The 229,954-nt window shown below is 71.1% G+C and carries 214 protein-coding genes, 2 tRNA genes and 1 pseudogene (1 of these 217 cut by a window edge); 65 read left to right on the top strand and 152 right to left on the bottom strand.

The annotated features are described in order from the left end of the window. Nucleotides 1-701, bottom strand: the 5' portion of a protein-coding gene (trpS, locus tag HHX37_RS12325; RefSeq protein ID WP_182885465.1) for a tryptophan--tRNA ligase. It extends 313 nt beyond the left edge of the window; 701 of the gene's 1,014 nt are visible here — the first part of the coding sequence; the start codon lies at nt 699-701; its stop codon lies beyond the left edge, outside the window. A gap of 62 nt (nt 702-763) precedes the next feature. Beyond that, the gene (locus tag HHX37_RS12320; RefSeq protein ID WP_182874010.1) at nt 764-2,089 is read right to left on the bottom strand and encodes a hemolysin family protein; all 1,326 of its coding nucleotides are present in this window, start codon (nt 2,087-2,089) and stop codon (nt 764-766) included. 161 nt (nt 2,090-2,250) lie between these two features. Here HHX37_RS12320 and galE point away from each other — a divergent pair, with 161 nt between their 5' ends. After that, nucleotides 2,251-3,204, top strand: a complete 954-nt coding sequence (gene galE / locus HHX37_RS12315) for a UDP-glucose 4-epimerase GalE (protein ID WP_182885464.1) — start codon at nt 2,251-2,253, stop codon at nt 3,202-3,204. Nucleotides 3,205-3,269: 65 nt separating this feature from the next. Here the strand turns inward: galE and HHX37_RS12310 are convergent, their stop codons facing one another. Both HHX37_RS12310 and HHX37_RS12305 read right to left on the bottom strand, forming a co-directional pair. Next, the gene (locus HHX37_RS12310; protein ID WP_182879695.1) at nt 3,270-4,121 is read right to left on the bottom strand and encodes a CARDB domain-containing protein; all 852 of its coding nucleotides are present in this window, start codon (nt 4,119-4,121) and stop codon (nt 3,270-3,272) included. 96 nt (nt 4,122-4,217) lie between these two features. Further along, nucleotides 4,218-5,648 (bottom strand): MDR family MFS transporter, encoded by a 1,431-nt coding sequence (locus tag HHX37_RS12305; protein ID WP_182885463.1) that lies wholly within the window; start codon nt 5,646-5,648, stop codon nt 4,218-4,220. A 56-nt stretch (nt 5,649-5,704) separates the two neighbouring features. On the opposite strand from HHX37_RS12305, the gene HHX37_RS12300 reads away from it, so the two are divergent. Beyond that, nucleotides 5,705-6,241: a PadR family transcriptional regulator gene (locus HHX37_RS12300; protein WP_182885462.1), complete on the top strand. Its 537-nt coding sequence runs from the start codon at nt 5,705-5,707 to the stop codon at nt 6,239-6,241. 69 nt (nt 6,242-6,310) lie between these two features. Here the strand turns inward: HHX37_RS12300 and HHX37_RS12295 are convergent, their stop codons facing one another. The 5 genes from HHX37_RS12295 to HHX37_RS12275 all read right to left on the bottom strand — a co-directional run bounded on the left by HHX37_RS12295 (nt 6,311) and on the right by HHX37_RS12275 (nt 12,719). Continuing rightward, complete coding sequence (locus HHX37_RS12295) at nt 6,311-8,698, bottom strand: serine/threonine-protein kinase (RefSeq protein ID WP_182885461.1); 2,388 nt, start codon at nt 8,696-8,698, stop codon at nt 6,311-6,313. A 208-nt stretch (nt 8,699-8,906) separates the two neighbouring features. Continuing rightward, nucleotides 8,907-9,653 carry a YwqJ-related putative deaminase gene (locus tag HHX37_RS12290; protein WP_182879692.1) on the bottom strand — a complete coding sequence of 249 codons (747 nt, stop codon included), beginning with the start codon at nt 9,651-9,653 and terminating at the stop codon, nt 8,907-8,909. A gap of 246 nt (nt 9,654-9,899) precedes the next feature. Beyond that, nucleotides 9,900-11,117, bottom strand: coding sequence for an NADP-dependent isocitrate dehydrogenase (locus HHX37_RS12285; protein ID WP_150930663.1), 1,218 nt, complete (start codon nt 11,115-11,117; stop codon nt 9,900-9,902). 107 nt (nt 11,118-11,224) lie between these two features. After that, on the bottom strand, nt 11,225-11,509 hold the full coding sequence (locus tag HHX37_RS12280) for a DUF3017 domain-containing protein (RefSeq protein ID WP_182885460.1): 285 nt from the start codon (nt 11,507-11,509) through the stop codon (nt 11,225-11,227). A gap of 34 nt (nt 11,510-11,543) precedes the next feature. Further along, on the bottom strand, nt 11,544-12,719 hold the full coding sequence (locus HHX37_RS12275; RefSeq protein ID WP_182879691.1) for a citrate/2-methylcitrate synthase: 1,176 nt from the start codon (nt 12,717-12,719) through the stop codon (nt 11,544-11,546). Between the two features lie 180 nt (nt 12,720-12,899). Here HHX37_RS12275 and HHX37_RS12270 point away from each other — a divergent pair, with 180 nt between their 5' ends. Continuing rightward, entirely contained in the window at nt 12,900-13,553 is a 654-nt protein-coding gene (locus HHX37_RS12270) for an FHA domain-containing protein (RefSeq protein ID WP_111698390.1), read from the top strand. Between the two features lie 121 nt (nt 13,554-13,674). Here the strand turns inward: HHX37_RS12270 and HHX37_RS12265 are convergent, their stop codons facing one another. Next, nucleotides 13,675-14,649: a helix-turn-helix transcriptional regulator gene (locus tag HHX37_RS12265; RefSeq protein WP_182885459.1), complete on the bottom strand. Its 975-nt coding sequence runs from the start codon at nt 14,647-14,649 to the stop codon at nt 13,675-13,677. Nucleotides 14,650-14,744: 95 nt separating this feature from the next. Between HHX37_RS12265 and HHX37_RS12260 the strand changes: the two genes are divergently transcribed. After that, the gene (locus HHX37_RS12260) at nt 14,745-15,296 is read left to right on the top strand and encodes a DinB family protein (protein WP_182879689.1); all 552 of its coding nucleotides are present in this window, start codon (nt 14,745-14,747) and stop codon (nt 15,294-15,296) included. On the opposite strand, the gene HHX37_RS37695 is transcribed toward HHX37_RS12260, so the two are convergent. From HHX37_RS37695 to purN, 5 genes are all read right to left on the bottom strand, one after another. Continuing rightward, nucleotides 15,256-17,049, bottom strand: coding sequence for a phosphatidylglycerol lysyltransferase domain-containing protein (locus tag HHX37_RS37695; protein WP_220502821.1), 1,794 nt, complete (start codon nt 17,047-17,049; stop codon nt 15,256-15,258). The two genes, HHX37_RS12260 and HHX37_RS37695, sit on opposite strands and share 41 nt — an antisense overlap. Before the next feature lie 124 nt (nt 17,050-17,173). Then, nucleotides 17,174-18,019 (bottom strand): bifunctional methylenetetrahydrofolate dehydrogenase/methenyltetrahydrofolate cyclohydrolase, encoded by an 846-nt coding sequence (locus HHX37_RS12250; protein ID WP_111698398.1) that lies wholly within the window; start codon nt 18,017-18,019, stop codon nt 17,174-17,176. A gap of 27 nt (nt 18,020-18,046) precedes the next feature. Next, the gene (locus tag HHX37_RS12245) at nt 18,047-18,202 is read right to left on the bottom strand and encodes a hypothetical protein (protein ID WP_165900492.1); all 156 of its coding nucleotides are present in this window, start codon (nt 18,200-18,202) and stop codon (nt 18,047-18,049) included. 145 nt (nt 18,203-18,347) lie between these two features. Then, a complete protein-coding gene (gene purH, locus HHX37_RS12240; protein WP_182879685.1) occupies nt 18,348-19,889 on the bottom strand; it encodes a bifunctional phosphoribosylaminoimidazolecarboxamide formyltransferase/IMP cyclohydrolase in 1,542 nt (513 codons plus the stop codon). Then, nucleotides 19,886-20,596, bottom strand: a complete 711-nt coding sequence (gene purN, locus HHX37_RS12235) for a phosphoribosylglycinamide formyltransferase (RefSeq protein ID WP_220502843.1) — start codon at nt 20,594-20,596, stop codon at nt 19,886-19,888. Before purN ends, purH begins: the two co-directional genes overlap by 4 nt. A gap of 165 nt (nt 20,597-20,761) precedes the next feature. Here purN and HHX37_RS12230 point away from each other — a divergent pair, with 165 nt between their 5' ends. The 3 genes from HHX37_RS12230 to HHX37_RS12220 all read left to right on the top strand — a co-directional run bounded on the left by HHX37_RS12230 (nt 20,762) and on the right by HHX37_RS12220 (nt 23,024). Beyond that, nucleotides 20,762-21,166, top strand: a complete 405-nt coding sequence (locus tag HHX37_RS12230; protein WP_182879683.1) for a hypothetical protein — start codon at nt 20,762-20,764, stop codon at nt 21,164-21,166. A 122-nt stretch (nt 21,167-21,288) separates the two neighbouring features. Then, nucleotides 21,289-22,305, top strand: coding sequence for an MDR family NADP-dependent oxidoreductase (locus HHX37_RS12225; protein ID WP_182879682.1), 1,017 nt, complete (start codon nt 21,289-21,291; stop codon nt 22,303-22,305). A gap of 296 nt (nt 22,306-22,601) precedes the next feature. Continuing rightward, nucleotides 22,602-23,024, top strand: coding sequence for a MerR family transcriptional regulator (locus tag HHX37_RS12220; RefSeq protein WP_182879681.1), 423 nt, complete (start codon nt 22,602-22,604; stop codon nt 23,022-23,024). 111 nt (nt 23,025-23,135) lie between these two features. On the opposite strand, the gene HHX37_RS12215 is transcribed toward HHX37_RS12220, so the two are convergent. The 5 genes from HHX37_RS12215 to HHX37_RS12195 form a co-directional block, all read right to left on the bottom strand. Then, the gene (locus tag HHX37_RS12215) at nt 23,136-24,767 is read right to left on the bottom strand and encodes a DUF6350 family protein (protein WP_182885457.1); all 1,632 of its coding nucleotides are present in this window, start codon (nt 24,765-24,767) and stop codon (nt 23,136-23,138) included. 221 nt (nt 24,768-24,988) lie between these two features. Further along, a complete protein-coding gene (gene sucD / locus HHX37_RS12210) occupies nt 24,989-25,858 on the bottom strand; it encodes a succinate--CoA ligase subunit alpha (RefSeq protein WP_111698408.1) in 870 nt (289 codons plus the stop codon). After that, nucleotides 25,858-27,039, bottom strand: a complete 1,182-nt coding sequence (gene sucC / locus HHX37_RS12205) for an ADP-forming succinate--CoA ligase subunit beta (RefSeq protein WP_182874024.1) — start codon at nt 27,037-27,039, stop codon at nt 25,858-25,860. Before sucC ends, sucD begins: the two co-directional genes overlap by 1 nt. A gap of 156 nt (nt 27,040-27,195) precedes the next feature. Continuing rightward, the gene (locus HHX37_RS12200) at nt 27,196-27,597 is read right to left on the bottom strand and encodes a cobalamin B12-binding domain-containing protein (protein ID WP_111698412.1); all 402 of its coding nucleotides are present in this window, start codon (nt 27,595-27,597) and stop codon (nt 27,196-27,198) included. Between the two features lie 79 nt (nt 27,598-27,676). Then, nucleotides 27,677-28,126 (bottom strand): MarR family transcriptional regulator, encoded by a 450-nt coding sequence (locus HHX37_RS12195; RefSeq protein ID WP_182885456.1) that lies wholly within the window; start codon nt 28,124-28,126, stop codon nt 27,677-27,679. 158 nt (nt 28,127-28,284) lie between these two features. Here HHX37_RS12195 and HHX37_RS12190 point away from each other — a divergent pair, with 158 nt between their 5' ends. Further along, the gene (locus HHX37_RS12190) at nt 28,285-29,178 is read left to right on the top strand and encodes a hypothetical protein (protein WP_182885455.1); all 894 of its coding nucleotides are present in this window, start codon (nt 28,285-28,287) and stop codon (nt 29,176-29,178) included. A gap of 90 nt (nt 29,179-29,268) precedes the next feature. On the opposite strand, the gene pcrA is transcribed toward HHX37_RS12190, so the two are convergent. Then, entirely contained in the window at nt 29,269-31,527 is a 2,259-nt protein-coding gene (pcrA, locus tag HHX37_RS12185; protein WP_182879947.1) for a DNA helicase PcrA, read from the bottom strand. Between the two features lie 104 nt (nt 31,528-31,631). Here pcrA and HHX37_RS12180 point away from each other — a divergent pair, with 104 nt between their 5' ends. Next, the gene (locus HHX37_RS12180) at nt 31,632-32,366 is read left to right on the top strand and encodes a PIG-L deacetylase family protein (protein WP_220498733.1); all 735 of its coding nucleotides are present in this window, start codon (nt 31,632-31,634) and stop codon (nt 32,364-32,366) included. Here HHX37_RS12180 and HHX37_RS12175 read toward each other — a convergent pair. From HHX37_RS12175 to HHX37_RS12155, 5 genes are all read right to left on the bottom strand, one after another. Further along, nucleotides 32,356-33,105, bottom strand: a complete 750-nt coding sequence (locus tag HHX37_RS12175; RefSeq protein WP_182885454.1) for a type II CAAX prenyl endopeptidase Rce1 family protein — start codon at nt 33,103-33,105, stop codon at nt 32,356-32,358. The two genes, HHX37_RS12180 and HHX37_RS12175, sit on opposite strands and share 11 nt — an antisense overlap. 148 nt (nt 33,106-33,253) lie before the next feature. Continuing rightward, nucleotides 33,254-33,937 carry a neutral zinc metallopeptidase gene (locus tag HHX37_RS12170; protein ID WP_182885453.1) on the bottom strand — a complete coding sequence of 228 codons (684 nt, stop codon included), beginning with the start codon at nt 33,935-33,937 and terminating at the stop codon, nt 33,254-33,256. A gap of 57 nt (nt 33,938-33,994) precedes the next feature. After that, nucleotides 33,995-35,455, bottom strand: coding sequence for a glutamate-cysteine ligase family protein (locus HHX37_RS12165; RefSeq protein ID WP_182885452.1), 1,461 nt, complete (start codon nt 35,453-35,455; stop codon nt 33,995-33,997). 57 nt (nt 35,456-35,512) lie between these two features. Beyond that, a complete protein-coding gene (locus HHX37_RS12160) occupies nt 35,513-36,151 on the bottom strand; it encodes a response regulator (protein ID WP_111698424.1) in 639 nt (212 codons plus the stop codon). After that, nucleotides 36,148-37,323, bottom strand: coding sequence for a PspC domain-containing protein (locus HHX37_RS12155; protein WP_182885665.1), 1,176 nt, complete (start codon nt 37,321-37,323; stop codon nt 36,148-36,150). Before HHX37_RS12155 ends, HHX37_RS12160 begins: the two co-directional genes overlap by 4 nt. Before the next feature lie 143 nt (nt 37,324-37,466). Between HHX37_RS12155 and HHX37_RS12150 the strand changes: the two genes are divergently transcribed. The 5 genes from HHX37_RS12150 (at nt 37,467) to HHX37_RS12130 (ending at nt 43,643) form a co-directional block, all read left to right on the top strand. Then, complete coding sequence (locus HHX37_RS12150; protein ID WP_182885451.1) at nt 37,467-39,365, top strand: PspC domain-containing protein; 1,899 nt, start codon at nt 37,467-37,469, stop codon at nt 39,363-39,365. After that, on the top strand, nt 39,355-39,573 hold the full coding sequence (locus HHX37_RS12145) for a hypothetical protein (RefSeq protein ID WP_182879983.1): 219 nt from the start codon (nt 39,355-39,357) through the stop codon (nt 39,571-39,573). Before HHX37_RS12150 ends, HHX37_RS12145 begins: the two co-directional genes overlap by 11 nt. 124 nt (nt 39,574-39,697) lie before the next feature. Continuing rightward, on the top strand, nt 39,698-40,240 hold the full coding sequence (locus HHX37_RS12140; protein ID WP_182879673.1) for a PadR family transcriptional regulator: 543 nt from the start codon (nt 39,698-39,700) through the stop codon (nt 40,238-40,240). Between the two features lie 59 nt (nt 40,241-40,299). Further along, complete coding sequence (locus tag HHX37_RS12135; RefSeq protein ID WP_310737984.1) at nt 40,300-41,019, top strand: ABC transporter ATP-binding protein; 720 nt, start codon at nt 40,300-40,302, stop codon at nt 41,017-41,019. Beyond that, on the top strand, nt 41,016-43,643 hold the full coding sequence (locus HHX37_RS12130; protein WP_182885450.1) for an FtsX-like permease family protein: 2,628 nt from the start codon (nt 41,016-41,018) through the stop codon (nt 43,641-43,643). Before HHX37_RS12135 ends, HHX37_RS12130 begins: the two co-directional genes overlap by 4 nt. A 24-nt stretch (nt 43,644-43,667) precedes the next feature. Here HHX37_RS12130 and HHX37_RS12125 read toward each other — a convergent pair whose 3' ends face one another. From HHX37_RS12125 to HHX37_RS12110, 4 genes are read right to left on the bottom strand one after another with little or no spacing between them, the layout of a single operon-like run. Beyond that, nucleotides 43,668-44,513, bottom strand: a complete 846-nt coding sequence (locus HHX37_RS12125; protein ID WP_182885449.1) for a sugar phosphate isomerase/epimerase family protein — start codon at nt 44,511-44,513, stop codon at nt 43,668-43,670. 32 nt (nt 44,514-44,545) lie between these two features. After that, nucleotides 44,546-45,379 carry a carbohydrate ABC transporter permease gene (locus tag HHX37_RS12120; RefSeq protein ID WP_310740342.1) on the bottom strand — a complete coding sequence of 278 codons (834 nt, stop codon included), beginning with the start codon at nt 45,377-45,379 and terminating at the stop codon, nt 44,546-44,548. Further along, complete coding sequence (locus HHX37_RS12115) at nt 45,376-46,254, bottom strand: carbohydrate ABC transporter permease (protein ID WP_182879668.1); 879 nt, start codon at nt 46,252-46,254, stop codon at nt 45,376-45,378. Before HHX37_RS12115 ends, HHX37_RS12120 begins: the two co-directional genes overlap by 4 nt. 25 nt (nt 46,255-46,279) lie before the next feature. Then, the gene (locus tag HHX37_RS12110) at nt 46,280-47,605 is read right to left on the bottom strand and encodes an ABC transporter substrate-binding protein (RefSeq protein WP_182879667.1); all 1,326 of its coding nucleotides are present in this window, start codon (nt 47,603-47,605) and stop codon (nt 46,280-46,282) included. A 366-nt stretch (nt 47,606-47,971) separates the two neighbouring features. Here HHX37_RS12110 and HHX37_RS12105 point away from each other — a divergent pair, with 366 nt between their 5' ends. The 3 genes from HHX37_RS12105 (at nt 47,972) to HHX37_RS12095 (ending at nt 51,049) form a co-directional block, all read left to right on the top strand. Beyond that, nucleotides 47,972-48,973: an SIS domain-containing protein gene (locus tag HHX37_RS12105; protein WP_182885447.1), complete on the top strand. Its 1,002-nt coding sequence runs from the start codon at nt 47,972-47,974 to the stop codon at nt 48,971-48,973. Nucleotides 48,974-49,046: 73 nt separating this feature from the next. Continuing rightward, on the top strand, nt 49,047-49,946 hold the full coding sequence (locus HHX37_RS12100; RefSeq protein WP_182885446.1) for a PfkB family carbohydrate kinase: 900 nt from the start codon (nt 49,047-49,049) through the stop codon (nt 49,944-49,946). A gap of 11 nt (nt 49,947-49,957) precedes the next feature. Beyond that, nucleotides 49,958-51,049: a LacI family DNA-binding transcriptional regulator gene (locus HHX37_RS12095; protein WP_182885445.1), complete on the top strand. Its 1,092-nt coding sequence runs from the start codon at nt 49,958-49,960 to the stop codon at nt 51,047-51,049. A 35-nt stretch (nt 51,050-51,084) separates the two neighbouring features. Here HHX37_RS12095 and HHX37_RS12090 read toward each other — a convergent pair whose 3' ends face one another. Further along, nucleotides 51,085-52,125 (bottom strand): sulfotransferase family protein, encoded by a 1,041-nt coding sequence (locus HHX37_RS12090; RefSeq protein WP_182874043.1) that lies wholly within the window; start codon nt 52,123-52,125, stop codon nt 51,085-51,087. Between the two features lie 122 nt (nt 52,126-52,247). Further along, complete coding sequence (locus tag HHX37_RS12085) at nt 52,248-53,129, bottom strand: CDP-alcohol phosphatidyltransferase family protein (protein ID WP_182879662.1); 882 nt, start codon at nt 53,127-53,129, stop codon at nt 52,248-52,250. Between the two features lie 154 nt (nt 53,130-53,283). On the opposite strand from HHX37_RS12085, the gene HHX37_RS12080 reads away from it, so the two are divergent. Further along, nucleotides 53,284-54,873, top strand: a complete 1,590-nt coding sequence (locus tag HHX37_RS12080) for a stealth family protein (protein ID WP_182885444.1) — start codon at nt 53,284-53,286, stop codon at nt 54,871-54,873. Nucleotides 54,874-54,904: 31 nt separating this feature from the next. Here the strand turns inward: HHX37_RS12080 and HHX37_RS12075 are convergent, their stop codons facing one another. The 5 genes from HHX37_RS12075 to HHX37_RS12055 all read right to left on the bottom strand — a co-directional run bounded on the left by HHX37_RS12075 (nt 54,905) and on the right by HHX37_RS12055 (nt 67,536). Beyond that, nucleotides 54,905-56,467, bottom strand: coding sequence for a hypothetical protein (locus HHX37_RS12075; RefSeq protein WP_182885443.1), 1,563 nt, complete (start codon nt 56,465-56,467; stop codon nt 54,905-54,907). Beyond that, nucleotides 56,464-59,589, bottom strand: a complete 3,126-nt coding sequence (locus HHX37_RS12070; RefSeq protein WP_182885442.1) for a bifunctional glycosyltransferase/CDP-glycerol:glycerophosphate glycerophosphotransferase — start codon at nt 59,587-59,589, stop codon at nt 56,464-56,466. Before HHX37_RS12070 ends, HHX37_RS12075 begins: the two co-directional genes overlap by 4 nt. Before the next feature lie 122 nt (nt 59,590-59,711). Then, nucleotides 59,712-63,599 carry a bifunctional glycosyltransferase/CDP-glycerol:glycerophosphate glycerophosphotransferase gene (locus HHX37_RS12065; protein WP_182885441.1) on the bottom strand — a complete coding sequence of 1,296 codons (3,888 nt, stop codon included), beginning with the start codon at nt 63,597-63,599 and terminating at the stop codon, nt 59,712-59,714. Beyond that, nucleotides 63,581-65,593, bottom strand: coding sequence for a glycosyltransferase (locus HHX37_RS12060; RefSeq protein WP_182885440.1), 2,013 nt, complete (start codon nt 65,591-65,593; stop codon nt 63,581-63,583). Before HHX37_RS12060 ends, HHX37_RS12065 begins: the two co-directional genes overlap by 19 nt. After that, nucleotides 65,590-67,536, bottom strand: a complete 1,947-nt coding sequence (locus tag HHX37_RS12055) for a glycosyltransferase (RefSeq protein WP_182885439.1) — start codon at nt 67,534-67,536, stop codon at nt 65,590-65,592. Before HHX37_RS12055 ends, HHX37_RS12060 begins: the two co-directional genes overlap by 4 nt. A gap of 217 nt (nt 67,537-67,753) precedes the next feature. Here HHX37_RS12055 and HHX37_RS12050 point away from each other — a divergent pair, with 217 nt between their 5' ends. After that, nucleotides 67,754-68,497 carry a polysaccharide deacetylase family protein gene (locus HHX37_RS12050; protein WP_182885438.1) on the top strand — a complete coding sequence of 248 codons (744 nt, stop codon included), beginning with the start codon at nt 67,754-67,756 and terminating at the stop codon, nt 68,495-68,497. Here HHX37_RS12050 and HHX37_RS12045 read toward each other — a convergent pair. From HHX37_RS12045 to HHX37_RS12020, 6 genes are all read right to left on the bottom strand, one after another. After that, nucleotides 68,436-69,710: an acyltransferase gene (locus HHX37_RS12045; RefSeq protein ID WP_310740341.1), complete on the bottom strand. Its 1,275-nt coding sequence runs from the start codon at nt 69,708-69,710 to the stop codon at nt 68,436-68,438. The two genes, HHX37_RS12050 and HHX37_RS12045, sit on opposite strands and share 62 nt — an antisense overlap. A gap of 47 nt (nt 69,711-69,757) precedes the next feature. Further along, the gene (gene guaA, locus HHX37_RS12040; protein ID WP_182874051.1) at nt 69,758-71,305 is read right to left on the bottom strand and encodes a glutamine-hydrolyzing GMP synthase; all 1,548 of its coding nucleotides are present in this window, start codon (nt 71,303-71,305) and stop codon (nt 69,758-69,760) included. Between the two features lie 168 nt (nt 71,306-71,473). Then, nucleotides 71,474-73,252 carry an FAD-dependent oxidoreductase gene (locus tag HHX37_RS12035; protein ID WP_182885437.1) on the bottom strand — a complete coding sequence of 593 codons (1,779 nt, stop codon included), beginning with the start codon at nt 73,250-73,252 and terminating at the stop codon, nt 71,474-71,476. Between the two features lie 14 nt (nt 73,253-73,266). Further along, nucleotides 73,267-74,823: a succinic semialdehyde dehydrogenase gene (locus tag HHX37_RS12030; protein ID WP_182885436.1), complete on the bottom strand. Its 1,557-nt coding sequence runs from the start codon at nt 74,821-74,823 to the stop codon at nt 73,267-73,269. A gap of 143 nt (nt 74,824-74,966) precedes the next feature. Continuing rightward, entirely contained in the window at nt 74,967-75,857 is an 891-nt protein-coding gene (locus tag HHX37_RS12025) for an alpha/beta fold hydrolase (protein ID WP_182885435.1), read from the bottom strand. A gap of 89 nt (nt 75,858-75,946) precedes the next feature. Then, complete coding sequence (locus HHX37_RS12020; protein ID WP_182879651.1) at nt 75,947-76,522, bottom strand: TetR/AcrR family transcriptional regulator; 576 nt, start codon at nt 76,520-76,522, stop codon at nt 75,947-75,949. 124 nt (nt 76,523-76,646) lie between these two features. Here HHX37_RS12020 and HHX37_RS12015 point away from each other — a divergent pair, with 124 nt between their 5' ends. Both HHX37_RS12015 and HHX37_RS12010 read left to right on the top strand, forming a co-directional pair. Next, on the top strand, nt 76,647-78,617 hold the full coding sequence (locus tag HHX37_RS12015) for a beta-propeller domain-containing protein (RefSeq protein WP_182885434.1): 1,971 nt from the start codon (nt 76,647-76,649) through the stop codon (nt 78,615-78,617). 487 nt (nt 78,618-79,104) lie between these two features. After that, the gene (locus tag HHX37_RS12010) at nt 79,105-79,893 is read left to right on the top strand and encodes a hypothetical protein (RefSeq protein ID WP_259406395.1); all 789 of its coding nucleotides are present in this window, start codon (nt 79,105-79,107) and stop codon (nt 79,891-79,893) included. 74 nt (nt 79,894-79,967) lie between these two features. Here the strand turns inward: HHX37_RS12010 and HHX37_RS12005 are convergent, their stop codons facing one another. After that, nucleotides 79,968-81,725, bottom strand: a complete 1,758-nt coding sequence (locus HHX37_RS12005; protein ID WP_182874057.1) for a glycerol-3-phosphate dehydrogenase/oxidase — start codon at nt 81,723-81,725, stop codon at nt 79,968-79,970. Between the two features lie 177 nt (nt 81,726-81,902). Here HHX37_RS12005 and nagA point away from each other — a divergent pair, with 177 nt between their 5' ends. After that, the gene (gene nagA / locus HHX37_RS12000; protein WP_182885433.1) at nt 81,903-83,036 is read left to right on the top strand and encodes an N-acetylglucosamine-6-phosphate deacetylase; all 1,134 of its coding nucleotides are present in this window, start codon (nt 81,903-81,905) and stop codon (nt 83,034-83,036) included. 95 nt (nt 83,037-83,131) lie between these two features. Here the strand turns inward: nagA and HHX37_RS11995 are convergent, their stop codons facing one another. Next, nucleotides 83,132-84,247 carry a GuaB3 family IMP dehydrogenase-related protein gene (locus HHX37_RS11995; RefSeq protein ID WP_138460483.1) on the bottom strand — a complete coding sequence of 372 codons (1,116 nt, stop codon included), beginning with the start codon at nt 84,245-84,247 and terminating at the stop codon, nt 83,132-83,134. A gap of 33 nt (nt 84,248-84,280) precedes the next feature. Continuing rightward, nucleotides 84,281-85,765, bottom strand: coding sequence for an IMP dehydrogenase (gene guaB, locus HHX37_RS11990; RefSeq protein WP_182874060.1), 1,485 nt, complete (start codon nt 85,763-85,765; stop codon nt 84,281-84,283). 473 nt (nt 85,766-86,238) lie between these two features. Between guaB and HHX37_RS11985 the strand changes: the two genes are divergently transcribed. Further along, the gene (locus tag HHX37_RS11985; RefSeq protein ID WP_182879648.1) at nt 86,239-87,243 is read left to right on the top strand and encodes a helix-turn-helix transcriptional regulator; all 1,005 of its coding nucleotides are present in this window, start codon (nt 86,239-86,241) and stop codon (nt 87,241-87,243) included. Nucleotides 87,244-87,351: 108 nt separating this feature from the next. After that, a complete protein-coding gene (locus HHX37_RS11980) occupies nt 87,352-87,729 on the top strand; it encodes a DUF5319 family protein (protein WP_111699860.1) in 378 nt (125 codons plus the stop codon). Here HHX37_RS11980 and HHX37_RS11975 read toward each other — a convergent pair. The 6 genes from HHX37_RS11975 to HHX37_RS11950 all read right to left on the bottom strand — a co-directional run bounded on the left by HHX37_RS11975 (nt 87,690) and on the right by HHX37_RS11950 (nt 93,304). Further along, nucleotides 87,690-87,905: a hypothetical protein gene (locus HHX37_RS11975; RefSeq protein ID WP_117408103.1), complete on the bottom strand. Its 216-nt coding sequence runs from the start codon at nt 87,903-87,905 to the stop codon at nt 87,690-87,692. The two genes, HHX37_RS11980 and HHX37_RS11975, sit on opposite strands and share 40 nt — an antisense overlap. Beyond that, nucleotides 87,902-88,528: a sigma-70 family RNA polymerase sigma factor gene (locus HHX37_RS11970; protein ID WP_111699861.1), complete on the bottom strand. Its 627-nt coding sequence runs from the start codon at nt 88,526-88,528 to the stop codon at nt 87,902-87,904. The genes HHX37_RS11975 and HHX37_RS11970 overlap by 4 nt, the downstream gene beginning before the upstream one ends. Nucleotides 88,529-88,836: 308 nt before the next feature. Beyond that, nucleotides 88,837-89,982: a hypothetical protein gene (locus HHX37_RS11965; protein ID WP_220502820.1), complete on the bottom strand. Its 1,146-nt coding sequence runs from the start codon at nt 89,980-89,982 to the stop codon at nt 88,837-88,839. Nucleotides 89,983-90,168: 186 nt separating this feature from the next. Next, the gene (gene groL, locus HHX37_RS11960; protein WP_182879647.1) at nt 90,169-91,794 is read right to left on the bottom strand and encodes a chaperonin GroEL; all 1,626 of its coding nucleotides are present in this window, start codon (nt 91,792-91,794) and stop codon (nt 90,169-90,171) included. Between the two features lie 72 nt (nt 91,795-91,866). Continuing rightward, complete coding sequence (gene groES, locus HHX37_RS11955; RefSeq protein WP_111699864.1) at nt 91,867-92,181, bottom strand: co-chaperone GroES; 315 nt, start codon at nt 92,179-92,181, stop codon at nt 91,867-91,869. A 280-nt stretch (nt 92,182-92,461) separates the two neighbouring features. Next, entirely contained in the window at nt 92,462-93,304 is an 843-nt protein-coding gene (locus HHX37_RS11950; protein ID WP_182885432.1) for an NAD-dependent epimerase/dehydratase family protein, read from the bottom strand. Between the two features lie 90 nt (nt 93,305-93,394). Here HHX37_RS11950 and HHX37_RS11945 point away from each other — a divergent pair, with 90 nt between their 5' ends. The 3 genes from HHX37_RS11945 (at nt 93,395) to HHX37_RS11935 (ending at nt 96,216) form a co-directional block, all read left to right on the top strand. After that, entirely contained in the window at nt 93,395-93,982 is a 588-nt protein-coding gene (locus HHX37_RS11945) for a MarR family winged helix-turn-helix transcriptional regulator (RefSeq protein ID WP_259403293.1), read from the top strand. Nucleotides 93,983-94,015: 33 nt separating this feature from the next. After that, nucleotides 94,016-95,215: a class I SAM-dependent methyltransferase gene (locus HHX37_RS11940; protein ID WP_310740340.1), complete on the top strand. Its 1,200-nt coding sequence runs from the start codon at nt 94,016-94,018 to the stop codon at nt 95,213-95,215. A 158-nt stretch (nt 95,216-95,373) separates the two neighbouring features. Next, nucleotides 95,374-96,216 (top strand): hypothetical protein, encoded by an 843-nt coding sequence (locus HHX37_RS11935; protein WP_182885431.1) that lies wholly within the window; start codon nt 95,374-95,376, stop codon nt 96,214-96,216. A gap of 12 nt (nt 96,217-96,228) precedes the next feature. On the opposite strand, the gene tsaD is transcribed toward HHX37_RS11935, so the two are convergent. The 10 genes from tsaD to HHX37_RS11885 form a co-directional block, all read right to left on the bottom strand. Next, complete coding sequence (gene tsaD / locus HHX37_RS11930) at nt 96,229-97,263, bottom strand: tRNA (adenosine(37)-N6)-threonylcarbamoyltransferase complex transferase subunit TsaD (RefSeq protein ID WP_182874065.1); 1,035 nt, start codon at nt 97,261-97,263, stop codon at nt 96,229-96,231. Between the two features lie 65 nt (nt 97,264-97,328). Beyond that, nucleotides 97,329-97,796, bottom strand: coding sequence for a ribosomal protein S18-alanine N-acetyltransferase (gene rimI, locus HHX37_RS11925; protein WP_396699482.1), 468 nt, complete (start codon nt 97,794-97,796; stop codon nt 97,329-97,331). A gap of 19 nt (nt 97,797-97,815) precedes the next feature. Beyond that, complete coding sequence (tsaB, locus tag HHX37_RS11920) at nt 97,816-98,538, bottom strand: tRNA (adenosine(37)-N6)-threonylcarbamoyltransferase complex dimerization subunit type 1 TsaB (RefSeq protein ID WP_182885430.1); 723 nt, start codon at nt 98,536-98,538, stop codon at nt 97,816-97,818. Nucleotides 98,539-98,581: 43 nt separating this feature from the next. After that, nucleotides 98,582-99,136, bottom strand: coding sequence for a class F sortase (locus tag HHX37_RS11915; RefSeq protein WP_111699868.1), 555 nt, complete (start codon nt 99,134-99,136; stop codon nt 98,582-98,584). Nucleotides 99,137-99,138: 2 nt separating this feature from the next. After that, on the bottom strand, nt 99,139-99,786 hold the full coding sequence (locus HHX37_RS11910; RefSeq protein WP_182885429.1) for a hypothetical protein: 648 nt from the start codon (nt 99,784-99,786) through the stop codon (nt 99,139-99,141). A gap of 237 nt (nt 99,787-100,023) precedes the next feature. Beyond that, on the bottom strand, nt 100,024-100,485 hold the full coding sequence (tsaE, locus tag HHX37_RS11905) for a tRNA (adenosine(37)-N6)-threonylcarbamoyltransferase complex ATPase subunit type 1 TsaE (protein ID WP_182885661.1): 462 nt from the start codon (nt 100,483-100,485) through the stop codon (nt 100,024-100,026). Nucleotides 100,486-100,556: 71 nt separating this feature from the next. Beyond that, entirely contained in the window at nt 100,557-101,609 is a 1,053-nt protein-coding gene (locus HHX37_RS11900) for an alpha/beta fold hydrolase (RefSeq protein ID WP_182879643.1), read from the bottom strand. Between the two features lie 25 nt (nt 101,610-101,634). Further along, complete coding sequence (alr, locus tag HHX37_RS11895) at nt 101,635-102,780, bottom strand: alanine racemase (RefSeq protein WP_182885428.1); 1,146 nt, start codon at nt 102,778-102,780, stop codon at nt 101,635-101,637. Between the two features lie 52 nt (nt 102,781-102,832). Next, nucleotides 102,833-104,356 carry an NAD(P)H-hydrate dehydratase gene (locus HHX37_RS11890; protein WP_182885427.1) on the bottom strand — a complete coding sequence of 508 codons (1,524 nt, stop codon included), beginning with the start codon at nt 104,354-104,356 and terminating at the stop codon, nt 102,833-102,835. Nucleotides 104,357-104,492: 136 nt separating this feature from the next. Continuing rightward, nucleotides 104,493-105,353, bottom strand: a complete 861-nt coding sequence (locus tag HHX37_RS11885; RefSeq protein ID WP_182885426.1) for a haloalkane dehalogenase — start codon at nt 105,351-105,353, stop codon at nt 104,493-104,495. 92 nt (nt 105,354-105,445) lie between these two features. On the opposite strand from HHX37_RS11885, the gene HHX37_RS11880 reads away from it, so the two are divergent. Continuing rightward, nucleotides 105,446-105,943, top strand: coding sequence for a MarR family winged helix-turn-helix transcriptional regulator (locus HHX37_RS11880; protein WP_182885425.1), 498 nt, complete (start codon nt 105,446-105,448; stop codon nt 105,941-105,943). Nucleotides 105,944-106,075: 132 nt separating this feature from the next. Here HHX37_RS11880 and HHX37_RS11875 read toward each other — a convergent pair whose 3' ends face one another. Continuing rightward, nucleotides 106,076-106,426 carry a holo-ACP synthase gene (locus HHX37_RS11875; RefSeq protein ID WP_111699875.1) on the bottom strand — a complete coding sequence of 117 codons (351 nt, stop codon included), beginning with the start codon at nt 106,424-106,426 and terminating at the stop codon, nt 106,076-106,078. A 124-nt stretch (nt 106,427-106,550) separates the two neighbouring features. On the opposite strand from HHX37_RS11875, the gene coaA reads away from it, so the two are divergent. From coaA to HHX37_RS11845, 6 genes are all read left to right on the top strand, one after another. After that, nucleotides 106,551-107,474: a type I pantothenate kinase gene (coaA, locus tag HHX37_RS11870; protein WP_310740339.1), complete on the top strand. Its 924-nt coding sequence runs from the start codon at nt 106,551-106,553 to the stop codon at nt 107,472-107,474. A 10-nt stretch (nt 107,475-107,484) separates the two neighbouring features. Next, nucleotides 107,485-108,414, top strand: a complete 930-nt coding sequence (locus HHX37_RS11865) for a DUF389 domain-containing protein (protein ID WP_182874074.1) — start codon at nt 107,485-107,487, stop codon at nt 108,412-108,414. A gap of 78 nt (nt 108,415-108,492) precedes the next feature. After that, nucleotides 108,493-109,434: an ABC transporter ATP-binding protein gene (locus HHX37_RS11860; protein WP_182885424.1), complete on the top strand. Its 942-nt coding sequence runs from the start codon at nt 108,493-108,495 to the stop codon at nt 109,432-109,434. Then, entirely contained in the window at nt 109,431-110,297 is an 867-nt protein-coding gene (locus HHX37_RS11855; RefSeq protein ID WP_111699879.1) for an ABC transporter permease subunit, read from the top strand. Before HHX37_RS11860 ends, HHX37_RS11855 begins: the two co-directional genes overlap by 4 nt. Further along, complete coding sequence (locus HHX37_RS11850) at nt 110,294-111,247, top strand: ABC transporter ATP-binding protein (protein WP_310737949.1); 954 nt, start codon at nt 110,294-110,296, stop codon at nt 111,245-111,247. The genes HHX37_RS11855 and HHX37_RS11850 overlap by 4 nt, the downstream gene beginning before the upstream one ends. Further along, the gene (locus tag HHX37_RS11845) at nt 111,244-111,960 is read left to right on the top strand and encodes an ABC transporter permease (protein ID WP_111699880.1); all 717 of its coding nucleotides are present in this window, start codon (nt 111,244-111,246) and stop codon (nt 111,958-111,960) included. Before HHX37_RS11850 ends, HHX37_RS11845 begins: the two co-directional genes overlap by 4 nt. Nucleotides 111,961-112,005: 45 nt before the next feature. Here the strand turns inward: HHX37_RS11845 and HHX37_RS11840 are convergent, their stop codons facing one another. Both HHX37_RS11840 and HHX37_RS11835 read right to left on the bottom strand, forming a co-directional pair. Beyond that, complete coding sequence (locus HHX37_RS11840) at nt 112,006-112,659, bottom strand: TetR/AcrR family transcriptional regulator (protein WP_182885423.1); 654 nt, start codon at nt 112,657-112,659, stop codon at nt 112,006-112,008. Nucleotides 112,660-112,684: 25 nt separating this feature from the next. Beyond that, entirely contained in the window at nt 112,685-113,032 is a 348-nt protein-coding gene (locus HHX37_RS11835; RefSeq protein WP_182885422.1) for an alpha/beta fold hydrolase, read from the bottom strand. Between the two features lie 78 nt (nt 113,033-113,110). On the opposite strand from HHX37_RS11835, the gene HHX37_RS11830 reads away from it, so the two are divergent. Next, nucleotides 113,111-113,812 carry a DUF998 domain-containing protein gene (locus tag HHX37_RS11830; RefSeq protein WP_182885421.1) on the top strand — a complete coding sequence of 234 codons (702 nt, stop codon included), beginning with the start codon at nt 113,111-113,113 and terminating at the stop codon, nt 113,810-113,812. Nucleotides 113,813-114,035: 223 nt separating this feature from the next. Here HHX37_RS11830 and glmM read toward each other — a convergent pair whose 3' ends face one another. The 3 genes from glmM to rplM are packed head-to-tail and all read right to left on the bottom strand — an operon-like array spanning nt 114,036 to nt 116,418. Continuing rightward, a complete protein-coding gene (gene glmM / locus HHX37_RS11825; RefSeq protein WP_111699883.1) occupies nt 114,036-115,421 on the bottom strand; it encodes a phosphoglucosamine mutase in 1,386 nt (461 codons plus the stop codon). 1 nt (nt 115,422) lies between these two features. Further along, nucleotides 115,423-115,944 (bottom strand): 30S ribosomal protein S9, encoded by a 522-nt coding sequence (gene rpsI / locus HHX37_RS11820; protein ID WP_111699884.1) that lies wholly within the window; start codon nt 115,942-115,944, stop codon nt 115,423-115,425. Between the two features lie 30 nt (nt 115,945-115,974). Further along, a complete protein-coding gene (gene rplM, locus HHX37_RS11815; RefSeq protein ID WP_111699885.1) occupies nt 115,975-116,418 on the bottom strand; it encodes a 50S ribosomal protein L13 in 444 nt (147 codons plus the stop codon). Between the two features lie 338 nt (nt 116,419-116,756). On the opposite strand from rplM, the gene HHX37_RS11810 reads away from it, so the two are divergent. From HHX37_RS11810 to HHX37_RS11800, 3 genes are all read left to right on the top strand, one after another. Further along, entirely contained in the window at nt 116,757-117,485 is a 729-nt protein-coding gene (locus HHX37_RS11810; RefSeq protein ID WP_111699886.1) for a CAP domain-containing protein, read from the top strand. Nucleotides 117,486-117,526: 41 nt separating this feature from the next. Further along, a complete protein-coding gene (locus tag HHX37_RS11805; protein WP_182885420.1) occupies nt 117,527-118,726 on the top strand; it encodes a hypothetical protein in 1,200 nt (399 codons plus the stop codon). Between the two features lie 106 nt (nt 118,727-118,832). After that, nucleotides 118,833-122,468, top strand: coding sequence for a hypothetical protein (locus HHX37_RS11800; protein WP_182885419.1), 3,636 nt, complete (start codon nt 118,833-118,835; stop codon nt 122,466-122,468). An 8-nt stretch (nt 122,469-122,476) separates the two neighbouring features. Here the strand turns inward: HHX37_RS11800 and truA are convergent, their stop codons facing one another. The 49 genes from truA to HHX37_RS11555 all read right to left on the bottom strand — a co-directional run bounded on the left by truA (nt 122,477) and on the right by HHX37_RS11555 (nt 160,008). Then, nucleotides 122,477-123,367, bottom strand: a complete 891-nt coding sequence (gene truA / locus HHX37_RS11795) for a tRNA pseudouridine(38-40) synthase TruA (RefSeq protein ID WP_182885418.1) — start codon at nt 123,365-123,367, stop codon at nt 122,477-122,479. A gap of 87 nt (nt 123,368-123,454) precedes the next feature. After that, a complete protein-coding gene (rplQ, locus tag HHX37_RS11790) occupies nt 123,455-123,991 on the bottom strand; it encodes a 50S ribosomal protein L17 (RefSeq protein WP_182879629.1) in 537 nt (178 codons plus the stop codon). Between the two features lie 146 nt (nt 123,992-124,137). Further along, nucleotides 124,138-125,154 (bottom strand): DNA-directed RNA polymerase subunit alpha, encoded by a 1,017-nt coding sequence (locus HHX37_RS11785; RefSeq protein WP_030508347.1) that lies wholly within the window; start codon nt 125,152-125,154, stop codon nt 124,138-124,140. Nucleotides 125,155-125,311: 157 nt separating this feature from the next. Then, a complete protein-coding gene (gene rpsD, locus HHX37_RS11780; protein ID WP_111699892.1) occupies nt 125,312-125,938 on the bottom strand; it encodes a 30S ribosomal protein S4 in 627 nt (208 codons plus the stop codon). A 20-nt stretch (nt 125,939-125,958) separates the two neighbouring features. After that, nucleotides 125,959-126,363 carry a 30S ribosomal protein S11 gene (rpsK, locus tag HHX37_RS11775; RefSeq protein WP_020542285.1) on the bottom strand — a complete coding sequence of 135 codons (405 nt, stop codon included), beginning with the start codon at nt 126,361-126,363 and terminating at the stop codon, nt 125,959-125,961. Between the two features lie 94 nt (nt 126,364-126,457). Then, entirely contained in the window at nt 126,458-126,838 is a 381-nt protein-coding gene (gene rpsM / locus HHX37_RS11770) for a 30S ribosomal protein S13 (protein WP_111699893.1), read from the bottom strand. Nucleotides 126,839-127,062: 224 nt separating this feature from the next. After that, nucleotides 127,063-127,176, bottom strand: a complete 114-nt coding sequence (gene rpmJ, locus HHX37_RS11765) for a 50S ribosomal protein L36 (RefSeq protein ID WP_003956441.1) — start codon at nt 127,174-127,176, stop codon at nt 127,063-127,065. Nucleotides 127,177-127,222: 46 nt separating this feature from the next. Beyond that, entirely contained in the window at nt 127,223-127,444 is a 222-nt protein-coding gene (gene infA / locus HHX37_RS11760) for a translation initiation factor IF-1 (RefSeq protein ID WP_030508344.1), read from the bottom strand. Between the two features lie 249 nt (nt 127,445-127,693). Further along, entirely contained in the window at nt 127,694-128,146 is a 453-nt protein-coding gene (locus HHX37_RS11755) for a DUF1707 SHOCT-like domain-containing protein (protein WP_111699894.1), read from the bottom strand. A 65-nt stretch (nt 128,147-128,211) separates the two neighbouring features. After that, complete coding sequence (gene map / locus HHX37_RS11750) at nt 128,212-129,054, bottom strand: type I methionyl aminopeptidase (RefSeq protein WP_182874084.1); 843 nt, start codon at nt 129,052-129,054, stop codon at nt 128,212-128,214. Between the two features lie 86 nt (nt 129,055-129,140). Then, a complete protein-coding gene (locus HHX37_RS11745) occupies nt 129,141-129,794 on the bottom strand; it encodes an adenylate kinase (protein ID WP_111699895.1) in 654 nt (217 codons plus the stop codon). After that, nucleotides 129,794-131,101 (bottom strand): preprotein translocase subunit SecY, encoded by a 1,308-nt coding sequence (gene secY / locus HHX37_RS11740; RefSeq protein ID WP_138460501.1) that lies wholly within the window; start codon nt 131,099-131,101, stop codon nt 129,794-129,796. Before secY ends, HHX37_RS11745 begins: the two co-directional genes overlap by 1 nt. A 181-nt stretch (nt 131,102-131,282) precedes the next feature. Beyond that, entirely contained in the window at nt 131,283-131,738 is a 456-nt protein-coding gene (rplO, locus tag HHX37_RS11735; RefSeq protein WP_111699898.1) for a 50S ribosomal protein L15, read from the bottom strand. A 2-nt stretch (nt 131,739-131,740) separates the two neighbouring features. Then, nucleotides 131,741-131,923 (bottom strand): 50S ribosomal protein L30, encoded by a 183-nt coding sequence (gene rpmD / locus HHX37_RS11730; protein ID WP_111699899.1) that lies wholly within the window; start codon nt 131,921-131,923, stop codon nt 131,741-131,743. 2 nt (nt 131,924-131,925) lie between these two features. Beyond that, nucleotides 131,926-132,558: a 30S ribosomal protein S5 gene (rpsE, locus tag HHX37_RS11725; RefSeq protein ID WP_030508336.1), complete on the bottom strand. Its 633-nt coding sequence runs from the start codon at nt 132,556-132,558 to the stop codon at nt 131,926-131,928. A 64-nt stretch (nt 132,559-132,622) separates the two neighbouring features. Next, the gene (rplR, locus tag HHX37_RS11720; RefSeq protein WP_111699900.1) at nt 132,623-133,006 is read right to left on the bottom strand and encodes a 50S ribosomal protein L18; all 384 of its coding nucleotides are present in this window, start codon (nt 133,004-133,006) and stop codon (nt 132,623-132,625) included. A 2-nt stretch (nt 133,007-133,008) separates the two neighbouring features. Continuing rightward, complete coding sequence (gene rplF / locus HHX37_RS11715) at nt 133,009-133,551, bottom strand: 50S ribosomal protein L6 (protein ID WP_111699901.1); 543 nt, start codon at nt 133,549-133,551, stop codon at nt 133,009-133,011. A gap of 18 nt (nt 133,552-133,569) precedes the next feature. Beyond that, nucleotides 133,570-133,968: a 30S ribosomal protein S8 gene (rpsH, locus tag HHX37_RS11710; RefSeq protein ID WP_111699902.1), complete on the bottom strand. Its 399-nt coding sequence runs from the start codon at nt 133,966-133,968 to the stop codon at nt 133,570-133,572. A gap of 111 nt (nt 133,969-134,079) precedes the next feature. Next, nucleotides 134,080-134,265 (bottom strand): type Z 30S ribosomal protein S14, encoded by a 186-nt coding sequence (locus HHX37_RS11705; RefSeq protein ID WP_030451489.1) that lies wholly within the window; start codon nt 134,263-134,265, stop codon nt 134,080-134,082. 2 nt (nt 134,266-134,267) lie between these two features. After that, a complete protein-coding gene (gene rplE, locus HHX37_RS11700) occupies nt 134,268-134,837 on the bottom strand; it encodes a 50S ribosomal protein L5 (RefSeq protein ID WP_111699903.1) in 570 nt (189 codons plus the stop codon). Further along, nucleotides 134,837-135,136 (bottom strand): 50S ribosomal protein L24, encoded by a 300-nt coding sequence (gene rplX / locus HHX37_RS11695; RefSeq protein ID WP_133305957.1) that lies wholly within the window; start codon nt 135,134-135,136, stop codon nt 134,837-134,839. The genes rplE and rplX overlap by 1 nt, the downstream gene beginning before the upstream one ends. Before the next feature lie 8 nt (nt 135,137-135,144). Continuing rightward, nucleotides 135,145-135,513 (bottom strand): 50S ribosomal protein L14, encoded by a 369-nt coding sequence (rplN, locus tag HHX37_RS11690; protein ID WP_030508330.1) that lies wholly within the window; start codon nt 135,511-135,513, stop codon nt 135,145-135,147. A 187-nt stretch (nt 135,514-135,700) separates the two neighbouring features. Continuing rightward, on the bottom strand, nt 135,701-136,006 hold the full coding sequence (rpsQ, locus tag HHX37_RS11685; RefSeq protein ID WP_111699905.1) for a 30S ribosomal protein S17: 306 nt from the start codon (nt 136,004-136,006) through the stop codon (nt 135,701-135,703). Continuing rightward, entirely contained in the window at nt 135,999-136,235 is a 237-nt protein-coding gene (gene rpmC / locus HHX37_RS11680; protein ID WP_030508328.1) for a 50S ribosomal protein L29, read from the bottom strand. Before rpmC ends, rpsQ begins: the two co-directional genes overlap by 8 nt. Beyond that, nucleotides 136,235-136,654 (bottom strand): 50S ribosomal protein L16, encoded by a 420-nt coding sequence (gene rplP, locus HHX37_RS11675; RefSeq protein WP_030508327.1) that lies wholly within the window; start codon nt 136,652-136,654, stop codon nt 136,235-136,237. Before rplP ends, rpmC begins: the two co-directional genes overlap by 1 nt. Before the next feature lie 2 nt (nt 136,655-136,656). Next, nucleotides 136,657-137,505: a 30S ribosomal protein S3 gene (gene rpsC, locus HHX37_RS11670; RefSeq protein WP_111699906.1), complete on the bottom strand. Its 849-nt coding sequence runs from the start codon at nt 137,503-137,505 to the stop codon at nt 136,657-136,659. Then, on the bottom strand, nt 137,505-137,858 hold the full coding sequence (gene rplV / locus HHX37_RS11665; RefSeq protein ID WP_111699907.1) for a 50S ribosomal protein L22: 354 nt from the start codon (nt 137,856-137,858) through the stop codon (nt 137,505-137,507). Before rplV ends, rpsC begins: the two co-directional genes overlap by 1 nt. Before the next feature lie 33 nt (nt 137,859-137,891). Beyond that, on the bottom strand, nt 137,892-138,170 hold the full coding sequence (rpsS, locus tag HHX37_RS11660; RefSeq protein ID WP_055506384.1) for a 30S ribosomal protein S19: 279 nt from the start codon (nt 138,168-138,170) through the stop codon (nt 137,892-137,894). An 11-nt stretch (nt 138,171-138,181) separates the two neighbouring features. Next, nucleotides 138,182-139,018, bottom strand: a complete 837-nt coding sequence (gene rplB / locus HHX37_RS11655; protein WP_111699908.1) for a 50S ribosomal protein L2 — start codon at nt 139,016-139,018, stop codon at nt 138,182-138,184. A gap of 130 nt (nt 139,019-139,148) precedes the next feature. Next, a complete protein-coding gene (rplW, locus tag HHX37_RS11650; RefSeq protein ID WP_111699909.1) occupies nt 139,149-139,451 on the bottom strand; it encodes a 50S ribosomal protein L23 in 303 nt (100 codons plus the stop codon). Beyond that, a complete protein-coding gene (gene rplD / locus HHX37_RS11645) occupies nt 139,451-140,101 on the bottom strand; it encodes a 50S ribosomal protein L4 (RefSeq protein ID WP_111699910.1) in 651 nt (216 codons plus the stop codon). The genes rplW and rplD overlap by 1 nt, the downstream gene beginning before the upstream one ends. Further along, entirely contained in the window at nt 140,098-140,754 is a 657-nt protein-coding gene (rplC, locus tag HHX37_RS11640) for a 50S ribosomal protein L3 (protein ID WP_111699911.1), read from the bottom strand. The genes rplD and rplC overlap by 4 nt, the downstream gene beginning before the upstream one ends. 13 nt (nt 140,755-140,767) lie before the next feature. Then, a complete protein-coding gene (gene rpsJ / locus HHX37_RS11635; RefSeq protein WP_012887830.1) occupies nt 140,768-141,076 on the bottom strand; it encodes a 30S ribosomal protein S10 in 309 nt (102 codons plus the stop codon). Nucleotides 141,077-141,321: 245 nt separating this feature from the next. Then, nucleotides 141,322-142,515, bottom strand: coding sequence for an elongation factor Tu (gene tuf, locus HHX37_RS11630; RefSeq protein ID WP_036328531.1), 1,194 nt, complete (start codon nt 142,513-142,515; stop codon nt 141,322-141,324). A 97-nt stretch (nt 142,516-142,612) separates the two neighbouring features. Continuing rightward, a complete protein-coding gene (fusA, locus tag HHX37_RS11625) occupies nt 142,613-144,661 on the bottom strand; it encodes an elongation factor G (protein WP_220498784.1) in 2,049 nt (682 codons plus the stop codon). 84 nt (nt 144,662-144,745) lie between these two features. Then, nucleotides 144,746-145,216, bottom strand: a complete 471-nt coding sequence (gene rpsG, locus HHX37_RS11620) for a 30S ribosomal protein S7 (RefSeq protein ID WP_030508317.1) — start codon at nt 145,214-145,216, stop codon at nt 144,746-144,748. Nucleotide 145,217: 1 nt separating this feature from the next. Beyond that, nucleotides 145,218-145,592: a 30S ribosomal protein S12 gene (rpsL, locus tag HHX37_RS11615; protein WP_030508316.1), complete on the bottom strand. Its 375-nt coding sequence runs from the start codon at nt 145,590-145,592 to the stop codon at nt 145,218-145,220. Between the two features lie 516 nt (nt 145,593-146,108). After that, nucleotides 146,109-149,984 (bottom strand): DNA-directed RNA polymerase subunit beta', encoded by a 3,876-nt coding sequence (locus HHX37_RS11610; RefSeq protein WP_182874088.1) that lies wholly within the window; start codon nt 149,982-149,984, stop codon nt 146,109-146,111. Nucleotides 149,985-150,003: 19 nt separating this feature from the next. Then, nucleotides 150,004-153,477 (bottom strand): DNA-directed RNA polymerase subunit beta, encoded by a 3,474-nt coding sequence (gene rpoB / locus HHX37_RS11605; RefSeq protein WP_182879626.1) that lies wholly within the window; start codon nt 153,475-153,477, stop codon nt 150,004-150,006. Between the two features lie 422 nt (nt 153,478-153,899). Further along, nucleotides 153,900-154,406 carry a hypothetical protein gene (locus tag HHX37_RS11600; protein ID WP_310740337.1) on the bottom strand — a complete coding sequence of 169 codons (507 nt, stop codon included), beginning with the start codon at nt 154,404-154,406 and terminating at the stop codon, nt 153,900-153,902. After that, the gene (locus HHX37_RS11595; protein WP_111699916.1) at nt 154,403-154,891 is read right to left on the bottom strand and encodes a hypothetical protein; all 489 of its coding nucleotides are present in this window, start codon (nt 154,889-154,891) and stop codon (nt 154,403-154,405) included. The genes HHX37_RS11600 and HHX37_RS11595 overlap by 4 nt, the downstream gene beginning before the upstream one ends. 188 nt (nt 154,892-155,079) lie before the next feature. Further along, nucleotides 155,080-155,475, bottom strand: coding sequence for a 50S ribosomal protein L7/L12 (gene rplL, locus HHX37_RS11590; RefSeq protein ID WP_111699917.1), 396 nt, complete (start codon nt 155,473-155,475; stop codon nt 155,080-155,082). 76 nt (nt 155,476-155,551) lie between these two features. Next, nucleotides 155,552-156,076 carry a 50S ribosomal protein L10 gene (gene rplJ / locus HHX37_RS11585; protein WP_111699918.1) on the bottom strand — a complete coding sequence of 175 codons (525 nt, stop codon included), beginning with the start codon at nt 156,074-156,076 and terminating at the stop codon, nt 155,552-155,554. A 211-nt stretch (nt 156,077-156,287) separates the two neighbouring features. Next, nucleotides 156,288-157,127, bottom strand: coding sequence for an LppX_LprAFG lipoprotein (locus HHX37_RS11580; RefSeq protein WP_182874090.1), 840 nt, complete (start codon nt 157,125-157,127; stop codon nt 156,288-156,290). Between the two features lie 201 nt (nt 157,128-157,328). Continuing rightward, entirely contained in the window at nt 157,329-158,042 is a 714-nt protein-coding gene (gene rplA, locus HHX37_RS11575; protein ID WP_111699920.1) for a 50S ribosomal protein L1, read from the bottom strand. A gap of 204 nt (nt 158,043-158,246) precedes the next feature. Continuing rightward, nucleotides 158,247-158,678: a 50S ribosomal protein L11 gene (rplK, locus tag HHX37_RS11570; RefSeq protein ID WP_182874091.1), complete on the bottom strand. Its 432-nt coding sequence runs from the start codon at nt 158,676-158,678 to the stop codon at nt 158,247-158,249. 93 nt (nt 158,679-158,771) lie between these two features. Beyond that, the gene (nusG, locus tag HHX37_RS11565) at nt 158,772-159,545 is read right to left on the bottom strand and encodes a transcription termination/antitermination protein NusG (protein ID WP_111699922.1); all 774 of its coding nucleotides are present in this window, start codon (nt 159,543-159,545) and stop codon (nt 158,772-158,774) included. Between the two features lie 56 nt (nt 159,546-159,601). Continuing rightward, nucleotides 159,602-159,859, bottom strand: coding sequence for a preprotein translocase subunit SecE (secE, locus tag HHX37_RS11560; protein WP_111699923.1), 258 nt, complete (start codon nt 159,857-159,859; stop codon nt 159,602-159,604). A gap of 76 nt (nt 159,860-159,935) precedes the next feature. Next, nucleotides 159,936-160,008, bottom strand: a tRNA-Trp gene (locus tag HHX37_RS11555). Nucleotides 160,009-160,242: 234 nt separating this feature from the next. Here HHX37_RS11555 and HHX37_RS11550 point away from each other — a divergent pair. Continuing rightward, a complete protein-coding gene (locus tag HHX37_RS11550; RefSeq protein WP_111699924.1) occupies nt 160,243-161,448 on the top strand; it encodes a pyridoxal phosphate-dependent aminotransferase in 1,206 nt (401 codons plus the stop codon). A gap of 111 nt (nt 161,449-161,559) precedes the next feature. Here HHX37_RS11550 and HHX37_RS11545 read toward each other — a convergent pair whose 3' ends face one another. The 3 genes from HHX37_RS11545 to HHX37_RS11535 form a co-directional block, all read right to left on the bottom strand. Beyond that, nucleotides 161,560-162,801: an ATP-binding protein gene (locus HHX37_RS11545; RefSeq protein ID WP_220502818.1), complete on the bottom strand. Its 1,242-nt coding sequence runs from the start codon at nt 162,799-162,801 to the stop codon at nt 161,560-161,562. A 155-nt stretch (nt 162,802-162,956) separates the two neighbouring features. Beyond that, complete coding sequence (locus HHX37_RS11540; protein ID WP_182885417.1) at nt 162,957-163,973, bottom strand: PASTA domain-containing protein; 1,017 nt, start codon at nt 163,971-163,973, stop codon at nt 162,957-162,959. Continuing rightward, nucleotides 163,970-164,470, bottom strand: coding sequence for a SigE family RNA polymerase sigma factor (locus HHX37_RS11535; protein ID WP_111699927.1), 501 nt, complete (start codon nt 164,468-164,470; stop codon nt 163,970-163,972). Before HHX37_RS11535 ends, HHX37_RS11540 begins: the two co-directional genes overlap by 4 nt. Before the next feature lie 73 nt (nt 164,471-164,543). Between HHX37_RS11535 and HHX37_RS11530 the strand changes: the two genes are divergently transcribed. Then, a complete protein-coding gene (locus HHX37_RS11530) occupies nt 164,544-165,563 on the top strand; it encodes an adenosine deaminase (RefSeq protein WP_182874093.1) in 1,020 nt (339 codons plus the stop codon). Nucleotides 165,564-165,586: 23 nt separating this feature from the next. Here the strand turns inward: HHX37_RS11530 and HHX37_RS11525 are convergent, their stop codons facing one another. Further along, nucleotides 165,587-165,730 (bottom strand): hypothetical protein, encoded by a 144-nt coding sequence (locus HHX37_RS11525; RefSeq protein ID WP_167521441.1) that lies wholly within the window; start codon nt 165,728-165,730, stop codon nt 165,587-165,589. 259 nt (nt 165,731-165,989) lie between these two features. Here HHX37_RS11525 and HHX37_RS11520 point away from each other — a divergent pair, with 259 nt between their 5' ends. Continuing rightward, a complete protein-coding gene (locus HHX37_RS11520) occupies nt 165,990-167,384 on the top strand; it encodes a WD40 repeat domain-containing protein (protein WP_182885416.1) in 1,395 nt (464 codons plus the stop codon). A gap of 35 nt (nt 167,385-167,419) precedes the next feature. Here the strand turns inward: HHX37_RS11520 and HHX37_RS11515 are convergent, their stop codons facing one another. Further along, a complete protein-coding gene (locus HHX37_RS11515; protein WP_182885415.1) occupies nt 167,420-168,268 on the bottom strand; it encodes a hypothetical protein in 849 nt (282 codons plus the stop codon). Further along, nucleotides 168,252-168,803 (bottom strand): RNA polymerase sigma factor, encoded by a 552-nt coding sequence (locus HHX37_RS11510; protein WP_182885414.1) that lies wholly within the window; start codon nt 168,801-168,803, stop codon nt 168,252-168,254. The genes HHX37_RS11515 and HHX37_RS11510 overlap by 17 nt, the downstream gene beginning before the upstream one ends. Nucleotides 168,804-168,999: 196 nt before the next feature. Between HHX37_RS11510 and HHX37_RS11505 the strand changes: the two genes are divergently transcribed. The 4 genes from HHX37_RS11505 (at nt 169,000) to HHX37_RS11490 (ending at nt 173,822) form a co-directional block, all read left to right on the top strand. Next, nucleotides 169,000-169,731 carry a class I SAM-dependent methyltransferase gene (locus tag HHX37_RS11505; RefSeq protein ID WP_111699931.1) on the top strand — a complete coding sequence of 244 codons (732 nt, stop codon included), beginning with the start codon at nt 169,000-169,002 and terminating at the stop codon, nt 169,729-169,731. A gap of 89 nt (nt 169,732-169,820) precedes the next feature. Further along, nucleotides 169,821-170,519, top strand: a complete 699-nt coding sequence (locus HHX37_RS11500; RefSeq protein WP_182879620.1) for a response regulator transcription factor — start codon at nt 169,821-169,823, stop codon at nt 170,517-170,519. Further along, nucleotides 170,519-171,904, top strand: coding sequence for a sensor histidine kinase (locus HHX37_RS11495; protein ID WP_182874098.1), 1,386 nt, complete (start codon nt 170,519-170,521; stop codon nt 171,902-171,904). Before HHX37_RS11500 ends, HHX37_RS11495 begins: the two co-directional genes overlap by 1 nt. Before the next feature lie 40 nt (nt 171,905-171,944). Then, entirely contained in the window at nt 171,945-173,822 is a 1,878-nt protein-coding gene (locus tag HHX37_RS11490) for an acyl-CoA dehydrogenase family protein (protein WP_182885413.1), read from the top strand. Between the two features lie 106 nt (nt 173,823-173,928). Here HHX37_RS11490 and HHX37_RS11485 read toward each other — a convergent pair whose 3' ends face one another. The 6 genes from HHX37_RS11485 to HHX37_RS11460 form a co-directional block, all read right to left on the bottom strand. Continuing rightward, nucleotides 173,929-174,087, bottom strand: coding sequence for a hypothetical protein (locus tag HHX37_RS11485; RefSeq protein WP_182885412.1), 159 nt, complete (start codon nt 174,085-174,087; stop codon nt 173,929-173,931). Nucleotides 174,088-174,684: 597 nt separating this feature from the next. Beyond that, on the bottom strand, nt 174,685-175,830 hold the full coding sequence (locus tag HHX37_RS11480; protein WP_182885411.1) for an acetyl-CoA C-acetyltransferase: 1,146 nt from the start codon (nt 175,828-175,830) through the stop codon (nt 174,685-174,687). A 103-nt stretch (nt 175,831-175,933) separates the two neighbouring features. Beyond that, a complete protein-coding gene (locus HHX37_RS11475) occupies nt 175,934-176,992 on the bottom strand; it encodes a hypothetical protein (RefSeq protein WP_182885410.1) in 1,059 nt (352 codons plus the stop codon). Nucleotides 176,993-177,073: 81 nt separating this feature from the next. Next, nucleotides 177,074-177,988: a class F sortase gene (locus HHX37_RS11470; protein WP_111699937.1), complete on the bottom strand. Its 915-nt coding sequence runs from the start codon at nt 177,986-177,988 to the stop codon at nt 177,074-177,076. A gap of 9 nt (nt 177,989-177,997) precedes the next feature. After that, nucleotides 177,998-178,906 (bottom strand): hypothetical protein, encoded by a 909-nt coding sequence (locus HHX37_RS11465; protein WP_182874102.1) that lies wholly within the window; start codon nt 178,904-178,906, stop codon nt 177,998-178,000. A 156-nt stretch (nt 178,907-179,062) separates the two neighbouring features. Further along, nucleotides 179,063-180,229, bottom strand: coding sequence for a hypothetical protein (locus tag HHX37_RS11460; RefSeq protein WP_182885409.1), 1,167 nt, complete (start codon nt 180,227-180,229; stop codon nt 179,063-179,065). A 151-nt stretch (nt 180,230-180,380) separates the two neighbouring features. On the opposite strand from HHX37_RS11460, the gene HHX37_RS11455 reads away from it, so the two are divergent. Continuing rightward, nucleotides 180,381-181,199, top strand: a complete 819-nt coding sequence (locus HHX37_RS11455) for a hypothetical protein (protein WP_182885408.1) — start codon at nt 180,381-180,383, stop codon at nt 181,197-181,199. Between the two features lie 56 nt (nt 181,200-181,255). On the opposite strand, the gene HHX37_RS11450 is transcribed toward HHX37_RS11455, so the two are convergent. Together HHX37_RS11450 and HHX37_RS11445 are read right to left on the bottom strand one after the other, a co-directional pair. Beyond that, nucleotides 181,256-182,263 carry a class F sortase gene (locus tag HHX37_RS11450; protein ID WP_182885407.1) on the bottom strand — a complete coding sequence of 336 codons (1,008 nt, stop codon included), beginning with the start codon at nt 182,261-182,263 and terminating at the stop codon, nt 181,256-181,258. 11 nt (nt 182,264-182,274) lie between these two features. Next, a complete protein-coding gene (locus tag HHX37_RS11445) occupies nt 182,275-183,669 on the bottom strand; it encodes a hypothetical protein (protein ID WP_182879612.1) in 1,395 nt (464 codons plus the stop codon). Nucleotides 183,670-183,907: 238 nt separating this feature from the next. On the opposite strand from HHX37_RS11445, the gene HHX37_RS11440 reads away from it, so the two are divergent. Next, nucleotides 183,908-185,053 carry an acyl-CoA dehydrogenase family protein gene (locus HHX37_RS11440; protein ID WP_182874188.1) on the top strand — a complete coding sequence of 382 codons (1,146 nt, stop codon included), beginning with the start codon at nt 183,908-183,910 and terminating at the stop codon, nt 185,051-185,053. On the opposite strand, the gene HHX37_RS11435 is transcribed toward HHX37_RS11440, so the two are convergent. Then, complete coding sequence (locus tag HHX37_RS11435; protein ID WP_182885406.1) at nt 185,050-186,576, bottom strand: FAD-dependent oxidoreductase; 1,527 nt, start codon at nt 186,574-186,576, stop codon at nt 185,050-185,052. The genes HHX37_RS11440 and HHX37_RS11435 overlap by 4 nt on opposite strands. Before the next feature lie 73 nt (nt 186,577-186,649). Here HHX37_RS11435 and HHX37_RS11430 point away from each other — a divergent pair, with 73 nt between their 5' ends. After that, nucleotides 186,650-187,387, top strand: a complete 738-nt coding sequence (locus HHX37_RS11430) for a TetR/AcrR family transcriptional regulator C-terminal domain-containing protein (RefSeq protein WP_182885405.1) — start codon at nt 186,650-186,652, stop codon at nt 187,385-187,387. On the opposite strand, the gene HHX37_RS11425 is transcribed toward HHX37_RS11430, so the two are convergent. The 3 genes from HHX37_RS11425 to HHX37_RS11415 all read right to left on the bottom strand — a co-directional run bounded on the left by HHX37_RS11425 (nt 187,353) and on the right by HHX37_RS11415 (nt 190,636). After that, a complete protein-coding gene (locus HHX37_RS11425; protein ID WP_165900601.1) occupies nt 187,353-187,514 on the bottom strand; it encodes a hypothetical protein in 162 nt (53 codons plus the stop codon). The genes HHX37_RS11430 and HHX37_RS11425 overlap by 35 nt on opposite strands. A gap of 75 nt (nt 187,515-187,589) precedes the next feature. Next, nucleotides 187,590-189,812: a SpoIIE family protein phosphatase gene (locus HHX37_RS11420; RefSeq protein WP_182885404.1), complete on the bottom strand. Its 2,223-nt coding sequence runs from the start codon at nt 189,810-189,812 to the stop codon at nt 187,590-187,592. Nucleotides 189,813-189,931: 119 nt separating this feature from the next. After that, on the bottom strand, nt 189,932-190,636 hold the full coding sequence (locus tag HHX37_RS11415; RefSeq protein ID WP_111699946.1) for a metal-dependent transcriptional regulator: 705 nt from the start codon (nt 190,634-190,636) through the stop codon (nt 189,932-189,934). Nucleotides 190,637-190,711: 75 nt separating this feature from the next. Between HHX37_RS11415 and HHX37_RS11410 the strand changes: the two genes are divergently transcribed. Beyond that, on the top strand, nt 190,712-191,353 hold the full coding sequence (locus HHX37_RS11410) for a UdgX family uracil-DNA binding protein (protein ID WP_182885403.1): 642 nt from the start codon (nt 190,712-190,714) through the stop codon (nt 191,351-191,353). Here the strand turns inward: HHX37_RS11410 and pdxH are convergent. Continuing rightward, nucleotides 191,331-191,975: a pyridoxamine 5'-phosphate oxidase gene (gene pdxH, locus HHX37_RS11405; protein ID WP_111699948.1), complete on the bottom strand. Its 645-nt coding sequence runs from the start codon at nt 191,973-191,975 to the stop codon at nt 191,331-191,333. The genes HHX37_RS11410 and pdxH overlap by 23 nt on opposite strands. A 170-nt stretch (nt 191,976-192,145) precedes the next feature. On the opposite strand from pdxH, the gene HHX37_RS11400 reads away from it, so the two are divergent. Then, nucleotides 192,146-193,252 carry a citrate synthase 2 gene (locus HHX37_RS11400; protein WP_182885402.1) on the top strand — a complete coding sequence of 369 codons (1,107 nt, stop codon included), beginning with the start codon at nt 192,146-192,148 and terminating at the stop codon, nt 193,250-193,252. A gap of 105 nt (nt 193,253-193,357) precedes the next feature. On the opposite strand, the gene HHX37_RS11395 is transcribed toward HHX37_RS11400, so the two are convergent. Further along, the gene (locus HHX37_RS11395; RefSeq protein ID WP_182885401.1) at nt 193,358-196,108 is read right to left on the bottom strand and encodes an ABC transporter substrate-binding protein; all 2,751 of its coding nucleotides are present in this window, start codon (nt 196,106-196,108) and stop codon (nt 193,358-193,360) included. A 98-nt stretch (nt 196,109-196,206) separates the two neighbouring features. Beyond that, the gene (locus HHX37_RS11390) at nt 196,207-197,391 is read right to left on the bottom strand and encodes an RNA-guided endonuclease InsQ/TnpB family protein (RefSeq protein WP_182885400.1); all 1,185 of its coding nucleotides are present in this window, start codon (nt 197,389-197,391) and stop codon (nt 196,207-196,209) included. A gap of 281 nt (nt 197,392-197,672) precedes the next feature. On the opposite strand from HHX37_RS11390, the gene serC reads away from it, so the two are divergent. After that, nucleotides 197,673-198,785 (top strand): phosphoserine transaminase, encoded by a 1,113-nt coding sequence (gene serC / locus HHX37_RS11385; protein WP_182879605.1) that lies wholly within the window; start codon nt 197,673-197,675, stop codon nt 198,783-198,785. A 51-nt stretch (nt 198,786-198,836) separates the two neighbouring features. Here the strand turns inward: serC and HHX37_RS11380 are convergent, their stop codons facing one another. The 8 genes from HHX37_RS11380 to HHX37_RS11345 all read right to left on the bottom strand — a co-directional run bounded on the left by HHX37_RS11380 (nt 198,837) and on the right by HHX37_RS11345 (nt 206,237). After that, nucleotides 198,837-199,457: a rhomboid family intramembrane serine protease gene (locus HHX37_RS11380; protein WP_220498726.1), complete on the bottom strand. Its 621-nt coding sequence runs from the start codon at nt 199,455-199,457 to the stop codon at nt 198,837-198,839. A gap of 73 nt (nt 199,458-199,530) precedes the next feature. Further along, nucleotides 199,531-200,328 carry a crotonase/enoyl-CoA hydratase family protein gene (locus HHX37_RS11375; RefSeq protein ID WP_220502817.1) on the bottom strand — a complete coding sequence of 266 codons (798 nt, stop codon included), beginning with the start codon at nt 200,326-200,328 and terminating at the stop codon, nt 199,531-199,533. Between the two features lie 14 nt (nt 200,329-200,342). Then, nucleotides 200,343-201,122, bottom strand: a complete 780-nt coding sequence (locus HHX37_RS11370; protein ID WP_111699954.1) for an SDR family NAD(P)-dependent oxidoreductase — start codon at nt 201,120-201,122, stop codon at nt 200,343-200,345. Between the two features lie 33 nt (nt 201,123-201,155). Next, nucleotides 201,156-201,500 (bottom strand): STAS domain-containing protein, encoded by a 345-nt coding sequence (locus tag HHX37_RS11365; RefSeq protein ID WP_111699955.1) that lies wholly within the window; start codon nt 201,498-201,500, stop codon nt 201,156-201,158. Nucleotides 201,501-201,538: 38 nt separating this feature from the next. After that, nucleotides 201,539-202,291, bottom strand: a complete 753-nt coding sequence (locus HHX37_RS11360; protein ID WP_182879601.1) for an energy-coupling factor ABC transporter ATP-binding protein — start codon at nt 202,289-202,291, stop codon at nt 201,539-201,541. Continuing rightward, nucleotides 202,288-203,052, bottom strand: coding sequence for a cobalt ECF transporter T component CbiQ (gene cbiQ / locus HHX37_RS11355; RefSeq protein ID WP_111699957.1), 765 nt, complete (start codon nt 203,050-203,052; stop codon nt 202,288-202,290). Before cbiQ ends, HHX37_RS11360 begins: the two co-directional genes overlap by 4 nt. Nucleotides 203,053-203,237: 185 nt before the next feature. Continuing rightward, complete coding sequence (locus HHX37_RS11350; RefSeq protein WP_182885399.1) at nt 203,238-204,287, bottom strand: energy-coupling factor ABC transporter permease; 1,050 nt, start codon at nt 204,285-204,287, stop codon at nt 203,238-203,240. A 75-nt stretch (nt 204,288-204,362) separates the two neighbouring features. Continuing rightward, nucleotides 204,363-206,237 (bottom strand): glycosyltransferase family 2 protein, encoded by a 1,875-nt coding sequence (locus HHX37_RS11345; protein ID WP_182885398.1) that lies wholly within the window; start codon nt 206,235-206,237, stop codon nt 204,363-204,365. Nucleotides 206,238-206,414: 177 nt separating this feature from the next. Here HHX37_RS11345 and HHX37_RS11340 point away from each other — a divergent pair, with 177 nt between their 5' ends. The 3 genes from HHX37_RS11340 (at nt 206,415) to HHX37_RS11330 (ending at nt 209,157) form a co-directional block, all read left to right on the top strand. Further along, nucleotides 206,415-206,636 (top strand): EF-hand domain-containing protein, encoded by a 222-nt coding sequence (locus tag HHX37_RS11340; protein ID WP_182879597.1) that lies wholly within the window; start codon nt 206,415-206,417, stop codon nt 206,634-206,636. A 93-nt stretch (nt 206,637-206,729) separates the two neighbouring features. Next, entirely contained in the window at nt 206,730-207,362 is a 633-nt protein-coding gene (locus HHX37_RS11335) for a TetR family transcriptional regulator (protein ID WP_310737947.1), read from the top strand. Between the two features lie 223 nt (nt 207,363-207,585). Next, nucleotides 207,586-209,157 carry an FAD-dependent monooxygenase gene (locus tag HHX37_RS11330; RefSeq protein ID WP_182885397.1) on the top strand — a complete coding sequence of 524 codons (1,572 nt, stop codon included), beginning with the start codon at nt 207,586-207,588 and terminating at the stop codon, nt 209,155-209,157. Nucleotides 209,158-209,160: 3 nt separating this feature from the next. On the opposite strand, the gene HHX37_RS11325 is transcribed toward HHX37_RS11330, so the two are convergent. Together HHX37_RS11325 and HHX37_RS11320 are read right to left on the bottom strand one after the other, a co-directional pair. Further along, nucleotides 209,161-210,438, bottom strand: coding sequence for an MFS transporter (locus HHX37_RS11325; protein ID WP_220502815.1), 1,278 nt, complete (start codon nt 210,436-210,438; stop codon nt 209,161-209,163). 108 nt (nt 210,439-210,546) lie between these two features. Then, nucleotides 210,547-211,479, bottom strand: a complete 933-nt coding sequence (locus tag HHX37_RS11320) for a nitroreductase/quinone reductase family protein (RefSeq protein WP_182885395.1) — start codon at nt 211,477-211,479, stop codon at nt 210,547-210,549. Nucleotides 211,480-212,052: 573 nt separating this feature from the next. Between HHX37_RS11320 and HHX37_RS11315 the strand changes: the two genes are divergently transcribed. The 4 genes from HHX37_RS11315 to HHX37_RS11300 all read left to right on the top strand — a co-directional run bounded on the left by HHX37_RS11315 (nt 212,053) and on the right by HHX37_RS11300 (nt 216,514). Continuing rightward, the gene (locus HHX37_RS11315) at nt 212,053-212,601 is read left to right on the top strand and encodes a GNAT family N-acetyltransferase (protein ID WP_182885394.1); all 549 of its coding nucleotides are present in this window, start codon (nt 212,053-212,055) and stop codon (nt 212,599-212,601) included. A 105-nt stretch (nt 212,602-212,706) separates the two neighbouring features. After that, a complete protein-coding gene (locus HHX37_RS11310) occupies nt 212,707-214,557 on the top strand; it encodes a flavin monoamine oxidase family protein (protein WP_182885393.1) in 1,851 nt (616 codons plus the stop codon). A gap of 98 nt (nt 214,558-214,655) precedes the next feature. Next, complete coding sequence (locus tag HHX37_RS11305) at nt 214,656-215,681, top strand: ATP-binding cassette domain-containing protein (protein WP_182885392.1); 1,026 nt, start codon at nt 214,656-214,658, stop codon at nt 215,679-215,681. After that, complete coding sequence (locus HHX37_RS11300) at nt 215,678-216,514, top strand: ABC transporter permease (RefSeq protein WP_182885391.1); 837 nt, start codon at nt 215,678-215,680, stop codon at nt 216,512-216,514. Before HHX37_RS11305 ends, HHX37_RS11300 begins: the two co-directional genes overlap by 4 nt. A gap of 1,731 nt (nt 216,515-218,245) precedes the next feature. Here the strand turns inward: HHX37_RS11300 and HHX37_RS36570 are convergent. Then, nucleotides 218,246-219,436, bottom strand: a pseudogene (locus HHX37_RS36570) (ATP-binding protein); the annotation flags it as partial. A gap of 646 nt (nt 219,437-220,082) precedes the next feature. Between HHX37_RS36570 and HHX37_RS11290 the strand changes: the two are divergent. Beyond that, nucleotides 220,083-220,664: a hypothetical protein gene (locus tag HHX37_RS11290; protein WP_182885390.1), complete on the top strand. Its 582-nt coding sequence runs from the start codon at nt 220,083-220,085 to the stop codon at nt 220,662-220,664. Nucleotides 220,665-220,943: 279 nt separating this feature from the next. Continuing rightward, a complete protein-coding gene (locus tag HHX37_RS11285) occupies nt 220,944-221,162 on the top strand; it encodes a hypothetical protein (RefSeq protein ID WP_182885389.1) in 219 nt (72 codons plus the stop codon). Between the two features lie 88 nt (nt 221,163-221,250). Here HHX37_RS11285 and HHX37_RS11280 read toward each other — a convergent pair whose 3' ends face one another. Beyond that, a complete protein-coding gene (locus HHX37_RS11280) occupies nt 221,251-222,072 on the bottom strand; it encodes a 5'-nucleotidase C-terminal domain-containing protein (protein WP_182885388.1) in 822 nt (273 codons plus the stop codon). A 535-nt stretch (nt 222,073-222,607) separates the two neighbouring features. On the opposite strand from HHX37_RS11280, the gene HHX37_RS11275 reads away from it, so the two are divergent. Next, on the top strand, nt 222,608-223,090 hold the full coding sequence (locus tag HHX37_RS11275; RefSeq protein ID WP_220502814.1) for a DinB family protein: 483 nt from the start codon (nt 222,608-222,610) through the stop codon (nt 223,088-223,090). 524 nt (nt 223,091-223,614) lie between these two features. Here the strand turns inward: HHX37_RS11275 and HHX37_RS11270 are convergent. Further along, nucleotides 223,615-223,703 (bottom strand) — tRNA-OTHER (locus HHX37_RS11270). 573 nt (nt 223,704-224,276) lie between these two features. After that, nucleotides 224,277-224,915 carry a hypothetical protein gene (locus tag HHX37_RS11265; RefSeq protein WP_182885387.1) on the bottom strand — a complete coding sequence of 213 codons (639 nt, stop codon included), beginning with the start codon at nt 224,913-224,915 and terminating at the stop codon, nt 224,277-224,279. 94 nt (nt 224,916-225,009) lie between these two features. On the opposite strand from HHX37_RS11265, the gene HHX37_RS11260 reads away from it, so the two are divergent. The 4 genes from HHX37_RS11260 (at nt 225,010) to HHX37_RS11245 (ending at nt 228,791) form a co-directional block, all read left to right on the top strand. Next, on the top strand, nt 225,010-225,453 hold the full coding sequence (locus tag HHX37_RS11260; protein WP_182885386.1) for a hypothetical protein: 444 nt from the start codon (nt 225,010-225,012) through the stop codon (nt 225,451-225,453). 358 nt (nt 225,454-225,811) lie between these two features. After that, nucleotides 225,812-226,552, top strand: coding sequence for an HNH endonuclease (locus HHX37_RS11255; protein ID WP_182885385.1), 741 nt, complete (start codon nt 225,812-225,814; stop codon nt 226,550-226,552). Between the two features lie 618 nt (nt 226,553-227,170). Further along, the gene (locus tag HHX37_RS11250; RefSeq protein ID WP_182885384.1) at nt 227,171-228,274 is read left to right on the top strand and encodes an HNH endonuclease; all 1,104 of its coding nucleotides are present in this window, start codon (nt 227,171-227,173) and stop codon (nt 228,272-228,274) included. A 178-nt stretch (nt 228,275-228,452) separates the two neighbouring features. After that, complete coding sequence (locus HHX37_RS11245; protein WP_220502813.1) at nt 228,453-228,791, top strand: HEAT repeat domain-containing protein; 339 nt, start codon at nt 228,453-228,455, stop codon at nt 228,789-228,791. Nucleotides 228,792-229,954: the final 1,163 nt, after the last annotated feature.

Raw genomic sequence — 229,954 nt, 5'->3', positions numbered from 1 at the left:
ACGACCTCGCTGCCGGTGTCGGTCACCGCACGCATGATCTTCTTGCGCAGCGCGGTCGGCTCCTCCAGGACGTCGATGATGCCCTGTGGGCTCGACGACGACTTGGACATCTTCGCGGTCGGGTCCTGGAGGTCGGTGATCTTCTCGACCTCCTTGAGAATGTAGGGGTTCGGCACCTTGAAGGTCGGGCCGTAGCGGCTGTTGAAGCGCTGCGCGAGGTCGCGGCTGAGCTCCAGGTGCTGCTTCTGGTCCACGCCCACCGGCACCTGGTCGGCCTGGTAGATCAGGATGTCGGCCGCCTGGAGGATCGGGTAGGTGAACAGGCCGACTCCGGCCGAGCTCTCGCCGTACCTGGCGGACTTGTCCTTGAACTGGGTCATCCGCCCGGCCTCGCCCATGCCGGTCTGGCAGATGAGGTACCAGGCGAGCTCGCTGTGCTCGCGTACGTGGCTCTGGGCGAACACCGAGGCGCGCTCCGGGTCGAGGCCCGCCCCGAAGAGCTGGGCGGCGGCGACCCTGGTGCGGCGGCGCAGCTCCTCCGGCTTCGGGGAGACCGTCAGCGCGTGCAGGTCGGCGATGAAGAAGAAGGCCTCGTGGGTGTCCTGCAACGCGACGTACTGCCGGACGGCACCGAGGTAGTTCCCCAGGTGGAACGAGTCGGCGGTGGGCTGGATGCCGGACAGGACGCGAGCGAGAGCCATGGGGCAATTCTGTCAGGACTCCCGGGCTGCCCGCGACACGCGCGCCGGGCCCCGGACGGACGTCAGACGGTCGCGGCCGGGGGCTCTTCGGCGGAGCCCTCCTCCGCGGGGGGATTGCGGGTGACGCGGACGCGGGAGACCCGGCGGCCGTCCATCTCGGTCACGGTCAGCGTGACGCCCGGCGCCTCCGCGACCTCGCCGCGCTGCGGCAGGTGACCGAGGAAGGCCATGACGTAGCCCCCCAGCGTCTCGTACGGCCCGCCGGGCAGCCGCACCGCCGTCTGCGCGTGGAACTCGTCCAGGTTGACCAGCCCGTCGACCTCCACGTCACCGGCGATCACCCGTACGGCGTCGCCGCTCTCGTCGTACTCGTCGCGGATGTCGCCGACGAGCTCCTCGACCAGGTCCTCCAGCGTCACGATGCCGTCGGTGCCGCCGTACTCGTCCACCACGATGGCGAGGTGGTGGCCCTCGTCGCGCATCTCGGCGAGCGTGGCGAGCACCCGCTTGCTGGCCGGCACGAGCTTGACCGGCCGGATCGGCACGACCTCGCTGATCGGCTCCAGCCGCCCGGTCCTGACCGGGTCGAGCAGGTCCCGGACGTGGACGAACCCGATGACGTCGTCGTAGGTGTCGCGGTAGACCGGGAAACGGGAGTGCGGCATGGCGGCGGCGAGCACCGCGGCCTCGGCGAGCGGCGTGTCCGCGGCCATGAACTCGACCTCGGTGCGGGGCAGCATGACCTCCCTGAGCTGGCGCTTGCCCGCCGCGAACACCTCGGCGATCACGTCGCGCTCGTCCTGCGTGAGTTCCTTGTGCCCCACGACCATGTCGCGCAGTTCCTCGGTCGTCATGGCCGCCCTGTCGGCGGACGGGTTGCCGCCCACCAGCCGTACGATGCCGTTGGTCGACTTCGACAGCACCCAGATCACCGGCCGCGACAGCGTGGCGATCCGGTCGAGCAGCGGGGCGGTCATGAGCGACAGGCTCTCCGCCCGCTGACGGCCGAGCCGCTTGGGCGCGAGCTCGCCGAGCACGAGCGTGACGTACGAGATGGCGAGCGTGACCGTCACGAAGGCGGCGGGCGCGGCCACGTCCGGCCGCAGGCCCCACCCCTCCAGGACCGGGGCGAACTCCGGGCCCAGCGCGTCGGCGCCGAGGGCGGCCGACAGCACGGTCGCCACCGTCACGCCGACCTGGATGGCGGACAGGAAGCGGTTGGGGTCGCGGGCGAGCTTCTGCACCCGCGCGCCGCGGCGTCCCTCGCGGCTCAGACGGCGGATCTGGCTCTCCCGCAGGGAGACCATCGCCATCTCGGCCGCCGCGAAGAACCCGCCGATCAGGATGAATATGAGGACCAGGGCGATGGTCACCGCGACGTTGCTCACGTCAATTGTCCGTTCGGGTGTCAGGCATGCCGGCCGGTCGCCGCGATCTCCGCGGCTCGCAGAGATTGCGGTACTGGTGGCATTTAACCCGCTCCTCAGTGGAAGCGCGTAAGCTAGGTCCCGGGCCTACATAATCAAACACTTTTGAACAGGAGTACACAGTGAAGCTGCTGGTTACTGGTGGAGCCGGGTACATCGGCAGCGTCGTGGCGGCGCAACTCCTTGAGCGCGGGCACGAGGTCACGGTGCTCGACGACCTGTCGACCGGGCACGCCGACGCGGTGCCGCCCGGCGCCTCGTTCGTGCAGGCGTCGATCACCGAGGCCGCGGGGGTGCTCTCCGAGGGGTTCGACGCCGTGCTCCACTTCGCCGCCAAGTCGCTGGTGGGCGAGTCGGTGGAGCGGCCCGGCCTGTACTGGTCGAACAACCTCGGCGGCACGCTGGCGCTGCTCGACGCCATGCGGCGCACGGGGGTGGACCGGATCGTCTTCTCCTCCACCGCCGCGACGTACGGCGAGCCGGAGCGCACGCCCATCGTGGAGACCGACCCGACCCGGCCCGGCAACCCCTACGGCGCGTCCAAGCTCGCCGTGGACACCGCGCTGACCGCCTTCGCCGGCCTGTACGGCCTGGGCGCGGTCAGCCTGCGCTACTTCAACGTGGCCGGAGCGTACGGCGAGTATCGCGAACGGCACGCGGTCGAGACCCATCTGATCCCCAACATCCTGAAGGTGGCGCTCGGCGAGCGGGAGTCGGTGAGCGTGTTCGGCACCGACTACCCCACCCCGGACGGCACCTGCGTCCGCGACTACGTCCACGTCACGGATCTCGCGGTGGCCCACCTGCTCGCCCTGGACGCCTGCGCGCCCGGGGAGCACCGGATCTACAACCTGGGCAGCGGCACCGGCTTCTCGGTGAAGGAGGTCGTCGAGGTGTGCCGGGAGGTGACCGGGCACCCCATCCCGGTGACCACCGCCCCGCGCCGCCCCGGCGACCCGGCCGTCCTGGTCGCGTCGCCGGAGAAGATCCAGCGCGAGCTCGGCTGGAAGCAGGCGCACGGCTCCCTGCGCGACATGGTCGCCGACGCCTGGGCCTCCTGCGCCAAGCCCGCCTGAGCCGACTGGGCCGACCGGGCCGGCGGGCGGCGTGATCGGCGGGCGGCGACGGCTCGGACGGCCGGTCAGGCGCGGCGCAGGGCCACGCGCATGCTGGCCTGGTTGTTGGCCGGGCGGCGGTCGCCGAACCGGCGCGAGTAGACGGTGGCCATCGTCGCCACGGCGTGCGAGGCCCGGGACGGCACCCGGAAGACCAGCTTGAGCAGCCCTCGCGACCCCGACCTGATCGGCGGCAGCGAGCAGCCGACGAACTGGCGGTTCCGGTGGCAGCGCGCCCCGGTCGCCGACAGGAGCCGGGCCTCCTGCGGCTGGAAGAACACGTAGGCGTCCCGGACGACCCGCGGCCCCCGGTTGCGTACCTCCGCCCGTACGGCGAACCAGTGCCCGGGACGGGTGTACCGGGTGGAGGAGCTGAACCGCATGGCCAGGTCGGCGCCTTCGTCGACCCTGGTCACCGTCTCGGCCGTGTTGTCGGTCTCGTCGTCGTCCAGCACCTCGGAGGTCAGGTCGGCCCGCGCGCGGAGGGGTCCGTGCGCGCCCGGCCGGATCATGCCCGTGATCGTCATGTCTCCCGAGCCGCCGGGCAGGACGTCGTCGGAGGACCGGCAGACCACCTCGTTGCGGGCGGAGCCGGGCCCGCACTCGGCCACGCCGACGTTCAGGATCTGGAAGTCGCGGGGCAGCCGGACCCGCAGCGTCGGCAGCACCGCGTCTCCCGGGCCCTGGTTGTGCACGCTGACGTGGTAGGTCAGCGGCTGCCCGGGTTGCGCCACCTTCGGCGACGCGGTGATCCCGACCATGAGATCGGCGGTCCCCCACCGGCCCTGCGCCGGCGCCGCCCCCGGCGCGGCGAGCGCCGGGTGCGGCGTTCCGGCGACGAAGACACAGACCAAACCCGTGACGACCCTGCGACCCATGCTGCTCCCCCGAAAGCGTGAGATCAATTCAATCGTCCGGGCGGTCCCCGCGACCGCCCGACACGCCGCGCGCGGCCCCGCCGGGGCGGGGTGATCTCACGCCGTGACAAGGTCCTCCCGCGGTGCCGCGGACCGGTCGAGCCGCAGGTCGCGGTTGGGCAGCAGCGCGAGCGCGAGGAGCGCGACCACCGCGCCCGCGACCCCGAGCCAGGGGATCACCGTCGCGGTCGCGGCGGCGTGCGCGGCGGGCAGGCCGTGCGCCGGCGCCTCCCGGGTCACCACCGACGCGTACGCCGTGCCCGCGACGGCCAGTGCGACCGAGCCGCCGATCTGCCGGAAGAACGTCAGGTTCGCGCTGGCCGTGCCGACGTACCGGGACGGCACGGACCTCTGGATCGCCACCGTCAGGCCCGAGAGCATGGGCCCCATCCCGAGACCGATCAGCGCCATCCAGACGACGAGCAGCGGCTCCGAGGTGCCGACGGCGAGGTTCGCGCACAACGTCGTGCCCGCCACCAGGAGAACCGTCGCGGCGACGAGCCAGGGCTTGTAGCGGCCGGTGCGGGAGATGAGCGCGCCGGTCACCGCGCTGCCGGCCACCATCGCCAGCATCAGCGGGTAGATGTGCAGCCCGGAGGAGGTGGCGCTGAGGCCGCGTGACTCCTGGAAGTAGCGCGGCAGGAAGACCACTCCCGCGTACATGCAGAACGCGGTGAAGAACGATGCGACGTTGACCAGGGAGTAGGTGCGGTTCGCGAAGAGATGGAGCGGCACGATGGGCTGCTCCACCCGGCGCTCGACCGCGACGAAGACCACGAGCAGCGCGAGCGACGCGGCGATCGGCCCGATCACCGGCCCGCTCGTCCAGGTGTGGCCGTCGACGCCCTTCTCGGTCAGCCCGACGAGCAGCGCGCTGATCGCGGCGCTGAAGACGGCGATGCCGAGGTAGTCGGGCCGCGCCCCGCCGTGCCCCGGCCGGTGCGGCAGCCGCCACACGATGATCGCCACCAGGACGGCGCCGATCGGCACGTTCACGTAGAAGGCCCAGCGCCAGCTCGCGTGGTCGGTGAACAGGCCGCCGAGGAACGGCCCGGCGAGGTAGCTCAGCGCCATGACCCCGCCGAGGGCGCCCTGCACGCGCCCGCCGCGCTCCGGCGGGAACAGGTCGACCACCAGCGCGAGCGACAGCGGCAGCAGCGCGCCCGCGCCCAGGCCCTGCAGGCCGCGGAAGGCGATGAGCTGCGCCATGCTCTGCGCGGCGCCCGACAGGATCGAGCCGAGCAGGAACAGCGCCACCCCCACCAGCAGGAGCGGCTTGCGGCCGTACGCGTCGGACAGCCGGCCGTACAGCGGGACCGTGATGGTCGAGGTCAGCAGATAGGCGGTGACCACCCAGGTGTAGAGGCCGGTGCCGCCGAGCTCGCCGACGATCCTGGGCAGCGCGGTGCCGACGATCGTCTGGTCGAGCATCGCGAGGAACATGCCGCCCAGCACGGCGAAGAGGAGGAGTCCGTTCTTGGATCGCATGTGTCGAAGGTGACATGTCAGTGCTTACATGTCAATACGGAGGTATAGTGGGGGGCATGTCCCTGCGCATCGCTCTCCTCGGCCTGCTGACTGCGTACGGCTCGGCGAGCGGCTACGACCTGGCCAAATCGTTCGAGAAGTCCGTGGCCCACGTCTGGCAGGCCGGCCACAGCCAGATCTATCCGGAGCTCGCCAAGATGGCGTCGGACGGGCTGGTGACGGTCGAGGCGGAGGGCGCCCGGGGCCGCAAGATCTACACGATCACCGCGGAGGGCCGCGCCGAGCTGCGCGAATGGCTGCTCGGCCACGATCCCACGGGCCCGGCGCGCAGCGAGGTCGCGCTGCAGGCGTTCCTCGTCCCGCTGCTCGAAACGCCGGAGGCGGTGGCCGTGCTGGAGCGGTTGCGGGCCCACTCGGAACAGAAGCTGGCGCAGCTGGAAGCGCTCTGGACGGCCAAGCACTCGGCGCCCATCCCGGAGGGGACGGCGCGGGTCAAGTTCGGCAATCTCGCCCTGGACCTAGGGATCCGGCAGACCCGCATGGTGCTCCAGTGGGCGGACGACGCCATCGCCGAGGTCCAGGCCCGGTCCTGAAGCGCGCAGTCCCGAAGCGCGCGGTCCCGAAGCGCGCAGTCCTGACGGCCGACGCGCGGCGGGCGGGACTCAGCGGCAGGAGAGCGGGGCCGGGGCCTTCCGTTCGGAGTCGAAGTCGACGTTGCCGAAGTGCTTGCGCAGCAGGCTCCGCATCGTGCCGTCGTCGTACAGGTCCTGGATCGCGCCCTCGACGGCCGCGCAGGTGCGCAGGTCCTTCCTGGGCAGGCCGACGGCGTACCGCTGGTCTCGCAGCCGCACGCCGAGCACCGACAGCTTCAGGCCCGTCTCCCTGTTCGCGAAGCCCGCGATGATCAGGTCGTCGCCGGGGACCGCGTCGACCTTTCCGCTGGTCAGCAGGTTCATGCACTCCGCGTAGTTGCCGGCCGGGACCTGCTCGACGTCCACCCTGCCCGCGACGAGGCGGGCCGTCGCGCTCCCGGCGGGCGCGCACATCCGGCGGCCGGCGAGGTCGTCGAGCCTCCTGACCCGCGAGCCGGCGAGCACCAGCAGGTCGGCGTGGGCCGTGTAGTACGGGCCCGCGAAGGTGACGGCGTCGTCGCGGTTGTCGTCGTAGGAGTACGTCGCGACGACCATGTCCACCACGCCGTCGGCCAGGGCCCGCACCCGTTCACCGACGCCGATCCGGTGGAAGGTGATCCCGCTCGCGGGGACCTTGAGACGCCTGGCGATGTACGTGGCGAGGTCGACCTCGAACCCGCTGGGTCCCGTTCCCTGCTGCAGGGCGACGCCCGGCAGGTCTCCGCGTACGCCGATGGTGAGCCGCCCGGTGCGCGCCACCTTGTCGAGCACGGACGTGAACGTGTGGCCGGGCCGGGGGCCGCTCGACGACGAGGTTCCCGCCTCGCCGGTCTCGCCGCCGGCCCTCGGGAGGAGGCCGATCCCGTTCGCGACGAGCACGCCCCCGCCGGCCAGGACGGCGAGCACGGCCGCGCACGCGGCGATCAGGAGGTTCCTGCGCCGGGACCGCCGGGACGGCTCCGGCCCCGGATCGTGCGGCTCCACCCGCCCCCCGCCGTGCGGCCCTGATCCGTACGGCTCTGATCCGTGCGGACCCAACCCGTGCGGCCCCGAACCCTGGGGCCCTGATCCGTGCGGCTCTGATCTATGCGGCCCTGATCCGTGCGGTCCGGTCTTCGCGGGCCCGCCCGCGGGGACGGCGGCACCCACGTCCCCACCCGCGCGCACGTCGGTGCTGACCGCGGGCGACAGGAACGCACGGGCCGCCTCGGTGTCCCAGGTCCCCACGCTCACCACGGGGCCCGTGGCGTCCTCGTAGCGGTCGCTCCAGGCCGCGTCGCGCGCCGCGTTACGGGCCGGGTTGCGGGCCGGATCGTGAGCCGTGTCGCGGACCGGATTGTGGGCCGCGTTGTGGGCCGCGTTGTGGGCACCGCTGGGGGGGCCGTACCGGGCTCCGCCGGCGGAGTCGCGCGGGCCGCTGCCGGCCGCCCCCGTGAACCGGTGCGGGCCGCTTCGGGCGTCGCCGCCAGACCCGCCGTACTGCCCGCCGTACGAGCCGCCGTGCTGCCCGCCGGGATGAGGGGCCGCGCGTCCGGCGAATGGCCTGGCCGCGGGATCGGCCGCGTGCGCGGCGCCCTCGGAGAGCACCGTCGTGGACGCGTCGCCCGACGCCGCACGGCCGAGCAGGCGCAGCAGGATCTGGTCGGCGGTCGGGCGCTCGTCCGGCGACTTGCGCAGGCACGCCCGCACCACCCCGGCGAGCGGCTCGGGCAGCGCCGAGGTGTCGATGTCGTGGTTCAGGATGCGGTTGAGCACGGCCGCGATCGAGTCACCGCCGAAGACGACCGTGCCGGTCGCGGCGTACGCGATCGTCGAGGCCCACGAGAAGACGTCGGCGGGGGGCCCGACCTTGCCGCCGGAGATCTGCTCGGGAGCCATGTAGGCGGGCGTGCCGATCGCCCGGCTGGTGATCGTCGCGGTCGAGTCGAGGATGCGGGCGATGCCGAAGTCGACCACCCGGGGCCCGTCGACGGCGAGCAGCACGTTGTCGGGCTTGAAGTCGCGGTGGACGATCCCCGCCTGGTGGATGGCGGTGAGCGCGGTGGCCGTGCCGACGGCCAGGCGCTCCAGCGCCGAGCCCGTCACCGTCCCCCGCTCCTCGACCGTCTCGCGCAGCGACCGCCCGTCGATGAACTCGCTCGCGATGTACGGCGTGTCGCCCTCCAGGTCGGCCGCCATGACCCGCGCGGTGCAGAAACTCGCCACCCGCTGGGCGGCCCGCAACTCCCGGGCGAAGCGGGACCTGGCGACCGCGTCACCGCTGAACTTCACGTGCAGCAGCTTCACCGCGGCCTGCTCGCCCGCCTGGTCCTCGCCGAGGTAGACCACGCCCTGGCCGCCCTCGCCGAGACGGCCGGACAGCACGAAGGGACCGAGCCGGGTCGGGTCCCCCGGTTGGAGCGGCGCGATCTGCGGCATCCCCGTTCCCCACGATTCGGCAAAGTACCGGCCAGCAGAACTTTACGGCCCCCGCGCGGCGCTTCCGGTTCCCGATACCACGCCGTGACGTCAGGAAGTCGTGACAATGCGGCGAGCGGTCCCCATCCCCAAGTGACGGAAAAGGGCCGCCCGGAATGTCTCCGGGCGGCTCCCCCTCCTGCCGGGCGGCGGGCGAGCGGCGGCCGGGTCAGACGCGGCGCGCTCCGATGGTCTTCAGCCACTTGTCGCAGTTGCCGCAGGCCTTGCGGGGCTGCCACACCTTCTTGTCCCAGTTCCACGTCTCGGCGTGGAAGTACAGGTTCTTGCCCTGGACGTCGCTCAGGACCCGCGCCTTGATCTTGTAGAGGTACTTGTTCATCGCGTCGACCTCGGCGCAGTTGTCCACCGTCCACTCCTCGCCCTGGCCGACCTTGGCGAGGATCTCCTCCATGACCGGATGCTTCTCCGTCCGGGCGAGGTAGGGGTACGCGCCGCTCGTTCCGGTGAAGGTCTGCTGCGTGCCGAGGTCGGCCAGACCGGCGACCACCGTGCCCAGCCCGCCCTGCGTCCTGGTCGCCCTCTGGGCCTCCGTACGGGCCTTGGCGATGAAACGCTGGATGGCCTGCTCGGCCTCGAGCCTGTTCGCCTCGGCGACCACCCTGGCCTTCTCCTCCAGGTACCACGTGAAGCCGCCGTTCCAGTCGTTCTCGTAGACCCACGTGACGAAGGCCGCGCGCGCCTCCGCCTCGGATTTCGTCTGGCTCACGAGGGCGCTCTCCAGCGCGCCGAGCCTCTTCCACACCTCCTCGGCGGCCGCCTTGACGTCGCTGCCGATCGTCGCCGTCCTGAGCCACTGGCCGAGCTCGATGCGGGCCTTGCTGGCCCACTCCTTGACCTTCGTCGTGGGCACCGCTTCTTCGGCGGGGTTGTGTGAGGCGTGCGTCGTCTCTGCCATCGCGCTTCCTTCGTCGAGGGTCTTCGCCTGTGGTGGCCCGGCCCTCGACCAGAGTCGCCGGAAGCCGTCGGCGTCGGATTGCCGGGCGATCCGGATCCGATTGCCGGCGTACCCGCGGTCGTCCGGCGCGGCGGAGGACGTCTCCCGGAGAAGGGCGTGACGGCCCATGGACGGCCCATGGACGCGAATCGGCCTCCGCCCCGACGGTGGAACCGCGGGCAGAGGCCGATTCTCCGTACCAGGCCGCTAGGCGGACATCTTCTTCTTGAGGTTCTCGTCGAGAGCCGCGAGGAAGTCCTGCGTGGTCAGCCACTCGGCGTCGCCGCCGACCAGGAGCGCGAGGTCCTTGGTCATCTGGCCGCCCTCGACGGTCTCGACACAGACCTGCTCCAGCTTCTCGGCGAAGTCGATCACCTCGGGCTGGTTGTCGAGCTTGCCGCGGTGCTGCAGGCCGCGGGTCCAGGCGAAGATCGAGGCGATCGGGTTCGTGGACGTCGGCTTGCCCTGCTGGTGCTGACGGTAGTGCCGGGTCACCGTGCCGTGCGCGGCCTCGGCCTCGACGGTGCGGCCGTCGGGGGTCATCAGCACGCTGGTCATCAGGCCGAGCGAGCCGAAGCCCTGGGCCACGGTGTCCGACTGGACGTCGCCGTCGTAGTTCTTGCAGGCCCAGACGTACCCGCCCTCCCACTTGAGGGAGGCGGCCACCATGTCGTCGATCAGCCGGTGCTCGTAGGTGATCCCGGCGGCTTCGAAGTCGGCCTTGAACTCGCTCTCGTACACCTCGGCGAAGATGTCCTTGAACCGGCCGTCGTACGCCTTGAGGATGGTGTTCTTGGTCGACAGGTAGACCGGGTAGCCGCGGTTGAGGCCGTACCGCATCGAGGCACGGGCGAAGTCGCGGATCGACTCGTCCAGGTTGTACATCGCCAGGGCGACGCCGGAGCCGGGGAAGTCGAAGACGTTGAGCTCGATCGGCTCGCCGCCGTCCTTCGGGGTGAAGGTCAACGTCAAGGTGCCCTCGCCCGGCACCTTGAGGTCGGTGGCGCGGTACTGGTCGCCGAAGGCGTGACGGCCGACGACGATCGGCTTGGTCCAGCCGGGCACCAACCGGGGGACGTTCGACATGATGATCGGCTCACGGAAGATGACACCGCCGAGGATGTTGCGGATCGTCCCGTTCGGGGACCTCCACATCTTCTTCAGGCCGAACTCCTCGACCCGCGCCTCGTCCGGCGTGATCGTCGCGCACTTGACGCCCACGCCGTACTGCTTGATGGCGTTGGCGGCGTCGATCGTGACCTGGTCGTCGGTGGCGTCGCGGTGCTCAATGCCGAGGTCGTAGTACTTCAGGTCGACGTCGAGGTAGGGAAGGATCAGCTGGTCCTTGATGAACTGCCAGATGATCCGGGTCATCTCGTCGCCGTCGAGCTCGACGACAGGGCCCGCTACCTTGATCTTGGGCATGCGTGGGGTTCCCCTTCTGGTCTGACTGGCCAGCACGTCCTTTTTGAGGCTCACTGGCCGTTGAGGCTATCGGACGGGTGTGGTAAGCCCGCGACGAGGTCGCGTTCCTACGAGTCGTGCAGGCGCAGCAGCATGAGCAGCGAGCCGGCCACGAGCGCCACGCCGAACGCCGCCAGCGTGATCGCGTCGGTCCGCCTGCCGCGGACCGCGAGCGCACCCGCCCGCCGGTCCGACGTCGCCAGCCGGGTGACGGACCCGGCGAGGAAGGCGCCTCCCATCACCACTCCGCCGGTCGACACCGGCGCCCCCAGCCCGATCGCGCTCAGTCCGGCGGCCACGCCGGCCGCCACCACCAGGTACGACCCCCAGGCCGTGCTCTCGCCCGTTCTCACGTCTCTCCCATGCCTGCCACCGCGGTCCTCCATGTCAGCGCTCACCGATGGGCGCCCATTTCTGGTCGCGCTCACCGATGTACTCGCTGTCGGGCCGGATCAGCCGGTTGTCGGCGTGCTGCTCGATCACGTGGGCGGTCCACCCCGACATCCGGCTGACCGAGAACACGGGAGTGAACAGATCCGTCGGTATGCCCAGGTAGTGGTAGACGGTGGCCGCGTAGAAGTCAACGTTCGGGTACAGGTGCTTCTCCGCGAGGACGACCTCCTCCATCTCCCGGGACATCCGGTAGTAGGTGTCGTCGCCGGAGGCCTCGGCCAGCTCCTCCGACATCCGCCGCAGGTGCGTCGCCCGGGGGTCCTCCGTCTTGTAGACGCGGTGCCCGAATCCCATGATCTTCTCGCCCGCCGCCAGTCTGTCCCGTACGGCCTGGGCGACGCCGCGTGGGTCCAGCTCTTCCAGCGTACGCATGACCTGCTCGTTCGCGCCTCCGTGCAGGGGCCCCTTGAGCGTGCCGATGGCGGCGACGATGGCCGAGTGCATGTCGGACAGCGTGGCGGCGCACACACGGGCGGCGAACGTCGAGGCGTTCATGGTGTGGTCGGCGTGCAGCACGAGACAGGTGTCGAAGATCTCGGCGGCGCGCCCCTCGGGGCGCCGGCCGGTGATCTGGAGCAGGAAGTTCCCGGCGATGCTCAGCTCGGGATCGATCTCGGGCAGCGTCGCCCCGGTCCGCGCCGCGTGGTAGCGGGCGACCAGGATCGGCTGCTGGGCGGTCAGCCGCGCGGCCTTGCGCAGGTTGGCCTCGGGGGCGTTGGAATCCTTGTCCGGATCGTCCGCGCCGGCCAGGGAGACCAGCGTCCGCAGCGCCTCCATGGGCGCCTGCCTCTCGGCGATCTCGGGGATGTCGCGCTCGACGAGCGTGCCCAGGGTGCGGCCACGCGCCAGTTCCGCGCCGTAGTCGGCGAGCTGGGCGCGGGACGGCAGCGACCCGCGCTGGAGCAGGTGGGCGGTCTCCTCGAAGGTGGTGCGGCCGGCCAGGTCGTGGATGTCGTAGCCACGGTAGAAGAGCCGGCCCGCCTTGCCGTCGATGTCGCTCAGCGCTGTGGACGCGGCGACGACATCGGCGAGTCCTTTGGTGGGCTTGTCTGCAACCTCTCGGGGGGTTCCACCCCCCAAGTCCCCCCCGTCCGAGGAAGTCTGCTTCATAGTATTTCCTCCGCTTATCTCCGCCCGAAGTCTACCCGTGAGCAGGGAAGAAGCCCCTCAAAGGCCCAGATCAATTTCAGGGGAGATTCTGCTTATGGCAAAGGCGATTCCCCCTCGCCACGGGTGGGTAAGCCGCATCTATAGAGAAAGTAACGGCGGGCTACCTGGGGAGGAACTGCCGTGGAGGGGCCGTTCATACGGATCGAGGACAGCGGCGAGGTGGTACCGCTGCGCCCCGACGTCACCACGATCGGTCGCGGCCGGGGCGCGGACATCCGGCTGGCGGATCCGAGCGTGTCACGGCTGCACGCCGAATTCGTGCGTCGCGGGCCCTACCTGTACGTCGTGGACCTGGGCCTGTCCCGCAACGGCACACGGGTGAACGGCAGGCCGATCGCCCGGAGGGTGCTGGACGACGGCGACGTCGTCTCCTTCGGCGCCGCCCGGGCCCGGGTCGGCGGGATCCCGCGTGAGGACCTCGCGCCCGAGGTCGAACTGCGCCGCGCCGCCGCGCCGGAACTGACCCGCCGCGAGGTCGACGTGCTCACCTCGCTGTGCCGCCCCGCCCTGTCGGACGAGGCGTTCGTGGCGCCGGCCACGGCCCGGGAGATCGCCGACGACCTGGTGGTCACCGAGGCGGCGGTCAAGCAGCATCTGCTGCGGCTCTACCAGAAGTTCCGCATCCCGGAGGGCACCAACCGGCGGACCAGGCTGGCCAACGAGGTCGTCGCCCTCGGCCTCGTGCGGCCCACGCCGGTCGTGCCGCCGCAGCGCGCGAGCGGCCCGGCCGAGCAGGAGCCGCAACGCGCCCCCGTAGGCCGCCGGGCCTCCTGAACCGGTGACACACCGGCCGCGTGGAAGTGGAAGCCGTCCATCCCTCGCGGCCGGTGGAGCGTTCCCAACCGGTCGGCGCCGGCATCCGATGGTGACAAAAAGTGATTTATGAGCGAATGGGCTAAGACGAGGGAAGAGTTTTCTCGCACCGGTTGAACCGGGCTCCCCACTCATGGATTCGGTCGATCAGTTCGGGCGGATGGATGACGCGGAAATCGGCACCGACCACGCCCAGCGCCAAGGTCGGCCAGTCCAGGGAGTCCGCCGTCATCCGCATCCGGCAGTGCTCGTCGTCGATCTCCTCGATCATGCTCCACCTGCCGATCCGTTCACGCACGGTCACGGCCGGGGCGTCGACCAGGACCTCCACCCGGTACGGCCGGGGCAGGTTGTCCCGGCCGGCCCGCACGAACTCGGCGGCGTCGGCGGCGGGCAGTTCCCGGGGCCGGAACCGGGAGCCGGTGTGGTGGGGTGCGGTGAGCCGGTCGAGCCGGAAGCTGCGCCAGTCGTGCCGGACGAGGTCGTAGGCGACCAGGTACCAGCGGCGGCCGAGACAGACCAGCCGATGGGGTTCGACGTGCCGCTCGGTGTGCCTGCCGTCGGAGGCGGTGTAGGAGAAGCGGAGCTGTTCGTCGTCCCGGCACGCCAGCGCGACCGTGGTGAGCACGCCCGGGTCGACGCCCGCCCTGACCGGGCCGTCCCAGCCGGCGGGCACGGTCATCGCGCGCAGCGCGTCGATCCGGCGTCGCAGCCGGGCCGGCATCACCTGCACCACCTTGGCCAGCGCCCGCACCGAGGACTCGGCGATGCCCTCCACCGCGCCCTGCGCGGCGGCCTGCAGTCCCAGGGCCAGGGCCACCGCCTCGTCGTCGTCGATCACCAGTGGCGGCAGTGCCGCGCCGGCGGCGAGCTGATAGCCGCCGTCCACGCCGCGCTGCGCCTCGACCGGATAGCCCAGTTCCCGCAGCCGGTCGACGTCCCGGCGCAGCGTGCGGACCGAGACCCCCAGCCGTTCGGCCAGTTCGGCGCCTGGCCAGTACCGATGGGTCTGCAGCAGCGACAGCAGCCGCAGCGTCCGCTCGCTGGTATTCGCCATGCCATGATTCTTCCGCAATTGAGGTCAGAAAGTGACCGTTGTGCCGCCTAGCGTGGGTTCTGACCGGCCATACAGGACAGCGAAGGCGGAGAACCATGAGCGAGACCACGACCGTCGGCGAGCCGACCACCCGCGACCTCACCGGCGAGCGCGCGGACCTGCTGGCGATGCTGGCCAAGCAGCGGCACTTCCTGCGCTTCACCACCCGCGACCTCACCGACGAGCAGGCCGGGCGGCGGACCACCGCCAGCGAACTGTGCCTGGGCGGGCTGATCAAGCACGTCACCTCGGTCGAACGGACCTGGGCGCGCTTCATCTTGGAGGGCCCGTCGGCCATGGGTGACTTCACCGCCATGACCGAGGCCGACTGGGCCCGGAGGGCCGACGAGTTCCGGCTGCTGCCCGGCGAGACGCTGGCCGGTGTGCTGGCCGACTACGCCGAGGTCGCCCGCCGGACCGACGAGCTGGTCGCCGGCCTGCCCGACCTGGACGCCGCCCAGCCGCTGCCGAAGGCCCCGTGGCACGAGCCCGGCACGTCGTGGTCGGCCCGCCGGGTGCTGATGCACGTCATGGCCGAGACCGCCCAGCACGCGGGCCACGCCGACATCATCCGCGAGTCCCTCGACGGCGCCAAGAGCATGGGCTGACCCCCCGGCGGAGGCGTGGCGGGGTCAGGAACGCCTCGGCCCTGAGCGCCGCGACGCCGATGCGCGGCAGGTCGCGCGATGTGGGGAAGACCAGGAACCGCGGCTCCCACACCGGCCGGAACTTGGCGTTGAACCGGTACAACGAGTCGATCTGGAACCAGCGGGACAGGAAGACGAGGACACCGCGCCAGGCCCGTGACACCGGCCCCGCGCCCAGCCGCTCCCCCCGCGCCAGCGCGGCCCGGAACACCGCGAAGTTGAGGGACACCCTGGTCACCCCGAGCTCCGGCGCCGCCTCCAGGGCCCTCACGATCAGGAACTCGTTCAGACCGGGATCGGCCCGCAGGTCACGGCGCATGAGGTCGAGCGACAGCCCGTCGCGTCCCCACGGGACGAAGTGCAGCACGGCCCGGACGTCCCCCGTCTCCTCCCCGCCCCTGGGCCTGGCCCCGGCGGCGGGGGGTGACGCCTGCGCCGGGCCGTGGGCCGTCACCACCACGCAGCCGGCGTCGGCGGGATCGCCGAACCGGCCCAGTGCCATCGAGAAGCCGCGCTCGGCCGTGGTGCCGCGCCAGGAGACGGCCGCGGCGTGGATGCGGTCCCGCTCGGCCTCGGTCAGGTCACCGGCCCGCCGTACGTGGCAGGTGTAGCCGAGACGCTCCACCCGGTGGACCATCTGCCGCACGTTGCGCATGGCCCGGCCCTCCAGGGTGAATCCGGCCACCTCGACGACCGCCTCGTCGCCGAGTTCCAGCGCGCCGAGACCGCCTTCCCGGGTCCACGCCTCGCCTCCGCTCTCGCCACAGCCGATCACGGCCGGGATCCAGGCATGCCGCCCGGCCTCCTCCAGGAAGCGGCGGATGGCCCCCGGCCAGGCCTCGGCGTCGCCGAGCGGGTCGCCGCTCGCCAGCATCACCCCGGCCACGACGCGGTACGTCACGGCCGCCTTGCCGCTGGGCGAGAAGATCACGCTCTTGTCCCTGCGGAGCGCGAAGTAGCCGAGCGAGTCCTGCCCGCCCCACTGGTCGAGCATGGCCCTGAGGCGCCGCTCGTCGCCGGGGGTGAGCGCGGCGGCCGGGCGCTCCGGCCGCAGCGCGAGGTGGATGGTCGTGACGGCGGTGAGGGCGCCGAGCCCGGCGAGCGAGGACGACACCAGGGCGCCGGCGTGCGCCGAGGCGTAGCCGACGGGACCGTCCACGCCCGCGAGGCCGAGGACGACCTGCCGCAGCCGGTCGCCCGGGCCGAGCCGGCCCGCGACGTCACGGGCGTGCGCGGCGACCAGCACCCATCCGATCACGACGTCGAACGCGCCGAGCACGATCAGGTTGCCCAGGGCGCGCCAGCGGGAGCGTGGGTCGGGCAGGGCGTAGAACTCCGCCCTGCTCAGCAGCAGCACCCCGAACAGCAGCAGCGAGACCGACGCGGCGAGGGGGTGCCGCCAGCGCAGCGCCTCCAGGACGGCGCCCACGGGCAGCAGCACCACCACCGCCCGCCAGGCCCTCGCCTTGCGCCGCCTGAGGGCGTGGGCCAGCATGATCAGCAGGATTCCGACCAGGAGAGAGGCCGTTTCGGCCAGCGTGGTGACACTGCCCGGCAGAATTCCGGCGATCTCGCTGATCCTGCTTGTACGGAACCGCGGGACGACGCCGTTGACGATGTCCAGGGCCCCGATCAGCAGCGCGGCCCGGCCCGCCGCCGCGGGCACCCAGGGACGCGCGATCCTCGCATGTACGGAGTGCGTCCGAACACTCACGATATGTGAGGATAGGTGACATTAGCGCCCGCGAAGCGGCGTGATTCCGATCCTTGCCCGGGTCCTTACGCCACCCGGACCACGCCTCCAGGACCACGCCGGCCACCAGGGCCGGCCGGTGCCGTCACTGCCGCTCGGCGGCCTCGACGACGTTGGCCAGCAGCATGGCCCGGGTCATCGGCCCCACCCCGCCGGGGTTGGGGGCGACGAAACCCGCCACCTCGCGGACGTCGGGGGCCACGTCTCCGGCGATCTTCCCGTCGACCCGGGACACGCCCACGTCGAGCACGGCCGCGCCCGGCTTGACCATCTCCGCGGTCACCAGGTGGGGCACCCCGGCCGCGGCGACGACGATGTCCGCCCGGCGCACGTGGGACGCCAGGTCCTGGGTGCCGGTGTGGCAGAGCGTCACGGTGGCGTTCTCCGCGCGCCGGGTGAGCAGCAGGCCCAGCGGCCGGCCCACGGTGATGCCCCGGCCGACGACGACGACCTCGGCGCCCTTGATCGGCACGCCGTACCGCTGGAGCAGCACCACGATGCCGCGCGGGGTGCACGGCAGCGGGGCGTCGACCATGTGGACGAGCCTGCCCAGGTTGACCGGGTGGAGGCCGTCGGCGTCCTTGGCCGGGTCCATCCGCTCGATGAGCGCCTGGGTGTCCAGGTGACGCGGCAGCGGAAGCTGAACGATGTAGCCCGTGCAGGCCGGGTCGGCGTTCAGCTCGTCGACCGCGGCCTCCACGTCGGCCTGGGTGGCGGTGTCCGGAAGGTCCTTCCGGATGGAGGTGATGCCGACCTCCGCGCAGTCGCGGTGCTTGCCCGCGACGTAGATCTGACTGCCCGGGTCCTCACCGACCAGGATCGTGCCCAGCCCGGGGGTGATGCCCCGGTTCGCCAGGGCCTTCACCCGCTCCGCCAGTTCACCCTTGATCGTGGCGGCGGTCGCCTTGCCGTCCAGAAGCCGCGCGGTCATCGCACTCCCCAGTTCGTCCAGGTGGTTCTACTGAGCCCCCTCGCGGCGCTCGATGATCCGGCGGGTGAGAGGGATGAACTCCACGATCTTCCACCCGAAGTACGCGGCCAGGACCGCGATGGGCAGCAGCGCGAGGGGGCTGTTCCACACGCCGTTCATCAGGGCGAAAGAAGTCGTGAGCATGTCAACGGGCATGGAGGGACTCCGGGGGAAGAAGAGTGGGGCGTTTCAGGCTAACCGCACCACAAGGGTGATCGTGCCGTTTCCGCCCTTTCTGTCCCCCGAGTGCCCCTCCGATCGCGTCGCGCCCCCGCTGACCGTGGTCCGGTCAGTGGAAGAAGTGGCGGGTGCCGGTGAAGTAGAGCGTGATGCCCGCCTCCTTGGCGGCCTCGATGACCTGGTCGTCGCGGATCGATCCGCCCGGCTCCACGATCGCCTTCACCCCCGCCTCGGTCAGCACCTGCAGGCCGTCCGGGAAGGGGAAGTACGCGTCGGAGGCCCCGACCGATCCGGCCGCGCGCTCACCGGCCCGCGCGACCGCCAGCCGGGCCGAGTCGACCCGGTTGACCTGGCCCATCCCGACGCCGACGGTCGCGCCGCCGGTCGCGAGGAGGATCGCGTTGGACTTCACCGAACGGCAGGCCCGCCAGGCGAAGGCGAGGTCGGCCAGCACCTCGGGCGAGGCCGGCTCGCCGGCCCTGAGCTCCCAGCCGGACGGGTCGTCGCCGGGGGCGTCCACCCGGTCGACCGTCTGCACGAGGAGGCCGCCGTCGACGCGGCGGAACTCCGCGGCGTTCGCCGGCCCCGACGGGCAGGCGAGCAGCCGGATGTTCTTCTTCTCCCGCAGGATCTCCAGCGCGTCCGCCGCGAACGACGGCGCCACCACGACCTCCGTGAAGATCGGCGCGATCTGCTCGGCCAGCTCACGGGTCACCTCGCGGTTCACCGCGATCACCCCGCCGTACGCCGAGACCGGGTCGCACTCGTGCGCCTTGCGGTGCGCCTCGGCCACGTCGGCGCCCACGGCGATGCCGCAGGGGTTGGCGTGCTTGATGATGGCGACGGCCGGCTCGGCGAAGTCCCAGGCGGCCCGCCAGGCGGCGTCGGCGTCCACGTAGTTGTTGTAGGACATCTCCTTGCCGTGGAGCTGCTCGGCGTTGGCCAGGCCGTCCGTGCCGCCGGTGTAGAGCGCGGCTCCCTGGTGCGGGTTCTCGCCGTACCGCAGGGCCGCCTTGCGCTTCCACGCCGCGCCCATGAACGACGGCCACTCGCCCTCGGGGGCGTAGACGTTGCCGAACCACGACGCCACCGCGACGTCGTACGCGGCGGTGTGCGCGTAGGCCGTGGCGGCGAGCCTCCTGCGCTCGGTCAGCGTGAAGCCGCCCTCAGCGGCCGCGGCCAGCACGTCGCCGTACGCCGCGGGGTCGACGACCACGGCCACCGTGCCGTGGTTCTTGGCGGCGGCCCGGATCATCGCGGGGCCGCCGATGTCGATCTGCTCGACGCATTCGGCGTCCGAGGCGCCGGAGGCGACCGTGGCGGCGAACGGGTAGAGGTTCACCACCGCGAGCTGGAACTGCTCGATCTCCAGCTCCTCCAGCTGCTTGACGTGCGAGGGGTTGCCGCCGTCGGCGAGCAGCCCGGCGTGCACCCGCGGGTGGAGGGTCTTGACCCGGCCGTCCAGGCACTCGGGGAAGCCGGTGAGCGACTCCACCCTGGTGACCGGCACGCCGTAGGAGGCGATCGCGGCGGCGGTGCCGCCGGTCGACACGATCTCCACGCCCGCGGCCTCAAGCCCCCGCGCCAGGTCTTCCAGACCCGTCTTGTCGTAAACGGTGATGAGCGCACGGCGGATGGCGATGCGGGTCACTTCGTGGTCCTTCCTGATGTCGTGCCCTGTGTCCGGTCCTGTGCCGGAGCCGGTTCTGCGACGGGCGCCGGGCGCCGCGCGGCGGCGGCCTGTCCCGCGGTTCGCGCCGTCCCCAGGCGTACGGTCCGCCCGGTCGTGGTCCAGCCCTCGCGGGCCATCCGGCCGACCATCTCGACGAGGAGGCCGCGCTCGACGGTCTTGATCCGCTCGTGCAGCGACTCCTCGTCGTCGCCCTCCCGCACCGGCACCGCCTCCTGGGCGATCACCGGCCCGGTGTCCACGCCCGCGTCGACCAGGTGCACGGTGCAGCCGGTGACGCGGACGCCGTACGCGAGCGCGTCGCGCACCGCGTGGGCGCCCGGGAAGGAGGGCAACAGCGCCGGGTGGGTGTTGACGACCGGGAACGCGGCCAGCACGCGAGGACCGAGGATCTTCATGAACCCGGCGGAGACCACGAGGTCGGGCCGGTGCCCGGCGATGCGCTCCGCCAGGCTCTCGTCCCATTCCTCCCGGGTTGGGTGGTCGCCCACCCTCTCGACGAACGTGGGGACGCCCGCGCGCCCGGCCCGCGCCAGGCCCTCGATGTCGTCGCGGTCGGCTCCGACGGCCACCACCGTCGCGCCGTACGCGTCGTCGGAGGCGGCGTCGAGCAGCGCTTGCAGGTTGGTCCCCGATCCCGAGACGAGGACCACGAGCCGGAAGGACAGGGCGGAACTCCTTCGTGAGCTGGCTTCGTTTTGCAGGTGATTACCGGGAGATGGTTCCTTAGAGATGGTCGCGCGTGGAGGGTGGGCCCTCGACGCAGCTAAAGCGTATCGGGCGCCGGCCATCAGGATTCACGACGGGCTATGCGAACGCGAGGCGAGGAGACCGTGACAACATCCCTTGAGACTTCGGCCCCGGCGACGGGAGGACGCAGGGCGCTGGCCCTGGCCGTCACGGCCATGGTCTTCACCCTGCTGCTGCCGCCCGCGGGGCTGGCGCTGTCGGTTTTCGCGTTCATCGTGGCCGTCCGCGATCTCCGCCTGCTGAACCGCGCACGGCAGGGCATCGGCATGGCGACCGGCGCCGTGGTGCTGTCGACACTCGCGTTCGTCCTGGGCGCCGTCACGACGGCCTTCCAGCTCTACTTCTCGGCGGAGCTCAACGCCTACACCGAGTGCCGCAAGGGCGCGGGCACGGTGGCCGCCCAGCAGCAGTGCTCCGACCAGCTCATGCGGGCCTTCGAGGACAAGCTCGGCATGGCCTGGCCCGCCTCCGTCCCCGCCCCCGCCTGACGGCCCCTCGCCGGGGGCCGGGTTCCTCCGGTTTGCCCCTGACGTACGGGTCAGGGTTTACCGTCGCGGCGGCGTGCGGCGGGGCCGCACGGCCGCTCACGTCGTCGCGCGAGGAGAAGCCCATGTCCGAGACACCGCCCGGCACCGTACGGGAGATCCGGCTCACCGAGGTTCCGTCCGGTCTGCCCGGCCCCGAGCACCTGGCCGTCGTGGAGGTCCCGACGCCTGTGCCGGGAGCCGGTGAGGTCCTGGTGCGCAACCGCTGCTTCCAGGTCTTTCCGGCGCTGCGCACGTTGACGGCCGGGGGCGTGCCGGGCGCGCCCTTTCCGCCCCTGCGGCCGGGGGACACGCTGTTCGGCCCCGCCGTCGGCGAGGTCGTCACGGCCGGGGACGGCGCGAGCCTGCGGCCGGGCGACCTGGTCTCGCACTTCCAGGGCTGGCGCGAGTACGCCGTGGTCCCCGACTCCGAGCCGCTGGACGGCGCCCTGCCCGATCCCGCCGCCTACCTCGCTCCGGGGGCCACGGCGTACGCGGCCCTGACGCGGATCGCGGGCCTGCGCCCGGGAGAGACCGTGTTCGTCAGCGGGGGCGCCGGAGGCGTCGGGTCGCTCGCGGGCCAGATCGCCCGCCTGCTGGGCGCGGCGCGCGTGATCGGCAGCACCGGCTCGGCCGCGAAGGCCGAGCGCATGACCGCCGAGCTCGGCTACGACGCGGTCGTCCTCCGTGGCGACGGTCCGATCGGCGCGCGGCTGGCCGAGGCCGCGCCCGACGGCATCGACGTGGTCGTCGACAACGTCGGCGGCGAGCAGCTCCGTGCGGCGGCCGACGCGGCACGGCCGGGAGCCCGTCTCGTCCTGGTCGGGACCCTGGCCACGCAGCTGTCGGCGGCGTCCACCGGCGCGACCGCTCCCGTGGAGCTGGACACCTTCCGGCTCATCCTCGGGAACATCACCCTTCGCGGCCTGACCGGCGTCGACGCGGCGACCACCGCGGAGTGGAGGGAGCGCTTCGGCGCCTGGCTCCGCTCGGGGTCCATCTCCTTTCCGCACACGCGGATCCCGGGCATCGACCGCGCACCGCTGGCACTGCGTGAGCTCTTCGACGGACGACACGTCGGCACCGTCGTCGTGGAGCCGTGAACGACGCCGTGAACGACGCCGTGAACAACGCGGCCGAAGACGGCGGGTCCCGGCAGGCCGGGAGCGCGCGACAGTGGTGATACGGCCGTAGAGATGCGATCGTGATGACTGCGGCAAAACGACCACACGAGTGCGGCCAGAACGAGGCGGCCGGAACAGTGCGGCCGGAGCGGTGCGGTCGAAGCGGTGCGGCCGGAGCGGTGCGTCAGGGCGATGTGGCCGTGACGATGCGCCCGCGACGATGTGACCGTGACGGTGTGGCCACGGCAGGGCGTGAAGGCGGAGGCGGGACGGGCATGCGGATCGGCGACGCCGCGGCGGCGACGGGGACCACTCCGCGCGCCCTGCGCTTCTACGAGCAGCGTGGGCTGCTCCTCCCGCCGCGCACGGCGTCGGGCCAGCGGGAGTACGGCCCGCGTGAGATCGCCCGCATCCGCCTGGTGCGCCAGTTGCTCGCCCTCGGCCTGACCGTCGAGGACGTCGCCGGCTGCGCCGACCGCCTGGACCTGCTGGAGGGCGACACCCTCCCGCCGTACGGCTCCCCCGGCTGCACGGGCGGCACGGGGGTCGTCCAGCGCCGCATCGCCGCACTGAACGACGAGATCGGCCGCCTGACCCGGCTGCGGGACCGCCTCGCCTCGAGCGTCCCCGAGCCGGGCGCAGCACCCGAAACCGTGGCCGGGCCCATACCCGAGACCCTGGTCTGCCCGAGCCCGTGAAGACGCTCGTGGGCGCGGCCGGAGGCATGGGCGAGCACTCCCTGGCCCGGCCCTCCGACGGCGGGCTGTCGTCCGTCAGGCGCGTCCCGCCGCCGGCCGGCCGGTGGGTCGTCAGTCGCGGTCCCAGGCGTAGGGGTCGACGTAGATGACGTGACCCCCGCGGTCGTCGGTCTCGTCGACGATGTCCGTACGCGGCTTCGGGGCGGCGCCGGCGGGCGGTTTGCGCGACGGCTCCGGCCGGCCCCGCCGGGCGGTCATGTCGTCGAACGTCTCCGCGGTCGCCGCGGCGTGCTCGTCGGTCCAGTCGTCCCTGATCACGGGGATCGGCTGGGTCTCCGCCTCGGTGGCGTCCAGCCAGTGGCCCGGGAGATGGGCGCCCCGGGCCGGTCGCACCTTCCCGGCCGCCTTGGCGATCACGGCGCCGGCCTTCCTGACCGGCTCCGGCGGGGTCGCCGGCCGCCGGGAGATCAGCCACCAGTTGGCGATGCCGGCCGAGATTCCGGCGGCCACGCCGACCTCCAGCGCGACCGACAGCGCCACCTCCCAGGGGGAGGGCCCCACGGCGGCCAGCCCGGCCCCGCCGAGCGGCCCGCCCGACAGCGCCGCGAGCGTCCCCGCCGCGAGCCCGCTGGTGATTCCGCAGACGAAGCCCCACAGCGGCGCGGCCTCGATCGAGGGGGTCGGCGCGACGCGGGCCGTCACCACGCCCGCGACCGCCCCCGCGGCGAACGGCACCGCGATCACCGACATGACCCACGGGGGCGCGGTGCCGGACGGCGGCAGCGCGCCGAGCAGCGGCAGCATGGGAACCGCGCTCAGCTTGACCCCGGTGGGCGCGACCAGCGTGCCCGCGCCCACCGCGAAGCCGGGTCCCGAGATGTACGCCATTCCCCAGATCACGGCGTTGAAGAAGTAGAGGACCTCCAGGAGCAGGAGCAGCCCACCGCCGACCAGGCCGGGGCTGAGCACCTCCGACATCTGCTGGATCCGGGTGAAGTTCATCGCCACGGCCACGAGGACGAGCACCGCCCCGGCCGTGAGGAGCAGCGCGGTCGCGACGGCCGTACCCGCGACGAGCGAGCGCGGCCGCTCGGGCAGCAGGCGCAGCATCGACCGCCACGGCCCGATCGTGCGGGCGGTGGCCACCGATCCCGTGACGAAGGCCAGCAGCAGGTGGCTGACGAGCGCCTCCCCCGGGAACGGCTGCATGATCTCGTTGCGCGACACCAGGGCGATCACCCCGGCGAGCAGCGCGTACGGCGCGGCCAGCGAGATGCCGGCCTGGGCGATGAGCACGAGCTGGGCGCGGCGGCGGGCGTTCTCGACGTCGCGGGGGGTGCCCTTCGGCAGCCGGGCCGGCATCCTCAACCGCAGGTCGGCGTCGCGTGCCATCCACAGGCCCGCCCGGTAGAGCAGCGCGCCGGGCAGGATCATGAGCCCGATGGGCAGCAGGCCCACCCGGCCGCCGGGGATCGCGAATCCGGCGTGGTGGGCGGCCAGCCAGAGCTGGCAGGCGGTGCGGAACACGCCGGGCAGGCCCTCGCCGAAGGGCCCCCGGGGGGCGGCCATCCAGCCGATGAGCGTGAGCGTGGTGAGCACGGCGATGCCGACGCCGAGCGTCCAGAACGCAGCCAGCATGCCGGAGACGGGAAGCGGACGGCGGCTCTCCTCGTCGTCGCCGGCGCCACCGCGACCGAGGACGGCGCGGGGACCGGTCCTGATTTGATCGATAAGTCCCGTCACGCTACCTCATCATCCCAGCGCGGCCGCCGCTCTCCACGTCGCCACGCCGTTCACCCCCGCTCGAAATGGGATGCTCTTGCAGTCGCCGCCCGCGGCGGCTCCCCCCCTCATACGCGTCGTGACCTCACGCCGGAGGCGTGAGGTCACGAACGGCGCCGGGAGACCGGCTGGGCCGCCGGAACCCCTGAAGACCCGGCGGCCCGCCCGTCACGACCCCTTGGTCACGACATGAGCTCGCGCATGAGGCGGGCGGTCTCGCTGGGAGTGCGGCCGACACGGACGCCGACCTTCTCCAGGGCCTCCTTCTTGGCCTGGGCGGTGCCGGCGGAGCCGGACACGATCGCGCCGGCGTGGCCCATCGTCTTGCCCTCGGGCGCGGTGAACCCGGCGACGTAGGCGACGACGGGCTTGGTGACGTGCTCGTCGATGTAGGCCGCGGCCCGCTCCTCGGCGTCGCCGCCGATCTCGCCGATCATCACGATCGCGTCGGTCTCCGGGTCGTCCTGGAACGCCTGGAGCGCGTCGATGTGGGTCGTGCCGATGACCGGGTCGCCGCCGATGCCGACGCAGGTGGAGAAGCCGATGTCGCGCAGCTCGTACATGAGCTGGTAGGTCAGCGTGCCCGACTTCGACACCAGGCCCACGCGGCCCTTGGTGGTGATGTCGGCCGGAATGATCCCGGCGTTGGACGCGCCGGGCGAGGCGATGCCGGGGCAGTTCGGCCCGATGATGCGGGTCTTGTTGCCCTTGGAGACGGCGTAGGCCCAGAACTCGGTGGTGTCGTGGACCGGCACGCCCTCGGTGATGACCACGCACAGCGGGATCTCGGCGTCGATGGCCTCACGGACGGCCGCCTTGGTGTGCGCCGGGGGCACGAAGACGACGGAGACGTCCGCGCCCGTCTGCTCCATGGCCTCCTTGACGGTGCCAAAGACCGGCAGGCCCTCGTGCGTGACGCCGGCCTTGCGGGCGTTGACGCCGCCCACGACGTTCACCCCGGCGGCGAGCATGCGGCGGGTGTGCTTGGTGCCCTCACCGCCGGTCATGCCCTGAACGATGATTTTGCTGTTCTCGGTGAGCCAGATAGCCATTACGCACCTACCGCGGCGAGCTCGGCGGCGCGCTTGGCCGCTTCGTCCATCGTGTCGACCAGCTCGACGCGCGGGAGCGCGGCGTCGGCCAGGATCTGCCGCCCGAGAGCGGCGTTGTTGCCGTCCAGACGGACGACGAGCGGGTGGGTCACTTCCTCGCCACGGCTCTCCAGCAGCTTGAAGGCCGAGACGATGCCGTTGGCGACCGCGTCGCAGGCGGTGATGCCGCCGAAGACGTTCACGAAGACCGACTTCACCGACGGGTCGGACAGGATGATCTCCAGCCCGTTCGCCATGACCTCGGCCGAGGCCCCGCCGCCGATGTCGAGGAAGTTGGCCGGCTTGGGCCGCCCGGGGAACTCCTCGCCCGCGTACGCCACGACGTCCAGCGTGGACATGACCAGGCCGGCGCCGTTGCCGATGATGCCGACGTCGCCGTCCAGCTTCACGTAGTTGAGGTGCTTCTCCTTGGCCCGGGCCTCCAGCGGGTCCTCCGCGGCCTTGTCGACGTACGTCACGTGCTCCGCCTGGCGGAAGTCCGCGTTGTCGTCGAGGGTGACCTTGCCGTCGAGCGCCTTCACCTGGCCGTCAGCCGACAGGATCATGGGGTTGACCTCGACGAGCGAGGCGTCCTCGTCCACGAAGACGGCCCAGAGCTTCTCGATCAGCTCGGCGGCGCCGTCCAGCGCCTGCTGCGGCAGGCCGCCGGCCACCGCGATCTCGCGGGCCCTGGCGCGGTCGACGCCGGTCAGCGGGCTGACCGGCACCTTCGCCACCTTCTCCGGCGCGGTGTGCGCGACCTCCTCGATGTCCATCCCGCCGGAGGCGGAGCAGATCGCGAGGAACGTACGGTTGGCACGGTCGAGGAGGAAGGAGAAGTAGTACTCCTCCGCGATCTGGCTGGCCTCCTCGATCAGGACCTTGTGGACCGTGTGGCCCTTGATGTCCATGCCGAGGATCCGCGTCGCCTTGTCGTACGCGTCGGCGGCGTCGTCGGCCACCTTCACGCCGCCGGCCTTGCCGCGCCCGCCGGTCTTGACCTGGGCCTTGACGACAACGCGTCCGGTGAGCTGCTCGGCAGCCGCCCGCGCCTCATCCGCGGTGTGCGCCACGATTCCGCGCGGCACCGCGATGCCGTACTCCGCGAAGAGCTCCTTCGCCTGATGTTCGAACAGGTCCACGAGGGTCCGTCCCTTTTGATGTCCGAGGCCGGGCGCCGTCGTCCCGCCCGGCTATTCCGCGCAAGAAGCCTAGTCCCCGCGCGAGCATGGCCTTGTCATCGGGTCACCCGGAGCCTTGCCTTCAACCCTCGATTACGGCAAGGTTGGGCAAAATGCCTAAACGGTGGCGGGAACCGCAGAACGGACCCAGTCCACGATCTCCTGTGTCGTGGAGCCCGGCGTGAATATCCGCGCCACCCCCATCCGCTCCAGCTCGGGGATGTCGGCCTCGGGGATGATGCCGCCGCCGAACACTACGATGTCCTCGGCGTCCTCCTCGCGCAGCACCTCGAAGAGCCGGGCGAAGAGCGTCATGTGGGCGCCCGACAGGATGGACAGCCCGATGGCCGCCGCGTCCTCCTGGATCGCCGTCCGGACGATCTGCTCCGGCGTCTGGTGCAGCCCGGTGTAGACGACCTCCATGCCCGCGTCCCGCAACGCCCGCGCCACGACCTTGACGCCGCGGTCGTGCCCGTCGAGCCCCGGCTTGGCGACGACGACCCGAATCCTGCCTGCCATGAAGACCTCCCAGATGGTGCCGCTGCCCGAAGCGTAACCGCCGGGACGGCGAACGCTCCCCTGCCCGCCGCGGCGCGGCTCAGCCGTCCGCCCGCGCCGCGCGCAGCAGCGCGCGCAGGCCGTCGACGAGCCCCTGCCGCTCCCCCGGGGTCATGGCCCGTACGGCCCGCGCCAGCGGGTCCTCCTCCCGCGGCAGGGCGGTCAGGGCGGCGGCGTGGCCGGCGTCGGTGACGCTGACGAAGACCCGCCGGCGGTCGCGCCGGTCGCGGGCCCGCACCACGAGGCCCCGGTCCTCGACACGGTCGACGAGTTCGGTCGTCGCGGCCATGGACAGCCGCAACTGCCCGGCCAGTTCGCCCACCGTGAGCGGGCCGTGGGCGACCAGACGGCGCAGGACCGACGCCATGCGCGCCGTGACGTCGCCCTCGCCCACCGGCTGCCCGGACATCCGGAGACACCGGTGGACGGCAGGATAGAGCCGGGAGATCTCCTCGACAGCCGGCCTCTCCTCCATGCGTTCCTTTCGCATGCGAATTATTCGCCCGAAATAATAATCACCCCGCATACCCGCTCTTCATCTGCCATTTCACAGGAAATCTAGATTTCCGTGACTTTTCCGTGATCATGAACCACGAGGATTCCCGGGCCGCTCTTGATGATCAAGGGCACTTACGGGAGGAACCCCACGTGAAGCGAGCATTCATGGCGCTGGCGTGCGCCGCGACGGCCGCGCTCGTCGCGCCCGCCGTCGCCGCCCCCGCCCATGCGCAGACCCCCACGGGAAGCCGGGCGCGGCCCGCGAACCCGGTGGCGGCGCTCAAGAAGCAGTTCGTTCCCGGCCGTGGCGTACGCGTCGTCTCGTCCGCCAGGTTGAACTACGGCGGCCTGATCGACATCAAGTCCGGCGCGAAGGGCGTCGTCGGGTTCGGCCGGTCCGGGGTCGCGTCCTCCGACATCACCACCAAGACCAACTACGGTGGCGGACTGGGCGACGACGACGAGCTCAAGGGCCTCAACGACCCGATGCGGACCATCACCGTCGGCCGGACGTCGTACGTCTCCGGAGGCATCTACGCGGACCTGCTGCCCGACGGCAAGTCGTGGCTGCGCCTGCCCGGGCAGGACCCGGACGCGGCGCTGACCGGCCTCGGCGGCTTCGTCAACCCGCTCGACCCGCGTGCCCTCCAGGCGGTCCTCGCGACCACCAGGGCCAAGGGCGCGGGCGGTGTCGTCAACGGCGCGCGGACCACGCTCTACCGGGGCACGATCACGGTGAAGCAGCTCGCCGCGGCGGTGCCGTCGCTGCGCAAGGGCCTGCCCTCCAGCATGTCGAAGGGCGTGATCAGCTGGAGGCTGTGGATCGGCGGGGACCAGCTCGTCCGCAAGGTGTCCAGCTCGTTGACGACGACCTTGAAGGTCAAGAAGACGAGCATCGGCATCGAGATGAGCAGCACGACCGCCTACGGCGGCTGGGGCGGGAAGGTCACGGTGAAGGCGCCGCCGAAGGACCAGGTCGCCAGCACCTCGGACATCGACGGCAGCGTGCCGGACCTGCCGCAGGTCATCGACCTGGGCGACTGATCCGCGTATGGACGCCCGCGGCGGCCGGGCTCCCCGCCCGTCCGCCGCTCAGAGGATCCCGACCGCCGCTCAGAGGCTCCCTGCCGCCGCTCAGAGCTTCTCGATGGGCGCGTAGGCGAGCAGCAGGGTCTTCTCCCCGTCCCCACCGAAGTCGATCTTTACTCGGGTCTTCTCGGCGACGCCGTCCACGCTGACGACCGTGCCCAGCCCGAAGCTGTCGTGGGTGACGCGGTCGCCGGGCGACAGGCTCGGCATCTGACGGCCGCCCGCCTTGGGCGCCGGCGCCGTACGGGCGGAGGGGCGGGAGGTCGCGGCGGACCAGGCGGTCTTGCCGGGGTCGCCGCGCCACTCGACCAGGTCGCCCGGCACCTCCGACAGGAAGCGCGAGGCCGGGTTGAAGGACGGCGCCCCCCACGAGGACCGCACCGCCGAGCGGGACAGGTAGAGCCGCTGCTTGGCCCGGGTGATGCCGACGTACGCCAGCCTGCGCTCCTCCTCCAGTTCCTTCGGGTCGCTCAGCGAGCGCATGTGGGGGAAGACCCCGTCCTCCATGCCCGTGAGGAACACCACGGGGAACTCCAGGCCCTTGGCGGTGTGCAGGGTCATCAGCGTGACCACCCCGCCGTGCTCGCCGGTCTCGGGAGCGCGATCGCCCGGGGGGACGACCCCCGCGTTCCCGCCCGGGATCTGGTCGGCGTCGGCGACCAGCGAGACCTGCTCCAGGAAGTCGACGAGCGTGCCCTCCGGGTTGGCCTCCTCGAACTCGGCGGCCACCGAGATCAGCTCGTTGAGGTTCTCCAGCCGGCTCTCGTCCTGCGGATCGCCCGAGGTCTCCAGCTCCGTGCGGTAGCCGGTGACGCGGAGCACCTCCTCCGCGAGGTCGGAGAGCGGAAGCTCCTTGGCCCGCAACTCCTCCAGCATCGCGACGAAGTCCCTGATCGCGTTGAGCGACCGGGTGGCCAGCCCCGGAGCCTCGCCGGCCCGGCGCAGCCCCTCCCAGAAGCCGATGCGCTCCCGGTTCGCGAACGCCTCGACCATCGCCTCGGCCCGGTCGCCGATGCCGCGCTTGGGCACGTTGAGGACCCGCCGCAGCGACACCGTGTCGTTCGGGTTGGCCAGGACCCGCAGGTAGGCGAGCAGGTCCTTGACCTCCTTGCGCTCGTAGAACCGCACCCCGCCCACGACCTTGTACGGCAGGCCGGTGCGGATGAAGATCTCCTCGAAGACGCGGGATGCGGCGTTCGTGCGGTAGAAGATCGCCACGTCACCCGGCGTGACGTCGTGGTCGTCGCAGAGCCGGTCGATCTCCTGCGCGACGAACATGGCCTCGTCGTGCTCGTTGTCGGCGGCGTAACCGATGATCTTCGATCCCGCGCCCTGGTCGGACCACAGGTTCTTCGGCTTGCGGCCCTCGTTGCGGGAGATGACCGAGTTGGCGGCGTTCAGGATCGTCTGCGTGGAGCGGTAGTTCTGCTCCAGCAGGATCGTCCGGGCGTCCGGGTAGTCGCGCTCGAACTCCAGGATGTTGCGGATCGTCGCGCCGCGGAAGGCGTAGATCGACTGGTCGGCGTCGCCGACGACGACCAGTTCGGCGGGCTCGACGCCCTCGCGCACCACGTCGCCGTCGGCGGTGCGCACCTCGGGCCGCCCGACCAGCTCGCGGATCAGCGTGTACTGCGCGTGGTTGGTGTCCTGGTACTCGTCGACCATCACGTGCCGGAACCTGCGCCGGTAGTGCTCGGCCACCTCGGGGAAGAGCTGGAACAACGTGACCGTCAGCATGATCAGGTCGTCGAAGTCCATCGCGCCGGCCTCGGTGAGCCGCCGCTGGTAGGTGCGGTACGCCTCGGCGAGCGTGCGCTCCAGGTGCGTCGACGCCCGGTCGGCCGCCGTCTCGTAGTCGATCAGCTCGTTCTTGAAGTTGCTGACCTGGGCCGAGAACGACCGCGGCGGATAGCGCTTGGGATCGAGGTCGAGCTCGCGGCAGACCATCGCCATGAGCCGCTGGGAGTCGGCCTGGTCGTAGATCGAGAAGCTGGAGGAGAAGCCCAGCCGCTTGGCCTCGCGCCGCAGGATCCGCACGCAGGCGCTGTGGAACGTCATCACCCACATCGCCCTGGACCTCGGGCCGATCAGCTTGTCGACCCGCTCCTTCATCTCGCGGGCGGCCTTGTTGGTGAAGGTGATCGCGAGGATCTCCCCCGGCTGGACGCCGCGTTCCGCCAGCAGGTAGGCGATGCGGTGGGTCAGCACCCGGGTCTTCCCGGAGCCCGCCCCCGCGACGATCAGCAGGGGGCTGCCCTGGTGGGTCACGGCGTCCCGCTGCTGCGGGTTGAGGCCGTCGAGCAAGGGATGGGTGGCGGCTCCGATGGACACGTCCCTAGGGTATGACCGCCCACCGACATCCGGAGCCCACTCACCCGGCAAGGCCCGATTAAGGTAATTGCCGGACCATGAGGAGGTTGCCCGTGCTGGACGAGGCGGAAATCCGCAAAGTGCTGGTCGTCGTCGCGCACCCCGACGACATCGACTTCGGCGGGGCGGGAACGGTCGCCAGGCTGACCGAGGCGGGGGCCGAGGTCGTGTACTGCCTGGTCACCGATGGCGACGCGGGCGGATTCGACCGTCTGGTGGACAACGGCGGCATGGCGGCGCTGCGCCGGGCCGAGCAGACGGCGGCGGCCAAGTGCGTGGGCGTCGGCGACCTGCGCTTCCTGGGATACCAGGACGGGATGGTCGAGCAGACGCTCGGCCTGCGCCGCGACATCACGCGGGTGATCCGCCAGGTCCGGCCGGACCTGGTCGTCACCTCGACCCCCGACCGCAACTACGAGCGGCTCGGGCCGAGCCACCCCGACCACCGGGCCGTCGGCGGCGCCACCCTCGACGCGGTCTATCCCGACGCCCGCAACCCGTACGCCTTCCCCGAACTGCTCACCGACGAGGGCCTGGAGGCCTGGACGGTGCGCGAGGTCTGGCTGAGCGGCGGGATGGCCGTGAACCACTACGTCGACGTGACCTCCACGGTGGACCGGAAGGTCGCCGCCCTGCGCGCCCACGAGAGCCAGACCGCGCACATCCCCGACCTGGACGGCATGATCAAGGGCTGGCTCTCCGCCAACGCCGCCGCCGCGGGCCTCCCCGAGGGTTCGTACGCCGAGGCGTTCCAGCGGGTCGTCACCGCCTGAGTAGGGCGGCGGGGCCGGCGCTGCGGTCGTCCAGGCGGCGGGCGGCCCGGGCGGCGGCGTAACCGAGGGAGTTCGTCGCCACGTGCAGCAGCGCGGGGGCGAGCAGACCGGCGCGGTGGCGGAGCCCGTGGAACACCAGCCCCGCCAGCGCGGTGGACGCCACCGTCCCCGCCACCAGCCGCCCCGCCTCCGCACCGCCCCGGCGGCCGTCCCCCAGGGCGGGGTCCTCCCCCGCCGCCAGGCGTCCGAGGGCGGGGTTGGCCCGCGCCATGTCGAGCGCGGGCAGCACGTGCCACACCCCGAACAGCGCGGCCGAGGCGGCGACCGCCGTACGCGCGGGCAGGACCCGGCCGAGCAGGGCCGGGAGCACGCCGCGGAAACCGACCTCCTCCAGCAGCACGGTCCCGAAGGGCACCTGGACCAGGGCCTCCTCCAGCACCCGGCGACGCGACAGCGCCAGCGCCCGCTGGTCGTGGAACAACGGCCGGGTCCGGGGCAGCGCCACCCCGGCCGCGTACCCCGCGGCGACGGCGGCGGCGAGCGCCCCGCCCGTCGCGGCGCCCGCGCGGGCGTCCCGGAAGCCCAGCTCATGCCGGGTCAGCCCGGCCCGCCGGGCGATCAGCAGGAGCGCGCCGGTCGCGGCGGCGGACGTCACCGGGGCCCAGCGCCGGGCGACGCGGTTGTTGAGCAGGTTCGCCGCGGCGAGCACGCCGAGACCCGTCGCGATCGTCCGCCTCACGCCGTCCTCCACCGCCTTCGCACGTGCCCCGCCATCACATCACGCCGCATCGCCACTGTGACCCGCCACGCTCCGCCCGCCACGCCGCATCGTGCTCCGCCTCACCGTGGGCCGGCCGGCAGGCCCGTACGACGGATCCGGGCGGGGATCAGCAGGCCCCCACGCCCTCGTTGTAGCCCTGGGCGAAGTACCCCTGCCGCTGCTGCGGCGTGCCATGCGCGTCGGGCGCCCACCAGGCGTCGGTGGGGTCGCCGGCCGCTTCGAGGTTGACGAGCAGTTCCTCCTCGTCGCCCTCCTCGGCCCGCAGCGCCCGCGCCTGGATGAGGCCGCCGAGCGTGGCGCCCGCGTAGCAGTCGGCCTGAAGCTCCCGCTGCACGTTGTAGCGGAAGTCGTCCACGAGCTGGGCCTGGACCGCGTGCCCCAGTTCATGTGGGATCACCACGTAGACCGCGCCGTCGCCCATCCGGTCGTACATCGCCTTCAGCCAGGTGGCGTCGTAGGCGACGAAGTGCCCGTACGGGCAGTAGAAGGCGTTCTCCGGCACGGCCGGCTGCCCGCCGCAGTCGGGACCGTCGTTCCCCTCGTACGCGACGAAGCGGGTGATCGGGCGGTAGGTCTCCCCACTCTGGCCGAAGCGGTTCGCCCAGAACCACTCCGTGAGGCACCGGGCGAGCTTCACGTCGCCGGGGAAGTCGTCGCCGGTGCCCTTGCACGGCGTCGCCCGGGCGTCGCCCTGCTGTGCGCGGTCCGGCGGAGGCGACCCGGCGAGCGTGCCGCAGGACGCGACCAGGGTCACCAGGAGGAAGAACGCGGCGAACGCTCGACGGGTCATTCCACTACTGCTACCCCAAATATGGGGAAAAATTTCGCTAAAACCCGCCCTTAGTGGTCACACACTCCAGAGGTGGACGGGCTCGTTGGTGTGCATGTGGTCCAGGTACCGCAGGGTCATCCGGCGCAGCGCCTCGTGGTCCCCGCCGAGCGCCCGGGCCGTCCTGACCTGCCAGTCCGCCCCCGTACGGCCGGTCACGCAGCGCCGCTCGATGATGCCGAGCAGCCGGTCGCGCTGGACCGGGTCGACCTCCCACAGGTCCAGCCCGTGATAGGCGAGGGGCAGCAGCCTCCGCAGGATCAGCTCGGCGGCGGGCACCTCCCCCAGTCCCGGCCAGTACAGGCGGGCGTCGAGGCCGTACCGCGCGGCGTTGCGGAGGTTGTCCTCGGCCGCGGCGAAGGACATGCGCGTCCACACGGGCCGTTCGGCCGACGGGAGCACCCGCATGAGCCCGTAGTAGAAGGCCGCGTTGGCGGCGATGTCCGCGACGGTCGGCCCGGCCGGCAACACCCGGTTCTCCACCCGCAGGTGCGGGACGCCGCCGGCCACGTCGTAGACGGGCCGGTTCCAGCGGTAGACGGTGCCGTTGTGCAGCCGGAGCTCGTGCAGCCCGGGCACTCCGCCGCCGTCCAGGACCTGCCTCGGGTCCTCCTCCTCGCACAGCGGCAGCAACGCGGGGAAGTAGCGGACGTTCTCCTCGAACAGATCGAAGACCGAGGTGATCCACCGCTCCCCGAACCACACCCGGGGCCGCACGCCCTGGGCCTTCAGCTCCTCGGGACGGGTGTCGGTGGCCTGCTCGAACAGGCTGATCCTGGTCTCCCGCCACAGCTCCTTGCCGAACAGGAAGGGCGAGTTGGCCGCGACCGCCACCTGCGGGCCCGCGATGACCTGGGCCGCGTTCCAGTGGTCGGCGAACTTCTCCGGGCTCACCTGCAGGTGGAGCTGGACGCTCGTGCACGCCGCCTCGGGGGTGATGCTGTCGGCGTAGGTGTCGAGCAGGTCGACGCCCTCGATGTGGAGGTGCAGGTCCTCGCCGCGGGCGGCGAAGATCTGCTCGTTGAGCAGCTTGTAGCGCGGGTTCGCCGACAGCGTGCCCTCGCTGACGTCGGACTCGCGCAGGGTCGGCAGGATCCCGACCAGCATGAGCTGCCCGCCGACGCGGGCGGCCCGCTCCTGCCCGCGGTTGAGACGGCGCCGTACGGACTCCTCCAGCAGCCGGCTGCCGTCGCCGGACAGCACCTGCGGCGGGACGTTGATCTCGACGTTGAACTGGCCCAGCTCGGTGGCCCAGTCGGGCTCGGCGATGGCGACCAGGACCTCGGCGTTCTTCATGGCCGGCTCGCCCCGCGCGTCGACCAGGTTCAGCTCGATCTCCATGCCCATCAGCGGCCGCTCGAACTCGAACCGCGACCCCCGCAGCATCTCCGCGAGGATCTCCAGCGACAGCTTGACCTTCTCCCGGTAGCGACGGCGGTCCTCCCGGGTGAAGGACACGGAGGGTACGTCACGGCCCATGCCCGAAGCGTCGCACGCCGAGGGGCGATCACACCAGACGGGCCGACACGGACGGGGTCAGACCAGGCGTCTGGCGGTGGCCCACCGCGACAGCTCGTGCCGGTTGGACAGCTGCAGCTTGCGCAGCACGCTCGACACGTGGGTCTCGACGGTCTTCACCGAGATGAACAGCTCCTTGGCGATCTCCTTGTACGCGTAGCCGCGCGCGATCAGCCGCAGCACCTCACGCTCCCGCTGGGTGAGCGAGTCGAGCTCGGGATCGATGGGCGGCGCCTCGGTCGAGGCGAACGCGTCGAGCACGAACCCGGCCAGCCGCGGGGAGAACACCGCGTCGCCCTCCGACACCCGGACGATCGCGTCGGTCAGCTCGGCGCCGCTGATCGTCTTGGTCACATAGCCCCGGGCGCCGCCCCGGATGACCCCGATCACGTCCTCGGCGGCGTCCGACACCGACAGCGCGAGGAAGCGCACCTGCGACCCCGAGCCGAGCACGCGCCGGAGCACCTCCTGGCCGCCGCCGCCCGGCATGTGCACGTCGAGCAGCACCACGTCGGGCGCCAGCTCGGCGATCGCCGAGACCGCCGACTCGACGTCCTCGGCCTCGCCGATGACCTGGATCGACGGGCCCAGCTCGGCCCGTACGCCGGACCGGAACAGCCGGTGGTCGTCGACGATCAGCACGCGTACGGTCTTCATGTTTCCCTCTTCATGGTCAGCATGACCTCGGTTCCGTCGCCGGGCTCGGTCCTGACCCGGGCGCTTCCGCCGTTGCGCTCCATCCTGCCGATGATCGACTGGCGGATGCCCATCCGGTCACCGGGGACGTCGTCGAGCACGAAGCCCTTGCCCCGGTCCCGGACGAACACCGTCACCTCGTCGGGCTCGACCTCGGCGTAGACGGAGACGACCGGAGACCCACTGTATTTGCACGCGTTGACCATCGCCTGCCGGGCGGCGTGGAGCAGGGCCGCCATGTTCTCGGTCAGCTCGCAGTCGCCCACGCAGACGACCTCGATCTGCACGCCGTGGGCGTCCTCCTCCTCGGCCGCGACCCGGCGTACGGCGGCGGCGAGGGTCGCGTCGGCGTCCTGCTTGGGCTGGTAGAGCCAGTTGCGCAGCTCCCGCTCCTGCGAGCGGGCGAGCCTGGCCACCTCCCGCGCGTCGTGGGCGTTGCGCTGGATGAGGGTCAGTGTGTGCAGCACCGAGTCGTGGACGTGGGCGGCCACCTCGGCCCGCTCCTCCTGCCTGATGCGCTCGGTACGCTCCCGCTGGAGCTCCTTGACGAGCGAGGCGAGCCAGGGCGCGGCGATCATCAGCATGCCGCCGACGACCACCGCCGTGAAGACCAGCCCGGTCTTCGCCTTGGCCAGCTCACCGCTCGCGGCGAGGAAGCCGATCGCGCCCACGACGACGAGGAGCGCGCCGATGCCCGTGCGGACCCAGGTCGTGCTGACCTGCTTGACCGCTCCGGACATCCAGCGCTGCCGGCGTCCCGGATCGGCCTGCTGCCACAGGATCAGCGCGCCGATGCCGCCCACGGCGATCGGCCAGGTGCCGAACCCGCCGCTGGACGCGCCGGTCAGCCAGGCGAAGGCCCCGAGCGTCAGCCACAGCACGCCGTACGCCGCGAGCTGTCCCCACTCGCGGGCGGGCTCGCGGCCCTCCACCTCCTCCTTGGGGGTGAACATCCACAGCGCGGCGTACGCCACGAGGCCCAGCCCGTCGACGACGGTGAGCAGCACGAAGGCGAGGCGCAGCACGACGGGGTCGAGCCGCAGCTGGGCGGCGGCGCCCTGGGCGACGCCCGCGACCACCCGGCCCGACACGGGCCGGACCATCCGGGGGAACGCCACGGGGGCGTTAGGCATCTCAGACATCTCGGAAAGCATCGTCACACGTCAGGGAGCATGGGCGCATCAGGGCATGCCCTGATGCGGCCCCTGGGGACTCGGGGACGGCTCAGGGGTTCCCCCGATGGCAGGGCCGCGGCGGACCCGGCCAGGATGGGACCATGACCGAGGCGCCATCCGCTCCCGCTCCCGACCCCGCCGGCCAGCCAGAACCCGAGAGGGTGCTGAGCCGCCACCGCGACGGCCGCGTGATCACAGGCGTGTGCGCGGGCCTCGGCAGGTACACGGGCATGGACCCGGTGCTCTTCCGGGTCGGGTTCGCGGTGCTGGTCCTCGCCTCCGGCATCGGCGTCATGCTGTACGTCGCGGCGTTCCTGCTGATGCGCCGGCCGGACGGCGGTCCCGGCCACCTGGAGCAGTGGACCCGGCGGATGTTCGACGCCGAGACCGTGCTCGCGTTGCTGGCGGCGGTCTTCGCGTTCGGGCTGATCATCAACGTGGCCTCGGGCGGCATCAACCGCGGCACGATCGTCGTCGGCACGCTGCTGGCCATCGTGCTGATGGCCGCGCACGCCCGGGGCGTCGACCTGCTCACCATGGCCAGGTCGATGCCGGAACGGGCGACCGGCCGGCGCGGCATGACCCGGTCCACCCCCGGGTTCGCGCCGTTCGCCCCCTTCGCGCAGGAGCCGTACGCCCCGGCGCCCCAGCCGGCCGAGACGACGGCGATGCCCGGAACGTACGGCCCGCAGACGGCCGGGCGGGGGCCCGAGCCGTCCGCGAGCGCGACCCCCGAGGATGCCGCTGAGAACAGTGCCCAGGACACCGCCGTCCGCCGGTTCGCGTCGGAGCCCACGCGGGAAACGGTGACGGAACAGGTGCGGGACACCACGTCGGCGCCCGTGTCAGAGCCTGTGACGGAGCCCACGGGGGACACCGTGACGGAGCCCGTGCGCGACGTGGACGCCGAGCATGGCGCGGGTTCCGCGGCCCGGGCCGACGGCGACCCGCCGACCCGGGCCTTCGAGACTCCGGCCGGCACGGCCCCGCTGTCCGGGCCGGGCGCCCCGGGGCCCGGCCTACACGACTCCGGCCTACGCGACTCCGCCACGCACGACCCCGGCCCGCGCGACTCCGGCACGCGCGACTCCGGGCCACACGGCTTCGGCGCGGGCGGGGGCCCCGTACCGCCGCCTCGGGCCGCGGACGGGTACCGGCGGCTGTCGGACCTGGCGCGCGAGGCGCGGGCGAGCGCGCGGGGCGACCTCGGCTCACCCGGCCAGGCGCCGGGCCGGGCCGCCGGTCAGGGGTACGGCGCGGGCGAGCCTTTCGCGCCCCACGGCCCGTACACGATGCGGGAGCCGTACCGGCCGCTCGCCACGCCCTACGCGGCGGGCCCGTACGGGCCGCCCGTGGCCCCGCCGCCGCGGCCCAGGAAGCCCAAGCGTCCCCGGTCGTTCGTCAGCGGCCTCACGATATGCCTCGCCCTGATCGTTGGAGGGATCATGGTCACCATGCAACGGACCGGCACCGGCTCGGTCGGCCTCCCGGTCGTCGGCGGGGCGGTGCTCGTCACGATCGGCGCGGGCCTGCTCGTCGCCGCCTGGTTCGGGCGAGGCGGCGGGCTGGTCGCCGCCGGCACGATCGTGGCCCTCGTGCTGGTGGGAAGCACGACGGTCAACGGCATTCCCCGCAATGTCGGCAGCTACGTCTGGCATCCCGTCACCGCCGTGCGGTCGCCCAGCACCTACGAACTGGGCATCGGCGAGGGCAAGCTCGACCTGAGCGACGTCCCGCTGAAGTCGGGCGCCCGGCTGAGGTTCGACGCCTCGGTGTCGCTGGGCCAGCTCACGGTGATCGTCCCGCCCGCCGCGCGGATCGAGGTGTACGGCTTCACGAAGCTGGGCGAGGTGCGGATCGACCACACGGTCGAGGACGGCACCAACGTGCGGTTCGACCGCGTCCTGGAGCCCGAGACGCCCGCCAAGGGCGACGCGGCCACGATCGAACTGCACGTGAAGGCGGGCGTCGGTGACGTGGAGGTGCGCCGTGCTGCCTGACCACCACACCGATCCTCGTGCCGGGCGCCCGCGCCGGGTGCACCGTACGAGCTGGATGTGCCTGCTCTCAGGCCTGCTGTTCATCGGCATGGGCATCCGCTACCTGACCGGGCCCGACCCCGACGCGGTCGTGATGGCTCCCCTGCTCGTCGGAGGGCTGGGGTTCGCGGCCTTCATCGCGATCCTCGCGAAGGCCATCCGCCGCTGACCCCCTCCCGCTGACCTCACCTCGTCGACCCCGGGCCGGACCTCCCGCCCGGGGTCGAGGTATTTCACTGCCGATTCGGGGATCCGCTCGCCAGAAGCATACTCAGTATGCATACTGAGTATTCATGTCCGTACGACACGGCCTGCTCGCCCTGCTGAGTCAGGGCCCGCGCTACGGCTACCAGCTCAAGACCGAGTTCGAGGCGTCCACCGCCGACACCTGCCCGCTCAACATCGGGCAGGTCTACACGACGCTGTCCCGCCTGGAGCGGGACGGCCTCGTGTCCCGCGCCGGGGAGGACGAGCAGGGCCGCGTCCGATACGCCATCACCCCCGACGGCCACGGCGAACTCGACAGGTGGTTCGCCAAACCCGTCTCCCGGGCCGACCGGCCCCGCGACGAACTCGTCGTCAAGCTCGCCATGGCCGCCACCACCCCCGGCGTGGACGTGGCGGCGGTCGTCCAGGCGCAGCGGTCCTCGACGATGCGGACCCTGCAGGAGCTCACGCGCGCCAAGCGGGGCTTCGACGCGTCCGCCGAGACCGCGCAGCGCCTGGTCCTCGATTCGATGATCTTCCAGGCCGAGGCCGAGCAGCGCTGGCTCGACCACTGCGAAGCCGTCCTCGGCGGCCCCTCCGACTCCAGCCCAGCCAAGGAGACCACGTGACCGAGCGTGAGCCGTCCGCGTCCCCAGCGGACCAGTTACCCCGCCCGGACGGCGAGCCGATCGTCCGCCTCGCGGGCGTCGTCCGCGTCCACGGCGAGGGGCCGCACGCCGTACCCGCCCTGCGGGGCGTCAGCCTCGACGTACGGGCCGGTGAGCTGGTCGCCGTCATGGGCCCGTCCGGGTCCGGCAAGTCCACCCTGCTCAACCTGGCGGGCGGGCTCGACCGGCCGACCGAGGGGTCCGTCCTCCTCGAAGGCCGCGAACTGCGGGATCTGCCGCCCAAGCGGCTCGCGGAACTGCGCCGCAGGAGTGCGGGCTACGTGTTCCAGGATCTCAACCTCATCCCGTCGCTGACGGTGGCCGAGAACGTCGCGCTGCCGCGTGAGCTGGACGGCGTGTCCACGGCGAAGGCCCGGCGTGCGGCCCTGCGGGTGCTGGACGAGGTCGGCCTCGCGGACATGGGCGACCGGTTCCCCGACGACCTGTCGGGCGGGCAGCGCCAGCGGGCCGCCATCGCCAGGGCGCTGGTCGGGGAGCGCCGCCTGCTCCTCGCGGACGAGCCCACCGGGGCGCTCGACACCCGGGCGGGCGACGAGATCATCCAGGTGCTCCGGCAGCGCGCCGACGCGGGGGCCGCCGTGCTGCTGGTCACCCACGAGCCGAGGTACGCCGCCTGGGCCGACCGCGTCGTCTTCCTCCGGGACGGGCGGATCACCGACTCCTCCGACGCCCAGGGGACGGACGGGGCCGACGGCATGGGCGTGGTGAGCGCCCGATGAGAGGCCTGCGCGCCGCGCTGCGGATCTCGCGCCGCACCGCCTGGCGCTCGAAGGGGCGCAGCGCGCTGATCCTCGCGATGCTCGCGCTGCCCGTCGCCGTCGTCACCTTCGTGCTGACCACGTTCGCCACCGTGTACGAGATGTCACCCAGCCAGTACCCATTCGGCCGGGCCGACGCCGTGGTGCGGGGCGCCCGCGAGTGGAGCGGCCTCAGCCAGAACGCGTGGGGAGAGACCGATCCCCTGGAGAACGGCGCGAAGACGACACCGTACACCCGGGCGGAGATCGCCGGCCTCATCCCCGGCAGCCGCCTGATCCCGGCGTCGCAGCAGTTCCTCCGTTATCTCGCCCCGGGAGGGTACGAGATGGGATTCGTCCGGCAGGTGGATCTGCGCGACCCGATGTCCCAGGGCACCTTCCGGCTCGTGCGCGGCAGGCTTCCCGCCGCTCCCGGCGAGGCCGTCATCTCCGCCCAGCTGCTGGACGAGCAGACCAGGCCGGGCGTGACGCTCCTGGCCACGGAGGAACGACATCCGCTCCGGATCGTCGGCGTCGCCCTGTTCGCTCCGGCGAGGCCCGAAGTTGTCGTCTTCCCTGGCAGTCTGCCCGATTCCGCCTTCGGGCCCGCCGATTCCCAGCAGGTGACGCACGGCTGGCTCGTGGACGCGCCGCGTCCGCTGTCGTGGCCGGACGTCCGCCGGCTCAACGCGCGTGGTCTCGTGGTCGTGAGCCGGGCCGTCGCCGACAGCGCCTCGCCGGAGACTCAGTTCGACCTGAAGATCGACTCCTCCACGCTGCCGGTGCTCCCGTGGACCGGGATCGCACTGCTGCAGGTCGTCCTCGCGGCCGGGCCGGCCTTCGCGGTCGGGCGGCGACGACGGGCCCGCGAGTTCGCGCTCGTCGCCGCCCAGGGCGGCTCTCCGGCGCAGCTGCGGCTGATCGCGCTGGCCGACGGCCTGCTCTTCGGCGTCGCCGGGGCCCTTGCCGGGGTCGCGCTCGGCATCGCGGCGGTGCCGCTCGCGATGCCCGGCCTCGAACTGTGGATGAAGGCCCTGGCGGGCCCGTTCACCGTCCCCTGGATCTCGGTCGCGCTGGTCGCGGTGCTCGGGGTCGCCGCCGGGGTGCTGGCCGCGCTCGCCCCCGCCGTCGGCGCGGGCCGTACGGACGCCGCGGCCGTGCTGTCCGGCAGGCGCGAGCGGCGCCGAGACCGCGCGGGCCGGCCGCTGCTCGGAGCGGTGCTCGTCATGGCGGGCCTCACGGCGACGGCGGTGAGCACCCGGCAGGGCCTCCACTGGATCGCCGCCTCGGCGCTGCTCACCCAGCTCGGGCTGGTGGCCCTGGTGCCGGCCCTCGTCCGAGCCGTGGGCCGGGCCGCCGCCCGGCTCCCCCTGCCGCTCCGCTTCGCCGTCAGGGACGCCGTACGCAACAGGGGCCGTACGGTGCCCGCCGTCGCCGCGGTGATGACCACGGTCGTGGTGCTCACCGCGACAGGCGTGGCCTGGCGGGCCGCGGCCGTCAGCCCTCATTCGTTCCTGCGTAGCCTGCCGCAGGGGCCGGCGGGATCACTCCAGATCTCGGCGGCCGACCTCACTCCGCAGCTGTGGGACCGCGTCCGCGCCGCCGTGGTACGTGAACTGCCGGCGGGCGTGCCGCTGGTGGAAGGACGGGCTCTCGCGACGAAGACCGGCGTGCCGCTCGGCGTGGCCCTGCCGACTCCGGCCAGGCCGGAGAACCAGCAGGTCTACTTCATGGAGGGCTGGAACGGCGGGCTGCTGACCGGAGACGAGGGCCTGCTGCGTTACGCGCTCGGCCGCGAGGACCCGGAGGCGGTCGCGGCGCTCCGTGCGGGCAAAGCCGTGGTGCTCAATCCCGCCACCGTCCGGAAGGGCAGGATCAGAGCGGATGTGATGCGGCAGGACGCGCGACCCCTGAACGAACCCGCATCGATCTCCCTGCCGGCCGTCGGGGTGCGGCCCACGGGGCAGGGCTGGGCGCGTGTGGTCGTCGCGCCCGAGGCGGTCGAGAAGACGGGTTACGGCACCGTCACCACCCTCCTCGCGGTGAACCCCGCGGACTACCGGATGTCACAGGCGTCGGCGGACCGGATCGCCGCGACCGTGGAGGCGATCACGCCCCACGCGATGGTCAGGCTGGAGACGCCGCGCGGTCCCGTGGACGACTCGGTGGCCCTGCTCGTGCTCGCCGTGGCGGCCGCCGTGCTGGTGCTGGGGATGACCTTCGTCGCGACCGCGCTGGCCGCCGCCGAGGCGCGGCCCGACCTGGAGACGATGGCCGCGGTGGGGGCGGCTCCACGGACGAAGCGGGCCGTCGTCGCGGGTCAGGCCCTGGTGATCGCGCTGCTCGGCACGACCGTCGGAGTGCTCGCCGGTCTGCCGCCCGGCGCCGCCGCGACCCGGGCGCCGTCCGGGCTGTACCGGCCGACGATGATGGTGCGGCCCGACGGGGTGCCCGTGGTCGTACACCCGCGGCCGCCGGCGCTCCTGCTCACGGTCCCGTGGCCGCTCATCGCCGTGCTCGTCGTGGGGCTGCCGCTGCTGGCCGCGCTCGGCGGCGCCGTGTTCACCCGGTCGCGCCTGCCGCTCCCCCGGCGCAGGGTGACGTGACCCGGCGCCGGGGCCGTCGCACCGCTACGCGCGTGGCGCGCCGGGGGTGAGCGCGTCGCGTACGGCGGCGAGACAGCGTTCGACGACGGGGCGGGGGGCGAAGGCGTAGGTGCCGTCGCCGAACAGCTCGAATGTCATGTGGCCGTCGTACCCCCGGCGCTCGAACGCGGCGAGGTAGTCGGCGAGCGGCAGCTCGCCGTCGCCCCACGCGAGGTGCCCGGCCGGGCGGCCGTCGATGAGGTGGACGTGGCGGACGCGGCCGCCGAGCGCGTCGAAGTAGTCGTCGACGCTCTCCCCCGCGACCGCCATGCCGACCGTGTCGAGCACGGCGCCCAGGTTCGGCGCGCCGACCTCGTCCAGCATGCGGGCGAGCGCGCGGGAGTCGTTGAGGAGGTTCGACTCCACCCGCTGCAGCGGTTCGAGCACGCACGTCACCCCGAGACCGGCGGCGTACGCGGCGATCTCGGCGAGCGCGTCGGCGGACCGGCGCAGGCCGATCTCCACCGGCTCGTCCTCGAAGCCGCGGCCAGGCGTCAGCAGCAGCAGTCCGGCGCCGAGTTCGGCGCACAGCTCGGCGGCGCGGCGGAACATCGCGATGCCGGCCGCGCGCAGCCGGGTTTCCGGCGAGGCGATGTTGACGGGGTACATCACCTGCTCGGGGGTGAGACAGCGCACCCGCAGGCCGCGTGACTCGACCCGGCGGCGTACGGCCCGGGCCTCGGCGTCGCTCACCCACGGCACGTGGAAGTGCGGGGCGACGCCCCACAGCTCCACCTCCTCGCGGCCGAGATCGGCGGCGTCGTCGAGGAACCGGTCGAACGGCAGGTGCTGGTAGGAGAAGTTCGATCCGGTGATCCGCGGGAAGGACATCGGCTCTCCTGTCGCAGGGGAAGGTCGCGAGGTCATTTTCCGACTCCGTCGGCGAGGCCCTTGACGATGTACCGCTGGCCGACGAAGAACAGCAGCACCACCGGGACGGCGGCGATCGTCATGCCGGCGAAGACGACGGGGAACTCGGTGCCGTGCTTGCTCATCAGGCTCATCAGGCCGACGGGAAGGGTCTGCACGCCGGCGCCGCTGGTGAACACCATCGCGAAGAGGTACTCGTTCCAGGCGAACAGGATGTGCAGCAGGACCGTCGAGACGAGGATCGGCTTGCACATCGGGAGGGTGATCCGCCAGAACGCGGTCCACCGCCCGCAGCCGTCCATCTCGGCCGCCTCGTCCACCTCGCGCGGCAGGTCCAGCATGTATGCCCGGATGAGGAACGTGGTGAACGGCACCCGGAAGGCTGTGTAGAGGATGAGCAGCGCCCAGAAGCTGTTGTACAACCCCATCGACTGGAACATCTTGACCAGCGGGACCAGCGCCACGCTCGGGGCGAGCATCAGCCCGCCCAGGATCAGGCCGGTGACCGCCTTGCCGAACGGGATGTCCACCCGGGTCAGCCCGTACGCCGCCCACGCGCTGACGAAGACCGTGGCGACGGTCGACGTCACCGTGACCAGGATGCTGGTGGTGAGGTAGTCGCCGACCCCGCGGTTCCACGCCTTCTGGTAGCTGTCGAAGCTCCAGTGGGAGGGCAGCGCGAAGGGGTTGCCGAAGATCTCGCTGTTGGTCTTGAACCCGTTGACCAGCATCCACAGCAGCGGATAGACCACCACCACGGCGAGGCAGAGCAGGAACGCCCACAGCAGCAGGCGGGCGATCACCCCGAGGAAGCCGGCCCGACTCACCACTCCACCCTTCTCCTGCGGGCGACCCACAGTTGTGCGACGGCGATGGCGAGCGTGACCACGAAGATGACCGTCGCGATCGCGGCCGCGTAGCCGAAGTCGTTGCGGACGAAGCCGCTGCGGTACAGCCAGGTGCCCAGCACCTGGGTCGAGTTGTCCGGCCCTCCGCCGGTCATCACCATGACCTCGTTGAACACCTGGAACGCCCCCGAGATCGTGATCATGATCATCACGCCGGTCATCTCGCGTACCAGGGGAAGGGTCACGTGGAAGAACCGGCGGACGGGCCCGGTGCCGTCGATCTCCGCGGCCTGGTAGATCTCGCGCGGGATGCGCTGGATCGCGACCGCGAACAGCAGGGTCGAGTAGCCGAAGCCCTGCCACTGGCTCATCGCGACGATCGCCGGCATGGCCGTGCTCTCCTCGCCCAGCCACGCGTGCCGGAGCCCGTCGAGGCCGACCCCCTGCAGCAGGTGGTTGAGCAGCCCGAGGTTGGGCTCGTAGATGAAGTAGAAGAGCAGGCCGGCGACGGTGAGCGAGATCGCGCTGGGGATGAAGTAGACGGCCCGCAGGGCGCGCTGCCACCGCTCGCTGCGCACACCCTCGATGAGCGCCGCGAGCACGAGAGAGCCGAACACCTGGAACGCGATCGACACCACCGCGTACAGCACGTTGTTGCCGAGCGACTTCCAGAAGACCGGGTCGTCCACGAGCTTGCCGTAGTTGGCGAGCCCGACGTACTTCTGGCTCCCGCTGAAGATGTCCCACTTGAGCGTGCTGAACCCGAAGTTCTCCACCAGCGGGAAGTACACGAACACCCCGACCAGCACGAGGGCGGGGACCGCCCACGCGAGCCCGGCGGCCCGTCTGCTCATGGCGCGCACCGGCCCGTCCTCCCGGCTACTTCGCCGACGCCGAGGCCTGGCGCACGCTGTCGAGCACCTGCTCGGGGGTCTTGCTCCCGGTGATCAGCGCCTCGCCGCCGGACAGCCACGCGTCGGCGACCTCGGGGACGGTGACCGTGTCGAGCCACGCGGCCAGCTTCGGCGACTTGTTGACGAGCTCGATGCCCTCGAAGACCGCCTTGCTGGAGGTCTCGGGCGTGACGGCTCCGACGACCGTGCTGGGCTGGCCGTACGGCGGCGACGAGAGCGTCTGCGCGTTCTTCGTGCTCGTGACGAACTTCATGAAGTCGATGGCGAGGGGGATGCGCGGCGAGGCGGCGTTGACGAGATAGCCCTCGGGAGAGCCCTCGACGATCGACGGGTCGCCGGCCGCCCCCTGCGGCGCCGGAAGCTGGAAGATCCCGAAGTCGTCTGTGGCGAGCTTGCCCTTGGCCGTCTCGTTGTCGAACTCCAGGATCTCCTGGTAGTACATCGCGGACTTGCCGTCGGCGAACGCCTCCTGGGCGGAGGTGTAGAGCACGCCGTTGGTGCCGCTCTTGGTGTCGGTGCAGGTGTCGACCAGGGTCTTGAACCGGCCGAGGGCCTTCGTGTAGCCGGGGTCGTCGAGCTTGGCCGTCGCGGGCTTGAGGTCCGCCTCGAAGGCCGCCGTCGGCACGTCGTACGCGAAGAGCTGCTGCAGGTAGTGCAGGGCGGGCCAGCCGTCCTTGTTGCCGAAGGAGATCGGCTCGTACCCGGCCTTCCGCAGCGCCGCGCAGCTTCCGACGAGTTCCTCGAACGTCTTCGGCACCTGGACGCCGGCCTTGGCGAACGCGGCCTTGTTGTAGCCCATGAACTTGCCGTTGCCGTAGAGCGGGATGCCGTAGTTCTTGCCGTCGTAGGCGAAGGCCGACAGCGCGCCGGGGCTGAAGGTCTTGCCCCAGTCCGTGCCGGGGCCGATCACGCCGGTGAGGTCGGCCGCCCGGCCGCCGCGGACGAAGTTCTCGGCCCAGTTGCCGGTCCACGTGAAGTAGACGTCGGGCAGGGCGTTCGAGGCCGTGAGCGTCTTGGTCTTGTCCTTGATGCTCTGGTCGGTCTCCTGGATGAGCTGGATCTTCACGCCGGGATGGAGCTTCTCGTACTCCGCGGCCAGGTCCTCGAAGTACGGCTCAAGGGGTTCTCCGGCGAACTTCGTGAGGATGCTCAGCGTGCCCGAGTACTCGGGGCTGGCGGCGGCGTCGGCCGCGGGAGCCTGGTCCGCCTGCCCGCCGCCGGTGCAGCCGGTCAGGACGAGCACCGACGTCCCGGCGAGCGCCGCGAACGCCGTCAGTGCACGAGGGCGCATGGGCTTCCTTTCTCTCGGGGGTCTTCTCGAGGTCCTGTCTGGATCTCTTCGGGAGAGGAGGGACCGCCGGTGCCTGGGCACCCGAGATCCGCCGGGACGCGCCGCCGGCACGACCCGTTCAATGACGGGTGACTGTACAGAGCATGTGATACCGGTACCAGACCTCAGCGGGAAGATTTTTCCTCCCGAGTGCCGACCGGCCTCTTCGATACCGACAAAACAGCAGATCACAGCCTCAACAACGATGAGAATCCACCCCGGTGTTGACTCCCGCCCAGCAGGTGTGCCAGCGTCACCTTCTGCGTGAGACCGGTATCAGGCAGGATGGCGCCCCGGTCCGCGGGCAATCCCGAAAGGACGCGAAGCATGCTCGGATTCAACGAGCCGGAATTCCTCTCCCAGATGGCGAGCGCGGTGGCGTTGCGGCCCCGGATCGAGGAACTCGTCGATCGGCTCGTGGACGAGGGATTCGACAACCTCTACCTGGTCGGCGCCGGCGGCACCTACGCGCAGATGTGGCCGTACGAGCGGCTGGCGCGGCAGCGGTCCACCTTCGACGTGCGCGCGGTCATCGCCGCGGAGCTCATCGCCGCGGGCGAGGCGGCGCTCGGCGAGCGCTCGGTGGCGGTCTTCACCTCGGCCTCCGGCACGACCGACGACACCGTGCGGGCCATCGACTACTGCAAGGCCAGGGGCGTCCGCACGGTCGGCATGACGGGCTACCCCGACTCGCCCGTCGCGCGGAACGTGGACACGGTGCTGCTCACCGAGCCCAAGGCGTGGCCGTTCGACCCGCAGATGCTGGTCTTCATGACCCGGCTGCTGTCCCGGCGGGGCGAGTTCGAGGGCTACGAGAAACTCGCCGCCGAGCTCGACAGGCTCCCGCAGATCCTGCTGGAGGTGGCGAAGCAGGCCGAGCCGGTCGCCGAGAAGTTCGCCGACGACCACAAGGACACCGGCTACTACTTCCTCGTCGGCGGCGGCAACCTGTGGGCGTACACCTACCTGTACTCCATGTGCGTCCTGGAGGAGATGCAGTGGCTGCGCACCACGCGGGTGCACAGCGCCGAGTTCTTCCACGGCTCGCTCGAACTGCTCGAAGCGGACACCAGCGTCATCGTGTTCCAGGGCGAGGACGAGGGGCGGGGGCTCACCGAGCGCGCGGCGAACTTCGCCAGGCGCATTTCCAAGGACGTCACGGTCTTCGACACCAAGGACTACCCGCTCGACGGGATCAGCCCCGAGTTCCGCGGCCTGCTCGGTCCGCTGGTCCACGACGTGGCGACGGGCCGCGTGAGCAAGCACCTGGAGAGGGTGCGCGACCACTCCCTCGAACTGCGCCGCTACTACCGCGTCATGGACTACTGACCGTCATTCCCCCGTCCCGGGCCTCCGCCGTGCGCCGTGCACGCGCGGGGGCCCGCCCCTCAGGAGCACGTCCATGAGAGTCCTCGGCTTCGGCGACAACGTCGTCGACCGGTTCGTCGACCGCGGCATCGAGTATCCCGGCGGCAACAGCGTGAACGTGGCCGTCTACGCCCATCGCCTCGGCCTCGACGCCGCCTACCTGGGCGTGTTCGGCGACGACGACTTCGGCGACTTCCTGCGCGCGTCGATCGCCGCCCAGGGCGTCGCGATCGACCGCTGCGTCGTACGGCCCGGGGAGAGCGGCGTCTCGACCCTGCGCGTGGACGACGGCGACCGGATCTTCGTCGGCTTCAACGGCGGCGGCGTCACGACCAGGGAGCCGATCGTCCTCGACGACGCCCTCCTGCGGTACGCCGCCTCCTTCGACCTGGTGCACTCCAGCGTGTACTCCGCCGCCGAGAGCGAACTGCCGAAGCTGGCCGGGCTGGACACGCTGGTGAGCTACGACCTGTCCAGCGAGGACGAGTTCCGCACCCCGGCGTACCTCGACCGGATCTGCCCGCACGCCGACCTGGTGCTGCTGTCGTGCTCGCACCTCGACGAGGCCGCCACCCGCGCCCTGCTCGCCGGCGCCGTACGGCGGGGCGCGGGGCTCGCGCTCGCCACCCGGGGCGAGGAGGGGGCGATCGCGCACGACGGCCGGGTCACGCTCGCCGCCCCCGCGCAGCGGGTGGCCGAGCCCGGCCTGATGGTCGACACCATGGGCTGCGGCGACGCCTTCCTCGCCGGGTTCGTGGTCCACCTGATGCGCGCCGGCTGGCGGGCCGGGGCCGCGCCGGGACGAAACGCGATCGCGGGCGCCCTGCGCGCCGGCGCGCGCTCGGCCCACGACCAGTGCCTGGTCGAAGGCGCCTTCGGCCACGGGCGGCCCGCCGTCGCTAGCATGTGGTCATCTGGTGATGGCGAGAAGTGAGGACTCCGGCCATGCCGACTGACCGGGGCCAGGCCGCCGGCCGGCCGACGATCTCCGAGGTGGCCGCCGAGGCCGGCGTCGGACGGGCGACCGCCGCCCGCACGCTCGGCGGTTACGGGCACGTCAGCCCCGAGTTGCGGGGGCGCGTGCTCGCGGCGGCCGACAAGCTCGGCTACCGCGCCAACGCGCTCGCCCGCAGCATGTCGACGGGCGTGAGCCACACCATCGGGGTGATCGTCGCCGACATCGGCAACCCCTTCTTCGCCGGGGTGGTGCGCGGCATCTGCGACGCCTCACGGGCCGGGGGCTTCGACACCATCGTGCTGAGCACGTACGAGGACCTCGACGAGGAGGTCGCCGCCGTGAACGTGCTGATCGACAAGCGCGTCGACGGCATGATCATCGCGTCCGCCGCCGTCGGCGGCCGGGACGTCGGCCACATCAAGGAGGCCCTGAACCGCGGCGTTCCCGTCGTCCTGGTCGACCGGGCCGTCCCGTCACTCGACCTCGACGCGGTCGTCATCGACAACCGCGACGCGGCGCGCGAGGCGGTCGAGCGGCTGATCGCGGCGGGGCACCGGCGGATCGGCTTCGTGTGGGGACCGCCCATGGAGCGGCCGCCCACGACCCGCCGCGAACTGCTGGAGGCCGCGTCCCGCAACCTGTGGACCGACGGCGAGCGCCTGCGCGGGTACCTGGACGCGCTGGACGACGCGCGGATCCCCTTCGATCCCGGCCTGGTGATGGTCGGCCGCAAGGTGGAGGAGCGGGTCACCGAGGAGGTCGCCCGCATGCTCGCCCTGCCCGACCGCATCACCGCGCTGTTCTGCACGGAGACCGAGGCGGTCACCGGGGCCCTGCGCGCGCTGCGGGCCGCCGGCCTCGCCTACCCGCGCGACGTCGCCCTGATCGGGTTCGACGACAGCGCGTGGGCGGCGGTCATGGACCCCCCGCTCACGATGATCGAGCAGCCCGTGCACGACCTCGGCGCGAAGGCGGCCCAGGTGCTCCTCGACGGCATCCGGGGCGTCGAGCCGGTCCGGGAGACGCACACGCTGCGCTCACGCCTCGTCGAGCGCGCCTCCGTCGCCCCTCCGCCGTGATCCCGCCGCCGTGATCCCGCCGCCACCGCAGGGGATCAGGCGCGGAGCAGTTCGGGGGTGCGCTGCTGGGGCAGCCCGGCGAGCCGCCGCTGGCCCTCGGTCAGCAGGGCGGCGATCGGCCCCGGCTCCCGCAGCCGGGTGAGCCGGTCGCGGTTGTACTTGCGCTGCCGCGCCGCGCGGCGCTTGCTCACCGCCGCCTTGTACGCGCCGACGTGGTCGCGGTCGGCCCTGCGCGCGCCGCTCAGCTCGTAGCCGTACGCGGTGAGCCGCTCGCCCAGCACCTCCTCGCACAGCGAGATCTCCCATGACTCCAGCCGGGCGGCCCACTTGCCGGAGTGGGCGGTGGTGACCTCCCCGTGGGTGTTGCTGTGCCACACCTTGTGCCTGGGAACGGCCAGCTCGGCCACGTGCCGGGGCTCGCACATCGCCGGGTCGTAGTCCTCGCCGAGGAACACGCACAGCTTCTTGAGCTCGGTCTCCGGGTCGGCGGTGAGGTCCTCGTAGCGCAGCTCGTAGAAGGTGCCGTCCGGCAGCTTGCGCGCGTTCCGCCGGCCGAAGTCGACGGCCTCGGCCCAGTTGGCCATCGCGTGCACGGCGTCCTCCTTGTACCAGGGCATCTGCTTCAGCGAGGCCACGCAGTCGCGGCCGTCCCGGACGAGGTGGACGAACTGCGCGTCGGGGAACATCCGCATGAGCATTTCGACGTGCCGGTAGTAGCTGGGCCGCTTGTCGCCCCAGCGCGGCTTGCCGAAGCGCTCGGCGTAGCACTTGAAGACCATGCCGATGACCGAGCCGAAGCTGCCCGGACCGAGCATCGCCGCCTGGACGAAGTCGGGCCGGCTCAGCCCGAGCTCGTGGAACTTGGTGGTCCGGCCCTCGGCGATCCAGCCCGCCAGGCGGCGCCGGTTGTCGGCCAGCCGCATGTCCCCGTACGCGCGGCGGGAGAAGTAGGCCGGGACGAGGAACCGCGTCTCCGGCGGCACGGCGACGCGCGGGTGCGAGTGCAGCATGAGCTGGAGCATGGTGGTGCCGGAGCGCGGGCAGCCGACGACGAAGACAGGCCTGTCCGAATGCATGAGATCAATCCCCCGTGAAGAAGTTGCCAGTCGTACGGCCGCCGCCCTCCCCCGGGCGGGTCCGTGACGCGGGTCCCACGGCGCGTGCCGTGCGAACGTGTGGAGCCGGCCGCCGGGGCCGGTCAGACCATGATCTTCTCGCGCTCCGCGGCGGTGGTCGGCACCTGGCGGGCCGCCAGCCAGACGCGGTAGACGAGGCTCATCTCGAAGACCAGCAGCAGCCCCCCGGCCACGACGGAGACCGGCACCAGGGCCCGGGCCCCGAGCAGCGGGCCCACGACGAAGACCGCGGCGTGGAACTCGATGCCGCTCATCACGTGGGTCCGCACCCGCCGCCGCACCAGGAAGACCCGGAACCGGTCGTACCAGGGGAAGCGGGCGTGGAACGCCTTCTGCAGGTCGACGACCGTGGCGCCGTCCCCGGACGCGGCCTCGCCGGCGGCCCGTTCGAGCTCGCTGCGCGGCCGGGCGCGCAGCACGCTCTCGGCGAGGACGCACTGGCCGTCCAGGCGCGACTCGACCAGTGCGCGGGTGGCGTCCTTGACCCGCTTGAGCTGCGGGCCGTTGATGTAGCGGAACAGGTCGAGCACGACGACGCCCACCGCGGCGAGCACGAACTCCGGGTCTCCCGAGCGGGAGTACTCCCCGAACCCCCAGCCGAAGGCGCAGCAGACCACCCGCACCCGGTCGCCGACGTAGTCGAGCCACAGCCCGAAGGGCGTCCCCGTGCCCTTCAGCCGGGCGATCTTCCCGTCCATGCAGTCGACCGTGAAGCTCAGGTAGAACAGCGCCGCCCCGGCGACGAGCATGCCCTCCGCGAAGGCGGCCGCCGAGGCGAAGCCGACCAGCATGGACAGCCTGGTCAGGCCGTTCGGCGTGACAGAGGTGTGGTTGGCCGCGAGCAGCGCGAGTCGGCAGGCGAGCGGATCGACCATGAAGACGGTCCACCACGAGTCCCTCGGCTTGCGCGTCGCGAGTATGTCGTTCAGCGTGAAGCCCCCCATGCAGGCAACAATGACTACAAGCGGTAGCCGTTCGCCTGCTCTTCTGTAACAGAGAGGGCATCTCGTTGCCACTTCTTGACCGCCACCCGAAGTAGGTAAACCATCCCCCAATCCGGTGGCCGATCCGTTACAGTGCGTGTCCGAGGGGGAGACCATGCCCGTTGTCACGTTGTACCGGCGGCTGCAGGGGCGGTTGCGCGGGCGGCTGCCGGCCGTGGAGCCCACACCGAAGACCGCGCTCATCCGGGCCGACGCGAGCCCGCTGCAGGCCCAGCGCGAGACGCTGGACGTGGTCTGCGCCCTGCTGGCCGAGGCCGCGGTGCCGTACTTCTGCGTGCGCCCGCTGCCCGACCGCCCGCCGGTGGTCGCGGTGCCCGAGGAGGACCGCGACCGCGCGCTCGCCGCGCTCGCCGCCGGGGTCCACCCGCTGTTCGCGGCGCGGCAGCCGTACGGCAGGCCGGGGGCGCGGGCTCAGGCGGACGCGGGACGGATGCGCCCGGTGCGGCGGGCCGCGCCGCTGCTCGGCGACGCCAGGGTCGTGCGGCTGGCCATGTACTTCGCCAGCCCGTCGCGGACGCTCACGCTCGGCCCCGAGAGCGGCCTCGACCTGGAGTTCTGGGCCCGTGAGGGCGACGACCTGGTCGGGCCGCGGCCCAACCCGGCGTGCGACCGCGTCCCGGCCGGCGGCCCGGTGGCGGAGGGCGGCGAGGAGCTGTTCCTGCCCCTCGCGTGCCCGGCCCGCCGCGCCCGCTCCTACCTGACGCGGCCGGAGTTCCTCCGGCGGCTGCTCGACGACATCGACTTCCCGATCGACGCCGTCTACACGTGGGTGGACGGCGCAGACCCCGCCTGGCGGGCCCGCCGCGACCAGGCGCAGCGCGAGGAGGCGCGGCGCGTCGGCGGCCCGCTCAGCGAGATGGCGACCACCGAGGCGCGGTTCACCAGCAGGGACGAGCTCCGCTACTCGCTGCGCTCCCTGCTGATGTACGCCCCCTGGATCAACCGGATATGGATCGTCACCGACGGCCAGACGCCCCCGTGGCTCGACACCACCCACCCGATGGTGTCGGTGGTCGACCACAAGGAGATCTTCACCGATCCGTCGGTGCTGCCGGTGTTCAACTCGCACGCCATCGAGACCCAGCTTCACCACATCGAGGGGCTCAGCGAGCACTTCCTGTACTTCAACGACGACTTCTTCCTGGGCCGGCCGCTGGCGCCGCGGACGTTCTTCGAGGGCAACGGGATCACCCGGTTCTTCCCCAGCACGGTCCACGTGCCCTTCGGCCTGCCGGAGACCGAGGAGTCCCCGGTCCACGCGGCCGGGATGAACAACCGGCGGATCCTGGAGGACCTCAGCGGCCGCACGATCACGCAGAAGCTGAAGCACGTGCCGTACGCGCTGCGCAGGTCGCTCATGTACGAGATCGAGGAGCGGTTCGCCGCCGAGTTCCAGGCGACGGCCCGCAGCAGGTTCCGCACGTCGCGGGACATCTCGGTGGTGTCCTCGCTGGCGCACTACTACGGCTACCTCAGCGGGCGGGCGGTTCCCGGCCAGGTCGACTACACGTACGTGGATCTCTCCCTGCCCAAGACTCCCGCCCGGCTGCGCCGCATGCTCGCCCGGCGCAGGCACGACGTGTTCTGCCTGAACGACACGTCGCCGACCGACGACGAGCAGGACGCGCTGCTGGCGCGGTTCCTGGAGGCCTACTTCCCGACCCCGGCGCCCTTCGAGCGGTGAGCCCGGCGGGCCCTGCCGCCTCTCGCCGCCGTCACCTTCCGCCCCGGCCGTCCCCGCCTCCTTCGTCACTCGCCCCGAGTCCGTTCGCCCGGGTCTCGTCGCGCGCCTCGTACCTCTCGGCGTAGAGGCCGCGGAAGGTCCGGCGCCCGGCCGGGACGAACGCGCGGGTCACCACGTCGAGCCGGCGACCGGCCAATCCCGCCTTGCCGGTGTGGCCGACGACCCAGAGCGTGCGCAGCCCCGAGATGCGGGCGGCCAGCAGCCGCGGGCCGACCTCACGGCCCGCGAAGCTGCCGTCCCGCTCCGGCGACCGGGCCAGCGCGACGTCGTCCAGCCCGCCGAAGACGGACGGGTAGACCGTGGCGTACTTCCTGACCTTCGGGGGCACGAACAGCACCCCGTCTCCCGGCCGCGCGGCGGAGGCGAGCAGCGCCAGGACCGGGCGCGGGTCGTCCTGCCTGCCGTCCGGCCCGCGCGTGGCGAGTTGCCCCGGCACCGACAACCCGATCCAGGCCGCCAGCGCGGCGACGGCCACGCCGGTGGGCAGCACGGCGATCCCCGCACCGGCCAGCAGCGCCGCCGCGGGAACGCAGCAGAAGACGTACCGGAAGACGTAGACGGGATGAGCGGCCCAGGACGCCGCCAGCAGCACCGTCGCGGGAACGAGCAGCCACGGCAGGGTCACCCGCACCAGGGCCGCGTGGGCGGCCCTGGTGGCGCGGAGGCCGCCGGCCAGGCCGAGGACGAGGCCGAGGAGTGCGAGGGCCCAGGCCAGCGGGGCGACTCCGAGCGCCGTGAGCGCGGCGGCGCCGAGCGGCGCCGGTGGGGCGAGGCCCGGCCGGGGCGGCGGGGCCGTCGTGCCGAGGTCCCCGAACATCTGGACGGCGAGCCGCCCCACGTCGGCCGCCTCGGGCCGGCGGATCCAGCTCACCTGCCCGCCCTGCCGGGAGCCGAGCCAGGCCAGCGGCGCCACGGCCACCGCCGACGCCGCAGTCGCACAGGCCCATCGCGCGAGCGGTCCCCGCGACAGGACCACGACCACGCCGTGGGCTCCCACGATCAGGAACGCGAAGAGGTTGAGGTAGGCGAGGGCGGTCAGCGCCAGCGCGTATCCGGCCAGCGCCGCCGGGGTGGGCGACCGCAGCACGCGCAGGAGCAGCAGCGTCACGCCGACGGCCGCGGCCGTCGTCATCGGGTACGGCCGCGCCTCCTGGACGTATCGGGAGAAGATCGGCATGAGGGCCAGGAGCGACCCGGCGTACAGGCCCGCCCGGGGAAGGCCGAGCGCGCGGCCGAGCGCGCCGGTCCCGGCGGCGGCCAGCGCCCCCGCGAGGACCGACGGCAGCCGCAGCGCCGCCTCGGCCGTGCCGGAGACGCCGACGACCATGTGCATCAGCCCGTAGTAGAGGCCGTGGACGGCGTCGACCGACTGCAGCAGGTGGGTCATCTGCGGGAGGGTGCGGACGGCGGCGCTCACGGTGGCCGCCTCGTCGCGCCACAGCGGCGGGCCGCCGAGGTCCCACAGCCCGGCGGCGAGCGCGAGCGCGGCCGGAATCCCGGTGACGGCATCCGGCCGTCGTACTCGCCCGTTCACGGCAGCATGCGCGCGACCACGCGCGCCGAGGCGTGGCCGTCGTCCCAGGGGCAGAACCGCTGGGCGAAATCCGCGTAACGCGCCGAGAACGGCCCGAGGTCGCCGTATCGCAGCACGTCGAGCAGGTCCGCACCGGTCCTGACGACCGGCCCGGGGGCCACGGCCTCGAAGTCGAGGTAGAAGCCGCGTACCTCGTCCCGGTAGCGCTCCAGGTCGGGGGTGAAGAACACCATCGGCCTCCCGGTGCAGGCGAAGTCGAACATCGCCGACGAGTAGTCGGTGACCAGCACGTCCGCGGCCGCCAGCAGATCGGCCATATCCGGAAATTTCGAGACGTCGCGGACCCGATGGCCGAGACCCTCGGGGATCGCCAGGTGCCGCGCCACCAGATAGTGGGCCCGTACGAGCAGCAGGTCGTCGTCGTCCAGCGCCCGGGCGGCCCGGGTGAGGTCCAGGGCGAGCCGACCGGCGCCCTCCGGCTCGTCGTCCCGCCACGTGGGCGCGTAGAGGACGACCCGCCGGTCGTCCGGCACGCCCAGCCGCCGCCGGACGGCCCGGGCGCGCACGGGGTCGAACAGCACGTCGTTGCGGGGGTAACCCGACTCCAGGACCTCCCCCGCGTAGCCGAACGCGCGGCGCAGCGCGGTGGTCGCGAACGGGCTCGGCGACAGCAGCAGGTCCCAGGTCGCCACCTGCCGGGTCAGCTCCGCCCGCGGCGCCTGCCGCGCGTACGGCATGCCCTCCAGGTCGAGCCCCAGGCGCTTGAGCGGCGTGCCGTGCCACGTCTGCACGACGGTCTGGCCACGCGGCTTGTGGTACCACCCCGGCTGCGTACGCCGGTTGGCCACGACGAAGCGGCTGGTGCTCAGCGCCTCCTCGTGCTCGCGTGAGCCGTGCAGGACCAGGCGTACGCCCGGAGGCACCGTGAACTGCCCGTCCCTGGTGACCCAGACGATCTCGACGTCGGGGTGACGGCGCGACAGTTCCTCGGAGACGGCCCGGGGGTTGCACGAGTACTGGCCGCCGCCGTAGCTGTCGAAGACGGCCGCGTTCCGCAGTTTCGCGCGTCCGCCGGTCCGGCCGCTCGCCCGGGACCGGGCCGCGGCCAGGCGCCTGCGCGTGGCGTACGGCCCTCGTTCGTGCGGGCCGAGGGCCGGGCGCACCACGAGGCTGAGCGCGCCGTCGCGGGCCGTACGGAAGGAGACCTCGTGCAGCCCGGCGACATGCGGCCGGGGCGGGTCGGCGATCAGGTCCGGGCAGAGCCGGACGCGCTCGTCCCCGGCGAGCACGCGCCAGGTGCCGCCGACCAGCGGCAGCCCGTCAGCCGTCCTGCCGATGACGGCCGTCCATCCGCCCTCGTCCTGGCGGACCGGCCAGGAGTGGTGTTCGGCGCCGCGGTCGAGGGTGATCCGGCCGCCGGGGAACCGGCCCGGCCCCTCCAGGACCGGTTCCCCCGCGTCCGTCCAGCGCACGGCGCCGACATGCACCACACCGGGGTCGGCGAGCGGGCCGTCACCCGGCACGCCCGGGCCTCCGGGCCCGCCCGCGCCGGTCCGGGCGCCCGGACCGGCGGGCCGGCCGTCATCGGCGGCCGCACCTGCCGTGAGGGTGAGGCCCCGCTCGTGCGTGAGGGAGACCCGCACGCCCGCGACGTCGAAGACGCGTTCGCCGGGGGCACCGGTCGCCCTTCCGGCCCTGGTCACGCCCCGCGCCCGGACCATGGCGTGCAACGTCCATCGACCGGTTCCGGACGCCGAGGCCGCGCGGAGCGCGTCCAGGTCGATCTCGGTGACGAAGCCGGAGTCGTCGTGGCACACGACCGACTGGCGGGAGTCGGCCGTCACGTCGGGGCGGCGGACCCGCCGTACGGGCAGGGCGATCCGCTCCTCCCCCCGCTGGAGCCACAGCTCCGTCCGGCTGTGCCCGCTGTCCAGGTGGGCGATGTACGCGTGGCCGGTCAGCAGGAGCCCGCCGCCCGACGGCCGTACGTCGTCGGCGCGGGCGGTCAGCCGCAGGTCGCAGGTCGCGTCGAACAGCGAGCGCGGCACCCGCGGATCACGGCGGAAGGGATAGTCGAGATACCAGCGGCGGCGGACCAGCCCGCGCCGGAGCACTCCCCGGTGCCTGATCTCCGACTCCGCGAACCGGTGCAGCTCCGCCAGTTCCCCGGTCATGCCGTGGGCGGCCAGGAAGATCTGCAGCCGCCTCAGAACCGGCAGCCGCTCCATCGCCTCCCGGTCGAGCCGGGCCAGCGCGTCGGCGAGCCCCGCCGGAAGCCGCCCGGGGGCCGCGCGCAGCACCGCCGCGAGGTCGGGCCCCTCCGCGAGGCGCAGGTCGTACGTCGTCCGCAGGCTCGGGGCGTGCCGGGCGAGCAGGTCGGCGACGTCCAGCATCGCCCGCAGGCGGCGCAGCGGGTCGGCCTGCGGCCGGGGCCCCCGGGTGAGGCACACCACGTCGCCGAGCACGTCGGCGGAGGAGGACAGCACGTGCGCGGGGATCGTCACCGGGAAGTCCTCACCCAGCCCCTCGGGGAAGGCGAACCGGTGCCGGTTCCAGAACTCCCTGCGGAACACCGTGCCGCCCGCCCGTGGGTCGTCCAGCAGCTTCGGGTGCCGGGTGATGTGCGTACGCAACCGCGCCGCCGACCCCGCCGCCGATCCCGCCGCCGAGAACGCCCCCGGCGCCGTCGCGCCCGTCCCCGAGCCCGTCGCGGAACCGGTCGTACGTCCCGTTTCCGGGCCTGTGGCGGCCCCGCCGGACGCGTACGGGCTCCAGCGGCGGATCCTGCCGCAGGCGAGGTCGGAGCCGGTGTGGTCGAGGGCGTCGACCAGCGTGCGGTAGGCGTCGGCGGGGACGACGGAGCCGGGGTCGGCGAAGGCGAGATAGCGGCCGGTGGCGAAGGCCGCGCCCGCGTTGCGAGCCGCGCCCGGGTCGTCGCCGCCGTCGCCGAGCGCGAGAAGCGTGAACCGCGGGCCGGGGGCCCGCAGCCCTTCCGGCCGCCCGGAGAGGATCACCTCGATGTCGTCGAGAGTCTGGTCGTGCAGGGACTTGAGGCACTCCTCGGCGTGTTCCTCCCCGCCGTGCAGCGGGACGACCACCGAGAGCCTGGGAGGCGCTGTCACGCCGTCAGGATGCCGAGGCGCGGCGAGGCGACACCCCGCCGATCTCGATTGCCTTACGGTTCCTTGGCAGATCCTTGACCATCCGGCCGATCGACGGGCGCCGGATGCCGCCACCGCCGCGCTCAGCGGAACACGAGGTCCACGAGCCGGGCGGCGGCGTGCCCGTCGATCGCGGGACGGTACCTGCGGAGGAACGCGCCGAGCGCGTCCCGGTGCTTGTCGGCGATCTCGTCCAGGCGGGTGAGCGCCTCGGCCACCTCGTCGGCGCCGCGCAGCGTCGGGCCCGGCGCCTCCGGATGGAGGCACAGGTCGTGTGGCGCGCCGGGGTGGAGGAGCATCGGACGCCCCGTGACCGCGAACTCGACCATCGCCGCGACGTCCCCGGTCACCAGGACGTCGGCGGCGAGGAACAACTCCTGCGGATCCGGATGGCCGGTGACGTCCACGACACCGGCTGCCTCTCCCCACGACCCCCGTCCGGGATCGGTGGCCCCACCGGAGGACCCGATGGGAGAGCCACCTGAGGAGCGCGCGTGAGAACGGGCGAAGGGCCGGGCGTCGGCCGGCGACGGCCCGCGGACCAGCAGTACGCAGTCGTCCGGAAGGGCGGCGGCGAGGCGGGCGTGGTCGAGCGCGACGTGCTCCCCCGGCACGTACAGCACGGCCGTACGGCCCTCCCGCAGGCCGAGACGGCACCGCACCTCGGCGGCGCGTTCGCGGGCGCCGGGGCCGGCCAGCAGGTCGTCACCCGGCAGGCCGGTCTCCAGGACCTCCCCCTCGAAGCCGGACGTCCGCCGCAGCCACGGCGTCCACCAGGGACCCGGGCTGACGAGGTAGGTCCACTGGTCCGCCCCGAAGTCACCTGCGGGGCCGTCCTCCGCACCGGGCGGCCATCCGGTCGCGTGGGCGACGCCGTCCCCCCGAGTAGCCACGGAGTCGTCGGCACAGGCCCTCCGTCCGGAGCCCGCGACGCCGTCCCCGGCGTCGGCCCCGAAAGTCACAGCGCCGGGCGGTCGCCCGGCGGCGGGCGTGGCGGGGGGCGCGGCGGGGGGCACGGCGGCGGGCGTAGCGGCGGGCGTGGCGAGAGCCAGTGCGGTCGCCGGGCCCTGCCAGGTCTGGATCACCACCTGACCCGGCCTGCGCTCGAACCAGGCGGGCAGCGGCGCGTCGGTGACGATGTAGCGGCATCGGGCGAGGGCCTCGTAGTGCTCCCGTCCCAGCGTCCGCACCGGTTCGACGTCGTCCGGGAGGGCGACCTGACCGTCCCGCACGCTCCACAGCAACGGCAGGTCCGTCCCGCGCCGCCGCAGTTCCTCGCAGACCGCCCTCGGGCTGCCGCCGAAACGCGTGCCGCCTCCCCCTTCGAACAGGACGGCCTCCCGCAGCGGCCGTCCCCGCATCTGCGGGTACGTCCGCGTGCGCAGCGTCCGCTGGGCCTTCTTTCCCCGCTCGTCGGCGGTCAGGTCGCCGCTGACCGTCAGCACGGCACGACCCGGACCCGGCACGACGATCCCGAACGTACGCCGGGCCGTCTGGTGGATCGCCGGCACGTCGGTGTCGAACTCCAGGGGCAGGTCCACCGGCTCGGCCCGCTCGATCGGCCCCAGCGGCTCCCCTGGCGCTGTCGGTTCCAGGGGCGCGATCGGCCTCAGCGGCACGACCGGCACGACCGGCGCAAGTGGCCCCAGCGGCTCCGGCGAACCCGGCCGTACGGAGGCCCCGGCCGACGCCTGGGGGTCCGGAACCGGGCGGGCGCGGACCGACAGCGCGTACCGCCCGCGTGGCAGCGGCAGCCGCCCGGCCGGGCCGGCGACCTCCTCGGGCGTGAGCCGCGCGCGGAACCGGGTTCCGGAGCCCTCGATCGGCAGCGACCACTCGCCGTACCCGGTGAGTACGGGGTCGAGCGCGGTCACCACCAGCGCGGACACCTCGTGCGGCACGGCGAACCCGCCCTCGACGAGCAGTTCGCCCCCTCCTCCTCGCCCGGCGGGCAGCCACTCGGCGAGGTCGGCGTAGGCCGCCATGGGCTGGTCGCGCAGCACCAGGCCGCCGGTCCGGTCACGGAACACGACGATCTCCCGGCCGGCCAGGCCGTACCGGCCGAGGGGCACGTCGTCGGCGACGGTCACCGGCGTCGCCTCACCTCCCGCGGCCCGCACCTCGACCTCCCAGCACGTGTACGGCACGGCGACCTCCGGCGGCACCGTGTGGCGGGACGCGGGCAGGAGGTCGCGCAGATCGACCACGGCCTCGAACGTGCGCCGGTCGACGTTCACGGGGTACATGCGGGGAACGCCTCCGGGGCGCCGGGTGACCTGGAGCTCCGGGCACGGGCCGAGGTCGTTGACGACGTGTCCCACCAGCCGCAGGCGGCCGTCGCGTACCTCGCCGGTGACCACCCGAGCGGTCTCCCGTCCGGCGCGCAGGACCAGGTCGCCCGTCTCGCCGAGCAGCGGGGCGACGTAGTGGTCGGGGCCGGCGCTCCGGTAGCCCGCCTCCTCCGCCATGGCCGCGGAGGCGCGTGGATCGGACAGCCGCCCGCGCCGGACGACGCCCCGATGGAGGACCCGGAGCTCGACGTGCCACCGTCCGAGCCTGCCGGGCCGGGCGAGCGCCGCGGGGTCGATCGTGATCCGGAAACCGCCCCAGTCCCGTTCCGCGCCCTTCGCCGACACCCGGGCCCTGGTCACGGCGGCCGGGACCCGGATCCGGCGCCCGGTCCGTTCGTGGACGAGCGCGGCGAAGACCTGCTGGTGGATGCGCCGGGTCGGACGGAGGTACGGCGGAGCCGTGCGGCCCTCGACCACGAGCGCGCCGTCCTCCCACCGGATCGCGTCGATGCGGTGCCGGGGGACGAGTTCGTCCCTGGCCCTGGTGACGGCGGCCGGGATGACGCGCGCGGAGTCCCGCACAGAGTCGCGCACAGGGTCACGCCCGGAGTCGCGCGTGAGGGGGACGTTCAGGTGGTAACCGCCCATCCTGCGGACGAGCCGCCGGTCGGGCTCCACCTCCCGGTCCCAGGCGAGGACGTCCAGCAGGTCGTCCAGGCGGCGTTCCCGCACCAGGTGCCACTCCACCCGCCGCAGGGCGGGCAGGTCGTCGAGGACGCACTGCGCCACCTCGTCGAGATAGCGGCCGGCGAGGTCGAGGAAGCGGTGCTGGAAGGCGGGGGACCCCTGGTCGAGCACGTCGAGGAAGTTCGTCAGGTCTGCGTCGAGAACGGCGTGGTCCCAGGCGTGGATGTGCGCGGTGAAGTTGTGCTCGCTGAGGAAACGGCGCACCTCGGTGACGGCGGCGAACCGGCCCTCCAGATGCCCGGCCCGGGTCTTGTCCTGCGTGATCGAAGGAGCGGTCGAAGGAGTCGCCGAGGGGCCGCCGGCCTCGCGCCGCCGCCAGAGGTAGACCGGGGCGGTCAGCACGTCGACCGACCGCGCCAGGAAGTGGGCGCGCAACGCCACCGCGATGTCCTCGTACAGCACGCCCTCGGGAAAGGCGAAGCCGTGGGCGTCCCAGAACGACCGGCGCCAGAGCTTGTTGGTGACCAGCCGGTCGCGCAGCAGCGCGTGCCTGCGCGTGATGTGGGTGGCGTCCGCCGCGTCGGCGAAGACGGGCCGGTGCATGGCCGACTGGCGGGCGCCCCGGCCGTCCAGCCGCAGCACGTTGCCGGTGGCGAGGTCGGACCCGGTCCGCTCAAGGGACGCCAGGAGGTATTCGAGGGCGTGCGCCGGCAGCAGGTCGTCGCTGTCGAGGAACATGAGGTGGTCCCCGGTCGCGTGGCGCACCCCCGTGTTGCGCGCCGCGCCGAGCCCGGCGTTGGCCTGCCGGACCAGCCGGAACCGCGCGTCCCTCGCGGCGAATCCGGCGGCGATGCCGGCGCTGCCGTCGGGCGATCCGTCGTCGACCATGACGACCTCGACGTCCTCCCAGGTCTGCGCGGCGACCGAGGCCAGGCAGGCGGCGAGGTACGGTTCCACGTCGTAGATCGGGACGATCACACTGATGCGGGGCACGGGCGGTCCTTTCGCACGAGGGCGCGCAGGCGCCGGCGCAGCAGGCGGGCGGTGCGGCGCAGCGGCCGTGCCCCGAAACGACGGGCCCCGGAACGGCCGGACCCGGAACGGCGGAGCCCGAGACGACCGGCCCAGGACCCTTCGGACCCCGGACGGCCCGACCCCGAACCGCCCGACTTGGAACGACCGGACCCGGAACGGCCGGACCCGGAACGGCGGAGCCCGAGACGACCGGCCCAGGAACCTTCGGACCCCGGACGACCGGACCCGGAACGGCGGAGCCCGAGACGACCGGTCCAGGAACCTTCGGACCCCGGACGACCGGACCCGGAAGGGCCCGGCCCGGAACGGCCGGAACTGCCCCCGGCACCCGGCGAGGCACCGGAACCACCCGTCCAGGCGCGGCCCGGACCAGGTGGGGCGGCGCCCCCGGCCTTCCCCGTGCTCCCGGCACCACCGACGCTCCCCGCATTCGCCGCGCTCTCCGCAGGCAGGAGCCCCCACTTGTCGCCGGCGTGCCACACCGTGCCGAACATCTCGTGGATGAGGTCGTCGAGGTCGTCTCCCGGCCGGGCGCAGCGGCGGGCGCGGGTGACGGCGGCCGTGCGCTCCAGCCGGGCGTGGACGACCTCGCCGTCCTCCCGTTCGTCCAGTGCGAGGGAGACGATCCCCAGCCGCTGCCGGTCGGCATGCTTGACGACCGCCCCGATGGTGCCGCGCGACGGGACCCAGCCCGGCGGGCAGTGGAAGCGGAACGGCACCGGGAAGCAGTCGTCCGGAACGGTCTCCCGGAACCGGACCCGGGGCTCGCCCTCGTAGCAGGCCAGCATCAGGCGCAGGTCGAGCGACGGGTCCCCGAGCGGGTCCCGCCGCCCGCCGCGGAGCCGGCCCCACGGCCCGGTCACGGTCACCCGCACGTCCGGCAGACGCCCCGCGAGCACGCCGTCGACCGTCGCCCTGACCTCCTCGAACGAGGCGTTCTCCGCGTCGACCACGACCTCGACGTACGGCACGAGATAGGTGCGGTGGGGATGCCTGCGCAGCCAGCGGAAGACGGGCACGCGTTCGGCCAGGTAGGGCCAGTTGTGCCGCTTCACCTCCGGCTCGCGGCGCATCACCGTCGAGCGGCCGAGGTGCCAGCACCGGGCCCGGCGGTCGGGCACGAAGACGGCTCCCGCCTGGGCGAGCCGGTAGCCCAGTTCGGTGTCCTCCCCGAGGACGAGCGACGCGTCCAGACCCCCGGCGGCCCGCAGCAGCGCCGCGGGCAGCGACGCCGTGGCCCCGACCATGACGGAGAAGGCGGTGAAGCCCGCCGCGCGCAGGTCGTCGGTCTGGTCCCAGCGCCCCTCGGTCCACTGCGGGGTGGTGTCCTCCTCAGCGAACAGCTTGTCCACCGTGCCCGCCTCGACGGCGGCGAGCACCTCGCTCGCCGGGATCTCGTCGAGGCCCGGCACGAACCTCAGGTGCCCGAGCACGACCAGGTGGTCCGCGAGGTGGTGCCAGCGCATCTGGGCCTCGACGTGCTCGGGGAACAGCACGAGGTCGGCGTCGAGATAGAGGATCACCTGGCCCTCGGCCGCCTCCGCCCCGGCCGCGCAGGCGCTCGCCCTCCCCCACGCCCCGTCGCGCGGACGGACCACCCGCAGCCGCTCCGGCACGGGCCCTGCGGAGGACACGGGCCAGGCGGAGGACACGGGCCAGGCGTCGGGCGAGGGCCCAGCGCAGGGCGCGGTGGAGGGGCCGGTGGACGGCTCAGCGGACGGGACGGATAGCGGCGGCGCGGGCCGCTCGCCGTCGTCCACCACCACGACCTCCGTCAGGTGGGCCGGGTAGGTCTGCCGGGCCAGGCTCGCCAGGGTCAGCGGCAGCGTGTGCTCCGCGCGGTGGGCGGGGATGACCACGCTCACCGTGAGCGTGGGGGTCCACTCCCCCGGCGCCGGCGGCTGCCCGAGCACCCCGTAGTCGTTGAGCGGGATGCGCACGCCCCCCGTCACGTCCTCACCTCCGCCCGCCATTGGGCACCGTCCTTCATCAGTCCGTTGAAGACCAGCCCGCGCCACTGCTCCTGGTAGGACGCGAGGAACGACTGCACAGGCTGGCGCCAGGTGTGGCCGTACGCGCTGCGGCGGCGCAGCACGTAGCCGAACCCGTGGGTGCGGTAGATGCGGCCGCCCGCCGCCTCGACGGCCTGCAGAAGCTGGCCGTCGACCGTCCTCGGCAGCGGCCGGAAGCCGCCGGCCGCCTCGAACGCGGCCCGGGTGACCAGCATCGTCCCCCCGGCCACCAGCGGCGCGAAGCGCTCGGTGCCGATGCACCGCCTGATCGTCACGTCGAGTTGCTCCAGGTAGACGAACTCCGCGGCCGACCCGACCAGGTCGGCGCCGCTGTAGAGCCGGGCGAGCAGGAGATCGGCGAGGTGGTCGGGGCCGTACCAGTCGTCGTCGTCCACCTTCGCGAGGTACGACCCGGACGCGGCGGCCGCCATCCGGTTCAGGACCTCGCCGAACGGTGTCGTCGCGGGCGCCTCGATCACGGTGACCGGCAGCGGCGTACGGGGAAGCGGCGCCTCCCGCGCGGTGAAGCCGTGGAGCCCCACGATCAGTTCGGTCGTCACGCCGCGCTGGCGCTCCATCTGCTCGAACGCGAACGGGAGCATCTCCGGGCGGCGGGTGCAGAGCAGGATCGACACCCGTGGTGCCGGCGGCACGGACAGGCCGGCGTCCGCGGCGAGCCGCCGCCAGCACGCGACCGAGCCGTGCTCGCGCAGCGCGGTCCTGCGCAGCCGGATGCTGATCTCCTCCCGGCGCAGGTCGGACGCGAGTGCCTCGGGGGTCACGGCGGCGAGGGCGGCGGCGAGCGGGGGGCCCAGCGCCTCGTCACGCGCCGGGTCGGGCTCGGCGAGCACCGGGATCCCGGCGGCCGCCAGCGCGGCCACGACGCGCGCCACGACCGGCGCGGGCCCGGCGGAAGCGGGCCCGGCAGAGGCCGGCACCGCGACCCCCCGGACGTCGCGCAGGCGGGCGACGTCCACGTCCGTGACGCGCCCGCCGGGCGGCAGCCGTACGAGAGTGGTGGGGCCGCAGGTGACGGCGAACCCGTCCCGGTGCGGCGTGAGCTCCGCGACTCCCTCCTCGGGGTGCGGCCGGAACCCGATCGGGTTGACGACGGCCTCGTCCACCGGCGGGACGCGGGACGCGCCGGCGCGCACCAGCAGGTCGCAGCCGGGGGCGTCGCGGCGGTCCGGCACCGGGCCGTCAGCGGGCGCGAGGGTGGCGTTGGCGTCGCCGGGCCGCCAGTCGGCCGCGCCCGCGCCCGCCAGCCCGGCCACGGGCGTGGTGGTCCCGGCCGCGCCGAAGAGGCCGTACGCGACGTGGGCCAGGATCTCCCCGGCGGCGACGGGCTCGGAGAAGGCGGCCTCCAGGTGCCAGCCGCGCCCGCGGCGGGCGACCCGCAGCCCGGTCAGCAGGCGCCAGCAGGGGGCCTGCCCGGCGGCCGGCAGCGGCCGGCCCGCCCAGGGCGGCACGTCCGCCACGGCGATCCGCACGCGCGGCGCCCGCGGCAGCAGGACCCGCAGCGGCACGGCCCTGCGCAGGTCGGCCGGGGACCGTGCCGCGAGCACCACGCACCCCGTCTCCCGCACGGGCCCGGTCTCCGGCACGGACACCGTCCCCCGCACGAACGCTGGCCCCCGCATGGACGCCGTCTGCTGGGAGGGCGCGGTCTCCGGCACAGGCACCGTCCCCCGCACGGACGCTGCCTCCCCCAGGGACGCCGTCTCCTGTGCGGGCACGGTCTCCTGCGCGGACGCGGGGACGGGAAGGTGCTCCAGCGGCGTCCACGGGCCGGAGAAGCCCTCGACGAGGCGGCCGAGCAGCGACGGACAGGATTCGAACCCGATCCACGTCCCCCACGCCGACCGGGTGGCGGCTCGCCTCACCCGCCCTCCTCACGCTGCGCGGTTCCTCATCCGACCGGCCCAGCATCGCGAACCGCACCCGTCCGGGTGCCGCCATAGTCCCTTCCTTGGCCGAAGGTTTAATCCTCCCGCCGGGTCCCGGCGCGGGGTTGTCACACGAGACGTAATCGGACTGCAACGGAGGAAGTGGCACGAGACGCGTTACGATGCCGCGTTGTAGATTCCCGAGGAGTACCCCATGGCCGTACGTCGTCTGATCCCCCTCGCGGTCGCGTGCGCCCTCGCGACGGCCGCCGCCCTCCCCGCCCACGCCCACGCTCGCGCGGCCCGTGAGCCGTTCTGCGCGACCCACAAGTGCATCGCCCTGACCTTCGACGATGGTCCGGGGCAGTACAACCAGACACTGCTGAAGACCCTCGCCACGTACAAGGCGAAGGCCACGTTCTTCCTGATCGGCTCCGAGGTGAAGAAGCACCCGAAGCTCACCCAGGCCATCGCCAAGGCCGGTCACGAGATCGGCAACCACTCGTGGGACGGCAGGTATCTGACCGAGCTCACGTACGCCGAGATCAACAAGAAGATCGGCGACACCCAGCGGCTGATCACGAAGACGACCGGGAAGGCGCCGGTGGTCTTCCGCGCGCCCGGCGGGCTGCGCAACGGCGGCGTGGAGGAGCTCACCGCAAAGTTCGGGCTCATCCAGATCCCGGGCACGACCGCCACGAAGGACTACATCAAGGACTACCGGAACGTGGACTTCCTCACCTCACGCGCCCTGGAGATCGCCGGCGAGGGCGAGGTCGTCCTGATGCACGAGACGGTCAAGGAGACCGTGGAGTCGATGCCGAAGGTGCTCAAGGAACTCACCGCGCAGGGCTACCACTTCGTGACCGTGTCCACCCTGCTGGAGGGCGAGGAGCTCATCCCGGGACAGGTATATCCCGACCCGACGCGTGACTCGATGACGATGACCGTCGAGTGAACCGCCGGCCCAGGCGCTGGGCCGGCGACTCCACGAAGCGGTAGGTCAGCCAGCTCAGCGTGAGCGTCCCGGCGAGGTAGCCGAGCGTGAGGGCCGCCCGGCCGGGGTCGGTCACCGACTTCAGGTCCCCGACGAGCGCGTTGAGATATCTCAGCAGCGGATGGTGCAGCAGGTACACCGAATAGCTGATCAGGCCGAGCCAGGTCAGCACGCCGGGTACGCGTCTGCCGCGCAGCGCCATGCCGATCGCGAACGTCACCCCGGCGAGCACGATCGTGGTGATCCACACGTCGGGCTGCACCCACCACCAGCCGGCCTGCACCGACCACACGGGCGCGGCGGCCACGAGGACCGCCGCGGCCACGACCGGGCCGAGCCCGGCCGTGCCCCGCTCCCAGCGGTACAGCGCGGTCCCCGTGAACATCACCGCGAGGATGGCCGCGCCGAACCACGGCACGAAGCTGCCGAACAGCAGCAGCACGAGCGCCATCAGGCCCAGCGCGTACGCCGCGGCCGTGCGGAACCGGCCGATGATCAGGCAGGCCAGGCCCGCGACGAAGACCACGCAGGCCGCGACGGCCGGCCAGTGACCGGGCAGCAGCGGCGCCGAGAGCACCAGTCCGGCGACGACCGCGACCACCCCGAAGACGATCGCCAGCGCCCCGCTGCGCCGGTGCATCCCGCCCGCGAACAACGCGGTCACCAGCAGGTAGAACACCATCTCGTACGACAGCGTCCACATCGGGTCGGCGACGGCGCCGACGTGGACGACGTCGAGCAGCATGCTCAGGTGCGCCGCCACGGCCGAGGGGTGGCGGGGCACCTCCTGGCGCACCGGCACCCAGATCGCCATGACCAGCACGACGGCGATCACCAGCAGATAGAGCGGATAGAGGCGGAAGACCCGGCTGATCCAGAACGCGCCCACGTCGCCCCTCTTCTCCAGGGACGCGGGGATGATGTACCCGCTGACCAGGAAGAAGACCAGCACGCCGTACATGCCGAGGCTGAACCAGTACGGGCGGAGCGACGGCATCACCCAGGGCAGCGCGTGCTCGGCGACCACCGCCATCGCCCCGATCCCGCGCAGCGCGTCCAGCCAGGCCAGCCGACCCGCCCCGGCGGGGCGTTCGGCGGCCTGTTCGGCAGGGCGTTGCGCAGGGTGCGGTGGCGTGGTGCCGGGCCGCGGGGTCTCGCGCTCTGTGGCAGTCACCGCGCCACACTATCCGGCCGCGCCGGATTCACACCGGTTATTACCGGTCACTCCCATTCAATGGTGCCCGGCGGCTTGCTCGTCACGTCGAGCACCACCCGGTTGACCTCCCGCACCTCGTTGGTGATCCGGGTGGAGATGCGGGCCAGCACGTCGTACGGCACCCGCGACCAGTCGGCGGTCATCGCGTCCTCGGAGGTCACCGGGCGCAGCACGACCGGATGGCCGTAGGTGCGGCCGTCGCCCTGCACGCCGACCGAGCGGACGTCGGCCAGCAGTACGACCGGGCACTGCCAGATGTCGCGGTCGAGACCGGCGCGGGTCAGCTCCTCACGGGCGATGGCGTCGGCCTCGCGCAGCAGGTCGAGGCGCTCGCGGGTGACCTCGCCGATGATCCGGATGCCGAGGCCGGGCCCGGGGAACGGCTGTCGCCAGACCATCGCCGGGGGCAGGCCGAGCTCCTCGCCGGCCCGCCGCACCTCGTCCTTGAACAGCGTGCGCAACGGCTCGACCAGCTGGAACTTCAGGTCGTCGGGGAGCCCGCCGACGTTGTGGTGGGACTTGATGTTGGCGGTTCCGGTGCCGCCGCCCGATTCCACGACGTCCGGATAGAGAGTGCCCTGGACGAGGAAGTCCACCGGCCCGTCGGCGATGATCGCGCGGGCCTCGTCCTCGAAGACCCGGATGAACTCCCGGCCGATGATCTTGCGCTTCTCCTCGGGGTCGGTCACGCCCGACAGTGCCTTGAGGAAGCGCTCGGAGGCGTCCACGACCCGCAGTTTGACGCCGGTGGCCTCGACGAAGTCGCGCTCGACCTGCTCGGCCTCGCCCTTGCGCAGCAGGCCGTGGTCGACGAAGACGCAGGTCAGCCGGTCGCCGATGGCCCGCTGGACGATCGCGGCGGCCACGGCGGAGTCGACGCCGCCCGACAGGCCGCAGACCGCCCGGCCGTCGCCCACCTGGGCGCGCACGGCCTCCACGGCGTCTTCGACGATGTTGAGCATGGTCCACGAGGGGCGGCAGCCGGCCGCCTCCAGGAAGTGCTTGAGCACCTGCTGCCCGTGCTCGGAGTGCAGCACCTCGGGGTGGAACTGCACGCCGTACAGGCCGCGGGAGGGGTCCTCCATCGCGGCGACCGGGGTGGCGGAGGTGGCGGCGGTGACGGTGAACCCGGCCGGAGCGCCGACCACCGAGTCGCCGTGCGACATCCAGACCGTCTGCGCCACGGGCAGCCCGGCGAACAGCAGGCCCTCCCTGAGCACCTCAAGTGAGGTCCCGCCGAACTCGGCTGCGCCGGTCTTGGCGACCTCGCCGCCGAGGGCCCTGGCCATGGCCTGGAAGCCGTAGCAGATGCCGAAGGTCGGCACCCCGGTCTCGAACAGGCCGTCCGGCACGGGCGGGGCGCCCTCGGCGTACACCGACGACGGGCCGCCGGACAGGATGATCGCCTTGGGCTTCCTCTCCAGCATCTCGGAGACCGGCATCGTCGAAGGGACGATCTCGGAGTAGACGTGGCACTCACGCACCCGTCGCGCGATCAGCTGCGCGTACTGCGCGCCGAAGTCCACGACGAGGACGGTGTCGAAGTCGGACACTGGAAGGGACCCCCAAGAAGGCTGCGAGGCGGTGACGCCAGTCTATCGGCGCGGTGACGCGCCCCGCCCGCGCCCGCCCCGCCCGCGCTCACCCCTCCCACGCCCGTCGTCCGCGCCGGGGGGACGCCATCCCCGGCGGGCGGCGGCATCCGGCCGCGGAGGGGTGGGTCAGGACGTGCCGTCGCGCGGGACCTCGCCGCCCTGGGTGACGCCGCCCTGGGTGACGCCGCCGTGGGTGACGCCGCCGTGGGTGACGCCGCCGTGGGTGACGCCGCCGTGGGTGACGCCGGCGATTGGCAGGCGGAGGGCGCCCGGCGCGGCGGCGGGCACCACCGGCCTGACCGGCCGCACCGGCGCGACCCGCCGGTACGGCGAGCCGAGGGCGGGACGCGGGTCGGGCTCGCCCTTGTTGGGCCACAGCGCCATCGCCCGCTCGGCCTGGGCGGTGATCGTCAGCGAGGGGTTCACGCCGAGGTTGGCCGAGACGGCCGAGCCGTCCACGACGTGCAGGCCCTCGTACCCGTAGACGCGGTGGTAGGGGTCGACGACCCCGGTCTCGGGCGAGTCGCCGATCGCGCAGCCGCCGAGGAAGTGCGCGGTCGCCGGGATGTCGAAGAGGTCGAGCCAGGAGCCGCCCGGCAGGCCGCCGATCTCCTCGGCCGCGAGACGCACGGCCCGGTGCCCCGCGGGAATCCAGGTGGGGTTGGGCTCGCCGTGGCCCGGGCCCGCCCTGAGCCTGCCGCCCCTGAGCGAGAGCGTGATCGAGTTGTCCTTGGCCTGCATCACCAGGGCGATCACCGCGCGCTCCGACCACCTGCGGTGGTTGAACAGCCGGAGCAGCAGGTGCGGGCGGCGCAGCGCCGCCCCGAGGAACCCCAGCCAGCGCGGGGCCCGGCCGCCGCCGTCGACCAGCAGCGTGCGCAGCAGGCCCATCGCGTTGGAGCCGTCGCCGTACCGGACCGGCTCGATGTGCGTCTCGGCGTCGGGGTGGATCGAGGAGGTGATCGCCACGCCCCGGTTGAGCTTCACACCCTTGGTGTCCGGCCGCTCGAACCCGAGCAGGGCCTCGGAGTTCGTCCTGGTCAGCGCGCCGAGCCGGGGGGAGATACGCGGCAGCGTGGTCGCCCTGAGCCGGTGCAGCAGGTGCTGGGTGCCGTACGTCCCGGCGGCGAAGACCACCTGCGCGGCGGTCAGGGTGCGGGTGCGCCCGAACGGGCCGGTCCGCCGCACCGTGATCGCGTACCCGCCCTCGATCGGGCGCACGCCGGTCACCGTGGTCTCCGGGTGGACCCTCGCCCCGGCCTTCTCGGCCAGGTGGAGGTAGTTCTTGGTCAGCATGTTCTTGGCGCCGTGGCGGCAGCCGGTCATGCACTCGCCGCACTCGACGCAGCCGCGGCGGCGCGGTCCCACGCCGCCGAAGTAGGGATCGTCGACCTCGGCCCCGGGCTCGCCGAAGAACACCCCGACGGGGGCGAGGCGGAAGGTGTGGCCGACGCCCATCCGCTCGGCGACCTTCCGCATGACCTCGTCGGCGGCGGTGACGGTCGGGTTCTCCACCACGCCGAGCATCCGCCTGGCCTGGTCGTAGTACGGCCCGAGCTCGGCCTTCCAGTCGGTGATGTGCGCCCACTGGGGATCACGGAAGAACGGATCGAGCGGCTGGTAGAGGGTGTTGGCGTAGACGAGCGAGCCGCCGCCGACCCCGGCGCCGGCCAGCACCATCACGCCGTTCGTCCCGCGCAGGACGTGGATGCGCTGGATGCCCCTGAGCCCGAGCGCGGGAGCCCACAAAAAGTCCCTGACCCGCCAGGAGGTCTTCGGCAGGGTCGTCTCGTCGAACCTCCGGCCGGCCTCCAGGACGCCGACCGTGTAGCCCTTCTCGCTGAGCCGCAGCGCGGCCACGCTCCCGCCGAACCCCGACCCGATCACCGCCACGTCGTAGTCCAACGCCCTGCCCTTTCTCACTTGAGGTGCAGGCGCTTCATGGTCTTGAGCAGCCCGGCGAGCGTGTCGGCGTACCTCTCGTAGGTCATGCCGAGGATCGGCTCGAAGCCCAGCCAGGTGGCCTGGCTGGCCACAGTCTGCACCTCGGTGTACTTCAGCAGGCCCTCCGAGCCGTGGCGGCGGCCGAGGCCGGACGACTTCATCCCGCCCATAGGCGCGTCGTAGGACGCGTACGCCGAGGCGTACCCCTCGTTGATGTTGACGGTGCCCGCCTTGATCCGGGCCGCGAGCCGGCGGCCCCGCGCGACGTCCCCGGTCCAGATCGACGCGTTCAGCCCGTACGCCGTGTCGTTGGCCGCGTGGACCGCCTCGTCCTCGTCCCTGAAGCGGTAGAGCGACACGACCGGCCCGAACGTCTCGTCCCGGCAGACGGCCATGTCCTCGGTGACGCCCTCCAGGATCGTCGGCTCGTAGAACAGCGGGCCGAGGTCGGGGCGGGGCCGGCCGCCGGTCAGCACGGTCGCGCCCTTGGCGACCGCGTCGGCGACGTGCGCGGAGACCGCGTCGACCTGCCGCCGGTGGGTGAGCGAGCCCATCTGGACGTCCCAGTCGAGACCGGCGCCGATCTTCATGTTCTCCGCCGCCCGGACGAACTTGTCACGGAAAGGGTCGGCGACCGACTCGTGCACGTACAGCCGCTCCATGGCGATACAGAGCTGCCCGGCATTGGTGAAGCAGGCCCTGATCGCACCCTGGGCGGCCACGTCGAGGTCGGCGTCGTCCAGCACGACCATCGGGTTCTTGCCGCCGAGCTCCAGCGAGCAGCCGATCAGCCGCCTGGCCGCCTCCTCGGCGATCCTGCGCCCGCCGCGCGTCGAGCCGGTGAACGCGACGTAGTCCGCGCCGTCCAGCAGCGGATCGCCGACGTCCTCCGGGTCGCCCAGCACGACCTGCCAGATGTCGCGCGGCATGCCCAGCTCGACCAGCAGGTCGATGGTCCACAGCGCGGACAGTGACGTCTGCGTGTCCGGCTTGTGGACGACGGCGTTGCCCGCGATCAGCGCGGGCACCACGTCGGTCACCCCCAGGGCCAGGGGGTAGTTCCACGGGCTGATCACCGCGACCACGCCCTTGGGGTGACGCAGCTCGGCCGCCCGCGTGGCGATCGGGAAGATGCCCTGCCTGCCCTGCGGCTCCAGCAGGCCGGGGGCGCGCCGCGCGAAGTAGAGCGCGCAGCCCGCCACGTCGAGGAGCTCCTCGTACGCGTGCCGGCGCGCCTTCCCGGTCTCCCACTGCACGACGTCGAGCAGCTCACTGCGGCGGTCGAGTATCGCGTCGTGCAGCCGCAGGAAGGGCTTGGTCCGCTCACGGACCGGCAGCGCCGCCCATGCCTCCTGCGCCGCCCGGGCCCTGTCGTACGCCGCGCGGACGTCCTCGGGCGCGGAGATCGGGACCTCGGCGAGGAGCTCGCCGGTGAAGGGCGCGAAGATCTCCCGCGTCTTACCCTCGGAGGAGACGTGTGTGAGAATCCGCTCGACCATGGCCGCGTCGAGCAGCCGATTCATGGCACCCATGCCGGAAGAATATTCCGGAGGACCGCCTCTGGCTACCGGTAGGTAATGACCCGCACGCTGCGGCGGAGGTCCGGCGCCCGGATCCGTCCGTACGATCACCCGCCCGTCGGCCGGCGGGTGATCGCGGAAGATTCGCGCGGGATTCAGGCGTCCAGCACCTCGCGGAGCCGCTCGCCGAACTCGGCGGGGTGGGTGCTGAGGCCGGTGTGCCCGCCGGGGAAGTGGACGAGCGGCGTGCCGAACCGCTCGGCCAGGAAGGCGGCGGGGCGGTAGGGAAGCTCGCCGTCCGAGTCCGCCCCGGCCGCGAGCACGAGCCGGTCGGACAGAGCCTCCAGGCGGTCCACGTCCGGGGTGTAGGCCATGAAGCTCGGCACGATACGCCCGAGGAAGTAGGGCATGTCCGCCATCGTCCGCTCGACCCGGGCCGCCGCCTCAGGTGGCAGCTCAGCGGGCTTCGGGGGGTCGACGGGGGCGTCCACGGCGGCTGTGTCGGCGTCGGCGGGATCGGCGGGATCGGCGGGGTCGGCACCGGGCCGCCTGAGACCGGCCGCGAACACCGCGGCCGCGGGCATCAGCCCCTCCCGCCGGAACGTGTCCCGTACGCGGGCGAGCAGCGCCCGGTGCTCGGCGGCGTCCGGCAGCACCTCCACCACCGGCGGCTCGTGCGCCACCACGCGTCCGACCCGCTCGGGATGGGTGGTCAGCAGGTGCAGCGTGACGATCGCCCCGGAACTGCAGCCGGCCACGCGGGCGGGCGCGTCCGGGGACAGCAGTTCCAGCAGCCGGAACGCGTCGTCGGCGTGCTGCGCGACCCGCTGCTCGGCCTCCGGGTCGTCGAGCGGACTGCGGGACAGGCCGCGCGGGTCGTAGGACACGACCGTGTAGCCGATGGCCAGGTCGTCGGCGACGCCGTCGAAGGAGGCCGCGCCGCCCGTGCCGCCGGGGATCAGCAGCAGGAGCGGGCCCTCGCCGCGCACCTCGTAGTGCAGGGTGGCCCCGTCCACGCGCAGGTGGCCGATGGTCGGGCTGGTCATGTGGGTCTCCTTCGTCGCGTCCGGGCCGGTGGCCAGGACGGGGGCCGGTGGCTGGGACGGGAGTGGGTGGTCAGGACGGGGGCCGGTGGTCAGGAGGGGGGCCAGTGCGTCAGAAGGGTGTGCAGGGCGTCGAGACAGCGGACCCAGGAGTCCTCCGCCGGGCGGCTGTGCGCGAACCCGCCCGCGGCCTCAAGGCTGGTGAAGCCGTGGAACGTGCTGCGCATCAGCCGGACCGCGTCGGTCAGGTCGGGTTCGTCCAGCGCGTAGGCCCGCAGCATGCTGTAGGTCAGCTCGACGGCGCGCCGCGGGCCGGAGGCCCGGGCCACGAGCTCGGGATCGATCTGTATCGGGATCTGCGTCGCCGTGTAGCGGCCCGGGTGGTCGCGGGCGTACTCGCGCCAGGCGTTCGCGTACGCCACCAGCGCGTCCTTGCCGGCCCGCCCGGCGATCGCCTCCGCGATGCGGACGGTCTTCTCGTCCGCCGCCAGCAGCGCGATCCGCCCGCGCAGGTCCTCCAGGCTGCGGACGTGCGCGTAGAGGCTGGCGTCCTTCACCCCGAGCCGCCGCGCCACGGCCGACATGGTCACGTGCTCGAGCCCGACCTCGTCCGCCAGTTCGGCGCCGGTGAGTGTCACGCGGTCCGCCGTCAGCCCGGCCCGTGCCATACGCCCGCCACCCTTCTCTTCCTAGCTGATTTCCTAATAGCCCTAGACTATAGCTTGGGGCCCAAGCCGGAGGAAGCGGTTTCGGCCCGTCGAACCGGGGCCGGACGTGATCCGTCTAGGGGACATGAGGACATCGATCCGTACGGCGGGCGTGCTCGCCGCCCTGCTCGCGACGGGAGTCACGGGCTGCGCGGGCGGCCGTACGACGCAGGACCCCCCGCCGTCTCCGGTGGACCTGACCGGGAAGGTGCGGCTCGTCTCGTACACGGACTGCGCCGAGATGACGGACGGGCTGCGCCGGGCCGCCGCGCGGAACGTGACGCCCTGGGGCTTCGGCGACGCCATGCTCTTCGCGGCCCGCGAGGACGCGAGCGCGGCGAAGCAGGCGACGCCCGAGCAGTCGTTCTCCACCACCAACACGCACGAGGCGGGCGTGGACGAGCCCGACCTGGTCAAGAGCGACGGCGACCGGGTGATCACGGTCACCGGCGGCGTGCTGCGCGTCGTGGACGCGCGGACCCGGCGAGTCACCGGGACGCTGCGGCTCGTCGCCGGCGACCAGGCGTGGGCCGAGGCCGATCTGCTGGTCCACGGCGACCGCGCGCTCGTGCTGTTCCAGGGCGGGGTGATCCCGTTCGGGGCGAAGGCCGCGGCCCGGGTCGGTCCCGGCGGCCCGAGGTACGTGCTCGTGGACCTGTCCGGCGAGCCGCGCGTCCTCGCCGCGATGACCGCGCACGGGCAGCACGTCGACGCCCGGCAGTCCGGCTCCATGGTGCGGCTCGTCGTCCGGTCCCAGCCGGAGATCGCCCTTCCGGTGCCGAAGGAGGGCGCATCGGAGCGGGAGATGCTCGACGCCAACCGCCGGGCCGTGCTGGCCGCCCCCGCCGACGCGTGGCTGCCGTCGTACGAGATCGAGACGGGCGGCGGCGAGACCGGCGGCGCGGGCCGCACCGAGCGGGTCGGCTGTGACCGGATCAGCCACCCCGACAGCTTCACCGGCACCTCGATGCTGACCGTCCACACGATCGACCTGGCCGCCGCCGCGCCGTTCGGTTCGACGTCACCGATCGCGGTCGCGGCCGACGGCGACACGGTGTACGGGACGGCGGGCAGCCTCTACGTCACCAGCAATCCGCAGTGGTGGACGGCCCGCCCGATCGACGTGGTGCCGGTCCCGGAGACCTCAGGGGCGGAAGCCTCGGAGGCCGCGCCCACGCCCACCGCGCCGCCCGAGCGTACGGAGGTGCACCGCTTCGACGTCTCCGGCCCCGGCGCGCCGCGTTACGTCACGTCGGGTTCGGTGCCGGGACGGCTGCTGAACCAGTACTCCCTGTCGGAGTACGACGGCCGTCTGCGGGTGGCGACGACCAGCGGCGCCGAGGTGTTCGGCGCGAGCCCGAGCACGAGCGAGAGCGGCGTGTACGTGCTCGACGCCGGCACGCTCGCCCCGACCGGCTCGGTGACGGGACTCGGCAGGGGCGAGCGGATCTACTCGGTGCGGTTCATGGACGATCTCGGCTACGTCGTGACCTTCCGTCAGACCGACCCGCTGTACGCGCTGGACCTGCGGGATCCGGCCGCGCCGAAGGTGACGGGCGAACTCAAGATCACCGGTTTCTCCGCCTATCTCCACCCGGCGGGCGAGGGACGGCTCATCGGCATCGGCCAGGAGGCGAGCGAGGCGGGCCGGGCGCTCGGCACCCAGATCTCGCTGTTCGACGTCGCCGACCCGGCCGCGCCCGCGGTGCTGTCCCGGTTCCACCGGAAGGACTCCGGCTCGGAGGCCGAGTGGGACCCGCACGCCTTCCTCTACTGGCCCGCCACCGGGCTGGCCGTGCTCCCGCTGCAGAGCTGGGCCGGCGGCGAGATCACGGAGACCGCCGCCCTCGCGCTGCGCGTCGGCGACCGGGCGATCACCGAGCTGGGCGTCGTGACCCATCCGAAGCCCGCCGCGAACAAGGGCTTCGCCCCCGACGGCCAGGGCATCCGCCGTTCCCTTGTCATCGGTGACGACCTGTGGACCCTCTCCGGCGCCGGCCTCAAGGTCAGCGACGCCGCCACCCTTGCCGACCGGGCGTGGATCCCCTTCGGCTGACGGCGCCCCTGTCACTGAAATACGGTTAAGCGAACCGTATTTCAGTGGCGGGGTGAACGCTTGTGGTAGCCAAACCGGGACACATCTTCGATCGGGACTGGGAGTGGGAGGCACTGACCTCCTTCGCGACCGGCACCCAGGCAGAGGTGGCCTTCGGCGTCGTCAGCGGCCGCCGCAGACAGGGAAAGACCTTCCTGCTCAGGAACCTGGCCGAGGCCCTCGGTGGTTTCTACTTCGAGGCGACGGAAGGCACGGAGATCGAGCTGCTCCGCCTGTTCGGCATGGCCTTGGCCAGACACACCGGCTCCCCGGTGGGTTACCCGTTCGCGGACTGGCGGGACGCGCTCACCTTCTTCTTCTCGCTGGCCGAAGACGGCCCGACACCACTGATCATCGACGAGTTCCCGTACCTGATGAAGGCCAACCCGGCCCTGCCGTCCCTGCTCAAGCAGGAGATCGACCTGCGTGCGAGGACTTCGACCGATGGGTGGTCCGTACGGTCCTCGACCGGAGGACGTCGATCTTCCGGGAAGGCCGCTACCTGCTGGCGGAAGAGCCCGACATCCGCGACCCCGCCCTCTACCACTCCGTTCTCTCCGCGGTCGCGGCGGGGAACAACACCTGGGGCGGCATCGCCGGCCACATCGGGTACAGGTCCTCCGACATCGCCCACCCGCTCAACGTGCTGAAGGACTGCGGGCTGCTGGTCAGGGAGAAGGACGCCTTCCGGTCGGGACGGACGCGGTACCGCATCGCGGAGCCGCTCATCACCTTCTACCAGGCGATCATGCGTCCGGAGTGGTCGGACCTCGGCCTCGGCCTCGCCGAGGAGGTCTGGCGGCGCTCCCAGCAGCGTTTCCTGTCGAAGGTGATGGGGCCGCACTTCGAGACGCTCTGCCGGGAGTACGCGTTGCGCCATGGCCGGGAGCACTTCGGTGAGGGCGGCATCGGCGAGGTCGCGGCCGGCACGGTGGCCGACCCCGTGGCCAGGACCCAGATCGACGTGGACGTGGCCGTCCTCGGCCCCGCCTATCCCGGCGAGCCCCGGACGGTCAGGTCCCTGGGCGAGGCCGAGTGGGACAAGCTCATGGGCGTGCGCCATCTGGAGCGCCTTCGCCGGGCCCGCGACCTGCTGTCGGCGAAGGGTTACGAGACCTCCGGAACAGTGCTGGCCTGCTACAGCGGCGCCGGCTTCGACGACGACCTCCGGGCCGAGGCCGCGCGGGATCCTGCCGTCCTCCTCGTGGACCTGCCGGCGCTGTACGGGCGCGCCTGATCGGCGAGGTCGGGCACTCGCCGGCGCGGCACGGGCAGGGCCGACCGGGCGTGGGTTCCCTTCTCCTGAGGAAGTCAGGCGGTCCCGGGCGCCTTCGCGAGGTCGCGCGGAGGTGCGACGGGGACGATCTCCGGCGCGCCGAGGCGGATCGCGTCGGCCTCCTGGTCGGTGTCCTGCTCCTGGGAGGCCCGCTCAGCCTCGACCCGCTTGGTGTAGTACTCGACCTCCCGCTTGACCTGATCGGCGTCCCAGCCGAGCGGGCCGGCCATGAGCTCGGCGGCCTCCTGGGCGACGGCGGTCCCCCGATGGAAGGTCTCGATCGAGATGCGGGTGCGCCGGGTCAGCGCGTCGTTGAGGTGCCCGGCGCCCTCGTGCGTGGCGGCGTACACGATCTCCGCGCGCAGGTAGTCGTCCGCGCCGTCGAGCGGGCGGCCCAGCGAGGGGTCCTGCTCGACGAGCGCCAGCACCTCGTCGATCAGCGAGCCGTACCGCTCCAGCAGGTGCTCGATCCGGGCCACGTGCAGCCCGGATGACCGCGCCAGGCGGTGGCGGGAGTTCCACAGGGCCTGGTAGCCCTCCGCCCCGGCGAGCGGCACCTGGTCGGTGCACGACGGCGGGACGCGCTGGTCGAGCCCGTGCGCGACCGCGTCCACGGCGTCCGCCGCCATGACGCGGTACGTCGTGAACTTGCCGCCCGCCACCATGACGAGCCCGGCCACGGGGTGGGTGACGACGTGCTCGCGCGAGAGCTTGCTGGTCTCCTCGGACTCCCCGGCCAGCAGCGGGCGCAGCCCGGCGTACACGCCCTCGACGTCGTCCCTGGTCAGCGGCACCGAAAGGACCGAGTTGACCCGGTCGAGCAGATAGTCGATGTCCGTGCGGGAGGCAGCCGGGTGGGCCTTGTCGAGCGTCCAGCGGGTGTCGGTGGTCCCGACGATCCAGTGCCGGCCCCACGGGATGACGAACAGCACGGACTTCTCCGTACGCATGATCAGCCCGCTGAGCGAGTGGATGCGGTCGCGCGGCACCACGAGGTGGATGCCCTTGGACGCGCGCACGTGGATCTGCCCCCGGCCGCCGACGAGCTGCTGGATGTCGTCGGTCCAGACGCCGGTGGCGTTGACGACCTGGCGGGCGCGCACGTCGAACTCCGCGCCCGTCTCCAGGTCGCACACGCGCACCCCGGTGACCCGCTCCCCCTCGCGCAGGAACCCCACGGCCTGCACCCGCGAGGCGACGTGCGCGCCGTACGTCGCGGCGGTGCGCAGCATCGTCATCACGAAGCGGGCGTCGTCGACCTGGGCGTCCCAGTACTGCACGGCCCCGGTGAACGCCGACCTGCGCAGCGAGGGGGCGACCCGCAGCGCCTGGCGCCGGGTGAGGTGACGGTGGCCGGGCACCCCCCGGGTGAGCCCGAAGGAGAGCCCCAGCGTGTCGTACAGGACGAGCCCGGCACCGATGTACGGCCGCTCCCAGCCCTGGTGCGTGAGCGGGAACAGGAACGGCACCGGCCTGACCAGGTGCGGCGCGATCCGCCTCAGCAGCAGGGACCGTTCCCTCAGTGCCTCTCTGACCAGGTCGAAGTTGAGCTGCTCCAGATAGCGGAGCCCGCCGTGGATCAGCTTGGAGGACCGCGACGACGTGCCGGAGGCGAAGTCGCGCGCCTCCACCAGCCCCACCGAGAGCCCGCGGGTCGCGGCGTCGAGCGCGACGCCCGCCCCGACCACCCCGCCGCCGATCACGACCACGTCGAGTTCCTGCGCCGCCATCCGCGCCAGGGCGGCGGTCCGTTCCTCCGGGCCGAGCCGCCCCGTCCCCATCCTCGCCGTCATAGGGCTCCCTCTGTACGCCCTTCGCCTCTGCCGTGGTAAATCTACCCGCCGGTAGTTACCCCGGAATCCCCCTATGTCCCACCCTTCTGAAGGATCTACCGAGAAGCCGGGGACCCCAGCCCATGCGGTAGACACCCCGCGCGGCGGGCGCGGGCCGTACGCGGAAGGATGGGCGGCATGAGCGTGACTCTCTCCGATGCCCGTGTCGTCACTCCCGACGGCGTCCACGACGGCTGGCTCACCATCGAGGACGGCAGGATCACCCACATCGGGCGCGGGCAGGCGCCTCGCGACGGGCACGGCCTGGGCGGGCGCACGGTCGTCCCCGGCTTCGTGGACATCCACAGCCACGGCGGCGCGGGCGGGAGCTTCCCGGACGGCGACCCGGAGACCGCCGCCGAGGCCGCCGCTCTCCACCTGAGCCGCGGCTCGACCACCCTCGTGGCCAGCCTGGTCACCGCCGCGCCCGGCACGCTCGCCCGGGCCGCGTCGGTGCTCGCCGACCTGTGCGAGCAGGGTCTCGTCGCCGGCATCCACTTCGAGGGGCCGTACATCGCGAGGTCGCGCTGCGGCGCGCACGAGCCCACGCTGCTGCGCGAGCCCGACGTGGCGGAGTTCCGGGCGCTGGTGAAGGCCGGGCGGGGCCATGTCCGGATGCTGACGATCGCGCCGGAACTGCCGAGCGCGCTCGACGTGGTGAGGGAGGCCGTCGCCGAGGGCGTCGTCGCCGCGCTCGGCCACAGCGACGCCACCTACGAGCAGACGCTCGACGGCGTCGAGGCGGGCGCGACCGTGGCGACCCACCTCTACAACGCGTTGCCGCCGCTGGGCCACCGCGCGCCCGGGCCGGTCGCGGCGCTGCTGCAGGACGAGCGGGTGACGGTCGAACTGATCAACGACGGCGTCCACGTCCATCCGGCCATGCTGCGCCTGGCCATGGACGCCGCGGGCGCGGACCGCACCGCCCTGATCACCGACGCGATGGCGGCGGCGGGCATGGGCGACGGACGCTATCCGCTCGGCCCGATGACGGTGGACGTGAAAGACGGCGTGGCCCGCCTCGTCGAGGGAGGCGCGATCGCCGGGAGCACGCTCACCATGGACGTGGCCTTCCGCCGTACGGTGCGGGAGGTCGGGCGCTCACTCGTGGACGCCGCCCGGATGGCCTCCCTCACCCCCGCCCGGGTCCTCGGCCTGGACGGCGAGACCGGCTCGATCACCGTCGGCAGATACGCCGACCTCGTCGTGCTCGACGAGGACCTGGGCGTCGTGGGTGTCATGAAGCGCGGCGTCTGGGTCCGCCGCCCCTGACCGAGCCACCCCTGAACGCGGGGCGCCGGCCCTGGTCGAGTGTGGAGAAGCCGAGGGCCGGGCCGCTCTGCGGCCCGGCCCTCCCTGGCGACGGCTCAGCGCTGGGGCGGCGCGACGACGACCTCGACGCGCTGGAACTCCTTGAGGTCGGAGTATCCGGCCGTGGCCATCGTGCGCCGCAGCGCGCCGAGCAGGTTCATCGAGCCGTCGGCCAGCGACGACGGGCCGTGCAGGATCTCCCGCAGCGTGCCGATCGTGCCGAACTCGACCCGCTTGCCGCGCGGAAGCTCGGGGTGGTGGGCCTCCGAACCCCAGTGGAAGCCGCGGCCGGGGGCCTCGCTGGCCCGGGCGAGCGGGGAGCCCACCATCACGGCGTCGGCGCCGCAGGCGATGGCCTTGGCGATGTCGCCGGAGCCGCCCATGCCGCCGTCGGCGACGACGTGGACGTACCGGCCGCCCGACTCGTCCATGTAGTCGCGGCGGGCCGCCGCGACGTCGGAGATCGCGGTGGCCATCGGCACGACCACGCCGAGCACGTTGCGGGTGGTGTGCGAGGCGCCGCCGCCGAAGCCGACCAGCACGCCGGCCGCGCCGGTCCGCATGAGGTGCAGCGCGGCGGTGTACGTCGCGCAGCCGCCCACGATCACCGGGACGTCGAGTTCGTAGATGAACTGCTTGAGGTTGAGCGGCTCGGCCCGGCCGGACACGTGCTCGGCGGAGACGGTCGTGCCGCGGATGACGAAGATGTCCACGCCCGCGTCGATGACGGCCTTGTGGTGCTGCACCGTCCGCTGGGGCGACAGCCGTACGGCGGTGGTGACGCCCCCGGCGCGGATCTCCTCGATCCGGCGGCCGATCAGCTCGTCCTTGATCGGCGCCGTGTAGATCTCCTGCAGCCGCCTGGTCGCGGCGGCCCGGTCGAGGGTGGCGACCTCCTCCAGCAGCGGCGCCGGGTCCTCGTAGCGGGTCCAGAGCCCTTCCAGGTCGAGCACGCCGAGGCCGCCCAAGCGGCCGATCTCGATCGCCGTCGCGGGCGACACGACGCTGTCCATCGGGCTCGCCACGAGCGGAGAGTCGAAGCGGTAGGCGTCGATCTGCCAGGAGATCGACACCTCCTCCGGGTCGCGGGTGCGCCGGGAGGGCACGATGCCGATCTCGTCCAGCGCGTAGCCCCGTCGCCCGCTCTTGCCGCGCCCGATCTCCTGTGTCATATCGCCTTTTCTTCCGTTTCTTCCGGTACTGGCCTATCGCCGATGGTAGTTCGGGGCCTCGACCGTCATCTGGATGTCATGCGGGTGGCTCTCCTTGAGCCCGGCCATCGTGATCGGCATGAGCTGCGCCTTCTCGTGCAGCTCCTCGATCGTCCGGGAGCCGGTGTACCACATGCCCTGCCGGAGGCCGCCGACGAGCTGGTGGGCCACCGCCGCGGCCGGGCCGCGGTAGGGCACCTGGCCCTCGATGCCCTCGGGGATGTACTTGTCCTCACCGGACACGTCGGCCTGCGCGTACCGGTCCTTGCTGAACGACGCGCCGCCGCGCTCGCGGTTGCGCACCGCGCCGAGCGAGCCCATGCCGCGGTACGACTTGAACTGCTTGCCGTTGATGAAGATCAGCTCGCCGGGTGACTCCTCGCAGCCGGCGAGCAGCGAGCCCAGCATGACCGTGTCGGCCCCGGCGGCCAGCGCCTTGGCGATGTCGCCCGAGTACTGCAGGCCGCCGTCGCCGATCACCGGGATGCCGGCCGGGCCGCAGGCCAGCGCCGCCTCGTAGATCGCGGTGAGCTGGGGCGCGCCCACACCCGCGACGACCCGGGTGGTGCAGATCGAGCCGGGCCCCACGCCCACCTTGACGGCGTCGGCGCCCGCGTCGACCAGCGCCTGCGCCCCCGCGCGGGTGGCCACGTTGCCGCCGATGACGTCGACCCGCCCGTTGTTGGCCTTGACCTTGGCGATCATGTCGCACACGCCGCGCGAGTGCCCGTGCGCCGTGTCGACGATGATGACGTCGGCGCCCGCCTCGATGAGAGCCATCGCGCGCTCCTCGGCGTCGCCCGCAACGCCCACCGCGGCGCCGACCATGAGGCGCCCGTCGGCGTCCTTGGTGGCGAGCGGGTACTGCTCGCTCTTGGTGAAGTCCTTGACCGTGATCAGGCCCTGGAGGCGGCCCGCCTCGTCCACGAGGGGGAGCTTCTCGACCTTGTTCTGCCGCAGCAGCCGGAAGGCCTCCTCGCGGTCGACGCCCACCGGAGCCGTCACCAGCGGCATCGGGGTCATGACGTCGCGCACGGCCTTGCCCTGGTCGCTCTCGAAGCGCATGTCGCGGTTGGTGACGATGCCCACGAGCACGCCGTCCGCGTCGGTGACCGGGACGCCGGAGATCCGGTAGGTCGCGCACAGCCGTTCGACGTCGGCGAGGGTGTCCTCGGGGGAGCAGGTGACGGGGTTGGTCACCATTCCCGCCTCCGACCGCTTGACCAGGTCGACCTGCTGCGCCTGCTCCTCGATGGAGAGGTTGCGGTGCAGTATGCCGATCCCGCCCTGCCGCGCCATGGCGACCGCCATGCGCGCCTCGGTGACCGTGTCCATCGCGGCCGAGACCAGCGGGATGCGCAGCGTGACGTTCCGGGACAGCCGGGTCGTCGTGTCGGCCTCGCCCGGCTGCAGGTCCGAATAGGCGGGAACGAGGAGCACGTCGTCGAACGTGAGTCCCGGTTCGGTGAACTTGGCCATCTGACTGCACCCTCCTGCCCTGGATCCCTCGCCAGACCCGAGGTCAGTCTAGTGGCCGCCCCAAACCGCACCGGGCACACCTGTCAAGGGGGACGGCACAAAAAGTGGGGGGACCGGATCCCGGTCCCCCCACTCAGGGCGCGTCCCGCCCGCCGCACTCGTCGAGCCCCCCTCCGCGCCCGGCCGAGGCGGCGTTCCGGTTAACGCTGCGTTAAGGATGCGTCACGCAGCGTCCATGCGCAATGTCGCAAGTTGCAACTGCACAAAGATGCATTCCCCGCTATTTCGAAGATCCACCCGGAACAAATACAAACCATCGCATTCATACATAAACAATCGGGCGCGGTGATGCCGAATGTGCGAACGGAACGGACAACACGAAAAGGCCGGGCTATTCTCACGGCCCGAGGCGTGACGGGGATGTGAGCGGGGGGTTCGCGCTTCCGGCCAGTGCGACCACCGACGGAGCGAGCATGAGTACGACGGGAAACGCCACCCCGCGGACCGGCCCATTCGAAAGCCTCGGGCTCTCCCCCGGCCAGGCGGCCCTCTACGCGGCCGCGCTCCGCCTCCACCGGGCCACCCCGGCCGAGCTCGCCGAGGCCGTCGACCGGCCCGCCGCCGACGTGCTCGACGCCCTCGACGCCCTCGTACGGCTCGGCGCGGTCGACCGGTGGCGGGAGGAGGTCGTCGCGCGGCATCCCGCCGCCGTGATCGGGCGGCTGGTCACCGAGCGGCTGGACCGCATGGCGCGGGAGAGCCGGCGGCTCGACGAGATGATCGCGGCGGCCGGGCGCCTGACCCGCCACTACGACACCGGGCGCGACTGGCGGGGCGGGGGGTTGCCGGTCGAGCCGGTCAGCGGCGCCGACGCGCTCTACGAGAGCGTCATCGGCCACGCGCTGCAGGCGCCTCCCGCCGATCTGGTCATGGCGGTCCCGGACCACCGCACCGTGGTGCGCTTCGCCGACGCCCACAGCGCGCAGTGGATCCGGGCCGCCGCGGACGGCGTCGTGCGGCTGCGTGCGATCGTCCCGCACGCCGCTCTGTCGTCTCCCGCCGTACGGGAGATGTATGAACGGTTCACGGCGGCGGGGGCGAATCTGCGCGCGCTCGACGAGGTGCCGAGCTGGTTCCTCGCGCTCGGCGACGGCACCGTCTGGCTGCCCGCCCAGTGGGGCGTTCCCCTGCCCGACAACGCCTACAACTGCTGCGTCGTCCGCGCCCCGGCTGCTGCCGGAGCCCTGCGGGCGCTGTTCGGGGAGCTGTGGGCCCGGGCCGCCCCGATCTCCCCGCACAACGGCGCCCGGCAGGTGCTGCGACTCGCCGCGCAGGGGCTGTCCGACGACGCCGTCGCCCGCTGTCTCGGCGTGTCAGTACGCACGGTACGGGCCAGATTCGCCGAGGCGATGGCGGAGCTGGGCGCCCAGTCCCGCTTCCACGCCGGGGTCGAGGCGGCCCGCCGCGGCTGGCTGTGACCCGGCCGCGGACCCCGCCGTGAGGCACGCTGCCGGAGCGAAGGGCCTGACGAGCAGATGAGGCGCACTTTCGCTCCTGGAGGGGGCCGTGGTCATAAGGTGGGATGCGTGCTGGAAGACGTCCCCCGCGACCCGTTCGCGGATGACCCTGACGACCCCGCGGCGGAGCTCGGGTCGGCTGACGACGTGGAACCGCTGACGCTCGCCGAGCGCGACGAGGCACTGACCGATCTCGCCGACGTGGAGGTCTTCCGTTCCCTGCTCGAACCCCAGGGCGTGCTCGGGCTGGTCCTCGACTGCCCCGAGTGCGGCGAGCAGCACTACTTCGACTGGGACCTACTGCGCGGCAACCTGCGCCAGATGATCGACAACGGCCGGCCGCAGGTCCACGAGCCCGCCTTCCAGCCCGATCCGTCCGACTACGTGAGCTGGGAGTACGCCCGGGGCTACGTGGACGGCGTGATCGACACGGAGGAGAGCCGCTGACTGTCCACGTCGGCGACCAGGGCGCCGAGCAGCCGGAGGGCCGCGTCGGTCCCGCTCAGGGCCTCCCGGCGGGCGAGGGCGTCGAGGAGGGCGTCCGTCCGCGTTACGTCGCCCTCCATGTCGGCATCGCCGTACGACCCGGGAAGGCCCGCCGTACGACGACGTTTCATGGTCACGCAATCGACTCCAGCTCGGCCAGCTGCCGGAGCCTGGCGAGCGCACGATGCTGCGCGACCCGGACGGCACCAGGGGTCATGCCGAGTACATTACCCGTCTCCTCGGCGGAAAGGCCCGAGACGACCCGCAGGATGAGAAGCTCGCGCTGGGTGTCCGGAAGCCGGGCCAGCAGGTCCCGGGCGTGCTGCGCCTCGATGTAGCGCACGACGGTCTCCTCCGGCCCCGGGCCCTCGTCGGGCCCGTCCGGCAGGTCCTGCGTCGGCACCGCGGAGCGCACCGAACTGCGCAACGCGTCCGCCACCTTGTGCGAAGCGATGCCGAACACGAACGAGGCGAAGGGGCGGCCCATGTCGCGGTAGCGTGGCAGCGCCGACAGCACCGCGATGCACACCTCCTGCGCCACGTCGTCGGCGATGTGGTACTGACCGGAGACCCTCCCCAGCCGGGCCCTGCAGTACCGGACCACCATCGGGCGCAGTTGTCCCAGCAGTGATTCGATCGCGGTGCGATCTCCTTGTACGGCAAGGCTGGTCAGTTCCCTGAGGTCGGACTCATCCGATCTCGTCGCAAGCCTTACCCCAGTTGCGGCGTCGGCGACGCATCCCTCGGTCACGTTAGGCATGATGCCCGCCGCGATCGTTCATGTCGTCATGGTTAACGGCTACGGATTGGTCACATTGACGCGGCGATAACCCTTTGTAATCAATCGACCACGCGACCGTTGGAACATTCCAACCAGAATGACCAAAACGAGAGATATATACCGGATGCCTTGACAGGTAATAAGAAGTATGCGGCGTCTGCCTATTGCCGCGCGGCGCCTCCGGCGCGTACGTCACCGGTATGGACCGCACCGGCCGGGCGCGCCCCCGCCGGGGAGCCGGCGCGTACGCCGCCGGTATAGACCGCGCCCCCGCTCGGGCGCGGCCCTCATCGGAGGGTGGAGGAGACCACCCTGGGCGCGCGGCCGGCGCCGAGGTAGAAGACGCCGGGGAAGCCGCGCGTCTCGAACTGCCCGCTGACGTTGCGGCGCAGCGTCGAGTGCTCGATGCGCAGCGTGCCGCTGCGGTCGTTGCTGACGAAGAACACCGCCCCGCCGCCCTCGTTGGCGTGGTTGCCGGTCATCAGCGAGCCGGCGATCCGGATGGTGTACCTGTTGCCGTCCGCGTACACGGCCCCGCCGTTGCCGCCACCGGGGGTTCCGGCCTTGGCCGGGTTGGCGCCGCGTCCGACCGCCCGGTTCCCGATGAAGACGCTGTTGAGGATCTGCCAGGACACGCCGATGCCGCTCAGCGCTCCCCCGTTCGAGCACACCCCGTTCTCGAAGCTGCTGCCCGCGACGTACACCGGCAGGTCGTGCCACTGGTCGAGCACGCGGATCGCCGCGCCGCCGAGGTCGGGGCCGGTGCGGTCGCAGCGGTTGCGGACGAACCGCGAGTTGACCACCGTGAGCCTGCCGCCGCGGGCGAAGATCGCGCCGCCACCGCCGCCGTCGGTCCTCTCGCCGGTGGAGTCGCCGTCGGCGAACGTCAGGTTCTGCAGGGTCAGCGCGGGTGTCCGCTGGTCGTCGCAGTGCGAGGTCGTCCACACCTGGGCCCGGTCACAGGTGTTCATGTAGAGGATGCGCCGTCTGCCCGCGCCGCTGAGCGTCACCTTCCCGCCGCCGTCGACGACGACGCGGGCGCTGGTGTTGCGGACCTTCGCCGTGGCGGTGAGCCTGATGGTCATCGGGCGGGGGCCGCAGGAGAAGGTGATGACGCCGCCGCGGGCGACGGCCCTGACGAAGGCCTGGGAGGTGCAGCTCGCGGGCGTGCCCCGGCCGACGACGGTGGTGGGGCGCGAGACGTCCGCGGGCCGCGCCTCGGGCGGCACGGGCACCTTTCCCTTAAGGCTCCCCGCCTGCGTTCCCCCGAGACTCGCCGCCTGCGCCGGTACGGATTCCGCGACGGCGGGCGGAGCCGTCACCCCGGCCAGTGTCAGCCCGGCCAGCGTCACCCCGGCCAACGTCGCCCCGCGAATGGAGAGACCGGCACCCGGCACCAGCGCGGCGGCAAGAGTCCTGCGTCCGAATCGCACGCCGACGATCGTATTGACCCAGATTCGGCAGATAGGTGGTTTCGGGGAAACTCCCGGAGAAAGCGCGCGCCCCGCGGTCCACCCGTGAGGGCGGCGCGGGGCGCGGTTGCCGATTCGATCGGTCGACTCTGCCGAGCGGCTCCCGATCGATCGCCTTCGATCAGCGACCGTCGATCAGGCCGTCGATCAGTGGCCGTGACCGTGGCCGTGACCGTGGCCGCCGCCGGCGGCCGGAGCCTCCTCCTCGGGCTTGTCCACGACGAGGGCCTCGGTGGTCAGCAGCATGCCGGCGATGGACGCGGCGTTCTGCACGGCCGAGCGGGTCACCTTGACGGGGTCGATGACGCCCTGGGCCACCAGGTCGCCGTACTCGCCGGTGGCGGCGTTCAGACCCTCGCCGGCGTTCAGCGCGGCGATCTTCGTCGTGACGACGTACCCCTCCAGGCCCGCGTTCTCGGCGATCCAGCGCGCCGGCTCGACCAGGGCCTTGCGGACGATCGAGACGCCGGTGGCCTCGTCGCCGGTCAGGCCGAGGTTGTCGAGCTCCTTGGACACGTGCACGAGCGCGGAGCCGCCACCGGAGACGATGCCCTCCTCGATCGCGGCGCGGGTCGCGGAGATCGCGTCCTCAAGGCGGTGCTTCTTCTCCTTCAGCTCCACCTCGGTCGCGGCGCCGACACGCAGCACGCAGACACCGCCGGCGAGCTTGGCGAGGCGCTCCTGGAGCTTCTCGCGGTCCCAGTCGGAGTCGGACTGCTCGATCGCGATCTTGATCTCGCGGATGCGGTCCTCGATCGCCTGGGCGTCACCGGCGCCGTCGACGACCGTGGTGGTGTCCTTGTTGACCACGACGCGGCGGGCCGTGCCGAGGACCTCCAGGCCCACGTGCTCCAGCTTCAGGCCGATCTCCTCGCTGACGACCTGGCCGCCCGTGAGGGTGGCGATGTCCTGCAGCATGGCCTTGCGGCGGTCGCCGAAGCCCGGAGCCTTGACGGCGACGGAGGTGAAGGTGCCGCGGATCTTGTTGGTCACCAGGACGGCCAGGGCCTCGCCCTCGACGTCCTCGGCGATGACCAGAAGCTGCCGCTTGGTCTGGGCGACCTTCTCCAGCAGCGGGAGGAAGTCCGCGATGGAGGAGATCTTGCCCTGGTGGATCAGGACGTACGGCTCCTCGAGCACCGACTCCATGCGCTCGGGGTCGGTGACCATGTAGTGCGACAGGTAGCCCTTGTCGAACTGGAGACCCTCGGTGAACTCCAGCTCCAGGCCCATCGCGTTGGACTCCTCGACGGTGATGACACCGTCCTTGCCCACCTTGTCGAAGGCCTCGGCGATCAGGCCGCCGATCTTCGCGTCCTGCGCGGAGATCGTCGCGACGTTGGCGATCTCCTTCTTGTCCTCGACGTGGCGGGCGCTGCCGAGCAGCCGCTCGCTGACGGCCTGCGCGGCCTTGTCGATGCCGCGCTTGAGCGACAGCGGCTGCGCGCCGGCCGCCACGTTGCGCAGGCCCTCGCGGACCATGGCCTGGGCCAGGACGGTCGCGGTGGTGGTGCCGTCACCCGCGATGTCGTTGGTCTTGGTCGCCACCTCCTTGGCGAGCTGGGCGCCCAGGTTCTCGTACGGCTTCTCCAGCTCGACCTCGCGAGCGATGGTGACACCGTCGTTCGTGATCGTCGGGGCACCGAACTTCTTGTCGATGACGACGTTGCGGCCGCGCGGGCCGAGGGTCACCTTGACGGCGTCGGCGAGAGCGTTCACACCACGCTCGAGAGCGCGCCGCGCGTCCTCTTCGAACTCCAGGATCTTCGGCATTCAGGTCTCCTTGTGAGCACGTCGGAGCCCCGGGTACGTGGACCCGGGGCTCCTCATGGCTTGCGCGGCCTACTACTTCTCGATGATGGCGAGCACGTCGCGAGCCGAGAGCACCAGGTACTCCTCGCCGCCGTACTTGACCTCGGTGCCGCCGTACTTGCTGTAGAGGACGACGTCGCCCTCCTTGACGTCGAGCGGAATGCGCTTCTCGCCGTCCTCGTCCCAGTTGCCCGGGCCCACGGCGAGCACGCGGCCCTCCTGCGGCTTCTCCTTGGCGGTGTCCGGGATGACCAGGCCGGAGGCGGTGGTCTGCTCGGCCTCAAGCGGCTGGACCACGATGCGGTCGCCGAGCGGCTTAACGGGAACCTTGGTGGCGGTCGTCACGATCGGACCTCCCCTTCAGATTGCGATGAATGAGCTGAAGAGGCGACCAGCGGCCTGCCGTCGCGGGTGTCAGACCTGTCTCGTCGCTGTTGGCACTCTCAATGGCAGAGTGCCAACACGAAACAGTATGCAAGTGGCGCGTGACAGTCAACACGAACCCGCCCCGCAGGTCAGACCCACCTCCCGGCAACGCGTCCGAGAGCCCCCGTTCAGCCCTCCGCCGCCTGCGCGTCACCACCGCGACTCCCGGGCCCTACGGTGGCGACTCCGGCCCGCGGGCCGGTCAGGCGCGGGTGGCGTACGAACCGGAGCGGACTTCGTCGACGAGGCCGGGCCTGCTGGGGCTCCAGCCGAGGTCCTTCCTCGCGAGGTCGCCGCTCACCACCTGGCTCAGGGCGAGGCCCTCGGCGAACGGGCGGCCGAGCACCTCGCTCGCCTCGTCGATCGGCCACGGCACGGCCTTCCCGCTGCGGCCGGCGGCCGCGGCGGCGTCGGCGACGCTCACCGCCTCCTCGGCGACCGCGTGGAAGAGGCTGCCCGGCGCGGCCTTCTCGATCGCGAGCACGATCAGGTCCGCCAGGTCGTCCACGTGCACGGTCGACCAGGTCGGCGCCGGGCCGCCCGCGTGGACGTACCTGCCGTCCTCCCCGCCGGGGGCGGCGAGCAGGGCGGGGATTCCCGCGCCCCGGCCGTAGACGACGCCGGGCCGGACGACGACTCCGCCCCCGTCAAGCACGAGCCTCTCCACCCGCGGCCGGTAGCCGGACAGGGCGATCGGGTCCACCGGGGCGTTCTCGTCCGCCGCCTCGGTGGTGGCGCCGAGCACCCACACGCCGCTGATGTAGACCAGTCGCGCGCCGCCGCCGGCCAGCGCCTCGATCGCGGCGACGTCCACCGCCTCGTCCCCGACGGGGTTCGCGGCGTGGACGACGACGTCGATGTCGGAGGTCACCGCCTTCGCGAGCGTCTCGGGCTCATGGAGGTCGCCGTGGCGCACCTCGCCGGGCAGGGCGGCCTCGCGCGGCTTCGGCCGGACCAGCGCCACCACGTCGTGCCCGTGCTCGGAGAGTCGCTCCGCGAGCGCCGACCCGATGTACCCCGTCGCGCCGAGAACCAGAACCTTCATCGTTTCACCTCTAAAATTTCGACGTCTGACTTTTCGATCGGAGGTTAGCTTAGGAGGGGTCGACATTTCAACGTCGAAGTAAGCGTTACGATGAGACGAGGAGGAGCGGCGGGTGGACCTTCGGCCGCGCGCATCATGGACGACAACCTCATGAACGGCACCACCAGGAACGACACTGTGAACGACGCCGTCGACCAGATCCTCAGCGGCTGGGCCCGGGTGCGTCCGGACGTGGACTGTTCGGCGATGGGCGTCGCCGGGCGGATCTCCCGGGCGTCCCGCCTGCTGGAGAAGGGCGTCAAGGAGCACTTCGCCCGGTACGACCTGGAGCCGTGGGAGTTCGACGTGCTCGCCACCCTTTTCCGCGCCAACTTCGAGCACCGGCTCTGCATGGGCGACCTCGCCGCAGCCGCGATGGTGAGCTCGGCGGCCCTCACCAACCGGGTGGACCGCCTCACCGCCAAGGGCCTGGTGCATCGGGAGGTCTCGCCGTCGAACCGCCGCATGGTCCTGATCACCCTCACGGACCGGGGCCACGCGATGGTCGACGAGTTGCTGGAGGGCCACGTGGCCAACGAGGACCGGCTGCTCGCCGGTCTCACTCCGGAGGACCGGGAGCAACTGTCCGGCCTGCTCTGCAAGCTGCTCGCCTCCCTCGGCGACGTACGCACCTGCTGATGAGCACCGGCCGCGGGCGATAGCGTCGCGAGCGTGGACCTGGAAGCCTTCCGCATGCTGCTCGCCCCCGCCGGACGCGGGGCCCTGGACGACGCCGTGAGAATCCTCGCCGACGGCGCGGACCCGGTGGCGGCCGCGAGCGCGCTGCGCCGATCCCACTCCCCCGAGCTCACCGCCGCGGCGCTCACCCAGGCGTCGCTGCGGCGGCGTGCCGAGGCGAAGTTCGGCGCCGACGCCGCCGTCATGTACTTCACCCCGCACGGACTCGAGCAGGCCACGCGGCCCGAGGTCGCCGCCCACCGCGCCGCCAGGATCGGCGCCGCCGGGATCGGCGCGGCCGGAGTGGGGCCGGGCGTGCTCGACGTCTGCTGCGGCATCGGCGGCGACCTGCTCGCGCTGGCCCGCGCGGGATGCGGGGTGGACGCGCTGGACCTCGACCCGCTGACCGTGGAGATCGCCCGTGCCAACGTGGCGGCGCTCGGCCTGTCCTCCCTGGTGACCTTGCGTACGGCGGACGCCGCGGCGGCCGGCCCGGCGGGGTACGACCTGCTGTTCGCCGACCCGGCCAGGAGGGGGGCGAGAGGACGGACGTTCGACCCGATGGCCTACTCCCCCGCGTGGCCGGTGGTGCTCGACCTCGTCGCCCGGGCTCGCGCCGCCTGCCTGAAGACGGCCCCCGGCATTCCGTACGAGTTCATCCCGGAGGGCGCCGAGGCCGAATGGGTGTCGTACCGGGGCGAGGTGAAGGAGGCGGCCATCTGGACCGGGATGGGCACGGGCGGCCGCCGCGCCACCCTGCTGCCCTCCGGCGCCACGCTCACGGCCTCGGGCGCGGAGGCGGAGACCGGGCCGGTGAGCCGGTATCTCTACGAGCCCGACGGCGCCGCCGTACGGGCGCACCTGGTCGCCGAGGTGGCGGCCCTCGTGTCGGGCCACCTCGTCGATCCGCGCATCGCCTACATCACCGGCGATCGCCTCGTGCCCACGCCATGGGCGGCGTGTTACGAGGTCACCGACGTGATGCCGTTCTCGCTCAAACGGCTGCGCGCCGCGCTGCGCGAGCGGGGCGTCGGCACGGCGACGATCAAGAAACGCGGATCCGCGGTCGACGTCGAACGCCTGCGGAAGGACCTGCGGCTGTCCGGGAACGAGTCCGTGGTGATAGTGCTCACCCGGATCGAGGACCGGCCCTTCGCGCTGCTTTGTCAGCCTGTGACCAGCCAGAAAGGCTGAACTCCCGGCAATTCACCGGCAATCATCGCCTTTCTCAGTCCACGCCTGACGGCTGCGGGTCAGGGCCTAAAGTTGGCCGTCGGGCAGTGCCGCCTGCTCGTTCGTCTGCGCGAGACCGGGCCGAACCCACGTTTCGGCGAGCTGAAGGAGCATTCTCGGTGGAGCATTCCAGCCACAACCTCCTCCAGGCGGGCAGCCAGACCGCCATCTCCGACCGGATGCGCGAACTGCTCGCCCGGGCGGCCCAGGACCACGTCTACGAGCAGCGGACGCAGGGCGCCGCGCTCGACGACATCCGCCAGCGGCTTGAGGGCATGGAATGGCTGCTCCGCGAGGTGCGTGAGCGTGAGCTCGGCGGCCTCGGCGCGGCGCTGGAGGCGATCACGCAACGGCTCGACGACCTGGCGGCCCGGCCGCCGGCCTGGGCCGAAGGTCTCGCCCGGCACGTGGAACTGCTGCGCGGCCACGTGGAGGAGGCCGGTGGCCGGACGCAGGGGCTGGCCGACCGGATGACGGAGTTCGCGCACCGGCTCGGCAAGTTCCAGGGCGGCATGGAGGCGGCCGCCGGGCGCTTCACCCGGCTCGACAAGGCCCTCACCTCGCTCACCGAGCGGACCGAACGGCTGGAGGCCGTGGTGATCGAGCGGCTGGACGGCGTGACCGCCACCGTGGCCGGGCTGAGCGCCGGAGTGGGAGACGTCGCGGCGGGCGTGGACGAGACGAGCACGACCCTGGCGGGCATGAACGCCGACCTCACCCTCACGGCGGGGGCGGTGGCGCCGCTCGCGGAGGCGGTGCGGAGCAGGCCCGACCGCGAGCAGATCGCCGAGACCGTCTCGGACGCGGTCACCCGCGCCATGGAGCCCGCACACGGCGACGTGGCCCGCCGGCTGGCCGCGCTGGAGGAGACCATGCTGGCGCTCGCGGAGGTCCTGCTACGCCCCGCTCACAGCTCTGCTCACGGCCCCGCCCACGGTCACACCCGCGACCGCACCGACTGACCCCGCCGTCTCTCAGACGTGGACGACGGTGATCGGGAGGGACGAGTCGGCCGGGATCCGCAGCGTCGAGGGCGAGGCTCCGGCCGCGACCAGGTCGGCGCCGAGCGCCGCCACCATCGCGCCGTTGTCCGTGCACAGGCCCGGCCGCGGCACCCGCAGGCGCACCCCCGCCGCGTCGCAGCGCTCCTGGGCCAGCGCCCGCAGCCGCGAGTTGGCCGCCACGCCACCCCCGATCAGCAGGTCCTTCACGTCGTAGCGGGCACACGCCTGCAGCGCCTTACGGGTGAGCACGTCCACGACCGCCTCCTGGAAGGACGCGGCGACGTCGGCCACCGGCACCGGCTCGCCCGACGCCTCGCGGGCCTCGACCCACCGGGCGACGGCCGTCTTCAGGCCGGAGAAGGAGAAGTCGAGCGTGCCGTCGTCGTACTTGCCACGCGGGAAGGCCATCGCCGAGCCCGAGCCCTCGCGGGCCGCCCGGTCGATGTACGGCCCGCCGGGGAACGGCAGTCCCAGCACCCGGGCCACCTTGTCGAACGCCTCGCCCGCCGCGTCGTCCACGGTCGAGCCGAGCGAGATCACGTCCTGCGCGACGTCCGGCACGAGGAGCAGCGAGGAGTGCCCGCCCGACACCAGCAGCGCGATCGCGGGCTTGGGCAGCGGTCCGTGTTCGAGCTGGTCGACGGCGACGTGCGCGGCGAGGTGGTTCACCCCGTAGAGCGGGACGCCGAGGCCCAGCGCGTACGCCTTGGCGGCGGCCACGCCGACCAGCAGCGCCCCCGCGAGACCCGGGCCCGCCGTCACGGCGACCGCGTCGATGTCGGAGAACCGCAGCCCGGCGGCGGCCAGCGCGCTCTCGACCGTCGGCGTCATCGCCTCCAGGTGCGCCCGTGAGGCCACCTCGGGCACCACCCCGCCGAACCGGGCGTGTTCGTCCATGCTGGAGGCGATGGTGTTGGCCAGCAGCGTGTGGCCGCGGACGATGCCCACGCCCGTCTCGTCGCAGGACGTCTCGATCCCCAGCACGATCGGCTCGTCGCGCCCCATAATGACCGCTCCCTTTATTTTTCCCCGCCCGCTCCGCAGTCCGGACACCGGCGCGCCTCGCCGGATCACTCGCTGGTCGCAAGGTCCTTCGTCATCGTGATGGCGTCCGTTCCGTCCTCGTAGTAGCGCCTTCGCAGGCCGAGGCGGCGGAAGCCGAACCGCTCGTACATCGCCTGTGCCGGGGGGTTGTCCGCCCGCACCTCAAGGAACACCGAGGTCGCGCCACGCCGCGCCGCCTCGGCGAGCAGCCCGTCCATCAGCGCGGCGCCGACGCCGGCGCGGCGGTGCGCGGCGAGGACGGCGATCGTCTGCACGTCCGCCTGGTCGGCCGCCACCGCGAGCCCGGCGTACCCCACGACGCGCCCGTCCACCTCGGCGACGAGGTAGTGCCGGGTGCGCGGCTGGTCGCGCAGCTCGCCCCGCATCATGGCCTCGCTCCAGGCGTCCGCCGGGAACGTGGTCCGCTCGATCTCCATGACGGCGGGCAGGTCCTCGGCGGTCATCTGACGCAGGACGGCCTCCGCCTGCCTCACGGCGTTCTCCCGGCGCGGGTCACGCCGTCACCCGCTTCGGCGCGCCGGGCACCTGCGCGTCGGGACGCCGGAGGTAGATGGGCCGCGGCGGGCCGAGCACGGAGAGCTCCCGCGCCTTCTCGACGGAGTCGACGCGCCCCTCGGGCACGCGGGCGATCTCGGCCGCCTCCTCCTCGCTCAGCGTGGCGAGGCGCCCGGCCGCCAGGGCCGCGAGCGCTCCGGCCGACGGGTGCAGCGGACCGCGTGTCCGGTCGGCGCCGATGACGTCCGCGTACATGGCGCCGCCCGCGCCGATCACCGGCAGTTCGCCGGGCAGGTCGTGCGGCCGGTCCACGCGCGGCCCGCCGAGCCGCGTGCGCGGGTCGCCGTACCGGGCCCAGAAGACCTCCTTGCGGCGCGCGTCGGTCGCGACCAGGAAGGGCCCGCTCTCCTCCACGGCGTACGCGAGGGCGTCGAGCGTGCACACCCCGAACGCCGGAACGCCCGCGGTCAGCGCCAGCGCCGTCGCCGTCATCAGGCCGACCCGCAGGCCGGTGTACGGCCCGGGCCCGGTCCCCGCGACGATGGCGGTGACGTCCCTGAGCGTCGCCCCTGACTCACTCAGGACCTGCTCGACGGCGGGCGCGAGAAGCTCCCCGTGCCGCCGCGCGTCGATCGTCGTCGACTCTGCCACCACTCGCTCGCCGTCGTGCAGCGCGGCGGTGACGGCGGGAGTGGCGGTGTCGAAGGCCAAGACAAGCACGAAGGTCAAGCGTAGTCGCTCTGCGCAGGCGCCCGGACACCCGTCAGGCGGAGCGGACCAGGGAGGCGTAGACGATGACGTTGTCGCGGTACTCGTGCTGTTTCCAGTCGAAGTCGCCGCCGCAGGTGATCAGGCGCAGGCCGTCCTCGGTGTAGACGCGCTCGGCCGGGAAGTCGTTCTTGGGCACGCGCTCCACGGAGTCCACGCGGTAGGAGGCGGTCTTGCCGTCGCTGCGCACCACCTTGACGACCGCGCCCTCACGCAGGTCGCGCAGGCGGTAGAAGACGGCGGGAGCGGTCTTGGTGTCCACATGGCCGATGATCACGGAGGCGCCGGGGTCGCCCGGCACGGCGCTGCCGGTGTACCAGCCCGCCGTGGCCGGCTTGTCGAACGGCGGCAGCTCCACGTCGCCCTCGTCGGAGAGGCCGAGCTTCATCAGCGGCGCCTTGAGGCGCAGCGCCGGGATGTCGATCCGCTTGGGGACGACGGAGGTCCTGACCTCCGCCTGGTCGCCCGTGTCCCCGCCCCCGGTGATCACGGCGAAGACGAGCCCGGTGACCACCCCGGCGACGATCACCCCCCGGGTGGACAGCGCCAACGTCAGGCTCCGGAGCGCCTGCGGGCCACCCCGACGCCGACGCCGAGCGCGGCCAGCAGCACGACGACGGTGACGCCCACCGGCGGGCCGGACGCGTCCTCGGGGCCTCCGGCGGCCGTGCCGCCGCCGCCCGCGTGCGGGGCCCTGGTGGGAATCCTCGTGTGGTCCTCGGTGCGGTCGGGCTCATCCTGCGGCGCGACGATCCGGAACGACGCCTCGCCGACGTCGTTGGTGGCCTCGCAGCGGACCTGCACGCGGTAGCCGCCCGGCTTCGCGCCGGACCGTACGGTGGCGCTGCCGGTCACCAGCGGCATGGCGGTGGCCGAGGCCGGGGTGCCGGACTTCGCCGGCGGCGGCACCAGCGTGACGAGCCCCGTGAACGCGTCGGAACGCGCGGTCGCGCGGTATTCGGGACCGCCCTCCGACAGAGGGCAGCGGGCGGTGACGCGGACGCTCCTGGTCGCGCCTCCGGTGATCCGCTTCGGCTCGATCGTCACCCGGACGTCCTGCCGCGCGATCGAGACGAGCGGCGTCGGCAGGGCCGGGGTCAGCGTCATGGTCGGTTCGGCCTGCACCGAGGCCTGCGCGGTGCAGCCCATCGCCCCGACCATGAGGGCTCCCGCGACGGCGACCTGCGTGACCCTGCTCAACGGCACACCTCTTCCACCCAGGTCCCTTACCCAGAAAATCCTGACCGATTCATGACCGAGGATCTTCCGTCGCCCCGATGATCCACAGGATCGCGGACGGGCGTCAAGGACTGCGCGGCGGACCGGTCTGAATCGTGCACGGGCGACGCCCGGCTTGTCCCCGGGCGTCCTTGTCGCACGTCAGAGTCTGGGTTGCGGTCGTTTGTGGCGAGAACGGCCGCGCTCGGCGGAGGCGGCTCAGGCGAGGGAGACGGCGGACCACCGCGGGCCCACGCCGGACAGCCGTACGAGCCGCTCCTCGCCCTCGTCGCCGCGCTCGATGTGGACCTCCAGGCGGTCCTCCGACAACCCCTCGACCAGGCCCTCGCCCCACTCGACCACGGTGACCGACTCCTCCAGCGAGGCGTCGAGATCGAGGTCGTCCACCTCGGGGAAGCCGCCGAGCCGGTAGGCGTCCACGTGCACCAGCGCCGGCCCGCCCGACAGGGACGGGTGGACCCTGGCGATCACGAAGGTGGGCGAGGTGATCGGCCCGCGCACCTTGAGGCCCTCCGCGAGGCCCTGCACCAGGGTGGTCTTCCCCGCGCCGAGCGGCCCGCTCAGCACGACCAGGTCTCCCGGCCCGAGCAGCGCGGACAGCCGCGCGCCCAGCGTCCGCGTCTCCTCGGCGGTCACGGCCCGGAACTCGGCGGGCCGGATCCCATCGGCCCGGAATCCAGCGGCCCCGGACCCAGCGGTCCGGACCTCGTCGGCCCGGGACTCACCCGTGGTCACGCGTTCCCCCTCTCTGCTCGCTTCAGCAGCTCGCGCAGCGCCTCGTTCACGGCGTCGGGCCGTTCGAGCTGCACGAGATGCGAGGTCTCCGGCACCGTGGTGAGCTGCGCGGTCGGCACGGCGGCCGCGATCGCCCTGCTGTGGTCGAGCGGCGTCAGCCAGTCGCGGTCACCGACGATTATGGCGGTCGGCACCTTGTTCAGCACGTCGAGCGCGGTCAGCTTGTCGTGCGACATGAGCGCCGGATAGAAGTCCGCGATCACCTCGGAGGGCGTGGCCCGGATCATCGACTCGACGAAGTCCACGACGGTCGGGCTGACGCTCCTGGAGTCGCCGAACGCGAGGTGGCGCAGCGCGAGGAACGACAGGTCGGTGCCGGCCTGCCGGCCGCGGTCGACGAGCGCGCCGCTCCGGCGCATGACCGAGACGGCGGGCGGCACCGCGAGGTTGACCATCTTGGAGACCAGGGCGGGCAGGCCCAGGGTGAGCTCGGCGAGCTTGCCGGCCGAGGTCGCGATCAGCGACACACCGCGGATCTTGTCGCCGAACAGCTCCGGCTGCCGCTCCGCCAAGGCCATGATCGTCATGCCGCCCATCGAGTGGCCGACCACCACGCAGGGCCCGGGGACGAGCTCGTCGAGCACCAGCGCGAGGTCCTCGCCGAGCCGCTCGATCGTGCAGTCGCTCGCGGGCGCGCGGGCCGACAGCCCGTGGCAGCGCTGGTCCCACATCACCAGGCGGTAGGAGTCGCGCAGGACGCGCCGCTGGTAGTGCCAGGAGTCGGAGGACAGGCAGTAGCCGTGGCACAGCACCACGGTCAGCGGTGCGTCCTCCACACCGTCGATCTCGGCGTGGATCTGGACGCCGTCGGAGGTGGTGAGCGTCACCGGCCGTCCGCGCAGCTCGCCGAAGGGCTCGCCCGCCTCCAGGTCGGGCCGTAGGCGGATGCGGCCCACGGCGTACCTCTTGGCGAGCGTGGCCGCCGCCACCCCCGCCGACGCCGCGCCGAAGACCGCGCCGGCGATCCCGACCTTGCGACGTGTGCTCATGCCTGCCCTCCTCGCAGCCGCATGCTCAGCGTCCGTCCGTGTGGACGCGAGGCACGCGGGATCCGATCCTCGTCACGATCTCATGAGTAATCGTGCCCAGGGAATCCGCCCACTCCTGACAAGTCGGCTCGCCGTCGTCGCCGGGGCCGAAAAGGATCACTTCGTCCCCCGATTCCGCCGCGTCGTCGCCGAGGTCGATGACGAACTGGTCCATGCACACCCGGCCGGCGATTCGCCGCCGCCGGCCCGCCGCGAGTACCTCCGCCCGGTTGGTCCCGTTTCGCAGGATGCCGTCCGCATACCCGAGAGGAACGAGGCCAAGCGTGGTCCACCGGTCGGTGACGTACAGGTGCCCGTACGACACGCCCGTCCCGGGGGTGACCCGCTTCACGCTCGCGAGCCTGGCCGTGAGGGTCATCGCGGGCCGGAGCCCGAAGTCGCCCAGCTCGGGGATCGGGCTCAGCCCGTAGATCGCGATGCCGGGGCGGACCATGTCGTACCTCGCCTGCGGCAGCGTGACGGCCGCGGCGGAGTTGGCGATGTGCCGGACGGCGTCGCCCGGCACCCCGGCCTTGTCCGCGACGGCGAGCGCCTCGTCGAACGCGGCGAGCTGGGCGTCGACGGAGGGATGGCCGGGGATGTCGGCGCACGCGAGGTGCGACCAGACGCCCGCGATCTCGACGGCGCCGCTCGCCCGCGCGGCGAGGGCGTGCTCGACCAGCCACGGCCAGTCGGCGACGGTGGCGCCGCCCCGGGAGATGCCGGTGTCGATCTTCAGGTGCACCCGGGCGGTGCGCCCCGTCCGGCGGGCGGCCGCGACGATCTCGTCCACGACCCAGGGGGCGCCGGCGGACAGGTCGACGTCCGCGAGCAGCGCCGCGTCCAGCGGCTCGCCCGGTGTGATGAGCCACGACATGACCGGCGCCGTGATCCCCGCCTCGCGCAGCGCCAGCGCCTCGCGCACGAAGGCGGTGCCGAGCCGGGCCGCGCCCGCCTCCAGGCACGCCTTCGCGACCGGCACCAGGCCGTGCCCGTACGCGTCGGCCTTGACCACGGCCATCATCTCGGCGCCGCCCGCACGCTCGGCCAGCAGCCGCACGTTGTGCCTGATCGCGGACAGATCGACCCGTGCCTCAGCCGGGGTGGCCGCACCCGCCGTCGAGAAGCTCATTTTCCCAGTGTGTCAGGTGGACCCGGGTGGATGCGCCGATGGACACCGCACGTCAGAGCATGCGCAGGGCCTCGGGGATCGCCTCGGCGACGTCGAGGGCGGCGATCGGAGCCTCCCCGCGCCTCCCGTCGCCTCCGCCGTATCCGCCCGCGGCGCCGCCCCTGGCGGCGATGCGCGCGGCCAGGCCGTGGACGTACGCGGCGCACGAGGCCGCGTCGTATCCGGACAGGCCGGCGGCGAGCAGGGCGCCCGTGATCCCGGACAGGACGTCGCCGGTGCCGCCTGTGGCGAGCCAGGGCGTCCCGGTGGTGTTGACCCGCACCGGCCGGTGCTCCTCCGCGACGAGGGTGGTGGAGCCCTTCAGCAGCACCGTCGCCCCCAGCTCCGCGGCGGCCCGCCGCACGTGGTCGAGCCGCGCGGCCTCGATGCGCTCCCTCGGCACGCCGAGCAGCCGCGACAGCTCGCCGGCGTGCGGCGTCAGCACCGTGGGGGCGGTCCTGCGCAGCAGCGTCCGGTCCTTGGCGACCAGCGTGAGCCCGTCGGCGTCCACCAGCACCGGCACGTCGGCCGCGAGCACGGCGCGGGCCACGGCGTGCGCCTCAGGGCCGGTGCCGAGCCCGGGCCCGAGCACCCACGCCTGCACCCTGCCCACCTCGTCCAGCAGGCCCTCCGGCGCCGAGGGGTCCAGCACGGTCGTGACCGCCTCGGGCCAGCGGGCCCGGACCAGCCGCACCGGCTCGGCCGTGCTCGCGAAGCGGACCATGCCCGCGCCGGCGCGCACCGCGCCGCCGGCCGAGAGCACGGCGGCTCCCGTGTACGTGTCGCTGCCCGCGGCGATCCCGACGACCCCTCGGCGGTACTTGTCGCTCTCCGCGCCCGGCCGGGGCAGCAGACCGGCCACGTCGTCGGCGGTCGGCGCGGCCACCTCGGGGTCCGGCAGGTGCGGCCCGAGGCCGATGTCCACGAGCTCGACCGATCCCGCGTGGGAGGCACCCGGATCGACGAGCAGACCGGCCTTGTAGGCCCCGAACGTCACCGTCAGGTGTGCGCGGACCGCCGGTCCCTCGACCCGTCCGCTGCTCGCGTCCACCCCGCTCGGCACGTCGACCGCCACGACGAGACCGGCGGCCCCGGCGGTCAGCTCGGCGAGCGTGCCGTACGGCTCCCGCAGCGCCCCGCCGCCCCCGATGCCGACGAGGCCGTCGAGCACGACGTCGGCCCGCGCGAGCAGGTCACCGGCCCGCGCGGCGTCGAAGGGGCGCGCCCGGCCGCCGGCCGCGAGCAGCGCGGCGAGGCCGCCCTCGTGGGCGCGTGAGCCGGCCAGCACGGCCTCCACCCGGGCTCCCCTGCTCGCCAGGCGGGCCCCGGCGTACAGGGTGTCGCCGCCGTTGTCCCCGCCGCCGGCCAGCAGCGCCACGTGGGAGCCGTACACCCGGCCGCGCACGCCCTGGAGCAGGTTGGCGCAGACCATGGCGAGCCCGGCGGCGGCCCGGCTCATGAGGGTCCCCTCGGGGAGCCCCGCCATCAGCGCCGTCTCGGCGGTCCGGATCTGGTCGGAGGTGTAGGCGGTCCGCATGCGTCCGACCGTAGCCTCCCGCGACCCCGATCGCGATCACCGGGCGAGCCACCGCACGCCCGGGACGGCGGGCACGGACAGCGGGACGGCGGGCACGGACAGGAGAACGGGCCGCCACCGCACGGGCGGCGGTCTCTCAGACGGTCAGGCCATGCCGCTCGGCCCATGCGCCGATCGCCGCGGCGATGGCCTCGGGCCGGTCCTCCGGCGCGTGATGGCCGGCCGGGCCGCAGTGCTCGACCTCCAGCCCCGCGATGTTCTCCGCACACCACGCGGCCGTCTCCGGCCCGATGAGCAGGGTCGGGGAGGAGTCGAAGGTGAGCAGCAGCTTGGGGACGTCGTGGCTGCTCGCGAGCCACCCTCCGTACTTCTCGACGCGCTCGGCGACGTCGGCCGGCTCGCCGTCGAGCGGCATCGAGCGCGCCCACTCCAGCAGCGGGCGGCGGCTCTCCCGCGTGGGATAGGGCTCCAGGTAGGGCCGCATGTCCTCCGCGCCTAGGGGCGTCAGCACTCCTCCGGTGAAGGCGGTCTCCACCAAGAAGTTCCGGTCGAGCACCAGCGACTCGCCCCCGGGGCCGCGGATGGTCTCCGCGCGGGCGCGGGGCGCCTCCCCGAGCTCGCTCCACGACATCGGCCGCACGATCGTCTCGAAGAAGGCGACGCCGCGGACGCGGCCAGGGTGGCGGGCCGCCCAGTCGAAGGCGAGCGACCCACCCCAGTCGTGCCCGACGAGGATCACGTCCTCCAGCCCCAGCCGCTCGAACCACGCGTCGAGGTAACGGGCGTGGTCCGCGAACCGGTACGGCACCGCGGGCTTGCCCGAGCGGCCCATGCCGATGAGGTCGGGGGCGAGCAGGCGGGCGCCGGCGCGGATCCGGGGCAGGACCTCGCGCCACAGGTGGGACGAGGAGGGGTTGCCGTGCAGGAAGACGACAGGAGCACCACTGCCGGTCTCCTCGAAGTACATCTCCGAATCGAGCACCTTGATCGAAGGCATGGAGATCCTCGGCTTTCGTTCGTCTGACTAACGTTAGTAACACGAACAGATTAAACCGTTAGTCGGACTAACACAATCGGTAGGATGGCCGCATGAGCAGCAGCGAGCCCGACCCGGCCTCCCCCACGGCCCCGCCCATGGACGGGAGGACCGGACCCGCCCGGTTGCGGGGTCTGCCGACCCGCCTTCTGTCGCTGGCGGCGACGCACTCGGACCGGCTCGTCAACGAAGGGCTCGCCGCCGCCGACGCCCGCAAGTGGCACTACGCCGTGCTCGCGACGCTGGAGGAGTCCGGCCCGGCCAGCCAGGCCGAACTGAGCCGCCGCACCGGCATCTACCGCAGCGACCTGGTCGCCGTCATCAACGAACTGACCGATCGGGGCCTGGTGGAGCGTGCGCCGGACCCCGGCGACCGGCGCCGCAACGTCATCACGGTGACCGAGCGGGGACGCGCCCGCTTCGCCCGGCTCGACGAGCTGATCACCGAGCTCGAAGACGTGGTGCTGGCCCCTCTCAGCCGGCCCGAACGCGACCAGCTCGCCGGGCTGCTCGCCCGTCTGGTGGACCACCACGGACGCCGGGACGGGTGACGGCGCCGCGAGAGGCCTCGGGCTCCCGCTCAGGGCTCCTGTTCAGGACCTCCGCTCGGGACCTCCGCTCGGCACAACCGCTTAGGACTTCCGGCCAGGGTTTCGTGCGCCTGGCTTCCTCGCGGCTCGCGCTCAGGACTCGGCGATCACGTAGGCGACGGCCATGCCGCCGTCGTGCGACAGGGAGACGTGCCACCGGCGCACGCCGAGGCCGCGCGCCACCTCGGCGGCCCTGCCGGTGAGCCGCACCTCGGGACGGCCGTGCGCGCCGCGCACCACCTCCGCGTCGAGGTGCCCCAGGCCCGGCGGGCCCCCGAGCGCCTTGGCGACCGCCTCCTTGGCGGCGAACCGCGCCGCCAGCGACTCCGGCGGCAGGACGGCCTCGGCCTCGGTGAACAGACGGCGCCGCAGGCCGGGCGTGCGCTCCAGCGCCGCGCGCAGACGCGCGACGTCGACCACGTCCACCCCGATGCCCACGATCACCCCGCCAGCGTACGGGGCGTCATTCCTTCCCCGTCACGCGCGAAAGTAATCCATCGATTTTTGTCCACAGCCTGTGCACGACCCCGCGCGGACGCGCTGCACGGCCGTGGCTACGCTTGCCGACGTGGCAGATGGGGACCCGTACGTCGAGCTCAGCCGGGAGCAATGGCGTGACCTGCGCAGGAACACGCCGCTCACGCTCACCGAGGCGGAGCTGCGGGAGCTGCGCGGCGTCCACGACCCGATCGACCTGTCCGAGGTCACCGACGTGTACCTGCCGCTCACCCGGCTGCTCAACCTGCACTTCACCGGTTCGCGGCAGCGCGGCGCCGCCGTCGGCGCGTTCCTCGGCGAACACGGGACGCCCCCGCCGTACGTGCTGGGCATCGCGGGCAGCGTCGCGGTCGGCAAGTCGACCACGGCGCGGCTGCTGCACGCGCTGCTCGCCCGCTGGCCCGAGCACCCCCGCGTCGACCTGATCACCACCGACAGCTTCCTCCACCCCAACAAGGTGCTGGAGGAGCGCGGCATCATGCACCGCAAGGGCTTCCCGGAGAGCTACGACCGGCGGGCACTGGTGGGCTTCGTGGCCGACGTGAAGGCGGGCCGTCCCTCGGTCGAGGCGCCCGTCTACAGCCACCTGGAGTACGACATCGTGCCCGGCGCGACCCACGTCGTCGACCGGCCGGACATCCTGATCGTGGAAGGGCTCAACGTCCTGCAGCCCGCGCCGCCGGACGCCCTCGCCGTCTACGACTACTTCGACTTCTCCATCTACGTGGACGCCCGGATGGAGGACATCCGCACCTGGTACGTCGAGCGCTTCCACAAACTGCGCCGTACGGCCTTCGCCGACCCGAAGTCCTACTTCCGGCACATCGCGGCGCTCTCGCACGAGGAGGCGACCACGTTCGCCGAGAACGTCTGGCGGGACATCAACGAGCGCAACCTGGTGGAGAACATCGCGCCGACGCGCGAGCGGGCCGGCCTGATCCTCCACAAGGGCTCCGACCACTCGGTCACCCACGTACGGCTCCGCCGTACCTGATAATCGTCCGATGCTGCATCTGCGGGTGATCGCCCCTTATGAGCGTACGGACCGGGTCGTCGAGGCGCTCGACCGCGCGCCGGGCGTCACCAACGTGGTGGTCCTGGCCAAGGCGGCCCGGCGGCCGGAGGGCGACGTGGTCCTCGCCGACGTCGCCAGGGAGGCCGCCAACGCCGTCATCGAGGACCTCAAGGCGCTCGGCCTGGAGGAGGACGGTTCGATCACGGCGGAGGAGATCGAGCTGTCGATCTCCCGTGGAGCCGTCGAGGCGGAGGAACGGGCGCCCGGCGAAGGCGACGACGCGGTGGTGTGGGACCAGTTCGAGGCGCGGGTCGCCCTCGACAGCCGCATCACCTGGGCCTTCCTGGCGTTCCTCACCATCGCCACGCAACTGGCGGCCATCGGCGTGCTCATCCCCTCGCAGATCCTCATCGTCGGCGCCATGGTCCTCGGCCCGGAGTTCGGCGCGGTGGCGGCGGTCTCCTTCGGCCTGCTCGGCCGCCACTGGCCGCTCATCGGCGCGGCGGTCCGCACGCTCGCGGTCGGTTTCGCGGTCGCGACCGCCGTCACCCTGGCCTGCGCGCTGGTCTCGCGCGGGCTCGGCATGATCACCCCGGACATGCTCCGGCACAACGACGAGGTGCACTTCATCGTCAAGCCCGACCGGTGGTCGTTCATCGTGGCGCTGCTCGCCGGGGCCGCCGGCGTGCTGTCGATCACCGCGGGCAAGTCGTCCGCCCTGGTCGGCGTCTTCATCTCGGTCACCACCGTCCCGGCGGCGGGCTACATGGCGGCGGCCCTCGCGCTGGGCCGCTGGGACGACGTCGGCGGGTCGGCGCTGCAGCTCGTCGTCAACATCGCCGGGATGGTCGTCGCCGGGACGCTGACGCTGTTCCTCCAGCGCCGCCTGTGGACCCGGTACGGCGGAAGTCGCGCGTGACAGGCATACCTGAGACGTAGATCGGCTCCTCCATCAGACGGAGGCCCGGCGGCCACCCCGCCGGATAGGGTGCCAGTCATGACAGCGAGCGCGACTCCCTGCTTCGCGACCGAGGGGCTGACCAAGCGGTTCCCCCGCGTCACGGCGCTCGACCACCTCACCGTCGCGGCCGGGACCGGCGTGACCGGCCTGGTCGGCGCCAACGGCGCGGGCAAGTCCACCCTGATCAAGATCCTGCTCGGCCTGGTGCCGCCCACCTCGGGAAGCGCCTCGGTGCTGGGCCTGGACACGGCCACCCAGGGCCTGGAGATCCGGCGGACCGTGGGCTACATGCCCGAGCACGACTGCCTGCCCCCGGACATCTCGGCGACCGAGTTCGTGGTCCACATGGCCCAGATGTCCGGCCTGCCGCGTACCGCGGCCCGCGAGCGCGCCGCGGACACGCTGCGCCACGTCGGGCTGGACGAGGAGCGCTACCGCCCGATGGGGGGTTACTCCACCGGCATGCGGCAGCGCGTCAAGCTCGCCCAGGCCCTCGTCCACGACCCTCGGCTCGTCTTCCTCGACGAGCCCACCAACGGGCTCGACCCGCAGGGCCGCGACGACATGCTGGCGCTGATCCGGCGGGTTGGCACCGAGTTCGGCATCAGCGTCCTGGTCACCTCCCACCTGCTCGGCGAGCTCGAGCGGGTGTGCGACCACGTGATCGTCATCGACGGGGGGCGGCTGCTGCGCTCCTCGGCGATCCGGGAGTTCACCCGGGCCGAGCAGACGATCGCGGTGGAGGTCGAGGAGGGCCAGCGGCGACTGGCCGACCGCCTCACGGGCGGCGGCGAGACGGTGGCGGTGCAGGGCAGGCTGCTGACGGTGCAGGTGTCGCCCGACGACCCCGGCCGCACCTACGACGCGGTCCGTGACGCCGTCAGCGACCTCGGCCTCAGCCTCCTGCGGCTGGAGCAGCGCCGGGGCCGCATCGAGGACGTCTTCAAGGAGTCCACAGCCAAGGAGCCGGTGGCATGACGATCGAGCCGACGGCGGTCATCCACGACATCGGATACCGCCACTACGACGGCGTACGGCTCGGGCGCGGCCGGGCGACGCTCGCCCTCGGCGTGCAGAGCCTGCGCGGCGTGTTCGGGCTCGGCCGCACGATCCGCGCCAAGATCATGCCGCTGCTATTGGCCGCGATCATGCTGATGCCGACGGTCGTGTCGATCGGTGTGATGGCGCTCGCCAAGCAGTTCGTCATGCCCTATTCGCAGTACGCCGTCTTCATGCAGGCGGTGATCGCCGTCTTCCTGGCCGCGCAGGCGCCGTACCTGGTCGCGCCGGACCTGCGGTTCCGCGTGCTGCCGCTGTACCTGTCCCGCCCGCTGACCGTGAACGACTACGTCGTGGCGAAGCTGGCCGCGCTGGCGGTCGCGCTGTTCTGCCTGATGGCGCTCCCGATCACGATCGAGTTCGTCGGCGAGATGCTGATCGACATGCCGATGCCGCTGCACACGGGCGACTTCCTCGGCGCGCTGGGCGGCACGGTCCTGCGCGCGGTGCTGCTGGCCGCCCTGGGCGTCGCGCTGGCGTCGTTCACCCCGCGCCGCGGCCTCGGGGTCGCCGTGGTGATCGCGTTCTACATGTTCACCGCCGCCGTCTCCGGGCTCTTCTACGCCGTGCTCGCCTCGACCGGCCGGGACGACGTGGCCCCCTGGGCCCTGCTCCTCAACCCGTTCTTCCTCGTCGACGCCGTCCAGTCGGCGCTGTTCGGCACCGATCCGGCGACCGGCGAGGGATATCCCCCGGGCGTCGCCTCGTGCCTGATCCTGCTGGCCGTGATCGCCCTGGCCGTGACGGGCGTCCTCCTGCGCTACCGGAAGGCGGCGTCGTGACCACCACGAGTCCCCCCGTGACCACCCGCCAGGGCGTGCTGGAACTCGCCCAGGTCTCCCGCTGGTACGGCAACGTCGTGGCGGTCAACGACGTCACGATGACGATCGGCCCCGGGGTCACCGGCCTGCTCGGCCCGAACGGCGCCGGCAAGTCGACGCTGCTGCACATGATGGCCGGGTTCCTCGCGCCGTCGAACGGCACGGCGACCCTCGACGGCCGACAGATCTGGCACAACCACGACATCTACCGGCAGATCGGCCTGGTGCCCGAGAAGGAGGCCGTGTACGGCTTCCTCACCGGCCGGCAGTTCGTGCTGTCGGCGGCCCGGCTGCACGGCCTGCCGTCCCCCGCGGACGCGGCCCGCCGGGCCCTCGACCTGGTGGAGATGACGGACGCCTCCGGCCGCCGCATCGAGACGTACTCCAAGGGCATGCGGCAGCGCGTGAAGGTCGCCGCGGCCCTCGTCCACGACCCGCAGGTGCTGCTGCTGGACGAGCCGTTCAACGGCATGGACCCGCGGCAGCGGCTCCACCTGATGGACCTCGTCCGCCGGATGGGCGAGGAGGGCCGGACGATCCTCTTCAGCTCGCACATCCTCGAAGAGGTCGAGCGGGTGGCCCATCACATCGAGGTCCTGGTCGCCGGACGGCACGCCGCGTCGGGGGACTACCGGGAGATCCGGCGGCGCATGGCCGACCGGCCGCACCGGTTCCGGGTCAGGTCGAGCGACGACCGGCGGCTCGCCGCCGCGCTCATCGCCGATCTGTCCTCCAGCGCCGTATCGCTGACGGAGCAGGGCATCGAGGTGCAGGTCACCGACTTCGCGCGCTTCACCGCGCTGCTGCCCCGGACCGCCCGCGACCTCGACGTCCACCTGTGGCAGGTCTCCCCCACCGACGAGGACCTGGAAAGCGTCTTCTCCTACCTCATCTCCGGGAGCGCCCGATGAACACGGTGGTGGCCGACATCACGTACCGGGCCATGCTCGGACGCAAGCGGATCTGGCTGCTGGTGCTGCTGCCGGTGGCGCTCGTCGCGATCGCCGCGCTGCTCAGGCTCCTGAACGGCGAGTCCGAGCAGACGGCGGTGACGCTGATGAAGACCTTCGCGATCGGCACGATGCTGCCGCTGCTCGGTCTGATCGGCGGGACGGGCGTCATCGCCCCCGAGATCGAGGACGGCACGATCATCCACCTGCTGTCCAAGCCGATCTCCCGCCCGGTGATCGCGGTGACGAAGTTCGTGGTCGCGGCCTCCCTCATCGCGGTCTTCGCGGCGGTCTCCACGTTCGCCGCCGCCTACCTCCTGACCGGCACGGAGTCGGGCGTCGCGACCGGGTTCACGCTCGGGGCGCTGTTCGGCGGGGTCGCGTACGCGGCGGTGTTCCTGCTGCTGGGCGTGCTCACCCGGCACGCGGTCGCGATCGGCGTGATCTACGCCCTCGTCTGGGAGGGCGTCGTCGGCGGCTACGTGCCCGGAGCGCGCAAGTTCTCCATCCAGCAGTGGGCCCAGTCGCTCGCCGACCAGATCTCCTCCTCGGCCTTCTTCTCCACCGAGGTGACGCTGGGCTTCGCCGTACCGGCCATGGTCATCGTCACCGTCGGGGCCGTCCTGTGGACCGGCCAGCGCCTGCGCTCCCTCTCCCTCACCGGCGACGACTGACCACACGGTCCACGCCGCTCTGGCATTCACTCCCGAATCGCCCTTTCAGGGTGCGGGCTGGTCGAAGCCGCGCAGCATCGCGGTGAGCCCGACGTCGAAGTGGTCGTCGACGGCGGTGGCGTCGGCGGCCTCGGCGAGCAGGTTGTAGGCGGGGCCGCCGGGCCGGGGTTTGCGGCTGCGCCGGCCGGCGCCGAGCCGGTCCACGGAGACGGCGAGCGCGTGCCCGATGGTGAACTCGCGCAGGCAGCGGATGACACGGAGGGCCTGTGGTGGGGGGATGCCGTCGTCGCGGAGCTTGGTGAGCATCCGCACGCCGGTGTCGATGGAGGCGGGTGAGCGCACAGGCCGGGTCGCGAACAGCGGCACCGCGTGGGGATGGCGCAGGAGCATGTCGCGCAGCCGCAGGCTGTAGTCGCGCGCCACGTGTTGCCAGGGACTCTCCCAGGACAGGGCGTCGACGTCGAGTTCGGCGAACATCGCCTCGGCGACGCCGTCGAAGAGCGCTTCCTGGTCGTCGTAGTGGCGGTAGGCGGCCATCGGGTCGAAGCCGACCGCGGTGCCGAGTCTGCGCATGGAGAACTTGCGCAGGCCGTGGGCGTCGATGAGGGCGAGCGCGACGGTGGCGAGGTATTCGCGGGTGAGGGTCGGCCGCATCGGCGGCTCCGGCAACCCGTCCGGCCGGTCGGGGTCGTCGGTCATGCCGCAAGGCCCTCCAGGATCTTCGTCAAGGTCGCGATGAACTCCTCCGGGTGCTGCAGGTAGGGAACGTGGCCACCGGGGAAGTCCTGGCAGGGTACACCGAGCCGTTCCGGCCGTAGTGGTCGAGGACGGTCACGGCGTCGTCGGCCCGCCGTTCGACCGCGACGGGAGCCTTCGGGTCCGGCGATGGGCCGCGGGAGCCGCCTCGCCGGTCGTAGCCGATCACGGTGTACGTCCGGGCCGGCCGCGGAACCACGTCGGCATACGCCCCGGCGTCGCCGCCGCCACCGGACACGAGCAGCAACGGGACGCCTTCGCCGGCCCGCTCGACGTGCAGCCCGCCCCCAGATACCGCGACCGCGCCGGCCACCACGATCTCCGATCTTGACTCATCGCCGAAGCTGGCTACAGTGTAGCGACAATCTACGATGTAGACATCATGGGGAGTGCCGTGTCCGACTCACAGGCCCGCTCGCGAACGCGGCTCAGGACGCTCCTGGCGTGTGGCTTCGCCCCGCTGCTGTTCCTGCTGGTGATCCTCGCCGACGGAGGGTTGCAGCCTGGCTACGATTCGACCGACAGATGGGGTAGCGAACTGAGCAACGGCGAGTGGGGTTGGGTGCAGATCGTCAACTTCGTCATCACCGGTCTGCTGACCGCAGCGTTCGCCGTCGGCGTGCGGCGCTCGCTCGGAAGCGGCCCTGGCTCGCGGGCGATACCCGTCTTCACCGGCATCCTCGGGTTCTGTCTGATCGTTGGCGGTGTGTTCGTCACCGACCCCAACCCCGGCTTTCCGCCCGGCGTCCAACCGCCCGCCGAGCCGACCCTGCACGCGTGGATCCACAACCTGAACCTGTTCCCGGCATGGGCCGCGCTGACGGTGGCCATCCTGATGGCCGCCTACCGCGCGATGTCCCGCAAGGAAGGGGCCGCGTGGACGCTGATCACCCTCGCGGCCGTAGTCCTGACGCCGCTGACGCTGTACGTCGCGGCCCGGCATTTCGACTGGGACACCCGCTCAGGACACAGCCATGGGCTGTGGCAGCGCGTCAGCCAGGGGATCGGCTTCGGCTGGTACGCCGTCTACGCGACACGGCTACTGCGGGGCACCATGTCCGGCCGCGGGCCGAGGCCGACATCGCCGCACGAGTGAATCCGGCCGAACGCTCGGAGTGCTACGCGGCGGAGTCCGGGTGCGGGACACGGGAGCCGGTCCGTACGCGTCCGGCGGGCCGTGGCCGGGACGCTCTGGCGGCGCGCGGTGCCAGGTGGAGGTGTTCTCCTGACGTGAGGAACCCCGCCGGGCGGATGCCTGGCGGGGTCCTCGGAGTGTCGTGGTGTCAGGCGCGTCAGCGCGCCGTACGCACCGGCAGGGGTCAGCCGCAGACCTCTCGGACGACCCGCGCGAGGCGGTCCGCCACGGTACTGGCCTGGTCCTGCGACGCGGCCTCGACCATGACCCGGATCATGGGCTCGGTGCCGCTCGGCCGGATGAGCACCCGGCCGGTCTCGCCGAGCCCGGCCTCCGCCTCCGCGACGGCCGCCCGCAGCTCGGGCGCCGAGGCCTTGGACTTGGCCACGTCCCGCACGTTGACGAGCACCTGCGGCAGCTTCGTCATCACCGACGCCAGTTCGCCGAGAGAGCGGCCCTGCCGTGCCACCTCCGCCATCAGGTGCAGCGAGGTGAGCAGGCCGTCGCCGGTCGTGGCGTGATCCAGCATGATCACATGACCGGACTGCTCGCCGCCGAGGTTGTAGCCGCCGTCCTGCATCGCCTCCAGGACGTACCGGTCGCCGACCGTGGTCTCCACCACGGACAGGCCGGCCTCCCGCAGAGCGATCTTGAACCCGAGGTTGGACATCACCGTGGCGACGACCGTGTCCTTGGCGAGGCGGCCGTCGGCGTGCATCGCCAGGGCCAGGATCGCCATGATCTGGTCGCCGTCGATCTCCTCGCCCTCGGCGGTCACCGCGAGGCAGCGGTCGGCGTCGCCGTCGTAGGCGATGCCGAGGTCGGCGCCGCGTTCGACGACGGCCTCCCGCAGGGGAGTCAGGTGGGTCGAGCCCACACCGTCGTTGATGTTCAGCCCGTCGGGTGCGGCGCCGATGGTCTCCACGGCCGCGCCCGCGCGCAGCAGCGCCTCCGGGGCGACCATGTGCGCCGCGCCGTGCGCGCAGTCGACGACGATCCGCAGCCCGTCGAGACGGTGGGGCAGGGTGGTCAGCAGGTGCGAGACATACCTGTCCGCCTCGCCGTACGCCTCCCGGACCCGGCCCACGGCCGGGCCCACCGGGCGGTCCCACTTCTCCCCGAGCCGCTGCTCGATCTCGTTCTCCACCGCGTCGGGCAGCTTGTAGCCGCCCCGCGTGAAGAACTTGATGCCGTTGTCGGGCGCGGGGTTGTGCGACGCCGAGAGCATGACGCCGAGGTCGGCGCCCAGGGCGTTGGTCAGGTACGCGACCGCCGGGGTGGGCAGCACACCGAGTCGCAGGACGTCCACGCCGGACGACGCGAGGCCGGCGACCACGGCGGCCTCCAGGAACTCTCCTGAAGCCCGCGGGTCCCGGCCTACGACGGCGATCGGGCGGCCGCGCCGCCCGACACTGGCGTGAAAAGCCCCGGCGTCTCCGAGCACGTGCGCGGCGGCCACGGACAGATCCATGGCCAGTTCCGCGGTGAGGTCGCGCCCGGCGACCCCACGTACCCCGTCGGTGCCGAAGAGGCGCCCCCCGGAGGAGGCGCCTACGGGCTCCCGCGACACGTTAGCGCTTGCTGTACTGCGGAGCCTTGCGGGCCTTCTTGAGGCCGTACTTCTTCCGCTCCGTGGCGCGGGCGTCACGGGTGAGGAAGCCGGCCTTCTTCAGCGGCGGGCGGTTGACCTCGGCGTCCAGGATGGCGAGCGCGCGGGACAGGCCCATGCGCAGGGCGCCGGCCTGGCCGGTCACGCCACCGCCGTCGATGCGGGCGATGACGTCGAACGCGTCCTCGGCCCCGAGGACGACGAACGGCTCGTTGACGAGCTGCTGGTGCACCTTGTTCGGGAAGTAGTTCTCCAGCGAGCGGCCGTTGATGGTCCACTTGCCGGTGCCCGGCACGATGCGGACCCGGGCGATGGCCTCCTTGCGGCGGCCGGTGCCGTACGAGTTGCCCGTGGTGACGGGCTTGCGCGCGGCGCCCTCGCCTGCGGGGGCCGACTCGGTGGTGTACTCGGAGGGGAACTCCTCCGGGGAGTAGTCTTCCGGCTCGCCCTCGACGAGCGTCTCGATACCGGTGGGCTCGGCCACGGTTCTCCTCTTAACTTTCCTGGCTCGCGATTACTGGGCGATCTGGGTGATCTGGAAGGGCACGGGCTGCTGGGCCTGGTGCGGGTGCTCGGCACCGGCGTAGACCTTCAGCTTCTTGGCCATCTTCCGGCCCAGGGAGTTCTTGGGAAGCATGCCCCGGACGGCCTTCTCGACGGCCCGGTCGGGACGCTTCTCCATCAGCTCGCCGTAGCTGACGGCGCGCAGACCGCCGGGGTAACCCGAGTGGCGGTACGCCTTCTTCTGCTCCAGCTTGTTGCCGCTGAGAGCGACCTTGCCGGCGTTGATGACGATGACGAAGTCACCCGTGTCGACATGCGGGGCGAAGATCGGCTTGTGCTTCCCGCGGAGCAGGGTCGCCACCTGACTGGCCAGCCGGCCGAGCACGACGTCGGTCGCGTCGATGACGTACCACTGACGTTCGACGTCGTTGGGCTTCGGTGAGAACGTGCGCACGGCAGTGCCTTCTGTCGGAATGTGAACTCTCGGTAGGTTGCGCAGGCACGGCGACAACCTCCGTCTCCACATGTACGGGAGAAGACGCCGGACGCGCCGTGCACCGGTCTGCGGGCAGACCGATCCACACACAACGAACTCGCAGACTACCGCCCTCGTTCCGCGTGGTCAAAACGACGGCGGGAGGGGGTGTCTGGAACGACACAATTGAACGTTCATCAAATCCATCCCCACGCGCCCCTTCTTCCCCCATACCGCAGGTCCCTATATTTGGCTGCGGCATGTGGCAGACCCCTCACAAAAGGAATACCCTTCGGGGCCCCTTCCGGGTGACTCAGATGGGTTTGCTGGCATGCGCCGTCGCCGTTCTTCTCACCGGCGTCGTCATCGGCCGGGTGACCGCCGCCGCGGACCGCGCCGGGAGCGTCTACCTTCGCGAATCGCACCCGGGGCCGCCGTCCCCCCGTGTGGAGGCCCTCGCCCCGGCGCGGCGGGACCGGCCGCCCCTCGATCACGTGCGGCGCACCGAGGCGCCCCAGGTGACCACTGAGACGACTCCGGTGCCCAGGTCCCGGCGGGACCGGCCGTCGACCATGATCGGCGGCTCCGGCGGCGGCTCGTCGTACACCACGCTCACCCCGGAGACAGGCGGGGAAGGCGGCTCCTACGGCGGGGACCCGATGCGCTTCGCCTCGATGGAGGCCGAGCTCGTGCGCCTGGTGAACGTCGAGCGCCGCAGGCACGGATGCCGGCCGCTGCGCGTGGACCCCCGCCTGGTCGGATCCGCCCGCGCGCACTCGGAGGAGATGGCGGCGGGCAACCGGTTCCGGCACACCTCGCCGGGGGGAGCCACCCCCTGGGACCGCATGGGCGCCGCGGGTTACCGCGACGGCGGGGCCGAGACGATCGCGCGCGGCTACGACACCGCCGAGCAGGTCGTACGCGGCTGGATGGCCGGGCCCACGGACCGCGCCACACTGCTCAACTGCCGCCTGGTCGCGACCGGGGTCGGCGTGAGCGCGGGCCCCGGAGGCCCCTGGTGGACCGAGGACTTCGGTTATTCCTGACCCTTCCTCATCTGTCCAGATCGCCGACTAATCTCAGCGCCATGGGTTATCCCGGCGACCAGCAACCACCTCGCCAGCCGCACTTCCCCCCCGATCCCCGCAGGCGGGACCTGCCGCCGTACGGGTCCGGGGACGACTCGCCCCGCTCCCCCTCCCGCCGCGAGGCGCCCTACGGCGGCGAGCAGCCTCCGTACGGGAACCGCGAGCAGCCCACGAGCACGGGGCGGGAGCAGCCCCCTTACGGGAACCGCGAGCAGCCTCCGTACGGAGGACGGGAGTCTTCGCCGTACTCCGGCCGCGACCAGTCGCCGTACGCCGCGCCCCGGGAGGCCGGACCGCGGGAGGCAGGTCCGCGGGAGGCAGGTCCGGGCGGGCCGGGCGGGCGGTACGACGCCGGGAGCGCGCCTTGGGCGAGCGAGATCGGCCCGGACCCGGACCAGGAGAACCGGGAGATGCGGCGTGAGGCCCCCATGCCGCGAGTGGCGCCCCCGCCGGAGCCCCAGTGGGACCCCGACGACCGCGGTCCCCTGTGGCGTCGTCCCTGGGTGCTCGGCCTCGCCCTGCTGGCCCTGATCGGCGCGCTCCTCACCGGCCTGTGGTACGCCGCCCACAACGAGGAGCCGCCTGCGCCGGACCCGGGCCCCGCGGCCCGTCCCGCACCGCTCGTGTCCGACCGTCCGATGACCAAGTACGGCTACGCGGCCTCGCGGGCGACCGACAAGAGCCCGCTGTCGCTGCGAGAGGTCTTCGGCAAGCCGAAACCGGTCAACAACAAGCGGGTGTACATCCGCACGGTGACGCGCAAGGAGAAGAAGTGCGCGGACGGCGTCACCGGCGAGAAGATCACCAAGGCGCTCAAGACGGGCGGCTGCACGCAGTTGCTGCGCGCGAGCTTCGCGGACGCCAAGGGCATGATCATCGGCACCGTGGGGGTCGCCAACCTCAGGACCTCGGCGATGGCGAAGAAGGTCGCCTCCGCCGGAGCCGGCGACGAACGCAAGGACTTCCTCAAGCCGCTCCCCGGCAAGGACGAGGCCACCAAGCACCTCGGCAGCGGCGAGGCGTCCGCGGGAGGCTGGACTTACGGGCACTACGCGGTGCTGTTGTGGTTCCAGTTCAAGGACGGCCACAAACCCACCAAGAGCGAGCTCAAAAAGCTGTACCAGGCGGCGACGGACGTCACCGACGCGTCTGTTTACCCTGCCCTCGACACGCGTGCGCTCACCGGCGGCCCCAGCTGAGACGACACGTTCACTGAGGTGAGCGCGGCGCGGGCATGGCCGGGGAGGCAGACCGAAACACCCATGGAGGCACGCCGATCGGGTCCGCGCCGTTACGCTTCCGGCTATGCGTGGCAAGGATTCCGGTTCCGAGCACGAACATGACACGGCGTGGGCGCACAGCGAGGCGGACGCCGAGGGCTCGGCGACGGCACCCGCGACGCCACCGCCGAGCTTCGGGCAGACGACGCCGCCCGGCCACGGCCGGCCGCAGCCGGACGAGGACACCGCCTGGGCGCCCGACGCCGCCCGGGCGGCGGGCGAGGCGAACCCGTGGACGCCGCCGACCGTTCCCTATCCCACCCGGTACGGCTTCCAGGGCGGCCTGCGGGCGCCGGACGGCTACGACGATGACGACCCGGAGAACACGAACAGGTTCAGGGCCATCCCGGCGCATGACGCCCCACCGGCCGAGAGTGGGGGCGTGCCCCCGCAGGGCGCCTATCCGCCCCCGCCGGGTGCTCACTCCGCCCCTCCGGGCGCTTACTCCGCCCCTCCCGGCCCGCCCGGTGCCTACTCCGCTCCTCCCGCCGGTGCTTACTCCGCTCCACCGGGCCCCCAGCCCGGCGCTCACCCCGTCCCTCCTGGTCCGCACAGCTCGCCCGGCCCCCAGCCCGCCCCGCCCGGCGCTCACCCGCTTCCGCCCGGCCCCCATCCGGGCCCGCAGCCGGGCGGACAGTCCGGCCCGTACGGTGCGCACCCTCTTCCGCCGGGGGCGCAGCCCGGCCTGCCCGGCCCACAGCCCGGCCTGCCCGGTATTCGGCATGTCCCGCCCGGTCCTCAGCCGGACGCCGGGTCTCTCCCCGCGCCGCGCCGTCCAGGCGACGCCGAAGAGGACCTGGGCCGCCCCGGTCCCGGCGGTCCGTACGCGGGCCAACACCCGGGCCCGCACCCCGGCCCACAGGCTGGCCCGCAGACGGATCCGCGGATGGGGCCGTACGCGGGCAGTCCTGCGGTGCCGCACCCGGAGCCGGACCTCGGCTGGGTCCCGCGGCAGCCCGCGCCGGGGGCGGACCTGCCGCCGTGGCAGCAGAGCGGCGGCACACCCCCGTGGCAGCCTCCCGCGCAGGGCGGGGGCACACCTCCTTGGCAACCTCCTGCCCAGGGCGGGCCACCGGCCTGGCAGCAGGCGGCCCACCCCGGTCCGGTTCCACCCCAGCAGAACCCCGGCACCCCTGAATGGCAGCCTTCGCAGGAGGCACAGCCCCCGTCGTCGTGGCAGCCGCCGCAGGAGTCCCAGGCGCCCTGGTGGCGGCAGGTGGGCCCGGACGGGACGCAGGCGTACCCGCCGGAGCCCCCGCGATCCGACGAGCCCTCACCCGGGGTGCCGTCGTTCGCCGCGTGGGCGCCGGGCCCTGCAGAGGAGCAGCCGGCGGAGGACGCGACATGGACGCCCGGAGACCCCGGTCAGCCGGGAGCCCGGAGCGCGACCTCTCATCCGGCCCACCCGGCCGACTCTCGGCAGGCGCAACCGGCGGAACCGGCGCGGGACGTCAGCGGCGGCGCCGCACCCGTCCCCTCGCCACCCCGGGACACGCCGGCCGCCCCCATGCCCACGCGTCCCGGCGACGCGCTCCCGGCACCGGACGAGCCGGGCGACGCGTACGGCGAGGCCCACGCCTCCTCCGCCGCGCCCGTCCGCCCCGGGGAGCCCGGTGACATACCCGTGTGGCCGCCGAGGCTGCCGGGTGAGCCCGATCCCCAGGGCGAGGGCCGGGCCGGGACCTCGTGGCCGCCCTCAAGCGTCTACCGCGGCTCTCATGAAAGCGGCGAAAACGACCCGTCAGGCGGCCACGACCGCGATCAAAGCGGTGACCGGAGCGGCGGGAGCGGATCGACCGGCGCCTCCGCCGTCACCGAGCGAACCGGCGGTTCGGGTGACCAGACCAGCGCTTCCGGCGAGCGGTCCGGCGGCTCTTCCGGTGAGCAGGCCGAAGTGCCCGGCGAGCTGGGCGGACGGGCCGGTCGGCACTCCGGCGGGCCGAGCGACCAGCACCACGCCGCCGGACCAGGCGACGCCCCCGGCCACTCGGACGGCTGGACAGGCGGCGCGTCCGGTCAGCTGAGCGGGCCGAGCGACCAGCACCACGCCGCCGGACCAGGCGATGCCCCCGGCCACTCGGACGGCCCGGCGGACGACGCGGCGGGTCACTCGGCGGAGGGCGCTGTCACCCTGCCCGGTGATCCGGGCTCCGCCTCGGGCGGCGGGGACGCCTCGCATCCCACGCCGTACCCCGGACGCCCCGGCGACCGGCCCTCCACTGAAGGCTCCCATGGCACCCTGCCGCCCGGAGCCTCCGACGACGGCGCGGGTGCCGCACCGGGCCCGTACGCCCTGCCGGGCGGGCCGCCCGCGGGCTTCGGCGCGGAGATCGCCCAGGCGGTGACCCCGATCGAGGGGTTCCAGGTGCCGGGCGGACCGTACGAGCCCGGCCCGCAGGTCGCGCACCCCGGGCAGCACGTCACGCACCACGACCAGGGCGTCACGAACCACGACCAGGGTGGCCCCTACGGCGGCCCGCCGCCCTCCCCGCAGGAGGGGACGTGGCCGGTGCCACCGCCGTCCCCCGAGGGCCCCTACCCCCCGCCGTCGCAGCCGCCCGGCCAGGCGCCGAACCACCTCCCGGGCCAGGTCCCCAGCCAGCTCCCGGGCCTGCCTCCGGGCTACGCACCGTCCGGAACGTCCCCTGGGGACGCTCCGCCCGCCGCGCCGGACCCCGGCACGGCACCATACGACGCGCCGCCCGCGAGCCCGTCCGAGACCGGCGACGCTCCGCGGGCGGCCTCCCCCGACACCGATTCAGGACAGATGCCAACGACCTCCCCTACAACCGGCTCCTCCACTCAGCCGAACGGCGAGACCCCGTTCGCGTTCACGCCGGTGACCCCGGCCAAGGCGGGCAGGCCCGCCCCTCCCCCCGGCTTCGGACCGGCCCCGGCCGCCCCCGGCGGCGCGCTGCCCGCGACGCTCGGGTCCACCACCTCTCCCGCCCAGGGCGGGAAGGTCAAGCGGATCCTGATGATCGCCGGCGCGGCGGTCGTCGTGGGCGCGATCGGCACCGCGGCCTACTTCGCGTACGCGGGCGAGCCGGACAGCGGCCCGCCGCCCCGCACGGCGCCAAGCGGCACCGCTCCGTCCTCCGTCGCGCCGCAGCCGAGCACGGCGGCCGCCTCCACCATCCTGGACACGGAGCAGACCGACCCCCGGACAATCAAGCCCGGCGAGGCGTTCCCCGACGAGAAGGTGACGCTGGACGGACGCACCTACCGTCGCGTCAAGATCGACGTGACCGACGACTGCGGTAAGGCGGCCACGGGCGCGTTCGCCACCGCCCTCACCGAACAGCAGTGCCGGCGGGTGCTCAGGGCCACGTACGTGGACGGCAAGCGCGACTACGCGATCACCGCGGGGATCGCGGTGCTGCCCAGCAAGGTGGCGGCGCTCACGGCGGACCGGGAGAAGAACCTCGGCGCCAACGTCTGGTTCCGCGGCCTGAACGGCACGCAGGCGAGCGGGGCCGACAAGGTGACGATCTCCGGCGGCTACGCGGCGGCGACGGTCTGGGGACGCTACATCGCCTTCAGCTACGCCACCTACGCCGACGGCCACACGCCGGACGCCAAGGACAAGGACCTCGGCCCGATCAGCGGCGCCTTCCGCGACCACATGACCAAAATCATCCAGAAGCGCGCCACCCGCTGAGCCCGGCTTCAGGCGGTCGGCGTACGTACCCGGCGCGTGGCTGCGGCGCGCCGGGCCAGCTCCCCGGGCTCCGGGTAGCGCACCTCCTCCAGCGTCAGCCCGTGCGCGGGCGCGACGTGCACCCCGGAGTCCCGCACGGCTCTCGCCAGCACCTCGCCGGGCCACCCGACGGGCCGCCTGCCCTCCCCCACAGTCAGCAGCGAGCCGACCAGCGCCCGGACCATCGAGTGGCAGAAGGCGTCGGCGACCACGGTAGCGAGCAGGATCCCGTCCTCGCCCCTGACCCAGTCGAGACGCTGCAGCTCGCGGATGGTGGTCGCGCCCTCCCGCCTCCGGCAGAACGCGGCGAAGTCGTGCTCCCCCAGCAGGCGGGCGGCGGCACCGTTCAGCAAGCCGACGTCGAGCGGCCGGGCGTACCAGAGCACCTCGCGCCGCCGCAGCGGGTCAACCCCGCCCGGCGCGTCGCCGACGCGGTAGCCGTACCGGCGGGACAGCGCGGAGAAACGGGCGTCGAAGCCCTCGGGTGCCACGCTCACGGCGTGAACCCGCACATCGGGGGGCAGGACACCGGCCAGGCGCCGCGTCAGCGCAGCGAGCAGCTCAGCGCCGCGCTCACGCCACGCCTCCTCCGGGTCCTCGGGGGCGGGCTCGCGCCCGGACGCGAACGCCACGGTCGCGGCGAGCGGCACGTCGACGTGCGCCACCTGTCCCCGCGCGTGGACGCCCGCGTCGGTGCGGCCCGCGACGGTCAGCGACGGCGCGGGGTCCAGGCGCAGGATCCGGCCGAGCGCGTCCTCGATCTCCCCCTGCACGGTCCGCCGCCCCGGCTGCCGGGCCCATCCCGAGAAATCGGTGCCGTCGTAGCCGAGGTCCAGCCTCAGCCGTAGTTCTCGCTCCACGACATCCCTCGTACCGGTCCGGAAAACGAAGAACGGGCCCAGCGTCCCCCGGAAGGGAAACTGAGCCCGCTCACGGAGCCTGTGGGATCAGGCCTCGTCCTTCTTCTCACCCTGGGCCGTCTCCTCCGACGACTCGGCGGCGGCCTCGGGAGCCTCGGCGGCCTCGTCCTGCGCCGCGGGCGTCTCCTCGGCTTCCGCCTCCACCGGAGCGGCGGCGGGCGCGGCCTGCGCGGCCGGAGCCGTACGGCTGGTCCGCACCGGGTTCAGCTGCTCGGTCACCAGCTCGATGATCGCCATGGGAGCGGCGTCGCCCTTGCGCGGGCCGAGCTTGGTGATCCGGGTGTAGCCACCGGGACGCTCGGCGAACGTCGGCGCGATCTCGGTGAAGAGGTGGTGGAGGACGCCCTTGTCGCGGACGACCGTCAGCACCTGGCGACGGTTGTGGATGTCGCCCTTCTTCGCCTTGGTGATCAGCTTCTCGGCGAGCGGGCGGAGGCGCTTCGCCTTGGCCTCGGTGGTACGCACCCGGCCGTTCTCGAACAGCGCGGTGGCGAGGTTCGCCAGGATCAGCCGCTCGTGGGCCGGGCTGCCGCCGAAGCGGGGGCCCTTGGTGGGCTTGGGCATTTCATGCTCCTCATGGATAACCCGCCCCGGCCGTGTCAGGTACCGGGGTCGGGCCGACCGGCGTGCCGGTCGTGACTGTCATCGCCGTTTCGTGCCGCCTCGCGGGGCGGCACGAAACGGTGGTGCCGCTGCTCGAAGACGAGCGATCAGTACTGCTCGGTCTCGATGAATCCGCCGTCCTCGTCGTCGTACCCGCCGCCGGCCACGGCGGAGGGGTCGAACCCGGGCGGGGAGTCCTTGAGAGCGAGGCCCATCTCGTGCAGCTTCTGCTTGACCTCTTCGATCGACTTGGCGCCGAAGTTGCGGATGTCCAGCAGGTCCTGCTCGCTGCGGGCGACGAGCTCACCCACGGTGTGGATGCCCTCGCGCTTGAGGCAGTTGTAGGAGCGAACCGTGAGGTTGAGCTCCTCGATCGGCAGCGCCAGGTCGGCCGCCAGGGCGGCGTCCGTCGGCGACGGGCCGATGTCGATGCCCTCGGCCTCGACGTTGAGCTCGCGAGCCAGGCCGAACAGCTCGACCAGGGTCTTGCCGGCCGAGGCCACCGCGTCGCGGGGCTTCATGGACGGCTTGGTCTCGACGTCGAGGATCAGGCGGTCGAAGTCCGTGCGCTGCTCGACACGGGTGGCCTCGACCTTGTAGGTGACCTTGAGGACCGGGGAGTAGATCGAGTCGATCGGAATCCGCCCGATCTCCTGGCCCGGCTGCTTGTTCTGCGCGGCGGAGACGTAGCCGCGACCGCGCTCGACGGTCAGCTCCATCTCCAGCTTCGCCTTGCCGTTCAGCGTGGCGATGTGCAGGTCGGGGTTGTGCACCTCGACACCGGCCGGCGGCGCGATGTCGGCGGCGGTCACCTCACCGGGACCCTGCTTGCGCAGGTACATCACCACGGGCTCGTCGTGCTCGGAGGAGACGACCAGCGACTTGAGGTTCAGGATGATGTCGGTGACGTCTTCCTTGACCCCGGGCACGGTCGAGAACTCGTGCAGCACGCCCTCGATGCGGATGCTGGTGACGGCCGCCCCCGGGATGGAGGACAGCAGCGTGCGCCGCAGCGAGTTGCCGATGGTGTAGCCGAAGCCCGGCTCCAGCGGCTCGATGATGAACCTGGACCGGTGCTCCTCGAGCGACTCCTCCTGGAGGCTCGGGCGCTGTGCGATGAGCATGTGGTTACTCCTGACCGGGATCCCCCGTGTCGCTCCGAACGAGGGGTCCCTCGGTTACGGCGACGCCCGCTATTTGACGCCGCTCGCCTACAACCAATGATGCCGTACGGCCGGGAATGCGCCGGGCCGTACGGCGTCACGAGGTCGCCGGGCTCTGTTACTTCGAGTAGAGCTCGACGATGAGCTGCTCCTGGACCAGCGTGTCGATCTGCTGGCGGACCGGGAGCTGGTGCACGAGGACGCGCAGGTTCTCGGCGGAGGCGCCCAGCCAGGCCGGGACGGTCTTGTCGCCGGCGGTCGCGCGGGCCACCTCGTACGGGAGCAGGTTGCGCGACTTCTCGCGGACCTCGATGATGTCGTGCTCGCGCACGCGGTACGACGGGATGTCGACCTTCTTGCCGTTCACGAGGAAGTGGCCGTGGCGCACCTGCTGGCGGGCCGCGTCCCGCGACTCGGCGAAGCCGGCGCGGTAGACCACGTTGTCGAGACGGCTCTCCAGGATCTGGAGGAGGTTCTCACCCGTCTTGCCGGCCTTGCGGTTGGCTTCCTCGTAGTAGTTGTGGAACTGCTTCTCGAGGACGCCGTAGATCCGGCGGGTCTTCTGCTTCTCACGGAGCTGGAGCTGGTACTCCGACTCCTTGGGACGGCCGCGGCCGTGCTCACCCGGCGGGTACGGGCGGATCTCGATGGGGCACTTCGCGGACTCGCACTTCTTGCCCTTGAGGAAGAGCTTCGTCTTCTCACGACGGCAGAGCTTGCAGTCCGGACCCGTGTAACGAGCCATTTCTCTCTACTCTCCTGAGCTCAGACGCGGCGGCGCTTGGGCGGACGGCAGCCGTTGTGCGGGACCGGGGTCACGTCCTGGATGGACCCGACCTCGAGGCCGGTCGCCTGCAGCGAACGGATCGCGGTCTCACGGCCGGAACCGGGGCCCTTGACGAAGACGTCGACCTTCCGCATGCCGTGCTCCATGGCGCGGCGGGCGGCGTTCTCGGCCGCCATCTGCGCGGCGAACGGGGTGGACTTGCGGGAGCCCTTGAACCCGACGTGGCCGGCGCTGGCCCAGGAGATCACGTTCCCGTTCGGGTCGGTGATCGAAACGATCGTGTTGTTGAACGTGCTCTTGATGTGGGCGTGCCCGTGAGCGACGTTCTTCTTTTCCTTGCGGCGCACCTTCTTCGGTGCGCCCTGGCGGCTCTTCGGCGGCATTTAAGCGCTGTCTCCTGGAATGTGGCTGCTTGCCCCATCCCCTGGACCTTCCAACCGGTGTCACCGGCGAGATCCTCGGGCCGGGGCCTAAGGACTACTTCTTGCCGGGCTTCTTCTTGCCGGCGACGGTCTTCTTCTTGCCCTTGCGGGTGCGCGCGTTCGTCTGCGTCCGCTGACCGTGGACGGGCAGGCCCTTGCGGTGCCGGATGCCCTGGTAACAGCCGATCTCGATCTTGCGCCGGATGTCGGCCTGGACCTCGCGCCGGAGGTCACCCTCGATCTTGTAGTTCGCCTCGATGTAGTCACGCATCGGGATGATCTCGGCGTCCGTGAGCTGGTGGACGCGCAGATCGGGGCTGATTCCGGTCGCGTCAAGGATCTCCTTGGCGCGGGTGCGGCCGATTCCGAAAATGTAGGTGAGAGCGATCTCCAGCCGCTTGTCGCGGGGGAGGTCGACGCCAACCAGGCGAGCCATGGTCGGGCATTCTCCTTCGATGTGGCGGAGGTCTTACGCCTCGCTTCCCCTCCCATGCCCGGGCGAGGGCCCCGGCCTCCGACCGGGGGTCTCCCGCGTGGTACGGCTTTCGCCGCCTGCGCGGGTGCGAGACGCGACTACAGTGTTCGGCCCTCACGCGGGTCGAGCCCGTCACGTGGACGGACTCACCTGCGGGCCTGGTGGCGACGTGTCTGAGCGGAAACTCAGCCCTGGCGCTGCTTGTGGCGCAGGTTGTCGCAGATCACCATGACGCGACCGTGCCGGCGGATCACCTTGCACTTGTCGCAGATCTTCTTGACGCTCGGCTTGACCTTCATAGTCCTTATTCGTTCCGCATACGGGCCCGTCCACAGACGGAGGGGCCTACTTGTACCGGTAGACGATCCGCCCACGGCTGAGGTCGTAGGGGCTCAGTTCCACGACCACCCGGTCATCGGGAAGGATTCGGATGTAGTGCATCCGCATCCGCCCGCTGATGTGGGCCAGGACCTTGTGACCGTTGTCGAGCTGCACCCGGAACATCGCGTTCGGGAGCGACTCAATAACAGTGCCCTCAATCTCGATGGCGCCGTCTTTCTTGGCCATGGCCCTCGCGTTTCGCTGATCGGATCGTCAGAGGCTTCGGAACACTAAGCAGCCGCGACCTTCGGGCGCTTCCAGAGAGCGGCGACCAGCCAGGTCGCCTGAGCGCGAAAGGTCATAGTGAACCGACAAAGGAGTGTACGACAACCCGGGCCGAAATGCGAAACGACGGCAGGGGTCCCGACACAACCAGATCACAGCGTACCCCGGCGAGGGCGTACGGCCAATGCCCGGCGGGACGCCGGGCGCGTATCAGCGACGCCGCCGGGGCTTCGCGGCGACGCCGATGAGGGTGCCGGCGAGGAGGACGGTCCCCCACGGGCCCATGACCCAGAGCGGCCAGGGATAGACGAAGTGCCCCGAGGTGACCCCGATGGTCAGCCAGACCATCCAGTTCACGGCGGTGATCCCCGCCCAGCCGGCCCACGCCGCCTTCAGCGCGGTCCGCGCCTTGTCGTCACGCCGGGCGGGCAGGGGCCTGTCGCTCTCCGCCGCCGCGGCGGCGGGCAGGCGGTGCAGGTCGATCTCGGGCAGGTCGGCGGTCAGCGTGGCCAGTTCGCCGTACGTGCGGCTCCGGTAGAGCTGCTCAAGCCGATCGTTGAACTCCTCGACGCTGAGCCTGCCCTCGGCCACGTGCTCCCGCAGAGCCGCGGCGACCCGGTCCCGGTCGCCGTCCGAAGCCCGCATCTCGGGCGTAGCCGCCATCACCATCTCCCGGTCATCGGAACGTTACGCCCCATTATGGTTCACGCGCCGTCCCGGCGGGCCGATCAGGGAGTGGTGTCTCCGGTCTCTGGGGTAACCCCTGCCTCCGCCCGGGGGAACCGCGAGGCGCCGCCGTCGAGCGCGGTGAGCACGAGCGGGCCGTCCTCCGTCACCGCGACGCTGTGCTCGAAGTGGGCGGAGGGCTTGCCGTCGATGGTGACGACCGTCCAGTCGTCGTCGAGCACCCGGGTCCTGTCGGTGCCGAGGTTCACCATCGGCTCGATCGCGAAGCACATGCCCGCCTCGAACTTGGGACCGCGCCCGGGACGGCCGTGGTTGGCCACCCACGGGTCCATGTGCATCTCCGTGCCGATCCCGTGCCCGCCGTACTCCTGGGGGATGCCGTAGCGGCCCTGGGAGCGCACGTAGCGCTCGACCTGGAAGCCGATGTCGGACAGGTGCCCGCCGACCCGCAGGGCGGCGATGCCGCGCCACATGGCCTCCTCGGTCACCCGCATGAGCTCGGTCAGCGCCGGGTCGACCGCTCCGATCCCCACGGTGATCGCGGAGTCGCCGTGCCACCCGTCGAGGATCGCGCCGCAGTCGATGGAGATGATGTCGCCCTCGCGGAGCTTGCGGCGGTCGGTGGGGATGCCGTGGACGACCTCGTCGTTCACCGAGGCGCAGATCGTGGCGGGAAAGCCCTGGTAGCCCTTGAACGACGGGATCGCGCCCTCGTTCCGGATGGCCTCCTCGGCGACGACGTCGAGATCCAGCGGCGTCATGCCGGGCTGCACGGTCGTCCGCAGCAGCTCGAGCGTACGGGCGACGACCAGGCCGGCCGCCCGCATCTTCTCCACCTGCGCGGCGCTCTTGAGTTGAATGCCGTGTCTGTTCTTCTTGAACACGTAACGCACCCCCTCTCGAAATTGTCCCATATAAGCCTGAACGCCACCCCATGATGTGGGGTGGCGTTCCCGGCCGTGGTAACGACTCAGTCGGCGAACCGCCGCAGCGCCGACATCGCCCGTTGCGTGATCTCCTCGACCGGGCCGGTCGCGTCGACGCCCTGGAGGATGCCCTCGTCGGCGTAGAAGGAGATCAGTGGCGCCGTCTGCTCCTGGTAGACCTCCAGGCGCCGCCTGATGGTCTCCTCGCGGTCGTCGTCCCGCTGGAAGAGCTCGCCCCCGCAGGCGTCGCAGACGCCCTCCGCGGCGGGCGGGTCGAACACCAGGTGCCACACCTTCCCGCAGGAGCGGCAGGTGCGGCGGCCCGCCAGGCGCCGTACGACCTCGTCGTCCTCGACGACCAGGTTGAGGACGACGTCCAGCGTGGTGCCGAACTCCGCCAGCATCTTCTTGAGGACCTCGGCCTGGGGCACGTTGCGGGGGAAGCCGTCGAGGAGGAAGCCCTCCTTGGCGTCGTCCTCGGAGAGCCGGTCACGGACCATGGCGACCGTCACCTCGTCGGGGACGAGGTCGCCGCGGTCCATGTACTCCTTGGCGAGCCTGCCGAGCTCCGTGCCGCCGGAGACGTTGGCACGGAAGATGTCGCCTGTCGAGATTTTCGGGATCGACAGGTGCGATGCGATGAACTGGGCCTGCGTCCCCTTACCCGCTCCGGGGGGCCCTACCAGGACGACGCGCACTATCTCAGGAAGCCCTCGTAGTTGCGCTGCTGGAGCTGGCTCTCGATCTGCTTGACCGTGTCCAGACCCACACCAACCATGATCAGAATGCTGGTCCCTCCGAACGGGAAGTTCTGGCTCGCTCCGGCCACCGCCAGCGCGATGATCGGGATGAGCGAGATGACACCCAGATACGGAGCGCCGGCGGCCGTGAGCCGCGTGAGCACGTAGTTGAGGTACTCGGCGGTCGGCCGGCCCGGACGGATGCCCGGGATGAATCCACCGTACTTCTTCATGTTGTCAGCCACTTCCGGGGGGTTGAAAGTGATGGACACGTAGAAGTACGTGAAGAAGATGATCAGCAGGAAGAACACGGTCATGTAGATCGGGTGGTCGCCCCGCACCATGTTCTGGGCCAGCCACTCGATCACCGCGTTCGGCTGGCTGCTGTTGCCGAACAGCGTCACCAGGAGCTGCGGAAGGTACAGCAGCGACGAGGCGAAGATGACCGGGATGATGCCGGCCTGGTTCACCTTGAGCGGGATGTAGGTCGAGGTGCCGCCGTACATCCTGCGGCCGACCATCCGCTTGGCGTACTGCACCGGGATGCGGCGCTGCGCCTGCTCGATGAAGACGACGACGCCGATCATCACGACACCGACGACCATCACCACGACGAACTTGAACGGGCTGAGCCGGTAGATGTTGATCAGCTCGGACGGGAAGACGGCGATGACCTGAGTGAAGATCAGGATCGACATGCCGTTGCCGACGCCCCGGTCGGTCACGAGCTCGCCCAGCCACATGATCACAGCGGTACCGGCGGTCATCGTGATGACCATGGTCACGAGGGGGAAGATCTCCTGGCTGAGGAGGACCTGCTCCTTGCAGCTCGGGAAGAGCTGCCCGCTGCGGGCCAGCGCGATGAACGCGGTCGACTGCAGCACCGCGAGCCCGATGGTCAGGTACCGCGTGTACTGCGTGATCTTCGCGGTGCCCGCCTGGCCCTCCTTCTTCAGGGCCTCGAGCCGCGGGATGACCACGGTCAGCAGTTGCAGGATGATGCTGGCGGTGATGTAGGGCATGATGCCCAGTGCGAAGACTGAAAGTTTCAGCAGGGCTCCGCCGCTGAACAGCTGCACCATCCCGTAGATGTTGCCGGCGTCCCCTGCCTGGGCCTGGTCGAGACACAGGGCGACGTTCTGGGCGTTGACGCCCGGAGTGGGAAGCACCGAGCCCAGCCGGAACAGCGCGATGATGCCCAAAGTGAAGAGCAGCTTCTTGCGCAGGTCCGGCGTCCGGAAAGCCCGGGTAATCGCGGTCAGCACGGTCCCTCCTGCGCGCCTGTGACGCGGTAACGGTCGGCGATGGCTCGCGAGGCGTCCATCGACGAAACTTCTTGCCAAAGAGCTTGTTCGGCCACGGTCGGAGCCGTGTGCCAGGCGAACTCTAACGCACTACGGGCGCGGAGGCTCATAACGAACCTCCGCGCCTCGTGCAGCCTCATGCCTACAGCTCGGAAACCGAGCCACCGGCCGCGGCGATCTTCTCCTTCGCGCTGGCGGAGAAGGCGTGCGCCTGCACGTTCACCGCCACGGAGATGTCACCGGTGCCCAGCACCTTCACGGGCTGGTTCTTGCGAACCGCGCCCTTGGCCACCAGGTCGTCGAGCGTGACGTCGCCGCCCTGGGGGAACAGCTCCCCGAGCCTGTCCAGGTTGACGACCTGGTAGGTCGTCTTGAACAGGGAGTTGGAGAAGCCCTTCAGCTTCGGCAGCCGCCGCTGGAGCGGAACCTGGCCACCCTCGAAGCCCGGCATCACGGAGGTGCGGGCCCTGGTGCCCTTGGTGCCGCGGCCGGCCGTCTTGCCCTTGGACGCCTCGCCGCGGCCCTTGCGGGTCTTGGCCTTGTTGGCGCCGGGGGCAGGACGGAGGTCGTGGATCTTGAGCGGAGCGTTCTCGGTCATGACTAGTCGACCTCCTCAACCTCGACGAGGTGCGACACCTTGGCGACCATGCCCCGGATCTCCGGGCGGTCCTCCTTGACGACGACGTCGCCGATTCGCTTCAGGCCCAGCGAACGCAGCGAGTCACGCTGGTTCTGCTGGCCACCGATCTTGGACCGGGTCTGAGTGATCCTCAGCCGTGCCATCGTCAGCTCACCGCCTTGGCGGCCGCCGCGGCCTCGGCGAGACCCTCCGCGCGGGCCTTGAGCATCGCCTTGGGAGCGACGTCCTCGATCGGCAGGCCACGGCGGGCGGCGATCTCCTCGGGCCTGCTGAGGCCCTTCAGAGCCGCCACGGTGGCGTGCACGATGTTGATCGGGTTGTCCGAGCCGAGCGACTTGGACAGCACGTCGTGGATCCCGGCGCACTCCAGGACCGCGCGCACCGGACCACCCGCGATGACACCCGTACCGGGCGAGGCCGGACGCAGGAGGACGACGCCGGCGGCGTCCTCGCCCTGCACCGGGTGCGGGATCGTGCCCTGGATCCGCGGGACCTTGAAGAAGTGCTTCTTGGCCTCCTCGACGCCCTTGGCGATCGCCGCGGGCACCTCCTTGGCCTTGCCGTAGCCGACCCCGACGAGGCCGTTGCCGTCGCCGACGATGACCAGCGCGGTGAAGCTGAAGCGCCGGCCGCCCTGGACGACCTTGGCCACACGGTTGATCTTTACGACGCGCTCGATGTACGAGACGCCCTTGTCTGCGGCGCCACCGCGGCGGTCATCACGACGGTCACGCCGCTCGCCACCGCCGCCGGCACCGCGACGCGGAGCTGCAGCCATCAGTGGTTCCTCTTCTCGTTGCTCTTGGGACGGGCCGCCGGTCGCGGCCTCCGGACCGGAGCCATCAGAACTCCAGCCCGCCTTCACGGGCGCTGTCCGCGAGAGCGGCGATGCGCCCCGCGTAGCGGTTGCCACCGCGGTCGAACACGACGGCGGTGATCCCGGCGCTCTTGGCCCGCTGAGCGAGAAGCTCGCCGACCTTCTTCGCCTTCTCGGTCTTGTCACCCTCGGACCCGCGCAGCGAGACGTCCATGGTGGACGCGCTCACCAGCGTGTGACCCTGGGTGTCGTCGACGATCTGCACGAACAGGTGACGCGTGGACCGGTTGACGACCAGACGCGGACGCTCGGTGGTGCCGAACACGTTCTTGCGGACGCGGTTGTGACGGCGGGCCCGGGAGACCGTGCGGGCGGCCGTGTGCTTGCCGAACGCAGTCTTTCCAGCCATGCCTACTTACCAGCCTTTCCGACCTTGCGGCGGACAACCTCGCCCTGGTAGCGCACGCCCTTGCCCTTGTACGGGTCCGGCTTGCGCAGCTTCCTGATGTTGGCGGCGACCTCGCCGACCTTCTGCTTGTCGATGCCGTCCACGTGGAACAGGGTCGGCCTCTCGACGCGGAAGGTGACGCCCTCGGGAGCGTCGATGATCACCGGGTGGCTGAAGCCAAGCGAGAACTCCAGCTGCGTCGGGCCCTTGGCCGCGACGCGATAACCGACGCCGACGATCTCCAGCGTCTTCGTGTAGCCCTGCGTGACACCCGCCACCATGTTGGCGATGAGCGTGCGGGACAGACCGTGCAGCGCCCGGACCCGGTTCTCGTCGTTCGGGCGGGAGACGGCGATGTTGCCGTCCTCACCGCGCGAGACCTCGATGGGCTCGGCGACCGTGTGCGTGAGCGTGCCCTTGGGTCCCTTGACCTGGACCGCCCGGCCGTCGATCGTGATGTCGACACCCGCCGGTACGGGGATGGGCAGCCGTCCGATTCGCGACATGCTGGGTTCCTCCCCTCGTTACCAGACGTAGGCGAGGACTTCCCCGCCCACTCCACGCTTGCTCGCCTGCCGGTCCGTCATGAGACCGCCGGACGTCGAGATGATCGCGACGCCCAGACCGCCCAGAACGCGGGGCAGGTTGTCCTTCTTTGCGTAGACCCGCAGACCGGGCTTCGACACCCGGCGCAGGCCGGCGATGGAGCGCTCGCGGGTGGGGCCGAACTTCAGCTCCATCACGAGGTTCTTGCCAACCTTCGCGTCCTCGACGCTCCAGCCCTGGATGTAGCCCTCCTGCTGGAGGATCTCCGCGATGTGTGCCTTGATCTTGGAGTAAGGCATGCTCACGGTGTCGTGATAGGCCGAGTTCGCGTTCCGCAGACGCGTCAGCATGTCTGCGATCGGGTCGGTCATCGTCATGGCCGGTGGCCTTCCTCACCGCGGTTTCCCCGATGGGACCTTCGGTGCGGTCGTGGGCGCTGTGGTCAGCGCCCGGTTGATAAGACTTCTGTACGGCTGGCCCGCGAGGGCTTACCAGCTGGACTTGGTGATGCCGGGCAGCTCGCCCCGGTGCGCCATCTCGCGGAAGCACACGCGGCAGAGCCCGAACTTGCGGTAGACAGCGCGGGGACGGCCGCAGCGCGAACACCGAGTGTACGCCCGGACCTCGAACTTCTGCTTGCGCGCTGCCTTGACCTTCAGCGACGTCTTCGCCATGATCAGGCCTCCTTGAAGGGGAAACCGAGGAGCTTCAGCAGCGCCCGGCCCTGCTCGTCGTTCTTCGCGGTGGTCACGACCGTGATGTCCATGCCCCGCTGCCGGTCCACCTTGTCCTGGTCGACCTCGTGGAACATGACCTGCTCCGTGAGACCGAAGGTGTAGTTGCCGTTGCCGTCGAACTGCTTCGGCGACAGGCCCCGGAAGTCCCGGATACGCGGCAGCGCCAGGGACAGCAGACGGTCGAGGAACTCCCACATGCGGTCGCCGCGCAGCGTGACGTGCGCGCCGATCGGCATACCCTCGCGCAGCTTGAACTGCGCGATGGACTTGCGGGCGCGGGCGACGGCCGGCTTCTGGCCAGTGATCGCGGTCAGGTCGCGCACGGCGCCCTCGATGAGCTTCGAGTCGCGAGCGGCCTCGCCGACGCCCATGTTCACCTTGATCTTGGTGATCGTGGGCACCAGCATGATGTTCTCGATGCCGAACTCCTCGCGCAGCTTCGCGATGATCTCTTCGCGGTAGCGCTGCTTGAGGCGCGGAACGGTGCGCTCTTCAGTCGTGGCGGTCATCAGCTGTCCTCACCCGTCGCCTCGGCGTCGCCCTTCGCGGCGGCCTTCTTCTCGGGCTTCTTCTCGTCATCCTTGAGCTTCTTGACGTTGCTCACGTGGATGGGAGCCTCCATGGTCTGCACGCCGCCTTCCTTGGCGCCGCGCGGTCCCTGGTTGGTGACCTTGGAGTGCTTCTTGATCATGTTGACGCCCTCGACCACCACGCGCTCCCTGTCGGGGTACGCGGCGATGATCCGGCCCTTGGCGCCCTTGTCCTTGCCGGCGATGACCTGGACGAGGTCGCCCTTCTTCACGTGCAGCTTCGGCATCACAGCACCTCCGGCGCGAGCGAGATGATGCGCATGAACTTCTTGTCGCGCAGTTCACGGCCCACCGGGCCGAAGATGCGGGTGCCCCGCGGGTCGCCGCTGTCCTTGATGATGACCGCGGCGTTCTCGTCGAAGCGGATGTAGGAGCCGTCGGGGCGGCGGCGCTCCTTCACGGTGCGCACCACGACAGCCTTGACAACGTCGCCTTTCTTAACGCCTCCGCCGGGAATGGCGTCCTTCACCGTGCCCACGATGATGTCGCCGATTCCCGCGTAGCGCCGACCCGAGCCGCCGAGCACGCGGATGCAGAGAATCTCCTTGGCACCCGTGTTGTCGGCGACCTTGAGCCGCGACTCCTGCTGGATCACGTCTACTCCTGTGTGTCGTGCCGGTTCTCACCCTGTGGTGAGCCTGGCCGAACCCGATGTGGTCTTTTTCCCCCGGCGACAGCCTGTGACCGCCGCCGCGGGCGGACCGGGCCGATGGACGGCCCCGCCCCTTGGACACCGTCGTGGGGGGTGGTCTCCCACCCCCCACGAGGCGCGTCTGTGTGTGTTACTTGGCCTTCTCGAGGATCTCCACGACCCGCCACCGCTTGGTGGCGGACAGCGGCCGGGTCTCCATCAGGAGGACGCGGTCGCCGACGCCGCAGACGTTCTGCTCGTCGTGGGCCTTGTACTTGGTCGTCCGACGGATGACCTTGCCGTACAGCGGGTGCTTGACGCGGTCCTCGACGGCGACGACGACGGTCTTGTCCATCTTGTCGCTGACGACCAGGCCCTCACGGGTCTTGCGGTAGTTCCGCGCCACGGTGGCGTCGGTGCTCGCGTCGGTGGTCTGGGTCTCGGTTGCTTCAGACATCGCTCGGCTCCTTCTCGACCGTGACGATGCCGAGCTCACGCTCGCGCATCACGGTGTAGATACGGGCGATCTCGCGGCGGACGGCGCGCAGCCGCCCGTGGCTCTCCAACTGCCCCGTCGCCGACTGGAAGCGGAGGTTGAACAGCTCCTCCTTGGCTTCCTTCAGCTTCTGGACCAGGACCTCCTGGTCCTCGACACGCAGCTCCGCGGCGGTCAGACCCTTAGCCATCACGCCTCACCCACTTCACGCTTGACGAAACGGCACTTCATGGGGAGCTTGTGCATCGCGCGCCGCATGGCCTCGCGGGCCACGGGCTCGGCGACGCCGGAAAGCTCGAACATGACACGGCCGGGCTTGACATTGGCGATCCACCACTCCGGAGAGCCCTTACCGGAACCCATGCGGGTCTCGGCCGGCTTCTTCGTGAGGGGGCGGTCCGGGAAGATGTTGATCCACACCTTGCCGCCACGGCGGATGTGCCGGGTCATGGCGATACGCGCGGCCTCGATCTGGCGGTTGGTCACGTAGCTGTGCTCAAGCGCCTGGATGCCGAACTCGCCGAAGACGACCCTGGTGCCGCCCTTGGCGGCGCCGCTGCGGTCGGGCCGGTGCTGCTTGCGGTGCTTGACCCTGCGCGGGATCAGCATGGTCAGCTCCCTTCAGCACCCGGCTGCTCCGCCGGGCCGGTCTCGGGGGCGGCCTGCGCGGCCGCCTCGGTCCTGGGTGCGCGGTCGGGACGACCGGCACCGCCACGACGGGGACGGTCGCCGCCACCGCGACGGGGACGGTCGCCCGCGCCACCACGACGGTCGTCGCGCTCACGACGCTGGCCCGCACGGGCGCCGGCCGCGGCCGCCTCCCGCTCGGAACGGCTGGTCGGAGCCTCGCCCTTGTAGATCCACACCTTCACGCCGATACGGCCGAAGGTGGTACGGGCCTCGTAGAAGCCGTAGTCGACGTCCGCGCGGAGCGTGTGCAGGGGCACGCGGCCCTCGCGGTAGAACTCCGAGCGGGACATCTCGGCGCCGCCCAGACGGCCGGCGCACTGCACCCGGATGCCCTTGGCGCCGCTCTTCATGGCGGACTGCATGGCCTTGCGCATGGCCCGGCGGAACGAGACGCGGCTGGACAGCTGCTCGGCCACGCCCTGCGCGACGAGCTGCGCGTCGATCTCGGGGTTCTTCACCTCGAGGATGTTCAGCTGGACCTGCTTCTTGGTCAGCTTCTCCAGGTCGCCGCGGATGCGGTCGGCCTCGGCGCCGCGGCGGCCGATGACGATGCCCGGCCGGGCGGTGTGGATGTCGACCTGGACGCGGTCGGTCGTGCGCTCGATCTCGACCTTGGAGATGCCGGCCCGCTCCATGCCCTTCTGCAGCATGCGACGGATCGCCACGTCCTCGGCGACGTACGACTTGTACAGCTTGTCGGCGTACCACCGGCTCTTGAAGTCGGTCGTGATGCCGAGGCGGAACCCGTGCGGGTTAACCTTCTGGCCCACTAGCGGGTCCTTCCCTTCGGCTCGCGGGACTCCACGATCACGGTGATGTGGCTGGTCCGCTTGTTGATCCGATAGGCACGACCCTGGGCGCGCGGGCGGAAACGCTTGAGGGTCGGCCCCTCGTCGACCCACGCGCGGCTCACGAAGAGCGTCTCCCGGTCGAGCTTGAAATTGTGCTCAGCGTTCGCGATCGCGCTCGAGAGCACCTTGTAGACGGTCTCGCTCGCCGACTGGGGAGCGAACTGCAGCACGGCCTGCGCCTCCGAAGCGGGCAGCCCGCGAATGAGGTCCACCACACGGCGGGCCTTCCGGGGCGTGTGGCGCGCGAACCGCGCCTGTGCCCTGGCTTCCATCGCTTTCTCCTCTAACTGCTGGCTTGAAGGCGCTTACCGCCGGCTGCGGCGGTCTTCCTTGACGTGGCTGCGGAACGTCCGCGTGGGGGCGAACTCACCGAGCTTGTGACCGATCATCGAGTCGGTGACGAACACCGGGACGTGCTTACGGCCGTCGTGCACGGCGATCGTGTGGCCGATCATGTCGGGCACGATCATGGAGCGCCGCGACCACGTCTTGATGACGTTCTTGGTGCCCTTCTCGTTCTGGGCGTCCACCTTCTTCTGCAGGTGGTCGTCCACGAAGGGACCCTTCTTAAGACTACGTGGCATATCGGCTGCTCCTACCGCTTCTTCCTCTTGCTCCGACGACGGATGATCAGCCGGTCGCTCGGCTTGTTCGGCTGGCGCGTGCGGCCCTCGGGCTTGCCCTTCGGGTTCACCGGGTGGCGACCACCGGAGGTCTTGCCCTCACCACCACCGTGCGGGTGGTCGACCGGGTTCATGGCGACACCGCGGACCGTGGGGCGCTTGCCCTTCCAGCGGTTACGGCCGGCCTTACCGATGTTGATGTTGGACTGCTCGGCGTTGCCCACCTGGCCCACCGAGGCCCGGCACCGCACGTCGACCTGGCGCATTTCTCCGGACGGCATACGCAGCGTGGCGTACATGCCCTCCTTGGCGAGCAGCTGGATCTGCGCGCCGGCGCTGCGACCGAGCTTGGCACCGCCACCGGGGCGAAGCTCCACCGCGTGGATGAAGGTACCGGTCGGGATGTTGCGCAGCGGCAGGCAGTTGCCCGGCTTGATGTCGGCCGTGGGGCCGTTCTCGACCTGGTCACCCTGCTTGAGGCCGGCCGGGGCGAGGATGTAGCGCTTCTCGCCGTCGGCGTAGTGCAGCAGCGCGATGCGGGAGGTGCGGTTCGGGTCGTACTCGATGTGCGCGACCTTGGCCGGGATCCCGTCCTTGTCGTGGCGGCGGAAGTCGATGATCCGGTAGGCGCGCTTGTGCCCGCCTCCCTGGTGCCGGGCGGTCACCCGGCCGTGGACGTTGCGGCCGCCCTTGCTGTGCAGTGGGGCAAGCAGCGACTTCTCCGGCGTGCTGCGCGTGATCTCGGCGAAGTCCGAGACGCTCGCGCCGCGCCGACCCGGAGTCGTCGGCTTGTACTTACGGATGCCCATCTTTTTCGTTCATCCTTCGTCGGTTCGTACCGGTCGGGGTCCGCCTCACGGCGGTCCCCCCGGTGCTCTCTTCCTCGGGGCCGGTCCCTCGCACGATGGCGAGGGGCCCCTCTCCCCGCTGCGGCAGGTGCTAGCCGATCTGACCGAAGATGTCGATCCGCTCACCCTCGGCCAGGCTCACGATCGCGCGCTTGGTGGTCGGGCGCTGGCCGTAGCCGTACTTGGTCCGCTTGCGCTTGCCCTGGCGGTTGATCGTGTTCACGCCGGTCACCTTGACGCCGAAGATCTGCTCAACGGCGATCTTCACCTGCGTCTTGTTGGCACCCTTGCGCACCAGGAACGTGTACTTGTTGTGCTCATCGATCAGGCCGTAGCTCTTCTCGGAGACGATCGGCTTGAGGATGATGTCACGCGGGTCGGCGATCTTCTGCATCAGGCCTCTTCCTTCCCGCTGTTCGCCAGACGCGCCACGACCTGGTCGTAGGCCTCACGGGTGAAGACCACGTCGTCGTGGCAGAGCACGTCGTAGGTGTTGAGCTGCCCCGAGTCCAGCAGGTGGACCTCGGGGGCGTTGCGCAGGCTGAGCCAGGTGAGCTCGTCGTTCTCGTCGACCACGACGAGAACGCTGCGGGCCTGCGTGATCTTCCGCAGCGCCTCCAGGGCGGCGCGGGTCCCGGGCGTGTCACCCGTGACCAGACCGCTCACCACGTGGACGCGGCCGCCGCCGGCGCGGTCGGACAGCGCGCCCTTCAGGGCCGCCGCCTTCATCTTCTTGGGCGTCCGCTGCTCGTACGAGCGCGGCTGCGGGCCGTGGACGACGCCGCCACCGGCGAACTGCGGAGCGCGGGTCGAACCCTGGCGCGCGCGGCCGGTGCCCTTCTGCCGGTACGGCTTCTTGCCGCCGCCGGAGACGTTGCCGCGGGTCTTGGTGGCGTGGGTGCCCTGCCGGCGCGCGGCGAGCTGGGCGACGACCACCTGGTGGATCAGCGGGACGTTGACCTTGGCGCCGAAGACCTCCTCGGGGAGGTCGACGGTCCCCGCCTTGGCGCCGCTGGCGTCGAGGACGTCGATGGTCGTGGTCACTTGGCAGCAACCCCCTTCTTGGCGGCGGTGCGGAGGAGAACCAGGCTGCCGTTGGCGCCGGGGATCGCACCCTTGATCAGGATGAGGCCCTTCTCGGCGTCCACGGCGTGCACCTTGAGGCTCTGGACCGTCGTGCGCACGTTGCCCATCCGGCCGGCCATGCGCAGGCCCTTGAAGACGCGGCCCGGGGTGGCGCATCCGCCGATGGAACCCGGGGAGCGGTGCTTGCGCTGGGTACCGTGCGAGGCGCCGAGACCGCGGAAGTTGTGGCGCTTCATGACACCGGCGAAGCCCTTGCCCTTGCTCTTGCCGGTGACGTCGACGTACTGCCCGGCCTCGAAGGCGTCGGCGAGGATCTCCTGGCCGAGCGTGTACTCGGAGGCGTCGTCGGTGCGGACCTCGGCGAAGTAGCGGCGCGGCGTGATGTCGTGCTTGCGGAGGTAGTCGCCCAGGGGCTTGTTGACCTTACGAGGGTCGATCTGCCCGTAGCCGAGCTGAACGGCGGAGTAGCCGTCCTTCTCCGGAGTGCGGACCCGGGTCACCACGCACGGACCGGCCTCGACGACGGTGACCGGGATCACCCGGTTCGTCTCGTCGAAGACCTGGGTCATGCCGAGCTTCTTGCCCAGGACGCCCTTGATCTGCTTAGCCATGTCAGTGCGTTCCTTAGAGCTTGATCGAGATGTCGACACCGGCAGGAAGGTCGAGACGCATGAGCGAGTCGACCGTCTTCGGCGTCGGGTCGATGATGTCAATCAGCCGCTTGTGCGTACGCATCTCAAAGTGCTCGCGGCTGTCCTTGTACTTGTGCGGCGACCGGATGACGCAGTACACGTTCTTCTCGGTCGGCAGCGGCACCGGGCCAGCGACCTTGGCGCCGGTCCGCGTCACCGTCTCGACGATCTTCTTGGCCGAGCTGTCGATGACCTCGTGGTCATACGCCTTGAGCCGGATGCGGATCTTCTGTCCCGCCATAATGGCCTCGGTGTCCTTCGCTGTCGTCCTATAAAGCTTCACGCGGCCTGGTGCCGCAGGTCGTTTCCACGCGACCGACGCCCCGGAATTTGCCCGGTGTTCCGTGATCTGGCAGTGGCTTCGGTCGAAGTGCGGCCGAAAGCACTGCGAGATCACGGTCTCGTCGTCCGTGGGGGGCCGTTTCCGGCCCCTCCGTGGTGCGGCGGTCAGGCCCTCACGGGCCCGACCGCCACCCAGCGGTGCTACTACTTGATGATCTTCGTCACACGGCCGGCGCCGACGGTGCGGCCACCCTCGCGGATCGCGAACTTGAGGCCCTCCTCCATCGCGATCGGCTGGATGAGCTGGACGGTCATCTCGGTGTTGTCACCGGGCATGACCATCTCGGTGCCCTCCGGCAGGTTCACGACACCGGTCACGTCCGTGGTACGGAAGTAGAACTGCGGCCGGTAGTTGTTGAAGAACGGCGTGTGGCGGCCGCCCTCGTCCTTGGACAGGATGTAGACCTGCGCCTCGAACTCGGTGTGCGGGGTCGTCGTGCCCGGCTTGATGACACACTGGCCGCGCTCGACGTCCTCGCGCTTGATGCCGCGGAGGAGCAGACCGACGTTGTCACCGGCCTGGCCCTCGTCGAGGAGCTTGCGGAACATCTCGACACCGGTGACGGTGGTCGTGGTGCTCTTCTCCTTGATGCCGATGATGTCGACGGTCTCGTTGACCTTGACGACACCGCGCTCGATACGACCGGTGACGACGGTGCCGCGACCGGTGATCGAGAACACGTCCTCGATCGGCATGAGGAACGGCTTGTCGGTGTCACGAACCGGCTCGGGGACGTTCTCGTCCACGGCGTTCATGAGCTCGATGATGGAGTCGCCCCACTTCTCATCGCCCTCGAGGGCCTTGAGAGCGGACACGCGCACGACCGGCAGGTCGTCGCCCGGGAACTCCTGGGCGGACAGCAGCTCGCGGACCTCGAGCTCGACGAGCTCCAGGATCTCCTCGTCGTCGACCATGTCGGCCTTGTTGAGGGCCACGACGATGTAGGGAACGCCGACCTGGCGGGCCAGGAGGACGTGCTCCTTCGTCTGCGGCATCGGGCCGTCGGTCGCGGCGACCACCAGGATCGCGCCGTCCATCTGGGCGGCACCGGTGATCATGTTCTTCACGTAGTCGGCGTGACCGGGGCAGTCCACGTGGGCGTAGTGGCGCTTCTCGGTCTGGTACTCGACGTGCGCGATGGAGATGGTGATTCCGCGGGCCTTCTCCTCGGGCGCCTTGTCGATCTTGTCGAACGGGGTCGCCTCGTTGAGCTGCGGAAAACGGTCGTGAAGCACCTTGGTGATCGCCGCGGTCAGAGTGGTCTTGCCGTGGTCGATGTGCCCAATGGTGCCGATGTTCACGTGCGGCTTGTTCCGCTCGAACTTGGCCTTGGCCACTGGTCTGTCTCCTTAGAGATTCTGACTTGACTTGCGTCCTGCAACTCAGGCTGTGCGCGGCGGAGGGATCGCTCCCCCCGCCGTGCACCGAGCGGAACTATTCGCCCCGAGCCTTCGCGACGATCTCCTTGGCGATGCCCGGGGGCACCTCCGAGTAGGAGTCGAACTGCATGCTGTAGCTCGCCCGCCCCTGGGTGCGGCTGCGCAGGTCGCCCACGTAGCCGAACATCTCAGACAGCGGCACAAGCGCCTTGATGACACGGGCGCCGGACCGTTCGTCCATCGCCTGGATCTGTCCGCGACGACCGTTGAGGTCGCCGATGACGTCTCCCATGTAGTCCTCGGGCGTGGTGACCTCGACGGCCATCATCGGCTCGAGAAGTACAGCGTCCGCCTTGCGCGCGGCCTCCTTGAAGGCCATCGAGCCGGCAATCTTGAACGCCATTTCCGACGAGTCGACCTCGTGGAAGGCGCCGTCCTGGAGCGTGACCTTCACGCCGACCATCGGGTAGCCGGCGAGCACGCCGAACTCGGCCGCCTCCTGCGCGCCCGCGTCCACCGACGGGATGTACTCCCGCGGGATGCGGCCACCGGTGACCTTGTTCTCGAACTCGTAGCCGTCGTTGCCCTCGCCCAGCGGCTCCAGGTTGATGATCACGCGAGCGAACTGGCCGGAACCACCGGTCTGCTTCTTGTGCGTGTACTCGACCTTCTCCACCTTGCGGCGGATGGTCTCGCGGTAGGCGACCTGCGGGCGGCCGACGTTCGCCTCGACCTTGAACTCGCGGCGCATCCGGTCGACGAGGATCTCCAGGTGGAGCTCGCCCATACCCCAGATGACCGTCTGGCCGGTCTCCTCGTCCCGGCGGACCTGGAAGGACGGGTCCTCCTCGGCCAGCCGCTGGATCGCGGTGCCCAGCTTCTCCTGGTCGCCCTTGGTCTTGGGCTCGATCGCGACGTTGATGACCGGCGCGGGGAACGTCATCGACTCGAGGACGACCTGCTTGACCGGGTCCGACAGAGTGTCGCCGGTGGTGGTGTCCTTCAGGCCCATGACGGCCACGATCTGACCAGCGGTCGCGGACGGGCGCTCCTCGCGCTTGTTCGCGTGCATCTGGTAGATCTTGCCGATCCGCTCCTTCTTGCCCTTGACCGAGTTCACCACGGTGGTGCCGGTCTCGAGCGTTCCGGAGTAGACGCGGATGTAGGTGAGCTTGCCCAGGTGCGGGTCGCTCATGATCTTGAACGCCAGCGCCGCGAAGGGCTCGTTCGGGTCCGCGTGACGCTCGACGATCTCCTCCTCCTTGCCCACCGCGTGGCCCTTGAAGGCCGGGATGTCGGTGGGGGCGGGGAGGTAGGCGACGATCGCGTCGAGCAGGGGCTGCACGCCCTTGTTCTTGAACGCGGTGCCACACAGGACCGGGTTGATCGCGCCGGCGACCGTCGCCCGGCGGATGGCCGCGACGAGCTGCTCCTCGGTGGGCTCGACACCCTCCAGGAAGAGCTCCATGAGCTCGTCGTCGTTCTCGGCGACCGTCTCGACCAGCTTGTCGCGCCACTCGCGGGCCGCGTCGGCGTGGTCGGCCGGGATGTCGACGGTGTCGTACATCTCGCCCTTGGCCGCCTCGGCGCTCCAGAGCAGGCCCTTCATCTTCACCAGGTCGATGACGCCCTTGAAGTCGGCCTCGACGCCCCAGGGAAGCTGGATGACCGCCGGGCTGGAGCCCAGCCGGCTGATCATCATGTCGACGCAGCGGTGGAACTCCGCACCGACCCGGTCCATCTTGTTCACGAAGCAGATGCGGGGCACACCGTAGCGGTCGGCCTGACGCCACACCGTCTCGGACTGCGGCTCCACGCCGGCGACGCCGTCGAACACCGCGACCGCGCCGTCGAGAACACGCAGCGACCGCTCGACCTCGATGGTGAAGTCCACGTGTCCGGGCGTGTCGATGATGTTGATCGTGTGATCAAGCCAGCTGCAGGTGGTCGCGGCGGAGGTGATGGTGATGCCGCGCTCCTGCTCCTGCTCCATCCAGTCCATGGTGGCAGCGCCCTCATGGACTTCACCGATCTTGTAGTTGATGCCGGTGTAGAACAGGATGCGCTCAGTCGTCGTGGTCTTGCCCGCGTCGATATGGGCCATGATCCCGATGTTGCGGACCCTGGCCAGGTCAAGAGCGGTCGTGGTGGCCACTTCTTCGCGTCCTTAACTCGTCGTCGGTGCTCACTACCAGCGGTAGTGGGCGAAGGCCTTGTTGGACTCGGCCATCTTGTGCGTGTCCTCGCGCCGCTTGACGCTGGCGCCGAGGCCGTTGCTCGCGTCGAGAAGCTCGTTCATGAGCCGCTCGGTCATGGTCTTCTCGCGGCGCGCCCGGGAGTACTGGACGAGCCACCGCAGGGCCAGCGTGGTGCTGCGCGAGGCCTTCACCTCGACGGGCACCTGGTAGGTGGCGCCACCGACGCGGCGGCTCTTCACCTCGAGCGTCGGCCGGACGTTGTCGAGAGCGCGCTTCAGGGTGACGACCGGGTCGTTGCCGGTCTTGTCCTTGCAGCCCTCGAGGGCGCCGTAGACGATCGACTGCGCGAGGGAGCGCTTGCCGTCCAGGAGAACCTTGTTGATGAGCGCGGTGACCAGCGGCGAGTTGTGCACCGGGTCAGCGACCAGCTGGCGGCGGCCAGGGGAACCCTTGCGCGGCATGTCAGCTCTTCTCCTTCTTCGCGCCGTAACGGCTGCGGGCCTGCTTGCGGTTGCGGACGGCCTGGGTGTCCAGCGAACCACGGATGATCTTGTAGCGAACACCCGGCAGGTCCTTCACACGACCACCACGCACGAGCACCATCGAGTGCTCCTGGAGGTTGTGACCCACCCCAGGGATGTAAGCCGTGACCTCGATGCCGTTGGTGAGCCGAACACGGGCCACCTTGCGCAGCGCCGAGTTGGGCTTCTTGGGGGTGGTCGTGTAAACGCGGGTGCAAACGCCGCGCCGCTGCGGGCTCCCCTTGAGGGCAGGAGTCTTGGTCTTGCTGACCTTGTCCTGCCGGCCCTTGCGGACCAACTGCTGAATGGTGGGCACCGCGTCTCCGTTTCGTGCCTAGCCGGTGATACGTCGTCCCGATCCTGGCGATGCCGCCCCTCACGGGTTTGCAGGTGCTGCCGGTGTCATGACCTGCGGATTTTTCATCCCCGCCGACCCACGCGCTCGGGCGTGTCGCGCTCTGCGCGCCCCACACCCGGACAGACCCGGTCGATCTGGAGGATTCACACGGCGCCCCCGCCCGCCTCTCACATGAGAGAACGGCTGTCAAGCGCACGCATGCGAGCCCACGAACCCATGGGCACGAAGGAAAAGACTACCCAGCGGTTCGCAAGTCGTCAAAACGACCGCCGCCGGATCGTCGGGTCCGTGTCATGGTTCCCGCCGCCTGCCTGGTGGCAGACAGCCAGAGGGCTCGGGAAGAGTGTACTCGCCCACCACCCCTCCCCTCGCCATTTCCGCCCACCCCACGCCACCTGAGCGGGAAACACAGAACCGCCCGGAGAGCGGGTGCTCTCCGGGCGGTTCGGCGTTCGGGACTCAGCCGTCCGGGACTCAGCGGCCGTACTGGCCGAAGTCGTACTCCTCCAGCGGGACGGCCTCGCCGCTGCCGGAGCCGAAGGTGTAGTCCGCGGCGGAGCCGTCGTAGCCGCCGACCGTGTACATCGCGGCCTTGGCCTCCTCGGTGGGCTCCACCCGGATGTTGCGGTACTGGGGCATGCCCGTACCGGCCGGGATGAGCTTACCGATGATGACGTTCTCCTTGAGGCCGAGCAGCGAGTCCGACTTGGCGTGGATCGCCGCGTCGGTGAGGACTCGCGTCGTCTCCTGGAAGGACGCCGCCGACAGCCAGGACTCGGTGGCCAGCGAGGCCTTGGTGATGCCCATCAGGACCGGACGGCCGGAGGCCGGCTGGCCGCCCTCCGCCACGGTCTGCCGGTTCATCGCCTCGAAGCGCGGCCGCTCGACCAGCTCGCCGGGCAGCAGCTCGGTGTCGCCCGACTCGAGCACGTTCACGCGCTTGAGCATCTGCCGGACGATGACCTCGATGTGCTTGTCGTGGATCGACACACCCTGCGAGCGGTAGACCTGCTGCACCTCGTCCACGAGGTGGAGCTGGACGGCCCGCGGGCCGAGGATCCGCAGGACCTCGTTCGGGTTGCGCGCACCGGCGATCAGCAGCTGACCGACGTCCACGCGCTGTCCCTCGGAGACCAGCAGCCGCGACCGCATCGAGACCGGGTACGCGATCTCCTCGGAGCCGTCGTCCGGAGTGATGACGATCTTGCGGGTCTTGTCGGTCTCGTCGATCCGCACCCGGCCCGCGACCTCGCTGATCGGGGCGACACCCTTGGGGATGCGCGCCTCGAAGAGCTCCTGGACACGCGGCAGACCATGGGTGATGTCCGCGCCCGCCACACCACCGGTGTGGAAGGTACGCATGGTCAGCTGGGTGCCGGGCTCACCGATCGACTGGGCCGCGATGATGCCGACGGCCTCGCCGACGTCCACGAGCTTGCCGGTGGCCAGCGAGCGGCCGTAGCAGGTCGCGCAGACACCGATCTTGGCCTCGCAGACCAGCGTGCTGCGGGTCCGGACCGTCTCGATGCCGGCGTTGACCAGCGCGGTGACGGTGTCGTCGTTGATGTCGACACCCGCCGCGGCGACGAGCTTGCCGTCCACCTCGACGTCCTCGGCCAGGATGCGGCCGTGCACGTTGCTCTCGGCGTTCTCGGCCTTGACTAGGGCGCCCTGGGAGTCGCGCTCGCCCACGTGCAGCGGGACGGCGCGGTCGGTGCCGCAGTCGATCTCGCGGACGATGACGTCCTGGGCGACGTCGACGAGACGACGCGTCAGGTAGCCGGAGTCGGCGGTCCGCAGGGCGGTGTCCGCCAGACCCTTCCGCTGACCGTGGGTCGAGATGAAGTACTCCAGCACCGACAGGCCCTCGCGGAAGGAGGACTTGATCGGCCGCGGGATCGTCTCGCCCTTGGTGTTGGACACCAGGCCGCGGATGCCGGCGATCTGCCGCACCTGCATGCGGTTGCCGCGGGCGCCGGAGTTGACCATCATCCAGACCGGGTTGGTCGCCGGGAACGCGTTGACCATGTCGGTCTCGACGTCCGCCGTCGCGTGGGTCCAGATCTCGATGAGCTCCTGACGGCGCTCCTCGTCGGTGATCAGACCACGGTCGTACTCCCGCTGGACCTTGTCGGCGCGCCGCTCGTACGACTCCATGATGGCGGCCTTGTTCGGCGGCGCCACGACGTCCTCGATGGAGATCGTGACACCGGCGCGGGTCGCCCAATGGAAGCCGGCGTCCTTCAGCGCGTCGAGCGCGTTGGCCACGTCCACCTTCGGGTACCGCTCGGCCAGCTCGTTGACGATCGCCGAGAGCTGCTTCTTGCCGACCTGGTAGTTCACGAAGGGGTAGTTGGCGGGCAGCGTCTGGTTGAACAGGCACCGGCCCAGCGTGGTCTCCAGCCGGATCGCGTCGCCGGCCTCCCAGCCCTCCGGGGCCTCCCAGCCGCGCGGCGGCGGAACGTCCTTGAGCCGCACCTGGATCTTGGCCTGGATGTCCAGCTCGTGCCGGTCGTGGGCCATGAGGGCCTCCGACACGGTGGTGAACACCCGGCCCTCGCCCTGGCCGCCCTCCTTCTCGGTGGTCAGCCAGTACAGACCGATGACCATGTCCTGGGTGGGCATCGTCACCGGCTTGCCGTCCGCCGGCTTGAGGATGTTGTTGGTGGACAGCATCAGGATCCGCGCCTCGGCCTGGGCCTCGGCCGACAGCGGCAGGTGCACCGCCATCTGGTCGCCGTCGAAGTCCGCGTTGAACGCGGTGCAGACGAGCGGGTGGATCTGGATGGCCTTGCCCTCGACCAGCTGCGGCTCGAAGGCCTGGATGCCCAGGCGGTGCAGCGTGGGCGCGCGGTTGAGCAGCACCGGGTGCTCGGTGATGACCTCTTCCAGCACGTCCCACACGACCGGCTTGGACCGCTCGACCATCCGCTTGGCGGACTTGATGTTCTGCGCGTGGTTGAGATCGACCAGGCGCTTCATCACGAACGGCTTGAACAGCTCCAGCGCCATCTGCTTGGGCAGGCCGCACTGGTGCAGCCTGAGCTGCGGGCCGACGACGATGACCGAACGGCCGGAGTAGTCGACGCGCTTGCCGAGCAGGTTCTGCCGGAAACGGCCCTGCTTGCCCTTCAGCATGTCGCTCAGGGACTTCAGCGGGCGGTTGCCGGGGCCGGTGACCGGACGGCCGCGGCGGCCGTTGTCGAACAGGGCGTCGACGGCCTCCTGGAGCATCCGCTTCTCGTTGTTCACGATGATCTCGGGCGCGCCGAGGTCGAGCAGACGCTTGAGCCGGTTGTTCCGGTTGATGACCCGGCGGTACAGGTCGTTCAGGTCCGAGGTGGCGAAGCGGCCACCGTCGAGCTGGACCATCGGCCGCAGGTCCGGCGGGATCACCGGGATGCAGTCGAGGACCATGCCGCTCGGCGAGTTGCGGGTGTTGAGGAACGCCGCGACGACCTTGAGCCGCTTGAGGGCGCGGGCCTTCTTCTGGCCCTTGCCGCTGCGGATGGTCTCCCGCAGGTTCTCCGCCTCGGCCTCCAGGTCGAAGCCGCCCAGCCGCTCCTGGATGGCCTGGGCGCCCATGCCGCCGCGGAAGTAGCGGCCGAACCGGTCGCGCATCTCGCGGTAGAGCAGCTCGTCGCCCTCCAGGTCCTGGACCTTGAGGTTCTTGAAGCGGCTCCAGACCTCCTCCAGCCGGTCCAGCTCGCGCTGGGCCCGGTCGCGGAGCTGGCGCATCTCACGGTCGGCGCCCTCGCGCACCTTGCGGCGGGCGTCGCCCTTGGCGCCGGAGGCCTCCAGCTCGGCCAGGTCGGCCTCGAGCTTCTTCTGGCGGGCCTCGATGTCGGCGTCACGGCGCTGCTCGACGTGCTGCCGCTCGACGGAGATCTTCGCCTCCAGCGACGGCAGGTCGCGGTCACGCATCTCGTTGTCGACATGCGTGATCATGTAGGCCGCGAAGTAGATGACCTTCTCCAGGTCCTTCGGGGCCAGGTCGAGCAGGTAACCGAGGCGCGACGGGACGCCCTTGAAGTACCAGATGTGGGTGACCGGGGCGGCCAGCTCGATGTGGCCCATCCGCTCACGGCGCACCTTGGCGCGCGTGACCTCGACGCCACAGCGCTCACAGATGATGCCCTTGAAGCGGACGCGCTTGTACTTACCGCAGTAGCACTCCCAGTCCCGGGTCGGACCGAAGATCTTCTCGCAGAAGAGCCCGTCCTTTTCCGGCTTGAGGGTGCGGTAGTTGATGGTCTCCGGCTTCTTCACCTCGCCGTGCGACCACTGCCTGATGTCGTCGGCGGTCGCGAGGCCGATGCGCAGCTCGTCGAAGAAGTTGACGTCGAGCACTAGATAATCCCCTTTTGAATCAGACCTCGTCGACGGTCATCGCGCCCTCGTGGGGACGCCGGGACAGGTCGATGCCAAGCTCTTCTGCCGCGCGGAAGACATCCTCGTCGGTGTCCCTCATCTCGATCGACATGCCGTCGCTCGAAAGGACCTCGACGTTCAGGCAGAGCGACTGCATCTCCTTGATGAGAACCTTGAAGGACTCGGGAATGCCCGCCTCTGGGATGTTCTCGCCCTTGACGATGGCCTCGTAGACCTTCACCCGGCCCAGGACGTCGTCGGACTTGATCGTCAGCAGCTCCTGCAGGGCGTACGCCGCGCCGTAGGCCTCGAGGGCCCACACCTCCATCTCGCCGAAGCGCTGGCCGCCGAACTGCGCCTTACCACCCAGCGGCTGCTGGGTGATCATCGAGTACGGGCCGGTCGAGCGAGCGTGGATCTTGTCGTCGACCAGGTGCAGCAGCTTGAGGATGTAGATGTAGCCGACCGAGATCGGGTGCGGGAACGGCTCGCCGGAGCGGCCGTCGAAGAGCCGGGCCTTGCCGTTCTCCCCCACCATGCGGGAGCCGTCCCGGTTGAGCAGTGTGCTGTCGAGCAGGCCGACGATCTCCTCCTCGTGGGCGCCGTCGAACACCGGCGTGGCGACCTTGGTCCAGGGCTCGACCCTGTCCATGTCCTTCTCGCGCAGGCGCTCGGCCCAGGCCTCCTCGATGCCGCTGACGTCCCATCCGCGGGCGGCGATCCACCCGAGGTGGGTCTCCAGCACCTGGCCGACGTTCATCCGGCCGGGCACGCCCAGCGGGTTGAGGACGATGTCGACGGGGGTGCCGTCCTCCAGGAACGGCATGTCCTCCACCGGAAGGATCTTGGAGATGACGCCCTTGTTGCCGTGGCGGCCGGCGAGCTTGTCGCCGTCGGTGATCTTGCGCTTCTGCGCCACGTACACGCGGACCAGCTCGTTCACGCCCGGAGGAAGCTCGTCGCCCTCCTCGCGGCTGAACACCCGGACGCCGATGACCTTGCCGGACTCGCCGTGCGGCACCTTCAGGGAGGTGTCGCGGACCTCGCGGGCCTTCTCACCGAAGATCGCGCGAAGCAGGCGCTCCTCGGGGGTCAGCTCCGTCTCACCCTTGGGGGTGACCTTCCCGACGAGGATGTCGCCGGTCACCACCTCGGCGCCGATGCGGATGATGCCCCGCTCGTCGAGGTCGGCCAGCGCGTCCTCGGAGGCGTTGGGGATGTCCCGCGTGATCTCCTCGGGGCCCAGCTTGGTGTCGCGGGCGTCGACCTCGTGCTCCTCGATGTGGATCGAGGAGAGCACGTCGTCCTGCACCAGGCGCTGGGACAGGATGATCGCGTCCTCGTAGTTGTGGCCCTCCCACGGCATGAACGCCACGAGCAGGTTCTTGCCGAGCGCCATCTCGCCGTTGTCGGTGCACGGACCGTCCGCGATGACCTGGCCCTGCTCGACCCGGTCGCCCTCGGCCACGATCGGCTTCTGGTTGAAGCAGGTGCCCTGGTTCGACCGCTTGAACTTCGCGACCCGGTACGTCGTACGGGTGCCGTCGTCGTTCATCACGGTGACGTAGTCGGCGGAGACCTCCTCGACCACACCGGCCTTCTCGGCGCTGATGACGTCACCGGCGTCGGTGGCGGCGCGGTACTCCATGCCGGTGCCGACCAGCGGGGCCTCGCTCTTCAGCAGGGGCACCGACTGGCGCTGCATGTTCGAGCCCATGAGCGCGCGGTTGGCGTCGTCGTGCTCGAGGAACGGGATCATGGCGGTCGCGACCGACACCATCTGGCGCGGCGAGACGTCCATGTAGTCCACCTCGGACGGGTGGACGGCCTCGAACTCGCCGCCCTTGCGGCGGGCGAGCACCCGGGACTCGGCGAAGCTGCCGTCGGCGTTCAGGACCGTGTTGGCCTGGGCGACGACGTGCCGGTCCTCCTCGTCGGCGGTGAGGTAGTCGATCTCGTAGGTGACGCGGCCGTCCACCACCCGGCGGTACGGCGTCTCGACGAAGCCGAACGAGTTGACCCGCCCGAAGGACGACAGCGAGCCGATCAGACCGATGTTCGGGCCTTCCGGCGTCTCGATCGGGCACATGCGGCCGTAGTGCGAGGGGTGCACGTCGCGGACCTCGAAGCCGGCCCGCTCACGGGACAGACCACCGGGACCGAGGGCCGACAGACGCCGCTTGTGCGTCAGGCCGGCCAGCGGGTTGGTCTGGTCCATGAACTGCGACAGCTGGGAGGTGCCGAAGAACTCCTTGATCGACGCCACGACCGGGCGGATGTTGATCAGGGTCTGCGGCGTGATCGCCTCGACGTCCTGGGTCGTCATGCGCTCGCGGACGACGCGCTCCATGCGGGCCAGGCCCAGCCGGACCTGGTTCTGGATGAGCTCGCCCACCGTGCGCAGACGGCGGTTGCCGAAGTGGTCGATGTCGTCGGTCTCGACGACGACCGACCCGTTCTCGCCCATCGTCTCCTCGCCGGCGTGCAGCCGGACGATGTACTCGATGGTCGCGACGATGTCCTCGTCGGTCAGCGTGCCCTGGGTGATGTCGGAGCCGACGCCCAGCTTCTTGTTGATCTTGTAGCGGCCGACCTTGGCGAGGTCGTAGCGCTTGTGGTTGAAGTACAGGTTCTCCAGCAGCGCCTGCGCCGACTCCTTGGTCGGCGGCTCGCCCGGCCGCAGCTTCCGGTAGATGTCGAGCAGCGCGTCGTCCTGGCCGGAGGTGTGGTCCTTCTCCAGGGTGGCCCGCATCGACTCGTACTGGCCGAAACGCTCCAGGATCTGGTCGCTGGTCCAGCCCAGCGCCTTCAGCAGCACGGTGACCGGCTGCTTGCGCTTGCGGTCGATGCGCACACCGACGCTGTCGCGCTTGTCGATCTCGAACTCGAGCCACGCGCCGCGCGACGGGATCACCCGGCAGCCGAACAGGTCCTTGTCAGAGGTCTTGTCCACAGAGCGGTCGAAGTAGACACCTGGCGACCGGACGAGCTGCGAGACCACCACGCGCTCGGTGCCGTTGATGATGAAGGTGCCCTTCGAGGTCATGAGCGGGAAGTCGCCCATGAACACCGTCTGGCTCTTGATCTCACCTGTCGTGTTATTGATGAACTCCGCCGTGACGAACATCGGGGCGGAGTAGGTCATGTCCTTGTCTTTGCACTCATCTACGGAGTACTTGGGTGGCTCGAACCTGTGATCCCGGAACGACAGGGACATGGTTCCGGAGAAGTCCTCGATCGGACTGATCTCCTCGAAGATCTCTTCGAGACCTGATTGGGCCGGAACGTCCTTGCGCCCGGCCTGGCGAGCCGCCTCGACCCGGCCCTTCCATCTCTCGTTCCCGAGCAACCAGTCGAACGACTCGGTCTGCAGGGCGAGAAGGTCGGGTACTTCGAGCGGCTCCTCGATTCGTGCGAACGACACGGTACGGGGACCGGCGGGTACGGCGGAGGCGTTGCGCGAGGCTGCCAACAGATGTCCTTCCGAGGGCTCGCGGACTGACTACACGCACGCCAGACGACCAAGATCAGAGGTTACTCAGAGAAGCGGTCGTCAAAGGGCAGCGCAAAGGGGCAGTGTAGCCGATCGGCATACACCTGTCCACTCCGCTCTCGCTCTGCGCTCCACGTTGCTGGCAGCATCACCCGTCCGCGCCGAAACGTCAAGCCCGAGAGCCGACATTTCGCCTAACCGACAGGGGTCACGCTGGGTTTTCCCGCCCTCGGGACCATAGCGAACGCCGGGGATCCAGTCCCTACCCGGGACCGGAGACGGGTAACGCTCAGTCACGCGAACGGCCCAACGCTGACCGTGGGTCTACGCTGCCGTGCCCTTGAATACCCATCTACAACCCTGGCTCAAACGCCTTCTTTGCTAACAATTTAGCCACGCGCTCAGGGGGCGGGCGTGTCCCCGAGGAGGGTGGACAGCCGGGAGGCCCGCCAGCCGTCGCCCTGCGTCACCATCACCAGACGCGCCCTGCCCTGGCTGACCTGCTGCTTCGGCTCTTCCTCGCCCCCGCCGGACCGTGTCGTGACCATGTTCACGAACAGCAGCACGCGGACCTCGTCGGGCGTCGCCGACTCCACGCCCGCGGCCGCCACGACGGTCTGCTGGACCGTCCGCCGCTCCCGCGCCTCCGGGCCCAGCGTCGCCGCGAGCGTGCGGTAGTGCTCGGCCAGCTCCCCGGTCGCGTGGCCGCCCGCCCGCGCCATGTCCCGGTCGATCGTACGGTAGTCGTACGACAGCATGTCGGGGGCGTACGACCGGGCGGCCGCGAGGGCCTCGCGGGCGGCCGTGTCGGCGGCCTGGAGACGGCGCAGGTCCAGCAGCAGCCACACGGCGGCGACAGCCAGCCCCATGGCGGCGAGCGCCGGCAGCGCCCGAAGCAGGCGCCTCACTGCACCAGCTCCGCCCGGGAGACCAGCCACAGACCCGACGCCTTGGTCACGTCCATCCGCCAGCGGAAGAAGCGCTCCTCCGGGGCGGCCTTCCTGCCGTCCTCCCAGTGGATCACCGCGTCGGCGACGACGAGGACCTGCGCCGTACGCCGGTCTCCGGCGATGGAGGCGAGCGCGGACGCCCGCAGGACGCCCGTCTGGACGGCCTTGTTCTTCAGCGTGGCGGACCTCAGGGCCGCCTGACCCGCGGCGTAGCGCGCCCTCTCCGTGCCGGTTGAGGTGGCCAGCGCGCGTTTGATGTCGTCGTCGATGCGGTGGTGGTCGATCGTCATGAGGCTCACGGCGTGCGCCATGGCGGCCCGGACCGCCATCTGCCGGTCCTGCACGGCCGCCTCGGCCTCCGTACGGGCCCCGGCGAGGCGCTGGACCACCAGAGCCAGCACGACCGCGACGAGGACGAGCCCGACGGTCAGCGCGCGCCGCATCCCCGTCCACCTCCCCCAGCACCCGACCGTCTCGGCCTGATCACGTCGCGCCGGATCCTACGTCCCGACCATAGATCAACGGGCCCGCCCTGCCCATAGGGTCTGGATTCCGTAGGGGTCCGGGCACGCGAAAGGGGCGGTCCCATCCGGCACCTGGATGGACCCGCCCCTTCGGTGAAGCGTGAGAACTACTTGACCGTGACGGTCGCGCCGGCGCCCTCCAGGGCGGCCTTCGCCTTCTCGGCCTGCTCCTTGTTGACCTTGCCGTCGAAGACGGGCTTCGGAGCGCCGTCCACGAGGTCCTTGGCCTCCTTGAGGCCCAGGCTCGTCAGGGCCCGGATCTCCTTGATGACCTGGATCTTCTTGTCGCCGGCGGCCTCGAGGATGACGTCGAACTCGTCCTGCTCCTCGGCCTCCTCGGCGGCGGCACCGGCGCCACCGGCGGCCGGGGCGGCGGCGACGGCGACCGGGGCGGCGGCCTTGACGTCGAAGGTCTCCTCGAAGACCTTCACGAAGTCGGACAGCTCAAGGAGAGTCATCTCCTTGAAGGTCTCGAGCAGCTCGTCGGTGCTGAGCTTCGCCATGATGTTCCTCCAGTGGATCTAGCAGAAAACGTGTAAGGGGACCGCGGTGCGCGCTTCCCCCGCCCGCTGCGCGGACCTACTCGCCGGCCTCTTCGCGCTTGGCGCGCAGAGCCTCGGCCAGTCGAGCCATGGTGGTGGGCAGCGCGGCGAAGGTGGCGGCAGCCTGGGACTGCTTGGCCTTCAGCGCACCGGCCAGCTTCGCGAGGAGCACCTCACGGGACTCAAGGTCGGCAAGCTTGGTGATCTCGTCGGGGGTCATCGACTTGCCGTCGACGACGCCACCCTTGATCACCAGGAGGGGGTTGGCCTTGGCGAAGTCACGCAGCCCCTTGGCCGCCTCCACCACGTCGCCCTTGACGAACGCGATGGCGGTCGGGCCCTGGAACAGATCGTCCAGAGCGGTGATCCCGGCGTTGTTGGCCGCGATCTTGGTCAGCGTGTTCTTCGCCACGGCGAACTTCGCATTCCCACCGAGAGAAACACGCAGCTGCTTGAGCTGCGCGACGGTGAGACCGCGGTATTCGGTCAGAACGGCGGCGCTGGATCCTTCGAACTCACTCTTGAGCTCGGAGATCGCGACGCTCTTCTCCGCCTTCGCCATGGGCCTCCTTCCAGATGTGCCGCCGGCGGAAGGCCCTCGGAAAACAGACAAGCCCCGGCGCAGGCGCACGGGGCTTGGGCAGACGTCATACGTCCTCAAGCGTCTCCACACCTACGCGGGCCGTCCACTCACGTGGATCCTTCAGTCATCGGGCTGCACGCCCGGTGACGACCGGCGGTCTTCGGCAGGAGACAGACTACGTTGTCAACCGTCAGGACGGCAAATCGGCGGTGGCGCGCTGCGGCAGCTCGCCCACCTGGTCGGCCGCCGGCGCCTTGATGGAGACCGGCTCGTTGAACGACTTGAACATCGCCGTGGCCTTGAACGCGCCGGCGTCCGGCTTGCCGCCGTTCAGCTCGACCTTCCGCGGCAGGCCCTGGGCGTCGATCCACGCGTCGAACTTGACGTCCTTGGCGCCGGCCAGCTCGCCGCGCAGCTGCGAGCGCTGGTCGTCGGACAGCTGCTTGACCGCCTCGTCCACCGGGAACGTGCCCGCGTAGTGGGTCGTGTCCACCCCGCCGACCTGCTCGCTGCCCACCGACTTGACGTCCTTGGACGCCGTGAGCAGCGCGGTGCTGGTCTTCAGGTCGAACTGCCGGGCCTGGGCGAGGTACTGGTCGACGTCCACGCCCGCCTGCGAGCCGAGCTGCTTCAGGTCGAGCCTGATCCACGGCTTGGTGGCGCCCAGCAGGTTCTTGAGCATGTCGACCTTGACGTACGCCACTTCGCCGTCGACGATGACCCGCACGCCGCCGGGCAGGTTCTGGCCGTTGAACGACACCTGGCTCAGGTTGATGTCCGTGGCGACCTGCGGGCTCTTCTGGTAGAGCATCGTGCCCTGCACGACCCCCGCCTGGGCACCCTTGGCGTCGGTGACGTTGACCACGAGATCCGCGGCGTACGTGTTGACGTCGTCGGCCTTCTGCGCGCTCTGCTGCAGGACCTCGGACGCCGAGAGCGTGACGTTCTCGAGAGACGGAGTCGCGGTCGTCCCGCATCCCGCGACCGTGATCGCGGCAACCGCCCCCGCGGCCACTAGTAGTCGTCGCATTTTTCCATCCCTTTCTGGGTTCCCCCTTTACCTGCCCTTGACCCTATTCGCCTAACGCCCTCCGTGCGGCGCGCCTGTCGCAACCCCCATGACATGTGCACAAAACCTCCACATGCGCATGGACAGACAGAAGCCCCCGCCCGATGTCTCGGGCGGGGGCTTCCGTCAGGCTCGGCGGCCTGTCAGGCCGTCGTGGAACGGTCAGGCGTCGATCTCGGCGGTCATCGCCCGCGTCACGTTCGGGTCGACCGGGATGCCGGGGCCCATGGACGTGGTGAAGGTGACCTTCTTGAGGTAGCGGCCCTTGGCGGCCGACGGCTTGAGACGAAGCACCTCGTCCAGCGCGGCGGCGTAGTTCTCCACCAGCTGGCGGTCGTCGAAGGACGCCTTGCCGATGATGAAGTGCAGGTTCGCGTGCCGGTCGACGCGGAACTCGATCTTGCCGCCCTTGATGTCGGTCACGGCCTTGGCCACGGCGGGCGTCACGGTGCCGGTCTTGGGGTTCGGCATGAGGCCACGGGGGCCGAGCACGCGGCCCAGGCGTCCGACCTTGCCCATCATGTCCGGCGTCGCGACGACGGCGTCGAAGTCCAGACGGCCCTTCGACACCTCGTCGATCAGCTCGTCGGAGCCGACGATGTCGGCGCCCGCCGCGCGGGCCTCCTCGGCACGGTCACCGGTCGCGAAGACCAGGACCCGGGCGGTCTTGCCGGTGCCGTGCGGGAGGTTGACGGTGCCGCGGACCATCTGGTCGGCCTTGCGCGGGTCGACGCCCAGCCGCAGGGCCACCTCGACGGTGGCGTCGAACTTCGTGGTCGCGGTCTTCTTGGCCAGCCGCACACCGTCCAGCGGGGCGTACAGGGCCGCGCGGTCGACCTCGGCCGCCGCGTTCTTCCAGCTCTTGCTGCGCTTCACTTCATACTCCTAAGGAGATCGTGGTCCGGGCCGCGCATCGGCCCTCCCACAGCGTTTGATTGCCTCGCCTCCGGCAAGGCGGCTCGGGGCGCCCGCAGTCTCGGTCGTGCTGGAGGCACGCGATAGGCGCTTCCTTCGGTGCGTGCTCGCTCGTTCCTCGCTCCGCGCGCTCCTCAGTCCAGACGCGGCCGCGCCCCTCGCGGGCTACTCGGCGATGGTGATGCCCATGGAGCGGGCGGTGCCGGCGATGATCTTCTCGGCGGCCTCGACGTCGTTGGCGTTGAGGTCCTGCATCTTGGTCTCGGCGATCTGGCGAAGCTGCTCGCGGGTCAGCTTGCCCACCTTGTCCTTGTGCGGGTTCGCGCTGCCCTTCTGCAGACCGGCGGCCTTCTTGATCAGCTCGGGCGCCGGCGGCGTCTTCGTGATGAAGGTGAAGCTGCGGTCTTCGAAGATGGTGATCTCAACGGGGATGATGTTGCCCCGCTGGGACTCCGTCGCCGCGTTGTACTGCTTGACGAAGTCCATGATGTTGACGCCGTGCGGACCGAGCGCGGTACCGACCGGCGGCGCGGGGGTGGCCTGGCCAGCGGGAAGCTGGACCTTCACCAGGGCCGCGACTTTCTTCTTTGGAGGCATTAGTCCTTCTCCGGGTCCTTGGTCCTACAAAAGCCTCACGGCACGCCGGAACACGGCGTGCGTGAGGACGGCTATCGAGTCTACGCGAGCCGGTCAGATCTTCGAGACCTGGTTGAACGACAGCTCAACCGGGGTCTCCCGGCCGAAGATGGAGACGAGGACCTTGAGCTTCTGCGACTCGGCACTGATCTCGCTCACCGTGGCCGGCAGCGTGGCGAACGGCCCGTCCATGACGGTGACCGACTCGCCGACCTCGAAGTCGACGGTCGCGGTGGTCGTCTTGGCCGCGGCCTTCTTGACTTCCTCGGACGGCTCCGGGGCGAGCAGCTTGGCGACCTCGTCGAGGTTCAGCGGGCTCGGCTTGTTGGACAGCCCGACGAAGCCGGTCACACCGGGCGTGTTGCGCACGGCGGCCCAGGACTCGTCGGACAGCTCCATCCGGACCAGCACGTAGCCGGGAAGCACCCGCTCCTTGATCGGAGTCTTCTTGCCGCCCTTGAACTCGGTGATCGTGTGGGTCGGCACCTCGACCTGGAAGATGAAGTCCTCCATGTTGAGGGACCCGATACGGCTCTCGATGTTCTGCTTCACGCGGTTCTCGTAACCGGCGTAGGAGTGGATGACGTACCACTCGCCGAACTGACCGCGAAGCTGGCGCTTGAACTCCTCGACCGGGTCGACATCGGGGAGGACGTCGCCGTCCTCGTCGACCTGCGCGGCGGCCTCGGCCGAGTCTTCGCCGCCGTCACCGCCGTCAGAGTCGGCGGCCGTGGTCTCCTCGACCTCTTCTACGGCCTCGTCCTGCTCGGTGCCCCACTCGTCATGCTCGTCATGGGAGCGGTCGGCCGGCATCGGGGACTCGGACACGGGACTCTTCCTTCTTCGCTTGGTGTCGTGGACGTGCTACGACGTCTCGGGCCGGATCAGGATCCGCCGAAGACCCACAGCACAGCCTTACCCAGCACGGTGTCGATCCCGAAAACGAGCGCAACCATAATCACGACGAAGACCAGGACGACCACCGTGTAAGAGATCAGCTCAGTGCGCCTCGGCCAGATGACCTTACGCAACTCGGCGACGACCTGCCGGTAGAACAGAGCGGGCGAGGTACGCCTTGCCTTCTTCTCGCCGGTTGGCTTACCGGGCTTTCCAGCGGTCTCGCCGCGGGTGTCGATCGCCACAGTCCTCACCTGATCCGTCGTGTCCGTCGCAGCTTGCGGCGCGCTTTCACGCCATTGTTGCGCGGACCGCACTCCGCAGGGCACGAGGGACTCGAACCCCCAACCGCCGGTTTTGGAGACCGGTGCGCTACCAATTGCGCTAGTGCCCTAGGCCGTGCACCACGATACCCGAGAAACGCGTTGACGCATCCGTCCGTTGCTCACGTGGCCCACTAGTCGGTGAAGTGTACGCGGGAATCACCACTCCGTCGAACCAGAACGCTCGCACGCCGTCCGGAGACGCCCCGGCAGCGCTCCGGTTCGGACCCAAAGTTACCGTGCGGACCCGCCCGCGGGCCGGATATGGATGCGAAACCGCGCGGCGCGTCTGGAACGATGGAGGCATGACCCGACCTCGCATCTCCGCACGCATATCCGCGATCTCCGAGTCCGCGACTCTGGCCGTGGACGCCAAGGCCAAGGCGATGAAGGCGGCCGGTCGGCCGGTCATCGGCTTCGGCGCCGGCGAGCCCGATTTCCCCACTCCCGGCTACATCGTCGAGGCGGCCGTCGAGGCGTGCCGGAACCCCAGGTTCCACAAGTACACGCCCGCCGGGGGCCTGCCCGAGCTCCGGCAGGCGATCGCCGACAAGACGCTGCGTGACAGCGGGTTCCGGGTCGAGGCCGCCCAGGTCCTGGTGACGAACGGCGGCAAGCAGGCGGTCTACGAGGCGTTCGCCACCCTGCTCGACCCCGGTGACGAGGTGCTGGTCGTGGCGCCGTACTGGACGACGTACCCGGAGGCGATCAAGCTTGCGGGCGGCGTCCAGGTCGACGTGGTCACCGACGAGACGACCGGCTACCTCGCCTCGGTCGAGCAGTTCGAGGAGAAGCTGACCGACCGCACGAAGGCGCTGCTGTTCGTGTCGCCGTCCAACCCGACGGGGGCCGTCTACTCCCCCGCCCAGGTCGAGGAGATCGGCCGCTGGGCGCTGGACAAGGGCCTGTGGGTCGTCACCGACGAGATCTACGAGCACCTGGTCTACGGCGGGACGGAGTTCTCCAGCATCGCCACCGCCGTGCCGGAGCTGCGCGACCGGGTCGTCGTGCTGAACGGCGTGGCCAAGACGTACGCGATGACCGGCTGGCGGGTGGGCTGGCTGATCGGCCCGTCCGACGTGGTCAAGGCGGCCACCAACCTGCAGTCCCACGCCACCTCGAACGTCTCCAACGTCGCGCAGGCCGCCGCGCTCGCCGCGGTCTCGGGCGACCTGTCGGCCGTCGCCGAGATGCGCACGGCCTTCGACCGGCGCCGCCAGACCATGGTCCGGATGCTCAACGAGATCCCCGGCGTGGTCTGCCCCGAGCCGTTCGGCGCGTTCTACGCGTACCCGTCGGTGAAGGCGCTGCTCGGCAAGGAGATCCGCGGCAGGCGCCCGGCGTCGTCGGCCGAGCTGGCCGAGCTCATCCTGGAGGAGGCCGAGGTCGCGCTGGTGCCCGGTGAGGCCTTCGGCACCCCGGGCTACTTCCGCCTCTCCTACGCCCTGGGCGACGACGACCTGGCCGAGGGCGTCAGCCGGCTGGCCAAGCTGCTGTCCGAGGCGCACTAGCACTTCGCCCACCCGGCACGAAGGCCCGGCCCCCACCACGCGGGACCGGGCCTTCGCCATGCCGGCGACAAGGTGAAACAACGTCTTGCGGTCGAACCGCCGTGGCCGCGTTCAGGACCAGAGGACGCAGATGGGCGCCGCGACGATTCTCTCGTCCATCTCTATGACACGCGGACCGGTGTGCAGCACGACACCGGCCACGAAGCGATCGCCCAGTTCGTCCCGCAACCACCGCAGGTGCTTCGCGTCGTCGTGCCGCGGAGCGGCGGCGGCCTTCACCTCGATCCCGATCACTCGTCCCATGCCGAGCTCCAGAATGATGTCGACCTCATGCCGTCCCTGGTCCTGCCGCAGATGGTAGATGCGGGGCCGGCTGTCGCAGACCGGCGCCTCCGCGCGCAGCTGCTGAACCACGAAGGTGTCGAGCAACCGGCCGAGCAGATCGCCGTCGCGGAGGATCGCTCGTTCGTCCACCCGCAGCAGGGCCGCGACCAGTGCAGGGTCGACGAGATAGCGCTTGGACCCGCGGATCAACCGCTTCAGGCGATCACTGAACCAGGCGGGAACCTTGTCGGCGACCAGGAGATCGCGGAGGAGGCGCTCATACGCCTCTCCCGTACGGGCGTTCACGGCGGCCGCGTCATAGAGCGTCTTGTCCGTGACCACACCGGCGGTGTTCAGAGCCAGCGCCTCCATGTAAGCCCGGAGACGGACCGGGTCGCGCCGTCCGTCGAGTGTCTCGATGTCCCGCGTCAAGGTCTGCTCGATGTAGCTGTCCAGCCACCGGGCCCGCACCGAAGGCGGCATCCACTGAGCCTCGGGGAAGCCGCTGCGCAACGCCAGATCCACATAGTCGGCCAGATCGGGCGGCTGCGCCGGTGTGGCGAGTTCCCGCACCCGTCCCTGCGCGAGCAGATCGGCGAAAGCGGGTCTCCTCGTGTTGCGCTCAAGCTCCTTGACCGCGAGTCCCATCATGTCGATGCGGACCACCCGTCCCGTGCCGGGCCAGGTCCGGCCGCCGAAGTCGGACCATACGGAGCCTGTGAGGATGAATCGGCCCGGGCGGTGGTCGCCGTCCACCGCACGCTTCACCGCTCCGAGCACGTCCGGCACGATCTGCCACTCGTCCAGCAGGACCGGCTCCGCAAGCCGTCCCAGGGCCGCATCCGGATCGGCGAGGAAGGCGGCGTTCTCCCTGTCCCGGTCGAGCCGCACCACGGTTTCGACGTGCCGGACGGCCGTGGTGGTCTTGCCCGTGGCCCGCGGGCCGACCAGCATGATCGCGGGTAGCGTCCGAAAGAGTTCGTCGATGATCGGATCCACCATGCGCGGGATGTAGGAATCACGGCTCACGCAGGCACATTACCAATTTGACCCAGTGCTCAGTACCAATCTCCCCCAGCTCTGAGTACAACTTCGACCCACGTCATGGTGCGACGACGACCCAGTCGGGGGTGGGCCACGCCTCCGGTTCGGAGAGCCGGCCGGAGGCGTCGCGGGGCGGAGTGTCAGCGGTCGAGAGCGACGCCGGCGGCGATCTTCCGCAGTTCCCGGTCGGCCGCGGCCCGGCCGATCTTCGCCTCGTAGTCGGGGCTCATCATCACCTCGATCCCGACGCCGGGAGCGAGGGTCCACGTGATCGTCCGGGTGCCCCCGTCATTGATCTCGTCGCCGCCCTCCGACAGGCTGATCAGGTACGCCTTCTTTCCGTCGACGTCGACCGGCTTGGCGCCCTGCCCGGCGTAGCCTCTCAGCCGCTTCGCGAACAGGCTCGCCGCCGCCTTCCGGTAGACGATCATCTGGACGCTGTACACGCCGGGCTCAAGCCCCGGCTCCACCCAGCTCGTGGTGTAACTCTCGGTGCCGAACCCGTCCTTGCCGGACCACTTGCCCCATTCGAGGTCCTTGGGCAGGTAACCGACGTGGACGCCGCCGAGGGTCCGGCCGTCCCCGAGGTCGCCGAGGTCCTGCGGCGTCCACGAGGTCTGCGCGTCCGGCGCGGTGTCGGACGTCGAGACGACCGTCGTCGCGATGGTGATCGTGACCGCCGCCCCGGCGGGCGCGGTCGTCCCGGGGGACGGCGTCTGCGCGATGACCGTCCCCTCCGGGGCGTCGCCGGTGACGACCTTCACCATCCGCACCGTGTATCCGGCGTCGTCCAGGAGGGTCATGACGTCCTCGGCGCTCTTGCCGACCACGTCGGGGACGACGCCCTCGGGTACGGCGACCGTGTCACCGGAGCCGGTCTCGGACGGGGCCGCCGTCTTCTTGGTGGTGACGCCGGCACCGGCCCCGCTCCCCGGTCCGGCGAGGCCGCCGGCGACCGGGTCGGTGCCGGGCTGGGCGGTCAGCGCCACGGGCACCCCCACCGCGACCGCCGCGGTGAGCACGGCGGCACCCGCCGTACGAAACCGGACGGCGGTGCGGCGGCTGCGCCGCCGCACCGACTGGCCCAGGGACGGCGGCGCTTGCACACCGGCGACCCGCGCGGCCATCGCGTCCCTCAGCGCCTCCTCGACGTTCATGCCGACACTCCTTCCAGGTTCTCCATTCGTGCCCGCACGCGGGCGAGGCCGCGGGCGGCCTGGCTCTTGACGGTGCCGACCGAGCAGCCGAGCAGCGCGGCGGTCTCGGCCTCCGACAGGTCCTCCCAGTAGCGGAGGACCAGTACGGCCCGCATCCGGGCCGGCAGTTTCCTGAGTTCGGCGACCAGCACGTCCCGCAGGCCGAGGTCGGGCGACTCCACCGGCGTCTCCGGCGGCTGGGCGAAGGTGATCTCCTTGATCACCCTGCGCCGCCTGGCCCTGCTGATCGCGCCGTTCACCACGACCCGCCGCGCGTACGCCTCCGGGTTGTCGTGACGGATGCGCGGCCAGTGGCGGTAGACCTTCTCCAGCGCGCTCTGGACCATGTCCTCGGCGTCGGTGGCGGAGGCGCCGCAGACGAGGATCGCGGTGCGCAGGAGGGCGGTGCTGCGCGCGGCCAGGAACTCGTCGAAGGCCGCCTCGTCTTCATCGGTCATGAGCTCCCCTTTCTCCCGTCCACAACGCGCGAGCCCGGCGGCGGGTTGAGAGCGGATACGGCAGGATATGGAGATGGCACGCCCACTCGAAACGCTCCCCAAGGCACACCTGCACCTGCACTTCACCGGCTCGATGCGGCACTCGACGCTCATCGAGCTCGCCCGGGATCAAGGCGTCCACCTGCCCGACGCGCTGGTGCAGGACTGGCCGCCGAAACTGCGGGCGACCGACGAGCGGGGCTGGTTCCGGTTCCAGCGACTGTACGACATCGCGCGGTCCGTGCTGCGCCGCCCGGAGGACGTGTACCGGCTGCTGCGCGAGGCCGCCGAGGACGAGGCCAGGGAAGGCTCACGCTGGCTGGAGATCCAGGTCGACCCGTCCGGGTACGCGCAGCGTTTCGGCGGGCTGACCGAGACCCTGGAGCTGATGCTCGACGCGACGGAGAAGGCGGCGCGGGCGGCGGGGATCGGGATGGCGGTGATCGTGGCCGCCAACCGCACCCGGCACATGCTCGACGCCAGGACGCTGGCCCGGCTCGCGGTGCGGTACGAGGGCCGGGGCGTGGTGGGCTTCGGGCTGTCCAACGACGAGCGGCGGGGCCGGGCCAGGGACTTCGAGCACGCCTTCCGCATCGCCAGGCGCGGGGGCCTGCTCGCCGTACCGCACGGGGGCGAACTGCTGGGGGCGGCGAGCGTCGCCGAGTGCCTCGACGAGCTGGCCGCCGACCGGATCGGGCACGGGGTGCGCGCGGCCGAGTCGCCCCGGCTGATGGAACGGCTGGCCGACCGGCAGATCACCTGTGAGGTGTGCCCGCTGTCGAACGTCGGGCTGGGGGTCGCCGAGCGGCCCGAGGACGTGCCGCTGCGGCGGCTGTTCGAGGCGGGAGTGCCGATCGCGCTCGGCGCCGACGACCCGCTGCTGTTCGGCGCCCGGCTGCTGCCGCAGTACGAGCTCGCCAGGGAGGTGTACGGCTTCGCCGACGCGGAGGTCGCCGAGCTCGCCCGGCAGTCCATCCGGTCGTCGGCCGCCCCCGAACCGGTCCGGAAGGAACTCCTGGCCGAGATCGACGCCTGGCTCGCCGCTCCCGCGTGACCTCCCCCATCCGGCCCGAGGCATCAGCGCCGCAGCAGCAGTCGCAGCACGCGCATGGCCCGGGCACGGCGGGCGGAGTCGGCGGAGAACAGGTAGACCACCGTGAGAGCGGCCGGCAGCGACAGGCCGGCGACGCCGATGGCGGTCAGCTGGGACAGGATCGTCATGGGTGGATCCCTTCGGGTAGGCGGCGTGCGCCGCGGGGACCGGCGGTCATCCCGCGGGCCCGCACGGCGACAGCCGGCCGCCGGTGATCCGGCGGTGATCCCAGGGTGAAAGACGCCGGAGGCCCGTTGACGGTTACGGCCGATCTTTGACACCACCGGACGAAGTCGTACGCCCCCTGACAGGCGCCGTACGTCCTGCGGCGGTGGCGTCACGCGAAACGCCGTGTGTTGTGCGATGGTCTGGGATGCTCGGTCCACGATGTCCGAGAACTCGTCACCCGCCTCCGGTGAGGAGGCGCTGGCCGCGCTGCGCGACCGGTTACAGGAGCTGTACCGGCGCCGGGGCAGGCCCAGCTACCGCGAGCTGGCCAGGCTGACCGGCCAGGCGCTCAGCCACACCACGGTCGGCATGGTGATCCACTGCCGGAAGCTGCCGCGCCTCGGCCAGCTCGAACTCGTCGTCGAGGCTCTGGACGGCGACCCGGAGACGTACCAGGCCCTGTGGCTCGCCGCCGACGAAGCGGACTCGGCAGCGGCGGGCACGAGCGCCCCGGCGCGACTCGGAGGGCCGTACCGGCCGACCGGCACCGCATTCCCTCATACCGAAGCGATCGGCGGCGTGGCGTTCCATCCCGACGGCCGTCTCCTGGCCACGCGCACCGAGGGCAGGAACGCGACGGTGCGACTGTGGGACGTGGCCACCGGCAGTCCTCTCGGCGACCCCCTCACCACTCGCAACGGCTGGATCCACGAGCTGGCCTTCCACCCGGACGGACACCTTCTCGCGGCCGCGGGCGACGCGGCGCTGCGTCTGTGGGACGTGACCACCGGCGAACCGGTCGGCGCCCCCCTGACCCTCCACTCCGCGGGCCACCGGACCGTTGCTTTCCACCCCGGCGGCCGACTGATCGCCGTCGGCGGAGGCGACGACACCGTGCGGCTGTGGGACGTGACCACCGGCAGACCCGCCGGCGACGTCCGTACGGGCCACAGACATCCGGTCTTCGCCATCCGGTCTCTGACCTTCCACCCGGAGGGCCGGCTGCTGGCGACCGCGGGCAACGACGCGACCGTACGGCTGTTCGATGTGATCACCGGCGAACCGGTCGGCGGACCTCTGGTCGGGCACAAGAGCGAGGTCACCGGGGTGGTCTTCCATCCGGACGGTCATCTGCTCGTGTCCACCGGCAACGACGCGACCGTGCGGCTGTGGGATGTGATGACGGGCGAACCGGTCTGCTCCCCGCTCATGGGACACATCGGCTTCGTCTCCGAACCGGCCTTCCACCCCGACGGCCGGCTGCTCGCCACCGCCGGGCTCGAGGACGGGGACGTGCGGCTGTGGGATGTGTCCGCTCACCGGCCGGTCGGCGAGCCCCTCTCCCACAGCGGCGCCGTCCGCGCGCTGGCCTTCCACCCCGACGGTCACCTGCTGGCCACCGGCGGCAACGACGCGACGCTGCGCCTGTGGCGGGGCGAGTCCACGCCCGAGCCGCACCTGTCACGCCGCCGCGCCGACCGGCTGCGCGCCCGGCTCACGGCCGTACGAGAGGATCGTGACCGGCTGGCGCGCGAGGTCGCCGCCTTGGGAGCCACGCCGGGAGCGGAGCGCGACGGGCCGTCGCGGCAGGTGCAGCGCGGCGGCGGCCGATAGCCGGCCCCCTCCGCCGCTCCCCCGCGCGTTCCGCTTCAGCGGACGGAGGAGGCGATCCGTACGGCCTCGTCGCGGCCGGGGCCCTCAAGGCGCAGCCCGACCAGGCCGTGCTGCCAGATGAGCGTGGGCCCGGCCACCCGCTCCTCCCGCGCCCGGCCCTCCGCCGAGACGTACGACACCCCGTGGTTCCGGGAGATCCACCAGCCGCCGACCGCGCCCACCTGCTCCGGCCACGGCTCGCCCAGTTCCTTGTGCCAGACGACGGCCAGCGTCCCGTCGTACTCGTCGAGCCGGATGCCCGGCCACAGCAGCGTCACGACCCGGCCGCCGTCGGCCACGCGGACGTCGGCCGGTTCGCCCAGCGCGGACGGCACGGCGACGGGGAACCGCACGGCCCGCCGCGCCTCGGCCAGCGTGACCCGGCGCTCGCCGGGGAGCGGTCCGGGCAGTCCCGTCGGCAGCGGCCCCGCACCGCCGACGTGGATCTCCACCCCGGCGAACCGGAGCACCGACACCACCGCGGCCCGTCCCTGCGGGGTCGCGCCGAGCAGGGTCGCCACCAGCACCGCCACCAGGGCGGCCGCGAGGCGCGGCGACGGCCGCCTGAGCCACCACTTGGGCCGCCAACCGATCCGGCGAGTGGGCAGGATCGGCGCGTCGTCGTTCTCCAGCCGGGCCCGGACGGCGAGCGCCACGTCGGCGGGAGGCGGCCCGGAAGCGCCCAGGTGCTCTCCGAGCGCCCGCAGCCGCTCCTCCAGCGCCTCCACGGTCATCTCCGCCGGCTCCGTCGTCTCAGGGCCGTCCAAGGCGTCGGGGGCGTCCGGCGTCTCCGGGGTGTCGGGGGTGTCGGGGTCGCCGGGACGGCCGTCATCCGAGATGCTCACGGCCCACCTCCTCCCGCAGGCGTCGCAGGGCCCGGAACGTCCGCGACTTCACCGTGCCGAGCCGTACGCCGAGGACCTCGGCCGTCTCCGCCTCGGACAACTGCAGGAAGTACCGGCACACCACCGCTTCGCGTTCCCCGTCGGGCAACCGCCGCACCGCCTCGTACAGGCGGCTCCTGCCGTCCGCGCCCATCGCCGCGCTCTCCGGGTCGTCCGCCCCGTCCGGCCCGTACGGCTCCCGCTCCCGGCCCAGCCGTACGGCGAGGTCGGAGCGGCGGCCACGCGACCGGGTGAGGTCGTGGGTCACGTTGGCCACGATCTGCAGGAACCACGGGCGGAACGACGCGTCCCTGCGGAAGCTCCGCAGATGGCGGAACGCCTTGACGAAGGCCTCCTGGACGACGTCCTCGGCCTCGTCGCCCGCGCCGAGCAGGCTCGCGGTACGGTGCGCGATCGTGCTGTAGCGGGTGACCAGCACCTCGTAGGCGCCGAGATCACCGGCCAGCGCGCGGGTCACAGCCTCGTCGTCGTCCATCGGGGGGAAATGTCACTCGGGGGGCGTCGGGAAGGTGAAGACTATGGGGGGACGGATGATCCGTCCACGAACTACGGGGAAAAGACCGTCGAGAACCCCGAAGCGTGTCCCGGCCCACCCCCGCGCGAAGCGGATACCGGCCGATAGGACGGGCACTACACTTTCCACGATCGTCAGCGCTGCAAACGAGGATTCTATGTCTGGGTATGACCGAGTAGTCCAGCCGGCCGCCGGCGACGAGGCTCTGGAGAACCACCTCGGCGGCGACGAGGCCAAGAACTACCGGCAGTACGAGTTCGACATGGTCGCGCCGCACGTCGGGCGGTCGTTGCTGGAGATCGGTTCGGGGCTCGGGCACTTCGCGGAGCAGTTCCTGCCGCGTCTCGACCGGCTCGTGGTGAGCGACTTCGATCCCTACTGCGTGGAGCAGCTGCGGAAGCGGTTCGCCGACCGCGACGACGTGTCGGTGCTGCAGTTCGGCCTGCCGACGCGGATTCCGCTGGACGAACCGGTCGACACGGTCGTGATGATGAACGTCCTCGAACACATCGAGGAGGACGCCGAGGCGCTGCGGTCCCTGGCCAGGGTGACCGCCCCCGGCGGCCGGATCGTCATCTGGGTGCCGGGCTACATGCAGCTTTACGGGGACTTCGACCGCAAGGTGGGACACGTCACCCGCTACACCCCGGCCACGCTCCGCAAGACGGTCACCGACGCCGGCCTCGGCGTCGAGGTGCTCAAGCCGATCAACTTCCTCGGCGGCATCGCCTGGTGGGCGGCTGTACGGCGGGGCGGCGTGGGCTACCCCGACCCCCGGCTCGTCAAGATCTACGACCGGACCGTGGTGCCGGTGACCCGGTTCATCGAGCGGTTCGTCACCCCGCCGTTCGGCCAGACCGTGTTCTGCGTCGCCCGCGTGCCGCGATAAGTCGCACACGTCCTGAAGGAAGTCGCTCGCGTCTCGGAATCGACCGGCGAAATGCGACCAAGGACGTAGACCTGCACAATGGGTCCCCAATGAGTGAAACCAGGATCCTCGTCGTGGAGGACGAGCCGAACATCAGAGACATCGTGGAAGTCGCGCTCCGGTTCCACGGTTTCACGGTGACGGCCGTCGGCACCGGGGCGGCCGCGATCGACGAGGTCGGCAGGGACCAGCCCGACCTGGTCGTCCTCGACGTCATGCTGCCCGACATCGACGGCTTCGAGGTGTGCCGGCGGATCCGCGTGGACGGCGTCCACCCCCCGGTGATCTTCCTCACCGCCCGCGACGCGGTCGCCGACACCGTGCGCGGGCTGGGCCTCGGCGGGGACGACTACGTGACCAAGCCCTTCTCCGTCGAGGCGCTGATCGCCCGGATCCGTGCGGTGCTGCGCCGTACGACCGTGCCCGCCGCGGCCGAGCGGGGACAGGGGCCGACCCTCCGGGTGGCCGACCTGGAGCTCGACGAGGCGCGGTGGGAGGTGCGCCGCGGCGGCGTGCCGGTGGACCTGTCGCCGACCGAGTTCCGCCTGCTGGCGTTCCTGATGGCCAACGCCGGGCTGGTGCTGACCAAGAGGCGCCTGCTGGAGGAGGTCTGGGGCTACGGCGGGAGCTCCCAGGTGCTCGAAACCTACATCTCCTACCTGCGGCGCAAGCTCGACCCGCTCGGGCCGCCGCTGATCCACACCCAGCGCGGCATCGGGTACGCGCTCCGCCCGCCCCAGGGTTCGTGATGTCGCTGCGGACGCGGCTGCTCGCCGGGCTGCTCGGCGTCAGCGCCGTCCTGCTCGTCGTGCTCTCCCTCGCCAGCGTCGTGGTCCTGCGCGGGCACCTGCGTACGCGCCTGGAGGGACAGGTGCAGGCGGCGACGGTCACGGCGGCGCGGCGGGTGGTCGAGGACGACCCGCTGGCGCAGGCGCTCACCGGCTCCACCTACGCCGTCGCGGCCTACGACATGGCCGCCGGGAGGGCCCATCTGGTCAGCGGCGACGCCGACAACGCCGCGGTGGTCCCCGGGCTGGCCGAGGCGCTGGGCAGGAGCCGGCTGCTGGCGTACGCGGCGCAGGGTGACACCTTCGACCTCGATCCCGGCGGGGAGAACGAGATGATCGCGGCGGCCGCGCTGTCCCGGAGCGGCCTGCGGCTGATGGTCGTCGCGGTGCCCCTGGACGCGGTCGACGACCCGGTGCGCCACCTTCTCGTCAGCGAACTGGCGACCGGCGGGGTGCTGATCCTGCTGCTGGCCGCCGGCGGGCGGCTGCTGATCGCCGGTGGTCTGGCTCCGCTGGGCAAGATGGCGCGGACCGCCCACCTGGTGGCCGAGGGAGGCGACCTGTCGGCCCGCATGCCCGAGGGGTCGTCGGAGGTGGGCAGGCTCGGCGCCGCGATCAACCTGATGCTCGACCGGATCGCGGACGCCTTCCGGGACCGCCAGGCGTCGGAGGACCGGGTGCGCCGCTTCGCCGCCGACGCCTCCCACGAGCTGCGCACCCCGCTGTCGACCATCTCCGGGTACGCCGAGCTGTACCGGGCGGGGGCGATCCCGTCCGGGGACCTTCCGAAGATCATGGGAAGGATCGAGGCCGAGGCCAACCGCATGGGCCGCCTCGTGGGCGAGATGCTGGAGCTCGCGCGGCTCGACCGCGGCGCGGCCCTGGCCCTCGCCGAGACCGACCTGGCGCAGCTGGCCCGGGAGGTCGCGGCCGACTCGGCCGCCCTCGACCCGGCGTACCCGGTGACCGTGGACGCTCCCTCCTCGCTGGTCGCGGTCGTGGACGAGGCCAGGATCCGCCAGGTGCTGGTCAACCTGCTCGGCAACGTGCGGGCGCACACCCCCGAGGACACCAAGGCCACCGTACGGATCCTGCGCGCCCCCGGCGCGGTGACGATCCAGGTTTCGGACACCGGCCCCGGCATGAGCCCGGAGCAGGCCGAGCGCGCCTTCGACCGGTTCCAGCGGGGGGAGGACCACCTGTCGGGCGGCGCGGGGCTCGGCCTGTCGATCGTGAAGGCCATCGTGGAGGCGCACGGCGGCCGGTGCCGGATCATCTCCTCCCCCGGCGGAGGCACGGCCGTACATATCGGGCTCCCGGTGGTGCAAAAGGCTACTGGCGGGTAGTTAACGAGCACAGCTCGCTTCACCGCCGAGGAGGTCGACCATGACGACCGATTACGCCAGGGCCAGGGAGGTGGCCGAGCAGGCGCGCGAGACGGAGTGGACCCGCCCGAGCTTCGGCAGGCAGCTCTTTCTCGGGGACTTCCGGCTGGACCTGGTGCACCCCGCTCCCCGCCTGAGCGAGGAGGAGATCAAGAAGGGAGACCACTTCCTGCGCGTCCTGCGGACGTTCCTGCAGGAGAAGGTCGATCCCGCGCTCATCGAGCGCACCGCCGTGATCCCGGACGAGGTGATCAAGGGCCTGGCGGCCATCGGCGCGTTCGGGATGACCACCGAGGAGGAGTACGGCGGGCTGGGGCTGAGCCACCTGTACTACTGCCGGGCGCTGGCCCTCGTGACCTCGTGCTCCCCCGCGCTGAGCGCGCTGCTCTCGGCGCACCAGTCCATCGGGGTGCCGCAGCCGCTGCGGCTGTTCGGCACCGAGGAGCAGAAGCGGCGCTTCCTGCCCAGGTGCGCGCGCGGGGAGATCTCGGCGTTCCTGCTGACCGAGCCGGACGTCGGCTCCGACCCCGCCCGCCTGTCGACGACCGCCATACGGGACGGCGACGACTATGTGATCAACGGCGTCAAACTGTGGACGACCAACGGCGTCGTGGCCGGCCTGCTGGTCGTGATGGCGCGGACCGGCGCCAAGATCTCCGCCTTCGTGGTCGAGGCCGACTCCCCCGGCATCACCGTCGAGCACCGCAACGCGTTCATGGGGCTGCGCGGCATCGAGAACGGCGTGACCCGCTTCCACCAGGTGCGCGTGCCCGCCGAGAACCTCATCGGCCGTGAGGGCCAGGGCCTGAAGATCGCCCTGACCACGCTGAACACCGGGCGCCTCTCCCTGCCCGCCACCTGCGTCGGCGCGGCGAAATGGGCCGCCAAGATCGCCCGGGAGTGGGGCCGGGCGCGGGTCCAGTGGGGACGCCCCGTCGGCGAGCACGAGGCCGTCGCCCGGAAGGTCGCCTTCATCTCCGCCACCGCGTACGCGATGGAGTCGGTGGTCGACCTGGTCGGCCGGCTGGCCGACGACGAGCGCAACGACATCCGCATCGAGGCGGCGCTGGCCAAGCTCTACGGCTCGGAGATGGGCTGGCGGGTGATGGACGACCTGGTGCAGATGCGGGGCGGCCGCGGCTACGAGACCGCCGAGTCGCTGCACGCCCGCGGCGAGCGCGGCGTGCCGGTCGAGCAGATGCTGCGCGATCTGCGGATCAACCGCATCTTCGAGGGCTCGACCGAGATCATGCATCTGCTCATCGCCCGGGAGGCGGTGGACGCCCACCTGTCGGTCGCGGGCGAACTCATCGATCCGAAGTCCGACCTGCGGGCCAAGGGCCGGGCGGCCACCCGGGCCGGCGCCTTCTACGCCAAGTGGCTGCCGGGCCTGGTCACCGGCCCGGGCCAGATGCCCACGTCGTACGCGGAGTTCGGCCCGCTGGCCCGGCACCTGCGGTACGTGGAGCGGACCAGTCGCAAGCTGGCGAGGTCGACGTTCTACGGGATGTCCCGGTGGCAGGGACGGCTGGAGCACCGGCAGGGGTTCCTGGCGCGGATCGTGGACATCGGCGCGGAACTGCTCGCGATCACCGCGGTCTGCGTACGCGCGCAGGAGGACTCAGCCGAGTTCGGGCTCAAGCCGTACGAACTGGCCGACACCTTCTGCCATCAGGCCCGGACGCGGGCCGAGGCGCTGTTCGACCGGCTGTGGGAGAACACCGACGCCGAGGACGTACGGCTGGCCCGGCGGGTGCTCGACGGCCGGTACACGTTCATGGAGGAGGGGATCGTGGACCCGTCGCTGGAAGGGCCGTGGATCGCCTCGCAGCGCATCGGACCGGCCACGTTCGACGACGTGCACCGCCGCATCGGCTGAGCCGTTCGGCCCGTCGGAACGACTTCGCCCGGGAACGGGACGGGCCCCGCCCCGCGACACTGCGGGACGGGGCCGGGCCCGTGGAGCAAGGACGATCCGGGTGGGCTCACACGTCGAGGCAGTACATCCAGCCGTAACCCGAGATGTAGCAGCGGTACCAGCCTTCCGGCTTCTGCGCGTGCGCCGGGGAGGACAGGACGCCGAAGGTGGTGACGGCCACGGCCGTGGTGGCGAGAACGGCGGCGGCGCGCTTGATGGACTTCACTGGGATCACTCCTGGTGGGACTGTGTCTCTCTGACGGATATGAGTAGACACGACCGGACTTGGGATGATCTGGGAGTCGACTTGGACTCCGCTTGTACGCCGGCGGCCCGCAGTTGGTGATGACTAGGCGCGCGAAAAATCCTTTGTGCCCGGTTGCGCGGCCTTGTTAGGGTCACCGGCATGTGGATTCTCTACGGCGACCGCTGATCAGCCCACGCTGATCCGCTCAGCTTTCCAGCCCTGTCCATCCGACGCGGCGGCTGAGTGACGGCACCTCGGTGCCGCGTCTCGACGTACCAGGAGATCCCTTATGCGTACTCGCGTGTCCGGCAGAAGCGGTGACGGCGGCAAGCAGAACCCGCGCACCCCGCAGCCCAGGCGTTCCTTCCCGCCCCCGCCGCGTCAGATCCCGGCGCCGCCCATGAGGCCCGTACGGCAGCCTCGGCGGCTCCCGAAGGCCAAGTAGGCCGTCCACACATCGAAGGGCACTCCGGCCGGCCCGGAGTGCCCTTCTTCTCGCCGCCCGGCGGTCGCCTCAGACCGAGACGAGCACCGATGGATCAACGGTGAGCTCCACCGGCGTGCCGGCCCGTTGGGTCAGAGTCGCTCGATGATGGTGACGTTGGCCTGGCCGCCGCCCTCGCACATCGTCTGCAGGCCGTACCGGCCGCCGGTGCGCTCCAGTTCGTGCAGGAGCTTGGTCATGAGGATCGCGCCGGTGCCGCCGAGCGGGTGTCCCAGGGCGATCGCGCCGCCGTTGGGGTTGGTCCTGGCCGGGTCGGCGTCGATCTCCTTGAGCCAGGCCAGCGGCACCGGGGCGAAGGCCTCGTTGATCTCGATGACGTCCATGTCCCCGATCGACAGCCCGGCCCTGTCCAGCGCCTTGCGGGTGGCCGGGATCGGGGCCGTCAGCATGTAGACGGGGTCGTCCCCGGCCAGCGCCAGGGTGACGATCCGGGCGCGCGGGACGAGTCCGTGCTCGCGCACCGCCCGCTCGGACGCGATGAGCAGCGCGCCGGAGCCGTCGGAGATCTGCGAGGAGGTGGCCGCGGTGATCCGGCCGCCCTCACGCAGCGTCTTGAGCCCGGCCATCTTCTCCAGCGTCGTGTCGGGCCGCGGCCCCTCGTCGTCGGCCACGTCGCCGACCGGGGCGATCTGCTCCCTGAAGTGGCCGCCCGCGATCGCCTTGGCCGCCCGCTGGTGGCTCTCGTAGGCGTAGACCTCCAGGTCCTCCCGGGTAAGGCCCCACTTCTCGCACATCAGCTCGGCCCCGCGGAACTGGGAGATCTCCTGCGTGCCGTACCGCTCGACCCACTTGTCGCCGAACGGGAACGGCATGCCCTTCTCCAGGGCGGCCGTGATGCTCGACCCCATCGGGACGATCGACATCGACTCCACGCCGGCCGCCACGACCAGGTCCTGGGTGCCCGACAGCACGCCCTGCGCGGCGAAGTGGACGGCCTGCTGCGACGATCCGCACTGCCGGTCGATCGTGACGCCGGCCACCGTCTCCGGCAGTCCCGCGCTCAGCCAGGCGTTGCGCGCGATGTCCATGGACTGCGGGCCGAACTGCATCACGCAGCCCATGATCACGTCGTCGACGGCGGCGGGGTCGACCCCGGTGCGTTCGACCAGCGCGGCGAGCGTGTGCGCGGCGAGGTCGACCGGATGGACCGTGGAGAGCCCGCCCTTCTTCCTGCCGACCGGAGTGCGGACCGCCCCGACGATGTACGCCTCTGCCACAGTGCCTCCCGAGCAAAACCGAGCAATGTTCGGTTAGTGAGAGGTTACACCAGAGCTTTCGTCGGGGCAGGCGCGGTACAGGCAGGATTCAGGTGGGCAGGATTCAGGCGAGCGGGGTTCCGGCATATCCCCCGGGCAGCACGTCGGCGGGCTCGGCGAGCTGGAAGCCCCGGCTGTCGGCGGCGATCCCCTGCAGCCGCTGCGCGATCTCCAGTGCCACCGCCGCCCGCCCGACGAGCGCGTCCCGCGCGACGGCGACCGCGTCGTCGCCGGACCCGGCACCGCCTTCCGCCACCCCGGTTTCCGCAGCACCGGTCTCCACAGCACCGGCCTCCGCGGCGTCGCTCTCCAGGGCGTCCGGATCATCCACGTCCTCGGGACGCGCGGTCTCCTCGCCCGGCGCGACGGGAACCTCGCCGCCGGAGGCGACGGCGGCCGTGTCGTCGGCGTCGTCGGTGTCCTCCGTGCCTCCGGTCGCCTCGGCGGCGGGCCGCGTCTCCTCCGTACGGCCGGCCGGCGAGACTCTCGCGACGGCGATCTCGGTGAGGTACGGCCAGCGGGCCTGGGCGACGGGCGGGACGCGGTGACCCTCCTCGATCGTGATCACCAGGTCCTCGTCCGCGTACACGTCGGCCACCCTGCCCCGGCGCACGGGGACGTGGACGACGCCGTCGACGAGTTCGCCCTCCGGCCACCTGGCACCGTCCACGGCGTCCGCGTGGAGCAGCCCCGCCAGGACCGGCAGGACCTCCTCGGGTTCCGGTACGGCCGGCAGGTAGACCACCGGATCGCCGCCGTCTTCCTCGGCGGGGTCGACCGGCTCGCCCTGGCAGACCGACCAGCCGCCCAGCCGGTACGCGATGCCCTCGGCCAGGCTCTTGTCGAAGAAGTCCACCGGCAGCGGGCCGTCGGCGGCGATCCGGCACGCCCAGAGCGGCTCCTCGCCGGGGACGCCGAGCTTGGCCAGGAGGTCCGGGCCGAGCTCGATCGGTGGCTGGACGCGCGAGCCGCCCGCGAGGACGTCGTCCCCGTCCGGCCTCGCCTCCGGATCGGCGAGCTGCGCTATCGCCAGCAGTGTCTTCGGGTCCGGCCGGGCGGGCAGCAGTGCCGTGGGGCCTGTGCGCAGCCGGCCGGGGAGCAGGAGATTGGACAACCAGCCCACAAGGCCCTCCTCATGATCGGTCGAAGAGACGATAGCCCTCCTGGGGCGTTCTCCACGACCCTTTCCGGCGGGCCGCCCGGTTCAGGACTTCGACTTCGCCAGGCGGGTGCCGGTCATCAGGGCGTAGACGATGACGTTGTCGGTGTAGTGACCGGTCGTGCGGTTGTACGAGCCGCCGCAGGTGATCAGCCTGAGCTCGGCGTCCGCGGCCTGGCCGTACACCCGGTTCGTCGGGAACGTCTGCTTGTCGGCCTGCTCGATGCCGCCCACGGTGAAGACCGCGATCGTCCCGTCCATGCGGAGGACCTCGATCGTGTCGCCGTACGCGAGCTCGTGCAGGCGGCTGAACACGGCGCTGCGCGAGACGGTGTCCTTGTGGCCGAGCATGACGGCCGGACCGGCCTCTCCCACGGTCGGGCCGCCCCGGTACCAGCCGACGAGGTTGTGGTTGTTGATCGGAGGGGTCTGGATCGCGCCGGCGCGGTCCAGTCCGACCGAGCTGATCGGCGCGTTCACGCCGATCTTCCGGATGACCAGGCGCTTGGGCGTGGACGGCTGCAGGGCCGGGGCGGCCGGGAGCTTCGGCAACGGCGCCGGGGCGCCCGCGACCGCCTGCGTCAGCGGCTGCCCCACGCCGCCCGGACCCACCGACGGAGCCAGGCCGTTCTGCGGAACCACCATCTTCAGCGACGTACGGCTCGACGGGGCGTACTCGTCCGGGTGGTTCACCATGATCACCACACCCACGAGCACGGTGACCAGCCCCACGATGGCCGCAGTGATCAGCACACGGCGGGCCGTCTGCGCGGCGCCGCCCGTGGGCGGCTCCTGCCGCGGCTGCGGCTGCTGCTGTACGGGCTGCATCTGGGGGGGCAGCACGACCGGCTGGAAGACGGGCTGGCCGTAGGCCGGCTGGGGGTACCCCTGACCTCCCGGCCCGGGAGGCATGCCGTACGGCTGGCCCGGCGGGTACTGTCCAGGTGGCGGGGTCGTCATGGCACCGTCCTACTGCCGCGCCGGCCTGCGCCGGGTCCGGAGCACGAGCCCGCCGCCCGCCGCCGCCAGCATCAGCGCGGTGCCGGTGAGCACGAACAGGCGCGCGTCGGGGCCGGCGTCTCCTCCGCCGCCGGTGGCGGCGCCGCCCGCGGGCGTGTGGGGAACCTGCTCCTGCCTGGTCGTCGCCTTGTCGGTCGCGGTGTTCGCGGTGACCGTCTCGTACACGGTGCGGGTACCGCGCGGCGTGGGCGTCGCGCTCGGCGTGGCGGAGGGGCTGGGAGTGGGGGTCGCGCTGGAGGAGGCCGTCACCGCGATCGTCGCCGACGCGGGCGTCGTGTTGGTGCCCGACGCCGCGATCGCGCACGTGTAGAGCAGGGTCGGCGTCGTCGTGACGGTGCCCGTCGCGGCGGGCGCGAGCATGTTGATCGTGAAGTTCTTCGCCGTGAGGGCGACGGACGTGGCCCCGGTGGACGGGGTGACGGTCAGCGTCGCCACCGGCAGCGGGGGCATCGTCCCCTGGGCCGCCACGTTCGCGGTCACCGAGTTGGTCGGCGATGGCGTGGAGACGCCCGCGGTCGCCGTGGCGGGCAGCACCGTGGCCGCCACGCTGGGCTGCAGCTGGATCGACGCACCGCTCTCGATCGCCACCGGCGCCGGGAACGGCGACTGCGCGACCGCCGCGATGCTCAAAGTCGCCGTGTACTGGGTGCCGGTCGCCGCCGTGTTCGCCGTGAGCGACACGGTGAAGTCATGGTTGACGGGCGTGGCCCCGGTGGCCGACGGGGTGCAGGTGTAGCTGACGGTCTTCACGTCGGCCTGCGCGCCGAGCGCGGTCAGGCCGAGGAGGACGCCCGCGCTGACTACTCCGGCCGCGGCGGCCCTCCCGGCGACACGGCCCCGCGCCTTGGACTTCAGCACTGACTTCTCTCCCCTACTTGTGCTCAGGATGAACAGGCGTACCAGCATTCCAGAGTACGGTCACGACAGGGTAGAGATTTTACGGACAAAAGCCCCATCGTCGCCGCCGATTCCCCAAACCTGGTCATGTTTTCGTCATGTCCGCGTCACGCCACGCTACCGCCCGCCGTACGGACGCGCGCCCAGACCGAGCCGGCGGAGCAGCAGGCCTCCGGCCGCGGAGGCGGCCATCAGCAGCAGGCCGGTCAGCACGACGACCCGGGCGTCCGGGCCCGCGTCGCCGCCCGCGCCCGTCTGCGCGCCGCCGACCGGGGTCGTCCTGACCTGCGCGGTCACCGTGTGGGAGACGGTCGTGGTGGCCCTGGCCGTGGCGGTGTGCGTGACCGTCGCCGTCGCGGTCGCCGTCGTCGTCGTGGTCTCGGTCGGGCTGGGCGTCGTGGTCGTGTCGTCGTCATCGGTGTCCGACGGGCTCGGCGACGCGGACGAAGAGGCGGAGGGCGACGCCGAGGCGGCGACGGTGAGCGCGAGCGAGGCCCCGGCCGCGGAGGCCGGCAGGGTGCACGTGTAGAGCGCCGTTCCCGTGCCGGTCCCGGACGGCAGCAGCCGCAGCGTGAAGTCGCCGGCCTCCACGCCGACGACCCCGGTGGCCGTCGGGGTCAGGGTGACGACCAGATCGGGGATCGGCGACAGGGTGGCCTGCGCCGCCACGGGCGTCTCGGCCGTCACTCTGGCCGAAGGGCTCAGCGTGCGGCCGCCTTCCGCGGCGAGGGACCCCGTCGCCGGATCCGACTCGTCCGGGGACGGCGTCGTGTCGGTGCCTCCCTGCGGATCCGTGTCACCAGCGGGCGGGCTCGGGCTCGGAGTCGCGCTGGGACTGACGCTGGGGCTCACACTGGCACTGGCACTGGGACTCGCGCTGGCACTGGGACTCGCACTCGCGCTGGGGGACGGCGAGGGAGACCCGCTCACCACGGGGGTGCCGGTCACCTTCATCACGCCCTCCGCGGCCACGGCGTCGCCGGACGCGACGGCCGTCGGCGCGAGCATCGGCGTCTGCCCCTCGGCGGTCGTGGCGGGGGCCATCCGCCAGGTGACCGGGACGTTGCCGCCCACCGTCGGACTGTCGGGCCCGAGCAGGGTCACGCTCACCGGGTAGGTCCCCTGGCCGCCGCCCATCGCGGTGCAGGAGTAGAGGACGGTCTTGGTCTCGCTCGCCGCGAGCACCGGCCACGTCATCAGCGCGAACGCCGCCGTCGCTCCCGCCGCCACCCGCGCCGCGATTCGTCGCCGGCCACTCCGCTGCCGGACGCTCGGGTCGGCCACGCCGTCTCTCCCGCCACCTCGGTCGCGTACAGGTTGGCCATCAGTCTTCCAGGAGTTGACCACCGCCATAACCACATGCAGCGGGAAGTCAGGAAATTCTCAGGGAACCCTCACGGACTTCCGGCGGTAAGCAGGGCGGAGGTTGACTGAGATGAGACGACTGATCATGGCACTCGCCGCGCTGGCGGCGGTCCTGGTGACGGCGCCGCCCGCACACGCCCGCGCGGGGTTCTGGGCCGTCACCGAACTCGATCCGCTGCCCGCGACGATGCGGCCCGGTGTGTCCTACACGGTCGGCTACTGGGTGCTGCAGCACGGCACGCATCCGTACGACGACTACGGCGCGCTCGGGCCGACCGGCCTGCTGCTGACGGGAGAGGACGGCACGACCCTGAGCTTCGGCGGGACGCCGTTGCCGGATCCCGCCCACTACGCGACGACGATCACGGTGCCGGCCGGGCGGTGGCGGGTGCAGGGCGTGCAGGGCAAGTTCGCGCCCTACGAGGTGGGGACGCTCACCGTGCCGGGGACGCTGAAGCCGGCCCCGCCGCAGTACGCGATGCAGGCCGGATCGGAGATCACGGACTACTGGGGCCGGGTGAAACCGCCGGGGTTCCCCTGGAAGGCGGCGACCGTGATCCCCGCCCGTGCGCCGTTCGCCACCCCGTCGGGTTCCTCGCCCGAGCAGCAGGCCGGGCAGGCGACCGCGCAGGCCGCCGGGCAGGCAGGACTCGCGCCGCCGTCCTCACAACCCGCGGCGATGCGGGCGAGCGGAGCCGCGGCCGCGGACGGCGGCTCCCCGCCCTGGCGGCAGCCGTACGCGCTGGTCGTGGTGGCCCTCGCGGCGGTGGCCGGAACACTGCTGGTCCAGCGCGCCGCCCGGGCCGCGCGTGCGGCCGGACGCCGCGAGCCGTTCGACCCGCCCGAGCGCGAGGCGCGGGAGGGCGAGGAGGTGATCGGGCTGGGCTGACCACCCGCCGGAGTGAGGGGCGCGACGGCGCCCCTCACGGGCGGGCGGACTCGGGGTTACCTGCCCTTGCCCTTGGTCGCCGTCAGCGTGGCGTAGACGACGATGTTGTCGGTGTAGCTGTGCTGCTTGGCGTTGAAGACGCCGCCGCAGGTGATCAGCCGCAGCGAGGACGTGATCGTGTTGCCGTAGACCCGCTTGGTCGGGAACGCCGACTTGCTGACCTGCTCGATCCCGTCCACCGTGAAGATCGCCGTCTTGCCGTCCGCGCGCAGTACGGCGATCTTGTTGCCGCGCTTGAGCTCGCGCAGGCGGCTGAACACCGCCGCGCCCTTACGGGTGTTGACGTGCCCGAGGATGATCGCCGGCCCCTGGTCGCCGGGGGCGGGCCCGAAGCGGTACCACCCGGTGAGGCTCGGCCTGCTCAGCGGCGGCGCCTGGATGGCGCCGGACTTCTGCACTCCCACGGAGCCGACGGCGGCCTTCACGCCGATCGACGGAATGCTGATCTTCAGCGGCCTGCCGGTGACCTTCTTCGCCGTCGCCGTCTTCGCCGTGCTCGTCTTCGCCGTGTTCGAGGACGAGGACACCGGCGAGGAGGACGACGAGGCCGTGGTGGTGGTGAGGGTCAGCGGGCCGATCGGCTGGATGGCGGGCTGCGGCGGCGGCGCGGTCGCGTTCGCCGCCGTCAGCGGCACGCCCGGCCCGCCCGGGCCTACGGTCGGAGGCAGCAACGCCACGCTTCCGGCGTCCTGCACGTTCAACTGCACGCCCGGCGTCTGACCGGCGTCCTGGGAGCCGCCGGGCGACAGCACGGCGAGCATGCCCGCCATCACGGCGGCGATGCCGCCGAACGACCCGGCCACGAGCAGCGTCGCGAGAACCGGCTGCGGAAGGCCCCTACGCTTCCCCGCCGCGTCCCCCTGGACGCTCTGCGGGCCCGTACCGCCCTGCGCGTCCGGCACGCTCTGGAAGCTCTGCGCGGCTTGGCCGCTCTGCGCTTTCTGCGCGGCTTGGCCGCTCTGTGGGTCCTGGGCGGGGGTGCCGCCCTCAGGAGTCGGGTTCATCGTCATCCTCCTCAGCCCCGCTCGCCCGCGTGCGCCGCCCTGCGCCGCAGCAGTGCCACGCCGCTTAGCACGCCGATCATCAGTAGCGCGCCGCCGGAGCCGAGCAGGAGCGGGCCCGATGCGGCCATCCGCTCCGGAGCCTCACCGGTCTGCGCGCCGCCCTGCGGAGTGACCGCCACCTGCGCCACCGTCGGCGTCGCGGTCAGCGTCACGGTACGCGTCGCCGTCGGCGACGGGGTGCCCTTCACGATCACGCTCGTCAGATAGCTCTGCGTCGCCGCCGCCGACGGAGAAGAACTCGGCGTCTTGCTCGGCGACACCGACGGAGACGGCGACGGGCTGTTGCCGTCAGGCGTGCCGCTCGGCGACGTCGACGGCGAGGTGTCCGGCGAAACGGACGGAGACGTGTCAGGCGACGTAGACGGACTCCCCGGCGTGTCACCGCCGCCGATGGTCACCTGCACGGCGACCGGAGCGCTGATGAGCGTGCACGTGGCGCGGTACTGCGGCGGCGGGCCGGGCAGCTCACCGGTGATGACGCGGAAGGCGTCCAGCAGCGTCCGCTTGTCCTCGACGTTCTTGATGGTGATCGTGTGCTGGCCGTAGTCGAGCCCCTTGAAGCTCCACAGGGTCTGGCCACCGACGTTCGAGTCGTTCACCATCGTGTCGTCGTCGTTGCGGGAGGGGTTGACCCGCGGCGGCGTCCCCAACTGGTTGTCGACCCAGAACTCGACCGGTCCCGCGCGCCGGTCCCGCTGCGTGACGTACTCGATCCCGGTGCCGGTGAAGGTGAGCGACGCCCACGCGCCGGCCTTGGTGGTCCGGTGGAAGTCCAGGTGGTAGTCGTTGTCCCCGCTCGGCCGGTCGTCGACGTTGTTCCAGTCGCCCGGGCTGTAGGTGATAGAGGGGTCGTCGTCGTTGACCATGATCTCTGAGGCGGGAGGCCGGAAGTCCACATAGAGGTTGCCCGGCTTGACCGTCACCGTGCCGGCCCTCGTGGTGTACGCGAAGTCCGAGATCGTGGTCGGCAGGGTGAGGGGGGTGCCCTTCTTCATCGCCTCGGTCTGGTCGATGCTCCCCACCGGCTGCAGCTGTCCCTGCCAGCCGTCGCTGAGGTTGACCTCTCCGGTCACGTAGATCCTGCCGCCGTTGGGCAGCAGGGTGGGCGCCCCGAAACGCGTCGCGTCCCGGTACGCCAGGTTCCAGGCGACGTTGAGGGGATCCTTGACGTTCAGCGTCGTGGGAACAGTGAGCTTCGTCCGGAGATAGACCGTGCCCGATCCCGTCCCCGCGATGCCCTGGTTACAGGCGTAGTCGACGACGAGGTCGGCGGTACTGGCCGTGGCCGTCACCGCCGGTACGACGATCGCCGCCGTGCCGGCCAGGCCGAGGGCCAAGGCGGCCATGGTCCTAGGGAGACCCGCTCTCCACCGTTTCACCACATACTCCGATCAAAGGTCCGCGCCCTGGCGGGCCTACAGCAAACGCGAGCTAGATCTTAGAGGTACGGAAGTGGTCAAAGGGGTCGTTATGGCGATGGTGTCGGAGTTGTGACCCGCCATACGAGAAAGAGCGGATCGACCGGGGCGGGACCAGAATCGTATTCTGGTGGCGCTGACCGATCCTGCCCCGGAGGCGTACCTGATGCGGCGAGACCTCTTCGACGAGGAGCACGACCTCTTCCGTGAGACCGTCCGTGAGTTCATGGCCCGTGAGGTCGTCCCCCACCACGCACAGTGGGAGAAGGACGGCATCGTCCCCCGCGAGGTGTGGAAGAAGGCCGGTGAGCTGGGCATGTTCGGCTTCTCCGTGCCGGAGGAGTACGGCGGCTCGGGCATCTCCGACTTCCGCTACAACACGGTGATCGTCGAGGAGATCATCCGTGTCGGCGCGACGGGCCTGGGCTTCGGCCTGCACAACGACATCATGGCGCCGTACCTGGTCGACCTCACGAACGACGAGCAGAAGCAGCGGTGGCTGCCGGGCTTCGCGTCCGGCGAGCTGATCACGGCGATCGGGATGACCGAGCCGGGGGCCGGCAGCGACCTGCAGGGCATCCGGACCACCGCCGTCCGCGAGGGCGACCACTACGTGGTGAACGGGCAGAAGACCTTCATCACCAACGGGATCAACTCCGATCTCGTCGTGGTCGTCGTCAAGACCGACCCCTCGGCGGGCGCCCGCGGCACGTCGCTGCTGATGGTGGAGCGCGGCATGGAGGGCTTCACCCGCGGCCGCAACCTGGAGAAGGTCGGCATGCACGCCCAGGACACGGCCGAGTTGTTCTTCCAGAACGTCCGGGTGCCGGTGGCCAACCTCCTCGGCGACGAGGAGGGCCAGGGGTTCTTCCAGCTGATGAACAACCTCCCGCAGGAGCGGTTGTCGATCGCGGTCGCGGCCGTGGCGGCGGCGGAGACCGTCCTGGAGGAGACGATCGAGTACTGCCGCAGCCGCACCGCCTTCGGCCGGAACATCGGCAAGTTCCAGAACACCCGGTTCGTGCTGGCCGAGCTGGCCACCGAGGTCGACATCGCCCGCCACTATCTGGACAAGTGCGTGCGCGCGCTCAACGCCGGGGAACTGACGGCGGTGGACGCGGCCAAGGCCAAGTGGTGGACGACCGAGCTGCAGAACAAGGTCGTCGACCGGTGCGTCCAGCTGCACGGCGGCTACGGCTACATGCTGGAGTATCCGGTCGCCAAGGCCTGGCTGGACAGCCGGGTCCAGACGATCTACGGCGGTACCACCGAGATCATGAAGGAGATCATCGGCAGGTCGTTCGACTTCTAGCCGTCCCGCCCGCGGGCCAGCAGGCGGTCGAGCACGCCGCCGAGCCGTTCGGGGCCGCCCTCCGCCCGCCAGGCGACGTACCCGTCGGGGCGCACCAGCAGCGCGCCGCCCGGCGGGATCTCGGCCAGATCGACGGCGTGGGCGTTCAGGCCGAGCCTGGCCGCCTCGGCCGGCCAGGCGGCGCCGCCCGCCTCGTCGCGGTCTCCGCCGGGCCGCCTGATGAAAACGGTGAACCGCGACCGTACGAGGTCGAGAGTGGACACGCCCTCGGACACCCAGGCATGCGGCATCCGGGAGCCGGGGGAACCGTCGAGGCAGGCGACCACGTCCTCGGCCGAGGGCAGTTCGGGCCGCGGGTCGATCACGGCCGCGGAGACGTACCGCTGGCCGAGGTGCACGACCGGGGCGTTGAGAGCGCCCGCCGCCGCCCGCGCCTCCGCCGCGGCGGGGCCGTGGCCCCAGTGCAGGGCGGGGTCGGACATCCGCACCAGCGCCTGCTCCATGGTGAGCGACGCCACCGGCCGGCGTTCGGCGTCGTAGGTGCCGAGCAGCGCGGGGCCGGCCTCGCCGCGGAGCACGAGGGCCAGCTTCCAGGCCAGGTTGTGCCCGTCGGCGACACCCGTGTTGAGGCCGAAGGCGCCGAGCGGCGGCACGGCGTGCGCGGCGTCTCCGGCCAGGAACACCCGCCCCTGGGCGAACCGCTCCGCGACCTGGGCCCGCACCCGCCAGACCAGCGTGCTGAGGATCTCCACGTCCAGATCCGGCACGCCGGTCGCGGCGCGGATCAGCGCGGGGGCCGGTTCCCGGTCGAGTCCGGTGAGGAACACCCACTCCTTCTCGCCGTCGATCGTGATGAGCATGCCCGGCGCGGCCGGATCGGTGATCTCACAGGCGACGAAGTGGCGTCCGCGGACCAGCTCCCGCAGGTCGGCGCGGAACAGGATGTTCTGCCCCGGTTCCGTGAGCGCGCCCGGACCGGTCAGGCCGATGCCCAGCGCGGCCCGGACCTCACTGCGGACGCCGTCGGCCGCCACCAGGTAGCGGGCCCGCACCCGCTCTCCCGTGGACAGCACGGCCGTGACGCCCTCCTCGTCCTGGGTGAACGAGACCAGCCCGGTGCCGTACGACACGGTCGCGCCATTCTCGCGGGCGGCGGCGAGCAGTACGGGATCCAGCCGGTTCTGCGGGCAGGGGCCGCGTAACGCGGCGGGGCTGTAGGGCGCCTGCCGGGGGACGGCGGGCGCGGGCGGGGCGGTCTCCGCCAGGTCGGCCAGGGTCCGCGCCCGCGCCTTGCCCAGGGCTCCCGCCGACCAGTCGAGGGCGACCGCGTCCACCGCGCCGGCCAGGCCGGTCTCCCGGAGCATCTCCACCGTCCGGACGCCGATTCCCGTGGCCCGTGGGTGCGACCGCGGACCCTCGTCGCGCTCCACCAGCAGCGTCCTCACTCCGTGGTGGCTCAGGAAGACCGCCGTGGCCAGTCCCACCGAGCCGCCTCCCACGACCAGCACCTCTGTCGTACGCATAGGTCCTCCTCCAGTTTCGGGCACGGTGTTCCCGTTCTGGGAACACCGTACCCGCACCGGTACGATGGGCGCCATGGGTGCGGAGAGCTCACTTCCAGGCCGGGTGTGGGGCCGGGAACGGCCCACGCCGCGGCGGCAGGCGCCGACGGTCGGGCGCATCGTGGAGGCGTCGATCGCGCTGGCCGACGCCGAGGGGCTCGACGCGCTCTCCATGCGGCGCGTCGCCGCCGATCTCGGCTCGGGCACGACCTCGCTCTACCGGTACGTGGCCGGGCGGGACGAGCTCCTGGAGCTGATGGTCGACGCGATCGCGGGCGAGACGGAGCCCGCTCCGCTGACCGGGGACTGGCGGGCCGACCTGGCGGCGATGGCGCGCGCGCATCGGGCGACGCTTCTGCGTCATCCCTGGCTCGGCGCGGTGATGGCGACCCGGCCCGCGCTCGGCCCGAACTCCCTGCGTGGCATGGAGCACGCGCTCGCCGCCGCCGGGCAGCTCACCTCCGACATCACGCTGGCGGCCGGCGTCGTCGCCCTCGTCGGCGACTACGTGGCGGGAGCCGTCTCCCGCGAGGCGGCCGAGCAGGAGGCGCAACGCCGGACCGGCCTGACGGAGGAGCAGTGGCGGGCCGGGGTCGGCCCGTACATCCGCGAGGTGATCGAGAGCGGCGCCTACCCGCAGTTCGCCCGGCGGGTCGTCGAGGCCCGGGACCAGACCTACGGCGAGCGGTTCGAGTTCGGGCTGGCCTGCCTGCTGGAGGGGGTCGCCGCGAGGTGCGTCAGCGGTGCTGCTGGCCCCACAGGAGCAGCATGACCAGCACGAAGACGATCATCACCCCCGCGTAGGCCACCGTGCCCAGCCGGAAGAACCGGCGCACCTTGTTCAGCAGCCACGCGAACAGGAACGCCAGGAAGACCAGAAGGATGAGTCCGGGGTCCATGACGATCAGTATGCGCGTCTTTCCGCGCCGGCGCGCGCCGAGCGCGGAGGGCGACCGGCCGCCGATGCGGATCGGTCACCGGCCGCCGATGGGGATCTCGAACCAGACCGCCTTGCCCTCCCGGGTCGGACGGGAACCCCAGCGCCGCGCGAGCTGGTCCACGAGGTAGAGGCCGCGGCCGCCCTCGTCGTTCTCCCCCGCGCTGCGGATGCGCGGCAGGCGCAGGTCCTGGTCGAAGACCTCCACCCAGACGGACTCCCCGCCCCGGCGCAGCCGGAGGGTGAACTCCTTGTCGCCGGCCATCTCCTCCTCGAAGCCCGGCACGTCCCACGACTCGTCGAACGGCAGCGGCGGGCCGTCGAGCACCAGCTCGCGGCGTGGCACGCCCGCGCTCGCGGCGTGCAGGACCACGTTGGTCACGACCTCGGAGACCAGCAGGCAGGCCAGCTCCGCGCGTTCCTCGGGCACCTGCCACGCCTCGAACGCCTCGGACGCCATCCGCCGGGCCTCGCTCACCATGATCGGTTGCGCCGGGAACGTCCGCTCCTGCGACTGAAGTTCGGTGCCGGCCGCGCGGACGACGAGGATGGCCATGTCGTCGTCGATTTCGCCGGGGACCGCGCCGGTGGCGAGGTCGGCGATGCGCTCGACGGACTCCCCCGAGGACTTGGCCAGTTTCTCGCGGAGGACCGTCAGCGTCTCGTCGTCGTACGCACCCGCGGCCGCGTCGCGCGGCGGCCTGCGGTCGACCAGGCCGTCCGTGTAGAGCAGCAGGGTCGCCCCGGCCGGCAGGATCCTGGTCTCCTCCTTGTAGACCAGGTCGGCGTGCATGCCCTTGGCCCGCACCCCGAGCGGCTGGCCGACCTCGGTGATCTCCAGGTCCCTGACCTCGCCGTCCACGAGCATCAGCGGCGGCGCGTGCCCGGCGTTGGCGAACCACAGCTGCCTCGACCAGGCGTCGTACACCATGTACTGGCAGGTGACGATCGGCGGGTTGGTGATGTCGGCGCCGAAGTCGTCGTGCTCCGGCGAGGCGACCACGCGGGTCCACTCGTCCAGCCGGGCGAGGATGTCGGCGGGCGGCTTGTCGTCCTGGGCGAAGGCCCGCAGCGCGGCCCTGAGCTGGCCCATGACCGCCGCGGCCTTGGCGCCCCGGCCCTCGACGTCGCCGATCACGATGCCGACCCGGCCCGCCGACAGCGGGATCACGTCGTACCAGTCGCCGCCCACCTGGGTCTGGATGCCCTGGCCGTGGGTGGCGAGCGGGGCGGCGGGGAAGTAGCGGTGGGCGATCTCCAGCCCGTCGAACGACGGCAGCACACGCGGAAGCAGGTGCTTCTGGAACGACTCGGCGGTGTGCCGTTCCTCCTCGAACAGCAGCGCGTTGTCGACGGCGAGCGCGACGCGGGTGGCGATGGCGCCGACGAAGTCGCGGTCGAAGGTGTCGTAGTGGGGCGAGTGCCGGTTCGTGAGGTTGGACAGGAGCAGGTACATCAGCCCGAGCGTCTCGCCGCGCACGCACAGGGGGGCGACGATGGCGGAGGTCACCCCGATCTCGGCGAACAGGCGGGCCTCGCCCTCGCTCGGCGCCGGATAGCTGACCTGGGAGAAGTCCTCGACCAGGATCGTCTCCTGGCGGCGCAGCGCGGTGTCGGCGTAGTGCCCGAGGGGGTAGGCGATCTCCGCGCCCACCGGCGGCCAGGAGCCCGGCGGCGGCGTCCAGCCGCTCACGTGGGTGGAGACCTTGCGGACCAGGCGGTCGCCCTCGGCCAGTTCGATGAAGCAGTGGTCGGCGAACTGCGGGACGAGCGACTCCGCGACCCGGTTGAGCGTCTCCTCGACGTAGAGGGAGCCGGCCAGCCGTTCGCCGATCCGCTCCAGCAGGCCGAAGCGGTCCTTCTCGCGCTCGTTGCTGCGCATCGCCTCGCGCGCGGTGATCACGATGCCCGTGATCGAGCCGGAGGGATGCCGCAGCGGCACGGCCTGGGCGCGTACGTAGATCAGTGTGCCGTCGCCGCGGACCACGTCGAAGGTGCCCTCCCACACCCCGCCCCGCAGCACCTGCTTGGCGAGGTCGGCCGCGAGCGGGTGGTCGTGGTCGGAGATGCCGAGGGTACGCAGCGACTCCCGGCCCGGATTCGCGCCCACCCGGCCGAACAACCGCTCGGCGAAGGGGTTCCAGTAGAGGACGTTGCTGAACCGGTCGGTCACGACCACGGCCATCTCCGCGTGGTCCAGCACGGAGCCGGCGGTTAGGCGGTCGTCCGCGTCCTGTGACAAGTCTCCCCAGCGCCTCATGCCACGACCATCCCTTGACGAGGCGGGTTCGCTATGCCGGGCACGGGCGCTCCTGCGAAGGCTGGGTCGCGAGAAATGAAGGACTCCCTACGGGATTCAACCAGGCACAACTCTTTCCGTCATCGTCTGGTGACGAAAACGTGAGAGGCCACATCGCGCGGAAGGTCCGCGGTCGTGCTACCCACCTCACCATCACCTGTCACCCGTACACCGTTGTCGCTCGCCGCGAGCGTCACCTCGCGTCCGGGTTGTATCCCAACTTGCTTGAGTTTAAGCATCACAGCCGGGTCGCTTTGCACTTGTTCGCTGATTCGCCGCACGACGACGGGCACGGCGCTCGGACCCGCGAGGGTCACCATGGGAGACACCATCTCATCCCCGCCCGAACCGGGCTGCGGCACCCCCAGCTCGTCGAGACCGGGGATCGGATTGCCGTGGGGGCAGAACCGGGGGTTCTGCAGCAGGCCGACGAGCCGGGTCTCCACCGACTCCGACATCACGTGCTCCCACCGGCACGCCTCGATGTGGACCTCTTCCCAGGGCATGCCGATCACCTGGGTGAGCAGGCACTCAGCCAGGCGGTGCTTGCGCATCACGCGGATCGCGAGCGTACGGCCGAGATCGGTCATGCTGAGGTGTCTGTCCCCCTGCACCTTGACCAGGCCGTCGCGTTCCATCCGCGCCACCGTCTGGCTGACCGTCGGGCCGCTCTGCTGCAGGCGTTCGGCGATCCGGGCCCGGAGCGGCACGATGCCTTCTTCTTCGAGTTCGAAGATCGTGCGGAGATACATCTCCGTCGTGTCGATCAGGCCATGTGCGGTCAAGGCTCCTCCACTACTACAACGATGCTACGACCTCCCCCGCGTTCGCAGCCGACCCTATTGGGGAAGCGACCCAGGATGGGAAACATCGGAGCCCAGCGATTCCTTCCTGACGAGGTCAGTCTGCCCGCCCTCAGGGAGGCCGCGCGCCACTGCGAAGGCTGCGACCTCTACCGCGACGCCACCCAGACGGTTTTCGGCGAGGGCGTCCCGGACGCGCGGTTCATGCTGGTCGGCGAGCAGCCGGGCGACCAGGAGGACCACGAGGGCGCGCCGTTCGTCGGGCCCGCGGGCCGCGTGCTGGACCGGGCCCTGGAGGAGGCGGGCATCGACCGCGAGGCCGTGTACGTCACCAACGCGGTGAAGCACTTCAAGTTCACGCCACGCGGCAAACGCCGGATCCACCAGAAACCGACCGTCGGGGAGATCAACGCCTGCCGGCCGTGGCTGGAGGCCGAGATGCGCCTGGTGGACCCGGAGGTGACCGTGGTGCTGGGCGCCACCGCCGCCCGGGCCCTGCTGGGCCCGGACTTCCGGGTCACCCGCCACCGGGGCGAGCCGGTCCCGCGCCGGGAGGGCGCCTACTACGTCGCGACGATCCACCCCTCGGCGATCCTGCGCGCGCCCGACCGGGACGAGGCGTACGCGGGCTTCCTCGCCGACCTCACGGTCGCGGCCCGCACCGCTGCCTCCGGGGTCATGGGGCCAGGCGCTCCATGACCCAGGAGCCGCGCGCCAGCCGGTACCGGAGCCGGTCGTGCATGCGATCGGTCTGACCCTGCCAGAACTCGACCTCCGCGGGCGCCACCCGGAAGCCGCCCCAGAAGTCCGGCATCGGCGGGTCCTCGGGCCAGCGCTCGGCCAGCTCCCGGTAGCGGGCGTCGAGCCGTTCACGCGACTCCACCACGGCGGACTGGCGGGAGGCCCACGCGCCGATGCGCGACCCGTACGGCCGGGAGTGGAAGTAGGCCGCGCTGTCCTCGCGCGAGATCCGGGTGACCGGGCCCTCCACGCGGACCTGCCGCCGGATCGGATGCCAGGGGAACAACAGACAGGCCCGCGGGTTCTCGGCGAGGTCGCGGCCCTTGCGAGACTCGTAGTTGGTGAAGAAGACGAACCCGCGTTCGTCGAACCCCTTGAGGAGGACGGTGCGGGCGGAGGGACGGCCACCGGCGGAACTGGTGGCGACGACCATGGCGTTCGGTTCGGGCAGGCCCGCGGCGACGGCGTCCGCGAACCACAGCGCGAACTGCGTCACCGGGTCGTCGGCCATGCCGGTTTCGAGCAGGGGCTCACCCTCGTAGCTGTGCCGGAGCCCGGGCAGGTGCGAAGCGCTGTCCACGGAAAGGTATTGTCGCGCGCCCGGCGCACTTCTCACCCGGTGGCCCCCAACAGGGGGAACGGCGTGGGGGAGGGGCGGCGACACGACAGCGTCACACTGCGGGTTAAATTGACCCGCCGGTATCTCGACATCAAGGCTCTGGACTTCACAAGAGAGGGAGGCGGCCGAGAATGTCCGACTTCAAACCCGGGCTCGAAGGCGTGGTGGCGTTCGAGACCGAGATCGCGGAACCGGACAAAGAAGGGGGCGCCCTGCGATACCGGGGCGTCGACATCGAAGAACTCGTGGGCAACGTCTCCTTCGGGAACGTCTGGGGCCTGCTCGTCGACGACAAGTTCCAGCCGGGTCTGCCCCCGGCGGAGCCGTACCCCGTTCCCGTCCATTCCGGCGACATCCGAGTAGACGTACAGAGCGCGCTGGCCATGCTGGCGCCCGCGTACGGCTTCCGCCCGCTGCTCGACATCGACGACGACCAGGCCCGCGACGATCTCGCACGCGCCTCGGTCACGGCCCTGTCGTTCGTCGCGCAGTCGGCCCGCGGCCTGGGGCTGCCGATGGTCTCGCAGAAGCGCGTGGACGAGGCCGAGAGCATCGTTGAACGTTTCATGGTCCGCTGGCGCGGTGAGCCCGATCCCAAGCACGTCAAGGCCATCGACGCGTACTGGACGTCCGCCGCGGAGCACGGCATGAACGCCTCGACGTTCACCGCCCGCGTGATCGCCTCCACCGGCGCCGACGTCGCCGCCGCCCTGTCGGGCGCGGTCGGCGCGATGTCCGGCCCGCTGCACGGCGGCGCCCCGGCGCGGGTGCTGCACATGATCGAGGGCGTCGAGCAGATGGGCGACGCCCGCAAGTACGTCCAGAGCGAGCTGGACAAGGGCAACCGCCTGATGGGCTTCGGCCACCGGGTCTACCGGGCCGAGGACCCGCGTGCCCGCGTCCTGCGCCGTACGGCGAAGGAACTGGGCGCGCCGCGCTACGAGGTCGCCGCCGCGCTGGAGACCGCCGCGCTGGAGGAGCTGCACGCCCGCAAGCCCGACCGGGTTCTCGCCACCAACGTGGAGTACTGGGCCGCGGTCGTCCTCGACTTCGCCGAGGTGCCGTCGCACATGTTCACCTCGATGTTCACCTGCGCCCGCACCGCCGGCTGGGCCGCCCACGTCCTGGAGCAGAAGCGCACGGGCAGGCTGGTCCGCCCCAGCGCGAACTACGTGGGCCCGAAGCAGCGCTCGATCAACGACGTGCCCGGCGCCGGCGAGGTCGTCGGCAGGGTCTGAGCCGCCCGAGGGGCTGCCGAGGGCCCGCGGCTTTCCGAGAGGGCCGCGGACCCTCGGCCGTCCCCCGCGCCCGCCCCGCTCAACGTCCGGGCTCAACGTCCGGGCTCAGCGGCGGGGCTCGCCGTCCTCGCCGTACACGTCGGGGAGGTGGTCGCAGACTCCGCCGGGCGGCGCGGACTCCCGCAGGCTGAGGCGCCCGCAGCGGACCGCCACCTTCACTCCGCCACCGGCCTGCACCCGCATGATCGCGATGGTCTTGTCCACGGGGTCGTGAGCCTCCCGGCCGCCGAAGTCGATCACTCCGCTCGAACCGTTCCTGGCGAGCCGCCCCGAGACGAGCGCGAGCCGGTAGAGGAGGTCTCCCCTGCTGGGCAGCCTTCTGCCCTGGTACGCCCGGTTGGCCGAGTCGTAGAAGAGTTCGACCGCGTCGTAGCCCAGGATGAGGTTGTCCTCCGACTCGGTCGAGTTCCGGCCGAAGAGGGCCTGGATGAACCCGGTCGGCTGCGTGCCGTGGTCCCGCGACGGATCCCGCCACAGTTCCCGGCTCGCGAGCGCGGCGTAGTACACCTGCACGCGCCCGTAGTCGCCGATCTCCTTGCCGTGGTCGGTCACCACCTTGATCACGTCGTCACCCGCGATCACCTTGACCTGGCCGTCGCTGCACTTCTCGACGGCGTCGACGAAGCCGAGGAACTCGGTGGCCCGGCCCGCGTACAGGATCACGTCGGGATGGCGCCCGCAGGCGACCGACGTCGCCTCGGCGATCCCGCCGCCATCCACGGTGTAGTAGACCTCGTCACGCTCGGAGATCTCGATCCCCTGGTCGCCCGCCGCCTCCTTGTAGTCGCGGGCGAGGTTGTTGGTGTAGCTGTCGCCGGGTGACCGGTCCTGGACGATCACCGCGGTGGGCGAGGACTTCCCGGGCAGCAGCGTCCGGCGGATGAACCGGGCGACGAGCTGCGCCTCGCGCCAGTTCGTCGGGCCGATGCGGAAGTAGTAGGGGGACGGCCGCCTGGGCGCCGTCCCGATCTCGCCGGCACCGGTGACGTCGGGCACGTACCCCAGGTCGTCCGCGGTCGCGGTGGTGGAGAGCATCGGGATCTTGGCCTGGTGCAGCACGCTGATCGCCTCTTCGACGCCCTTGACACTGCGCGGGAAGCCGATGACGCCGAGCGTGTGCGGGTCCTCGGCCGCCAGCCTGCTGACCAGCCGGGCGGCCCGGCGCCCCTGGCGGAAGTCCGCCCCGGCGTTGGCGATCAGGACCTGGAGGCGGGGAACGTTCCGGACGGTGCGCTGGTACTGCTCCACGGCTTTCAGCTCCGCGAGCGCCCCGGACACCCTGCTGTCCTCCTCCGGCGCGTCCTCGCCGGGCTCGGCGGGCTCGCCGTCCGGCCGCGGGCTCCTGATCGAGTACTCCCCGAACAGGACCACGTTCACGTACGCTCCGACGTTCCGGGCGGCGGCGTTGTTCTCGTCGATCCGCTTCACGACGGCGCCGATGTTCCTGCCGAAGACGTCTTCTGGGGCCCGGCCGTCCGCGTTGACGACGCCGACGCACTCGTCGCCGACCAGCTCGGCCCAGGACAGGCCGCCACAGCGCGCCTTCTGGTCCTGGTAGATGCTCCAGGCCAGGGTCACCGGACCGACGACGAGCAGCGCGATCACGCACCAGTACCCGATCGCCCGCATCCGGCTGGGCAGCAGCCGCGGCCGGTGGTCGTCGTCGGGCGCCGGGCCGGACGTGGCGGCCAGCAGGCGCAGCGGCGGCACCTGCCGCCGCACCCGGGCCCGCCAGGCGTCGGCCAGCGCCGGCAACTCCGTCAGGCGGCCTCCCGTGACCGCCCTCGCCTCCGCGGCCTTCGACTCCGGCACCGCGGCCAGCACCAGCATGGGCGGCAGGAGGCCGGTCTCCTCGGTGGTCTCCTCCAGGACGCGAAGGAACCGCTCGTTGGCGCACCCCGGCAGGGTGGCGTCCAGGACCAGCAGGCCGTACAGGCCGCGGCCCCAGCTCGGCCACGGAATGATCCACTTCTGGTACGCCTGGTGGAGGTCCTGGCACAACGCGTGCACCAGCAACCGGTCGGCGTCCTCGTCGCTCGCGCTCGCCACCCGCAGCGCGTACTGCGACAGCCGCTCGAACGGCTTCCTGGTCAGGTAAGGCTGCCGCCGGAACCAGCCGTTGAAGAACGATCCACGGACCGACAGCAGCCCCTGGACGACCGTGCCGGCCGCGAAGACGAGCAGGCCGAGCGCCCACGGGAGCACGCCGACCAGGTCGGGCGCGCTGTCCAGCCACCAGGGCGCGTGGTCGCCGGCCACCTGGGTGCTCAGCAGCACCGCGGCCAGGGTGCCCACCGGCAGCCAGGTCGTCGCCGCGCGCCCGAAGAAGTCGGCCGCCGTCCTGCGGCCCTGGTGCCCGCCGTGCCTGCCGCCCCGCCAGAGCTTGAGCCGCTCCTTGAACTCCTCCAGGCTCCCCCGCGACTGCGGGTCGGGCCAGCGCGGGGGCGGCGTTCCGCCGCGGTCCGGCTCCGGCGGCAGGCCGCGCTGCCTGCGCGCCCACAGCACGAACTGCACCAGCGAGAAACGCGGCGGCGGCAGGAACGAGCCGCCCACCGGCCGGCCGAGCTGCCCCTGTTCCCCGGCCAGCGCGTCCACGAGTTCGTGCAGCGTGCCGTACCGGCCGGCCGCCACCGACGCGTACGGGAGGCAGTCCTCGAACGGCGCGGCGAGACGGCGCGCGGCCTCGAACGCGTCGCCGTCCCGCTCAACGACGAACACCAGGGGAAGCGGCTGGTCCGGCAGCCAGAAGAACGGCCTGCGGACGAGTTTCTCGATGACGCCGTGCACGTCGGCCACGTGGATGTCTCCCGGGAGGCGGAGTCCGTTTTCGGGGTGGTGCGTGCTTCTGAAACTCGACCGTGACTCCTCCGCTCCCCGAAGGGAGCGGCTTCTCGCTAAGCCGCTTGTACGGCGTCGCGAAGGGCAAGCCCTGCCCTGAGGATGTTGGTTGCCGCGTTCACGTCGGCGTGCGCGGTATGCCCGCAGGCCGTACAGGCGAATTCGGCTTGGGTGTGGCGGTTCTCCTTGGCGACGTGCCCGCAGCGGGCGCACGTGCGGGAGGTGTCGGCGGGGTTCACCGCGATCAGCTCGCGACCGGCGCTTTCAGCCTTGTACGCGAGCACACGCAGGAACACCCCCCAACCCGCGTCCAGGATGCTGCGGTTGAGCCCGGCTTTGGCGGCGACGTTCCGGCCAGGGGCCTCGATCGTGCCGGACGCCGACCGGGTCATGTTCACGATCCGCAGGTCCTCATGCACGATCACGCCGTAGGCTCCTACCAGCCCGAGCGCAACCTTGTGCGCGCCGTCCAGCCGCTGACGGCGAACCTTCGCATGCTGGGCGGAAACCCTGGCCACAGTCTTTCGACGGCGATGGGAGCCGCGCTTTTTACGGGCGAGATCCCGCTGAGCGGCGGCCAGCTTGTCAGCGGACGCGGCCAGATGACGCGGGTTGGCCAGATGCTCCCCGTCCGAGGTGGTGACCAGGGACGCCACACCCATATCGAGGCCCACGGCCGCGTCGGTCGCCGGCAGAGGTCCTGGGGGGACCTCATCGCACGCCACGACCACGTACCAGCGGTCGCCTTCCCGCTTCACCGCGATCGTCTTCACCCGCCCGCGCACGGGCCGGTGCCGGTGGACGCGGACGTGACCGACGCCCTGCAAGCGGACGTAGGTCGCCGTCGGGTGCTCAGGCTGGGAGTCCCACCGGCAGCCGTCGCCGTCCTTGGGCCACTCCACCGTGCCGAACCACCCGCGGCCCTTGAACCGCGGGAAGCCGGGCTTGTCACCGGCTTTGACACGGCGGAAGAACGCCGCGAACGCCCTTTCCAGTCGGCGCAGAGTGGCCTGCTGAGAGGAGAACGACCACCGGCCCTGCCCATCAGGGTCGTCAGCGCGAATGTGCTTCAGCTCCCCCGACTGGTCGCCGTACCCGACACTCACCCCCGCCATCCGATAGGCCGTACGACGGTGCTCAAGCGCCGCGTTGTAGAGCTGCCGGTGATCCTCCAGGCACGCGGCGAGCGCAATGCGCTGATGGCGGGTCGGGCGCAACAGGAACGTGAAAGACCTACGCACGGCCGCTCGCCCTACGAGCGCGCCCGTACCGCGGTGCAGTACAGCGGAATGCCGGGGGAGGTAGGCACTCGACGAGTCACACGACCAGTATCACAGCACCGGGCATCCAATGCCTGGAAGATGAGAAGACAGGAAAGGGCCCGCGGGAGACCAAAAGACAAGCCCGGTCAAGGACGGCATGCCCCCGTTGCCTCAAGCGACGGTCCGCTGCCGAGGTCGTGAGGTGTCTCATCATCCGGACCATGGTCTAGAGCATTCGCGGGTCTCACTACGCTTGAACCGTGGCTGACATCGTGATTCCCGCTGACATCAAGCCCGCCGACGGCCGTTTCGGCTGCGGGCCCTCGAAGGTACGCCCCGAGCAGCTCGCCGCCCTGGCCGGCGAAGGCGCGAAGGTGATGGGCACGTCCCACCGGCAGAAGCCCGTCAAGAACCTCGTCGCCCGCGTCCGCGCCGGCCTCACCGACCTGTTCTCCCTCCCCGAGGGCTACGAGGTCGTGCTCGGCAACGGCGGCACCACGGCGTTCTGGGACATCGCCTCCTTCGGGCTGATCCGGGAGAAGTCGCAGCACCTGAACTTCGGTGAGTTCTCCTCGAAGTTCGCGACGGTCGCGAAGAAGGCCCCCTGGCTCGCCGACCCCTCGGTGATCAAGTCGGAGCCGGGCACCCACCCGCTGCCGGTCGCCGAGGAGGGCGTGGACGTCTACGCGCTCACCCACAACGAGACCTCCACCGGCGTCGCCATGCCCATCAAGCGCGTGGGTGACGACGGGTCGCTCGTCCTCGTGGACGCCACCAGCGGCGCGGGCGGCCTGCCGGTCGCCGCCGAGGACTTCGACGTCTACTACTTCGCGCCGCAGAAGAGCTTCGCCTCCGACGGCGGCCTGTGGATCGCGCTGTTCTCGCCGAAGGCGCTGGCCCGGGTGACGGAGATCGCCGAGAGCGGCCGGTTCGTCCCCGAGTTCTTCAGCCTGCCGACCGCGATCGACAACTCGGTCAAGGACCAGACCTACAACACGCCGGCGGTCGCCACGCTGTTCCTGCTGGCCGACCAGCTCGACTGGATGAACGGCCAGGGTGGCCTCGGGTGGACCACCGCCCGCTCGGCCGACTCCGCCTCGCGCCTGTACACCTGGGCCGACAAGACGTCGTACACCTCGCCGTTCGTGGCCGACCCGGCGCAGCGCTCCAACGTCGTCGGCACGATCGACTTCGACGACTCCGTGGACGCGGCGGCGGTGGCGAAGGTGCTGCGGGCCAACGGCATCGTGGACACCGAGCCGTACCGCAAGCTCGGCCGCAACCAGCTGCGTATCGCGATGTTCCCGGCCGTCGACCCGGCCGACGTCGAGGCGCTGACCGTCTGCGTCGACTACGTGGTCGAGCGCCTCTGACGGTTCTTCCCGGCGGCCGCCTCCCGTGCGGCCGCCGTTCTCGCCGACGCCTCAGTAGGCCCGCCGGCGGCGGAGCAGCCAGGCGGCGATCACGCCGCCGATGAGGCCGAACAGGTGACCCTGCCAGGAGACGCCCGGCTGGGTGGGCAGGGCCCCCCACAGGATCGAGTAGTACAGCACGGCGACCACGACGCCGAGGACGATGTCGAGAGCCCGGCGGTCGAACAGGCCCCGGGCCACGACGTAGCCGAAGTAGCCGAAGACGAGGCCGCTCGCGCCGATCGTGAGCGTGTCGGGCGGGCTGGTGAGCCAGACGCCCATGCCGCTGACCAGGATGACGATCAGGCTCGCGGCGAGGAACCGGCCGATGCCCCGGATGGCCGCCACGAACCCCAGGATCAGCAGCGGCACCGAGTTGGCCATCAGGTGGGCGAAGCCCGCGTGCAGGAACGGGGCGAAGAAGATCCCGGGCAGCCCGTCCGGCTCGTGGGCGACGATGCCGTACCTGTCGAGTCTGTTGTTCTCGACGTAGTCGAGGATCTCGATCGCCCACATCGCCGACACGAGCACGATCATCAGGATCGCGCTGCCGAGGGCGCCGGTGAGCAGCTCGGACGCGCGCTCCCGCATCGACCGGCCGGACGGGGGCAGCCCGGGCTCGGATACACTCATGGATTCACCGTACGCAGTCACGCCCATGGACGAGCGGACTGCCCGGAACCACCCCGATCATGCCTGCTGGCGGCTATTCGCCCTTCCAGACGGGAGGGCGCTTCTCCGCGAAGGCCGCCGCGCCCTCCATCGCGTCGCCGGACGTGAAGACCGGGCCGATGATCTCGCCCTGTTTCCGGAACATCTCCTCCCTGGACCAGTCGGCCGACTCGACGATGACCCGCTTGGTCGCGGCGAGGGCCAGCGGCGCGTTCGCGGCGATCGTGCGGGCCAGTTCGAGCGCGCCGTGCAGGGCCTCGCCCGGGTAGGTGACCCGGTTGACCAGCCCCAGCTCGTAAAGCCGGGTGGCCGGGTAGTGCTCGCCGGTCAGCGCGATCTCCATCGCGACGTGGTACGGAATCCGGCGCGGCAGCCGCATGATCCCGCCCGCGGCGGCCACGAGCCCGCGCCTGGGCTCCGGCAGGCCGAACTTGGCGTCCTCGGACGCGACGACGATGTCGCAGGCGAGCGCCAGCTCGAACCCGCCTGCCAGCGCGTACCCCTCGACGGCCGCGATGATCGGCTTCTTCGGCGGCGCCTCGGTGATGCCGCCGAAGCCCCGGCCCTCGACCGTGGGCATGTCGCCGGTGAGGAACCCCTTCAGGTCCATGCCCGCCGAGAACGTGCCGCCGGCCCCGGTCAGGACGATCACCGACACCTCGGGGCTGGCGTCGAGCTCGTCGAGGGCGGCCGCGATGCCGCGCGCCACCGCGCCGTTCACGGCGTTCCTGACCCTCGGCCGGTTGATGGTGACGACGGCCACCCCGCCGTCGACGATCTCTACGAGCACCTCGTCCGGCGCGGCGGCCGGCCCGGAGTCAACCTCGGACAACCTGACCTCACCTGTCACTTGGGCTGGAAGCGGATGCCGCCGTCGAAGCGGATGACCTCGCCGTTCATGTAGTCGTTCTCGATCAGCGTGCGGACCAGGTGGGCGAACTCGGACGCCTTGCCCAGCCGCTTCGGGAACGCCACCGGCCCGATCAGCTTGGCCTTGAACGCCTCGGCGTCCTGGTCGCCGATCTTGCCGTAGATGGGGGTGTCGATGATGCCCGGCGCGATCGTCAGCACGCGGACGCCGACCACGGCGAGGTCGCGGGCGGCGGGCAGGGTCATGCCGATGATCCCGCCCTTGGACGCGGAGTAGGCGACCTGGCCCGTCTGGCCCTCGATGCCGGCCACCGACGCGGTGTTGACCACGACGCCGCGGGCGCCGTCCTCGTCCGCCGGCTCGGTCCTGGCCATGGCCGCCGCGCCGATGCGCATGAGGTTGAACGTGCCGATCAGGTTGACGTCGATCACCTTGCGGTAGGACGCCAGGTCGTGCGGAGAACCGTCCCGCCCGACGGTGCGCTGGGCCCAGCCGATGCCCGCGCTGCTGACCACGGCGCGCAACGGCTTCCCGGTGGCGACCGCCGTCTCCACCGCGGCCTGCACCGACGCCTCGTCCGCCACGTCGGTGTGGGCGAACACGCCGCCGATCTCGTCGGCCAGCGCCTTGCCGCGCTCCGCGTTCAGGTCGGCCACGACCACGGTCGCGCCGACACGGGCCAGCTCGCGGGCGGTCGCCTCGCCGAGGCCGCTGGCGCCGCCCGAGATGATTGCTGCTGCTCCGTTCAGATCCATAGCCGGACCCTAACGCGATAACCGAATGAAGTTCTACTCGGGGTGGCGCAAAATCGCGGTATCGACGTCCGGATAGACCTTGATCCGCCGGTCCAGCCCGGTCGTGCGCAGGATGCGGGCGACCGGCGGCTGCGGGGAGGCGAGGCTCACCCCGCCGCCCTCGCTCGTGGCCAGCCGCCAGGCCTCGATCAGCACGCTCAGGCCGCTGGAGTCCATGAACGACAGCTCGCCGAGGTCGAGCACGAGGGTCGGGTTGTCGTTCGTTATGGCATCACGCACCTCGTCGCGCAGGAACGGCGCCGTGAACAGGTCGAGCTCACCCTCTACGGCCACCACGACGGCGTTGGAGAGCGATTGGCGCGCGAGCCGCAGCTTCAACGTGTGACCTCCTCCGCTGCGCCCACTTTACTTATTCATCACCCGGGGTGAGCGGGCACGGCGAAGCCGTACGGCAGTTCGAGCCGATGGTCGGCGAGCAGCCGCCCGTCGGCGAGGAGCGTGTGTGTCGGCCCGTCCGCGGCGATCACCCCATCGGACATGACGAGCGACCGCTCGCACAGCTCCAGCGCGTACGGCAGGTCGTGGGTGACCATCAGCACGGTCACGTCCAGGCTTCTGAGGATCTCGGCGAGCTCCCGGCGCGAGGCGGGGTCGAGGTTGGAGGAGGGCTCGTCGAGCACGAGGATCTCCGGCTCCATCGCCAGCACGGTCGCCACGGCCACCCTGCGCCGCTGACCGAAGGACAGGTGGTGCGGCGGCCGGTCGAGGGCGTCGAGCATGCCGACCCGCTCCAGGGCGGCACGGACGCGGCGGTCGAGTTCGGCGCCGCGCAGGCCGAGGTTGGCCGGCCCGAACGCGACGTCCTCGCGGACGGTCGGCATGAAGAGCTGGTCGTCGGGATCCTGGAACACCAGCCCGACGCGGCGGCGGATCTCCCGCAGCGTGTCGGCGCGCACCGGAAGGCCGCCCACCTCCACCGTGCCGTGCCCGGCGGTGAGGATGCCGTTGAGATGCATGACCAGCGTGGTCTTGCCCGCGCCGTTCGGGCCGAGGAGGGCCACCCGCTCCCCCCGCCGGATCGTCAGGTCCACGCCGTACAGCGCCTGCGTCCCGTCGGGATAGGCGTACGCGAGCCTGCTCACCACGAGCGAGGGGCTGCCGGAGGTCATGTGGTGCTCCACGCCAGTAGGGCCGTCGCCGCGGCGAGGCAGGGAAGGATAGCCGCCGTCCCCCAGTCTCGCCCAGACGCCGATATATCCCTAATCGTCGGCATCTCGCCGGTGTAGCCCCGGCTCAGCATCGCGAGGTGGACCCGCTCCCCCCGCTCGTACGCCCGGATGAACAGGGCGCCGGCCGACTTCGCCAGCACCGGGGCCTGCCGCAGGTCCCGGGCGACGAATCCGCGCGACTCGCGGGCGACCCGCATGCGCCGCATCTGGTCGAGGATCACGTCGAGGTAGCGCAGCATGAACGTCGCGATCTGCACGAGCAGCCGGGGCAGCCGTAGCCGTTCGGCGCCGAGCAGCGTCATCCGGGGCTCGGTCGTGGCCGCGAGCAGGATCGAGGCGACCACGCCCAGCGTCGCCTTGGCCAGGATGTTCCAGGCGGCCCACAGGCCGGGGAGGCTGAGCGACACCCCGAGCACCTGGACCCGCTCACCGGTGCCGATCACCGGGATCGCCAGGGCGAACAGCACGAACGGCACCTCGATCACCATCCGCCGCGCGATCGCCCCCGCGGGCACCCGCGCGACCACCGCGACCGCGGCCAGCAGCAGCGCGTGGACGGCGAACGCCCAGAAACGCTCGCGCGGCGTGGCGACCACGCACACCGCGAACGCGACGACCGCCACCAGCTTGCACTGGGGCGGCAGCCGGTGGACGGGCGTGTCGGCGGGCCGGTAGATCGGATGATGGTGCCCGGCGCTCATCCGGCGCCCGTCACTTCGCCACCGTCACTTCGCGCCCATCACTTCTCTTATCACTTCGCACTCACACCGCCATCATGGCCGACCCGCCGCCGCCCGCCGCGCGTGAGGGCCGGCAGGGCTCGCGGAGAGGCTCACGCGGGTGCTCGCGAGGCGTGGAAGAGCGTCACGGGACACTCGGAAAGGGCTCACGGAGCGCCCGCGGGCGACACCCCGCCGGTCGGGCGCCTGCGTCGCCGGACGGCGTAGAACACCCCGCCGCCGGCCGCCACGGTCAGCGCGACGCCCGCGACCCCGGCCAGTCCGCCGGAGAGCCGCTGGTCGCTCAGGCCCCTCACGGAGTATCCGGCCAGCGGGGCGTCCTCCGCCGCGTGCGGCTTCTCCTGCGCGCTCAGCCCCTTGTCGGACGCCACCTTCTCCAGCCCGTCGGGGGCGCTGGAGGCGTAGAACGACACGACGCCGGCCAGCAGCACGGCCACGATCGCGCCACCCGCCAGGACCGGACGCAGCCCGATCCCCGCCGAGGGCTTCTCGGCGGGCCGCCCGCCGACCTCGACCTCCCCCTCGGCCGTACGCAGCACCAGCGGCCCGGCCGTCCCGCGCGCGCCGTAGACGAGGTCGGGCCGTACGGCCAGCACGCTGCTCACGGTGAGCGCGGTGATGAGGCCCTCCCCCAGCCCGATGAGCACGTGTACGCCGCCCATCGCGGCGGCCACCGCGCCCAGGTCGATCGGCGCGGTGCCGCCGAGCCGGAACAGGACCGTGAAGACGAGCGCCGCGGCGGGCACCGAGACCAGCGCGGCGAGGAACGACGCGGCCACCAGCGTGCCGCGCCGGCGCGGGCCGGTCCGGGTGACCAGCCGGAACACCGCCCAGCCGACGACCGAGGTGACGATCGCCATGAGCGTGATGTTGACCCCGAGGGCGGTCAGCCCGCCGTCGGCGAAGAAGAACCCCTGGACGAGCAGCACGACCGCGACGCACAGCACGGCGGTGTACGGCCCGACGAGTATCGCGGCCAGCGCCCCGCCGAGCAGGTGCCCGCTGGTGCCCGCGGCGACGGGGAAGTTGAGCATCTGCGCCGCGAAGACGAACGCGGCCACCAGGCCCGCCATGGGAGCGGTGCGGTCGTCGAGCTCCCGGCGGGCGCCCCGCAGGCACACGGCCACGCCGGCCGCCGCGAAGACTCCGGCGCCGACGGACACGGGAACGTCGAAAAACCCATCGGGTACGTGCACGATCAAACCCCTCTGAAACGGGCAGTCCTCAAGCCCACTTTAGAGCACGGGGTTGTAGTTGCAACTAATTCGCAATTAGCGCCGGCGCACGGCCCGGATCACCCGCTTGACCAGGGTCAGCGGGGTGTCCACGCGTACCGACAGGCTGAGCCGCCGGTTGACCGCCGTCGCGTACGGCCTGGCCGTCAACCGCAGGGGGCCACGCCACCACCGCATCGTCCGGGCAGGCGCGTCCATCGTGGCCTCCACCTTGACCGGGAGGCGCACCGGCGGCCCGCCGAGGTCGAGTTCGAGGTAGGCGTCCCAGGTGCCGGGCGGTGGAACGTCCGTCTCGGCCGCGAACCCCTCTGATGAGAGGGCCACCGCTCGCTCCCGGTACTCCCGTCCCGGCCCGCGCTCACGCCACACCAGGTGCCGTACGGCCGGGGCGGCGGGCTCCTCGCCGACCCGCACGTGCCCCTCGACCAGCAGCCGCCGGGCCCGCCTGCGGGCCCGGGTCAGCCGTGCCGCGGCCGGGACGCCGGCCGCGTGCCCTCCGGCGTCGATCGACAGGTGGCCGTGCGACCGGGTGAGGAAGGGCACCACGGCGACGCCGTTCACCAGACGGGGACCCGGGACGCCCGCCCCCGGGTCGCGGCTGGAGCCGAACCGGGCCGGCCTGCGCACGCCCTCGCACTCGACGAACACGTGGACGTCCCACACGCCCGGCGGCAACGCGGCCACGTCGATCAGGACGGTGAAGAAGCCGGTGGCGTGGAGCGCGGGAAGCGCCCGCTCCTCCCGGGAGAGGCGCTCACGCAGCAGCAGCCCCACCACCCCGCCCAAGCCGCCCTCGCCCGGTGCGGTGGCGGTGGCATCGGGGGTGGTGGCGGCGGGTGGTCCGGCCAGGCAGGCATGTCCGCCGACCAGCAGATGATCGCCGCGCCAGGAGACATCGGTCAGGCGGTGGCGCAGCGGCGCGGCCTCGACCCGCGCGAGCCGTACGAGACGGGCGGTGTCGTCGAGCGCGGCGAGCCTGGCGACGTCCATGTCGTCGAGGGCGGCCCGCACACCGGGCGTCAGCCACTGGCCGCAGATGTCGGCCACCTCGACGGCGATCTTCTCGCGGTCCGCCTCGTCGTCGTCCAGGAACGGCGCTCCCAGCCGGGCCAGCACGTCACGGCGCAGATGCCGCAGGAGCAGCCGGTCGCGCAGCGCGCCGGGCGGCACGTGCCGCGCCATCACCTCGATGGGCGTGCGGACCAGGCGCAGCCGGGTCAGGGGGTCGGCCACGCACCCCGCCTCGGCGCCTCCGGTTACCGCGCCCCCCGCTCCGGTGGCCTCGGCGTGGTAGCAGTCGTGGTCCGCCACCACGGAGACGACCCGGGCGTGACAGTAGGCGTGCACGGTGAAGGCCATGTCCTCGCCGGTCCGCTGCGTCTCGTCGAAGCGGAGGGCGTGCCGTTCCAGGAAGGCCCGGCGGAAGAGCTTGAAGCACGTCAGGTCGTCGTAGACCGCGGCTAAGGAGGCCCGGTCGGCGCTGTCCCGCAGCCCGTCGCGAGCGCCGGAGACCCTTCCGACGACGACGTCCGAGCCGTTCCGGTCGGCCGCGGCGAGCAGCGGCGTCAGCGCGTCCGGCGCGAGACGGTCCCCGGCGTCGCAGAAGAAGACGTACCGCCCGGCCGCGCGGGCGAGCCCTCTGTTGCGGGCGGCGCCCGGAGTGCAGGGGTGCCGGTCGTGGATCACGGTGATCACTCGCGGGTGACAGGCGGCGTAGAGGTCGAGCAGCTCGCGGGTCCCGTCGCGGGACCCGCCGTCCACGACGACGATCTCCTTCGCGACCCGCTGGACCAGCAGCGAGGTGAGGCAGCGGTCGAGGGACGCCCGGCAGTTGTACGCCGGGACGACGACGCTGACGTCGATCAGCCCGCGGGCCCCCCGGTCGACGCGCCGGTCACTCTCCGTGTCCATCGCCTTTCATTATGTGCCCCTGACCCTCGCGAACAGCGCCTGCGCCGCTCGCCCGGCGCGTCACGCTCCTCCGGGACGGCCACACCGGGCCCGTATGGGAACCGGCCGTCGATCTTTGGCAGGCCACGGCATAGGTTGTCTGGAGTTCCAGCCAACTGACGGCAAAGGCAGGTCACTGTGACTCACGAGCTCAGCCACGAGCGGTTCGAGACCCTGAAGCGTGAATTCGACGCGATCGACCGCGACGGCGACGGCTTCATCACCGAGGCGGAGCTGCTCTCCCACTTCCCCGGCCTGCCGCCGGAGGCGATCGCCGCGCTGGACCGGGACGCCGACGTGGACGCCGACGGCCGGTTCTCCCTGGAGGAGTTCGTCCGCCTGGCCGGCTCCCGCGACTGACCCGCCCGCGCCACTCGACGAAAATTGCATATTCCGCAAAATTACGCGCTACGCATCCTTGCGTAGCGCGCAATTAGTTGTATGGTGGTCCGTGTGAGCGGGGATGACGGGCGCCCGGGGCTGCGCGAGCGCAAGAAGCAGGAGACGCGCATCGCGCTGAGCTGGGCGGCGATCAAGCTCGTCGCGGAGCGCGGGCTGGAGAACGTTCGCGTGGAGGACATCGCGGCGGCCGCGGGGGTGGCGCCGCGGACCTTCAACAACTACTTCTCCAGCAAGGGCGAGGCGATCGCCGCCAGGCACCTCGACCGCGCCCGCCTGATCGCGCAGGAGCTGCGCCGCCGTCCGGTGTCGGAGCCCCTGTGGGAGGCCATCACGAGCGCCGTGATCACCCAGCTCGCGATGGGTGCGGACTACGACGACCGGCGGCCGGACCAGCATTGGCAGGCCGGCATCCGGCTCATGATCGACGAACCCTCGCTGCAGGGCGAGATGCTCAAGGCCAGTGCCGTCGCCGAGGAGGAACTGGCCGCCGCGATCGCCGAGCGGACCGGCACCGACATCGCCCACGACCTCTACCCACGCCTGGTGGCGGGCGCGGCGGGGGCCGCGATCAGGGTGGCGATGGACCAGTGGTTGCGGGCCGACCCGCCCGTGCCTGTCAGACCACTCGTCGAGGACGCGCTCGGCCTGCTCGCCGCCGGCCTGCCCGAACCTCGATCGTCGTAGTCGCCACCGGAGATCCGCAGGCCGCCGGATCTCACCGATCCAGTTCCAGGAGCGCCGGAACGGCCGTACTCGGGGTGAGTGACGTGCCGTGTCTCCGGCACGCCGCCCGGCCGTTCCCCATCCCCTGATCCGCGGGCACCGTCGTCCACCGGCGCCGCCCGGTCGACGCGCCATGCCCGAAATCGACAACTTCGTCATGCACGGAAAACCAGGAGGAACCACCATGACCGTCGACGTCCTGATCGCCGGAGCCGGGCCGAACGGGCTGATGCTCGCCTGCGAGCTGAGCCTGGGCGGCGTACGGCCGATCGTGCTGGAGCGTCTGCCGGATGACACCAAGGAGAACCGGGCCAACGGGCTGGTCGGCCAGGTCGTGCGGGTCCTCGACCGGCGCGGCCTGTACGAGCGCCTCAGCGGCGGCGCCGAGCCGCCCCGGCCGAGCCCGGCCTTCGTCTTCGGCGCGCTGCCCCTGGAGCTGAGCAGGCTCGACGACAACCCGATGTACGGGCTGGCGGTGCCGCAGCGCCGGGTGGAGCAGGTCCTGGAGGAGCGCGCCCGGGAACTCGGCGTGGAGATCCTCCGGGGCCACGAGCTGACGGGGCTCGCCCAGGACGAGGACGGGGTCACCGTGGAGATCGCCGGGCCCGAGGGCCCCTACACGCTGCGTACCCGGTTCCTCGTCGGCGCGGACGGCGGACACAGCCGCGTCCGCAAGCTGTGCGGCATCGGCTTTCCCGGAGTGACCAGGGACGGCTCGGTCTCCATCGGAGCGCACGTCACCGTGCCAGTGGAGCTGGTCGACGCGGCCACCGGCGGGTTGAACGTACCCGGTTACGGGCTGATCCCCCCGTTCATGCACCACCGCACCGATCACGGCCTGTTCGTGTACGCGCCGTTCCCCACCGGAACGCTCGTGAACACCACGGAGTGGAACCGGGACGGCGGCGGCGACCGGCCGCCGACGCTCGACGAACTGCGGGAGAGCGTACGCCGGGTGCTCGGCGCCGACCTGCCGTTCGGCCCGCCCGAGGGGGACGGCCCGCACCTGCTGCGCCGCCTGAGCGGCGGCAACACCCGCCTGGCGGAGCGGTTCCGGGACCGCCGCGTGCTGCTGGCCGGCGACGCCGCCCACGTGCACAGCGCGATCGGCGGCCCCGGCCTCAATCTGGGTCTCCAGGACGTGGTCAACCTGGGCTGGAAACTGGCCGCCGAGATCCGCGGGTGGGCGCCGCCCGGCCTGCTCGACACGTACGAGACCGAGCGGCGGCCGGCCGCCGAGCGCGTCGTCATGCACACGCAGGCCCAGTCGGCGCTGATCGCGCCCGGGCCGGAGGTCACCGCGCTGCGCGTGCTGTTCACCGAGCTGCTGCGGGACGAGCGCACGATCAAGCACATCGCCGACATGATGTCCGGCGCCGACATCAGGTACGACCTCGGTGGGGACCACCCTCTCGCCGGCCGGCCCGCCCCCGATCTCACGCTGGAGACGGAGACCGGCCCGGTACGGCTGGCCGAGCTGACCAGGGCGGCCCGCCCGCTGCTCCTGAACCTGACGCCGGACGCCGCGCTGGACGGAGCGCTGGACGGGTGGCGCGACCGCGTCGACCTCGTCACCGGCAAGGCGGACCGGGACGCCCCCGCCGTGCTGCTCGTGCGGCCCGACTGCTACGTGGCCTGGGCCTCCGACTCGCCCCGGCTTGGCGAGAAGGAGCGTGACGCCCTGCGCGCGGCCCTGACCGCCGCGTTCGGCGCCCCTTCCGGCACCTCTTCCGGCGCCGGGGGCCGAGAGGGGTGAACGTCAGCCCGCGGCACCGGACAGCTCGGGGTTCGGCTGCCGGATCGGGGTGAAGAACGCGGCGAGCGCGATCAGCAGGCAGGCCGCCCCCGCCAGCAGGCAGACCACCGCCACCCCGTGGCGCTGCGCGCCCCAGGTCAGCACGGCCGCCCCCGCCGGCCCGAGCGAGAAGTGGATGGTCCAGAAGGCGGAGGTGACCCTGCCGAGCAGGTGGTCGGGGGTGACCTGCTGACGCAGCGACATCGAGGCGATCCCGGCCACGCTGACACAGCCGAGGTAGACCGCGGCCGCCACCGCGGTCCCCGCGACACCGCCGGACGTGCCGAGCCCCACGACGGCGAGCCCGGCGACCGCGATCGCCCCGATCCAGGACGCGCCGAACCCCAGCCTGCGGCGTACGGGGCCGACGAGGAGCGAACCGGCGACGGTGCCGAGCGCGGCGACCGCGAGCACGGCTCCGACGGCCCCGTCCGACCGGCCGAGGTCGTGCTTGAGGTGATAGATCAGCACGTCGGTCAGCCCGAGGGTCAGGAAGATGAAGAACGACAGCAGCACGGTCAGGGCGCGCAGCACCGGCTGCCGCCACAGGAAGCGGGCCCCGGCGAGCAACTCCCGCCAGTACCCCCGGGCCTCCTGGCGCTCCCGGTCCTCGCCGGCCTCCCCCGCCGCCGACGCCTCCGGGGCCGATGGTGACGGCCGACCCCCGAACCTGATCAGCATTACGCCGAGCGCGGAGATCCCGAAACTGGCCGCGTTGACCGCGATCGCGGCCGTCGGCCCGGCCCAGCCCGCGACCACCCCGGCCAGCAGCGGCCCGCCGATCCCCGCCGCGGCGGACGTGGCGCCGAGCCGCCCGTTCGCCTCGGTGATCCGGCCCGGCTCGACCAGGTTGCGCACCACCGTGACGTACGTGACCTGGAAGACCATGCCGATCGCCTCGGCGGCCGGCAGCACCACGTAGAGCAGCCAGATCTTCGGCCCGAACGCCCAGGCAACGGGCACGATCCCGTACAACGCCATCCTGGCGAGGTCGCACCAGATCAGCAGCCGCCTGCGGTCCAGCCGGTCGGCGAGGATCCCGGCGAAGACCCCCGCCGCCACCGACGCCGCGCTCGCGAGGCCGGTCAGCAGCCCCATCCGCGCCACCGACCCGGTCACATGCAGCACGAGCAGCGGGACGGCGATCAGGGCGAACGAGTCCCCCGCCACCGACAGCGTCTGCGATCCCCAGAAGACCATGAAGTTCCGGTCACGCCAGAGCGGTGATCCTTTCCCTTCCACCTCCGTCATGCTGCCGCATTGAGCGACGCCGGCGGACCCGCGCTCGGGAACCGTACGGTCCCCGAGCGCGGGAGGAGCGACGCAGCCGCCGTTCGGGCGGCGCGACCGTCAGTCCTCCGGCGCGGCCGGCGCGCGGAACGGGGGCGCGTCGGGCACCGGCGGAAACGGGATCAGCGCCAGGACCGGGAGGAGCGACCGCTCCTCGTCGTCCAGGTGCGCCCGCAGTTCCTCCGACATACGGTCGAGTTCCGCCATGAACCGCCGGGGTTCGGCCGTGCCGATCCCGTCCAGCAGGGCGACCAGCTCCCCCTGGACGCGTGCGATCACCTGATGCTGCTCACCGAGACGGTCGAGGGCGTCGCGCAGGTGGGGATGCCGGTCCGCGAGCGTGGGAAAGACCGCGGCGTCCTCACCCCGATGATGGAGCGCCAGCCCCTGGCAGAACGCCAGGCAGTGCTGCCTGAGCCGCAACCCGAGCCCGAGGTCGCCCCGCTCCGCCCGGCTGTGTGCCTGCGCGGTGAAGTGGGCCTCGGCCTCCTCCCGTACGTGCCGGAGCTGGGCGCGCAGCCAGGCGTGGATCTCCAGCAGCTTGCCCGCCATGGTGGTGACGTCCTCGGGCACCTCGGCGGGCACCTCCGGGCGCTCCAGCACGACGACCGGCAGGGTGCGGGCCGTACGCGCCTGGTAGTCGCCGTATCCCGGGGCCACCCGCACGACGTGCTCGAACAACCGCTCGCGCGCCGCGCCCTCGGCCGGCACCGCGATCGCGTCGAAGACCTCCTCTCCCACCTCGACCCGTACGGCCGGACGTGCGAGCAGGTTGTGATACCAGGCGGGGTGGCGTGGCGCGCCACCCGCGGACGCCACGACCAGCAGCAGGTCGCCGTCGCGGACGTAACCGAGCGGAACGGTGTGCTCCTTTCCCGACTTCGCGCCGACGGTGGTCAGCAGGAGCAGGTCGCCGCCCTCGAAAGGGCCGCCGACCCTGCCGCCGTTGGCGCGGAACTCGTCGATGACGGACTGGTTGAACGATTCGGGCACTGAATGAACTCCAAGAGATCGAAAAAATGAAACACGAAGACGGGCGCGGTGACGGCGCGTACCGGCATGCCGCTCGGGGCACGCCCGCGCGCGGAAAGGCCGGCAGGCGGAGACTCCCGGACGTCAAAGGACCGGAAAAGGACCGGATCGACGGCACGGCGCTCACCGTGAGGAACGACGGCTCACGAACGACGGCACACGAACGACAGACCGGCGGACGACGGCGGACGGGCGGTCGTGGCCGACGGCGGCGTGGGAGTGCGCTCGCCCGTGGCGTACACGGGCGCGGCGGCTCAGCCGCGACGTGCGAGCACGGAGCGCGGCGTCAGGCGGGAGATGCGGAGTGTGTACTCACGGCGGAGGTCCCTTCACGAAGGTGCGGCCCGGCTGCCGATCGGCCTACCGCTGCCTCCCTGGGGCAGCGTCCATTTGATCGGCGCCACGCGGCACGCCGATCATTAGAACCGGCCCGTTCTCCCCCTGTCAATGCGGTCGGATCAGCCCCGCAGCTCCAGCGCCGGCTCGTCGTGGACGCGGAAGCGGAGAATGTTTCGATTCGGAGAAGGAGACCGCATGGCGGATCAGACCACCTCGATCCGGCTCGTCCGGGTGGACGACGCCGAGATCATCGCCGCGCATCGGGCCCGCGACAGGCGGGCGTACGCGCAGTGGGAACCCGCGCAGCCCGACGAGTTCTACACCACGGCCGGGCAGCGGGCCCGCATCGAGGGACTGCTCGCCGACCATCGCCGGGGCGACCGGTGGCCCGCCGTCATCGTGGCCGGCGGCGAGGTGATCGGCCAGGTGACCGTGAGCACGATCCTGCGCGGCCCCTTCGGCAAGGGCTTCCTCGGCTACTGGGTCGCGACGGCCGGCCAGGGCCAAGGGCATGGGACCCGAGCGGTGGGCCAGACCCTCGCGGTGATGCGCCGGGACCTCGGGCTGCGCCGCGCGGAGGCGCACACGCGGCTGGAGAACCTCGCCTCGCAGCACGTGCTGCGCGCCAACGGCTTCCGGCCCTGGGGGATCGCCCACGCGCACATCCTCGTCGACGGCGCGTGGCGAGACGAGATCTTCTGGGAACGGCTGCTCGACGAGGAGCCGCCCTTGACCCGCGCCTGACCATTTCCTGGGACACCAGTTACCTTTTCGCGGCGCGTCGCGCGTCGCCGCACGGCCACGACTTCGAAACTCACTCTCCGCAACCATCACGTGGAGGAGGAGTTCGTGGTCACAATCGACCGGCGAGGATTCGCCAAGCTGGCCGGGCTGGGCGCGGTGACGTCCGTCGTCAGTCCGTCCCTGGGCACGGCCGCCCCCGCATCGGCGGCGCGGGCGCCGTACGCGGGAGAGCGCCGGCAGACCTGTCTTCGGGTGGCGCGCGATCTCCTGCTCGTGGAGGAGAACGGCACCGACCTCAAGCACCGGTACCTTCAGGTGCTGATCGACAAGGGCCTCCCCCGGGCCCGTACGTCCAAGAGGGTGCTGGTCGTGGGGGCCGGCATCTCCGGCCTCGTGGCCGCCACGCTGCTCAAGCAGGCGGGGCACCGGGTCACCGTCATCGAGGCCAACGGGAACCGCATCGGCGGCCGGATCAAGACCTTCCGCACGGGGTTCCGCGACCGGCGCCAGTACGCCGAGGCGGGGGCGATGCGCATCCCCGACTTCCATCCGCTGACGCTGGCCCTGATCGACAAGCTGGGGATCACCCGCCGCCCCTTCTACAACGTGGACGTGACGCCCGGCGTCCCGCCCAAGGGACCGGTGCCGCCGGTCGTCTACACCTCGCGGCAGGGACAGGTGTGGCGGTCCGCCCCGCCCAAGGGCGACTTCACCGCTCCGCCGCGGATGAACCACACGTTCGTCCACGTGAACGGCGTCACCCAGCGCCGGGACGAGTACGCCGCGGACCCGCGCAGGATCAACGCCACGTTCGGGCTCAAGGACAGCCGGACCGCGGCCCGGATCCTCGACGAGGCACTCGACCCGGCGAGAGACTACTTCTCCGTGGTCCGGGGCGGCGACCGGGTCGACAAGCCGCTGCCGGAGCTGGTCGACGGCTGGGCCCGGCTGCTGCACGACTTCGACGGCTACTCGATGTACGCCTACCTGAAGGAGCACGCGAAGCTGGGCGACGAGGCGATCGACGCCATCGGCACGCTGGAGAACCTGACCTCCCGCCTGCCGCTGTCGTTCATGCACACGTTCCTCACCCGCAGCCTCGTCAACCCCGGCGTGACCTACTGGGAGATGGCAGGCGGCAGCGGATCGCTGCCGTACGCGCTGGAGCCCGGACTGCGCGACGAGATCCGCATGGACCGCAGGGCCATGCGCATCGACACCTCCGGCCGGGGCGTGCGGATCTCGACCGTCAGCGAGGCGGGCAGCACCGAGGACGAGTTCACCCGGCAGGGGCGTCACGAGACGTTCGAGGGCGACGTCGCGATCATCACGGTGCCGTTCTCCGCGTTACGCCACGTCGAGATCGCGCCGGCCCTGTCCTACGCCAAGCGCCGCTCGATCATGGAGTTGCACTACGACTCCGCGACGAAGGTGCTGCTGGAGTTCGGCAGGCGGTGGTGGGAGTTCACCGAGGAGGACTGGAAGCGCGAGCTCGGCGGCCGTTACCGCCCCGGGCCCGTCACCCACGTGACGGGCGGCGGATCGGTCTGCGACAACGCCAACCGGTTCATGTACTTCCCCTCGCACCCCGTGCCCGGCAGTGAGGGCGGGGTCGTGCTGGCCAGCTACTCGTGGGCCGACGACGCGACCCGCTGGGACTCCATGGACGACGAGGAACGGTACGGCTACGCGCTGCGCGGGCTGCAGGAGGTGCACGGCGACCGGATCGCGGAGTTCTACACCGGCCACGGCCAGACCCAGAGCTGGATGCGCAACCGCTACGCCTTCGGCGAGGCCGCGGTCTTCACCCCCGGCCAGATGACCGAGATCCACCCCGCCATCGCCGTCCCCGAAGGCCCGCTGCACTTCGCCGGGGAGCACACCTCGCTCAAGCACTCCTGGATCGAGGGCGCCCTGGAGTCGGCCGTACGCGTGGCCCTGGAGGTCAACGCCTGACCCGTACGCCTTCGGTGTCCCCGGCGGGGTGAGGGCAGCGGCAACCGGTGAAACCTGGTCGAAGGCACCGTGAAACCCGGGCCGCCGAGAGTGATGCCATGAGCATCACAGAATTCCGACCTTCCGGGGGCGGCCCGTCCGCGGCCGGGGGCACCGATCTGGCCGTACGGGTGAGAGGGCTCGTGAAGACGTTCGGCGAGCACCGCGCCGTCGACGGCATCGACCTGGACGTGCGTTCGGGTGAGATCTTCGGCGTGCTCGGCCCGAACGGCGCCGGGAAGACCACGACGCTGCGCATGCTGGCCACCCTCCTGAAGATCGACGAGGGCCGTGCCGAGATCTTCGGGGTCGACGTGGCCGGCAACCCGCACGTGATCCGGCAGTTGGTCGGCGTCACCGGGCAGTACGCGTCGGTCGACGAGAACCTGACCGCCCGCGAGAACCTCTGGCTCTTCAGCCGCCTGCAGGGCGTCGCCGCGCCCCGTGCCCGGAGCGTCTCCACCGAGTTGCTCGGCCAGTTCGGCCTGGAGGACGCTGCCGACAAACCGATCTCACAGTTCTCCGGCGGCATGCGCCGGCGTCTCGACCTGGCGGCCAGCCTGATCACGAGGCCACCGCTGATCTTCCTCGACGAGCCGACCACCGGTCTCGATCCCCGTACGCGCGGCCAGATGTGGGACACCATCCGCGGTCTGGTCGCCGACGGCTGCACGGTGCTGCTGACCACGCAGTATCTGGACGAGGCCGACCAGCTCGCCGATCGCGTGGCCGTCATCGACCACGGCCGCAAGGTCGCCGAGGGCACCCCCGACGAGCTGAAGACCGCCGTCGGCGACTCCACCCTCCAGTTGCTGCTCGCCGACCCTGGCGAGGTCCCCGCTGCCGTGGAGGTCGTACGGCGCGTCCTCGGATCCGAGCCGGTCCTCAGCCCGGAGAAGGGCCGCCTCAACGTCGCCCTCGACCAGGCCGACCTCGCCGCGGACGTACTGATCGCGCTGCGCTCCGCCGGGGTGTCGATCACCTCGGTGAGCGTGGACAAGCCCAGCCTGGACGAGGTGTTCCTGGCCCTCACCGGCCACGGGACGGACGGGGACACCGAGAACGGCAAGAAGGAGAACCGATGAGCACCGTGATCGCACCCTCCCGCGAGGTGGTCCGGGCCGCCGAGCGCGTGGCGGCAGCCCGGCCGCGTGTCTCCGTCGGGGACACGCTCAGCCAGACCCTGATGATGGCGTGGCGAGCCCTCAAGAAGATGCGCCGCAACCCGGAGCAGTTCTTCGACGTGGCGCTGCAGCCGCTCCTGTTCACGGCCATGTTCGCCTTCATCTTCGGCGGCGCCATCGCCGGCGACGTGGCGAGCTACCTTCCCCTGATGATCCCCGGCATCGTCGCCCAGACGGTGCTGACGACGTGCATGGCCACGGGCACCCAGCTCCGCGAGGACATGGAGAAGGGCGTCTTCGACCGGTTCAAGTCGCTGCCGATCGCCCGGATCGCGCCGCTCGCCGGCCCGATGGTCGCCGACCTGCTGCGCTACACGATCGCGGCCACGCTGACCTTCGCCATGGGCCTGGTGATGGGCTACCGCCCGGACGGCGGGCCGGCCGGAGTGCTCGCCGCGATCCTGCTGGCGGTCGTCACGGGCTGGTCGCTGGCGTGGGCCTTCACCTGGGTCGGCACGATCGCCCGGAGCGCCCAGGCCGTGCAGGGCATCTCGATGATGATCCTGTTTCCGCTGACGTTCCTGTCGAACGCGTTCGTCCCGGTCGAGACCCTGCCCGGCTGGCTGGCCGCGTTCGTCCGGATCAACCCGGTCTCACACCTGGTCACGGCCACCCGCGACCTCGCCAACCACGCACTCGTCAGCGGAGAGGTGGGCTGGACGCTCCTCGCGTGCGCCATCGTCATCGCGATCTTCGCGCCGCTGTCGGTACGCAGCTACAAGCGGCACATGTGACGTTCGTCCGTCGCGGCCGAAGACCTGCTCGACGAGGCTCCGCGCCTCGGGGAGCAGGTCCGCACCGCGCCGATCGCCGTACTCGGCCCGGACGGCGGCGAGCGTCCCGGGCGCGGCCCGCTCCGCGTACGGCTCTATCAGCTCGATGGCCATGCTGGGCATGCTGTTGTGGTACGTGAACCGCTCGGCCAGCACCAGCAATCCGATCGCCTCACGGGGAGCCATCGCTCCCCGCAGCAGCCCCCAGGCGCCGAGCCCGAAGAGCACCGTGCCGCACAGCGGGTAGTCGAAGGCGGGGTCGTCCACGCTCCACAGGGCAGGGCCCCAGTCGTCGGAGAAGGACCCCGCCAGGGCCAGCGGGTTGTAGCCCTGGGCGATGGAGAACAGCGTCTCGCCGTACCCGGCGTCCTCCGGCGACGCGTGGTGCGCGTACGCCGTGAGGGCGACCGACACCGCGATGATCACCCACGGCGTCTCCGCCGGCTGGTTGCTCTTCGGCAGGCGCAGGTCACGCGCCCGCTCGACGGCCAGGCGATACTCCCCGAGAGCGGCGGCCGTCTCGCCACGGGTGAGGGCGAGCTCGGCCGAGCACATCGAGGCGATCGCCGACACTCCGAGCACCGCCTCTCTGGCGTTGATCCGGGTGATCTCGGCGAGCTCGGCCTCGGCGGTGCCGAGATCGCCGCCGGCGAGGGCGGAGGCCAGCAGCACCGTACGGAGCTGGGTCTCGTCCTCGGTCGCTGCGAGCCGGTGCAGCACCGGAATGGCGGTTCGCGCGTGCTCGACCGCCCCCCGGTGGTCGCCGCGCCGCATCACCAGATGGGCGAGCGCGGCGTGCAGGATCGCGGCGAGCCACGGCCCGTCGTCCACGGGCAGCATCGTCAGGGTCTGCTCGGCGGCCTCGATCGCCCCGGTCACGTCTCCCGCGTTCTCCAGGATGTAGACGCTCATCTGCGTCGCCATGGAGGCGACGTGCCGGTCGCGGCTCCGGCGCAGCTCCATCAGCCGGCGGTGTATCTCGGCCCCGTCGCCCGTATGACACGCGAACAGCACCGTGGCCATCGCCGCCAGCCGGGGGTCGGTCGTGGGGCCGACGGGCAGCGTCTGGATGACGTCACGTACCGGGTCCACCCGCCGATCGGTGACCATGCTGTTCATGAGTGTGATCAGCATGGCGCCCCTGGTCACCTCGACGAGGTGCGGGGGCGGCGTCCAGGCGGTGACCACCTCACAGATCGCGTCCAGGTGGACGAGGAGCCGGGAGTGCTCACCGCGGATCGACCACAGCGCCCCGAGGCCGGCCAGCAACTGGACCGTCGCGACCGGATCGGCCTCGCCGAGTGCCTGCCGGAGCAGATCGGCGAGGTTGCCCTCCTCCGCCCGCATCGCGTCGACCGCCGCGAACTGCGCCGAGGTGAACATCGCGCTGCCGTTCTCGACGGCGTACGCCGTCGCCCAGGCCCGTTGCGCCGCCTGGGCGTCCGCCTCCTCGCCCGCCTCCCTCAGCCGCATCCGCCCGAACTCCCTGACGGTCTCCAGCATCCGGTAACGGAGACCGTACGTCGTCTCGGAGAGGCTCAGCATCGACTGCTCGGTCAGCGCGGCCAGGACGTGCAGGGCGTCCGGGCCGAGCACCTGCTCGGCCGTGGCCAGCGTGAAGCCGTCGCCGAACAGCGACAACCACCGGAGCGCCCGCCGTTCCGGCTCGTCCAGCAGGTTCCACGACCAGTCGATGACCGCGAGCAGCGTCTGGTGCCGGTCGGGGGCCGTACGGTTCCCGCCGCGCAGCAGGGCGAACCGGTCCGCCAGCCGCCGCGCGATCTCCTCCACCGACATCACCCGCACCCTGGCCGCGGCGAGCTCGATCGCGAGCGGCAGCCCGTCGAGGCGGGCGACGATCTCCTCGGCCACGCCTTCGTCGATCCGTACGCCGGGGCGGGCGGCGGTGGCGCGCTGGCGGAACAACTCGACGGCGTCACGCGCCGGCAGCGCGCCGAGCGGATAGACGCGCTCGGCCGGGATCGACAGGGCGGCGCGCGAGGTGGTGAGCACCCGCAGGTCGCGGGTCGTCACGGTCAGGAAACCCACCAGGTCGGCGACGGCCTCGATCACATGCTCACAGTTGTCCAGGATGAGCAGCGCCGGGGCCTGGCCGAGATGCTGGGCGATGCGGGCGCGGACGTCGGAGCGCTGCTCGGCGGTCAGGGTACGACGCCCCCTGACCGAGTCACGGACCCCGAGCGCCGAGCCGACCTCGCCCACCACGCCCTCCGGCGAGGAGACGCCGACGAGCTCGACGAAGTGCGCGACGGGCTGCGCGGCGTTCCTGCCGACGATGTGGGCCAGCCGCGTCTTGCCCAGCCCTCCGGGGCCGATGATGGAGACCACCCGGTTGGTCCGCAGCAGGGCGTGCACGGCTCGGATGTCGCCGTCGCGGCCGAGCAGCGAGGAGCCGTCGAACAGGATGCCCTCACGCACCGGCCGGTCGGCGACGAGGAGTTCGGCGTACACGCGGGTGAGCTCGGGCCCGGGTTCCGCGCCGAGCCGCTCCACCACGGCCGCGCGATACCGCTCATAGCGCTCCAGCGCGGCGGCGGCACCCCGTACGGCGGCCTCACTGCGCAGCAGGCAGGCGAGCAGTTCCTCGTCGTGCGGCCGATCGGCGGCGGCCTCCTCCAGCAGCGGCAGCGCGCCCTCGTGCGCGCCGCTCCGGCCGCGCGCGATCGCCGCCACCCGTCGCGCCTCGGCCGCCCACCCAGCCGCGGCGCCCCTGAGCTCGGCCAGCGGGCCCGTCGCGCCGTCCGATCCGCTCTTCCCGAGATCGATCGCCTCTTCGGCGCGGCTGCGCGCGAGCGCCACGTCGCCTTCGCCCAGCGCGGCGCGTGCCTGCTCCACCAGCGCGGCGAGCAGCAGCGCGTCCACCTGGTCGGCGGTGAGCCCGAGCCGGTAACCACGCGGAATCCGGACCACGACATCGGCGTGGGTCGCCGCCCTGGTCCGCGAGACGACCACCTGCAGCGCCTTCGCCGGGTTGGCCGGCGCCTCCTCAGGCCACAGCTCCTCGATCAGGCGCTCGTCACGAACCCCCGCACGCCCGTTAGTGGCGAGCACGGCCAGCAGGGTCTGCGCACGGAAGCCGACCACGCGCGCACCCCGCCAGCGGACGCCGTCGAGCAGGACGAGTTCAGGGGACACACCTTCAGCTTACGGACGAGCCCCCCTTGACGAGCGTGCCCGCGCGCATCTCGCGGCGACCTGGAGGACTTCGTCGTAGCCCTCCCCCACCATTGCCGCATATCGCGACCCCTCGGCGAACGTGCCGTCGCGACTCTGAAAGCGTGGAAGTCACTGCCGAAGAGAGGGCTCGACGAGAACCGCGTGTCATCACGAAGAGGCATCTTTTCCCCGGAAACTTCTGCAACCCGCGGGACACACCTAAGCTTGGTTTGATCGACTCAGGCCACAGATCAGGCGAGGCGCAGTGGGTAGAGCCGAGTGGTCCGCACTCGCCATTGGAATCGCCGGCGTTCTGGCGGGGATAGCCGGGGCTTTCGCAAGCAATCAACGCATGAAAGTTCTCCTCAGCCTGCTGGCCGCATTGTTCATTCCCGCCGCCATCGTGATCGCTGTCATGGGTCCCGAAGAGCCAGGCACCGCGCCACCGCCCACCCCTTCTTCGGCCACCGGCCCACTGAATGCCCTGTCGCAGACGCCACCCTCCTCGCCGCCTCGCCGCACGGCAACGGACACCCGCGTGGAAACCAGCGATCCCGCCGTCTACTACGACGGAGTGAGCAGACTGCCCGGGTCGGTGGATCTGGACCAAAGCCCGATGGTGGTTACGGGAGACCACGGCATTCTCGATCTCGATTTCACCGATCAGCGGTCTTTACACCTCGGAGACGGTGTGCGAGGCACTCCACTCATCGACATTCTGCCCAGAGAATATCCCTACCGTGAATGCGTCGACCTGCTTCGCCGAGAGGGCGCAGGACAGAGGGATTATGGAGAATACACAAATCTGTCGACTTCGTCCAAGGCCTTCTGTATTGAGACCCAGCACGGCCGCATCGCCTATGTGCTGCCGCTTCCCCATCTGTACGAGGCACCGATAGTGAAAGTGGTCACGTGGGACAAGGAGCAGGATTGAAGGCCCTGCGTCTCCACTCCATCGGGTCCTCAGAGTGCTCTCAGCGGCGTTGGCGCCCCGTGGTGTTCTGTGACCGGCCTGGCTGTGCGAGCGCCGGCGGACCGTCAGCCCCACGTTGATCCACGGAGGATTCGCAGGGAAAGTTTCAGCGCATGTTCGGTGTCGCCGCAGGTCGCCTCGCAGGGAAACTACGGCGGCGAACATGAACTGTACGAAGATCCCCCGCACTGCAATGCTTCCAGTGGAAGTCCGGCACGACATCCACTCCAAGGAGGGTAAGTGCGGAAACTCAGATCTTTGGCCGTCGCCGGCGCTTTGGTCAGTGGGCTGGTGGTCGTCGCCAACGCCACCCCCGCGCACGCCGATACGCTTCGCAACGTCTACTACTACTCCTCCGACTGCTACCGGTACGGGGACTACGGCGTCCAGAACCACATGTGGAGCTGGTACCACTGCGATTACCAGTACAACTTCTGGTTCCTCTGGAGCGTCCCGTAAAAGGTCCTCCACGGCCGCGACCGGCTCGGGTCCACTGATCGCCGGGCGGAACGAATTCCACCCGGCGATCAGCTCGTTCACGTGATGCTCATCGAACGGTGACCCGGTCGCCGGCCGGTGCGCTGACCGGCGAGTTCTTCACCAGATAGGTGGCCAGGGCCCCTCTGTCGTCCGGGCCACCGCGATAGACGTTGGTGACTCCGGGCCATCGGGGGAAACCTTCGTAGCCGCCCACCAGGACGTAGTTGGCCGCGATTCTGATGACCTGGTCGTCGGCCACCGGAACGCCGTTCAACGTCAACTCGGTGACGGCGCCGCCCTCCAACGTGTAGCGGAGCGAGGACGACGGCGTGAGCACCCAGCCCTGCGCGTTCGGGTAGGCGAGGACGGACTTCAGCGCGGCGCCGGTGATCTCCCACACATCCACCGCGAACCCGGCCGGAAGCGTCGCGAACACCTCCTCGTAGGTGACCGGGCCCGCGTCGAGGTCCAGGTGGAATCCGTACCTGCTGACCAGGGCGGCCTCCGCGCCCGACCGGGCCTGGACCGCGTCGAGGTTGGCATCGGCGACCAGTTCGGCCAGCGGGCCGCCGCTGGGCGTCCGGACGATGGGCTCGGAGGTCTCGCCGAAGGTCTCGTCCGCGCCGGCCATGCCGCACTCGAAGTAGTAGAGCTTGTTGGACACGAGACCGTCGGGCTGCCTGAGCTCGATCTGGACTGACGTCTGTCCTGACGTCTGTGTCTCGGGGTCCCATTCCCAGTCGAGCGTCGCGAGCAGGGCGGTGAAACTACCGTTGTGCTTGATGGGGGATTTGAGGTTCTTCCATTGCTCAGTGCCGACGATGCGGTATTGAATGAGTTGCAGGCCCGGAGGGAGTCCTTCGAAGGTCCCGTAGACCTTGAAGGTCACCGGACACTTCGACGCAGTGGTTCGCTCGAATGAGAGGGTGAGCTTCCGCACCGGATTTTCGGCCGATGCGAATTGGGCGGAAGCCGTACCCGAGAATGCTCGCTGGGGTGCGGCTTGTGCGGCGGGAACGAAAGCACCGGCCGACAGAACCGCGATTCCCGCCAGCCCTCCGACCCGACGCCCGGCCCTACTGGGTAATCCCACAGTCTTCCCATCTGTCGATGACGACAAGGACGAGCAGACCCTAGCCACGCCGACCGACAATTCCGCGCGCCGAATGAACCGGTAATACCGGCACGGCACCCGGCGAGACCATGGCGGGTAATCGCGTCACGGTCGACCGACCGGGCTGTCAGGGCGGCGTACCCGCGGGCGGCCGGACCGCCGGCCGACGCGGCCAGAGCCAGTTTTCGCGTAACGCCGGTGCCTGAAGGATGTCGGTCTCGCTTGCTACCGTTCGACACCTGCCGATGACGATGCCGCACGGCGTTTCTCGCCGACCCTTCATCCGGTGGTCAGAGAGAGTGAGGACCCGATGGATGACAGTGAGAAGGACACACTGCTGATGTTCCTGGAGGCGCAACGCGCCGGCGTTCTCGCCATCATCGAGGGACTGGACGACGAAGCCTTGACGACTCCTCTCCTGCCCTCGAAGTGGACGCCGCTGGGTCTCGTGGAGCATCTCGGCTACGCCGAGCGGCACTGGTTCCAGGAGATCGCGACCGGCTCCGCCGAGCCACTGCCCTGGCCCGACGGCGACGTGCCACTGACCACTCCGCGACCGCCATCCGAGGTCTTCGCGTTCTACCGCGACCAGTGCGAGCGGTCCGACGCGGTCCTTGCCTCCATGCCACTGTCGACGCCCCCGCGCGGACGTCACCCCGCTCCGCTCGGCGACGAGATCACCGACCTGCGCCGGATCGTCCTCCATATGATCGAGGAGACCGCACGCCACGCCGGCCATCTCGACATCGTCCGTGAGCTCATCGATGGAAAGACGGGGCTCGGACCTCGATAGGGTGCGGGCGATTCCCCGAGGGCTTGCCCGGGAACCTTGACGGACCCGTTCGCGCACAGCGGTTTCGGCGGAAATCCCCAGCGGGCCACCCTGACCGACCAAGCACGGCGGACACTTTCAGTCCGACAACCGGGAGATGCTCTGCTGTCCAGATCCGCTGGAGCTTTACGAGTTCTTGGACCCCGTCATCCACGTCCTCCCGACGAGGGATGCGCGCGTGCTACGCAAGAAGATCGGCGAACTCGGCGACCGCCGGCAAACGTACCTCTTGACCCAAGCCCAGTGAACCGGTCGCGATGATGCGGTGCTGGCATATGCAGGCGGAGTACGGCGGGCGGCCCGAGCTGCCGGCGGCCGAGACCGGCCCCCGGGCCGCATGCTGAGGCCATTTCCGGCGCTCTGCCGGGGCAACGGAAGCGGGTGGCTCCCAGGGTGGCTCCCAACGACGCCGAAGGGACCGGATGAGCCGCGAAAACACAAGGCCCCTGACCAGGAATTACCTGATCAGGGGCCTGTCGTACGAGAGCCGCCTTGGGGAATCGAACCCCAGACCTTCTGTTTACAAGGGAAGGGCAGACGCCTCGTCGGCAGCATTCCGGCCCGCTGAAGCGGCAGTCACGGGCCGGTGCTGTACGCCTCCGTAAGCCAGCGTTGCTGTACGAGTTGCTGTACAGCAACCGGCTCTGCACGGATCCCCCTTCGATATGAAGCCAACCAGTGACCACCTCGAGTTGCCGCATCTGGCCTACGCATCAACATCCAGCGTCACTACTGACCGACACTGTTCGCCGAGCATCGCCTTGGTTGTCACTCAGTCACTCACGTCGAGCGGGCTGAGGGCTACTTCTCTAGAGCTGCGCACGATGGGAGCATCTACGGGCGGAAACAAATAGCGGTAGAGTTATACGAGCAGAGAGAAAAGAACATTCGTCGACTGAGTATGCTCACCGGCCTCGCACGAGATACTGTTTATCGAGCTCTTGACGCCTACGGCATCCAATGGAGGGACCAAGGGGAAGCAGATAAGCCCCAGCGCCGCCGGCATAGATAGTAGTGATGAGCCTCACAGAGAGAGCAGCATCTCGTTCGTGGATGTTCGCCGGCGTTCGTGGCGGTTGTCACTCAGGTTGCCGTACGAACAGTGACCAAGCCTGGTCACTGCCCAGGCTTGGTCGTTTCAGGCGGGCTACTTAGTTTCCGACACGGTTGAGACTCGGCCGTCAACGAATGCCATGGTGCCATCCGCTAGCTCACTTACCAAGGTGGCATAAAGGCTTCCATCTTCGGCAGCCTCTCGCATCTGGTTCACAACTTCCTCGGTCGGCTTGGGGCCTAACTGAGGAGCAAGAGTAAACGGCTCCTGATGGGCAACAACTGAGCACCAACCAGCATCGTTAGCCAGTGGGATACGTCCAATTAGGACAGTCCCCATGGAAGTTCTTCCCGGCCAACTGGAAAGATTTATCTCAGGCTTCTCGATAAACACATTAAAATGCACTGGATGGGCGTGTTCTGTGATGCTAATTCGCTTCACATCATGCGTGTCGGGCAGCGTGATTGTGGCTACAGCTCCGGGCTGGATAATTAGCAATGCGCGGGTGAAACCTATCGCAATCTCGCTAGGTCGATTCCAGAGGACTCTCTGCTTCTTGTCCACTTTCAGGTGCCATTGCCCAGACTCATGTAGGCTAATGTGTGCCTGAGTGACGCTTTCACGCTCTAAGAACAGTTCGGGCCTGCGTGCACCGGATCGGACTCGCCACCAGCGCGAACGCTGGCCGGCAACCTCGATCCCGAAGTGAAGGTCAGGGCTGTGTTGGTTCATAGGATAGATAGTAGACCTTTGGAGCTGTCACCGTCGCACGGTTTTTCTTATAAGCCGGCGGGGCTCGTTATAGGCCTGGATTGAAGAGGATTGTATGAACGGTCTCCCCGATGATGTGGTCGCGGCGGTGGGCCGCATTACCATCGCAGCCGGTGATCTCGAACTGGTCCTTGCATGGATTGGTGCCAGTCAGGCTGACGGTAACGCATTTAAGATCTTGGCCAAGCCGGGCGAGCCGCTCCGGGCCGCTCGCCGCTCCATTGAGGTTGCCGCGCCGGCCTATCGGGATGCGTTCCTACCTGTTTTAGAGAAAGCCGCTGACCTCCTGGCTCGGCGCCATACTGTGGTCCATGCAATGTGGGTTAACGACGATCCGGGTCAAGGGTGGGAGTTACTTCATTACAAGAGTTATGTACGACATCCGGCTGATCCCCAGACACTGGATGAGCTGGCGCGCCAGCTCATGGAGATCAGAAACCAGCTAGTGCGGATCGTGACGGCGCAAATCAACAACCGTCCGGCACCCGCAATCACTTGATCCCTAGGACGTTCATGTAGGCCTTTCTACAGGTCAGCGGCGCTCGAAAGGGCGAGAGCAAGGTGCGCCTGTGCTGTCGCTCGGGCCGTACGCATGGCGGGGTCCCGACTGGTCCGCAGGTCTGATCAGCGACAGACCCAGTCGGTCTGCACAAGGTGGCCGGCAGACTGCTATGTCAAGCACTAGCCGTCCACCCTAAGTGCATCTATTCTCAACGGAGAGCGATGCATGAACCAAGGGATGAGGTCACATGGGACGGCAGCGCAAGTACTCAGACAGCACTCTGGCGGCGCTCTACTCTCTGGCACAAGGAACCTGCTACTGGCCGAGTCCTCCGTGTACTGAGCCAATTGTCAAGATGATTGACGGAGTACCTGAGTTAAACGTGGAAAAAGCTCATATCTATGCAGCGAACCCGGGAGGTGCACGAGAAAACGAGCAGATGACGGAAGACGAACTGGATGACTTCCCTAACATCATTCTCCTCTGTCGACCGCATCACAAGCGGATTGATGGTCGAAGACGCGACCTCTACCCCCCTGAGCTGCTCCAAGAGTGGAAGGCAAAACGGGAAGGTCCTGGTCTGTCCGCTCTAGACGGCTTGGGCAGACTGACCGAGGATCGCCTTAGAGAAATCCTCGTTGATGCTCACGAGTCGATAGCCGAACGAATGCATGAAGCAATCGAACGGTTCGAGGCAACAGACGCAGAAGCAGCGGCACTCTTACGTGCCCTGATTGATGAGCTGGCGGAAGCACGGCTTGAGGCGATGGGTTTAGATCCCGATCTGGTTACCATGCTGAGCAGTTCCTCCGACCAACTCATCACCTTGGGTGATTATGCTCCGCTGCTTGCGTCAGCCGCCGAGGATTTAAAGCACCTCCCCGACGTCGTGCCTCTTCTGGCGGAGACGTCAAGGGATCTCCACGGATTAACGGATACGGTAAGTCTGCTCTCCGACCTGGCTAAAGAGCTCCCCGGCGAGACAACGATCGCGCAACTGGCAAGCGCAGCCTACACCCTGCAAAATCTTCCCGAGACGGTTGCTCACCTAGAGAGTGTCGTAGAGCAACTGCGATGGATTCAGGGGAACATGTAGTGACCTAATATTGCTTCAACCGAAGGGGAGTGCCACCGCATGGCAGGTAGAACTTTTCGGGATATACCGGAGGATCCAGATCTAGTAGCACTTCCCGGACATTTGACCTCGCTATGCTTGAAGCTAGATCCGAAATACCATGCTCGCTGTACGGGCGAAGTTTATCTAACGAAGCCACTGGACGGGCGTAGCTATGCACGTTGTGAATGCCCGCGATGCAACCATCCTGACATCCGACCTAGGAGATTGAAAGGAGGGGAAGAGGCGCGCTTACCTGTCGACGAAGAGACGATTGAGAACGTCAGTCATCATCTCGAGGCACGGAAATTCATCAAACAGCTAGGGCACCTCGCACCGCGGGGTCGTGATGGAGTTACCCTCCTCCACCGGCCACTGCTCCTTCTGTGGCTTCTAGGAAGAGTGGCTAATGGACAGCCAAGGCTCACCCGGTGGCGAGAGGTAAGAGAAGCGTTCAAAGAACTCGCAGCCAAGTATGGCAACGGAGCGGGCCCCGACGCAGCCGTCTATCCCTTCTGGGTCCTGCACGCTACTGATCACTTGTGGGAGATTTCACCCGCAGACAAGCTGACTCTAACCTCAGGGCGCAGACGTCCCACTTTGTCGTCACTGGATGCAATTGATCCAGCAGCCGGCTTTCCACCGGTCATTCACAACCTGCTCTCCACGCAGACCGACGTCCTCGCACAAGCTGCTGCACTTGTGCTAGTCCGGTTCTTCAATCCCATTGCGGATGACTTCTTGCAAGCTACGGGACTCCACGAGATCCTTGCCGGTCGTGAGATGGAAGCGCTCCTCCCCATACCTGGAAGCGTAAACTACAGCAACCGCACAACTTTATGGGAAGCTCACGGCGGGCAGAGAGTTTCTGGCATCGGACCGCTGGAAGACGGACTGATGTGCGTCTTCGCGGATGAGGAGGGACCTCACGCAGACCGTCGCATCCCTGATACCAACTTGATTGAGTACCGAGGTGATGGCCTGGTCGGTCATCAGCGCATGACAGGCGGAAATCAGCAACTCGCTAACTACCAAGCCGAGAAACGCGCGATCCGGTACTGGCATAAACCACTCGGCGGCGATTGGGAATTTGAAAGCTGGGCGGTAATTGTGGAGCGGCGCTACGTCTGGGGAAAGGACACCAAGAAGAACTGGCGCCGAGAGTACGCCTGGGTTCTAGCGCCAGTACCCTCTCCGTTTCGCGACACTTGGCCCGCCGAGGTCCTGGCGCTCTTAGCTGAAGACACCCACCAGACACGCGATGACACGCTCGGCACAGAGGCGCCTGTTGCAGCTAATCCCTCTGATGCTCGCGAGCGCTACCAGCGCCTCTGCGCCTCGGTCGAGTCACGCGAGCGCCAGAACAGCGGACGCTCTACCCGTACTGTCACCGAGCGATACTTCCGATCAGCGCAGGCCCGTCTTGCAGTGCTTCTTCGTGCTGATGGACGATGTGAGAACCCGAAGTGCGCAGGTCAGCCTAACGACGTGACAGACAAGGGCGACCCCATTCTTGAAGTGGACCATGTTAACGAGTTAGCCCGAGGCGGGCGTGACCACCCGAGTACTATGATCGCACTCTGCCCGAACTGTCATGCAATCAAGACACGAGGCAGTACGCGGCGCGCTCTCCAAAAAGAGCTACTGGGTGTAGCTCGGGGACTGCATCTACAATTATCCACGCGAGAGGTGCTTGGCCTGTAGGCCGGGTACAAATTCAGCGTGCCCCCTACCTGCGACAACGGCGCACAAGCCATCGCCGACCTGCGGGACCGCTTCCGTTGGTTGCCATCGCTTGCCACCGGTTTCCGCTGCGATGCGCCCCCGATGTGCCCCGAGGCGCGTCCCCATGCGGGCTGTTTTCAGCGGTACCCTCAGCCTCGTGATCAAGCGGTTTCAGGACGCCATGCACCTGATGCGCCGAAGCGATCCGCAGAAGCAGGAAGACGGCTTTCACAGCCTTCGGCCCTACGCAGCGGATCACGTTGCGGAGCTGATCGAGGAGTTCCGGGCGGAGCACGAAGACCGCGGCCTGCGGTGCTGGTTGCTGGAGCTGATCGCTGAAGCTCGGTCTCCGGAAGCGCTTCCGTTGCTGACTGAGGTGGCCCAGTCCGAGGATGAGCCATTACGAGACTGCGCACTGCGAGCCTTGACCCTCCTGGGTACCAAGGAAGCCCGCCAAGTGTTATGGCGTGAGCGGGCGAATCGGCCGATGAGGTGAGCTAGAACCTCTTCCTTATCAGGGAACGGCAATGGGCCTTCGAACTGGTCTTACATGCTCTTACCTGCGGGGCACCGTCTGCTGCTGTCCACCAGCGTCCAGGGTCGTCCGTCGGCGTTGTCACGCAGTTGGTCACGCACGAGGAACCAGTCAGTAGTCTTTCTGAGATGGACTGGATGCCATTACTAAGCACGGTACTTGGTGCCGCGATTGGCGTCGGCGCGACGCTTGTCGCTGACTTGACACGGGCGAGTCGCAGCCAACGAGAAGGCGACCGTGCTAGTAAACGTCAGGCATATGGGGACTACCTTGCAGCACTGTCTCTGACGCGGCATAACCTTCGAGTCGCCGCTCGGTCTTCGGTGGCATCCGTTGACGATAGGGCTCGCCTGGCTTTTGATGCGTTCAAGGATGCCAAAGCGTATGAGATGCGGTACCAGGTTGCACTGGTCGCACCAGACCAAGTCATCGAGGCGTCCACCTCTGCATTCAATGCTCTGAGAAGCCTGCGTGATCTAGTGGAAGGCGGAGGAGGGACGCACGACGACCCGGCCTACCGTGCCGCTCAGGATCAGTGGGCGAACCGATTTGCCGAGCTGCGCCATCGCATGCGGAGCGACCTAGATCGCAAGAGACGCCGAAAGACAGTCGCGATCGACGTCCGTCAGCACACAGTGCATAGCAAAGCCGTAGGTAGAGCCCATCACAGCACCGAGGATCATACGTCGTAGATCTGATCCGCCACCTGGGCTGAACTGCAATGATCGCCAGGCTCATGGGCTGAGCTGGGCTTTCTACGTTCGACGGTTCTCATCGTTTCGCGCTGCTTTTCGCGCTCGTGGGCCCTGCTTGCGCCCTTTGCGGCTCGACGATCTAGACCGATTGGCACGTCTCTCACCCCGAAAGTGTCAGTGCCTTGCTCTAGCCTGCATCACATCAGTCTGTGCCCGGAGGGAAGTCGTGAAGCCGAGCGAGCTGCGTCGCAAGTCTCAAAAGTGCTCCTGTCGACTGTGCTTCTACTGCGACGACCCCCTGGTGTCGGCGGATCCTGAAAACTGACCCCCTGAGGTACTCCGAAAACTGACCCCCTCCGAGACCTTGGAGGGTGCTGAAGGTGGAGGACTGGGCGGAGATACGCCGTCTGCATCGGGCAGAGGGCGTGC

It is taken from the genome of Microbispora sp. H10885, from assembly GCF_014161415.1.
GTDB lineage: Bacteria > Actinomycetota > Actinomycetes > Streptosporangiales > Streptosporangiaceae > Microbispora > Microbispora triticiradicis.
This window is presented reverse-complemented; position numbering and strand designations above follow the sequence as displayed.

Coding starts and splice junctions, on each gene's coding strand:
- HHX37_RS11380 (WP_220498726.1), bottom strand. CDS start 199,457: ATGAGTGTATCCGAGCCCGGGCTGCCCCCGTCCGGCCGGTCGATGCGG.
- HHX37_RS11855 (WP_111699879.1), top strand. CDS start 109,431: ATGACGATCGAGCCGACGGCGGTCATCCACGACATCGGATACCGCCAC.
- rpmC (WP_030508328.1), bottom strand. CDS start 136,235: ATGGCTAAGGGTCTGACCGCCGCGGAGCTGCGTGTCGAGGACCAGGAG.
- HHX37_RS11945 (WP_259403293.1), top strand. CDS start 93,395: ATGAGACGAGGAGGAGCGGCGGGTGGACCTTCGGCCGCGCGCATCATG.
- HHX37_RS11490 (WP_182885413.1), top strand. CDS start 171,945: ATGACGACCGATTACGCCAGGGCCAGGGAGGTGGCCGAGCAGGCGCGC.
- HHX37_RS12090 (WP_182874043.1), bottom strand. CDS start 52,125: ATGCATTCGGACAGGCCTGTCTTCGTCGTCGGCTGCCCGCGCTCCGGC.
- HHX37_RS12085 (WP_182879662.1), bottom strand. CDS start 53,129: ATGGGGGGCTTCACGCTGAACGACATACTCGCGACGCGCAAGCCGAGG.
- HHX37_RS11430 (WP_182885405.1), top strand. CDS start 186,650: ATGGGTGCGGAGAGCTCACTTCCAGGCCGGGTGTGGGGCCGGGAACGG.
- rpsM (WP_111699893.1), bottom strand. CDS start 126,838: ATGGCTCGCCTGGTTGGCGTCGACCTCCCCCGCGACAAGCGGCTGGAG.
- HHX37_RS12305 (WP_182885463.1), bottom strand. CDS start 5,648: ATGCGATCCAAGAACGGACTCCTCCTCTTCGCCGTGCTGGGCGGCATG.
- HHX37_RS12080 (WP_182885444.1), top strand. CDS start 53,284: ATGCCCGTTGTCACGTTGTACCGGCGGCTGCAGGGGCGGTTGCGCGGG.
- HHX37_RS11435 (WP_182885406.1), bottom strand. CDS start 186,576: ATGCGTACGACAGAGGTGCTGGTCGTGGGAGGCGGCTCGGTGGGACTG.
- HHX37_RS12125 (WP_182885449.1), bottom strand. CDS start 44,513: ATGTCCTTCCCGCGGATCACCGGATCGAACTTCTCCTACCAGCACCTG.
- rpmJ (WP_003956441.1), bottom strand. CDS start 127,176: ATGAAGGTCAAGCCGAGCGTCAAGAAGATCTGCGACAAGTGCAAGGTG.
- rplP (WP_030508327.1), bottom strand. CDS start 136,654: ATGCTGATCCCGCGCAGGGTCAAGCACCGCAAGCAGCACCGGCCCGAC.
- HHX37_RS12180 (WP_220498733.1), top strand. CDS start 31,632: ATGAGGAGGTTGCCCGTGCTGGACGAGGCGGAAATCCGCAAAGTGCTG.
- HHX37_RS11420 (WP_182885404.1), bottom strand. CDS start 189,812: ATGAGGCGCTGGGGAGACTTGTCACAGGACGCGGACGACCGCCTAACC.
- HHX37_RS12160 (WP_111698424.1), bottom strand. CDS start 36,151: ATGAAGACCGTACGCGTGCTGATCGTCGACGACCACCGGCTGTTCCGG.
- HHX37_RS12250 (WP_111698398.1), bottom strand. CDS start 18,019: ATGACCGCGCGGCTTCTGGACGGCAAGGCGACCGCCGCCACGATCAAG.
- HHX37_RS11425 (WP_165900601.1), bottom strand. CDS start 187,514: ATGGACCCCGGACTCATCCTTCTGGTCTTCCTGGCGTTCCTGTTCGCG.
- fusA (WP_220498784.1), bottom strand. CDS start 144,661: ATGGCCCATATCGACGCGGGCAAGACCACGACGACTGAGCGCATCCTG.
- HHX37_RS12165 (WP_182885452.1), bottom strand. CDS start 35,455: ATGGGCCGTGACGTACCCTCCGTGTCCTTCACCCGGGAGGACCGCCGT.
- HHX37_RS11345 (WP_182885398.1), bottom strand. CDS start 206,237: ATGGACACGGAGAGTGACCGGCGCGTCGACCGGGGGGCCCGCGGGCTG.
- HHX37_RS11265 (WP_182885387.1), bottom strand. CDS start 224,915: ATGAACCAACACAGCCCTGACCTTCACTTCGGGATCGAGGTTGCCGGC.
- HHX37_RS11255 (WP_182885385.1), top strand. CDS start 225,812: ATGATTGACGGAGTACCTGAGTTAAACGTGGAAAAAGCTCATATCTAT.
- HHX37_RS12195 (WP_182885456.1), bottom strand. CDS start 28,126: ATGCGAAAGGAACGCATGGAGGAGAGGCCGGCTGTCGAGGAGATCTCC.
- HHX37_RS12170 (WP_182885453.1), bottom strand. CDS start 33,937: ATGACCCGTCGAGCGTTCGCCGCGTTCTTCCTCCTGGTGACCCTGGTC.
- rplR (WP_111699900.1), bottom strand. CDS start 133,006: ATGGCTGGAAAGACTGCGTTCGGCAAGCACACGGCCGCCCGCACGGTC.
- HHX37_RS11400 (WP_182885402.1), top strand. CDS start 192,146: ATGTCCGACTTCAAACCCGGGCTCGAAGGCGTGGTGGCGTTCGAGACC.
- HHX37_RS12025 (WP_182885435.1), bottom strand. CDS start 75,857: ATGACCAGCCCGACCATCGGCCACCTGCGCGTGGACGGGGCCACCCTG.
- tsaD (WP_182874065.1), bottom strand. CDS start 97,263: ATGGGGCGCGACGAGCCGATCGTGCTGGGGATCGAGACGTCCTGCGAC.
- HHX37_RS11520 (WP_182885416.1), top strand. CDS start 165,990: ATGTCCGAGAACTCGTCACCCGCCTCCGGTGAGGAGGCGCTGGCCGCG.
- HHX37_RS11410 (WP_182885403.1), top strand. CDS start 190,712: ATGGGAAACATCGGAGCCCAGCGATTCCTTCCTGACGAGGTCAGTCTG.
- HHX37_RS11890 (WP_182885427.1), bottom strand. CDS start 104,356: ATGCGGACCGCCTACACCTCCGACCAGATCCGGACCGCCGAGACGGCG.
- HHX37_RS11260 (WP_182885386.1), top strand. CDS start 225,010: ATGAACGGTCTCCCCGATGATGTGGTCGCGGCGGTGGGCCGCATTACC.
- HHX37_RS11805 (WP_182885420.1), top strand. CDS start 117,527: ATGGGTTATCCCGGCGACCAGCAACCACCTCGCCAGCCGCACTTCCCC.
- rplF (WP_111699901.1), bottom strand. CDS start 133,551: ATGTCGCGAATCGGACGGCTGCCCATCCCCGTACCGGCGGGTGTCGAC.
- HHX37_RS12095 (WP_182885445.1), top strand. CDS start 49,958: ATGCCGACTGACCGGGGCCAGGCCGCCGGCCGGCCGACGATCTCCGAG.
- HHX37_RS12155 (WP_182885665.1), bottom strand. CDS start 37,323: ATGCCTAACGCCCCCGTGGCGTTCCCCCGGATGGTCCGGCCCGTGTCG.
- HHX37_RS11525 (WP_167521441.1), bottom strand. CDS start 165,730: ATGACGATCCTGTCCCAGCTGACCGCCATCGGCGTCGCCGGCCTGTCG.
- HHX37_RS11900 (WP_182879643.1), bottom strand. CDS start 101,609: ATGAGCACACGTCGCAAGGTCGGGATCGCCGGCGCGGTCTTCGGCGCG.
- HHX37_RS12100 (WP_182885446.1), top strand. CDS start 49,047: ATGAGAGTCCTCGGCTTCGGCGACAACGTCGTCGACCGGTTCGTCGAC.
- HHX37_RS11440 (WP_182874188.1), top strand. CDS start 183,908: ATGCGGCGAGACCTCTTCGACGAGGAGCACGACCTCTTCCGTGAGACC.
- rplL (WP_111699917.1), bottom strand. CDS start 155,475: ATGGCGAAGCTCAGCACCGACGAGCTGCTCGAGACCTTCAAGGAGATG.
- groL (WP_182879647.1), bottom strand. CDS start 91,794: ATGCCGAAGATCCTGGAGTTCGAAGAGGACGCGCGGCGCGCTCTCGAG.
- HHX37_RS11995 (WP_138460483.1), bottom strand. CDS start 84,247: ATGACACAGGAGATCGGGCGCGGCAAGAGCGGGCGACGGGGCTACGCG.
- HHX37_RS12005 (WP_182874057.1), bottom strand. CDS start 81,725: ATGACGGCGAGGATGGGGACGGGGCGGCTCGGCCCGGAGGAACGGACC.
- HHX37_RS11785 (WP_030508347.1), bottom strand. CDS start 125,154: ATGCTCATCGCACAGCGCCCGAGCCTCCAGGAGGAGTCGCTCGAGGAG.
- nagA (WP_182885433.1), top strand. CDS start 81,903: ATGAGCGTGACTCTCTCCGATGCCCGTGTCGTCACTCCCGACGGCGTC.
- HHX37_RS11495 (WP_182874098.1), top strand. CDS start 170,519: ATGTCGCTGCGGACGCGGCTGCTCGCCGGGCTGCTCGGCGTCAGCGCC.
- HHX37_RS12310 (WP_182879695.1), bottom strand. CDS start 4,121: ATGGGTCGCAGGGTCGTCACGGGTTTGGTCTGTGTCTTCGTCGCCGGA.
- rplE (WP_111699903.1), bottom strand. CDS start 134,837: ATGACCGCCACGACTGAAGAGCGCACCGTTCCGCGCCTCAAGCAGCGC.
- infA (WP_030508344.1), bottom strand. CDS start 127,444: ATGGCCAAGAAAGACGGCGCCATCGAGATTGAGGGCACTGTTATTGAG.
- HHX37_RS12150 (WP_182885451.1), top strand. CDS start 37,467: ATGACCGAGGCGCCATCCGCTCCCGCTCCCGACCCCGCCGGCCAGCCA.
- rpsS (WP_055506384.1), bottom strand. CDS start 138,170: ATGCCACGTAGTCTTAAGAAGGGTCCCTTCGTGGACGACCACCTGCAG.
- HHX37_RS11810 (WP_111699886.1), top strand. CDS start 116,757: ATGGGTTTGCTGGCATGCGCCGTCGCCGTTCTTCTCACCGGCGTCGTC.
- guaB (WP_182874060.1), bottom strand. CDS start 85,765: ATGGCCAAGTTCACCGAACCGGGACTCACGTTCGACGACGTGCTCCTC.
- HHX37_RS12220 (WP_182879681.1), top strand. CDS start 22,602: ATGCGGATCGGCGACGCCGCGGCGGCGACGGGGACCACTCCGCGCGCC.
- HHX37_RS12295 (WP_182885461.1), bottom strand. CDS start 8,698: ATGCCGCAGATCGCGCCGCTCCAACCGGGGGACCCGACCCGGCTCGGT.
- HHX37_RS11275 (WP_220502814.1), top strand. CDS start 222,608: ATGGATGACAGTGAGAAGGACACACTGCTGATGTTCCTGGAGGCGCAA.
- HHX37_RS11510 (WP_182885414.1), bottom strand. CDS start 168,803: ATGGACGACGACGAGGCTGTGACCCGCGCGCTGGCCGGTGATCTCGGC.
- HHX37_RS11370 (WP_111699954.1), bottom strand. CDS start 201,122: ATGGATCTGAACGGAGCAGCAGCAATCATCTCGGGCGGCGCCAGCGGC.
- HHX37_RS12260 (WP_182879689.1), top strand. CDS start 14,745: ATGAGCGAGACCACGACCGTCGGCGAGCCGACCACCCGCGACCTCACC.
- HHX37_RS11500 (WP_182879620.1), top strand. CDS start 169,821: ATGAGTGAAACCAGGATCCTCGTCGTGGAGGACGAGCCGAACATCAGA.
- HHX37_RS11455 (WP_182885408.1), top strand. CDS start 180,381: ATGAGACGACTGATCATGGCACTCGCCGCGCTGGCGGCGGTCCTGGTG.
- HHX37_RS12140 (WP_182879673.1), top strand. CDS start 39,698: ATGTCCGTACGACACGGCCTGCTCGCCCTGCTGAGTCAGGGCCCGCGC.
- HHX37_RS11885 (WP_182885426.1), bottom strand. CDS start 105,353: ATGCCTTCGATCAAGGTGCTCGATTCGGAGATGTACTTCGAGGAGACC.
- rplW (WP_111699909.1), bottom strand. CDS start 139,451: ATGCAGAAGATCGCCGACCCGCGTGACATCATCCTCAAGCCGATCGTC.
- rplQ (WP_182879629.1), bottom strand. CDS start 123,991: ATGCCCAAGCCCACCAAGGGCCCCCGCTTCGGCGGCAGCCCGGCCCAC.
- HHX37_RS11470 (WP_111699937.1), bottom strand. CDS start 177,988: ATGACGACCCCGCCACCTGGACAGTACCCGCCGGGCCAGCCGTACGGC.
- HHX37_RS12050 (WP_182885438.1), top strand. CDS start 67,754: ATGGCCGTACGTCGTCTGATCCCCCTCGCGGTCGCGTGCGCCCTCGCG.
- rplV (WP_111699907.1), bottom strand. CDS start 137,858: ATGGAAGCCAGGGCACAGGCGCGGTTCGCGCGCCACACGCCCCGGAAG.
- rpsE (WP_030508336.1), bottom strand. CDS start 132,558: ATGGCTGCAGCTCCGCGTCGCGGTGCCGGCGGCGGTGGCGAGCGGCGT.
- HHX37_RS12115 (WP_182879668.1), bottom strand. CDS start 46,254: ATGAGCAGACGGGCCGCCGGGCTCGCGTGGGCGGTCCCCGCCCTCGTG.
- HHX37_RS11360 (WP_182879601.1), bottom strand. CDS start 202,291: ATGACCTCCGGCAGCCCCTCGCTCGTGGTGAGCAGGCTCGCGTACGCC.
- HHX37_RS11705 (WP_030451489.1), bottom strand. CDS start 134,265: ATGGCGAAGACGTCGCTGAAGGTCAAGGCAGCGCGCAAGCAGAAGTTC.
- HHX37_RS11800 (WP_182885419.1), top strand. CDS start 118,833: ATGCGTGGCAAGGATTCCGGTTCCGAGCACGAACATGACACGGCGTGG.
- HHX37_RS11330 (WP_182885397.1), top strand. CDS start 207,586: ATGACCGTCGACGTCCTGATCGCCGGAGCCGGGCCGAACGGGCTGATG.
- HHX37_RS12130 (WP_182885450.1), top strand. CDS start 41,016: ATGAGAGGCCTGCGCGCCGCGCTGCGGATCTCGCGCCGCACCGCCTGG.
- HHX37_RS12015 (WP_182885434.1), top strand. CDS start 76,647: ATGAGGACATCGATCCGTACGGCGGGCGTGCTCGCCGCCCTGCTCGCG.
- HHX37_RS11305 (WP_182885392.1), top strand. CDS start 214,656: ATGAGCATCACAGAATTCCGACCTTCCGGGGGCGGCCCGTCCGCGGCC.
- HHX37_RS11445 (WP_182879612.1), bottom strand. CDS start 183,669: ATGGCCGCCTTGGCCCTCGGCCTGGCCGGCACGGCGGCGATCGTCGTA.
- HHX37_RS11860 (WP_182885424.1), top strand. CDS start 108,493: ATGACAGCGAGCGCGACTCCCTGCTTCGCGACCGAGGGGCTGACCAAG.
- rplO (WP_111699898.1), bottom strand. CDS start 131,738: ATGACCGAGAACGCTCCGCTCAAGATCCACGACCTCCGTCCTGCCCCC.
- sucD (WP_111698408.1), bottom strand. CDS start 25,858: ATGGCTATCTGGCTCACCGAGAACAGCAAAATCATCGTTCAGGGCATG.
- HHX37_RS11300 (WP_182885391.1), top strand. CDS start 215,678: ATGAGCACCGTGATCGCACCCTCCCGCGAGGTGGTCCGGGCCGCCGAG.
- HHX37_RS11880 (WP_182885425.1), top strand. CDS start 105,446: ATGAGCAGCAGCGAGCCCGACCCGGCCTCCCCCACGGCCCCGCCCATG.
- HHX37_RS11840 (WP_182885423.1), bottom strand. CDS start 112,659: ATGACCGACGACCCCGACCGGCCGGACGGGTTGCCGGAGCCGCCGATG.
- rplB (WP_111699908.1), bottom strand. CDS start 139,018: ATGGGCATCCGTAAGTACAAGCCGACGACTCCGGGTCGGCGCGGCGCG.
- HHX37_RS12245 (WP_165900492.1), bottom strand. CDS start 18,202: ATGCTCACGACTTCTTTCGCCCTGATGAACGGCGTGTGGAACAGCCCC.
- rplK (WP_182874091.1), bottom strand. CDS start 158,678: ATGCCTCCAAAGAAGAAAGTCGCGGCCCTGGTGAAGGTCCAGCTTCCC.
- HHX37_RS11540 (WP_182885417.1), bottom strand. CDS start 163,973: ATGAACGTCGAGGAGGCGCTGAGGGACGCGATGGCCGCGCGGGTCGCC.
- HHX37_RS11550 (WP_111699924.1), top strand. CDS start 160,243: ATGACCCGACCTCGCATCTCCGCACGCATATCCGCGATCTCCGAGTCC.
- rpsD (WP_111699892.1), bottom strand. CDS start 125,938: ATGGCTCGTTACACGGGTCCGGACTGCAAGCTCTGCCGTCGTGAGAAG.
- HHX37_RS11595 (WP_111699916.1), bottom strand. CDS start 154,891: ATGCGGCGCGCGCTGACCGTCGGGCTCGTCCTCGTCGCGGTCGTGCTG.
- rpmD (WP_111699899.1), bottom strand. CDS start 131,923: ATGGCACGGCTGAGGATCACTCAGACCCGGTCCAAGATCGGTGGCCAG.
- HHX37_RS12265 (WP_182885459.1), bottom strand. CDS start 14,649: ATGGCGAATACCAGCGAGCGGACGCTGCGGCTGCTGTCGCTGCTGCAG.
- HHX37_RS12225 (WP_182879682.1), top strand. CDS start 21,289: ATGTCCGAGACACCGCCCGGCACCGTACGGGAGATCCGGCTCACCGAG.
- HHX37_RS11450 (WP_182885407.1), bottom strand. CDS start 182,263: ATGAACCCGACTCCTGAGGGCGGCACCCCCGCCCAGGACCCACAGAGC.
- HHX37_RS11290 (WP_182885390.1), top strand. CDS start 220,083: ATGAAAGTTCTCCTCAGCCTGCTGGCCGCATTGTTCATTCCCGCCGCC.
- rpsH (WP_111699902.1), bottom strand. CDS start 133,968: ATGACGATGACCGACCCGATCGCAGACATGCTGACGCGTCTGCGGAAC.
- HHX37_RS11845 (WP_111699880.1), top strand. CDS start 111,244: ATGAACACGGTGGTGGCCGACATCACGTACCGGGCCATGCTCGGACGC.
- alr (WP_182885428.1), bottom strand. CDS start 102,780: ATGAGCTTCTCGACGGCGGGTGCGGCCACCCCGGCTGAGGCACGGGTC.
- HHX37_RS11535 (WP_111699927.1), bottom strand. CDS start 164,470: ATGACCGATGAAGACGAGGCGGCCTTCGACGAGTTCCTGGCCGCGCGC.
- HHX37_RS12110 (WP_182879667.1), bottom strand. CDS start 47,605: ATGCGCCCTCGTGCACTGACGGCGTTCGCGGCGCTCGCCGGGACGTCG.
- HHX37_RS12020 (WP_182879651.1), bottom strand. CDS start 76,522: ATGGCACGGGCCGGGCTGACGGCGGACCGCGTGACACTCACCGGCGCC.
- rplC (WP_111699911.1), bottom strand. CDS start 140,754: ATGGCTAAGCAGATCAAGGGCGTCCTGGGCAAGAAGCTCGGCATGACC.
- HHX37_RS11865 (WP_182874074.1), top strand. CDS start 107,485: ATGCTGCATCTGCGGGTGATCGCCCCTTATGAGCGTACGGACCGGGTC.
- cbiQ (WP_111699957.1), bottom strand. CDS start 203,052: ATGAGCGCCGGGCACCATCATCCGATCTACCGGCCCGCCGACACGCCC.
- HHX37_RS12030 (WP_182885436.1), bottom strand. CDS start 74,823: ATGGGTGCCATGAATCGGCTGCTCGACGCGGCCATGGTCGAGCGGATT.
- rpsG (WP_030508317.1), bottom strand. CDS start 145,216: ATGCCGCGCAAGGGTTCCCCTGGCCGCCGCCAGCTGGTCGCTGACCCG.
- HHX37_RS11985 (WP_182879648.1), top strand. CDS start 86,239: ATGAGTACGACGGGAAACGCCACCCCGCGGACCGGCCCATTCGAAAGC.
- HHX37_RS11950 (WP_182885432.1), bottom strand. CDS start 93,304: ATGAAGGTTCTGGTTCTCGGCGCGACGGGGTACATCGGGTCGGCGCTC.
- rpsJ (WP_012887830.1), bottom strand. CDS start 141,076: ATGGCGGGACAGAAGATCCGCATCCGGCTCAAGGCGTATGACCACGAG.
- rpsQ (WP_111699905.1), bottom strand. CDS start 136,006: ATGTCTGAAGCAACCGAGACCCAGACCACCGACGCGAGCACCGACGCC.
- HHX37_RS12105 (WP_182885447.1), top strand. CDS start 47,972: ATGCTCGGATTCAACGAGCCGGAATTCCTCTCCCAGATGGCGAGCGCG.
- rpsK (WP_020542285.1), bottom strand. CDS start 126,363: ATGCCGCCGAAGAGCCGCCAGGGCGCACCGAAGAAGGTGCGCCGCAAG.
- HHX37_RS11970 (WP_111699861.1), bottom strand. CDS start 88,528: ATGCCTAACGTGACCGAGGGATGCGTCGCCGACGCCGCAACTGGGGTA.
- HHX37_RS12200 (WP_111698412.1), bottom strand. CDS start 27,597: ATGGCAGGCAGGATTCGGGTCGTCGTCGCCAAGCCGGGGCTCGACGGG.
- HHX37_RS11580 (WP_182874090.1), bottom strand. CDS start 157,127: ATGCGACGACTACTAGTGGCCGCGGGGGCGGTTGCCGCGATCACGGTC.
- HHX37_RS11755 (WP_111699894.1), bottom strand. CDS start 128,146: ATGGCGGCTACGCCCGAGATGCGGGCTTCGGACGGCGACCGGGACCGG.
- HHX37_RS11505 (WP_111699931.1), top strand. CDS start 169,000: ATGTCTGGGTATGACCGAGTAGTCCAGCCGGCCGCCGGCGACGAGGCT.
- HHX37_RS12285 (WP_150930663.1), bottom strand. CDS start 11,117: ATGCCCAAGATCAAGGTAGCGGGCCCTGTCGTCGAGCTCGACGGCGAC.
- rplJ (WP_111699918.1), bottom strand. CDS start 156,076: ATGGCGAAGGCGGAGAAGAGCGTCGCGATCTCCGAGCTCAAGAGTGAG.
- HHX37_RS11315 (WP_182885394.1), top strand. CDS start 212,053: ATGGCGGATCAGACCACCTCGATCCGGCTCGTCCGGGTGGACGACGCC.
- HHX37_RS12290 (WP_182879692.1), bottom strand. CDS start 9,653: ATGGCAGAGACGACGCACGCCTCACACAACCCCGCCGAAGAAGCGGTG.
- HHX37_RS12275 (WP_182879691.1), bottom strand. CDS start 12,719: ATGAAGCAGACTTCCTCGGACGGGGGGGACTTGGGGGGTGGAACCCCC.
- HHX37_RS11530 (WP_182874093.1), top strand. CDS start 164,544: ATGGCACGCCCACTCGAAACGCTCCCCAAGGCACACCTGCACCTGCAC.
- HHX37_RS12300 (WP_182885462.1), top strand. CDS start 5,705: ATGTCCCTGCGCATCGCTCTCCTCGGCCTGCTGACTGCGTACGGCTCG.